The sequence below is a fragment of the Arthrobacter sp. TE12231 genome (genome assembly GCF_054062895.1).
Genome location: NZ_JBSSFS010000001.1, coordinates 1 through 226,641 on the forward strand (window position 1 = coordinate 1; position 226,641 = coordinate 226,641).

The following is a 226,641-nucleotide window of genomic DNA, read 5'->3' on the forward strand; positions in this document are numbered from 1 at the left end:
TGCTGTGGGGGTGGGTTTGCGGTGGGGGCGTGGTGGGTGTATTGTTTTCTAAGTCGCCGCGAGGGAGACCAGCGGAAATGCTGGGAACCGGAGGCGGCCAATCCCCTAAATTTCAAGGCCTGATCTGGTCGGCGTTTTGTGCGCTCCGGGTTGGGTGGGGCGGGTTGGATGGTTTGCGGGTCGCGGAAACGTTGATTTGCAAAGCGGTCCGGACTCGGGTAAGTTTGAAAAGTTGCTCCGGAGCGATCCGCGACTGTTTGTTGGTTGTGGTGGTGCCGGGTGTGTCTGTTGTTTGAGAACTCAATAGTGTGCCAAGTTTGTTGATACCAATTTATTGTATTGAATTGGTTGAATGTGCCGGGCCCGCCACCCCGTGGTGTGGTCTGGTGTTTTTAGCTGGTTTCAAATTTTGTGCAGCGTGTGCATCCCGTTTTCCCGGGGGCGCATGTTGTGTCTGTTTTTCTTCAACGGAGAGTTTGATCCTGGCTCAGGATGAACGCTGGCGGCGTGCTTAACACATGCAAGTCGAACGATGATCCGGTGCTTGCACCGGGGATTAGTGGCGAACGGGTGAGTAACACGTGAGTAACCTGCCCTTAACTCTGGGATAAGCCTGGGAAACTGGGTCTAATACCGGATATGACTCCTCATCGCATGGTGGGGGGTGGAAAGCTTTATTGTGGTTTTGGATGGACTCGCGGCCTATCAGCTTGTTGGTGAGGTAATGGCTCACCAAGGCGACGACGGGTAGCCGGCCTGAGAGGGTGACCGGCCACACTGGGACTGAGACACGGCCCAGACTCCTACGGGAGGCAGCAGTGGGGAATATTGCACAATGGGCGCAAGCCTGATGCAGCGACGCCGCGTGAGGGATGACGGCCTTCGGGTTGTAAACCTCTTTCAGTAGGGAAGAAGCGAAAGTGACGGTACCTGCAGAAGAAGCGCCGGCTAACTACGTGCCAGCAGCCGCGGTAATACGTAGGGCGCAAGCGTTATCCGGAATTATTGGGCGTAAAGAGCTCGTAGGCGGTTTGTCGCGTCTGCCGTGAAAGTCCGGGGCTCAACTCCGGATCTGCGGTGGGTACGGGCAGACTAGAGTGATGTAGGGGAGACTGGAATTCCTGGTGTAGCGGTGAAATGCGCAGATATCAGGAGGAACACCGATGGCGAAGGCAGGTCTCTGGGCATTAACTGACGCTGAGGAGCGAAAGCATGGGGAGCGAACAGGATTAGATACCCTGGTAGTCCATGCCGTAAACGTTGGGCACTAGGTGTGGGGGACATTCCACGTTTTCCGCGCCGTAGCTAACGCATTAAGTGCCCCGCCTGGGGAGTACGGCCGCAAGGCTAAAACTCAAAGGAATTGACGGGGGCCCGCACAAGCGGCGGAGCATGCGGATTAATTCGATGCAACGCGAAGAACCTTACCAAGGCTTGACATGGGCCGGACCGGGCTGGAAACAGTCCTTCCCCTTTGGGGCCGGTTCACAGGTGGTGCATGGTTGTCGTCAGCTCGTGTCGTGAGATGTTGGGTTAAGTCCCGCAACGAGCGCAACCCTCGTTCCATGTTGCCAGCGCGTAATGGCGGGGACTCATGGGAGACTGCCGGGGTCAACTCGGAGGAAGGTGGGGACGACGTCAAATCATCATGCCCCTTATGTCTTGGGCTTCACGCATGCTACAATGGCCGGTACAAAGGGTTGCGATACTGTGAGGTGGAGCTAATCCCAAAAAGCCGGTCTCAGTTCGGATTGGGGTCTGCAACTCGACCCCATGAAGTCGGAGTCGCTAGTAATCGCAGATCAGCAACGCTGCGGTGAATACGTTCCCGGGCCTTGTACACACCGCCCGTCAAGTCACGAAAGTTGGTAACACCCGAAGCCGGTGGCCTAACCCCTTGTGGGAGGGAGCTGTCGAAGGTGGGACTGGCGATTGGGACTAAGTCGTAACAAGGTAGCCGTACCGGAAGGTGCGGCTGGATCACCTCCTTTCTAAGGAGCGCCTACAACCACCGTGCCTCATGCATTTGAGTGTGGCGGGGTTGTCAGGAGTACGCCCGTTGCGCAGACGCAAGTTCTGCGGCGGGTGCTCACGGGTGGAATATCAACAAATAGGTGCCTGGCGGCACGTGCCGGCAGCAAGTACGAACGGGGTCCCTTCGGGGGTTCCTGTTCTGGAACGCTCGCCGGTGTGGACTGCGGGGTAGTGTTTGGCACACTGTTGGGTCCTGAGACAACAGGACCGGGTGGTTGCGGCTTTGGCCGTGATTGTTCCGGGACTTGTGTTTCTGGTTTCCTGGCTGCATCGATCATGCATGTTCGGCCCGTGTGGGTTGTGTGTGTGGGGTGTGTGGTACGGGGTTGTTGTTTGAGAACTACATAGTGGACGCGAGCATCTTTTATAAGAAGCAATTTCCAAGAATATGAACCTGGATCTGTCGCTGTTGTCCTTCGGGGCGGTGGTGGTGGTTTTCATGGTTCTCTCGAAAATTTCTGATTGATCTTTTGTGGTCAAGTTTTTAAGAGCACACGGTGGATGCCTTGGCATTAGGAGCCGAAGAAGGACGTAGGAATCTGCGATAAGCCTGGGGGAGTCGATAACCGGACTGTGATCCCAGGGTGTCCGAATGGGGAAACCCCGCCAGGGGCGCGAGCTGCCTGGTGACCCGCATCTGAACACATAGGGTGCGTGGAGGGAACGCGGGGAAGTGAAACATCTCAGTACCCGCAGGAAGAGAAAACAATAGTGATTCCGTTAGTAGTGGCGAGCGAACGCGGATCAGGCTAAACCGTTCCATGTGTGATAGCCGGCGGGCGTTGCATGGTCGGGGTTGTGGGACTTTCCATACCAGTTCTGCCGGGCTGGTGAGGTGTGATGTGCAGGCATAGGTGAACGGTCTTGAAAGGCCGGCCGTAGAGGGTGTGAGCCCCGTAACCGAAATGTTGTGTACCGCCTGGTGAAGTATCCCAAGTAGCACGGGGCCCGAGAAATCCCGTGCGAATCTGTCAGGACCACCTGATAAGCCTAAATACTCCCTAATGACCGATAGCGGACCAGTACCGTGAGGGAAAGGTGAAAAGTACCCCGGGAGGGGAGTGAAACAGTACCTGAAACCGTGTGCTTACAATCCGTCGGAGCCAGTCTGATTCTGGTGACGGCGTGCCTTTTGAAGAATGAGCCTGCGAGTTAGTGTTACGTCGCGAGGTTAACCCGTGTGGGGAAGCCGTAGCGAAAGCGAGTCTGAACAGGGCGTTGCAGTGGCGTGATCTAGACCCGAAGCGAAGTGATCTACCCATGGCCAGGTTGAAGCGACGGTAAGACGTCGTGGAGGACCGAACCCACTTCAGTTGAAAATGGAGGGGATGAGCTGTGGGTAGGGGTGAAAGGCCAATCAAACTTCGTGATAGCTGGTTCTCCCCGAAATGCATTTAGGTGCAGCGTTGCGTGTTTCTTACCGGAGGTAGAGCTACTGGATGGCTAATGGGCCCTACAAGGTTACTGACGTCAGCCAAACTCCGAATGCCGGTAAGTGAGAGCGCAGCAGTGAGACTGTGGGGGATAAGCTTCATAGTCGAGAGGGAAACAGCCCAGACCACCAACTAAGGCCCCTAAGCGTGTGCTAAGTGGGAAAGGATGTGGAGTTGCGAAGACAACCAGGAGGTTGGCTTAGAAGCAGCCATCCTTAAAAGAGTGCGTAATAGCTCACTGGTCAAGTGATTCCGCGCCGACAATGTAGCGGGGCTCAAGTACACCGCCGAAGTTGTGGCATTCAGATATTAGCTAAGCCCTTGTGGTTCAGGCGTCTGGATGGGTAGGGGAGCGTCGTGTGGGCGGTGAAGTCGCGGTGTAAACCAGCGGTGGAGCCTACACGAGTGAGAATGCAGGCATGAGTAGCGAAAGACGGGTGAGAAACCCGTCCGCCGAATGATCAAGGGTTCCAGGGTCAAGCTAATCTGCCCTGGGTAAGTCGGGACCTAAGGCGAGGCCGACAGGCGTAGTCGATGGACAACGGGTTGATATTCCCGTACCGGCGAAAAACCGCCCATGTTGAACAGGGGATACTAACCGCCCGAGACCTGCCCGATCACCCTTTGGGTGTGAGGGTTTTGGTGGAGCGCGGGACCTGATCCTGGGAGGCAAGCGTATTAACAGGTGTGACGCAGGAAGGTAGCCGAGCCGGGCGATGGTTGTCCCGGTCTAAGGATGTAGGGCGAACGGTAGGCAAATCCGCCGTTCATGATGCCTGAGATCTGACGGGACCCCCGTAGGGGGGGATTCGGTGATCCTATGCTGCCGAGAAAAGCATCGACGCGAGGTTTTAGCCGCCCGTACCCCAAACCGACACAGGTGATCAGGTAGAGAATACTAAGGCGATCGAGAGAATTATGGTTAAGGAACTCGGCAAAATGCCCCCGTAACTTCGGGAGAAGGGGGGCCCCAACCTTGAACACCACACGCTGGTGGGAGGGGATCGGGGCCGCAGAGACCAGGGGGAAGCGACTGTTTACTAAAAACACAGGTCCGTGCGAAGTCGCAAGACGATGTATACGGACTGACTCCTGCCCGGTGCTGGAAGGTTAAGAGGACCGGTTAGCCGCAAGGCGAAGCTGAGAATTTAAGCCCCAGTAAACGGCGGTGGTAACTATAACCATCCTAAGGTAGCGAAATTCCTTGTCGGGTAAGTTCCGACCTGCACGAATGGAGTAACGACTTCCCCGCTGTCTCAACCATAAACTCGGCGAAATTGCAGTACGAGTAAAGATGCTCGTTACGCGCAGCAGGACGGAAAGACCCCGAGACCTTTACTATAGTTTGGTATTGGTGTTCGGAGTGGCTTGTGTAGGATAGGTGGGAGACGTTGAAGCCCGGACGCCAGTTCGGGTGGAGTCATCGTTGAAATACCACTCTGGTCACTTTGGACATCTAACTTCGGCCCGTAATCCGGGTCAGGGACAGTGCCTGATGGGTAGTTTAACTGGGGCGGTTGCCTCCTAAAAAGTAACGGAGGCGCCCAAAGGTTCCCTCAGCCTGGTTGGCAATCAGGTGTCGAGTGTAAGTGCACAAGGGAGCTTGACTGTGAGAGAGACATCTCGAGCAGGGACGAAAGTCGGGACTAGTGATCCGGCGGTACATTGTGGAATGGCCGTCGCTCAACGGATAAAAGGTACCTCGGGGATAACAGGCTGATCTTGCCCAAGAGTCCATATCGACGGCATGGTTTGGCACCTCGATGTCGGCTCGTCGCATCCTGGGGCTGGAGTAGGTCCCAAGGGTTGGGCTGTTCGCCCATTAAAGCGGTACGCGAGCTGGGTTTAGAACGTCGTGAGACAGTTCGGTCCCTATCCGCTGCGCGCGCAGGAAATTTGAGAAGGGCTGTCCTTAGTACGAGAGGACCGGGACGGACGAACCTCTGGTGTGTCAGTTGTACTGCCAAGTGCACCGCTGATTAGCTACGTTCGGATGGGATAACCGCTGAAAGCATCTAAGCGGGAAGCTCGCTTCGAGATGAGATTTCCATACACCTTGTGTGTGAGAGGCCCCCAGCCAGACCACTGGGTTGATAGGCCGGATGTGGAAGCGAGGACTAACGACTCGTGAAGCTGACCGGTACTAATAGGCCGATAACTTACACCACACACTCTTCCCGCGAACCCGTTTCAAAAGGGGTTCGCACCAGGGGAGGGTACAAAGAAACAAGACTGCTTGCGTCCACTATGTGGTTCCCAACCAACAAACCCGCACCCGCGGCACGTTGCAACAGGAACAAAACCACAACAACATACACAACACCACAACTGCACCAGCAACACCGGTGCAGCAGGTTGTAACCACAGTTTTCCCCGCCACACCCCCAGGGTGAAGGCGGCGGAGCAAGGGTTACGGCGGTCATAGCGTGGGGGAAACGCCCGGTCCCATTCCGAACCCGGAAGCTAAGACCCACAGCGCCGATGGTACTGCACCCGGGAGGGTGTGGGAGAGTAGGTCACCGCCGGAACATCATTCAGGTCGAGGACCCCCAACCACAGGTTGGGGGTCCTCCCGCATTTAACCAACAAAACCCATCACCTGAGACATCACACACCCCGCGACCCACCCCCACCACCGGCACACCCCCGGGACGTGAGCGAGGAGCGCGCCGGCACTGCAGGACGTGCGGGAGCACCGCAGCGATCCCTGTCAGACGTGCGAGAGCGTCGGAATGGGAACAAGGCCCGCAGACTGCCCGGATACCGGCCTGGCCGTGCCACCAGGGGTTGGCAAGTCCGGCAGCACGGACGGCGACGGACTGCGGTGAAAACGGCACTGATGGAGGGGCGTCCGCTCTCGGCGCAATTTGACCGCGATCGGCGTCGAATCCAGTGATTTTCCCCAAAAAACGCCGAAAACACGCGGAATTTGCCACCTCGGCGGCGCCAAGCTGGTAAGTTTTCGAACAGTGGTTTGTACGCATGCCGTGTGCAGGCTCCAGAAATCATGACCGTCCAGGAGGACATAAATGGCTAAGAACCGTAGTGAACTTGTTGCAGAGGTAGCGGGCAAGGCCGGCACCAGCCAGGCAGCAGTCAACTCCGTGCTCGACGCACTGTTCGAGGTCTTCGAGACCTCTGTCGCCGCGGGCGAGAAGATCACCATCCCGGGCTGGCTCGCAGTCGAGCGTACCGACCGTGCAGCTCGCACCGGCCGCAACCCGCAGACCGGCGAGACCATCCAGATTGCCGCTGGCCACAGCGTCAAGCTGACCGCCGGCTCCAAGCTGAAGGCTGCAGTCGCCAAGAAGAAGTAGTCTTCTTCTTGCGCTTGAAAGGAGCGGCAACCCTCGGGTTGCCGCTCCTTTTGCGTCCGCACCCGGTTCGCCAGATTTGTTTAGCCGGTTCAGCCGTTCGAGGGGTCGGGACCGATTCGCTGAGCCGGGCGGCGTAGCGGACAATGGAAGGGTGCCTTCCGCAGTAAATCCCACTCCCACAACCGCAGCGCCCGTCCCCGGGGACGCGCGCGGCCCCGGCCAAGGCCCCGACGGGATTTCCCGGCCGTGGCTGATTGCCGGCCTCGCCGCGTTGTTCGTGGGCCTGGCCGCGGCACTCATCTTCTCCGGCGCTGCAGCCGCACGCGAAGTCTCTGATCCCGGGGCACTGGTGCGCTGGGGTCTGCCGGTGAGCAAAGCAATCCACAACGTCGCCGTGGCCACCGTGATCGGTGGCCTGATCTTCGCCGTCGGCATTCTCCCGCGGGACAGGACCGGCTCCCGGTCCAAGCAACGGGACGCCCCGGAACATCCGGCCTTCACCCGGGCACTGGCCGTGGCCGCGGCCGCAGGCGCCGTCTGGACGCTCTCCGCGATCGCCGTGCTGGTCCTGGGCTATGCCGACATTGCAGGGCAGGGCATTTCCGGGGATCCGGAATTCACGCGGTCCCTCGTGTACTTCATGACGGATATCGAAACGGGACGCGCCTGGCTGACCGTGGTGATCATCGCCGCCGTCGTTACTACCGTCCTGTTCGGGGTGCGCTCCCGCGGCGGGCTGGCACTGACGCTGATCCTGTCCTTGATCGGGTTGGTCCCGGCCGCCCTGATCGGACACTCGTCGAGCTCCAGCGACCATGAGGGTGCCATCAACTCGCTCGGCCTGCACCTGGTAGGCGTATCTGCCTGGGTGGGGGGCATCATCATGCTGGCGCTCCTCTCCGGCGTGCTGGGCGGCGCAGGTGCCGGCGGCCGCAACAAGGGCGCGTCGGCGGGGACACCAGACATCACCGAGCCGACACTCCGCCGGTTCTCATCACTCGCAGGTTTCGCTTTCGCCCTGGTCTTTGCCTCAGGCGTGATCAATGCCAGCATCCGCCTCACCACGTGGAGCGACCTCTTCGGCTCGGCCTACGGACAACTGATCCTCGCCAAGACGGCAGCGGTCCTGGTGCTGGGCGGTATCGGGCTCATGCACCGCCGCTGGGTCATCCCGCAGCTGGGCAACCGCGCAATGGGCCGGTCCGCCCGCCGGGTGCTGTGGCAGCTCGTGATCGTGGAACTGATCATCATGGGGGCGACGTCGGGGATTGCCGTGGCGCTGGGGCGGTCTGCCCCGCCACAGCCCACCACCTTTGCCCCCGATGCGTCGCCGGCCTTCCTTCTCTCCGGCTACGAACTGCCGCCGGAGCTGACACCGGAACGGTGGCTGACGGAATGGCGGCCGGACTGGCTCTGGATCGCCGTCGTGGTCTTTGCCCTCGTCGCCTACGTCCTCGGTGTCTGGAAGATCCTGCGACGGGGCGACTCGTGGCCCTGGTTCCGGACGGTCAACTGGGCGGTCGGACTCGTAGTCCTCACGTACGTGACCTCGGGTCCGCCCTCGGTCTACGGCCGCGTACTCTTCTCCGCCCACATGGTGGACCACATGGCCCTGACCATGGTGGCCCCTATCTTCCTGGTTCTCGGCGCTCCCATGACACTGGCGCTCCGGGCGCTGACGCCGCGGCGCGACAGCTCCCGCGGACCGCGTGAGTGCGCTGCTGATCATCATTCACTCCAAGTTCTCGCAGCTGGTGACCCACCCGCTGTTCGCGGCGGCCAACTTCGCCGGCTCGATCGTGCTCTTCTATTACTCGGACGCGTTCGGTTACGCGATGCGGGACCACGTGGGCCACGAACTCATGAACCTGCACTTCGCCCTCACCGGCTACATCTTTGTGCTCACCATGATCGGCACCGACCCGCTGCCGCGCCGCGCCCCATACCCCATGCGCCTACTGCTCCTGTTGGCCACCATGGGCTTCCACGCGTTCTTCGGAGTCGCTATCATGGGCGGCACCGGGCTGCTGGCCGCAGACTATTTCGGCAACCTCGGCCGCCCGTGGGGGCCCTCCGCGCTGCTGGACCAGCAAATGGGCGGTGCGGTGGCCTGGGGCATCGGCGAAGTGCCCACGCTTCTCGTTGCGATCGGCGTCGCCATCATGTGGTCCCGTTCCGACGCCCGCGAGTCCAAACGCACCGACCGTGCGGCGGACAGGAATAACGACGCCGATCTCACCGCTTACAACGACATGTTTGCCAAGCTGGCAGAACGCGATGCCAAGCTCGCCGAACGCAATTCAAAGCTGGAAGGACGCTGATGACCGACACCGTACGCACCCACCTCCGGGTCCGGGCCTCTGAACTCGTGGGCCGTAACTGGCTCAACACCGGCGGCAAGTCCCTGGACCTCGAATCCCTGCGCGGCAAGATCGTCCTGCTGGACTTCTGGACGTTCTGCTGCATTAACTGCCTGCACGTCCTGGACGAACTCCGCCCGCTCGAGCAGCAGTACTCCGACGTCCTCGTGACCGTGGGCGTGCATTCGCCCAAGTTCGAGCACGAGGCTGACCCCGTGGCGCTGGCGGCCGCCGTCGAACGCTACGAGATCCGTCACCCGGTCCTTGACGACCCGGAGCTGGAGACCTGGAAGGCTTACACGGCCCGCGCCTGGCCGACTCTGGTGGTCATCGACCCCGAGGGCTACATCGTGGCGCACCTCTCCGGCGAGGGCCACGCCGACGGCCTCGCCGTGCTGATCCCCGAGCTGATCGCCGAGCACGAGGCCAAAGGCACGCTGCACCGCGGCTCCGGCCCCTACGTGGCGCCGGAGCCGACGTCGGGAACGCTTCGCTTCCCCGGTAAGGCCCTGTACCTCCCGGCCGGCCGCGGCGTCGGAAGCGCCACGGAAGCCGGCTCCTGGCTCGTCACCGATACCGGGCACCACCGCCTCGTGGAGCTCTCCACCGATTTCCAGACCGTCCTGGCAACCTACGGTTCCGGCGAAAAAGGCCACACTGACGGTACGGCCGCCGCGGCCCGGTTCAATGAACCGCAGGGCCTCGTGCTGCTGCCCGCGGAGGTCGCCGCGGAGACCGGCTACGACGTCTTGATTGCCGACTCCGTGAACCACCGGCTCCGAGGGCTGTCCCTGGCGGACGGAAGAGTCCGCACGCTTGCCGGCAACGGCGTGCAGCGGCTCCTGGAGACGGGTCCTGCCCGCGTGGACGAGGAAGGCGCCGCCTACGGTGCCCGGCTGGAGCCGGATCCGCTTGCGGTGTCCCTGAGCTCCCCGTGGGATGTGGTCTGGTCCGCCAAACTCCAAGCCGTGGTGGTGGCGATGGCCGGCGTGCACCAGATCTTCAGCTTCGAGCCGACGTCCGGTGCCGTGAAGATCATCGCCGGCAACGGCCTCGAGGGGCTCCTCGACGGCCCGGCAGCCGAAGCCTGGTTCGCCCAGTCCTCCGGCCTCGCCGAGGACGCCGACGGCAACATCTGGGTGGCCGACTCCGAGACTTCTGCCCTGCGCAAACTGGTGATTGACGACGCCGGCAGCATCATCGTCGAGTCCGCCGTTGGCAAGGGTCTGTTCGATTTCGGCTTCCGCGACGGCCCCGCCCCAGAGGCACGGCTGCAGCACCCCCTGGGCGTGACGGTGCTTCCGGACGGCTCCGTAGCGATCGCCGACACCTACAACGGCGCCGTCCGCCGCTTCGACCCCGCGACGGGGACCGTCTCCACGCTGGCCCGCGGGCTGTCCGAGCCCTCGGACGTCATTGTGGACCACACCCAGGTGGCCGGGACCGAGCCGTTGCTGGTGGTGGTCGAGGCCAACAAGCACCAGCTGGTCTACGTGCCCATCCCGAAGGAAGCGCAGCAGGTGGATGAGGGTGCGGCACAGACCCACCGGCCCAAGAGCCCTGTGGCGCCCGGGCTGCTTGAACTCGCAGTCCGCTTCACGGCGCCCACCGGGCAAAAGCTGGATGACCGCTGGGGCGATCCCACCCAGCTGAAGATCTCGTCCACGCCGCCCGAACTGCTGGTCTCCGGCGGCGGGACCTCCGTGGGCCTGCAGCGCACCCTGGAGCTGTCCTCTGACGTTCCCGAGGGCGTCCTGCACATCACCGCCCGCGCGGCGGCGTGCGATGGCCCCGAAGACGCCGACGGCGAGATCCCGGACCACGCGGCCTGCCACCTGTACCAGCAGGACTGGGGCATCCCGGTGCTCCTGCAGGCCGACGGCGACACCGAGCTGGTCCTGGACCTGCGCGGAATGGACTGAGCCGGCGAGTCTGTGCCCTGAGTCGATTGCGCCGCTGAGCCGACCCTGAAAAGGCTGCTGTCCGTGACCTGCCGTCACGGACAGCAGCCTTTTGGCTTAATCCCGGCCGGGCGGCCCCGGATTCCGGGAGTTCTGAATCCTGGACCGGGCAAGAACCTCTTTGGTGTGACACGAGACTATCCACACCCGTTCCGGGAGTCCCTGATCATGGTCGAGTCTGCCGTCGGGAGGGGCGACACGACGTTGGATTTCTTAGGCGGCGGCTTCCCGGGACGCGCAATGGCCGGGCCCGGGGTGTCCTCACACGGGCATGACGGGAGGGGCCGCCCGGCGGGCCCGCACCTGTGGTTCTAGTAGTTGAGCTGCGGCGTGATCTTCACGGTGTCGCCGTCGATATCCAGACGGGTCGTGAAGCTGAAATCATGGACGGTGTTGATGTCGGTCACGGCGCCGGTGAACAGATCCACCTGGCGGGCTTTGATCCGGGCCTTGCCGTCCAGGGGCGCCACCACCCAGCGGCCGCCAAACGGCTCGATGCTGACGGTGGGGTAGTCCGTGATGCTCCAGTCAATGGTCCCGTCAAGCACCCGGTTGTTGGTGGCGTGGTAGAACGGGCAGTCGGGTTGCAGCTTCTGCTGTTTGTCGGCCTCGTCGGCGCAGGAATCCAGGAACTCCTTGACCTTGCCGCTCACGGCGGCCTTCAGGGCGTCTGTTGCCTCGGTCAGCAGATTCAGCGGAGCCGGGTGCGAGTCCCCCGCGGTCACGGTGGCCCGGGTGGGCGAGGCGGAGAAGTACTGGCCGTTCAGGGCGGCCTCGTACTCGCCAGGGTAGAAGACGGCGAAGGAGTTGCGGCCGTTGGGCATGTTCACCGGTACACCATTCAGGGTGGCCTCGCTGGAGTTGACTACGGTCACGTCCAGGACGGGCAGCGCCGCGGGCACGAAGGACCATTTGTGGAAGAACAACCACTCGGTGCCGGACCGCTCCAGCAGGAACTCGGTCCGCGACTGGCTGCCGTCGATGGTGTAGTTGACGGGCACCATGACCTGGTCCGCGCCGCGCTCTTCAGCGTCGCCGACCTTGACGTCGGAGAGACGTGCGGCTGCGGTCTGCAGGGCGGATCCGTCGAGCATTGCAGGATTGCTTTGCGGCACGGAGGCGTGCAACAGGCCTAGCGCCTTTTCGCCTTCGCCCTTTTGCAGGGCACTGAGATACTCTCGGACGGGCTGCTGGGGACCGGCAATGGAGTTGTTCACCAGATTGATCGACACGATGGCTCCGGCCACGGCAAGCATCAGTCCCAGCAGCCACACTGCTGCGATTTTGACCAACGCCTGACTCATTTGCACGATTCTTACGTTACCTGCACGCCGCAGGAAACCCGGTGTCACGGTCCGCGTCTGTGACGCGGAGCATTGCCGCCCGCGGCCCGGACACCGTGGCCCCGGTTCGCCGGCGCCGGGATCCTAGCGGCGGCGGCGTTTCGAGGACGTGCCGAAGACTCCGCGGAGCAGCTCCCGGCCAAGCTGGGTCCCCAGCGAGCGGGCCATGCTCTTGAGGCCTCCGCCCAAAGCCCCCGCAAGGTCATCGCCGATGCCGCCGCCGATGCCACCGCCACCTGTCGGCTGTGCCTGCCGGGGCGCCTGCTGCTCGGGCGCGTCCCTGTATTCGGGCTGCTTCGGTCGCTCCGCTGGCCGGCTGCTGGGCCGGCCAAGGATTTCTTCTTCGATCCGGCGGGCCTCGGCGTCGATGGCCGTCGGATCCAGGGCGGCGCCGGGAGCTGCGCCGCCGTCGCCAGCGCCGCTCTGCCCCCTGCCGCGTGAGCCGCCCGGATGCGCGGCGCCGCCCGCCGGCCCGGTGGGGGCAGCGCCTGTGTAGTCACCGCCTTCGGCGGTGATTTTCTCGTAGGCGGAGATGTTGTCGACGGCGGTGCCGTACTTGGGCAGGAGGGCGGAGCCGGCCACGGTGCTGGAGATCAGGGCGTCGGTGCTGGGGCCCATCACGGATTCCGGGGCGCGCAGCCGGGTGAGTGCCACGGGGGTCGGGGCGCCCTTCTCATTCAAGACCGTGATGACGGCCTCGCCGATGCCGGCCGTGGTGAGGGTCTCTGCGAGGTCGTAGTCGCTGGTCGGGAAGGTGGAGACGGTGGCCTTGAGGGCCTTGGCGTCCTCCGGGGTATAGGCGCGCAGGGCGTGTTGCACCCGGTTTGCCAGCTGGCCCAGGACATCCGCCGGGACATCCTTGGGAGTCTGCGTCACGAAGAAGATGCCGACGCCCTTGGACCGGATGAGCCGGACGGTGGTGGTAATTGCGTCAAGGAAAGCCTTCGAGGCGCCGTTGAACAGCAGGTGGGCCTCATCTAGGAAGAACACGAGCTTGGGCTTGTCGAGATCCCCGGCTTCCGGCAGGTCTTCAAAGAGGTCTGCGAGCAGCCACATCAGGAACGTTGAGAACAGCATGGGCTTGGTCTGCAGCGTGGGAAGCTCCAGGCAGCTTACGACGCCGCGGCCGTCCGGGGCAGTACGCAGCAGTTCGGCGGTGTCGAACTCGGGTTCGCCAAAGAACTTCTCCATGCCCTGCGCCTCGAGGGTGATTAGTTCACGCAGGATCACGCCCGCGGTGGCCTTGGAGAGACCGCCCAGTTCCTCGAGCTCGTCCTTGCCCTCGGCGGAGGTCAGGAACTGGATTACGGCGCGCAGGTCCTTGAGATCGACCAGCTCGAGGTTGTTCTTGTCCGCGAAGTGGAACACGAGCTGGAGGCTGGATTCCTGGGTCTCGTTCAGGTCCATCACACGGGAGAGCAGGATGGGGCCGAAGGAAGTGACTGTGGCGCGGACCGGTATGCCCTGGCCGTCGCCGCCGAGGGCCAGGAATTCCACCGGGAAAGTCTTGCCGGACCACGGCTGTCCGATGCTCTCGGTGCGGGCCAGGAGCTTGTCGCTGCCCGTGGCGGCGGTGGCCAAGCCGGAGAGGTCGCCCTTGATGTCGGCCAGAAACACCGGCACGCCCGCAGTGGAGAGCTGTTCGGCCATCATGTGCAGCGTGACGGTCTTGCCTGTGCCGGTTGCTCCGGCCACCAGGCCGTGCCGGTTCATCATGGCAAGCGGCAGCCGGACGGGAGCGTCCTTGTGGAGTTCGCCGTCGACGATTGCCGCTCCGAGCTCGATGGTCGGGCCCTCCAGGGTGTAGCCCTGGACGATCGTGGCGACTTTATCAGCAGTGGATTTGATGGCCATGCGGTTAGCTTAGCCGGGTCCGGGGTTCCCGGACCCGGCTAGGGCTGGCCTATTCGGCGAGGGCCTTAAGGACTTCCTTGGCCACGTCCTCGCTGGACTGCGGGTTCTGTCCGGTGATGAGGTTTCCGTCCCGCACGACGTGGGACGTCCACGCCGCACCGTTCTCGACGATCGCGCCTTTCTCCTTCAGCGCGTCCTCCACGAACCACGGTGTGTTGGGGCCGGTGCCGCCGCCCAACTCCTCCTCGTTGGTGAAGACGGTGAGGCGGCGGCCCGCGAAAGTGAACGAGCCGTCGTCGTCCGTGGCGCTCAGCAGCCCGGCAGGGCCGTGGCAGAAGGGCGCGATGATTTTGGCTGCCGCGTTGGCGCCGGTGAGAATCCTGCCGAGGTCGGCGTCCTGGTAGAGGTCGGCCATGGGGCCGTGGCCCCCCGGCATGACGACGGCGTCGTAGCCGGCGACGTCGACGTCGGCCAGCACCAGCGGCGCGGACAGCTCGGCGTCGATCGAATCCAGGTACGTCCGGAAGCTGTCCGCGCGGTCCTGGCCGCCGGCGGACTCGGCCGCGAGGCTGACCTCGTCCACGGTGGGCTTCCGGCCGCCCGGGGTGGCGATGTGCACGGTGTGCCCGGCGTCGAGGAGGGTCTGGTGCGAGACGACGAGTTCCTCGGCCCAGTAGCCGGTGGGGTGTTCGCTGCCGTCGCGCATGGTGAGGGAATTTGCGGCCGAGACGACCATCAGGATGTTAGCCATGGTGTTGTTCCTGTTCTGCCGGCAGGGCCGGCGGGTAGCGGAGGGGTTTAGCGGGCCGCGTGGAGTTCGGCGTAGGTGGCATCGTCAAGCACGACGCCGGCGGCGGCGAGGTTCTCTTCGAGATGCTGAAGGGAGCCGGTGCCCGGGATGGGCATCATGACGGGGGAGCGGCGCAGCAGCCACGCCAGAGCCACCTGGGAGGTGGTGGCGCCGAGCCGTTTGGCGGCCTCGTCCAGCGGTCCGCCCGGCCGGGCGAGCTCCCCGGCGGAAATCGGCGCCCACGGAATGAAGCCGATGCCGTTCGCCTCCGCGTAGTCGAGGACGTCCTCGGAGCTGCGGTCGGTGAGGTTGTAGCGGTTCTGCACCGTGGAAACGGTGAAGTACTTCCCGGCTTCCTCCAGCTCCTCCACGCTGACCTGGGACAGGCCGAGGGCTTTGACCTTGCCTTCCTTCTGTAGATCGCGCAGCACCGTGAACTGCTCTTCGCGGTCCACCTTGGGGTCGATCCGGTGCAGCTGGAGGAGGTCCAGGGAGTCGACCTTGAGCTTGCGCAGGCTCAGTTCCGCCTGCTGGCGCAGGTATTCGGGCCGGCCGACCGGTACCCAGGCGTTGGGTCCGGTGCGGGTGAATCCGACCTTGGTGGCGATCGTGAGGCCGTCCCGGTAGGGGTGCAGCGCCTCGGCGAGGATTTCCTCGCTGATGTTGGGGCCGTAGGAATCGGCGGTGTCAATGAAGTCGACGCCGAGCTCCACGGCGCGGCGCACGACGGCGATCGCGGCAGCACGGTCTGCCGGCTCGCCCCAGACGCCGTCACCAACAATGCGCATGGCGCCGAAGCCCAACCGGTGGACAGTTCCCAGGTCCTTTAAGTCGATCGTGGCGGATAGTTCCGGATGCTGTGGATTGTCATGGCTCATAGGGTAGGGAACATCCTCAGTCTGCTGACTATTCCATCGGGCAATTCTTTCGGGCCCGCCGGCCGGGCGCTGCGGGGCCGGCAGGAGGGGGGCATTGGCGGGCATTGCGACCCGTGCCGAATTACGCCACCGATTTGAAATTTTGCCTTAGACTGTGGCATGCCCAAATCGCACCCTCGCATCGTACTGGCCTTTGTAGTGACGCTCGGCCTTGTCCTCCTGGGTGGAGGACCGGCCTCGGCCGCCACCGCCAGCTCCCCGGGACCGGGCATCGACGTCTCCTGGCCGCAATGCGGCACCACTTTGCCAAAACAGCCCGCCTTCGCGATCGTTGGCGTCAACCACGGCCTGGCGAACAACACGAACCCGTGCCTGGCGAGCCAACTGGCTTGGGCGAAGACGGCAAAAGCCCCCGCGACGACAGCGCAGCCGAGGGTGGCGCTGTACGTTAATACCGCCAACCCGGGCCGGCAGGGGTCCTGGTGGCCGACGTCGAACACCTACAACGGTGTAAAGGTCACCAACCCCTACGGCAGCTGCGCCGCGGGGACGTTCAAAGCCTGCTCCTACATGTACGGGTGGGCGAAAGCCTCGGACGACGCCAAACGCCGCGGTGTCAGCAACCCGCAGTCCTACCTCTGGTGGCTGGATGTGGAAGCGGAAAACACCTGGCAGACCGACAAAGCGGCCAACGTGGCTGTCCTGGAGGGCATGACTGCGTATTTCAAGAGGATCGGCGCCCGCGTGGGCCTCTACTCGACCGGCTACCAGTGGGGACAGATCGCCGGAACCGTGAAGTCGACCAGCCCGCTGGCAGGATTGCCCAGCTGGCTTGCAGGCGCGGGATCAGCCGCCAAGGCGAAGGCGAACTGCACCCTTCCCGGGTTGACACCAGGCAGCCGCGTCTCGATGACGCAGTACATCTCCGGAGGCCTTGACTACAACTATTCGTGCGGCTGATCCGACCGCTGAAATATCCGGGGGGCCGCCGTCGTTGACCCCAGTGTGCCCGCGCCGGAAACCTGGCGCCGCCCGGACCGTGGCTCCCAACCCTGGTCCGAACACTGCTCCGCTACGAAAGGCCGGCTTTTTCCGTGACTGTTCCGCTTTCCATCCTTGACCTCGCAACCATCGGCCCGGGCCAGACGGCGGCCGAGAGCTTCGCCGGAAGCGTGGCCATGGCACAGCTCGCCGAGGACCGGGGCTACCGGCGGATCTGGTACGCCGAGCACCACAACATGTCCTCGATCGCGTCCTCCGCCACGAGCGTGCTGATCGCGCACGTTGCGGCCCACACCTCCAGCATCCGGCTCGGCGCCGGCGGCGTGATGCTGCCCAACCACTCGCCGCTGACTATCGCGGAACAGTTCGGCACGCTCGAAACCCTGCACCCGGGCAGGATCGACCTCGGGCTGGGCCGGGCGCCGGGCAGCGACCAGAACACCCTGCGGGCCCTGCGTCGTGACCCGATGTCGGCAGACAGCTTCCCGCAGGACGTCCTGGAACTCCAGGGCTACTTGACCGGTCCCACCCGCATCCCGGGCGTCGAGGCCACCCCGGGCAAGGGCACCAACGTGCCGCTGTACATCCTGGGCTCCTCCTTGTTCGGGGCCAGGCTGGCCGCGCAGCTGGGCCTGCCGTACGCCTTCGCCTCGCACTTCGCGCCTGCCGCGCTGCAGGACGCGGTGGCGACCTACCGCCGCGAATTCCGGCCCTCCGCGCAGCTGGACACCCCGCACGTGATCGCCGGCGTGAACGTCATTGCCGCGGACTCGGCCTCCGAAGCCCAGGCGATGTTCCAGGCCACCAAGCGGGCCAGGGTTTCCCTGTTCTTCGGCAACGGGCGTGTGTTCAGCGACGACGAGGCGGACATGATCCTGGACTCGCCGCAGGGCCAGCACATGGCGCAGATGATGAAGTACTCCGCTGTTGGCACCCCAGATGCCGTCCTCACCTACCTCGAGGAATTCACGGACCACGCCGACGCCGATGAACTGATCGTGGCGCATCAGAGTACCGGCACCGAAGCCCGGCTGCGTTCCGTGGAACTTCTGGCCGACGCTGCCCGGCTCGTGCGGGCCTAACGGCCGGTCTTTCCTATGGCCTCGCGGAGCCGGGCGGCGGCCGTTTCCGGCGGGATGTCCGCGATGAACGCGCCCATCGCCGCCTCCGAACCCGCCAGGTACTTGAGCTTGGTTTCCTCCCGGCGCGGGGAGGTCAGCTGCAGCATGAGCCGGATGTCGTCCCGGTGGGCGTGGACGGGGGCCTGGTGCCACGCCGAAATATACGGGGTGGGGGTGTCGTACAGGGCGTCGACGCCGCGCAGCAGCCGGCCGTAGAGCCGGGAGAACTCATCGCGTTCCTCGTCCGTGGTGGCGGCGAGGTCCGGGACGTGCCGGTGCGGGAGCATGTGCACCTCCAGCGGCCAGCGCGCGGCAAACGGCACGAACGCCGTCCAGTGGTCGCCCTGGAGCAGCACCCGCTCGGATTTCTGTTCGAAGCTGAGGATGTCCTCGAACAGCGGGCCGCCGTAGTCCTCGATCGTGCGGATCAGCTGGGCCGTGCGGGGCGTGATGTACGGGTAGGCGTAGATCTGCCCGTGCGGGTGGTGCAGCGTCACCCCGATCGCCTCCCCGCGGTTCTCGAACGGAAAAACCTGTTCGACGCCGGGCAGCGCCGACAGCGCCGCCGTCCGGTCCGCCCACGCCTCCACCACCGTGCGCATCCGGGACAAGGGCAGCCCCGCGAGGGAACCGGTGTGTTCGGGGGAGAAGCACACCACTTCGCACCGGCCCACGGACTGCCGGCTGCGCCCCAGCCCCACCCGGGCGAGGTCCGCCAGGCCCTCCGGTGCGGCGGCGCCCGCCAGCTCGGGTCCGAAGGACGGGGATTTGTTTTCGAACACGGCAACGTCGTAAAGGCTCGGAATTTCCGAGGGATTCTCCGGCGACGCCGGGGCCAGCGGGTCCAGGTGCGAGGGCGGCAGCACCACACGGTTCTGCCGGGCGGCCGCGATCGAAATCCACTCGCCGGTCAGGACGTCCTGGCGCATGGTGGCCGTGGGCGGCCGGACCGCCGGCTCGCGGAGATCGTCCCCCCGCTCCGGCGGCAGGACGGTGTCGGCGTCATCGAAATAGATGATGTCCCGGCCGTCGGAGAGCTTGTAGGCGCGTTTCGTAATCCGGCCCATGCTAGGAGCCCCTCACGGGGTGGCCGCCCGTAGCGGCGGGGCCGCCGGATGGTTCGCAGGCCGGTTCAGCAGCGGTGACGCGGCGGACGGACAGGAGCAGCCCGTGCTCGGGGTTCAGGACGGGCATCGGCAGGCCGGACTCCGCCAGGAAACGGCCGGTCGCCTCGACGCCGCCCCCGAGCCACCCCGGCGGCACCGCCTGCAGGAACGCCCGGCCATCGTCGGCCGCCGGGTAGACCGCGTCCACCCGGTACCCGGCGTCCGGCAGCAGCCCCGGCAGGCAGACCCTCCCGGGGACTTCGGCGAACGACGTCGCCACGGACACCAGCGCGTAGAGGGCCTCGCCGCCGTCATGGGACACGACGCCGTGGAGCCGGAGGGACGGGTCCGGTTCGTCGGCCCGCACCATGCGCCCGCTGTGCAGCAGGGGACGGTACTTCTTGAACAGTGCGATCGCCGTGGCAAGCTCGGTGCGCTCGGAATCGGCGAGGTGCCGGACATCCCATTCGAGGCCGAAGTGGCCAAACATGGCCGTGATGGCCCGGAAGGAGAGGTCGTGCGTCCGGGCGGTGGTGTGGCTTGTGGTAGGCCCGATGTGCGATCCGACGAGCTCCGGCGGCACCACCATGCCGGTCCACCGCTGGATCGTCTGCCGTTCCAGGGCATCGTTGCAGTCCGAGCCCCAAATCCGGTCGGTGCGTTCGAGAATGCCGAGATCCACACGGGCGCCGCCGGAGGAGCAGCTTTCGATCTCCACACCGGGGTGGGCTTTGCGGAGCTCGTCGAGGAGGCGGTATACGGCCTGTGTCTGGGCATGCACCGAGGGGCGGCCGGCATGGCCCATTTCGGTCAGGTCCCGGTTCTGGTCCCATTTGAGGTAGCTGATCCGGTATTCGCTCAACAGGGCATCGAGCCGGTCGAAGATGTACTGCCAGGCCTCCGGATTGACGAGGTCCAGCACCTGCTGGTGCCGCCAGCGCTCCGGAAGCCGGCCAGCCGGGCCGCCGGGAACGGGCTGGCCGCCCCCTGCCGCCGGGCTGCCCCCGGCGGCCCGCGGAGCCGGTCCGGCGATCCAGTCCGGGTGGGCCCGGGCCAGATCCGAGTCCTCGTTGACCATTTCGGGTTCGACCCAGAGCCCGAATTCCATGCCGTGGCCGGTGACCGCGTCGATCAGCGGGCTCAGGCCCTCGGGCCAGAGGTCCTCGTCGACGTACCAGTCGCCGAGGCCCGCCGTGTCGTTGCGCCGGCCGCGGAACCAGCCGTCGTCGAGAACGTAGCGTTCCACGCCCAGCCGGGCGGCGGATTCGGCGAGGTCGAGCAGCACCGGCATCCGGTGGTCGAAATACACCGCTTCCCAGACATTGAGCACCACGGGCCGGGCTTTGCCGGACCGCACGCCGGGGTGGTGCGGGCGCCCGCGGAACCAGGCGTAGAAGGCCTCGCTGATGCCGTCCAGCCCGGCGGCGGAGTACGCCGCGAACAACCACGGGGTCTCGTAGCTGGCGTTTGCCGCCAAGGTGATCTCGCCCCCGCCGAGCAGCTCCGAAGCGCCGATAACGGTCCGGCCGTCCGCTGAGGCATCAACGAAGCTCTCGTGGTTGCCGCTCCAGCCCAGATGCACGGCCCAGACCTGCCCGTGGCGGTTGCCGAAGCCGGCGCTCCCGGCGGCCAGGAGGAGCGAGGCATCATGTCCCGTCCGGCCGTGCCGGCCCGAGCGGACCCACGTTCCCTGGCGCAGCGGCAGGCGCTGGGGGTGGGACTCCCGGCACCAGCGGCCGGTCAGGTCCAGGATCTCGGTGGCGGCGCGGCCCAGCGGCAGCACGGCAGCGAGTTCGTCGAGGCTGTAGGGATCCGCGCCGTCGTTGTGGAGCCGGTGCCGGAGCTGCAGCAGGCCGCCGTCGTTGATCGTCACCTCCGTGCGGACGGTGACGCCCGCATCCGGGTCTGCCTGGGTGATGACGGCGGAGCACCCGTCCCCTTCCGCCCGTTCGACGGCGACAACCCGCAGGCAGGCCGAGAACGCCTGGCCGTTCCGGTGGCCCCGGAGGCCGGGACGCCCCCGCCAGCCGGAGGACGCCTGCGGGATCAGCCCCAGCGTGACCGGGATGTCGAGGGCGGAGTGCGGCACGGCGTCGCCGAGCAGTGACAGATCCGGCAGGGCCGGGCCGAGGTCGGCGCCAAAGTGGAGCATGGCGGGCTCGCCCGTGCTGAAGTCGATGAGCAATGACGTTCCGGAACGGCGCAGGTAGAGCGGCTCCACATGCGGGACGCCCAGGGGGGAACGGGTCTCGGGGACAAGAGTCAGGTCCGGATTGTTCACGGTAGCTCCAGGCGTAGTGGTTTGGGGGTGGGCGGGGCCGTGCCGGTCAGCCGGAGGCGGCGCTCTGGGCAATCGTTGTCGGCGCCAGGTGGAGCCGGCCGACGCGCTCGCCGAGTATCCGTCGGGCCTCACTGCCCAGGAGGTCGTCGCTGATGAGTTCGTCAGCGTCTTCGAGGGCGGCGATGGTGCTGATGCCCAGGGTGCCCCATTTCGTGTGGTCGGCCAGCACCACCACCCGGCGGGCCGCGGCGACGAAGGCGCGGTCCGTTTCGGCTTCCAGCACGTTCGGAGTGGTGAACCCGGCGTCGGCATCCACGCCGTGGACGCCGAGGAACAGCACGTCCAGGTGCAGCTGTTTCAGCGAGGAGGTGGCCAGCGGCCCGACGAGGGCATCGGAGGGGGTGCGCTCGCCGCCGGTGAGGATCACGGTCGACGGGGAGGAACTTTGGTGGAAGACGTCTGCGATCCGCACCGAGTTGGTGACCACCGTGATCCGGGGCCCGGCGGACAGCAACTGCGCCAGCGCCCAGGTGGTGGTGCCGGCGCTGAGCCCCACCGCCATGCCCTCGCGCACCTGGGCGGCTGCCTCCTGCGCAATCGCCATCTTTTCGTCTTTGAGCTGGGTTACCTTCAGCTCGAAGCCCGGCTCGTGGGTGCTGGCCCCGCCCGGCAGCTTCGCCCCGCCGTGGATCTTCTCCACCGCGCCCGCCGCGTCGAGGGCCTCGATGTCCCGCCGCACGGTCATCAGGGAGACGCCGAGCATCTTGGCGAGGTCCGCGACACGGACGATCCGTTCACGCTGGACCTCCGCGAGGATGGCGGAATGGCGGGCTGCGGCTAACATGTGGAGTCCTTACGGGCGTGAGTGGTTTGACTGGATTGATTGGCTGGCGGACGTGCCGACCAGTTGGGCGGCACGTGAACGGACGACGGCGACACTTCCGGCGGCGAGGCCGAGCCCGCCGTCGAGCTCGGTGCCGGTGAGCACGTCAACGCCCTCCAGCGGGAGCCGGACGTCGTGCGCCCCGTGGTTGATGCAGAACGTCCAGTCGGTCCCGTCCTTGCTGCGCCGGGCAACTTCGACGTCGGCCGGCAGGTCTGGAACGAGCGGCTGCACCCCGGCATCGGCGCAGACGACGGTGAGCAGTTCGCCCAGGCCCTCCGGCGCGAGCGTGGTGGCGACATAGTAGGCGCGGCCGCTTCCGGCGCGGTTGCGGGTCACGGCCGGCGAACCTGCGGCCGGTCCCTCATCCACGGCAGCGAGGACCTCGGCTGTGGTGGCCCGTCCCAGTTCGTTCCAGCAGCTGCCTGCGCCGAAGCCGCTGAGCCGGACGCTTTCCCCGGCGCGCAGCGGGAAGAACTCCTCCATGTGCACGCCGAGCAGGCCGCTGAACGCGCCCGGGTAGCTGCCAAGCCTGATGTGGTCATTTTCGTCCACGATACCGGAGAAATACGTCACCACGAGGTGGCCGCCGGCGCGCACGTACGCGTCGAGGTTCGCCGCCCCGGCATCGCTGATGAGGTACTGCATCGGCGCGACGACGAGCCGGTAGCCGGAGAGGTCGTCGGTGCTTTGGCGGAAGTCGGTGGGGATGCCGGCCCGGTAGAAGGCATCATGCCAGCGCCGGGTTTCGGCGATGTTGGAGGCGTCCACGCTCGGATGCGAGTCCAGCTCCGAGGCCCAACGGGCGTCGGTGTCGTGGAGGATGGCGACGTCCACGCGGCCGGATGCTCCCGTGACCACCGAGCCGCTGACTTCGGCCAGGCTGCGCAGCGTCTGGCCCAGCTGGACCACTTCGCGCCAGATATTGGTGTCTGTGCCGGCGTGCGGCAGCAGCCCGGAATGGAACTTCTCGGCTCCGGCACGCGAGGCCCTCCACTGGAAGAAGAGCGCGCCGTCGGCGCCCCGGGCAACGTGCTGCAGGGAGTTGCGCAGCATCTCGCCGGGGGCTTTGGCGATGTTGCGGGGCTGCCAGTTGACGGCCGACGTCGAATGCTCCATGAGCAGCCACGGCTTGCCCTTGGCCCAGCCGCGGGTGAGATCCGCAGTGGCCGCCAGCTCCTGGAAGTTCCGCAGATCTTCGGCGATGAGATAGTGGTCGTTGGAGACCACATCCATCTCCTCGGACCAGCGCCAGTAGTCCACCGGCTGGTGCAGGCCCATGTTGAAGCCCATGAAGTTGGTGGTCACGGGATGGCCCGAGTGCGAGCGGATGATCGCTGCCTCGGCTTTGTAGCATTCGAACAGTTCGTCGGAGGAGTAGCGGGCGAAGTCCAGCTGCTGGGTCGGGTTGACCCAGGTCCCGGAAGTCCGCGGCGGCAGGATCTCGTCCCAGGCCGAATAGCGCTGGGACCAGAACGCGGTGCCCCACGCGGCGTTCAGCGCGTCGAGGGTGCCGTAGCGGTGTTCGAGCCAGCGCCGGAAACCGGCGGCGGCGCCGTCGGAGAAGTCCGGCTGGTTGTGGCAACCGTATTCGTTATGGACATGCCACATGACCACGGCGGGATGGTCCTTGTAGCGGAAGGCGATCTGCTCGGTCAGCGCCGCGGCGGCCCGGCGGTATTCGGGGCTTGAGGCGGCGAAGGCCTGCCGGGAACCGTAACTGTGCCGCACGCCGTCGGCCGTTACCGGCAGCGACTGGGGGTACTTGTGGCTGAACCAGGGCGGCGGGGACGCCGTGGCGTTCGCCAGGTCCACGCGGATCCCGTTGGCGTGCAGCAGGTCCAGGACCCGGTCCAGCCAGCCGAACTCGTAGACGCCCTCGGACGGTTCCAAGAGGGACCAGCTGAAAATGCCGACGCTGACCAGGTTGACGCCGGCCTCTCGCATCAGCCGGACGTCCTCGTCCCAGGTCTCCTCGGGCCACTGCTCCGGGTTGTAGTCGCCGCCGAAGGCCAGCATCGGGGAACCCTCGGAGCCGAGGCGGGCGGTGATGTAGTCCATGGCTGAGTTATTGGGGGTGGTGTCGTTGACGGTGTTGTCCACTTTTATCCTTTGCTGGAGCCGAGGGTCAGGCCCGCCACGAAATGGCGCTGCAGGAGCAGATAGATGACCAGGGCCGGAACCGCCGTGATCATGGCGCCGGCGGCGATCAGGTTGTAGTTGGAAAGGAACTGGCCTTGAAGGTTGTTGATCGCGGTGGTGACCGGAAGGCGGTCGCCGCTTTGGATGAACAGCAGGGGCCAGAAGAAGTCGTTGTAAATGAAGATCACTTCGAGGGTGCCCATGGCGGCCAGGGCCGGCCGGCACAGCGGCAGGATGATGTCCCAGTACTGGCGCCAGACGCCGGCACCGTCGACAAGGGCCGCCTCGGTGAGTTCGGGGGAGAGGGCCTTCATGTAGTTCGAGAGCACGAAGGTCACGAAGCCGATCTGGAAGGCGGTGTCCACGGCGATCACGCTGATGTAGGTGTTGAGCAGGTTTCCGGAGTCGCTGATGGCGTACGGCAGCTCGAAGTGCTTGAACATTTCAAAGAGCGGGGCCGCGAGCACCTGCGGGGGCAGCAGGTTTCCGGCGGTGAACATGATCAGCAGGGTGATGTTGAACTTCCAGCTCACGCGGCTGACGGCGAACGCCATCATGGAGGCGAAGAACAGGATCAGGAACACGGACGGGACGGTAATGAGCACCGAGTTCCAGAATAGCTGGCTAAAGCCGCCCTGGGTCCAGGCCTGGGTGAAGTTATCGAAGTTGAAGGCGCCGCCGGTGCTGAAGTAGCCGTATTTGTCCGTGTCCGCCTTGGGGCGCAGAGCCGTGAAGATGGCCCAGCCCAGGGGCACCAGCCAGATCGCGGCCATGACGATGAGGAAGACGTGCGTGCCGTAGTGCCGTTTGCCCTGTTTGTTGTTGGCCGGGCGGCCGGGCCGGGGGCCGGTGCTGCCAGCGCCGGAGCTGCGGGGCCCGGCGTCGGCCGGGGTGCCTGCCGCAGCGGCATCGGTTGGATGGGCGATGCTCATGCCTCTTTGTCCTTTCCGAACGCGCGGGACAGGTAGAAGGTGATGGGGATCAGGGAGATGACGAGCAGGATGACTGCCAGCGCGGAGCCGATGCCGATCACCTGTCCCTCGCCCACCAGGTTCTGGATGACGAGGGCACTGATGAGTTCCAGGCCGTTGGTGCCGCGGTTGATCACGTAGACGATGTCGAAGGCCCGGAGGGATTCGATGACGGTGATGACGATGATGATGACGTTGACCGGGCGCATGGCCGGGAAGATCACCTGGAAGAAGGTCTGGACCGAGTTGGCGCCGTCAATCTGGGCCGCTTCGCGCAGGGTGGGGTCCACTCCCTTGAGCCCGGCCAAGTACAGGATCATGACGTAGCCGGCGTGCCGCCACGTGGCGGCGAAGAGGGCCGCCCAGATGTTGACGCTGGAATCCCCGAACCAGTCGACGGCCTGGGGCGTGCCTGCCGTGCCGAGGACGAAGTTCAAGAGGCCGCTGTCACGGTTGTAGAACAGCTGCCAGATAATCCCGATCAGGGCCAGGGACAGCATCACCGGGGCGAAGAAGATGCTCTGGTAGATCCTGGTGCCGCGGATGTTCTGGTCCAGCAGCACGGCCAGCAGCAGCCCCAGCGGTGTGGCGACGAAGGCCAGGAACGCCAGCCACAGCACGTTGTGCTGCATGGCGGGCCAAAACGGCGGGTAGTCCTGGGCGATGAACTGGTAGTTTTCGGCCCCGGCGGGTTTGATGTCGGTCAGCTCCAGCCCGTTCCAGCGGGTGAAAGACAGCCCGACCGACATGAGGGTGGGGATCCAGACCAGGACGAGCTGGATGAGCGTGGGGATGCCCACCATCAGGCCGAGCACCAGTTTGTCGCGGCGGGACAGCCGCCGAACCCGCCGCGCGGGGGCAACTGCTTTGCGCCCCCGCGCCGACGGATTGGTAGAGACACTCATGGAGATTCCTTGCTTTGATAACTGCTGGGGAAAAGGCGCGCAGGAAATGCGTGTCGGGACACGCCGCTACTGGGCGGCGTACAGGGACTTGGCCTGGGCTTCCAGGTTCTTGACGTCGACCGTGCCGTCCTTGATGAAGGTCTGCAGGGCCGGGATCATCACGTTGTTGGCCATGGCGGGCAGGGCATCACGGTCGAAGAACTGGCTGATGTTCTTGGCGCCGCTGATGGCATCGGCCAGTTTCTTGTTGAGCGGCGTGAACTTCGAGGTGTCCGCGCCCTTGGCGGTGGCAATGTTGGACGAGTCCACCGAGGCGTACACATCCTGGCCTTCCGGGGTGCCTACGTAGGCCAGGAAGTCCTTGGCGGCCTGGTTCTGGCCGCCCTTCTTGGAGAGGAGGAGTCCGTCGATGGGCGCCTCGATGGAATCCCGGCCCTCCACCGCGATCTCGGGGAACGGGAAGAAGTCGATGTCGTCGGCGATTGCCTTGTCCGTGTACTGCTGGGTGAGGAAGGACCCGAGGAGGTACATGCCCGACTTCTTGTCCGCGAGGGACTTCGCGGAGTCCTGCCACGTCATGCCGAGGGAGTTCGGGTTCTGGAACGGCAGCAGGGCCTTCCATGTGTCGAAGACGTCGCTGACTTTCTTCTGGTCCCAGCTTTCCTTGTGAGCGGTCAGGTCCATGTGGAACTGGTAGCCGTTCAGGCGCATGTTCAGGTAGTCGAATGTGCCCATGGCGGGCCAGCCGTCCTTGTCCGCAAACTCGATTGGGATCAGGCCGTCGGCCTTCATCTTGGTGGCCAGAGTCTTCAGTTCGTCGAACGTCGTGGGGACGGTGTAGCCCTTTTCCGTCCACAGGCTCTTGCGGTAGAAGAAGCCCCAGGGGTAGTTGTAGTTCGGGATCAGGTACATCTTGCCGTCGGCGCCGGTCGACGCCTTCTTCAGGGCATCCGAGAAGTTTCCACCGACCTTCTCCCAGACGTCATCGATCGGGGCGAGCAGTCCCTTGCCGGCGTAGTACTGCATGCGGTAGCCGGCGAACCAGGTGAAAGCATCGTCCGGGCTGCCCTGGAGGTAGGTGTTGATCTTGTTCTGGAAGTCGTTGTGCGCCACAACATTGGTGGTGATCTTGATGCCGGATTTCTTCTCGAAAGCGTCCGTCACGGCCTTGTAGGCTGCCTTGGGGACCTCATCCGAGGAACCCGAACCGAACGTGGCGGTGTTGGCGCCGCTACTGGCAGGAGCGCTGCCGCCCGTGCAGGCCGTGAGCAGGGGAATGCCTGCCATGGCCACTGCTCCGGCACCGAAGGTCTTCAGCAGCGTCCGCCGGTCCCACCCGCCTTGGCTGGAAGCCCGGAGCAGTGCGTCCTCATGCATGGTCATAATTTCTCCTTTGAAATAACGCGGGTGACGTGAAGCAGCTCACATAATTAGATATCATAATCGCACAATAAGGAACGTCAAGTGGCAAAAAAGAACATTTCGGTTCAGTCGGCCGCGGCCAGGGCCGTAACCGCCGCGGCTGGCGGTCCGCTCCGTTGACTTAGTGCTGGCGCGCTCTTAGCGTTAAGCCCCTCAGGGTGCCGATGCGGTCCGCCGACGGCGGTGGCACTCTGATCCGCGGATACATGGCGAAAACCTAGGTGCACCCATGAAGATCAAGCCCACGGCCGCCGCCACCCTGGTCATCCTGCTGTTCCTGGCTGGACTGCTCGGCGATGCATCCGCGCCGGCGTCGGCCGCTGGGGTCACGTACTACGTGAGCGCGGACGGCAGCGACACGAGCAACGGAACATCACCCGCATCCGCCTGGCAGACCCTCGACAAGGTCAACGTCGCCGCGCTGCAGCCTGGAGATTCCGTCAGCTTCCGGCGCGGAGACGTCTTCTCCGGAGGCCTTGTGGTCAGCCGGAGCGGCACAGGGCGGCTCCGGATCACCCTGAACGCCTTCGGCGACGGGGAGCCGCCCGTCATCACGGGGGGACTGACGGGCACCTGCGTCCGGCTGGACGGCAGTTTCATTGCCGTGGACGGCCTGCGGGCGGACTCGTGCGGATACGCGGGATTCAGCGTCTATGGCGACCACAGTTCCGTGCGGAACTCCGCCGCGGCAAACAACGCCGCCGGAATCAAGGTGAGCGACGGCTCCGACTTCGGCAGCTACACCAACAACACACTTACCGATAACAACATCATGAACGTCAATACGCCGGGGACAGGCTGTGGCACCGCGACGGCGCTGAACTGCAGCGACGACTCTGGCGCCTTCGGCTTCCTCATCAACGGCAGCGATAACGAGTTCTCCGGCAACACCGTCTCCGGGTCCACCGCGTTGTCCTACGACTTTGGCCATGATGGCAGCGCATTTGAGATATTCAACGGCAACCGGAACAGAATCCACCACAATGTGGCGGTGGACAATAACGTCTTCTCCGAAATTGGGCGGGGAGGGGACGGAACCGCGGACAACAACACGTACAGCTACAACCTCATCAGGTCCACCTGCGTCCCCGATTGCGGCCAGGCCATGGGGCTGATTGCGCGCGGCACGACGTCGTCCTTCGGCCCGACCAACGGCACCACGTTCGAACACAACACCGTGTGGCTGGACGGTCCGGATTCCCAGGCCGTGGTCTGCCACGCCTCGTGCCCCACCTCCACCGTCATCCGGGCCAATATCCTCGTGGCGGTCCGCAACTCGCTGTGGATGGATAATTCGGGATGGACCGAGGAGCAGAACGTCCTCAACGGCCCCACCAACATCGTCCCAAGCGCGACATCCACCACCGATCCTGCCGGCTTTGTGAATCCCCCCGCCGATCTCCACCTCACCGGAGCGAGCCCGGCGATCGACCGCGCGGGCGAGAGTCCGTTTCCCATGGACCTGGACGGGCGGCCGACCACCCAAAGTGCCGGCTGCCAGGGCGGCGGAGCGGCCGACGCCGGAGCGTACGAGTACAAGCCGGCCAACTGCTGAGCGCCTGCGCAACCGGGGCGGGTTCTCCGACGGCGGCGTCAGGGTGACCCTGCCAAAGGTCCGCTCGCGGGCCCTGTCCATCGGCCAGCCGTGCCAAAGGACATGTCCATTGGCACGTTTTGCGCCGAGGGGGACATACCCGGCCGCTCATTCCGCCGTGGGGCATGTCCATTCGTGGGCAGGTTTGTTGAAGGACATGCTCATTGTTGGACGCGATCAGCGGGCGTAATGGCATTCTGTCCACTGATCGTGACAGCGGCGGGGCATGTCCGTCCGCTGGCCGCGCAGCGCGCGTGCGATCTGCAGTGTGCGCCGCTGGCTGCGGCGGGTGTTGCACGCCCTGTGCCCGTGGCCCGGGCGTGTTCCGGCTCTTGCAGACGTTACACACTTGCAACAGCCGGGACACCGCGGCGAAATCGGCCCGGGATGATACTTGGAATATGCCCCCCCGGGGGCAATCTCATGCAGGCATTGGGGACTACTAGAAGGACCGCGCCGATGCCCACTCCGCTGAACCAGTCGCTCGCTGACTCCGCCCTACTGACCAAATCACTCCCGCTGGGCCTGCTCCGGGCCTTTGTGCAGACTGACGCCGCCGACGACGGGCTGACCCCGCAATTACTGGCCGAGCTCAAGATCCTGGCCCGCACTCCCGGGTTGCTCGTGGCATGCAACTACGGCGGAACGCTCTGTACCGCGGAGGGCATCTCGACCGAGACCCTGCCGCTGGGCAGCGCAGCTATTGCGCTGCGGGCGCTGGCCGCCCTCCCGAATACCCATGCCGCCGTCGTCTCGGGGCGCTCCCTGCGCGATCTGGCCGCCGTCTCACGCCTGCCCGCAGAGGTGCATCTGGTGGGCTCGCACGGTGCCGAGTTCGACATGGGCTATGCCCACAGCCTCTCGCTGGCCACCGAGTCCGTGCTCCAGCAGACCCACCAGGCGCTCGCCGAAACGGTCGGGGCCTACCGGGGCATCACCATTGAACGCAAGCCGGTCGCCGTCTCCGTCCACACCCGGTCCGCGGCGCCGGACATCGTTGCCCTGGCTACCCGGCAGGCGTCGGACATTGCCCAGGCGCACGGGCTGCACTTCATCGTGGACGGCTCGGTGCTGGACCTTTCCGTCGTCGAACCGTCCAAGGCCACCGCCTTGGAGCACCTGCGCTCCGTGCTCGGTGTCAGTGCCGCACTCTACGCCGGCGACGCCTCCAGCGACGAGCTGGCCATGGCGACGCTGCGCGGGCCGGACATGGCGCTGCGCGTGGGGGAGGGGCCAACCGTGGCGGCCCACCGGCTCCGGGACCCGGAGTCGTTCGCCCGCGTCCTGGCGATACTGTTCGAGCTGCGGCGGGCGTGGCTTTTCGGCGAGGACGCCGTTGGCCTGGAACGGCATTCGATGATCGGCAACGGATCCTCCACCGCGCTGATCACGCCGGACGCGAAAATCTGCTGGATGAGCCACCCGCTGCCGGACTCAGGGTCGCTGTTCGCCCACCTCCTCGGCGGGGATGCGGCCGGACACTTCTCCGTGGAACCGGTGAAGTCCTCGCAGGTCCTGGGCCAGCGCTACGTGGACAGCACCATGATCGTCGAAACCCGCTGGGCCGACGTCACCGTGACGGACTACCTGGAACCGGCGCCGGCGGGCATCACCAGCCTGGTCCGGGTGCTTTCGGGCACCGGCACGGCCCGGATCGTGTTCGCCCCGCGGCCGGACTACGCGAATGCGCCGTTCAGCATGGAGGCGCGCGGGACGGAGCTGCACGTGGTGGGAACTGCGGATCCGATCATCCTGCGGGCGCCCGGCGTGAGCTTTTCCATCACGTCGGATGGCCGGCACGCCACCGCCACGGGCGACGTCGACCTGCGGGACGGCCCTGTGGTCCTCAACCTGCGCTGCGGCGATACCGAACCGCAGCCTGCGGTGGTCGAAGACGAGACGGAGCGGCGCTCCGCCGTCGCGCATCATTCCCGGCGCTGGGTCCATGAGCTGCAGATGCCGGGCGTGAAGCCGTCGCTGGTCCGCCGGTCCGCGCTGGTGCTGCGCGCCCTGGTTCACGAGCCCACCGGCGCGGTGCTGGCCGCGCCCACCACCTCGCTGCCGGAGGGAATCGGCGGAACCCGGAACTGGGACTACCGGTACTGCTGGCTGCGGGACGGGTCCATGACCGTCAACGCCCTCGTGGACCTCGGCTCCACGGCCGAGGCCGAGGGCTTCCTGGCCTGGCTGGGCCGGATCCTGGACCACGCCCCGGGCCCGGAATGGCTCCATCCGCTGTACTCGGTGACGGGGGCGCCGCTGTCCACCGAGGCCATCATCGAGAGCCTGCCAGGCTACGCGGGATCACGCCCGGTCCGGATCGGCAATGCGGCCGACCACCAGGTGCAGCTGGACGTGTTTGGCCCGATTGCCGAGCTGATCGACGCCCTCAGCGCCCGGCAGGGTGTGCTCTCCGACGACCACTGGGAGCTGATGGTTCAGATGGCCGCGGCCGTGCTGGCCCGCTGGCATGAAGCGGACCACGGCATCTGGGAGGCCAGGCGGGCGCCCCGGCACCATGTGTACACGAAGGTGATGTGCTGGGTGGCACTGGACCGGGCACTGCGCACGGCCGCCCGGCACGGCCGGGAACCGCTGCCGGCCTGGGAGTCCACGGCGGCGACCATCCGCGAGGAGGTCCTCCGCGAAGGCTGGGACGAGTCGGCGTCCTCCTACACCGTGGCGTACGACAGTCCCGACTTGGACGCAGCCGTGCTGCACATCGGGCTCTCCGGCCTGCTGGACGTCAACGACCCCCGCTTCCTGGCCACGGTCACGGCGGTGGAGCGGGAACTGCGGGTGGGTCCCACCGTGTTCCGCTACAGGTACGACGACGGCCTGCCGGGCCTGGAGGGCGGCTTCCACATCTGCACGACGTGGCTGATCGAGGCCTATATCGCCGTGGGCCGGATCGAGGAGGCCTGGGACCTCTTCGACCAGCTGGTCAACCTCTTCGGGCCCACGGGGCTGCTGCCGGAGGAGTACGATCCCGGCACGGAAACCCACCTGGGCAACCATCCCCAGGCGTACTCGCACCTGGGCTTCATCCGCTGCGCCCGGCTCCTGGATGAACACCAGAAGAACTGATCAGCAGCCCAGGTCCTGACCGGAGTTACTCGCAGCCGACGCCGTCACCGTCGCGGTCCAGCTTGCTGCTGTACCCCGGCTGGCCGACGTGGATGGGTGCCGCACCGGCGGCGCGGACCGCGGTGCAGTTCGCGTAGTACACGCCGGCCGCCGGTGCTGGCGCGGGCGCGGGTGCTGGTGCGGGGGCCATCTGGACCTGCGCCGGGACCGGCTGAGGCGCCGGCTGCTGTGCCGGCTGCTGTGCTGGGGCCGGGGCGGCCTGCGCGGGAGCGGTGGCCGGCTGGTTGGTGGGCGCTAGGGCATTCGGGCAGTCGGACAGGACCCGCGCCATGGCATCGTGCTCGGCCTGAGTCACCCAGAGGCCGTAGCTGGACTTCACCGAAATTTGGCGGGCGACGTAATCGCAGCGGTAGGACTTGTTCGGCGGGAGCCAAGTGGCGGCGTCGCCGTCGCTCTTGCTTTGGTTGGCGGGGCCGTCCACCGCCAGCAGGTTCAGGGGATCATTGGCGAAGGAGAGCCGCTGCCCGGGGCTGAGTTGCTGCGCGCCCTTCTGCCAGGCGTCGCTGAGGGCCACGACGTGGTCGATCTGGACCGCGGTGCTGGTGGCGTTGCCGCGCAGGAAGTTGATGGCGGCGGCCGTGTAGGGGTCGTTCAGGACGCCTGAGAGGACCACGCAGTCCCGCGTTCCGGGCTTGAGCGCGACGGATTTGAGGTCGCGGCGGAGCACATCATTGCGGGTATCGCAGCCGTTGTGGTCGACGTCGGACCACGCCGGGCCGAACTGGTCACGGGAATAGCCCGTTTTCGGCGCACGGCCCTTGACGGGGAGCGTCGCCAGCACCGCGAGGGCCTTGCTGGCGAATGCGGGCTGCTGGTGCGGGGCGTCGACGCCGGGGGCATCGACTCCGGGGGGCGTGTCGGGATCCAGCGGTGTGCTGTCCGCGCCGGCCGTCGCGGTGGCGGAGGCCGCCGCGGTGCCGGGGCCGACGACGCCGGTCCCGGCCGCCGGGGTTAGTGTCCCGGGGCCGGCGCACGCCGACGTCGCCACGAGCAGCAGGCCCGCCACGCCGCGGGCAATCCAGTCGACAGCGCCGATCTTCCGCCCGCCTGTGGCCTGTGCCCGGCGGTCAGTTGCGGGACCGCTGCTGGCCGGGACGCTGAGTGTTCGGGTGCTGCCTGGTGTGACGCTGCCTGATTGGACGCTGTGCAATTCTTCCCCACTTCATGCTGTTGCCCCGGGTATCCGCGGGGCTGTTCAAGACCGGTCCCAGCCTACCGGCGCACAGGGCAACGCGGGGTCACATCGCGCCCATGCTGGGGCCCGGGATGGGCGCGAAGGATCCCCGCGTTGCTTCGTGCAGGGCCGGACAGAACGTCGATTCGCCCCCGCGGGAGTCAGCGCACCCGTGCCCGGGATGCCGAGAAGATGGCCGGCGCGCCGCCGTCGCCGGTGGCGAGGTCGGCCAGGATCCGGCCGACGGCCGTAGTGAACTTGAACCCGTGGCCGGAGAAGCCCGCGCCAATGACCACCGGGCCGATCCTGTCCAGGACAAAGTTCTCATCCACAGTGGTCGTGTAGGTGCAGCTGACGTCGGTGAGGGCGTCGGCGTCGACCCCGGGCAGCCACTCCCGGGCGTACCGTTGCAGGGCCGCCCGCTGTTCGGGCTCCGCCGTGAAGGACCGGTTGTCCGGGTCCACCACGGGGCCCGCCCCGTGCCAGCCGGCCTTGATGCCCTCGCCCGGCGTGTGCATGCCGTAAACCGGCGAACGCCAGTACCGGTAGGCATCCCCGTGGCCAGGCATGTGGTTGAACCCCGGCCACTGGGCGCCGGGGTCCGTGATGACGAAATGCGCGGGCTGCTCCTGGGTGACGGTCAGCCGGGGCACGGGGGCCACACCGGCGAGCAGCTTGGTGGTCCAGCCGCCGGCGGTGACCACGGCCTGCCGCGCGGAAAGCACCCCCGTTACGCCGCCGGACTCGAACGTGAGCCGGACGCCGTCGTCGAGCACTTTCAGCTCCAGGACCTTCACGTGATGGCGGATCTCGGCGCCGTGGCCGGCGGCGAGGCGCTGCATCGCCGGCAATGCGGCGTCCGGGTTCAGCTGGCCGCCGTCCGCCATGTGCAGGACACGCTGGTCGAACCGGATGCCCCGCCAGCGCTCTGCGGCTTCCTCGACGGCGAGGAACTCCGCGCGGAGCCCGGCGGCGAGCAGGGCGCTCCGGATCTCGGGCAGCCGCGGATCGGTGCCGTGGTTCACGACGCCGGTCCGGGCCAGCAGACGCTCGCCGCTGTCCGCTTCGAGCTCGTTCCACAGCCGCACGGACTCGGCCAGCATGGCGACGTAGTCCGGATCCGCGTAGCCGGGGTTGAAGTTCCGGGTGGTGCCGTGGGAGGCGCCGTTGCGGTGGCCGGGCCCGAACTGCTCCAGCAAGGTCACGTCCCGGCCGCGCCGGGCCAGCGCCCAGGCGGTGGCGGAGCCCATCGCGCCGCCGCCGATGACGACCGTGTCCAGGGTTGTATTCAAGGGTCCTCCTCGGGGATTGGTGCCGGGCCGCCAAAGCGGGTCAGGCCAGCAGCAGGGCCACGCCGATCATGGCCGGCACAGCTACTACGGTAGTGATCAGCACCGTGTCTTTGGCTACTGTGACGCCGGTGCGGTACCGGCTGGCCGCGACAAACACGTTTTGTGCCGTGGGCAGGGCTGCCGTGACGACGGCGGCGAACAATGCCTGCTCCTGCATGCCGAGGGCAAAGCGGGCAAACAGGTAGGCCACCAGGGGGTGGACAACGAGCTTGAAGAAGCTCGCCAGCAGGGTGTCCAGCCGGCGCCCGGTGGCCGGATGCAGGGGCCGGGATCCGTTCAGGCTCATGCCGAACGCGATCAGCATGGCAGGGATGGCGGCCCCGCCGATCAGGTGGATGGGCTCCATGACCAGTGCCGGCACCTGCCAGCCGGTCCCGGCCACCACGAGGCCCAGCGCGGACCCCACGATCATCGGGTTCCGCAGGATCATGAGCAGGAATGTCAGCGGCGTGGTTCGGTGCGAGCTGGTGGTGGCATCCAGCGCCATGAGGAACATGGGAGTGAAAAAGGCCAGCTGGAAGATGAGCAGGGGCGCCACGTAGCTCGCGTCTCCGAGCACGAAGACGGCGATGGGAATGCCGAGGTTGGCGGAGTTGGCAAGGGACGCGCTCATGGAGGAGATGAGGGCTTCCGGGGCCGGGCGTTTGAGCGCGAAGCGCACAATGCCAAAGAACAGCACCGCCGTCGTCAGGGCTCCAACGGCAGTCACGAGCAGCGGCGCGGCAAAGACGTCATGCAGTTTCGCCTTGCTGAGCGTCTCGAAGAGCAGAGCTGGGCTCGCGACAAAGAAGGTCAGGGCGCTGAGGACGGAGCGGGCGTTCTCGCCCAGGATGTTGCGCCGGCCCACGAACATGCCGACCAGGATGATGGACCAGACGACGAAGAAGCCTGCCAGAACCCCTAGCACGCGGCCCTCCGCGGCGGGGCGGAAGGGCGGCGGGCGAAGGTCACCGTTCCAGAGTAATCAGCTTTATTCTGCGGACCGCCCTATTACGCCCGGAGGGGGCGATTCTTAGTTCAGCGCTGCGTTGTTCAGCGAGTGCGGCGGGCGCAGGAGGCCCGGCGTCATGCCCTCCGCGGGGTCGTTGCCGATCTGGACAATCTTGTTGTCCTGATCCACGTGGACCACCTTGGGGTTGTACGCCTTTGCCTCGTCCGTGGTCATCTGCGCGTAAGTGATGAGGATGACGATGTCGTTCTCGTGCATCAGGTGGGCGGCGGCGCCGTTGATGCCGATCACTCCAGACCCGCGTTCGCCGGCAATCGTGTAGGTCTCGAGCCGGGCGCCGTTGGTGACGTCGACGATCGCCACGAGCTCGCCGGGGAGGATGTCGGCGGCCTCCAGCAGATCCAGGTCCACGGTGACGGAACCGACATAGTGAAGGTCCGCGTGCGTGACCGTCGCGCGGTGGATCTTGGATTTGAACATTGTGCGATTCATAACGTCACCAGTCTAACGCGGGGCCGACGCCGGCGCTGTGGCCCACTGCACACCCCTCCGGTCAGCCGGGCCGGTCCGCGGGGGCCGGGTCCAGCGTGCCGGCGGCCGCCGCCGGAACGATGGATGCCGCCGTCGCCGCCAGGATTTCCCGGGCGGCGAGCAGGGCCGGCCGTTTGGCGCTGGAGCGCCGCACCGAGGTGAACACCGTGCGGTGCGGATTCCCGGGCAGGTCCAGGAGCTGCGCGCTGGTGCCGCGGCCGGTCCACACGAGGTCCGGCATCAGGGCCACCGCATTTCCGGATTCGATCAGCCGGATCTGGGCCTGCAGGTCGGCGGTTTCGAAGCGGACATCGGGCTCAAATCCGGCGCTCCGGCACGCCTGCTCGGCCCAGTGCCGGGAGGCCGCCCCGCGGGGTTCCATCACCCAGGGCAGCCCCGCGGTATCCGCCAGCGTCCTGATGGCGGTGCGCCCCGGCGAGGAGGGCGGAACGGCCAGCCGGATGGCGTCCCTGGTCAGGGCCACGCGGTCCAGTTCGGCGTAGTGCGGGGCGGCGTGGCCCGGATACTGTTCGGCGATCACGAGGTCGAAGTCGCGAGCCCACGTCTCGTGGAGGGCCGTCTCCGGTTCCCGCTGGGTCATCTCTACCCTGACCTCCGGGTAGCTGGAGGTCATCCGGGTCAGGGTGCCCGGCATGAGGGCCAGTGCGGCGGACTGGAACACGGCGATCCGCACGGTGCCGGTGACTGTGGTCAGGGACGCTGCCAGGTCCGCCTCGGCCTGCTCCAGGGTCTCCAGAAGCTGGGACGTATGGGCTACGAGGACTTCGGCCTGGGGGGTTAGCTGCACCCGGCGGCCGGTTTTCCGGAGGAGTTCCACCCCGGCCTCCTTCTCAAGGAGTGCCAGTTGCTGGGAAACTGACGATGGGCTGTACTGGAGCGCTTCGGCCACTTCGGCCAGTGTGCCCCGGATCTTCAGTTCGCGCAGCAGTCGCAAACGCCGGACGTCGAGCATCGGTAATCCTTTGGTAATTCTAATGGTTATTACTTAAGAGAATTCACTTTATCTAATGCAATCGGGCTTGCATACTGTTGTCGCTCGGTTACCCCCATCACAGGGTGGATTGATGGGCATCACACCTAAATTAGGAGGCCCTGGTGGCTACACAAGATTTGGCGCGGTCGATCATGCGGCGCAAGCCCATCGACGACATTGAAGAAGAAAACAAGCACAGCGGATTGCACAGGAGCCTGGGGCTCTGGCAGCTGACGGCCATCGGCGTCGGCGGCATTATCGGCGTCGGCATCTTCTCGCTGGCGGGCCTTGTGGCGCATGGCAGTGCGAGCGAGCCCGGCGTCGGCCCGGCGGTGCTCGTCTCGTTCCTGATCGCGGGACTGGCATCCGCTGCCGCGGCACTGTCCTACGCCGAATTCGCCGGCATGATCCCGCGGGCCGGCTCGGCATATACCTACGGCTACGTTGCCCTCGGCGAGGTAATCGGCTGGTTCATCGGGTGGGACCTGCTGCTGGAGTACATCGCGATCGTGGCCGTGGTGGCCATCGGCATCTCGGGCTACTTCGATGCCTTCCTGTCCGGCATCGGCATCCATATGCCCGCCTGGATGACAGCGACGCCGGATGAGGGAACGGGCGGCATTATCAACCTTCCCGCCATCCTCGTCTGCCTGCTGGTGACCTGGATCCTCTCCCGCGGCACGAAGACCTTTGGGCGCTTCGAGCTGATAGCCGTAGCCATCAAGGTGGTACTGATCCTGTTCATCATCGGCCTGGGCATCTTCTACATCAACACCAAAAACTACGACCCCTTCATGCCCAGCGGTTTCGGGCCCGTGGTGGCTGGCTCCGCGACCGTGTTCTTCGCCGTGTTCGGCTACGACGCCATGAGCACCGCGGCGGAGGAGGCGACGGACGGCAAGAAGCACATGCCGAAGGCGATCATCTACTCGCTGATCATCGCCATGCTGCTCTACGTCGCCGCCACCCTGGTGCTCACCGGAATGCAGCACTACACGGAGATCGACCCCAAGGCCGGCTTCGCCTCCGCCTTCAACAGCGTCGGACTGCCGGTGATCGCAACGATCATCTCCGTGTTCGCGGTCCTGTCCATCCTGACCGTAATGCTGACCTTCCTACTCGGCGTCACCCGCGTCTGGTTCTCGATGAGCCGCGACGGCCTCCTGCCGGGCTGGTTCGCCAAGACGGACCGGCACGGCACGCCGCAGCGGGTGACCTGGATCGCCGGCGCCGCCTCCGCCATCCTGGCCGGCATCCTCCCGATCAAGGCCGTGGCGGACTTGACCAACATCGGTATTCTGGCCGCGTTCGTCGTCGTCTGCACATCGGTGATCGTGTTCCGCTACAGGAAGCCTGAGGCCCCGCGGACCTTCCGCCTGCCGCTGATGCCCGTCGTTCCCGCGTTCGGCGTGTTCGCCTCGCTGTTCCTGATGTTCCAGCTGCACTGGGAGACCTGGCTGCGGTTCGGCGTCTGGCTCGTGGTCGGCCTGATCATCTACTTCACGTACGGCCGCAAGAACTCGCTAATGAACCCGGACAGCCCGCGGCACGAAGAAATCGTGGAGATGCACCGCCCTCTGGCATAAGTACCCCACCTCCCCGTTGCGCTATCACTTATGGCTCCCATCCACAGGTCTTGGGGACCACAAGTGATAGCGCAACGTGGTTGAAGGTTCAGTTTTTCTAACTGGTATTGCTCAGAAAACATCGCTTTATCTTATGAAAATACGGTCGCATACTGATTCATAAGAGGTCCACATCTTGAGAAAGAACGAGTTTCAGCCATGACCAACATCTCCACTGAGTCCGGCGCGACCACCGGCAGCGCCGCGGGCAATGAAGCCGCGCACGCCGCGGTTTCGGAAGGCTCGACGGTCCTTGAAGCCGCAGCCCTGGCCGAGGACACCATCGCGCTGGTGCGCCACTGGCTCACCGAAGCCGCCACGGTTCCCGTCGACGCCTCGGCCGAGCAGCTCGCCGGAGTCCTGAAAGACCCGAACGGCCTGGACTTCACGGTCGGATTCGTCGACGGCGTCGTCCGTCCGGAAGACCTGCAGGTTGCCGCCCGCAACCTCGCCGCCCTGGCCCCCAAGGTCCCGGCGTTCCTGCCCTGGTACATGCGCAGCGCCGTCCGCCTCGGCGGCACCATGGCCCCGGTCCTGCCTCAGGTGGTCATCCCGGTGGCCCGCCGCGTGCTCCGTGAAATGGTCGGCCACCTCATCGTCGACGCCACTGACGCCAAGCTCGGTCCGGCCATCGCCAAGATCCGCAGGGACGGCATCAAGCTCAACGTCAACCTCCTCGGCGAAGCGGTCCTAGGCGAACACGAGGCCTCCCGCCGGCTCGAGGGCACCCATGCCCTGCTGTCCCGCCCGGACGTCGACTACGTCTCCATCAAGGTCTCCTCCACGGTGGCCCCGCACTCCGCGTGGGCGTTCGATGAGGCCGTGGAGCACGTCGTGGAGAAGCTGACCCCGCTCTTCACCCGCGCGGCGTCGTTTGCCGCCGGCGGACAGAAGGCCAAGTTCATCAACCTGGACATGGAGGAATACAAAGACCTGGACATGACCATCGCGGTCTTCACCCGGATCCTGGACAAGCCCGAGTTCAAGAACCTCGAGGCCGGCATCGTGCTCCAGGCGTACCTGCCCGACGCCGTTGCCGCCATGATCCGCCTGCAGGACTGGGCCTCAGCCCGCCGCGCCGAGGGTGGCGCCGCGATCAAGGTCCGCGTCGTCAAGGGTGCCAACCTGCCGATGGAGCAGGTGGAAGCCTCCCTGCACGACTGGCCGCTCGCCACCTGGAACACCAAGCAGGATTCGGACACCAACTACAAGCGCGTCATCAACTACTCGCTGCACCCCGACCGGATCCAAAACATCCGGATCGGCGTCGCCGGCCACAACCTCTTCGATATCGCCTTCGCCTGGCTGCTGGCCAAGCAGCGCGGCGTGGAATCCGGTATCGAATTCGAGATGCTGCTTGGCATGGCCCAGGGCCAGGCTGAAGCCGTCAAGAAGGACGTCGGCTCCCTCCTGCTCTACACCCCGGTGGTCCACCCGGCCGAGTTCGACGTCGCGATCGCTTACCTGATCCGCCGCCTCGAAGAGGGCGCCAGCCAGGACAACTTCATGTCCGCCGTCTTCGAGCTCAGCGAGAACGAAACGCTGTTCGAGCGTGAGAAGCAGCGCTTCCTCGCCTCCCTCGCCAAGCTCGACGACGAGGTTCCGCCGCCGAACCGCCGGCAGAACCGCGCTCTCCCGGCCGCGCCGCTGCCGCACGATGCGTTCGAGAACACCCCTGACACTGATCCCTCGCTGCCCGCCAACCGCGACTGGGGCCGCGCCATCCTGGGCCGCGTGGCAAACTCCACGCTGGGCAACGCCGCCGTCGAGGCCGCCACGATCAACGACGAGGCCACCCTGAACGCGGTCATCGCCACCGCCGTCGAAAAGGGCAAGGCCTGGGGCGCACTCTCCGGCGCCGAGCGCGCCGAAATCCTGCACCGGGCCGGCGACGTCCTCGAGGCCCGCCGCGCCGACCTCCTCGAGGTCATGGCATCCGAGACCGGCAAGACGATCGATCAGGGCGACCCCGAGGTCAGCGAGGCCGTCGACTTCGCGCACTACTACGCCGAATCGGCCCGCAAGCTCGACGACGTCGACGGCGCCACCTTCGTCCCGTCCAACCTCACCGTCGTGACCCCGCCGTGGAATTTCCCGGTCGCCATCCCGGCCGGCTCCACTCTGGCCGCCCTCGCCGCCGGCTCCGCCGTCGTGATCAAGCCCGCCAAGCAGGCCCGCCGCAGCGGTGCCGTGATGATCGAGGCTCTCTGGGAGGCCGGTGTCCCGCGGGACGTCCTGACCATGGTGCAGCTGGGCGAGCGGGAACTCGGCCAGCAGCTGATCTCGCACCCGGCCGTGGACCGCGTCATCCTGACCGGCGGCTACGAGACCGCCGAGCTGTTCCGGTCCTTCCGCAAGGACCTGCCGCTCCTGGCCGAGACCAGCGGCAAGAACGCCATCATCGTCACCCCGAGCGCGGACCTGGACCTTGCAGCCAAGGACGTGGCCTACTCCGCGTTCGGCCACGCCGGCCAGAAGTGCTCCGCCGCCTCGCTCGTGATCCTGGTCGGTTCCGTTGCCACGTCGAAGCGGTTCCACAACCAGCTGGTCGACGCCGTCACCTCGCTGAAGGTCGGCTACCCGGAGGACCCGGCGACCCAGATGGGTCCGATCATCGAGCCCGCCAGCGGCAAGCTCCTCAACGCGCTGACCACCCTCGGCGAGGGTGAAACCTGGGCCGTGGAACCGCGGAAGCTGGATGCCACCGGCAAACTCTGGAGCCCCGGCGTGCGCTCGGGCGTTCGGCGCGCATCTTACTTCCACCTCACCGAATTCTTCGGTCCCGTCCTGGGCGTCATGACGGCGGAGACCCTGGAGGAGGCCATCGCGATCCAGAACCAGATCGACTACGGCCTCACCGCGGGCCTGCACTCGCTCAACAGCGAGGAGCTCGGCCTCTGGCTGGACACCATCCAGGCCGGAAACCTCTACGTCAACCGCGGCATCACCGGAGCGATCGTCCAGCGCCAGCCGTTCGGCGGCTGGAAGAAATCCGCCGTCGGCGCCGGCACCAAGGCCGGCGGCCCGAACTACCTCGTCGGCCTCGGCGAATGGGCCAGCAAGCCCAGCACCGCCGCCGTCACCCCGGCCGCTGCACCCGCCCACACGGGAGTACGCCGGATCGAAGACGCGGCCAAAGGCTTCCTGACAGCCGACGAGATCGCGCCGCTGCAGCGCGCCCTGGCTTCCGATGCCCGGGCCTGGGCCGAGGAATTCGGCACCTCCAAGGACGTGTCGGGCCTGAGCGCCGAACGCAACGTCTTCCGCTACCGCGCCCTGCCCGTCACGGTCCGCCTCGCCGAAGGCGAACCGCTCGCCGGCCTCGTCCGGACCGTGGCCGCCGGTGTCCTCGCCGGGTCCGCCCTCACAGTCTCGACCGCCGTCGAACTGCCCGCCCAGCTGAGCGCCGTCCTGTCCGGCCTCGGCATCGCCGTCACCGTGGAGAACGACGCCGACTGGCTGGCTTCCGCCGGCACGCTCGCCGCGGCAGGCAAGCTGTCCGGCGCCCGGATCCGGCTGATCGGCGGAAACGCCAAGGCACTGGCCGAGGCCACCGGCGGCCGCCCGGACCTGGCGGTCTACTTCCACCCGGTCACCGAAGCCGGACGCGTGGAACTGCTGCCGTTCCTGCACGAGCAGGCCATCAGCATCACAGCGCACCGATTCGGCACCCCGAACCACATCTCGGATGCCCTGATTTAGCCCGAGCGTGCCAGAACTCTAGGCCGGGCGTGCTAAAACGCCGTCGCCGCCGTGCAGCACCGTTGGGTGCGGCGCGGCGGCGATGGCGTTAAGCGCGGAGCCGCCTAGCCGAAGTACCAGCCTGGCGGCACCCACGAGGCCGGGACCGCGTGGGCCGAGAAGTCATCGCAGCCGGAGCAGAAGTAGGTGACCTCGCCGAGCTTGCTGACGGAGCCGTCCCGGCGGTGCGCGGCCGGGATGAAGGTCTCCAGGTAGATGAATTCGTCCGTGCCGCAGCGTTCGCAGAACGGGCTGGCAACAAAATCGGACTCCGCCAAGGTGGCCGGGCGAATTCCCCCGCGGCCCAGGCTGGAGTACTGGGTGGTAGCGGGGTGCTGAATCGTGGCGCCGTGACGCATCGGGGACGTTGCCGGTCGGGCGGACGTAGTCGCGTGGGCGGCGGCCGGTGCGGACAGACGGGGGTGGTTTATGGCTGGCATCATTGTCGGCCTATCCCGAACGCTCTGGCGCCAGCCACAGGGCATCAGCGACGGACAGCGTTCGTTTTTTCGAATCGTTGTCGTGGGCCTCTGCTTGACCTCGGACGATTAATCTTGAGTAGTGTCAGGATAGATGAAGTACCTGCACCGTTCAATGGTCAAGTAAGTACTCCTCGCTACCTTCGTGGTCTGTCAGGTAAGTACCCCGCCCACGTGTGCCGCAGACTAGATGCCATGGACGGGCCGGCGGGCCGCCCGCGCCCTAGGCCGGGCGCTTCAAAGTTCGGCCCACGATCGCCTGGGTGAGCGCATCGATCACTTCGGTATTGGCCAGGGGATTGCGGATGAGGGTGAAATCGACGTCGCCCACGGGCGGCAGATCGAAGCGGCGGGTAATGATCTTCAGATCCTCCGGGACCAGCGAGAAGGGCATCACGGCCACCCCGATGCCGGCCCGGACGGCGGCCAGCACGCCGCTGATCTGCCGAGTGGTGCAGGTGATCCGCCAGGTCCGGCCGGTGGCCTCAAGGGCGTCGATCGCGAGCTTCCGGCTCAGGCTGGGGGAGGGGTACGCGATCAGCGGCACCGGATCGGCCGGATCCAGCACGGTCTGCTCCAGCCCCACCCAGGCAAAAACGTCCTGCTGGACCACGGTCCCGTCCTTGGCCCCCGCCACCCACTTCACAAAGACCAGGTCCAGCTGCCCCGCGTTGAGGCGCTTGTAGAGCTGGTCGCTCTGGCCCACCGTGAGTTCGAGGTTGATCTGCGGATAGATCTGGCGGAACTCCCGGAGAATGCGGGGCAGCCCGGTGATGGCGAGGTCGTCGGCCGTGCCGAAGCGCAGGCGCCCGCGCATGGCCGATCCGGAGAAATACCGGGCGGCGGCGTCGTGCGCGGCGAGGATGCTCCGGGCAAACCCGGCCATGGCATCGCCGTTGTCCGTCAGCCGCACGTCGCGGGTGTCCCGGGCGATCAGCACGCGCTTGGCGGACGCCTCCAGCTTGCGGACGTGCTGGCTGACGGTGGGCTGCGCAAGGCCGAGGCGTTCCGCGGCCTTGGTGAAACTCAGGGTTTCGGCCACGGCCAGGAAGGAGCGGAGCTGGGCGGGTTCGAACATGTTGGTCTCCCGGATCGGGCGGCTCGGGGCGTGCATTGCGAACGATGTATTGCGTTTTGTAATGCTAGTTATGCGCTGAATAGGCTTCCATAATCTCTTGGGGCCAGCCTAGCGTTAAGTCCATCCCGCTCACCCGCTCTTTTGAGGACTTTGCCGTGGCACCCCCTCCGCCGCTCGAGGCTAACGCAGCCGCCCTGCCAGACACCATCACCCAACCGATCGCCGTCGTCAACGAGCGCCTGCCGTGGCGCCACACGTTCATCTCCCTGAAGGTCCGCAATTTCCGCATCTTCGCGATCGGCCATTTCATTGCCGTGATCGCGCTCTGGATGCAGCGGATCGCCCAGGACTGGCTGGTGCTCCAGCTCTCCGGGTCCGTCACCGCCGTCGGGATCACTGTGGCCCTGCAGTTCCTGCCGTCCCTGTTCCTCGGCCCCTGGGCCGGCATGATGGCGGACCGCTTCGCAAAGCGGAAGATCCTCATGCTGTGCCAGTCCGTCGCCGCCCTGTTGGCGGCAACGCTCGCCGTGCTGGCCCTCAGCCAGCAGATCGAGGTCGCGCACGTTTATGGGATCGCGCTGGTCCTGGGCCTCGTGACCGTGCTGGACCAGCCGGCCCGTCAGGTGTTCGTCAACGAACTCGTGGGTCCCCGCTACCTGCGCAACGCAATCAGCGTGAACTCCACGATCTTCCAGCTCGGCGGACTGATCGGTCCTGCCGTCGCCGGGATCCTGCTGACCGCCGTCGGTGCGGGCTGGGCCTTTGCCGCCAACGCCGTGGCCTGCTGCTTCACCGTGTCCATGCTGCTGAGCCTGCGGAAGGACCAGCTGCATGTCAGCAGCCCGGTCGCCAAGCGGCGGGGCATGCTGAGGGAAGGGCTGAACTATGCGCTGAGCAAGCCCACCATCTACTGGCCTTGGCTGATGGCCGGGTTCATCGCGGTGTTCGCGATGAGCCTGCCGGTGCTGCTGGCCGCGTTTGCCGACCACGTGTACGACGCCGGTGCCGGCGGCTATGGCCTGCTCAACACCCTCGTGGCACTCGGGGCGCTGGCCGGGGCCATCACCTCGGCCCGGCGGCGCGAACTGCGGCTGCGCTCAGTAGTCCTGGGCGCCGGAATGTACGGCCTCATGTTGTGCCTGGCATCCCTGGCGCCGTCGATGCCCTGGTTCGGTGCGGCGATGGTGCTGGCCGGGTTCTGGTGCCTCATGTTCCTTACCGCCGCGAACCAGCTAGTCCAGGTCAGCGCCAACCTGGCAATCCGCGGGCGCGTCATGAGCCTGTACATCATGGTGCTGATCGGCGGGCAGGCGATCGGCGGCCCGATGATCGGCTGGCTCGCCGAACACGCGAACCCGCACACGGCTGTCCTCATCTCCGGAGGGGTGCCGGTGCTCGCCGCGGCAAGCGTCGCCGTCGTCCTGGCACGGCGGGGGCAGCTCATGCTCAAGGTGGATCTGAAGGACCGGCGCCGGCTGCTGCGGATCGTCCCGAGCCAGGGCCGGCGGCAGACATCCGCCGCGTCCTAGCTTTCCGCGCCGATACCGGACAGCCGCGGCGTGGATCCACGCCGCGGCTGTCTTTTTTCGCAGCGGAAAGCACGAAACCGTGCCGAAACCCGGGTCGAGCCGCCGGCGGTACTAACCGGCCAGCGGCACGTGCGGGTAGTCCGGTTCCCGGTGCTGGAACTGCAGCACATCCGGGTTCTGGACGACGCCGCCGCGGATTTCGATCGCACGGCGGATGGTCTCGTTCGCGTTCCAGGCTTCGGGGCCGGCAATCACGGTCTCCAGGAACGGCAGGAGCGCCTCGCTGATCTCCCAGCTGGAGGAATCCCAGAGGTAGGACGGGCTGTGGTCCACGGCGTAGTAGTCGATGTGGTCCCCGACCTTGAACATCGGCTTGGCGAACGTGGTGGTTTTCGCCCAGCTGAAGCCCATGCCCTCGTCGCAGGACACATCCACGATCAGGCTCCCGGGCCGGAAAGCGGCCAGGTCCTCCGTGCGCAGGTAGGTCAGGGGCGCGTTGGGGTCCTGCAGGGTGCAGTTGACCACGATGTCGCTCTCGGCGAGGAATGGTGCCAACGGCACGCGCCCGCGCTCGGTGATGACCTCGCTGAGGTACGGCGCTTCGCTGTCGTGGTCGAACTGCGCGATCCGGACCGAGTGGATGGGCGAGCCCACTGCGGCAACACCGCGGTTGGTCAGCACCTGCACGTCGTGGACGCCGTGGGCGTTCAAGGCAGTTACCGCGCCGCGGGCCGTTGCGCCGAAGCCGATCACGACGGCGCTCAGCCGGCGGCCGTAGTCCCCGGTGGACCCGGTCAGCGCCAGGGAATGCAGCACGGAGCAGTAGCCGGCGAGCTCGTTGTTCTTGTGGAAGACGTGCAGGCCGAAGCCGCCGTCGCTGGCCCAGTGGTTCATGGCCTCGAAGGCGATGAGCGTGAGTTTCTTATCGATCGCCAGCTGGGTGATGGCCCGGTCCTGGACGCAGTGCGGCCAGCCCCAGAGGACCTGACCGTCGCGGAGTTCGGCAAGGTCTTCGGGCTGCGGCTTGGGCAAGAGGACGACGTCGGCGTCCGCCAGCAGCTGCTGCCGCGGCGCGATGCGCCCCACGAGGGGCGCGAGGTGCTCGTCCGACACGCCGAAGCGCTCGCCGTAGCCTTCCTCGAGGATCAGCTGCTCCCGGATCTCCGGCGCGATGCGGTCCAGGTGCAGGGGATGGATGGGGAGGCGTCGCTCGTCCGGCTTTCGGGTGCTGGCGAGGATGCCGAGGGTGAGGCGGTTCGGGGACCCGGTCACTTCTTTTTGGGGCTCGCCGTCTTGGCAGCGGTCACTTTGTCGAGGGAGCTGGCCGGCGCTGATGCGGCCCTCTTGTCAGCGCGCTTTTCCTTGATGGATTTGCCGGATTTCTTGGATGCTGCTTGACGGGGGGACTTGTCAGCCATGATTGCTCCTGTAGCGGAACCGAAGAGGTTCCTGACTTCTGACGATACAGGTAGGAACCTAATGGCAGGCCGGAGCGGGGCGGCGTAGCGCCGGAGGCGGAGGGGAGGATTGGAGCGGCTGACGGGAATCGAACCCGCGTATCAAGCTTGGGAAGCTAGCGCTCTACCATTGAGCTACAGCCGCAGTGGGACTGTCCAAAGTGCTGGACTTTTGCCCCGGTGAAACAACGAGATTTACATTACCCCAGTCTGGCGGCGAGGTTGAACACGCCACGTCCGCGCGTTGGCGGATAGGCGGCCGGATCGCCGTCCGCCACGTCTCATAACTCTTCGGACACTCTTGGGCGAAAGCCCGTCACAGGACCCGGTGCGGTGGCCGGTGCTGTCTATCCTGAAATGGTTAGCTGCAGTTCCGGGGAAGCGGGCTACGCCCAATAACCGTCCGCCGAGCAAGGATTTCCGTGGCATTTGCAGAGTACGACGTCGTTATCCGCCGCGACGCCATGAGCGTCTATAACTACCTCATGGACCCTGGCCACCTGCCGCTGTGGCGGGACGGGGTCCGGAGCGTAGAGCTGCTTTCCGGTGCGGCCGGCGCCAAAGGCGCCGTGTACCGCCAGACGGTTGCCGGACCGGGCGGACGCCCTGTGGCCGCGGATTTCGAAATCGTCGAGGCGCGGCCGGGCGCGGAAATCCAGTACCAGGTCATCGCCGGGCCGGCCCGGCCGCACGGCGGCTACTACCTGAGCACGGAGGGACCCGGCACACGCGTCCGCTTCGCCCTGAACTGCGAGCCCAAGGGATTCCTGGCCCGGCTGACCAACCCGTTGCGCCGTCGGATGAAGGCTGAGGTCGGCCAGCTCGACCGGCTCAAGTCCATCCTGGAACATATGCCCGCCGCGGAATAGACGGGCCGGGGAAGTAACACTCGGCGTCCGTGCCGGTCCGTGAAGCCGGGTCGGGCGCTGTGCGGTATTTTTGAACCTGTGCTGATCTCTGACCGCGACATTCGAACCGAAATCGACTCCCAGCGGATTGTCCTTGAACCGTTCGACCCGGCGATGGTCCAGCCGTCCTCGGTGGACGTCAGGATCGACAAGTTCTTCCGGCTGTTCGACAACCACAAGTACGCCCACATTGATCCGGCCGAGGAGCAGCCCGAGCTGACCCGCCTGGTGGAGGTGGAATCCGGCGAGCCGTTCATCCTGCACCCGGGCGAGTTCGTCCTGGGCTCCACCTACGAGACCGTGACGCTGCCGGATGACATTGCGGCCCGGCTCGAGGGAAAGTCCTCGCTCGGCCGGCTCGGTCTCCTCACGCACTCGACGGCGGGATTCATCGACCCCGGGTTCTCCGGCCACGTCACGCTGGAGCTGTCCAACATGGCCACGCTGCCCATTAAGCTGTGGCCCGGCATGAAGATTGGCCAGCTGTGCTTCTTCCGGCTTTCCTCGGCCGCCGAGCACCCCTACGGTTCGGGGGAGTACGGCAACCGCTACCAGGGCCAGCGCGGCCCGACTGCCAGCCGCAGCCACCTGAATTTCCACCGCACCGACATTTAGGGCCGTTTCCGGCGCAGTCTCAGGCTTACGCTTGCCCCGATGTCCGGACAGCCGGGCGCCGGACCGGGCGGCGCAGCAGCCGGACGACTGGTTCCACGAAACGGGCGGCCAGCGGCCCCGCGATCGCCATGATCAGAACATAGGCCGTGGCGAGGGCCGCCAGATCCGCGGGCACCACACCCGAGGCAACGGCGAGGCCGGCGATGACAATGGAAAATTCGCCGCGTGCGATCAGGGCGGCCCCCGCGCGGAAGCGGCCGGGAATTCCAATGCCGGCCCGTTTGGCCGCCCAGAATCCGGTGATCATCTTGGTGGCTGCCGTCACCAGGGCCAGCAACAGCGCCCAGCCCAGGACGGGCGGGATGGACCGTGGGTCCGTGTTGAGGCCAAAGACAACAAAGAAGATCGCCGCGAAAAGGTCCCGGAGCGGCTCCAGGATGCGGGTGGCGCTGTGGGCCGTGGCGCCGGAAATCGCGATGCCGAGCATGAACGCGCCTACCGCCGCGGAGACCTGCATGGCGGCCGCGAGCCCCGCCACCAGCAGCGCAGCACCGAGCAGATTGAGCAGGAAGACCTCGGAGTTCTCACTGTGCACGGCTTTGGACACGTGGTGGCCGTGCCGGAGGGCCACCACCAGGACCAGGGTGACGACGGCGAGGGAGATGCCCACGGTCTGCAGGCCCATCAGGAAACTGACTCCGGCCAGTGTGGCGGTCAGGATCGGGAGGTACACGGCCATGGCGAGGTCCTCGAACACCAGGATGGCGAGGACCACCGGGGTTTCCCTGTTGCCGATCCGGCCAAGATCGGTGATGACTTTCGCCGCGATCCCGGACGATGAAATGTACGTCACCCCGCCCATCACCATGGCTCCCACGACGCCCCATCCCAGCATCAGGGCGAGCCCTGCGCCGGGCAGGAAATTGAGCAGAAGGTCCAGGACGCCGGCCTGCCAGGACCGCCGCAGCCCGGTGACGAGCTCGGCCGCCGTATATTCCAGACCCAGCATAAGCAGCAGGAGGATGACGCCGATCTCGCCGGAAAGATGGGCGAACTCGTGCATCCCTTCGAGCTTGACGAGGCCTCCGGCGCCGAAGAACAGACCGCCCACCAGGTAGAGCGGAATAGGGGACATGCCGATCCGCCCGGCCAGTCTGGCCAGCAGGCCGAGACAGAAGACGACAGCCCCCAGCTCGATCAGGGTCAGCGCGAGCGGATCCATCCCGCTTATCCGTTGCGAAGAATGCTGGCCGCCGTGTCCAGGCCTTCTTGCGTTCCGACTGCGACGAGGAGGTCGCCGGGGTGGAGGACGACGTCGGGCCCCGGCGAGGGGAGGACCTCGCCCTCGCGCATGATGGCCACGATTGAGACGCCGCTGCGGGTCCGGATGCAGGCCTTTCCCATCGGCTGGTTGTGGAAGGGGGATTCGGCACTGATTGAGAACTGGCGCGTCACGATGCCCGGGACTTCCCGGTGTGCTTCCGAGAGCTGCATGGCGAGGCGCTGGCCACCCAGGAGGTTGCCCAGGGCGGCGGCCTCGTCCGCCGTCAGCGGAATGGAGGCCTGGCAAGTATCAGGGTCGTCCCAGGTCGAGACGATGAGTTCCGTTTGGCCTTCACGGTATTCGACCACGCCGATCCGGCGTCCCGAGGCAGTCATGAAGTCCTTGCGCCGGCCGAGGCCGGGGAGGTCCGTCTCATCCACGTTCATATCTTCAGCCTAGTGCGCGAACCGGAAATTCGGACGCCTCAGGCCGCGGGGACGACCGCGATTTCGGTTCTGTCCGGGGCCTTGACCGGCAGGAGGACGAGCAGGCCCGCAAGCAGCACCACCATGATGCCCAGGATGCCCCAACGCTGGGCCTCGCCGGTGGCCGTGAGGGGGGTGGCGACGGTGATGCACAGGGTAAAAAGGGCCGGGGCAAGGAAACTCACGGCCCGGCCTGTGGTGGCGTAGAGCCCAAAGAGCTCGCCGGATTCCCCGTGCGGGGCGAGCCGGGCGAGGTACGCGCGGGAGGACGACTGGGCCGGTCCCACGAAGAGGCACAGGAAGAGGCCGAAGATCCAGAAGGTGGTGGTGCCGGCCCAGGCCAGGCCGAGGAATTCGTAGCTTCCGTTGCCGAGCACCAGGATGGCGGTGCCCGCGAGCAGCAGTCCGGCCAGGGACGCAATGATCACGGCCTTCGGCCCGATCCTGTCATCCAGGAAGCCACCGAAAACGGCCCCGGCGGCCGCCACGACATTTCCGAAGATCGCGAAGAAGATGACGTCCTTGAGCTCGAAGCCAAAGGTTCCGGCCGCGATCACGCCGCCGAAGGTAAACACGGCGGCCAGACCGTCCCGGAAGATGGCGCTGGCGAGGAGAAAATAGATGGTGTGCGGGCTGGTCCGGTAGATCGCCTTGATGCGCCTGACCAGCAGGCCGTAGGAGGCGAAGAAGCCCAGCCGTGTGTCCCGCCCGGCGCGCGGCAACTCCGGCACGGCGAAGAGCACGGGCAGGGCGAAAATGAAGAACCACAGGGCCGAAAACACTGCCACAAGCCGGATGTTGAGGCTGTCCGTGGTGGAGGCGCCAAACCAGTCGAAGCTGGGCTGGACAAACAGCTGGAGCACAATCAGCAGCGCCACAATGCCGCCGAGGTACCCCATGCCCCAGCCGAAGCCGCTGACCTTGCCGATGTTCCGCGGGGTGGAAATCTGCGCGAGCATGGCGTTGTAGTTGACCCCCGCGAATTCGAAGAAGACGTTGCCCAGCGCGATCAGCGTGACGCCGAGAAGCAGGAATTCCGGCCGCGGGAAGACGAAGAAACACAGCCCGGTCAGGACCGCGACGGCGGCCGTGTTGACCCCCAGCCACAGCTTGCGCCGGCCCCCGGTGTCCGAGCGCTGCCCGGTGACGGGGGCCAACAGGGCGATGGCCACGCCGGCAACGGCCAGCGCGGCGCCCAGGACCGCCGAGGCTTGGTCCTCGCCGCCGAAGGCCCTGGAGGTCAGGTAGACGGTGAAAACGAAGGTTGTCATGACGGCATTGAAGGCTGCCGAGCCCCAGTCCCACGACGCCCACGCGAGGATCCGACCCTTGTGCGAGACGGGACTTCCCGCTTCCAGTTCCGACGACGGTCGCATGGCCTCGGGGGCGGCGGCAGTGTTCATAGCCAGAATCGTAGCCGCCCAGGACGCCCGCGGCCTGTCCCCCGCGGGAGTCCCTGGCGGCTTTTGCTACGAATTATTCAGTGGCCGGCGTCCCTGCCAAAAGAATTTGTACACGCTTGGTAAACTGTCCGCACCGAACCTAACAAATGAACCGCCTGCTCTAACTTGCTGACAATCGAATTTCTGACGTTGCGGAGACACCAGTGATCACAGTCCTTGCCGTGCACTTTGCGGTGGCTGTCGTGGCCCCGCTGCTGTTCCGAAAGTTCGGCAGGAATTCGTTCTATACCCTGGCCGCGGTTCCCGCGGCCTCCTTCATCTGGCTGCTCCTGCAGCACGATGCCGTTTATTCAGGGGCAGTCAATTCAGACAGCGCGATCGCCGAGGCGATCCCCTGGGTTCCCGCCCTCCAGCTGGAACTCGCGTTCCGGATGGACGCGCTGGCCTGGGTCATGTCCCTGCTGGTTCTTGGGGTCGGCGCGCTGGTGCTGGTCTACTGCGCCCGTTACTTCAAGAACAAGGACGACTACCTCGGCGGGTTCGGGGCCCAACTTCTGGCCTTCGCCGGTGCCATGTTCGGCCTCGTCACCGCTGATGACCTCCTGCTGATGTTCATCTTCTGGGAACTGACCACGGTGCTGTCCTACCTGCTGATCGGCTACGCCCGGACCAGGCTGTCCGCACGGCGCTCGGCGCTGCAGGCCCTCATGGTGACCACTGCCGGCGGACTGGCCATGCTAGTGGGGCTCATCATCCTGGGTTCGACGGCCGGAACCTACCGGATCCAGGCCATTCTGGACATGGCCCCCGCGCTCGTCACCGGCCCCGCGGCAGGCGCCGTGAGCGCCGCCGTCGTCCTGATCCTGATCGGTGCGATCACCAAATCCGCCCTGGTTCCGTTCCACTTCTGGCTCCCCGGAGCGATGGCCGCCCCCACGCCCGTGAGCGCCTACCTGCACGCCGCGGCCATGGTGAAGGCGGGGATCTACCTGGTGGCCCGGCTCGCCCCCGGGTTCGCCGGGATCCCGCCGTGGCTGCCGATCGTGCTGGGCCTGGGCCTGGCGACCATGCTGGTCGGCGGCTACCGGGCCCTCCGGCAAACCGACATCAAACTCATCCTCGCCTACGGCACCGTGAGCCAGCTGGGCTTCCTGACCATGGTGGTGGGCCTCGGCACTCCCGACGCGGCGCTCGCCGGACTCGCCCTGCTCTTGGCGCACGGATTGTTCAAGGCCACGCTGTTCCTGGTGGTGGGCATCATCGACCACCAAGCGGGGACACGGGACATCCGCAAGCTCTCCGGCGTCTACGGCTCGGCCCGGGCACTGGCGGTGGTAGCGACGATCGGTGCGGCCTCGATGGCGGGCGTCCCCCCGCTGGCCGGCTACGTCGCCAAGGAATCGGTGTTCGAGGCCTTCATCCAATACAGCTCGGAGTCCGGGACCGGGCCCTGGCTGCTGGGAGGCGTGGTCCTCGGCTCCGTCCTGACCTTCGCCTACAGCGCCCGCTTCATGTGGGGCGCCTTCGCCGTCAAGCCCGGCGTGGAGCCCACGGCATTCAAACCGATCAAACCCGCCTTCCTTGCCGCACCGGCAATCCTGAGCCTCCTCACGATCCTGTACGGCCTGTGGCCCGCCGCCGTCGACGGCTGGATCCAGCCCTATGCGGAACTCTTTGTGGACGGCTCCGGCTCCTCGCCCGGCCACCTGGCGCTGTGGCACGGCGTCACCCCGGCCCTGGGGCTGACCGCGGTGACGTTCGCCCTGGGCCTGGCCATGTTCTACGGCCGCAACGCCGTGGCCCGGCTGCAGGCCTTCGTGCCGGGCTGGATCGACGCCGACCGCGCGTACCAGCAGACGATCGGCGCGCTGGACGACACCGCCGTCTGGGTCACCGGCCGGACCCAGCGAGGCTCGCTGTTCTTCTACCTCTCCGTCATCCTGACCGTGGCGTTCGTCCTGCCGCTGACGGCGCTGCTCGTGGCCAACAAGCCGCTCCCGCCCGGACTCTATGTCATCGATCCGGGCTCGCCGCTGCAGCTGGTGGCCGGTGCGGGAGTCGTGATCGGCGCGCTCGCCGCGGTCCGCGCCAACAAGCGGTTCCTGGCCGTCCTGATGGTGTCCGTCACCGGCTACGGCATTGCCCTGATGTTCGCGCTGCAGGGCGCCCCTGACCTCGCGCTGACCCAGATGCTGGTCGAAACGATCATTCTGGTGGCGTTCGTGCTGGCCATGCGGAGCCTCCCCGCGGGGCTGCGGGACCGCACCGGCGGGAAATACCGGGTCATCCGCGTGGTGATCGGCCTGGCGTTCGGCGCCACCATGATCTTCGTGGCCATCTATGCCCTCGGCGCCCGCGTGGCCGAGCCGGTCTCCCTGCAGTTCCCGCAGCTGGCCTACGAGGGCGGCGGCGGCCTCAACGTCGTCAACGTGACCCTCGTGGATATCCGCGCCTGGGACACCTTTGGCGAGATCTCCGTCCTGGCCCTGGCCGCCACCGGCGTGGCCAGCCTCATCTTCGTCCGAGGCCGCGGCGACCGCATCCGGACGGCCGCCACAGTCGCGGAAGGGACCGTCGGCCGGTTGACCGGGGCCCGGGGCAGCACCCGGGACGATGCCGCCCTGGCCATGAACCGTCGGTTCGCTGCAGCCACCCGGGACGCCTGGCTGGTGGCCGGCCGGACTCTGGCCCCCGAACGCCGCTCGATCATCTTCGAGGTGGTCACCCGCCTGATCTTCCACTCCATGATCGTGTTCTCCATCTATCTGCTGCTCGCCGGCCACAACCTGCCCGGCGGCGGCTTCGCCGGCGGCCTCACAGCCGGACTCGCCCTGACCATCCGCTACCTCGCCGGCGGCCGCTTCGAACTGCGCGAAGCCACGCCGGTCGGCGCCGGTACCCTGCTGGGAATCGGCCTGGCCACCGCCGCGGCCGCCGGAATGACGCCGCTGCTGCTGGGCGGACAGGTGTTCCAGAGCGCCATCGTCGAACTGTGGCTGCCCGTGTTCGGCGACATCAAGTTCGTCACCTCGACCATCTTCGACATCGGCGTGTACGTCGTCGTGGTCGGCCTGGCCCTGGACGTGCTGCGCAGCCTGGGGGCCGAAATCGACGAGCACTTCGAGGAACAGCCCGAGCCATCCGACGAAGGGCCGTCCGACGAAGGGCCGTCCGACGGCGATGAGGTCGGTCTCCCGGCTGAAACAGCCGACGCGGAAACGACAGCCAGGGGGAAAGCATGAGCGTCAATCTGACCCTGCTGACTGTCATGGGGGCCCTGTACGCCTGCGGCATCTATCTCATCCTTGAACGCAGCCTCACCCGGGTCCTGCTGGGCCTCATGCTGCTGGCCAACGCCACCAACCTCCTGATCCTCGCCACCGGCGGGTACGCCGGTCTGGCGCCGATCTTCGACAAGAACACCCCCGCCGGGGACTACAGCGACCCCCTCCCGCAGGCCCTGATCCTGACCTCGATCGTGATCTCCTTCGCCGTCACGGCGTTCATGCTGGGCATCATCTACCGGACCTGGGTCCTGGCCCGCCAGGATGAAATCCAGGACGACGCCGAGGACCGCCGCGTCGCGGAAACCCCGAGCTTTGACGCCGAGGACGATTCCGTGATTCCGGTCGAGACCTCGGAGTTTCCGCTGGCGATGATCGGCTCCGACGGCGCCGGGCTGGTGGACACCCCTGTCGGTGGAGGTCCGGGTCCCGGATCCGGTTCCAGCCAGGGAAGCGGTGCGGCCGCGGTCATGTCCGGCGACCGCCCGGTGCGGGCCGAACAGGCCGCCTCCGAAGAACAGCCCGGCTCCCTGAACGTTGACCCCAGACCGGAAGGAGGCGGACAGTGAACATCGCCAGCTTTGCCCCGCTCGCCGTCGTACTCCCCATCCTGGGCGCCGCCCTGACGTTCCTGCTGATCCGGCACTCCCGGGCCCAGCGGGCTGTCAGCATCGCCATCCTGACCGTGACCCTGCTGCTGGAATGCTGGCTGCTGGCCTCCGTTTGGGAGGGCGGGACGGCCGCGGTGAATATCGGCGGGTGGATGCCGCCCTGGGGGATCGTGCTGGTGGTGGACCAGTTCTCCTCGCTCATGCTCGTGGTGTCCTCGGCCGTGAGCCTTGCAGTGCTGATCTACGCAACCGGACAGGGCATGGCCGACGGCGACCGCGACGCGCCGGTCTCGATCTTCCACCCGACCTACCTGATCCTCGTCGCCGGGGTATCCAACGCCTTCCTCTCCGGAGACCTCTTCAACCTCTACGTCGGCTTTGAGATCCTGCTGACCGCCAGCTACGTGCTCATCACCCTCGGCGGCACGGGACCGCGCATCCGGGCCGGCGTGACCTACGTGGTGGTCTCCGTGGTGTCTTCGGTGCTGTTCCTGATCGCGATCGCCATGATCTACGGGGCCACCGGCACCATCAACATGGCGGACCTCGCCATCAAGCTCGGCGACCTGGACCAGGGCACCCGGACGCTGCTGCACGTCATGCTCCTGGTGGCCTTCGGCATCAAAGCCGCCGTCTTCCCCCTCTCTTTCTGGCTCCCCGACTCCTATCCCACCGCGCCGGCCCCCGTCACCGCGGTGTTTGCCGGGCTGCTGACCAAGGTGGGTGTCTACGCCATGGTCCGCACGGAGACGCTGCTCTTCCCGGGGGATGCACTCAACGCCCCGCTCATGGTCGCGGCGCTGCTGACCATGGTGGTGGGAATCCTCGGCGCCCTGGCCCAAAGCGACATCAAGCGACTCCTGTCGTTCACCCTCGTCAGCCACATCGGCTACATGGTGTTCGGCCTGGCCATGTCCACGGTGGCCGGGTTGGGCGCCGCGGTGTTCTACGTGGCCCACCACATCACCATCCAGACCAGCCTGTTCCTGGTGACCGGCCTGATTGAACGCCGGGGCGGCAGCTCGTCCATGGACCGCGTCGCCGGGCTGGCCAAGCTCTCCCCGGTCCTGGGCGTGCTGTTCTTCATTCCGGCCATGAACCTGGCCGGCATCCCGCCGTTCTCGGGCTTCCTGGGCAAACTGGGGCTCCTGCAAGCGGGCATCGAACTCGGGACGCCGCTGGCCTACGCACTGGTGATCGGGGGAGTGCTGACCAGTCTGTTGACCCTGCTGGCGATCGCCAGGGTCTGGAACCGGGCGTTCTGGCGCAAGCCCGAGGACGCGGAACACCCCGATCCGGTGCTCCTGGCGGCACCGGAGGATTCCGCGACCGGAGACCGGGCCGGCCGGACCAACGTGACCCTCCTGCCGCGCACCATGGTGGGCTCCACCCTGGGCCTGGTGCTCTTTGGCGTGGCCCTGACCGTCTTTGCCGGGCCGTTGTTCAAGGTCGCGGACCAGTCCGCCCACGAGATGCTGGACAGGTCCGCCTACATCCACGCCGTGCTTGGCGAGGACGCCCCGGTCCCGCCGGTGCCGTCGGCGGTCCGGCCCGGCCAGCAGCAGGGCGGCGGGAAATGAACCGGAAAAGGATCTCCCTGCGCCAGGAACTGCCGCTGCTGGTGTGGCTCGTGTTTGTCTGGGGTGCCCTGTGGCAGAACTTCAGCCCCGGCAACCTCCTCTTCGGCGCCCTCATCGCCGTGGTCGTGGCGCGGGTTTTCTACCTGCCCCCGGTGGAACTCGGCGGCCGCTTCAACGTGCTCCGCGCCGTCCCCTTCGCCGTCGTCTTCCTCGGAAAAGTCGTCGCGGCCAGTTTCCAGGTCCTCTACCTCGCCGTGGTCCGCGGCCCGGACGTGGTCAGCGCAATCGTCGCCGTGCCGCTGCGGAGCCATTCGGACCTCCTCGTGACGGCCACCGGGCACGTGATCTCGCTGATTCCCGGATCACTCGTGGTGGAGGTGGACAGGTCCACGTCCACCCTCTACATTCACGGCATCAACGTCCGCAACGCCCAAGACGCGGCCAAGCTGCGCAAGGAAGTCCGCGACACCGAGGCCGGGCTGATCAGGATCATGGGGACCAAAGAGGAACTGTCCGCACTTGCCCAGGAGGCCGCCGCATGATGCAGATCGTCCTGACGGTGACAGCCGTCGTACTTTCCCTGGCCGCCGCGGGGGCGATCATCCGGATCGCGCGGGGCCCGTCGCTGCTGGACCGGGTGCTGGCCGCCGACGTGCTCCTGGCCATCTTCGGTGCGGCCCTGTGCATCGACATGGCCGCTAACCGGCACCTGAACAACCTGATGCTGCTGGTGGCTATTTCCCTCATCGGGTTCGTCGGCTCGGTCACCGTGGCCAGGTTCGTGGCCGACCGGAGGGAGAACGTCCGTGAATCCTGAAACAGTGATCGACGCCGTCTCTGCCGTGTTTATGGTGGTCGGCGCCCTGATGTCCCTCGGCGCGGCCGTCGGACTGCTGCGGTTCCCGGACCTCATGAGCAGGATGCACGCCGCCACCAAACCGCAGGTCCTGGGGCTCTTCCTGCTCCTGGCCGCCCTTGGCCTGCAGATGCGCACCTGGTGGGTGTGGCCCGTCCTGGTGGTGGCGTGGCTCTTCCAACTGCTGACCGTCCCAGTTTCAGCCCACATGGTGGGGCGGGCCGGCTACCGCACCAAGCACCTTCACCCGGAACTGCTGAGCGCCGACGAACTTGAGGCCGTCGTTCAGAAGGCCGCCCGGCAGGCGGCTGCCCGCCATGGAACGGACGACGACGCCGACCGTTGAGGGTGGACCGATACGAAAATAGTGGCGGCCGCGCGGCTGCTTGCGTGCCAGAATCCTCACATGACCAAGGAACGCAGTGAACTGAAGAGCATCGGATACGAGATCTTCATCGGTATCCTTTCGATCCTGTCGATCGTGAATCTCTTGCTCTTGTATGCCGTGCAGGAGAAGTCGCTCGACACCGTACTCACCGTGATGAACTCCGTTTTCAGCGCGATCTTCGTCGCCGACTTCCTTTACCGGATCTTCACCGCGCCATCGGCGGGCGCCTATTTCTTCAAGCACTTCGGCTGGGCCGACCTCTTGGCGAGCGTGCCTGTGGCGCAATTCAAGATCCTGCGCATCTTCCGGCTGATCCGGGTGTACCGCCTGCTCCGCGATGTCGGCATCCGCACGATCGGCCGCGCGCTGAGCAAAGATCGGGCCGGCAGTTCCCTGTACATACTGCTGCTCATGGGCATATTGGTGCTGGAATTCGGAAGCCTCTCGGTGCTCCGCGTCGAGCAGGGCGCCCCGGGGGCCAATATCAGGACCGCTTCGGACGCCCTCTGGTACACGATCGTCACGATCTCGACAGTCGGATACGGAGACCAATATCCGGTCACGGATGCGGGCCGTATTATCGGGGCAGGCATCATTGTCATCGGTGTCGGCATCTTCGGTACGTTCACCGGTTACCTTGCCAACTTCTTCCTGTCGCCCAAGAAGAAGGAACCCGCGCCGCTAGTCGATGCGGCCGACACGGGTACGGTCGAAGGACTCCGCCTGCGCCTCGAAGAGTCCGAAGCCAAGCTCACCGAGATCAGGAAGCTGCTCGTCGAGCCAAGCTAGTCAACGTCCTTGAAATGCCCTCGTTAGACGACGTCCTGGGTCTTGGCGAAGCGGGTGATCGCGCGCTGGGTGCCGCGGTTGGCGAGCACCTGGATGACGGTGCTGACCGCGGCCGAGATCAGCGCGAACGCCAATGCGTGGTGCAGCGTGGTGGGGACGTCGTCGTTGTCCGTGGGCGGCTTGCTGCCCGTGGACTTCTCCCAGACGGTGTCAACGAGCTTGGCGCCGGCGTAACCGGCCAGGAGGCTGACGCCGGTGCCGAGCAGCTTGATGAAGAGGTTCATTCTTCGTAACTCCTTAAGGGAGGAAACAGGGCTGCCCCTAGCCTAGCGTTCCTTGCCCGGGCATCCAGACAGGGCCAACGCCCCTGTATTGCCTCGCCCGCCGGACGTACTTTTGAGCATGGAACAGCCCCGGACCCGCCCGCTCGGCCATGCCCGGGGCGCCGCGGCGGACAGTCAGAGCTGGCGGCAACTCTACTTCTGGGCCGGAATCTCCGCCGTCGCGTTCGTGGCGTTGTTGATCGTGGCAGTGGTTCTGGACGCCATTGCCCCGCCACCGATCCACGGCGGTGCCGAAACCCTCGAGTTCATCGCCGGGCACACGGCGGTCTACGTCGCCGAACAACTCCTGTGGACCGTGCCCAACATTCTTCCGGTTCTGGTATTCGTGACCCTCTTCGTGGCACTCGCCCCGCTGAACAAGAGCCTGGCCCTCATGGCCACGGTGATCGGCGCCCTGCCGTGGGCGCTGTTCCTGGCCGTTCCGGTCACGAGCCGCGGATCGATGATCCTGGTCAATCTCAGTGACAGCTACGCGAACGCGATCGGCACCGCCGGGGCCGATGCCCGGCTCCGCTATGCCGCCGCGGCGGAGGCGCTGATCGCCGAGAACAACACGCCTGCCGCCGTCGGCGTCCTGTCCGCGCTCGGCATCCTGCTGATGTCGCTGACCATGCTCAAGGGCGTGCTGCCCCGTGCGGTGGCCTGGCTCGGCGTGGCCGCGGGCGCGGTTGGCGTGGTGGCGGAGGTACTCCGGTTCGCCGTTCCGGAGGTCTACCTGGTGTACGGCATCCTGATGTGGGCCTGGTTCACGGCGGTGGGGATTGCGCTGATCCGGCTGTCCCGGAGGACGCCGCGCGCGGACGGCGCCGCCGCCTAAGCTCCCGGCGTGAGGACCGTCCGTAAAGCCTCGACCACGAGGTCGTGGTCTGCCTTCTGCGGCAGCCCGGAGACAGTCACGACGGCTACGGCACCGGTGCCGCGCACGTAGATGGGGAACGCTCCGCCGTGGGCGGCGAACTCCATCTGATCGAACCAGGCGTTGTCCTCGATCCTTCCGCCGGCAGCGCGGGCCCGGAGGCCCACCAGCAGGGACGGGACCTCGTAGCGCTGGGCCGTGCGCTTCTTGGCGTTGATCCAGCGTTCGTTGTCCGGAGTGGCGCCGTCCAGCGCCGCGTGGAAGAGCACCTGCTCGCCCTTGGTGATGTCGACGGCGATGGGCAGCGAGCGTTGCCTGCCCAGTTCGACCAGGAGCAGCCCGAGGTCCAGGGCATCGTCCTTGCTGAACGATGCGAACTGGAGCGCATCCATTTCGGCCAGCACGCGGCCAATGAGCGCCGCCAGGGAACCGTGCGGTTGCGGCTCGCTCGAGTCCGGGTCGTACTCGGCGGAGGGATCTGGCGTGGCCGGTGTGTGCGTCAAAATGGTCCAGCTTTCCGGTGGGCGACAAGGCCGCCCGCTCGCGGGTCCGGGGGCCGACACGTCGACTCTACCAAGCGGCTCTTCCCGGCCGCGGGGTGCGCCTGGGGCAGGCCGCGGATTGTGACAGCACTCCACTGATAACCCGGGCCGTTCGGGTGTAAACTGAGCCAGCCCACAAGGGCGAAATAATTACGACAGGGGAGCGCCGCCGTCGGGCATCGCCGGAAGAGTCCGGGGAAACCAGTGGTGGGCGCTGAGAGTGCGGACAGCCGCAGACCCTCGAACCTGATCCGGTTAGTACCGGCGCAAGGGAGTCGAGTTCTCAGGGTGCGCGGAGGGCGGCGGAAGCCGAGGCCGGCCGGAGCACCCTCCCCTCCTGTTCCTCAGGAGGACGACATGACAGATATTTCAGCACAGCATGGTTCCAGCAGCCGTTCATCGGCCCGGCGCACCTACAACTGGCGTGTGGTGGACATTGTGGTTGCCGCCTTGATCGCCGTCGCCGGGGGCGTCATCTTCTGGGCCTGGGATCAGGGCGCGAACCTGATTTCCACCCCGGTCAACACGATCTACCCGCCGCTCAGCGGACTCTACGCCGGCGGATGGATGATCCCGGCAGTGCTCGGCATGCTCATCATCCGCAAGCCCGGGGCAGCCCTCTTCTGCGAGACGGTGGCGGCCACGGGCGAGCTGATCATGGGCTCGCAGTACGGCACCACGGTCCTGATCTCCGGAGTCCTGCAGGGCCTCGGCGCGGAACTGGTGTTCGCGGCCTTCCTCTACAAGAAGTTCAACCTCCCGGTGTCCCTCCTGGCCGGAGCCGGCGCGGGCCTCTTCTGCGGCCTGAACGACTCCTTCCTGCCGTGGGGCTGGAACATTGCCTACGAAGCCGGCGACAAGCTCGCCTACATCGTCTTCACCACCATCTCCGGCGCCGTGATTGCCGGCGGACTGTCCTGGCTCGCCACCCGCGGCCTGGCCAAGACCGGCGTGCTGGGCTCCTTTGCCTCCCGCAAGGCCGCCACGGAGCCTGTCTTCTCCTGAACCACGTTCCTGCACCCACTCCGGAACGGCCCTCTTGGAATTGCACAGGCGACTCATGACATCTTCACCAGGCGTACGCCCGGCCGCCGTCACAGCCCGCGGCTGGGGCTGGCGGCACGCCGGAAGGCTCCGGCCTGCGGTCAGCGGACTTGACCTGGACATCCGGCCGGGGGAGCGCGTGCTCCTGCTGGGCCCGTCCGGCGCCGGCAAATCAACCCTGCTCCACGCCCTGGCGGGTGTGCTCGGGGACGGCGCGGTGGGGGAGGCTGGCGACGCCAAAGAATCCGACGAGACCGGCAGCCTGCTGATCGATGGCGCTGCGCCCCGTGCACAGCGCGGCCGCGCCGGGCTCGTGCAGCAGGACCCGGAAACCCAGGTGGTGCTCTCGCGCCTCGGCGACGACGTCGCCTTCGGCGCCGAAAACCTCTCTGTCCCGGCCGGGGAGATCTGGCCGCGGGTCCGCGAGGCGCTCGACGACGTCGGGCTGGGCAGGCTGCCGCTGGACCACCCGACGTCGGCGCTGTCGGGCGGCCAAAAGCAGCGCCTGGCGCTCGCCGGGATCCTCGCGATGCGGCCGGGGTTGCTGCTGCTCGACGAGCCCACCGCCAACCTGGATCCCGCCGGCGTCCTGGAAGTCCGCGACGCCGTTGGCCGCTGCCTGGACAAGACCGGCGCCACCCTGGTGGTGGTGGAGCACCGGGTGGCGGTCTGGAAGGACCTCGTGGACCGGATCGTGGTGCTGCAGCCCGGGTCCGCCACGGACTCCGCGGTCCTGATTGACGGGCCGCCGGACCAGGTCCTGGCCGAGGCGCGGGACATGCTCATCGGTGCGGGCGTCTGGGTGCCCGGCTACGTGCCCGCAACACGTTCCCGGACCGCCCCGGCCTCCGGGCAGCTCCTGCTCTCGTCGGACGCCCTCGCGGTCTCCCGCGAGCGGCCGCGGCGGGCCGGACTGCGCCAGGGTTTCCGCACGATTGCGCCGCGCCCCGTGCAATCCGGGGTCATGGCCCGGGTCCGTGCCGGAGAGGCCTTGACCATCACCGGGCAGAACGGTTCGGGCAAGTCGACCCTGGCACTGACGCTCGCCGGCCTCCTGCGCCCCGTGGCGGGGACGGTCTCCGCCACGACGGAACTCAGTGGTTGCGCCATCGGTCGCGTAGGTGATGGCGCCGGGACCGACCCGTACCGGTGGAAAGCCCAGCAGCTGATCGCCAGGATCGGGACCGTGTTCCAGGAACCCGAGCACCAGTTTGTCACCGGCAGGGTCCACGACGAACTTATGTTCGGGCCCCGCCACCTCGGCTACGGCGAGGACCGTGTGGACGAGCTCCTGGAGCGGCTGCGGCTGACGGAGCTCGTGGACGCCAACCCCTACACGCTCTCGGGCGGCGAGAAACGGCGCCTCTCGGTGGCCACCGTGCTGGCTGCGCACCCGCAGGTACTGGTCCTGGACGAGCCCACGTTCGGCCAGGACGCCAACACCTGGGCCGAGCTTGCCTCGTTCCTCTCTGAACTTCTCGACGCCGGCACCGCCGTGGTCTCCGTGACGCACGACGCCGAATTCAGCGCTGTCCTTGGCGGCACCGAACTGCGCCTCCACGGCCGGGACACCGCCGGGTCGGGGGCCGTCAACGCCGCCGGCCCGGACCGGGAGCTGCCGGAGGCGGCCGCATCATGAGGGACGAACTGAGCGTCCGCGGCAACCATGCGCTGCTGACCCGCGCCAACCCGCTCGCGAAGTTCACGGCGGTCACCATGGTCACCCTGGTGCTGGCTCTGTCCATCGACTGGGTCTCTGCCTCGGTGGCGCTGGCCTTCGAACTGATGCTTCTGCCGCTGGCCGGGCTGACCGTTGCCCTGCTGTGGCAGCGCGGCTGGCCGCTGATCCTCGCGGCGGCGCTCGGCGGCTGGAGCACCGCCATCCTGGCGCCCGACGCCGGAGCCGTCCTGTTCGACGCCGGGATCTGGTCCATCAGCGCCGGCTCCCTGCAGCTCGGGATCGGTTTCATGCTCCGCGGGCTCGCGATCGCCCTGCCTGCGGTGCTGCTGATGAGCTGCACCGACCCCACGGACCTGGCCGACGCCCTGGCCCAGAACGCGAAACTGCCGCACCGGTTTGTCCTGGGCACCTTGGCCGCCATGCGGCTCGTGGGAATCATGGCCGAGCAATGGCAAACCATCGGGATGGCCCGGCGCGCCCGCGGCGTGGGCTCAAGCGGCAACCCCTACCAGCGCTTCCGCGCCACCATGGGCCAAAGCTTCGGCTTGCTGGTGCAGGCGATCCGGAGCGCGTCCCGGCTCGCGGTGACCATGGAGGCCCGCGGGTTCGGCGGCGCGGCGCGGACCTGGGCCAGGCCGTCCACGTTCAGCGGACTCGACGCCTGGGTGCTTTTGGGCGGGCTGGGCATTGCGGCAGCCGCCGTCGCGGCAGCCCTCGGCGCGGGCACCTGGAACCTTGTCTTCCTCACCCGCCAGTAGCCGCGGCAGCGTCCGGCGCGCCTGCGCGCTGCCGCTTGTCACAGCGCCGCCGCGCCGGTTATCGCATGATGCGGGTATGCATGTGAGATTGGCGCCATTCCGGCGGCAAATACCGGGTGCGGTAGATCATGCGTGATATTTTCGGGACATGACTCAACAGACTGCTGAACATGTCGGCCTCCTGCTCCGCGAGGCCCGCGGGGACAAGGGCTGGACCCAGGGACAACTCGCGGCCGAGCTCGGCACCAGCCAGAGCGCCATCGCCCGGATGGAGCAGGGCAAGCAGAACCTGAGCCTGAAGATGATCCAGCGGCTGGAGACGATCGTCGGGCACAGCATCGTCAAAGTGGGCCGGCCCCAGATGACCCACCTCCGGGTCGAGGGCGGTCGCACGCTTTCCGGCGCGGTGGACGTCAACAGCAGCAAGAACGCCGGCGTCGCCCTTTTGTGCGCCAGCCTCATCAACCGCGGCACCACCACCCTGCGCCGGCTGGCCCGGATCGAGGAAGTCAACCGGATCGTCGAGGTGCTGACCAGCATCGGCGTCGAATGCACCTGGCTCAACGCGAACGACCTCCAGATCCGCCGCCCCGCTGTCCTGGACCTCGCATCCATGGATGTGGAGGCGGCCCGCCGGACCCGCAGCGTCATCATGCTCCTGGGCCCGCTGCTGGACGAGGCCGACACATACCGTCTGCCCTACGCCGGCGGCTGTGACCTCGGCACCCGCACCGTGCAGCCGCACATGCAGGCGCTAAGCCAGTTCGGGCTCAGCGTGGACGCGAAGTCCGGGTTCTACGCGGTCCAGGCACCGCCGTCGGACAGCCACGACCGCTCCTTCGTGCTCAGCGAACGCGGTGACACCGTCACCGAGAACGCCATCATGGCCGCCGCGCACCGCCGCGGCACCACCATCATCCGCAACGCCAGCCCCAACTACATGGTGCAGGACCTCTGCTTCTACCTGCAGATGCTCGGGGTGGAGATCGACGGCGTCGGCACCACCACGTTGAAGATCACGGGCCGCCCGTCGATCGACGTCGACATCGAATACTTCCCCTCCGAGGACCCGATCGAGGCGATGAGCCTCATCACCGCCGGCATCGTGACGAACTCGGAAGTCACCATCCGCCGCGTCCCGATCGAGTTCATGGAAATCGAGCTGGCGACCCTGGAACAGATGGGCCAGCGGCTCGAAGTGTCCGGGGAGTACTTTGCCCGCAACGGCCGCACCCGCCTGGTGGACGTCACCACCAAGCCTTCGGAACTGCGGGCGCCGGAAGACAAGATCCACCCCATGCCCTTCCCGGGCCTGAACATCGACAACCTGCCCTTCTTCGCCGTGATCGCGGCCAACGCCCACGGCCAGACGATGATCCACGACTGGGTATACGAGAACCGGGCCATCTACCTGACCGAGCTGAACAAGCTGGGCGCCCAGGTGCAGCTGCTCGACCCGCACCGGATCTACGTCAACGGGCCCACCAAGTGGCGTGCCGCCGAGGTGGGCTGCCCGCCGGCCCTGCGCCCCGCGGCCTGCCTGCTGCTGGCCATGCTCGCGGCTCGCGGCGTCTCGGAACTGCGGAACATCTACGTCATTGAGCGCGGCTACGAGGATCTGGCCGAACGGCTCAACACCATTGGCGCGAAGATCGAGTATTTCCAAGACTGATCCCAAGCAACGCGAGGTCTGATCGCGCCCGTCCGCAGGGGGATGGGCGCGAAGTGACCCGGCGTTGGCGTAGGGCGTGTCGGCGGTTCCTGACGCACAATAGATTTATGCGCACCTTCGGCGTGGAGGAAGAACTGCTGATAGTCGACCCGGAATCGGGCCGGCTGCTTGCCCTCGCCGACCTCATGCTGGCCAGCCTGCTCCCGCCGAAGCAGGACGCCGCCCAGGTTCTCCCGGGGCAGCAACCGGTCCACGAGGGCGGCGCCGACTTCAGCTACGAGCTCAAGCTCGAACAGATTGAGACCCAGACCCGGCCGTGCCTGGACTATAGGGAACTTCTTCGGCAGCTCAGGCAGGGCCGGGCCTTGGCAGACCAGGCCGCCCGCGTGCACGGCGGCCGAGTCGCGGCCTTGGCCACCTCGCCCCAAGGCGCCGCCACGCACCTCACCCAGAATCAGCGGTACATGACCATGCAGGAACGCTTCGGGCTCACGGTCCGGAACCAGCTGACCTGCGGCCTCCACGTCCACACCTTTGTGGAATCGCCGGAGGAGGGCGTGGCCGTGATGGACCGGATCCGCGACAAGCTTGCCGTCCTGATCGCCCTCAGCGCGAATTCCCCGTACTGGAACGGCGCAGAGACAGGGTTCGAAAGCTACCGCACCCAGGCCTGGAACCGCTGGCCGGGCTCGGGCCCCACGATGATCTTCGGCAGCCTGCCCGTCTACCGGCGGCTGGTGACCCGGCTGGTGGAAAGCAATGTCCTGATGGATGAAGGGATGATCTATTTCGATGCCCGGCTGGCTCGGCTGCATCCCACCGTGGAGGTCAGGGTCGCCGATGTCTGCCTGCGGGCCGAGGATGCGGCGCTGATCGCCGTGCTGGTGCGCGCCCTCGTGGAATCGGCGTCGCGGGAATGGAACGACGGCGTCGAGCCCGCCCCGGTACCCACGTTACTGCTGCGGATGGCCGCATGGCAGGCCAGCAACTGCGGACTGCGCGGGCAGCTCCTGGACTTTGGAACTTTCACCCCTGCCCCGGCCGCCGACGTCGTCCGGGCACTCGTGGACTTCGTTGCCCCGGTCCTTGAGGAACAGGGCGAGCTGGACCTGGTGCGCGCGGGCGTCGAGCGGATCCTGGCGGAGGGCACGGGCTCGCAGCTGCAGCGGGAGCCGTTCCGCGCCGGCGGGCTGGCCGCCGTCGTCGAACGGGCCGTCGAAGTGACGACGCAAGGGGACGCCGGCGGAGAGCCAGCCGGGCACGAGCCATCCCTGGGCCGGGTGCGCCGGGGCTAGACCTGCTTGAGCGCCTGGCCGAGGTCGCGGATCAGGTCCTCGACGTCCTCCAGGCCGACTGAAAGCCGCACCACGCCGTCGCTGAGCCCGATTGCCGCGCGGCCTTCCGGGCCCATGGCGCGGTGCGTCGTGGTGGCCGGGTGCGTGATGAGGGACTTCGAATCACCGAGGTTGTTGGAGATATCGATGATCCGCAGCGCATCCAGGAGCGCGAAGGCGGCCTCCTTGGCGGTGCGGCCCGGGGACGGCGAGAGTTCCAGCGTGAGCACGGTGCCGCCGGCCTTCATCTGCTTCGCCGCGAGATCGTACTGCGGGTGGGAGGGCAGCAGCGGGTACTTGACCCAGCTGACCGCGGGCTGCTGCTCAAGCCAGCCGGCCAGCCGCAGGGCGGAGGCGGAGGAATGGTTGACGCGCAGGGCCATGGTCTCCAGGCCCTTGGTCAGGACCCAGGCGTTGAACGCGGAGAGCGAGGGGCCGGTGTGCCGCATGAGCTGCTTGACGGGCCCGTCGATGAATTCCTTGGTCCCCAGGATTGCCCCGCCGAGCACGCGTCCCTGTCCATCGATGTGCTTGGTGCCGGAGTAGACGATCACGTCGGCCCCGAGGTCTCCGCAGCGCTGCAGCAGCGGGGTGGCGAAGACGTTGTCGACCACCACCGTGGCGCCGGCCGCGTGTGCCAGTTCGCTCACGGCGGCGATGTCCACGATCTCCTGCATCGGGTTCGACGGCGATTCGAAGAAGACCGCCGTCGTCGGCTCGGACAGCGCAGACTTCCACTGCTCGAGGTCCGGACCGTCCACGAAGACTGTCTCGACGCCCCAGCGCGGCAGGATCTCGTTGAGGATCACAAAGCACGAGCCAAACAGCGAGCGGGCGGCGACCACCCGGTCGCCGGCCCCCAGCAGCGCGCCGAGGGCGGTGAAGACGGCGGACATGCCGGACGCCGTCGCAAAGCATGCCTCGGTGCCCTCGAGCAACCGCAGCCGCTCCTGGAAGGTTGCGACGGACGGGTTGCCGTAGCGGGAGTAGACGAAGCGCTCGTCCTCCCCGGTGAAGGCGCGCTCGGCGGCGGCCGCGGACTCGTAGACGAATCCTGAGTTGAGGAAGATCGGCTCGGCGGTTTCCTGGAAGCCTGTACGGTCAAGGCCTCCGCGGACGGCCTGGGTGTCGGCCGCCCATTCGGCGGCGTCTGGATTGAAAGTCACTTAAATCTTTCCGAGGTTGGTGGGCAGGCCGCGGTTCTTCCAGCCGTTGACGGTGCGTTCGCCAAAGCGGTCGGTCTCGCCTTCGAAGCCCTCAAGGACGTTGTAGGAGGTGTAGCCGGCCTGCGTCGCGGCCGTCGCTGCGGCGATCGACCGGGCGCCGGAGCGGCACAGGAATACGAGCTCGACGGCGGTGTCCTCGGGCGCCTGGCGCTGGAGCTGTTCCACGAAGTGCGGGTTGGGCACCCCGCCGGCGAGGGTCCACTGGATGAAGAGAGGATCGTTGTCCGTGGCCTTCGTATCCGGGATGCCGATGTGGGCCCATTCGGCCTCGGTCCGGACGTCCACCAGGATGGCGCCGGCCTCCAGCTTGGCCCACGCCTCGTGCGGGCTGAGGTCTCCGGCGTAGCTCATGCGTGGCCCTCGAAGGCGTCTTCGGCACCAAACTCGTCACTGTCGAGTTCATCCACGGCGTTGGCCACGGCGGCGTCTGCGCTCGCAATTGCGGCCGGCAGGACCAGGGCCTGCGCCACGATCACCGTGCTGCCGTTGAAGGTGGCGGCGGGGCTTCCGTGCAGGACATAGCCCTCGGCCAGGGCGGCCGACACGCGCTCACAGAAGGCGCGGTCGTCGGCGCCGGTGAACAGGCGGTAGGCCAGTTTGTCCTCGCCGGCGGGAGCTGCGGCGGGGGCTGTGCCGGGGGCGGCTGCTGTACCGGGTACAGCGGGTATGGATGTGTCGGGCACGACGGATCTCCTCTTTCACGCTTGCAGCTCGAATGGTCGATATGCCGAGTATTCACCTGAGGCACCCCGCCGCGAAAGGGAGGGTTGCCGACCGGCCAGTCAGGGCTTGGCACCGGTTCTCATTACTCCCCAAAAACGTAACACTTACGACGCCGGCCCGCACCGCCGCCGTCGTCATGTTCCGTAACCGGACCGCGTTTCCGCGGGGTGACACACGCGGCGGACTGAGAAATCAGAGTTGCGGGGTGAGAACCGGGTGCGGCGCCAAGGCGAGTAGTAGCGGGCTCCAGTTTCGGGTACTGCCCACTCGTGTCCGCCGGGAGTTTGCGCAGTCTACTGAGGGGATCGGACTGACACGTCGGCCCGTCCCACGTTTTCTGTGGATCAAGTTATCTCTGCGTGCAGTTGTCTGTCCCTCAATTTTTGTCTGAATCGGTGGCCCGAACCGCCGGAGCCGCAGCCGCGGCCCTGCGGGTGACGGCGGAATGGAGCAACCGTGGGCCCGCGCATACTGGTTACTGGCATTGCAGGCGCCGCCGGCCGGGCCGTCGCGGCCCAGCTAGCAGCCCGCGGCATCCCGTGCCTCGGCTCCGACGCCCGCGACGTCACCCGGCAGGGCGAGGACGCCACCACCGCAGCGGCAGTCAGGCTCCTGCCGGCGACGGACCCGGACATGGTCCTGGACCTGCGCCGGCTGGTGGACCGGGAAGCCATCAACGTCATCATTCCGACCCTCACCGTGGAACTCCCGGTCCTGGCTGCGGCCCGCGCCGGATTCGGCCGGGACGTGCGGATCATCGTCGGCGACCCTGCCGCGGTGGCCCTCGCCAACGACCACCTGTTCACCGCATGGGCGTTGCAGGCAGCCGGCATTCCCGTCCCGCGTTTCGGGGTTCCGGGCGACCTCGCCGCCGCGCCGGCGTCCCTGGCCGACCTCAACGGTCCCGTCGTCGTCAAGCCGCGAACTTTCAAAGGCACCCACGCCGTCCACCTGCTGGCCGGGACCGGCTCCGTCAGCTGGAAGAACCTGCCGGCCGGGCAGCTGGTCCAGGAGTTCATCCCGGGCGCCGACTACGTGGCCCTGGTGTTCGGCACGCCGCCCCGCAACGCGATGGCGCCGGTGGCCGTGGTCCTTGAGAAGACAAGAACTCCGTACGGTCGGGCCGGCAGCGACGAAGTCAGCCGCAGGGTGCCGGCGGCCGAGGCCAACGATGTGCGGAAGCTGGGCCTGGCCGCCGTCCGCACGCTCGGGCTGACCGGCCCGGTCCAGGTCCAGATCCGCCGCCGCGCGGACGGAACCCCCGTGGTGCTGGGCGTCTGCCCGACACTCGGGGCGAACAGCACGTGGGCGCCCGAACTGCTCGACGCCGTCCTGGCAACGTTCATGCTCCCGGCATTCAACCCGGCGTCCTTCCGGCGATGCCCGGCGATTCCCGCCGATGCCCTGGGGTGAGGCGCCGGTGCCGGTCGGCCCGGCACAGGAACTCGTCCTGGTGTTCATCGGATTGCCCGTCCTGGCGGCGGCGGTGATGGCGGCTGTTGTTCTGGCGCTGGCCGTCTCTTTTGAGGTGCGGTCCGCGCGGTGTCGGCGCCGCCACGCGCCTACTCTCTGGCAGCAGTGGCCCACCGTGTCCATCATTGTGGCGGCGCACAATGGGGGCGGGCTTCTGGCGGACTGCATCCGGTCAGTCCAGGGGAGCCGGTATGAGCGGTACGAGCTGATCCTGGTGGATGCCGGCTCCACGGACGACACCCCGGAGCTCATGGCGGGGTTCGCCGCCGAGGACGGACGGATTGTGTTTGCGGGAAGGTCACCCGCCGCGGCGGCGGGATACGGGGCGGCACTGAACCTGGGCGTGGGCCGGGCCGCGGGGGAGGTGCTCATGTTCCTTCCCGCGGACGCCGTCCTCACCCGGCGGACCGTGGACCGGATGCTGCAAGCCTTCGACGTCGGGAGTGGCGGTCCCGACGGAGTCGGCGCCGTGTGGGGCGGCGAACGGACCCTCACTGCCGGTCCTGCCGCGCGGATCGTAGACCTGATAGGCCGCGGCTGCGGCGGGATGGCCCGGCGGGCGCAAGCGGCCTCCGGTTTCCTGCCCGTCTTCGCGGCAGGTATGGGCGCGGTGCGGCGTGACGTCCTGACGGAGATCGGCGGCTTCAGGGAGGACACTGGTGCCGCGCAGCTTGAGTTGGGCTGGCGGGTGCGAAGCGCAGGCTACCGGGTGGGATTCGCCCCGCGGGCCGTCATCACGGGCCAACACCCGGTGCGCGTCGGTGAGCTGTGGAGGCGGCGGGTGGCGCGCGAACGGTCGCTGCTTCAGTGCCTGGGGATCCACAAGTCAGCCGTTGGTGACCTCCGTCGGCGTCCGATGGGCGACTGCCTGGCGGCCATCACGGTTGCCGCCATCATCCTGCCAGCGGTCCGGACCGCCGGCGTGCTCGCGCTGGCCTGCCTCGCGCCGGCGAACCTCCTGTCCGGAGCCCGTCCCGGAGCCGAACCGCTTCCGGACATCTGGGCACAACCGGAGGCCTGGGGGCTCGGCGGCGCAGTCGTCCTGGCGGTGTTCTGCGCCGGGGCTCTCGCACTTGCCGTCGACGGCACGATCAGCAACCTGCGTCACTTGTGGGCACTCCCGGCGCTGCCGCTCTACGCGGTGTTCTCGGGGTTCGCCGTGCTGGCTGCCATCGGTGCGGAGTTCCGTGCCGCCGGCTATTCGATCGTGGCGAAGAGGGCGTTGAGCTCGGCCGTGAGCTGCCGGCGCAGTTCCGGGGTGCCGATTTCCTGGCCGTCGATGTGGTTTACCGGCGCCAGGAGCCGGATGCTGGAGATCAACCAGACGGCGTCGGCGTCCAGCAGGTCCTTGGGCTCCAACGGGCCGTAGCCCAGCTCCCAGCCGGCAGCCTTGGCGGCCGTGAACAGGGCGCCCTGCGAGGTGCCCGGGAGGATGCCGCTGTCCAGCTGCGGGGTGATGAGCCGCCGGATCGTGCGAACGCCGCCGGCGCCGTCGTCCGTCGTTTCCAGGTGCGCCAACAGAACAGTCGACGTCGGTCCCTCCAGGACCCGGCCGTCCGCGGATGTGAAGATGACATCGTCCGCGCCGTGCTCGTGGGCGTAGCGCAGCGCTGCCATGTTCACGGCGTAGGAGAGGGTCTTGGCGCCGAGCAGCAGCCAGGGCGCGCGCTCGCCGACTTCGCTGTCGTAGCCGCGGTCCAGCAGGATGACGTCGATTCCGGTCTCGCGCTGCCGGCGGCCCGCCGCCCCGGGGGCGGACGCCTGGACCCAGCAGGTGGGGGCGGCGGCGCCTTCCGGCCCGCGGGTGACCAGCAGCTTCACCACCACTTCATCATCGTCCGTGCCGCCGGCTGCGGTCACGGCAGGATCCTGGCGCCGGTACTCGCCGATGGCGGTCTCCACCGCGCGCCTCCAGGCGTCCTCGGCGGGGATATCCAACTCCAGCAGGCGGGCAGAGCCGGCCAGCCGGGTCAGGTGCGCCTGGATCTTGCGGGGCCGGCCGCCCACGGCCAGCAGTGATTCGAAAACGCCATCGCCGCGGGTGGCGCCCAGGTCCGTGGCCATCAGTTGCGGCTTCGATGCGTCAGCAACGCGGCCGCCCTCGAACGCCGGATCGAGGAAGACCAGCACGGTCGCGGGCGCGGGCATAGTGGCAGGAGAGGTCATGGCTACAGCTTAGTCTCGGTAGTCCCGGGATAGGATTTGCTCGTTGCCCGTTCCGGAACTGTTCCGCGGGCCTGAAGCTTGAGGGGTTCGCCTGTGCTGTGGCCATTTCCGCTGGCGGAGACTTTACCGTCCTGGGCGGTCCTGATCCTGACCCTGGTCGACTTCGCCATCCGGGTGCTGGCCCTGGGCATCATCCCCGGGAACCGGCGGCCCACCACCGCGATGGCGTGGCTCCTGGGCATCTTCATCGTGCCCACCCTGGGCCTGGCCTTGTTCCTGCTGTTCGGCAACTTCCGGCTTTCCCGCCGCCGCCGTGCCCAGCAGGAGGCCGTCAACACCCGGGTCCGGGCGGGGACATCGGCGCTGCAGGCCGTCGAAAGCCGCTACAGCGGACCCGAATGGGTGGCGTCCGCCTCTGAACTGAACAAGACGCTGGGATCGCTGCCGATGGTGGACGGCAACAGCGTGGAGCTGCTGCCCGGCTACCCCGATTCCATCAAGGCGATGACGGAGGCGGTCCGCGGCGCCAAATCCTTCGTCAATGCCGAGTTCTACATCATGAGTTCGGACCACGTCACGGACGATCTGTTGACCGCGATGGAGGAGGCGGCGGAGCGCGGTGTCGAGGTCCGCGTCCTGTTCGACCACCTGGGCACACTCCGTATCAAGGGTTACCGCAAGCTGAAGGACCGGCTCAAGGCCAGCAAGATCCGCTGGCGGCCCATGCTGCCGCTCAGCCCGGTGCACGGCCAGTGGCGCCGGCCGGATCTTCGCAACCACCGCAAGATCATGGTGATCGACGGCGAGATCGCCTTCACCGGATCCCAGAACCTGATCGAGCCGTCCTACAACAATCCCAAGCACCGCAAGGTGGGCCGCGAATGGGTGGAGCTCATGGCCTGCCTGCGCGGGCCGATTGTCACCACCCTAAATGTGGTTTTCGCGACGGACTGGCTCAGCGAAACCGACGAATCCCTTGAAGCGCAGTTGGCGCACCAGCCGGAGTCCCACCCCGGAAACATCACGGCACAGGTGGTTCCCAGCGGCCCCGGGTTCATCACCGAGAACAACCTGCGACTCTTCAATACCCTCATCTACTCAGCTCAGCACAAGATCTCCCTCTGCAGCCCCTACTTCGTCCCGGACGACTCGCTGCTCTATGCGGTGACGACGGCGGCGCAGCGCGGCGTCGAGGTGGAACTCTTCGTCTCGGAAAAGGGTGACCAGTTCTTGGTCCACCACGCGCAGCAGTCCTACTATGAGGCGCTGCTCGAGGCAGGGGTACGGATATTCCTCTACAAGGCGCCGTATGTACTGCACGCCAAGCACTTCACGATCGACAACGAGGTTGCCGTGCTGGGTTCCAGCAACATGGACATGCGCTCCTTCTCGCTGAACCTCGAGGTCTCCGTGATGCTCCTTGGCGAGGACATCGTCCAGCGGATCCGTGCGGTCGAGGACACCTACCGCAGCATTTCGCACGAACTCGTGCTGGACGACTGGATCAAACGGCCCATGAAGGTCAAGTACGTGGACAACGTGGCGAGGCTGACGGCAACGCTGCAATAGCGCCGGCGTTGCTGGAACTGCTGTGTGGTGCCGTCCAGCGTCCAGGGACGTCAGATCTGGCGGAACTCAGCTTCGGGGAAACTCGGTCCTCGCCGAACTCAGCCTCGGGGAAACTCGGTGCCGAGCGCCGAGAGGACCCCGAATGCTTTGGTCCGGATTTCCTCGTATTCCTCCTGCGGGGACGAATCTGCGGTGACGGCACCGCCGACGCCGAGACTCAGTTCCGCCGTTCCGTCGCCGAGGGCCCGGACCACCAGGGTCCGGATCGCCACGGCGAGGTCGGCGGCCCCGTTTAGGGAGAAATAGCCGATCGCCCCGGAGTACACGCCGCGCGGGGCGGCCTCCAGCCGGTCCAGGATGGCCATGGTGCTGACTTTCGGGGCGCCGGTCATCGAACCGGCAGGGAAGCAGGCGGCGACAGCCTCGGCCCGCGGCATTCCGGGCCGGAGCTGAGCGTCGATGGTGCTCACCATCTGGTGCACCGTGGCGTAGCTTTCGATCGCGCACAGCCGGCTGACGGCCACCGAACCCGGGACGGCGAAATGGCTCAAGTCATTGCGCAGCAGGTCCACGATCATGATGTTTTCCGCGCGGTCCTTCGCCGAGGTCTCCAGTTCCTGCCGCAGGGCCGCGTCCGCACCCGGGTCCGCATCCCGGCCGCGCGTCCCCTTGATCGGCTCGGCCCGCATCCTGCCGTCCGCGGCAATCTGCAGGAAACGCTCCGGAGATGTGCTCGCCACGGCGAGGCCGTCGAACCGCAGATAGCTGGCGAAGGGAGCCGGGTTACGGCGCCGCAGCTCCAGATAGGTCTGCCACGGATCCAGGCCGTCCGGGCCTACGCGGTGCGGGACCGCGGATGTGGCCGCGGTGAGCGCGGTGGTCAGGCAGACCTCGTAGGTATTGCCTTCCGCGATCTCCCGCTGGGCCTCGGCGACCTTGGCCTTGTAGCCGGCTTCCGCGTCTCGGGCCGTGAACTGCGGCGAGGCGAGCGGAGTCGCGGTCGAACGAAGTGCCGCGGATCCACTGGAGCCGGACACTCCGGAACCGGGCGCCGCTGCGGCGGCCACAGCCCCGCGGGCGGTCCTCAGCCAGTCGTCGGCGTCGGGCGTGTCCAGGGCCAGCAGCCAGGCCGTGCCCTCGGCATGGTCCAGGACTACGGCGCGGCCGGCGAAGATCAGGCAGGCGTCCGGGGTGGGGGACGCGACGTCGGTGCCGCCGGTTTCGCGCTTGAGTTCGTAGCCCAGGTACCCGAGCCAGCCCAAGGTGAACCCGCACGGATAGTCTTCGGGGGCCCGGAGCGCCCGGCGACCCCAGACGCCGTCGAGCCAGCGGAAGAACGGGCCGTCGGTGGTCGCCGTGGCCTGGCCCGCGCTGACGCGGGTCAGTCCGGAACTGTGCCGGACCGCCTGGCCGAAGCGGCCGCCGTCGTCGGCCAGGATGCTGAAGCGGCTCCGTTCCGCAGCTTCCGGGGCGAGGCCCGCCGGATCCAGCGAGGAGTCGAGCCACACGGCGTTGGCTGAGCCGCCGAAGAGCGCATCGAACAGTTGCGCGGCGTCAGGCTCGGCGTCGATTCGTTCAGCCCGCAACTGCAGGGCGCGTCGGATGGCGAGTTCGGGCAGCAGCGCGGGCGCGACGGCCGGAAGGTATTGAAGGGCCTGCAGGACGTCGTCGGGGGCGGCGCCGTCCGCACGGTTCAGCACGTGTACATCGGCGCGGGCCGGGACGTCGTCAGCCGCCAGCCACTGATCTTCCTGGGCTGCCCACTGGTCCCAGAACGGTTCATAGGTCTCGCCGTCCCGGGCCAGCGCCCGGGCCCGGCGGTCGGAGTCGGAAGAATCGGCCCAGATCACCGCGTCCAGCAGCGGGCGCGCCGCTGCGGCGCCGGCGCCGACGCCCTCGACCAGGACAATTTCGGCCGGGCGCGTGGTGCGGACTTCGCCGTCGTAGTGCCGCTCCCAGTCCCAGCTGACCCACTCCGCGGCCTCCCCGCGACGCAAGGGCGACAGCACTGTAGTGACGTAACGTTCAATGCCGGCCGCCAGCCCGTTCCAGCCGGGGTAGATGTCCTCCAGGTGGAAGAGCGAGACTTTGTGGTGTTCCCGGAGGCGCGCCGCCAGCTCGATGGCCAGGGTGGTCTTGCCGGAGCCGGACCGCCCGTCGATTGCGAGGATAACGGGTGCGGGGCTCATGAAATAGAGCGTACCCGCTGCTGTGCATTGGGTTGATCACTGCCGTCATGGTGCCCGTCCCGGCGCTGAAGCTCGGTGCGGACGTGCTCCACGATCCCCGGAACGGAGGCTCGGATGAGGTTCCAGGTGGTGTCGAAGTCGGTGTGGCCGCCGTACCACGGGTCCTCGATGCCCTGCTCCAGCGGGTCCTTGTCCGCCACCGCGGGGTCGAAGCTGCGCAGCATGCGGATTTTGGCCAGCGACTCGCGGTCCGGTGCCGCCTGCCGGAGCCAGCCGTAGTGGTCGACGTCGAGGGCCAGGATCAGCTCGCGGCTGACGAACCATTCAGGGCGCCATTCGCGCGCCACGTGGCGGTCCGAGGCTATGTTCTGGGAGGTGAGTTTGCGCGCGGCCCGGGGATCGATGGGCCGGCCGGCCTCATACGCGGTGGTTCCTGCGGAATCCACCACCGCCCGGGTGAGGCGCTCGGCACGGAATGCCTCCGCCAGCATGAGTTCGGCCATCGGGGACCGGCAGATGTTTCCGGTGCATACCGCGATGATCCGGTACTGGCTCGGCATTGAGGTCATAGCTAAGCATGATCGATCCCGGCCCTCTTGGCTAGCGGAGGCCCTCGTCGTGTTACAGAAATTGTCAATTACCTATCGGCTTCTGTCATGCTCCCGTCCTTCGGAGGCTGTCCTCAGGATCGTACGTGCCCGCTGCTCCGCCAGCAGCGAAAAACAACGGGGGACGGGGGACTGGCCGGTCACCTGAGCCGCCTCCGGTCACGGAATCCTCAGCAAAGGACACAAGAACCCATGAGGGTGCGGTCGAAGAGACCTAAATGCGGGTGCCTTCGGAGTTTTGGCGTGCTGTCACGAAGGGACCGAGCAGCGTGCTGAGGTGGGAGTGGACTTGTTCCAGCGTTTGCCCGGATTCGAGCATGCGGGTGCCGGCGTGGACGACGGAGTTGATCATCTCTGCCAGCGACTCGGGGTCCGGAACCCCGAGTTCTGTGAGCGTCTCGATGAGCGGTTCCTGAAGCTGGCGATGCATGCGGGTGGCTTGCTCGTCGAGTTCGGCCCCCGGGGCCAGCGCGGCCAGCGCCGAACCCACGGCGTGCGCTCCTTCGGCGACAAGGTCCACGTTGGCTGTGGCGTAGGCCAGTATGCGGTCGGCTTTGGTGGGGGCATCGGCCATGGCGCCGGTGACGCGCTCGGTCCAGCGCGGAAAGATGTCGCGGACCAGCGCCTGGAGGAGGTCCTGGCGGGAGCCGAAGTACTGGTAGACACTGGGACGTGAGAGTCCGGCCCGCAAGGCCACGTCGGCCATGGTGGGCGCTTCGGAGGTTTCTTGTAGGAGTTCGTGGGCAGCGTCCAGTAGTGCGCGTTCTTGTGCGGCGCGGTGTTCCGCGACGGTGGCGGCACTGATTCTGGGCATGGCGGGATCCTTTGACGCTGGCTGACGTACGCATCAAGAGTACGGCGCGAGACGGCGGCGTGCTGAGCGGGTCGCCGTCTCGCGCCCGGGGTCGGGTGTGTTAGCGGACCGGGGCCGGGGCCCCTAAGCGGCCGTCCACCATTTCGACGATGCGGTCGCAGTAGCCGAGGACGTCGTGGTCGTGGGTGACCATGACGGTTGCGACGCCGTGCTCGTGGCTTTGACGTGCGAGGAGTTCCACGACTTCGCGGCTGCGCGCCCGGTCCAGGGACGCAGTCGGTTCGTCCACGAGAAGGAGTTTCGCCCCGGAGACGAGTGCCCGTGCGATGCCGACGCGCTGGCGTTCGCCGCCGGAGAGCTGGCCGGGACGGTTGGTCGCACGGTGGGCCATGCCGACGGATTCCAGTAGGGGAACCGGGTCGAAGGTCTTCGGGCCGCCCGCGAGCCGGTTGACCAGGCGGAGCTGGTCCGCCGCGGTCAGTGCGGGGATGAGGTTGCCGGACTGGAAGACGAAGCCAATATTGGACAGCCGGAACGCAGCGCGTTTGCCCTGGCTCAGTTGGGAAAGGTCCTGGCCGTTGACCGTGACCGTTCCGGAATCCGGGGATGCCAGGGCGCCGGCGACGGCGAGGAGTGAAGACTTGCCGGAACCGGACGGCCCGACGATGGCGAGGAACTCGCCTGGGGCAACATCGAGGCTGACGTCATCGAGGGCTGTCACCCGGGTGTCGCCGTCGCCGAGTTCCATCACCGCGTGGCGGATGGACAGGCCGGCGGCCTGCGGTGCGTCGGCACGGCTTGCCCCGGCTGCGGGAAAGGTGGAGCTGGTCATCGCTGTCCTCCGAGGGCGTTGAGCGGGTCGATCCGGGAAATGCGCACCACGGCCACGGTGGCACCGATCAGGCCCAGCCCGATGGTGAGAGCCGTGGCTATGGCGATCGGTGCGGCCTCGAGAGCGAACGGCATAGCGTCCGGCATGGCGGCGCCGAGTCCCAGGCCGGCGGCCACGCCCAGCGCGGTGAATCCCACCAATAGGATGGCGGCCTGGGCCAGTCCATCCCGCAGCAGGTACCCCGTTGAGGCTCCGATGGCCCGCAGGACCGAAATTTCGTGCTTGCGCTGGATCGTCCACACGGTGAAGAACGCGCCGACCACCAGAGCGCAGATCGCGTAGAGGAAGACCTGGATCATGCTCAGGGTCATGGTCTCGGCCTCATAGCCGGGAGATGCATTGAAGGCGGCGGACAGGGATTTGCTGGTCGTTCCGGCGGCAGTGTCGCCGGCGGCAAGGTCCAGCTTGGCGCCGGGCTTGGCCTGGACGGCAACAACGCTGGCGGTATCAAAGGACACTGCGGACAAGCGCTCGGCGCTCGGGGCTCCGGCGGCGGCCTGGCCGGAGGTGATCAGCTGCCAGGTTTTCAGGGGCAGGTAGGCCACCTCGACGTGTCCGAACGTGGCCTGCCCATCGGTGAAGCCAACAACTCTAAGTTTCGTGCCGATCCGGTCCAGCGTCACGACCGTGCCGAGGTCGATGCCTTCAGCCTTCGCGGTCGAGGACACGACAATGCCGTCAGGATCTCCGAGGCCGGTGCCTGCGGAGCGGGACGGTTCCAGGAAGGATCCAGGCTCGATGCCGAAGAGCGTGAGGTCAATCTGCTTGCCGGAATCGGTCGTGGCATTGGCCATACCGACGCCCATCTTCTCAGCGGCGGCCACGCCCTCGACGCCGCGCCAGGCGCTGAGCTGCTGGTCATCGATCACGGAGCGGGAGAAGGCGTTGTCGGTCTTGGTGCCCTGGTCGAAGGCGATAGTGGTCACGGGCATCGACTTGAGGCCTGACACGCCATCGTTGACGAGGCCCGAGGAAAGGCCGGAGAGCATCACCATCAGTACGGCGATGAGTGCAATGACACCGCCCATCAGGCTGAAGCGGCCACGCGCGAAGATCAATTCGCGGAGTGCAAGGAACATTGGCAGTCCTAGGTTGGGGGCGGAAAGTATGAAGTTGCTGACAAGCTGTCGGCATCTTTCCGACAGCTTGTCAGGAAAATGCATTTGTTTCAAATCTGGGACCCGGTCGCGTGGCGCGACAACGCGGTTACGGTGCGGACCCACATCCAACGAGGTAAATGGTTTAGCGGCTAACTCGACAATGCGAAGGTCAAGCTTCTGAAAGGTAGGGCAGCAGCAGTGCGGAGGGCTCCACCTGTCCGCCAGTGGGCACAACCCGGACAACGCGGCTTAGGCGGCTGTCGCTACCCGGTCAGCGCTGCAGGCACAGCAGGGGATTGTCCCCGCCCCGGGTATGGCGTACGTGGTCCCATGCCAGAAGGCATCCGGGACGCCGGAGCGGCACACCAATATCCGTTGACAACATCATTGAGATTCCGTCGGGTTTAGCTCCCCGGCTGGTGCCACGCCGAGTCCGAGGTGCCGGAGGAGCGCGTCGAGGATCGGCAGTTGGCCCTTCACCAGCCGGTCCCTGGCTTGTTCTTCCGTGGCCCATTCGGCGTGGTCGATCTCGGGGAAGCTGCGGAGGGCGCCGGATCCCTTGGGCCACTCCAGGGTGAAGGTGTTGCTCACGATGCGGTCGGGCTGAAAGTCCGATTCGGCCGCGTAGACCGTGATGACCTTGCCGGAAGGCTGCCGGAAGTCGCCGAGCCGGTGGTAGTCGGCCGGGGGTGCAGGGGTGCCTATTTCCTCCGCGAACTCCCGGTGCGCGGCCTCCAGCGGGTCCTCGCCGGCGGGGTATTCGCCCTTGGGGACGGACCAGGCGTGGGCGTCCTTGCCGGCCCAGAACGGTCCGCCCATGTGGGCGATCCAGACCTCCAGCGGAGAAGCGCTGCCGTCTTTCGGGGCGCCGGTGTGCGGGGAAGCGCTGCCGGGTCCGGGCGCGCTGCCCAGCCGGTAGAGCAGAATGCCGGCGCTCCGAACGGTCATGGCTCCTCCTGTCCCAACGCTATCTCAACCGGCATAGTCAAAGCGCGTGGCGGGCTGTGGCCTCCCCCCGAAGGCTGGGTCAATCAGGCGGGCCGGCCCCGGTGGAGGAAGAACTACGCGGCCGGGGCCCGGTCCTCAGAGGTAATGGTGGTGGTCCTGAACTGGCGCGGCATTCCGGGACCGCCAGCGCCCGGCCTCAGCTGATCCTGCGACGGTAGATGGCGATCGCGAAGGCGTAGGCGACAACGAGAATGCCGACGAGCCAGGCGAGGGCGATCCAGATGTCGCTGCCACTGGGTTCCTGGGCGAGCAAGGCTCGGATGGTGTTCACGATGGAGGTCACCGGCTGGTTCTCGGCGAACCAGGCGACCGGGCCGGGCATCGAGTCGGTGGGTACGAACGCCGAGCTGATGAACGGCAGAAAGATCAGTGGGTAGCTGAACGCGCTCGCGCCGTCGACGCTCTTCGCGGACAGCCCTGCGATGACGGCGATCCAGGTCAGTGCGAGGGTGAACAGGATCAGGATGCCAGCGACGGCGAGCCAGTTGGCCACGGAGGCGCCGGTCCGAAACCCCATGATCAGCGCGACGCCGATGACGATCGCGACCGCGACAAGGTTGGCTGCCAGGGATGTGAGCACGTGCGCCCAGAGCACGCTTGACCTCGCGATCGGCATGGACTGAAAGCGTTCGAAGATACCGCCCTGCATATCGAGGAACAACCGGTAGGCGGTGTACGCGACGCCGGACGCGATCGTGATGAGCAGGATGCCGGGGAGCATGTAGTTGACGTACGACTCGCCGGATCCGGTGTTAATCGCGCCGCCGAATACGTACATGAACAGCAGCATCAGCGCGATCGGGGTGACGGCGGTGGTCATGATCGTGTCCGGGCTGCGGAGGATGTGGCGCAGCGAGCGGCCGGTCAGGACGCCGGTGTCGCCAAGGACGCGGGTGGTCATCGGGGTGTCTTTCGTGCCGGGACCGGGTCGTTGGTGCGGTCGTCGTCGGTGCGGTCGCCGCCGGTGGCGCCGACGAGGGCGAGGAAGACGTCCTCGAGGGAGGGCTGCTTCTCGACGTACTCGACCGTGGCGGGCGGGAGGAGTTGCTTGAGTTCGCTGAGGGTCCCGTTCTGGATGATCCTGCCTTCATGCAGGATCGCGATGCGGTCGGCGAGCTTTTCCGCCTCGTCGAGGTACTGCGTGGTGAGCAGTACCGTCGTGCCCTGACCGGCAAGTTGCTTGACGGTCTGCCACACCTCGATGCGTGCCTGGGGGTCGAGCCCGGTCGTCGGTTCGTCGAGGAAGACGACCGGCGGGTTCCCGATCAGGCTCATCGCAATGTCGAGTCGGCGTCGCATGCCGCCGGAGTATGTCGACGCCTTGCGGTGTCCTGCTTCGGTAAGTGCGAAGCGGTCGAGCAGTGTGTCAGCGATCGCACCCGGGTTTGTCAGATGACGCAACTTGGCGATCAGCACGAGGTTTTCCCGACCGGTGAGCACTTCATCGACCGCGGCGAACTGGCCGGTCAGGCTGATCGACTCGCGCACGTCGCCGGGCTTCGCGGCGACGTCGAAGCCGTGAACCGTCGCGGTGCCGGCGTCGGCGTTCAGCAGCGTTGACAGGATCCGCACCAGCGTGGTCTTGCCCGCACCGTTCGAACCGAGCAACGCGAAGATGCTCCCCGCACTCACGGTGAAGTCGACGCCCCGCAGAACGTGCAGGTCCTTGAATGATTTCTCGATGCCCTGCACCCGGATCGCGGGTTCGAGGGCCTGCCCGGTGGTCATATCCGGTTCTCCGTTCCCGGTGCGTTCACACGCCGTCGGCGGCGGCCTGATCGATGGCGTCGGTCAGGCGCTTGCGCTCCTTGTTGATCCACTGGCCGTCGGAGTAGTTCTGGATGAAGGTGTCTGCGAACTCCACCGGGTCATCCCCGACGATGTCGCGGATGGGGGTGCCGTCGACGGCGGCCCGCTCGATCAGGTCTGCGAGGTCCTCGAGCATCTGCATGAGCACATCGCCCTTGACGATGGACCCGGCGTACATGAAGTAGCGCTCGAGTCCGTCGATTGCGGTTCGATAGCTGGCGGGGAGTTGTTCTTTTCGATCCTTGTACCGGCGCCAGCGCTTCTTGTCCTCGAATGATCCCGTGATCTTTTCGATCCATCCTGCGGCCATGGTTACTCCCCTTCGTTTTGTGGGTGTTCTATGTCGTGGTGGAGCTGTTCGATCCGCATTTGGAGGAAGCTCCAAGTCCTCCAGAACTCTTCGAGGTACTCGCCGCCCAGTGCGTTGAGGGAATAGACCTTGCGGGGCGGCCCTTTCTCGGACGGGACCTTCGCCACGTCCACGAGGCCGCGCTGCTCGATCCTGACCAGCAGCGCATAGACGGTGCCCTCGACGATGTCGGAGAAGCCCTGCTCGCGCAGCCGCGCCGTGATCTCGTAGCCGTATGCCGGCTGCGCGGCCAGGATCGCGAGGACGATGCCCTCGAGCGTGCCCTTGAGCATTTCGGTCATCTGCTTGCCCATGGAACCCTCCCTACAGCTACTCGGTGTTACTGACTACCACTAGATAGTAACACTGAATAGCGACCTGACAAGGGGTGGCAAGGGGTGGATTCAGCGCATCCGATTGCGGTTTCCGGCGCCCGGGCGAATGGGCGTGCGCCGTGCGGGGCGGATCAGGCCGCCGGCCCCCATAAAGCCTTGCGTAGCAGCCCCTTGAGGGCCGCGATCTCGGTGTCGCTGAGGCCGGCCAGGGCTGCGGATTCCGCCTCCCGTGCCGCAGCCTCGGCTTGCCGGAAGACCGCCGCGCCGTCCACGGTCGCGGAGACGATCTTGGCGCGCCGGTCCTGTTTTCCCGGCGCGCGGATCACCAGGCCGCGCTTCTCCAGCTCATCAATCAACGCGACGATCTGGCTGGGATCCAGGCTGAGGAATTCGGCCATCTCCCGCTGGGTGGGCTCCAGCTCACTGGTGGCCAGGGCCAGCACCGAATAGGAGCGCTCCTTGAGTCCGAATCCGGCCAGCGCGCGGTTGTTCAGGACCGAACCCGCGGCATGCAGTTTGGCCAGGAGGAAGCCCGCATCCCGGCTGATGGTTGCCGCCATGAGCTTCTCTGCCGGGACGGTGCCCGGCGCGTCGTCAACTTCTGTCGGCATGCCAACTCCAATGGTCCAAAAAATAAATCATTGACTTTTTCAACTATCCATATTTACATGGATGTAGACCAGCATCCCACGCCGCAGGGTCGGATGCACGCGGCAGCTAGCAAAGGAGCGGCAATGAGCCTGTCAGGAAAAGTAGCAATCGTCACCGGAAGCGGACGGGGCCTCGGCCTGGCCTACGCCCGGGAGTTGGCCCGCCAGGGCGCCGCCGTCGTTATCAATGATGTCGACGCTGCGGTGGCTGCCGAAGCGGTCCGGGTTATTGAGTCCGACGGCGGCCGGGCGGCCGCCGTCGTTGCCCCGGTGGGCAGCTCCGAGGTGGCCAAACAGCTCGTGCAGGCAGCCGTTACGGAGTTCGGCCGGCTGGACATCCTGGTCACCAACGCCGGCATCCTGCGGGACAAGAGCCTGCTGAAGATGACGGACGAGGACTTCGACGCCGTGATCAACGTTCACCTCAAGGGCACCTTCACCTGCGCCCGGGAAGCCTTCGGCTACTTCAAGGAGAACGGCATTGCCGGCCGCATCATCACCATCGGTTCACCGACCGGCCAGCGCGGCAACTTCGGCCAGACCAACTACGCCGCCGCCAAGGCCGGCATCGTGGGCATGGTCCGCACGTGGGCCCTGGAAATGAAGAAAGCCGGCGTCACGGCCAACGCCGTCATCCCCGTGGCCGCCACCGCCATGACCAAAACCGTCCCGTACTTCCAGAAGGCCGTCGAGGCCGACGAGCGCGGCGAGGCCATGCCGGCGTTCTTCCGCCACGACCTCGGGTTCGGCACGGCCGACGACGTCGCCGGCCTCGTGGCGTTCCTCGCCTCCGACGCGGCCGCGGGAATCACCGGCCAGGCGATCGGCGCCGGCGGCGACCGGCTGCAGCTCTGGACCCACCCCGAGGCCGCCGCCACCGAATACCGCGAGGGCGGCTGGGGCTACCAGGATCTCGTGGAAAACTTCGGGAAGCTCTTCGGCGACAAGCTGCAGAGCGTCGGCGAAGAGTTCCTGCCGCTGCCGGAGGAACTGCAGCCAGCAACGGCTCAGCCCGAGCCCGCTGAGCCGGCGAAGGTCGGCTAGCCATGGCCGCCACACGCTATGAACTGGGCATCGACGCCGCCTCGCTGGATGCGATCGACATGCACGTCCATCTCGAGGTGGACGGCCACGGCCACGAATCCCTGCCGCCGGCACTCACGGAAGCCTCCGCCAAGTACTTCAAGGCCGAGGATCGGACCCCGTCGCTGGACCGGATCGCCGAGGTCTACCGCGAACTGAACATGGCCGCCGTCGTCTTCACCGTCGACGCCCGGACCCAGCTCAAGCACGAGCCCAACAGCATCCCGGAGCTTATTGCCGGGGCGGCACGGAATAACGACGTCCTGATCCCGTTCGGCAGCGTGGACCCGCGCACCGGCGCCGAGGCCATCCAGGGCGCCAAGCACCAGGCAATCGACCTCGGCGCGCGCGGGTTCAAGTTCCACCCGAGCCTGCAGGGCTTCGACCCCTCCAACGAGCAGTTCTACCCGCTCTGGGAAATCCTGCAGGAACTGCGCCTGCCGGCCATTTTCCATACGGGCCAGAACGGCATGGGCGCCGGGCTCCCCGGCGGGTACGGCATCAAGCTGGCCTACTCAAACCCGCTCCTGCTCGACGCCGTGGCCGCGGACTTCCCGGAACTGCAGATCATCATGGCCCACCCCTCGGTGCCGTGGCAGGACGAGGCCAACTCGATCGCCACGCACAAGTCCAACGTGTTCATCGACCTCTCCGGCTGGTCCCCGAAGTACTTCCCGGAGTCCCTCGTCCGGATGGCCAACTCGGTCCTGCAAGACAAGGTCCTGTTCGGCACTGACTTCCCGCTGATCACTCCGCAGAAATGGCTGGGCGCCTTCGCCGACCTTCCGCTCAAGGACGAGGTGCGGACCAAGATCCTCAAGGACAACGCCGTCCGCCTGCTCGGGCTGGGAGGCTGAGATGTCAGTGACGACCGAAAACCAGACCAGGCTCTACGGCGTCTGCGACTACTACGATGCCGAGTCCCTCCTCACCGCGGACGAGCGCCGCGTGCTCGGCAGGCTGCGGGCCTTCCTCGATGAGAAGGCGAAGCCGCTGCTGGCCGACTACTGGGAACGCGGCGAGTTTCCGGACCAGCTGGCGCGGCCGCTGATCGAACTGGACCTCATGGAACCCGCCGAGCTCACGACCGACAGACCCGCCCGGGGGATCTACCAGGGTTTCCGGATCTTCGAACTCGCCCGGACGGACGCCTCGCTGGCCACCTTTTACACCGCCCAGGCCGGGTTGTTCCGGACCGCCATCAGGGTCGGCGCCTCCGCGGAACAGCAGGCCGAGTGGATGCCCAAGGTCATCGACTTCTCGCTCAAGGGCGTCTTCTCGCTGACGGAGCCGGAATCCGGCTCGGACATCGCCGGCGGTCTAGCGACCACCGCCCGCCGGGAGACCGGCCCGGACGGCGACACCTGGGTCCTCGACGGCGCCAAGCGCTGGATCGGCGGCGCCGCCACGGCCGACGTTCTGGCGGTGTTCGCCCGCGACACGGCCGACGGGCAGGTCAAGGCCTTCCTCGTGGACCGTGACGCGGCCGGCGTGACCCTGGAGAAGATCCACCGCAAGACGGCGCTGCGGATGATGCAGAATGCCCACATCACGCTCGACGCCGTCCGGGTTCACGAGGCCAGGCGGCTGCACAACGTGAACTCCTTCAAGGACGTGGCCGCGATGCTGCGGGCCATGCGCTCGGACGTCGCGTGGATCGCCACGGGCATCCAGGCCGGAGCCTTCGAAGCCGCGCTGCGCTATGTCACCCAGCGGCAGCAGTTCGGCCGCCCGGTGGGCTCCTTCCAGCTGGTCCAGGAAAAGCTTGCCCGCATGCTCGGCAACCTCACGTCCTCGCTCTCCCTGGTGGTCCGGCTGACCGAACAGCAGGACAAGGGCATCTACCGCGACCAGGACTCCGCCCTGGCCAAGATGCACACGTCCCTGCTAATGCGCGAGACCGTGGCGCTCGCCCGCGAAGTGGTGGGCGGCAACGGCATCACGCTGGACACCGACGTCGCCAGGTTCCATGCCGACGCCGAGGCCGTCTACTCCTACGAAGGCACCCACGAAATCAACGCCCTGATCGTCGGCCGCGCCCTCACCGGCGAAAGCGCCTTTACACGCTGACCGCGCCGCCGTCATCCATCAACCCATCCCCATCAGCACAGGAGCCAAAGATGCCCAACCTCGTCGTCGACTTCGACAAACTGCTCACCCTCGCCGGCACCGACCTCGGTGTCACCGACTACCGCGAAATCACCCAGGAACAGATCAACAAGTTCGCCGATGCCACCGGTGATGACCAGTGGATCCACGTGGACCCGGAACGCGCCAAGGACGGCCCCTTCGGCGCCCCGATCGCCCACGGCTTCCTCACCCTCTCGCTTATCATCCCGTTCTGGGGCGAGCTGTTCGACGTCGAGGGCGTCACCACCAAGGTCAACTACGGCCTCGACAAAGTCCGCTTCACCTCTCCGGTGAAGGTGGGCTCGCGCATCCGCATGCGGGCCACCATCGCCGAGGTCACCGAAGTCAAGGGGGGCGCCCAGATCAAGGTCGCCAACACGATCGAGATCGAAGGCCAGGAACGCCCCGCCGTCGTCGCGGAGTTCCTCGCCCGCTTCTACAAGTAAGCCGCTACGGGCGCCACACCACTCTCCGTCCCATTCCTCTGCACCCCATTCCTCTGCACTTAAAGGAACAACGATGTCCCAAATTTCGCAGTTGCAGGCCCTGGACGCGGGTACGCGTCGCCGTGAAGCACGGACCGTTATCGCCTCCAGCTATCTCGGCAGCACCATTGAGTATTACGACTTCCTGCTCTACGCCACGGCCGCCGCCGTGGTCTTCCCGAAGGTGTTCTTCACCGGCATGGACGAGTGGGTGGGGGTGGTGGCCGCCTACGGCACCTTCGCCGCAGGCTACGTGGCGCGGCCCCTCGGCGGCATCATCTTCGGCCACTTCGGCGACCGGCTGGGCCGCAAAAACATGCTGATCATTTCGATGCTGGTCATGGGCATCGCCTCCACCCTGATTGGGCTGGTGCCCGGCGCCGCGGTGGCCGGAGCCTGGGGCGCCGTGATGCTCGTGTTCCTCCGCGTCTGCCAGGGCATTGCCGTGGGCGGGGAGTGGGGCGGCGCCGCGCTCATGGCGCTTGAGCACTCGGAGTCGGGCAAGCGCGGCTTCGCGGCCTCGTTCGTCAACGCCGGCGCCCCCACCGGCGCGGTCCTGGGAACCCTTGTCATGGGTGCCTTCGCGGCCCTGCCCAATGACCAGTTCCTGGCCTGGGGATGGCGCGTGCCGTTCCTGCTGTCCTTCGTCCTGCTGGGCGTCGGCATGTTTGTCCGGCTCAAGGTCACCGAAAGCCCCATCTTCAAGGCGGCACTGGAGCAGGAGCAGGCCGAACGGGCAAAGACCGAGACGGCGCCGGGCACAGTCCCGGGCGGTGCGCCGGTGCGCCGCGAGATTCCGCTCCTGCAGGTCCTGCGCCGGCCCAAGACGCTGATCTTCACCATGCTGGCCGGCGCCGCGGGGTTCGCACTCCAAGTGGTGCTGGCGACGTTCTCCGTGACCTATGCCGTGTCCAAGGGCGCGGACCGGCAGGGCGTGCTCTATGCCTTTGCCGCAGCTTCCTTCGTGTCCATCGCGTTCGTGATCATGGGCGGCCGGCTCTCCGACAAGCTGGGCCGGCGGCCCGTGATGATCGGCGGCCTGGTGCTCTTCATCCTCTACCTCACGCCGATGTTCCAGCTCCTGTCCTCGAACAACATCGGGCTGATCTTCGTGGCCTTCGCAATCGGCCTCATGATCCACTCCACCCTGTTTGGCCCGCTCGCGGCCTTCGTGTCCGAGCAGTTCGGCACCACCTCGCGCTACACCGGCGCCTCGCTGGGCTACCAGCTCGCCACCCTCCTCGGGGCCGGATTCACGCCGGGCATCGTGGCACAGATATTCAAGGATTCCGGCCAGAACACCGCCGCCGTGGTCTGGTACCTGGCCATCATGTCCGTCGTGTCGATCGTCTTCATCCTGCTGACCCGCGAGCCGAAGAACAACGATCTGCAGACTGTCCGGTCCTAACCCGGTCCCCGCGTACTACCGTCTAACTAGAAAGGATTTGCCGTGGAGAATTTTGGCATCGGCTCGTGGCTGCAACGGCGCCGCCCGAAGTCGGGCACCAAGACCGCCGTCATCACCGGGGACAGGGAGCTCAGCTACGTCGAACTCGCGGACCGGTCCGCCCGGCTCGCCAACGCCCTCCGGGACCGCGGCGTGGCCAAGGGCGACCGCGTGGCCTACCTCGGCGAAAACGATCCCTCCTTCCTGGAGACTCTGTTCGCCGCCGGCCTGGCCGGGGCGGTCTTCGTCCCGCTGAACACCCGGCTCGCGCCGCCCGAAATCCAGTTCCAGCTCCGGGACAGCGGCGCCGTCCTGCTGGTCCACTCGGCGGCGTTCGCGGAACTCGCGGAACGCGGCTCGGCGGGAACCGCGGTGGGCGGGCGGATCGTCGTCGACGATTCAGCGGTGCCCGGCACGACAGTTCCCGGGAAGACAGGGCCCGACGGCGGAACCGTCGTGGAAGCCTTTGAGGCCGTGATCGCGTCCGGCGCGGCGCTGCCGCCGGACGAGCCCGTGGGTCTCGAGGACGCCGCCATGATCCTCTACACCTCCGGAACCACCGGAAACCCCAAGGGTGCGCTCCTGACGCACGGCAACATCACGTGGAACTGCGTTAATGTGCTGGTCGACTTCGACTTTGCCTCCACGGATGTGGCCCTCATGATCTCCCCGATGTTCCACGTCGCCTCCCTCGATATGGGCGTCCTGCCCACGCTCCTCAAGGGCGGCACGGTGGTCCTGGAAGCCAAATTCGATCCCCGCCGGACGCTGGAGCTGATCGAGCGGCACCGCGCGACGACCATCAGCGGGGTGCCCACCACGTATCAGATGCTGTGCGAGCACCCGGACTGGGACACCACGGACCTCAGCTCGCTGAACAAACTGACGTGTGGCGGGTCCGCTGTGCCCCTGCGGGTCCTGGAAGCCTACGAACGGCGGGGGCTGCGCTTCTCCAACGGCTACGGCATGACCGAGACGGCCCCCGGCGCCACCACCCTGCCGGCCGCACGGTCCCGGGACAAGGCGGGATCCTCCGGCCTCCCGCATTTCTTCACGGACGTCCGGGTGTCCGATCCCCTGGACCCGGAGGCTGGCCACGCCGCACCGGGGACCGTGGGGGAGATTCAGATCAAGGGGCCCAACGTTATCCACGAGTACTGGAACCGGCCCGAGGCCTCGGCCGATTCCTACACCCCGGACGGCTGGTTCAAGTCCGGCGACATGGGCCACAAGGACCCGGACGGTTTTGTGTTCATCTCCGACCGGCTCAAGGACATGATCATCTCCGGCGGGGAGAACATCTACCCGGCCGAGGTGGAGCAGGCGATCGCCGAGCTGGACGCCGTCGGAAGCGTCGCGGTGATCGGCGTGCCGGACGAGAAGTGGGGCGAGGTGCCGCGGGCCGTGGTGCTGCTGCGGGAGGGCGCACGGCTCACGGAAGAGCAGCTGCGCTCGCATCTGGAGGGCAGGCTCGCGCGGTACAAAATCCCCAAGTCGGTGGTGTTCGTGGCGGAAATGCCGAGGACGGCGAGCGGCAAAATCCGGAAGGCCGATCTGCGGAAACTCACGCCCGGCCACGTCTGACAGAGAGCAGGACTCCCGGCGGACAGCACGAAGCCGGAGGCTGCGGTGACGCAGCCTCCGGCTTTCCTTGTGCCCGGCGAGGCCGGCGGCCACTAATCCCCGCGGCCCGTTAGTCGACAGTGAAGATGCTGATGACCACCTGGCCGGGCTGCCGGACGCCCGTCCCGAGCGTAAGGCGCGTGTTCAGCCAGTCCAGGGCGGGGGAGGCGGTGGTGAGCCGCGGCCAGCAGCGGAAGTAGATCAGGGACGGGTCGACGGCGACGCCGGAGTTCAGCAGTTCGATGTCCCGGGCCGAGCCGTGCCGGAGGGCCGTGTTGTGCACGAAGATCCGGTGGCCGTCGTCGGTTTCCAGCACGTACCGGGCGTCGAGTTCCGTCAGGGTGGGGCCGCGGAGGAACTGGTAGTCGGCGCCGCCGGGCAGGACGCGCCCGTTGAGGGAAGGCCCTCGGACGGTTCCGCCGGTGATAGGAACCATTCGGCGGTGGCCCTCCGGCGTGGGCCCGACCTCCACCGGCTCCCCGACGCTCACGGACACCTCCGTCAGGAAGGAAAGTCCGGGAGGGAAGGGCAGTCCCGGCGGTGCCGGAGGAGGGGCCGTCACAGGATGCCGGCCGTCAGCCGGCTCGGGTGGCCCTCGCCGAACAGGACGGACTGCCGGGCAACGATTGTCTCGGCGGAGTCGTAGGCGAGCTTGCCCGTGTTGAGGTTCCGGTCCCAGCGCGGATGGCAGCTGGACGTGATCTGCACGCGGAGCCGCTCGCCGGGCGCAAAGGTGTACGCCGTCTGCCAGAGACTGACAGTGTATTCATACGGCTTACCGGGTGCGATCGGGGAGGGCTCGTGGCCGGGCTCCCAGAGCCCGTTGCCTGCGTAGCTGTCCCGCCAGGACGCACGGATGATCCCATCGGCCAGGCCCAGGGACGTGCCGTCCGGGGTGACCCGGCAGAGGCGCACCACGAAATCGGTGTCGACGGCGGAGGACGCGGCGAAGAAGGTGGCGCTGACCTCGCCGAAGATGGTCACGGGTGCGTCGAACGGCGCCGTCGTGAAGGTCAGGACGTCGTCGCGCGCCTCGACGGCCTGCTGGTGCGCCGGCCCTGCCGGGACGGAGCCGTGGATCATGGTGGCCCCGCCCGCCGTCGGGACGGGGTCGAGGGGATCGTAGGCGTAGCTTTCCTGCCCGGCGGCGCCCGGCACATCCCCGAGGGACCCGCCGGCGCCCAGGAACCACGAGCGCTGCCGGGACGGGGCCGGAAGTTCCTCGAAGCCGTACCACCGGTTTTCCCCCATGACGTACAGCAGGACCGGCGGCACCTGGCGCAGCCCGTCGGGATCGCCCTTGAGGACGGCATCGAACCAGGCCGTCTGGAGTCCGGACAGATCGCCGAGGCCGTTCATCACGCCGGCGGCCGCGTTGAGCCCGAAGCTGACTTCCGGGTAGACCCCGGAGAAGTTGGTGTGGGTCCACGGGCCGATGATGAGCCGCGGCGCGGCCGCGGGATTGGCGCGGCTGTGCTCGAGCTGCATCCGGTAGTGCGCGAGCGTGCTCGGGGCAAAGATGTCGAACCAGCCGCCGATGTGCAGGGTGGGCATGTCCACCGGCGCGGCCGACGCGGCGTCCCATACGCGCGTGAAGCCGCTCCCCGGGTTTTCTCCGGCCGAGGGCAGGACGTGGCGCCTCATGAAGGTGCCGAGCCTTGGGGACAAGTCCCGGAGCGGCAGTGTGCCGAAGGCCGTGGCGTCGGAAAACGAGCGGTCGAGGTCCAGCCACGATTCCATTTCCTTGGCCCGGAGCTCGGGGTCATCGGGGAACTCCCGGAGCAGCTCATTGGCGGCGATGGAGGCATGGCCCCACGTGAGGCGGCTGCCGAGCTCGAACGCGCCGCCGCGGTAGAGGGAGCCGTTGTTTGCGTTGGCTCCTGCGGAGATGCCGGGGGCCAACGCGGCCAGCCCGGCGGGCCGGCGCGAGGCCGCGCGCCACTGGGTTTCGGCGAAGTATGACCGCCCCCACATGCCCACCACGCCGTTGGAGTACGGCAGCCGCGCTGCCCACTCGACTGTGCTGGCGCCGTCGGACGCCTCATTGACGGAGGGGTCGAACGTTCCGCCGGAACCGAAGCGCCCGCGGCAGTCCTGCAGGATCACCACGTAGCCCGCGGCGGCGACCGTCGCCGGGTTCAGGTAGGCGGAATTGACGGCAAGGTCCCTGCCGTACGGCGTCCTGGTCAGCAGGACCGGGCAGGGTTCTCCGTCCGCGGGTCGGTACACGGTGGAGCGCAGGATGGTGCCGTCGGGCAGCGGTGTCTCGACGTCATGGTCAATAAGCACGGGGCGGGGTGTCACGGAAGGGTCCTAACGTGGAACGGAGATGCGGATAGACATGCCGGGAGGGGCCGGGGCGCGGTGCACGCGTCCCGGCCCCTTCGGGTGAGTGGCGGGTGAGTGGCGGGTTTTAGGCAGGGGTGCCGGCCGATGCCTTGGCGCCGAGGGCCTCGGTGGGCACCTGGTAGGTTTCCTTGACCCAGATCGCGGTGACGGCCGCGGAGACCAGGCAGCAGGCTGCCGTGAAGGCCGCCACCGGGACCCAGCCGACGGGGCCGGGCTGGACAATGGCGGCCGCAATTGCCGGGGCGAAGCCGGTGACGACGAGTCCCAGCTGCGAGGCCGTGGCGGCGCCCGTGTAGCGGATCCGGGTGGGGAACATTTCGGCCGTCATGGCCGGCCCCAGCGGGTTGACCATTCCGTAGCCCACGGTCATGAAGAGGATGCCGCTGGCGAAGATCAGCGGGATGACCCCGGTACTGATGGACCAGAAGTAGGCGAAGGCGGCCACGGCACAGATGATGTTGCCGGTGATGAAGACCGGCTTGCGGCCGATCCGGTCGGCCAGAATACCGGCGTAGGGCTGGGCGATGATGCCCAGGGCGGCCGTGGCAATGGTGACCCCGAGCATGGCGGCGGAGGGGACGCCGAATTTTCCGGTCGCATACGCCAGTCCGAAGGCCGCGAAGACCGAGGACACCACGCTCCAGAGCCCAAAGAAGATGACTTTGACGATGGTGCGCCAGTGATCGCGCAGGACCACCTTGAGCGGCAGTTCCTGGCTGGCGCCTTCCTCCTTCGCGGCTTCGAAGACCTCGGATTCGGGCAGCCGCAGGCGGATGTAGAGGCCGACGGCGACCACCAGGATGCTGGCGAGGAACGGCAGCCGCCATCCCCAGCTGAGCAGGTCTTCCTGCGGGAGGAGAGACACTGCGAGGAAGGCCAGGGAGGCGAGCATGATCCCGGCCACGGCGCCGGTGTTGACCCAGCTGCTGTAGAAGGCCCGCTTGTTGCTGGGCGCATGCTCCATGGTCATAGTGACAGCGCCGACGGACTCTCCGGCCGCGGAGGCGCCCTGAAGTGCGCGCAGAATCACCAGGAGGACTGGGGCGGCGGCGCCGATGGCGGCCGCCGGCGGCAGGCAGCCGATGAGGAAGGTGGCCACGCCCATGACGACGAGCGTCAGGACCAGCATCTGGCGCCGACCGAGGCGGTCGCCAAAGTGGCCGATCACGCTGGCCGCGAGGGGCCGGACGACGTAGCCGATGCCGATGGTGGCCATGGACAGGATGGTGCCGAGGGCGGGATCGATGCCGGGGAAGAAGATCTTGTTGAAGATCAGGGCCGACGCCGAACCGTAGATGAAGAAGTCGTAGTACTCCAGGGTGCTGCCGATGAAGCTGGCGGCGGCGGCACGGCGGGCATGGGTGGTTCCCTCGCGGGAATCGGGGGCCTGTTCCGCGGGCGGCGTCAACGGCGACGGCGGAACGATGGGACCAGCGGTCATTGCGGATCTCCTAGATGGGCAGGCAAATAGCACCTGAAACGGTGAGGCTGGGAAAGATCTGTGGCTCGCATGCTGAGCAGGGCGGCGGGGTCGGCTGTGGCCTCCGTCACCCTGAAAGCAATGTTATGCACTTGGTTCTACGTCCGTCAATCTAAGTGCAAAATAAGAATGACAGTGGATGCGGCTGGCATGATGGAGGCGTGATGAGCGAGCGGCCGGCCTCCGTGCCCGGCATGGACCCGGACCTGGCCATCGACTTTCCGCGGCCGTTGAAGGGGCCGTCCACCCAGCACCAGTTGGTCACCCTGCTGGTCGATTACTGGTTCACCAGCGAGGAATGGCTGCCGTCCCGGCTTATCGCCGCACTGGCCGCCGGCCTCGGGATCACGGGCTCGGCGACGGCGACGGCGCTAAGCCGCCTGGCGTCCCGCGGGGTGCTGGAACAGTCGAGTGCCGGGCGGACCTCGCGCTACCGCATCACCCAGGGCGCACGGAACCGGCTGCGCCAAGGTTTCGCGCAGGTCTCCGCCTTCGGCGAGGAGTCCCGCCACTGGGACGGCAACTGGACCGTCATCGCGTTTTCCATTCCGGAGACGTCGCGGGATGTCCGCGAAATGTTCCGCTCACGCTTGCGTTGGCGCGGATTCGCACCGCTGTTCGGGGCGCTGTGGGTCTCGCCGCGCGACCACTCCGAGGAGCTCGAAAACACCTGCATGGGCTATGGCGTGGACGACTACGTCATCTTCCGCACGGCGGAATCCAGCCTCCGCGGCAAACGGCTCGTCGAGGCCTGGTCGCCACAGGAGTTCAAGGAACAGTACCGTCCGTTTACCGAGAAATTCACGCCTTGGGCGGAGCGCCTCGACGCCGGTACGGTCAGCCCGGCGGAGGCCTTCAGGGTCAGGACCGAGCTGATGGACGCGTGGCGGGCCTTCCCGTGGAGTGACCCTGACCTTCCCGCCGAACTTCTGCCGGAAGCCTGGCCCCGGACTGAGGCCCGGGACCTGTTGGTGCTCCTCTACGACGGGCTCGCGGACGCTGCCACCGCCTACATTGAGGAAGTCGTGGCCCGGGAAGCGCCCGAACTGGCGGCCACCGCGCGGGCGCTGTCGGTGGCTTCGGGGCTCTAAGCCCGTCCGCGGTGACGGTGTCTAGTGGATCGAGGCCAGCAGGACGCCGACGCCGACGAAGAGCACCCCGAACGTCCGGTTCAGGACTTTCTGTCCGCGGGCGTCATGGGTGAAGCGCTGGAAGGACCTGGCCGCCGCCGCGAAGAAGAACCACATGACCAAGATGTCGATCACGATCACGGTGGCGGACAGGACCGCGTACTGCGGCAGCAGCGGCTGCTCCGGCCGGATGAACTGGGGCATGAAGGCCAGGAAGAACACCACGGCCTTGGGGTTGAGCAGGTTGACCCAGAGGCCGCGGCGGAACATGGAGAAGGCCGGCTCATTGCGCAGGGCTGCGGCCTTCTCCTGATCCAGATCCGGTTTGTGCAGGAACTGACGGATGCCCAGATAGACCAGGTAGGCGGCGCCGGCGTAGCGGATCACGTTGAAGGCGAGCGGCGAGCTCGCCACAAGCACTCCGACGCCGAGGGCCACGATCAGGATATGCACCACGAGGGCGGCCTGCTGGCCCAGGATGCCCCAGATGGAACGGCGGAACCCTGAGTTCAGGGAGTTGCTCATGGTGTTGATGGCGCCTGCGCCGGGAGTAAAGCTGATCAGGACGCCGGCGCCGGCCAGGGCCAGCCAAAGGGAGGGTTGCACCAGCCAAGTTTACGGTCCCGGCCGTGACCGGCCGGAACGGACGACGCAGCCGGCCCCGCTAGTTGGCCGGCCCCATTGGCCGGACTGCTTGTCCGCCCCGATGTCCAGCGGGAAGTCAGTCCCCGCGGACACCGTAGCTGAGGATCATGTTTCCTTTGCTGGTCTCCTGAGACTGCTGCAGCACCAGCCGGGTGAGGGGGTCGCCGTCGTTGAAGAGCCGCCGCCCGCTGCCCGCGACCACGGGATGGACGATCAGCATCAAGGTGTCGAGCAACCCGGCGAACAGCAGCTGGCGGACCAGCGAAATGCTGCTAAAGACCCCTATTTCACCGCCGTCGCTGTTCTTCAGGCCCGCCACAAAGTCCTCCAGCTGACCGTCGATGAGCCGCGAGTTTTGCCACTCAAGCTCGCCGGTCAGGGTCCGGGAGGCCACAAATTTGGGCAACTTGTTGATGAAGCCGCCAAAGTCGGCGTCGCTTTCGGCGTTCGGCCAGTAGCTCGCCCACTGCTGGTAACCGACGCGGCCCAGGAGCCCGGTGTCGATCCGGCCCATCATCTCGCTCATCCCGGCGCCCAACTCCGCGTCGAAACTGTCGAATTGCCACAGGAACGGGTCTTCAACCACCCCGTCCACGGAACAGAAAAGGCCGGCCGTCACTTTGCGCATGGGTTCTCCTTACCGATGTGTGTTTCAGTGCACCCTATCCGCAGATCAGGGAGCAGGGAATGGCTGTCAGCAACCTCGTTCGCGACTGCTCCGGACAACGGCGGTGCCGCCGCCCGGAGCAGCGCTTGCCTGCGGTGAGGTGCTGGCTGGCGGGACCGTCCCGTCAGAACCGCCAGCGCGTCGCCCGCCAGGGGTTAGCCGTTGGAAGTGGAGCCGCCCGTGGCGGCATCGTCCGCATCCCCGTCATTTGGGCCTCCATGGCCGCCGGCGCCGGGGCCACCCTGGCCTTGGTCCTGGGTCTCGGTCACGGTGAAGTTCGCATCCAGCAGGACGGTGGCGCGGCTGCCGTCCGCCTTCGTGATGTGGGCTTCGTAGGTGGCGCCGTCGGCGTCGGTCTCCATCCGTTCGATCGTCGCATTTGGCTGGGCAGCCTTCACCGCCGCCTCGACCTTCGTGGCGGTGTCACCGGTGAGGACCTCCTCCGTCTTGCCGTTGGCCTGGTGCGGGCCGCCTTGGCCTCCCGTGCCGCCGGGCATGCCGTAGCCGCCGTTGCCGTCAGGGGCCGCGGTGCTCGACGAGGAGGACGTGCCGGTGCCGTCGTCGGCCACTGCGGGGATGGCCGCCGCGCCGATGGCGCCGCCGCCGATCACCGCGGCAAGCAAGATGCCGGCCGTCGTCTTGTTGATCTGTGCCATGGTGAAACTCCTTTGCTGGGGCCCGGGCATCCGGGCCGGCCGGGGATCCGGCCTGTCCCCAGCCTCTGCGTGGCAGGTATGGCCGCACTTTGGCGGCGCTGTGCCCGTGCTGTGAGTGCAGGTCGCGGACGCGCTACCGAATGGGCATGGTGTCAGAGCACTTGACTGAAGCCCGTGTCTCGCGCGGGCCCGCGGGGTAGCCGCCGCGGCGGCTGGCCATGATGATCGCGAGGGCTGCCGCCGTCGGGATCGCAGCTGCGAACGGCACGAACCGGGCACCGGCGGTGCTGAGGGCCAGAGCGCCGTACCCGGCGCCGACGGCGATGCCCAGTTGAATGGTGACCACCGTCAGGCCGTTGGCCGCATCCTTGTGTTCTCCACCGGCCCGGAGGATCGCTGCCTGGTTGTAGATGCCGATGGCCCCAAACGCGGCTCCCCATACGGTCAGCAGTACGAGTTTGCCCACCCACGTGCCGCCCAGTACGGGCAACAGGGCGAAGGCGCCCGCGAGCAAGGCCACCGCGGACAGCAAGGAGCGCCGTGGATGGGAATCCGCCGTCAGTCCCGCGATCCAGATTCCCACGAGGCCTGCGCCCCCCACCACGGAGAGGGAAATGCCCGTGAAGCTATCCGGTAGCCCGGAGGTCTGGAGGAACGGGGCGATGTACGTAAAGAGCGTGAAGTGCCCAAGGAGCAGGAGCGGCCAGGCCGTGGCCACGGCGATCACGCCTGGCAACTTCAGTGCTCCGCGGAGGGACGGTGCTGCATTGCTGCCCCCGTCCGGAGCAGCGGGGAGCATCCAGACGGCCAGCAAGGCCAAGACACCTCCGACTCCTGCCAGGATAAGGAAGGAGGCACGCCACGTCAGCACCGAGCCCATGAGCGTGCCGATCGGAGCACCGACAGCCAGGGCGATGCTGGTGCCGCTGAAAACTATCGCCATTGCTTTCCCGACCGCGTGCGCTGGAACGATCCGCGCCACGTACGGAGCCATGCCGGACCACAGCATCCCGTGGGCCACTCCGCCGAGAAGTCTTGCGCCGATGGCCAGGCCCAAGCCGGGGCTGGAGGCCAGCAGCACGTTGCTGACCGCGAATGCAACCACTGTCGCGATCAACAACGTTTTGCGGCGGATCCGTCCGCCCAGAAGCCTCGACAGGGGAATTGCTGTGATGACGATGACAGCCGCGTAGGCGGCTGTCAGGGATCCTACGGCCGATTCCTCTACCCCCAGGTCGCGGCTGATCTGCGGCAGCAGCCCGGACGGCAGGAGTTCAGTCGTGACGGCGGTGAAACCCGCTGCGGCCAGAATCAGAAGACCTCCCCACGGCAACCTCGGTGCCGGGGACGATCCCTCAGACACGGCGGGTATCGAACCTGGCTGCGTCGGCGGGGACTGCGGTGATGCGGCAGGCGCGGGTGTTTCGGCGACGAAAGAGTCTGGCGTCAAGGGGTTTCCTCATAGGTCGTGTCCGGCAGGGTGCGGCCGACGGGGGTTAGGCGTCGTCGCGGGCAAGGTTCTTGGAGAGCTCACGGTGGGCATCGGCCTGGGCGAGCAGCTCCTTGGCCCGGGCCTCGAAGACCCCGACGGCGTCGGCACCGGCGGCAAACCGGAGCGGCGGCTCGTCCAGTTCGGCGAGATGGGTCAGGGCGTCGGCGAGCTTGGCCGGGTCGCCGCCCTGCTGTCCGTCCATGCCCTTCCACGCGGTGACCGTCTGCTCGGTCCTTTCGGCGTAGTCCTCGATGGCAGATACGGCATAGCTGGTGGATTCCGGACTGAGCAGCTCCGTGCGGAAGAACCCCGGCTCCACGAGCATGGTGCGGATGCCGAACGGGGCGACTTCGGGAGCCAGCGACTCCGCCCAGCCCTCGAGACCGAACTTCGCCGCCGCGTAGGCAGTCAGGAACTCTCCGCCTGTGATTCCGGCGGTCGAGGAAATGGTGATGAGCAGCCCCGAATGCCGGGCCCGCATGACGGGCAGGACAGCGCGGGTGACGTTCATAGGCCCGAACATGGTGGTTTCGACCTGTGCCCGGAAGTCCTCCGGGGTGATTTCCTCGAAGAACCCGGCGTAGAAATTGCCGGCGTTGTTGACCAAAACGTCGATCTGGCCAAACCGGTCCACGGCAGCCTGCACGGCCGCTTCGGCAGCTGCAGGGTCGGTGACATCGAGCTTTACCGTCAGCAGGTCCTGGTTCTCGCCGACGGCGTGCGTGACCTTTTCTGGGTTGCGGCCGGTCGCGACCACCGCGTGGCCGGCGGCCAGGGCCGCCTTGGCGATGTCGGTTCCCATGCCGCGGCCGGCGCCGGTGACGAACCAGACTTTCTTGGCGGGCACGTTTTCCTTCTCTCCGGTCATGTAGTCCTGTTCAGTCATGTGATGGTTCTGTCTTTCTTGGGTTGGCTGTTTCTGGCTGCGCGTGGGATCGCATCCCAGGGACGGTGGATCCGCCGGCAGGATCGCCGGCAGCAGCTGTATCGGGAGGCGTTGCCGCCCAGCTGGCGAGGAACGCCAGCGCGTGTTCGGACGCGGAGCCTGGCTCCGCCGTAAAGGTGAAGAGGGTCTGTCCTTCATCGCCGGGTAGGTGCAAAGTCTCGTACTGCAGGGACAAATCTCCGGCGACCGGGTGATGGAAGCGTTTGGTCCCTGTGGTGTGGATTCGCACGTCGTGTCCGGCCCAGAGCGCGGCGAACAGATTACTGCGTGTGGTTAGTTCCCCCACCAGCTCGTTCAGAGCCCGGTCGTGCGGGTTCCGCCCTGTTTCCAGGCGGAGCATCGCGACCGTAGCGGCCGCGATCGCTCGCCAATCGGGGTAGAAATCACCTGCGTTCGGATCGAGGAAAAGGTACCGCGCCTGGTTCGGCAGCGGGCCCGGAGTGCCCGGCCCCGACCGCGCGGCGGAGTTGAACACCTCCGCATACAACGCACGGCCCAGCACGTTGGCGGCCAGCACGTCCGAACGGCCGTTCTGCACGAGCGCAACTACGCCGGTCATGGCATCCAGGAGACGCACCACCCCGGGACGGACCCGTTGTTGCGGTGGCCGGCGTGGCGCCCGACGAGCCGGGGTGTTGGCCGTCCGAGCCAGGTCCATCAGGTGCGTCCGCTCGGCCTCGTCCAGCTGAAGGGCAGCGGCCACGGCCTCGAGCACCGCGCTGGAGACGCCGCGCAGGCTGCCGCGCTCCAGCCGCGTGTAGTAGTCCGTGCTCACCCCGGCCAGCTGCGCCACTTCCTCACGCCGCAGACCCGGCACCCGGCGCAGCTCCCCGTAGCTGGGGATCGCGGCCTGCTCCGGGCTTATCTTCGCGCGGCGCGAAATCAGGAACTCACGGATTTCGTCTCTGTCCACACCCAACACGCTACGCAGCCCGGGCGGCCGGTGGCAGTGTCTATCAGACACCCCCAAACTGCTGCCGCGTCAGATTCGGAGTGGGAGCGGCTCGGGCGCGGCGGCCACCCCGGACGGGAAAACCCAGGCCTTCCACCACTAGCCGGGAGTCCGGACCAAGGGACCCGCGACTCAGGCCCGGGCGATGACCTCGCCGTTGGGAATCAGGAACCAGCCGTCCTCAGTGGAGCCCCACCGGTGCCACCCGGCGGAAATCCGGGCCAGGTCAGCCTCGCTGGCAAAGCCGTACTCGAGCGCCTGGTCGGCAAAGGACGAATGCAGCACCCGTTCACCCCACACCCGTGCCTGCCACCGCCGCTGCTGCCCGGTGGCGTAGAGCCAGTTGCTGCTCGACGGCGCCACGTCGGTGAACCCGGCGGCCTGCGCCCAGGACACGAGCCGGCGGCCGGCATCGGGTTCGGCGCCGTTACGGCGCGCGATCCGCTGATACAAGTCCATCCAGTCGTCGAGTTCGGGGATGGCCGGGTACCAGCTCATGCCGTGGAAATCGGCGTCGCGCACCGCCACAATGCCGCCGGCTTTGGCCACCCGGCGCATCTCGCGGAGGGCCGCGACGGGGTCCGTGAGGTGCTGCAGGACCTGATGGGCGTGGACGACGTCGAACGACTCGTCCGGGAAATCGAGGTCGTAGACGTTGCCGGTGGCGAAGTCGACGTTGTCCACGCCGCGCTCGGCGGCGAGGGCCGCTGCCTGGGCGATGATGTCGGGGGAACGGTCCAGGCCCGCGACCCTGCCCGGTGCCACCATCTCCGCGAAGTCGCAGGTGATGCTGCCCGGCCCGCAGCCGACGTCCAGGACGGAGACCCCGGGTGTGAGATGCGGGATCACGAACGCGGCCGAGTTCTCCGCCGTGCGGGAGGCGTGGGCGCGGACCACCGACTCGTGGTGGCCGTGCGTGTACACATCGTCAGGCTGCTGCGCACTCATAATGGAACGCTACCCTCCCGGGATCGGAAATGGGTGGACCCACCCAACTAGCTCGCAGCAGGGGCCGTTATGAGCCCTCAAAACGGCCCCTACTGCGAGCTAGTTGGGGGAGGAGTGGAAATCAGCAACAGCAATAAGGGACTGGGCCTGTTCCGGGCCACTGGGATCTACGTCGGGGCGATCCTCGGTTCGGGTGCCCTGGTGCTCCCGGCCATGGCGGCCGACGTGGCCGGCCCGGCATCACGGGTCCCCGTAGGCCTTGGTAGCCCTTGACACGGTGAGATGTCTAACCGAGGCGAGGCGTAGGAGCCGCAAATCGTGCCGGCTCCTACGCCCTAAATCGCACCTACCGGCGGGAGAACTGACCTTCATATAGGCCGGCCGGATCGATCTTGGACCGTCAAACGACTGCTGCTGTGGCGGCGGAGGTCTTCGCGGTGGTGGTGTAGCCGGTCTTGGTTCCGGTGACGGTGATGGTGAGGGTCTTGCCGGTATCGGCCGCGGCGACCTTGTAGGTCGCGGCGGTCGCGCCGAGGATGGCGACGCCGTTGGCTTTCCACTGGTACGTCAGGGTCACCGGTGCCGGTCCCCAGGTTCCGGGGACTGCGGTCAGGGTGGAGCCGACCTTGGCGGTGCCCGTGATGGTCGGCACCGGCGCCGTCAGGGAGCCTTTCGCGACTATTGCTGTGGCGGTGGAGGTTTTCGCGGCGGTGGTGTAGCCGGTCTTGGTTCCGGTGACGGTGACGGTGAGGGTCTTGCCGGCGTCGGCCGCGGCGGGCTTGTAGGTCGCGGCGGTCGCGCCGACGATGGCGACGCCGTTGGCTTTCCACTGATACGACAGGGTCACCGGTGACGGTCCCCAGGTTCCCGTGACCGCGGTCAGGGTCGATCCAACTTTCGCGGTGCCTGAGATGGTCGGTACCGGAGCGGTCAGGGTACCTGGGGTGACCGCTGTCGTGGCGGCGGAGGTCCTTGTCGTGCTGGGGTACCCCGCCTTGCTGCCGGTTACTTTCAGGGTGATGGTCTTGCCAAGGTCGGCGGCAACCAGCGTGTAGGTTTTGCCCGTTGCCCCGGTAATGGCGGTTCCGGAGCGGAACCACTGGTATCCGAGAACGTCCGGCGTGGGCGACCAGGTTCCCGTCACAGCTGTCAGGGTCCGGCCCACCTGGGGGGTCCCGGAGATGCCTGGCACAGGAGTTGCGGACCAAATCCAGCCCATGTTGAGGGTGTAGGTCTTGCCCCAGCTTGCATCGCCGCTGTAGCCGTAGATTTTGATGTAGGCGCGGCCAAGAGGGAGGTTGATTTGTTGGCTGGCGAGCCAGCTGCCGTCAGCGGCGGAGCCGTCGAGGTCGAAGCTGTAGAGGTTGGTGCCGTTGGCGTTGTAGATGCTGACGGTGTAGGTGGATCCGGTTCCGAGCCCGGCGGGGAACTTGAAGTTTAGGCCGACCCGGCCTGCCTTGGGCAGGTCGACGGCGTAGTAATCGGTGTCGGAGAAGTCGGCGCTGAGTGTTGAACCGGAAATGGTGGTTCCCAGGGGCACCACTGTTGCGGCGGCGGTGCTGTTGTTGGGTTCGAGTTCGATGGTCCCCGCGGTCAGCGTGGTGTTGAGGGTGTAGGTCTTGCCCCAGCTTGCATCGCCGCTGTAGCCGTAGATTTTGATGTAGGCGCGGCCTGCGGGTAGGAACGTTCCCTGGCTGGCGAGCCAGCTGCCGTCAGCGGCGGAGCCGTCGAGGTCGAAGCTGTAGAGGTTGGTGCCGTTGGCGTTGTAGATGCTGACGGTGTAGGTGGATCCGGTTCCGAGCCCGGCGGGGAACTTGAAGTTTAGGCCGACCCGGCCTGCCTTGGGCAGGTCGACGGCGTAGTAATCGGTGTCGGAGAAGTCGGCGCTGAGTGTTGAACCGGAAATGGTGGTTCCCAGGGGCACCACTGTTGCGGCGGCGGTGCTGTTGTTGGGTTCGAGTTCGACGGTCCCCGCGGTCAGCGTGGTGTTGAGGGTGTAGGTCTTGCCCCAGCTTGCATCGCCGCTGTAGCCGTAGATTTTGATGTAGGCGCGGCCTGCGGGTAGGAACGTTCCCTGGCTGGCGAGCCAGCTGCCGTCAGCGGCGGAGCCGTCGAGGTCGAAGCTGTAGAGGTTGGTGCCGTTGGCGTTGTAGATGCTGACGGTGTAGGTGGATCCGGTTCCGAGCCCGGCGGGGAACTTGAAGTTTAGGCCGACCCGGCCTGCCTTGGGCAGGTCGACGGCGTAGTAATCGGTGTCGGAGAAGTCGGCGCTGAGTGTTGAACCGGAAATGGTGGTTCCCAGGGGCACCACTGTTGCGGCGGCGGTGCTGTTGTTGGGTTCGAGTTCGATGGTCCCCGCGGTCAGCGTGGTGTTGAGGGTGTAGGTCTTGCCCCAGCTTGCATCGCCGCTGTAGCCGTAGATTTTGATGTAGGCGCGGCCTGCGGGTAGGAACGTTCCCTGGCTGGCGAGCCAGCTGCCGTCAGCGGCGGAGCCGTCGAGGTCGAAGCTGTAGAGGTTGGTGCCGTTGGCGTTGTAGATGCTGACGGTGTAGGTGGATCCGGTTCCGAGCCCGGCGGGGAACTTGAAGTTTAGGCCGACCCGGCCTGCCTTGGGCAGGTCGACGGCGTAGTAATCGGTGTCGGAGAAGTCGGCGCTGAGTGTTGAACCGGAAATGGTGGTTCCCAGGGGCACGACCGTGGCCGTCGCCATGGTGCCGTTGGGCTCAGCCTCTGCCGTTGCAGCTAGGGAGGGCGCAGCCGTGATAAGTGAAAGGAGCACCGCAAATAGTGCTGTGAGTACTGTGCGCGCCGGACTGAAAATGCGACGTACGGCGCCGCCCCTATTTGATATCAATTTATCCCCCTGAATTGTGTGTTTGCTCTAGTGAAGTCGACAAAGTACGTGAAGAGTGTTTGCTCAAGATAATGAATGCCCCCGAAGTGTCATTCAGAATTGTGCTAGCTGACCGGCTTCGTCGAGTCGAAACGGAATTTCTCAAAGCCCTTGAGGCGCGGCTTGTTGGCCAGGTGTGTGCGGGGACCTCGCTTCGCTGGGGGCGGGCATCGCTATTTTTGGGGAGAAAAGACGTCGTGGCATGCCGTTGGCTGCGTTGCTGTGCCACGACGCAACGGTAGGTTTTTAACCTGTACCTTTTCTTGGATTTCCGTCGAGTCCCGAGTGCTTTCTCGCACGATGGAGGGCCTAAGCAATGAACGGGAGGGTGGTAATTCCGCCCTCCGCGAATTGGATCGCATCGACTTCATTCATCGACATCACTTCCAATTCAGCATCCTCCCAGTCTTCCCGCCCAGGGCGACCGCAGCTCAGGTGGATGCTGCCGAAGCCCACTTCAAGAAGGCTCTGCTCACTCGAAATCGCTCTCGCGTCGGATGAGCTTCTGGCACTGGAGTGTCAGACGGCGCAGGCTGCGGATCAGCAGCGGCTGTAAGTCAGCCCGGGCTGCTGTCCGGCGCGGGGCCACGCGCCGCTTCTTCGCCGGCCCGGACGGTGGCCTCGATCATGGAGTTCATGAACCGGGTGACAATCTCCAGTTCCTCCGGCGTGAAGTTTTCGATCGCCGCGCCCATGTGGCGGGCCAGCGGAAGGAACATGGCGCCGCCGTCCCGGTAGGCCTTGGGCGTCATGCGCAGCTGCACCTGCCGGCGGTCCGCGCCCTCGCGTTCGCGGACCACATGGCCGGAACTGTGGAGCCGGTCGATCAGCGCGGTGGTGGCGGGAGAGCTGAGGTTCAGCTCTTTCCGGAGCACGCCCGGGGTAACGATCTGGTCCCGTGCCGTGTGCTGCATGATGACGGCCAGGGCGTTCAGGTCCGTGCGGTGCATGTCGTTGCGGCCGCCGGCGGAGTCCACGTAGCGGTTGGCTTCGAGGTTGAATTCCTGCAGGAGCCGGACGAGCGGAGGCGGGCCGGCCGCGTCGGGGGGCGCTGTGTCTTCGGATGGGCCCCGGGATTCGGCTGACACTGCGGACCTCCTTTGTCCTTAGATGTGGCGTCCCTGAATGCGGCCGCGGCGGTCTGACCGCGGCCGGTCGGCGTCGTCGACGGCGCCCTCGGGAGTTTACTGCAGTGTTTGCTGCAGCGTTTACCGCAGTATCTACCGCGAGCGGGCCGGCGCCGGCTGTGCTTCCATTCTCCTCCGGCACACGCGCTTCGGGGTTATCTCCATGATAGAGATAGTCTACTATGGAGTTGATTCCTCGTCCGCTCCGAATCGCACCCTAGAAGGACACATGAAAACGACTTCGCCCCCGACGACGCGCGTACCGTTCTGGCTGCGTTGGCTGATTCCCGCAGTGCTGGTAGTGGCCTGGCTGGCGATCGCCGGCATAGGCGGCCCGACGTTTGGCCGTCTGAGTGAGGTTTCATCCAACGACCAGGCTTCCTTCCTGCCCGCCGGGGCCGAGGCCACCGAGGCCCAGGACTGGCAGGCCAAGTTCCGGGACTCCAAGGAAATCCCCGCCGTGATCGTGGTCGAGAGCGATACCGCCTTCACCCCGGCCGAGCTCGGCGAAGCCGCCGCACTCAAGGGCAGGCTGGAGGCGATGCAGGTCGGCAGCACGGTGATCGGCCCTATCCCCTCCGCGGATGCGAAGGCGGTTCAGTTCGTGGTGCCCATCGCTTCCTCGGCAGAAGTGAAGGCGGTGGTCAAGGAACTGCGCAATGAGGTTCAAGCATCCGCGCCGGCGGGAATGCAGACGTTCGTCACCGGGCCGGCTGGCCTTGCGGCGGACCTGGCGAGTGCCTTTGCCGGAATTGACGGCATCTTGCTCCTCGTGGCCCTCGGCGCCGTGTTCCTGATCCTGCTGATCGTCTACCGCTCCCTGCTGCTGCCGATCATGGTGCTGCTCACCTCGGTCTTCGCGTTGTGCGCCGCGATCCTGCTCGTGTTCAGCATGGCGAAAGCTGGCTGGATCCAGCTGAACGGCCAAAGCCAGGGCATCCTGTCCATCCTGGTGATCGGTGCGGCCACTGATTACGCCTTGCTGTACGTGGCACGGTTCCGCGAAGCCCTGACGCACACCACCAACCGCACGGCTGCCGCAATCACGGCGTGGAAGGCAGCCTGGGAGCCGATCCTGGCCTCCGGCGCCACGGTGATCATTGCGCTGCTTTGCCTGCTGTTCTCCGACCTCAACTCCAACAAGGCGCTCGGGCCGGTAGCCGCCGCGGGCATCCTCTGCGCGCTCTTCGCGGCCTTGACCCTGCTGCCCGCCCTGATGGCGCTTTTTGGCCGCGCCGCGTTCTGGCCGTTCCGGCCGAAGCTGCTTCCGGAAACCGAACGGGAGCCGGAACTGGTCACGGGACTGGAGGGCCAGAAGGGACTCTGGCGGGCCACAGGTTCGCTCGTTTCGCGTCGGCCGCGCACGGTCTGGGTGGCCTCGGTCCTTCTGCTTCTCGTGGCGGGGACCGGCCTTCTGCAGCTCAAAGCCAACGGCGTCGCCCAGACCGATGTCATCCTCACCGCCTCCAACGCCGTCGACGGGCAGGAAGCCCTGGGCCGGCACTTCGACGCCGGATCCGGCAGCCCGGCGGTAATCGTGGCCGACGAGGCAAAGGCGCAGGAAGTTCTGGCGAAGGCCAAAGCCAGCGACGGCGTCGGCGACGCCTACCTGCTGGCCGAGGGCGGCGCCCCGGTCATCACCGGCGCCCCGGTCATCACCGGAGCCCCGGGCGCACCGGCCGCCCCGGCAGTCAGGGATGGCAGGGTTCTGATCAACGCGACGCTGAACTACGCTGCGGACTCAAATAACGCCGAAAACGTCGTGGTGTCGCTCCGCCAGGAACTGAAGACGATTGACAGCGGCGTGCTGGTCGGCGGCGTGACGGCCACCGCACTGGATACCAATACCACCGCACAGCGCGACCTCGTCACCATCATCCCGGTGGTCCTGGGCGTCATCCTGGTCATCCTCATGCTGCTGCTGCGTTCGGTGCTGGCGCCGGTCCTGCTGGTCGCCTCCGTGGTCCTGTCCTACGGCGCGGCGATGGGCGTTTCGGCCTTCGTCTTCAACAACATCTTCGGATTCCCGGGAGCGGACGCAACAGTGCCCCTCTTCGGCTTCGTCTTCCTCGTGGCGCTGGGCGTCGACTACAACATCTTCCTCATGAGCCGGGTCCGGGAGGAGTCGATCAAGCACGGCACCCGGGCCGGTATCCTGCGCGGCCTCGCCGTGACGGGCGGGGTCATCACCTCGGCGGGCGTGATCCTCGCGGCCACCTTCGCGGCTCTGGGGGTCATCCCGATCATGTTCCTGGTGCAGCTGGCCTTCATCGTCGCGTTCGGCGTCTTGCTGGACACGGTGCTGGTCCGCTCGCTGCTGGTGCCCGCGCTGGCCTACGACATCGGCCCGCGGATCTGGTGGCCGGGCAAGCTCGGCCGGCCGGAGAACGACGCCGCGGCCCGAGCCGACGTCCCGTTCCCCCGGACTGCGGATAACGAAGAAGCCGGAGTCCGCTAGCCCCAAAAACCGCAGCCGCCGTCACTGTCCCTGGTCCCCCCACCAGGCGACGGTGGCGGCGGCTGCTTCGTGCAGCGGCGTGGGCGCCAGCCCCAGAGCGGCCTGGCTCGCGGCGGAATCCATCACGAACGGGCGCTCGAACTGGTACAGCGTCTCCACCAGTTCCCGCATATCGGGCGAAAACACTCCCATCGCCTTTAGCGCCCAGCCGGGCAACGCCGTGACGCGCGGGGACCGGGCGCCGGCCGCGTTGGCGAATGCCCCGGCGATCTCGCGCTGGGTCAGCGCCGGTCCGGTGGGCGCATGCCACACCCGGTTCCACACCTGCGGCTTGTCGGCCGCCGCAATCATGGCGGCCGCGAGGTCAGGAACGTAGGTAAAGGAATGCGGCTGATCCGTCCGTCCGATCACCATCAGGGATTTGCCTGCCAGTACGGGCTTCACCATGCGCTCGCCGGAGTGCGCGGTGCGGACCCGAGGCCCGAAGAAATCGCCTGCCACCACGCTCACGGTGTCCGTTGCGGACTCGGCCCGAGCCTTCAGGAGCGCCGTCCGGACACCCCGTTTGCCGCCCTGGGCCTCGCGGGGGCCCTCCTCCGTCATGGGCCGTTCCGGCGCGCTGTAGGAGTACAGGCTTTCCGGGAAGACGACGACGGCGCCCGCCTCGGCTGCCGCGGTGAGCACGCTTTGCTCTGCCTGCGGCAGTTCCCGGGCCCAGGCTTCGGCGCTATACCGCGAGCCGTGGATGCAATGGAAGACGGCCGCGGCGCCACGGAAGGCCTCGCCGAGCCGGGCCGGGTCCGAAACATCAATGGACATTCTCTCGACCAGCGGGTGGGCGGGCCCGCTTCCGGACCTCGTCAGGACGCGCACGCGGTGACCCGCGGCTGCCAGTTGTTCCGTCACCGTCCAGCCCACGGGGCCGGCGCCGGTGACGACGAAGAGACGGGATGGGGTACGCCCCGAGGCGCCGGATTGGGTCATTCTGATCTCCTTAGAATTATGAGAGCAGTGCTCTCTAAGTTCAGAATGCGCCGCCAGGCGAACGTAAGTCAAGAGCAGTGCTCACATTTGTTGACAGTGCTCTTGTCCGTGACATGCTGGATGCATGCCCGAGGACAGTGCCTATGCCGCCGTTAAAGCCGCCAAGGAGAACGCCGGGGCCGCCGCCGCGGCTTCCAGGCCCCGGACCCCGCGGGAACGGGCCCGCGCCCGGACTGTGGCCGACATCCTCCGCCTGGGCCGGGAGCACCTGGCGCTGCATGGGGCCGCGGCCCTGTCCCTCCGCGCCGTCGCCCGGGATCTGGGCGTCGTCTCCTCGGCGGTCTACCGCTACGTGGAGAACCGGGAAGAGCTGCTGACCCTCCTGCTGATTGACGCCTACAACGAACTCGGCGATGAAGTGGATGCCGCCGTCGGGGCCGTGCTGGAAGGTGACTTCGGCGGCCGCTTTGCGGCGCTGGGCCGCGCGGTCCGGGGCTGGGCACTGCGCGAACCGTCCCGCTACGCCCTTCTCTTCGGCAGCCCGGTGCCCGGGTACCGCGCGCCCGCCGAGCGGACCACCGGCCCCGGGACGCGGGTGATTTTCGCCCTCATGGCAATTCTCGACGGCGCCTTCCGGGCCGGTCAGCTCTCGGTTGAGGGCCGGCGGAGCCCTGCCATCGCCGCCGGACTTGGCGGTGATCTGGCGAAAATCCGCGCCGAGTTCGGCCTGACCGTCCCGGATGACCTCTTGGCCCGCGGTGCCCTCGCCTGGACCTCGCTCTTCGGCGCCGTCAGCTTCGAAGCCTTCGGCCAGTACGGCGAGGAAACGTTCACCGCCCGGGAGGAGCTGTTCGACCATCACCTCGCGGTGCTCGCCGGCGTCGCCGGGTTGCCGGCGGCCACCGCCCGGTGAAGCGGATTCCCCTGTTGCCCCGCGGTGACGCTCGGTAGACTGCCCCTGCGCCCGCACGGGCGCACCCGATGCTTTCAGGAAGGATCCATCCATGTCTGAAGAGAACATGTCCGAAGAGAACATTTCTGAAAAGAACACGCCTGAAGAGGATATGCCGGAAAAGAACGTGTCGGGCGAGACCATGTCCGGCGAAGCAGAGGCCGAGGGGCGGTATGTCGAGGGCGACTACGGCGCCGCGGGCACGGCCGGCGAAGTCCCGCCCACGGCCGTCGAGGGGGAGTATTCGGCGGGGGACTACGGCGACGCCGGCGTGGCCGGTGCGGCCGCTGTCGGCCAGGTGGAAGGCGACTACGCCGCGGGGGACTACGGCGACGCCGGAGTCTCGGCGCCCGAGGCCTCCGGTGAGGAGTCGGTCGCCGAGGAAGCTGAGTACCCGGAGGGCGACTACGGAACCGCCGGAACGGCCGGCGCCGAGCGTGCAGGCCGGCAGGCAGCGGGCGAATCGCCCGAGGACGTCGACCGATAAGTAGTGCAGGCAGTGGTCCGCCCCCGCGGGGTCGTCCGCCGCGGGGGTCCGCGCGCTGAAGGTTCGCGCAGGGCGAAACACGGCCCCGGAGCGCGCCGGAAGGCCTGAAATCCGGGGAATTCAGGCGGCAAAGAGAGGCCGCCGACCGTGACTGGAGCAAAGTTGAGTCGATTGCGCTCAACTTTGGATTGACTTAAATCCGGGTCTGGGTAAAGTTGAGTGTAGATCGCTCAATAACGGTCGGGCCCTTTGTTGTTAGAACCCTTTGCGGTTAGAAGCACTGTGGTCCGCGGATTCCTCAAAGATTCCAAGGAAAGTAAGGAAGCAACCCATGTCACGTGCAGTAGGTATTGACCTCGGAACCACTAACTCCGTCGTCTCCGTTCTCGAAGGTGGCGAGCCCACCGTCATTGCCAACGCCGAGGGTGGCCGCACCACGCCGTCGGTCGTTGCGTTCTCCAAGTCCGGCGAGGTCCTTGTCGGCGAGATCGCGAAGCGCCAGGCCGTCAACAACATTGACCGCACCATCGCGTCCGTCAAGCGCCACATGGGCACCGACTGGACCGTCGCCATTGATGACAAGAAGTACACGGCGCAGGAAATCTCCGCCCGTATCCTCATGAAGCTGAAGAACGACGCCGAGTCCTACCTCGGGGAAAAGGTCACCGACGCTGTCGTCACCGTCCCGGCCTACTTCAACGACGCCCAGCGCCAGGCCACCAAGGAAGCCGGTGAAATCGCCGGCCTCAACGTCCTGCGCATCGTCAACGAGCCCACCGCGGCCGCCTTGGCCTACGGCCTGGACAAGGGCAAGGAAGACGAACTCATCCTGGTCTTCGACCTCGGCGGCGGAACCTTCGACGTCTCCCTCCTGGAGGTCGGCAAGGACGAAGACAACTTCTCCACCATCCAGGTCCGCGCCACCGCCGGTGACAACCACCTCGGCGGCGACGACTGGGACCAGCGCGTCGTGGACTACCTGCTGAACCAGCTCAAGGTCAAGGGCATCGACCTCACCAAGGACAAGATTGCCCTGCAGCGCCTCCGTGAGGCAGCCGAGCAGGCCAAGAAGGAACTCTCCTCGTCCTCCAGCACCAACGTCTCCCTCCAGTACCTGTCCGTCACCCCCGACGGCCCGGTCCACCTGGACGAGCAGCTGACCCGCGCCAAGTTCCAGGACCTCACCAAGGATCTGCTGGACCGCACCAAGAAGCCGTTCCAGGATGTCATCAAGGAAGCCGGTATCAAGCTTTCCGAGATCGACCACATCGTGCTCGTCGGCGGTTCCACCCGCATGCCGGCCGTGTACGACCTCGTCAAGGAACTGGCCGGCGGCAAGGAACCCAACAAGGGCGTCAACCCGGATGAGGTTGTCGCCGTCGGCGCCGCCCTGCAGGCCGGTGTCCTCAAGGGTGAGCGCAAGGACGTGCTCCTGATCGACGTCACCCCGTTGTCCCTGGGCATCGAAACCAAGGGCGGCATCATGACGCACCTGATCGAGCGCAACACGGCCATCCCCACCAAGCGGAGCGAAACCTTCACCACCGCGGATGACAACCAGCCGTCCGTGGCCATCCAGGTCTTCCAGGGCGAGCGTGAGTTCACCCGCGACAACAAGCCGCTGGGCACGTTCGAACTGACCGGCATCGCTCCGGCCCCCCGCGGCGTCCCGCAGGTCGAGGTCACCTTCGACATCGACGCCAACGGCATCGTGCACGTCTCGGCGAAGGACAAGGGCACCGGCAAGGAACAGTCCATGACCATCACCGGCGGCACCGCGCTGTCCAAGGAAGACATCGACCGCATGGTCCGTGACGCCGAGGAGCACGCAGCCGAGGACAAGGCTCGCCGCGAGGCAACTGACACGCGCAACACGGCCGAACAGCTCGCCTACTCCGTAGACAAGCTGATCGCGGACAACGCCGACAAGCTGCCGGAAGAGGTCAAGACCGAGGTCAAGGCCGACGTCGACGCCCTCAAGGCAGCCCTCGAAGGCACCGACGACGCCGCCGTGAAGACCGCGTTTGAGAAGCTGCAGGCTTCCCAGAGCAAGCTCGGCGAGGCCATCTACGCCCACGCAGGATCCCCTGACGGCGCCGCCGGCGCCCACGGTGCCCCCGCAGGCGAGCAGGCTGCGGGCTCCGACGAGGACATCGTCGACGCCGAAATCGTTGACGAAGACGAGAAGAAGTAATCATGCCGCACCACGGTAACGAAGAAGAGCACGGTTCTTCCGAGAACCGGCGTGACGCTGAACAGCGGGAGAACGAGCCGCAGAAGCCGGTGATCCACGACAACCGCAAGGTTGATCCGAAGACCGGCCAGGCCCGCCACCCTGACCAGGAACACCATGCGGACTCCGGGGACGCACTGTCCCAGGCGGAGGACATCCTCAACAGCGTTGAGGTGCCCGCCGCCGACTCGGTGGCCCAGGGTGCAGCCGGCGCCGCCGAGGCGGAGGAGCTCAGGGATGACCTTCGCCGCCTGCAGGCCGAGTACGTCAACTACCGCAAGCGGGTCGAACGCGACCGTGCCGTCGCGGGCGAGATGGCCGTCATCGGCGTCCTGAACGCCCTGCTGCCGGTACTGGACGACGTCGATGCCGCCCGCCAGCACGGTGACCTCGCGGACGGACCTTTCGCCGCGATTGCCACCAAGCTGGAGACTGCGCTGAAGACGTACGGACTGGTCCGCATCGATGAGACCGGCGTGGAGTTCGACCCCACGATCCACGAGGCCCTCATCCAGCAGCCCGGCACGGATATCGACTTCGATACCGTCAGCCAGGTCCTGCGCTCGGGCTACAAGTCCGGCGACCGCGTCCTCCGCGCGGCACAGGTCATCGTCGCGGTACCTGCCTAGGTTGCGTTCGGCGCTACGCCGGATAGGGGGCGGTGCCCTCCACACCGCCGCCCCCTATCCGGCCTCCGCGCCAGCGTGTTGCTCGCCTAAAGTGAGTGGACAAACAGCGCGAAGCAGATGATGGGCCCCGGGAGTGGCATCGGGCCTGCCGGAGCGTGGTGGCTGGGTTCGTCAGGACCAAGCCACCACGCGAAGGGGCGGGGGCCCATCATCTGCGAAGCGCACTCTGCATGACTTTTGAAAGGAAACGCCATTGGCTAGCCAGGATTGGGTGGACAAGGACTTTTACAAGATCCTTGGTGTCGCCAAGGACGCTTCCGACGCCGATATCAAGAAGGCTTACCGGAAGCTTGCCCGGCAGCACCACCCGGATACCAACGCGGGCAATGCGGCGTCGGAGAAGAAGTTCAAGGACATCTCCGAGGCCTATTCCGTGTTGTCCGACGCCGATGAGCGCCAGCAGTATGACGCCATCCGGGCGATGGGCGGCGGCGCGCGCTTTGCCCCCGGCGGAGGCGGCGGGGCTGCCGGCGGCGCAGGCTTCGAAGACCTCTTCGGCGGACTCTTCACCGGCGGCGGGGGACGCCATTCCGGCAGCTACAGCACCGCCGGCGGCATTCCGCCCGAGTTCGCCGATCTCTTTGGCGGCGGTGGGTTCGGTGGCGGCGGCCAGTCGTTCCAGCGCGCTCCGCAGAAGGGCGCGGACCGCACCGCGTCCACTTCGATCTCATTTGCCGGGTCCATCCGCGGTACCACGATCGGCTTGCGTGAACCCGACGGCGAGGTCATCGACGTCCGCATTCCGGCCGGCATCAAAGACGGGCAGAAGGTCCGCGTTCGCGGCAAAGGCCAGCACGGTCCCGCCGGCTACGGCGACCTCATGGTCACCGTCTCCGTGAAGCCCCATGATTTCTACGTCCGCGACGGCGAAAACCTCCGCATCCACGTCCCCGTCTCCTTCCCGGAGGCGGCCCTGGGCGCCGATGTCGAGGTTCCGACGATCGACGGCGACAAGGTCAAAGTCAGGGTCCCCGCAGGGACGCCGTCCGGCCGCACGCTGCGCGTCAAAGGCCGCGGCGTCAAGCACGCCAGCGGCACCGGCGATCTGCTGGTGACAATCGACGTCGCTGTCCCGCGGCGGCTGAGCAAGGAAGCGGAGGAAGCCGTGAAGGCCTTCGCCGCGGCCACTGCCGACGAGGACGTCCGCGCGGGCCTGGCAGCCAAGGCCCGGCTCTAGGAACGGAGTCCAGCCATGGCCATCGACTTCGATCAGCCGATCTTCGTCATCTCCGTTGCCGCCGAGCTGGCGGACATGCACCCGCAGACGCTGCGCCAGTACGACCGGTTGGGGATCGTCTCGCCCAGCCGCGCCCCGGGCAAATCGAGGCGCTATTCGCAGCGCGATGTGAACATGCTCCGCGAGGTCCAGCGGCTTTCCCAGGAGGGCGTCTCGCTCGAAGGCATCAAACGGATCCTGCAGCTGGAGAACCAGGTGGCAGCCCTGCAACGGCGTGTTGCCGAGCTGAGCGAAGAACTTGAACGCCGCCCCCGTGCCCTGGACTCCCGCATCTTCGCCGCGGGAGCCGCGGGCGACGTCGTCAGCCTGGCCCGCGGCAAGCGCCCCCAAGCGAGGTCGCAGGCGTTGGTGGTGTGGCGGCCGCGGGGGATCGAAGACTGAATCCTGGCTTAACGCAGGAGTGCCCGGGACCCTGAGGGTCCCGGGCACTCCTGCGATGTGTCAGAAGGACGAACTCGAGCCTGCCACCGGGGTGACGGCAAGGGCGTTGCCTGCTACGTCCCGCATGCCACCTGTGGGCGTGTACGTCGGCACAGCGGCCTTAACCGTTCCATTGTTCGCGCTTCCCGTGGCCAAGGCCCCCAGTGTGATGGTGAGCATCCGGGCGGCGGGGCTCCAGCTGACCGTCGAGGCGGACCCTCCGGCTCCCTTGTAAGTGAGTGTTCCCGACGGGGAGTAGTTTCCAGCGAGGGCGACGCTGCCAATTCTCGACGTCGGGCAGGCCGAGCTGTCCACGCTGACGCTGAGGACGTTGCCCGCGCTGATGGTGACAGTGACCTGGTTGTCCCCGCTGAGGGTCCCTGCGGCACCGGGGGCCCAGCTGCTGCAGATTGTCGAGGAGTCCAGGGCTTCGAAGAAGGTGATGGTGGCCTTGTCGCCGGGTTCGATCTTGCCGCCCTTGCCGCCGCCGTCGGCCAGCACCACCCCGGACACCGTCGGGGCAGTGACGTCCTTGACGGAGGTTACTGTGCCCGGCGGTGTGGGATTGCCCTGGTTGCCCGCGGTGTCGGTCGCGACGGCGCTGTACGTGAGCGTCCCGTCAGCCAGAGACGAGAGGTTCACAGCGGTGTTCCAGGCTCCGGACGCGTCCGCGGTCACAGCAGCGGTGACGGTATGCACGGGGGTGCCGGCGTCCTTGACCGTCAGGGCAATGGATGCCCCGGGTTCGGTGGTGCCGCTGACGGGTACGGTGGCGACGGTGGCGGAGTTGACATAGGCCGGGGCCGAGACGGTAGGGGCGGCTGGCGGGGTGGTGTCAACGGCGGCGCCTGCGCTCCGGACGCTCTCGGGTCCTTGCCACTGCCCGAGTACGGGGGTGACCGTGTAGTACCAAGTGCCGGTCGGGACGCCTTGGTCGGTGCAGCCCAGCCCCGCGGTAACCGTGCCCGTGCAGGTTCCCCCCGCGGCGATTCTGGTGCCGCCGGATGCCGAAGCATAGCGGGCCAGCGTGTAGCCGCTGACAGGGCGGCCGGCAAGGGTGGCGGCGGCCTTCCATGCCAGCGTGACATTTCCCGCAGACACGCTGGCCGAAGGCGTGGCGCCGGCGGCCACGGCATCAGCGGCGGCCGCCGCGGACCCCCCGTTCGCGACCGACGCCCAGAAGGCGTTGGCCCCCGGACCGGCCCACGAGAGCAGGGCAACGCCGGCAACGATGACGGCAACGCGGCTCCGGATGCTCGGGTGTGCCTGGCGGGTGTTGCGACGGCTCATCGTCGGGCCTCCACGGTGACGGGAATTTTGAAGGTCGCGCCCTGGCAGGCGGACTGTGACTGGGCGGACATGCCGGCCGCGCCCGGCAGGGTGACCAGCAGGGATGAGTTAGCCGGGATGGTCACGGCAGGTGCGAGCGGTGCGGCCGGGGCCGTGAAGGACACCCCGGTGGTGGTGCATCCGGAATGGGCGGCATCGGCCGTGATTGCCCCGCTGGAGGCCACCGAGTACAACTGAACCGCGAACGCGTTGGGGTTGCTGGCGCGGAGGATGACGTCAGCGCTGCCGCCCGGAACCAGACTGGTCCGGTTCGAGTCGCCGGCAACAAACGCGTCGACGGCGACGGTCTGCATCGGGGCTGCGGCTGCGGCACCGGAACCCGTGCCGGTAGTGGCCCAGTAGGCGTAGGCGGTGCCGCCACCGGCCAGCAGACAGAGCGCGGCGGTGGCGGCGGAGGCAGTTCCGGCGACTCTGGTGCCGCGCAGCATGGATCGTTTGGATTGCATGTCAGTTTCCCTGCCCTGATCCCGAGTAGGCCAACTGGAGGACTGCGCCCTTGCAGCCGTCCTGGAGACGAGGAGTGTCGAGCATTGCGATCCGCGGCCATTGGGCGGATGGAACGCCAAGTTGTGAGAGCGAGCTGCTGCCGGCCGGAACCGCCAGGGGATAGCGCCCGCTGAACTGCACCACGGCATAGTCCTGCGCCGTGCAGGGCAGGCTAGCCGCGATCGCCTTCGCGGTGCGGACTACACCCGCGATCGAGACCGTCAGGTTGCCGACGTCGATGCTCTTATCCGGGTTGTTGAATCCGAGGTCCAGCGGCCGGCTCGTGCCGGGGGCGAGCAGTCCCGCCACATCGCCGGAGAGCCCGAACACCCGAAGGGGAGCCTTGACCCGCAACTGGGTTTGTACGGAAGCCGACTGGATCGCGCCGCTCTGGCCCGTCACGGTCAAAGCGTAGTCTCCGGCGGCAGTAGAGGATGCCGTGGATACATTCATGCTGAGCTGGGCCGTACCCCCGGCCGTCAGCTTGACGGACGACGGCGAGAAGCTGGCCGCTGCCCCCGCCGGGAGGCCGGCGACAGCCAGCACTACCGTGCCCGCAAACCCGCCCGTGGAGCTGACGGTTGCGGAATAGCTTGTGGCCTGTCCCTGGTCCACGTTCCGGCTGGACGGCGTGACCTGCGCCAGGATCCCGGGCTTTTGCGGGGCCGACTGCTGCCCGGCCGCGTAGAGCGTGCCCGCCGGCAGGAAGATGGCCAGCAGGCCAATGATGAGGACGCGGCCGGCGAGGCCCGCGTGATCCCCTGCGAGCCGGAAGAACCGCAGTAGATGCTGCATTCCCTATCCTCCTTCGACCCGGCGGCATGGCGCGGATCGTGGGTGTCGGCGGTGGCTGATGCGTTGTTGTGCGGAGGCCCGAAGGCCGCCCCGGCGGGCCGCGTGTCCGGCCCGCCGGGGACGCCAGCTATACGCTGCCGACTGTGACCGTGACGATGGCCGACTTGCAGGCATCCTGGTTGGCGGCGCTATTGAGGAACTCCAGTGTTCCCGTCCCCACCTGGGTGCCTGTGCTGTTCGCCGCGACCGGGGAGTTCGACGTATCGGCGCTGACCGTGAACCATGCCGGCAGACAGGTATCCACGCTCGTGGTCACCTTTGCGGTGAGGGCGCCGACGACGGTGCCGGTGTTGGTGCTGTTGTCGGCCGTGTACGTCACGGGCACCGAGTTGCCCGGTGCCAGGCCGGCCGCGAAGCTTGCATGCAGGGTAACGGTGCCGCCGCCGGTGGAGTTGGCAGCGGTGCCGGTGCCGGCGCCGGTGGTGGTCCAGTAGGCGTAGGCAGTGCCGCCGCCGACGGCCACGAGGGCGACTGAGGCTGCAACGGCGATGACCTTGCTCTTCTTGGTGAGCTTGCGCATTTGTGAGACTCCTTGTGTGGGTGGCACCCGGACAGGAGTCAACAGGCCTGAGCCGCATTCCCCCCAATCCTGCGGTTGCCGCGCTGAATCGATGGCCCAATCGTTGCGGGGAAGAGCGGACGGGACAACGCGTAGTTGTACTCGTCTTTTCGCCCCGGGATTACCTACTCCCGAGTAAGGTACTCGCGTTTCGGCGCGGAGAGCTTCTGGTTTCCGCACGGAAACTACGTGCGCGGCGGGACGAAACGGTGCGACATTACGCGCGTGCGGACGGCCTCGAGCCGCCGTGTCCGGCCTGGATTAGTGGAGCAAGTAGTCTGCTTTTATCCGCAGCTCCGGGCGGATTCAGCAGACGCGGTGCCGGCATGCCGTGGCGCCCGGGCAAGTAGCCGCGGCAACGAACTGAGTACTGCGGAGCGGAAACGGGTAACGTGCCTTCCGATAGTCGGGTACCTGAAGCGCGTGACTTCAGGCTAGGGCCGCGCGTTGAATTGGGGTGTCAGAAAGTCTGGTGTGACACGCTCGCAGCTCCTTCGGGAAGCCCGGGCGGAGCCAGCACAGCAGCGTAGAGGCCGGGGGGCATCGCATGCATGAGTCAGCTGAGTTTGGACCGTCCACGTTCGCGGGCACGCGATGAGCCCGGGGCTCCAGGCGGCCGTCCTGTTTGCCGGCTCGCTGCCAGGGCACATTCTCATGTCCCTGGGGCAGGCGCTCGTGGTGGTATGCCTGTGCTTCGACTTCGTCCGCGCAGTCTCCGTCCCGCGGTCCCACCGCCGCTATGTGGCCAACACCGTCTTCCGCACCCTGGCCCTGCCGTCCATCCTTGTCATGGCGTTCAGCGTGCTCCTCGATGCCGCGTCCGGCTCCTGGACAAACGTCGCCGCAGGCGTCTTCATCCTGGTCGCCGTGATCTTCCGGTGGCACCACGACACCGACGAAGACAATTGGTGGAAGGGCAAAGGAAAGGCCCTGGGCCGCTGGCTCAAGGACCGGGCGGCCTCCGGATCCCTGGTTGCTCCGGCCGCGGCGTGAAAAAGCCCTTGCTGTCCGGGCGTCCCAGGGTGTCCAATCCTTAACGGAAGGCCCTGCGGGGCACGAGTGGACGCCACGCCAGGAGGATTTCATGCCATCGAAAGCCGCCAAGACTCCGTCGAGGGGTCCGGCACGGGGCACGTCTGACCTCCGGCGGGCCGACGCCAACGGCTCCGCGCCGCCGGAGCAGCCGGACAAGATCCGCAATGTGGCACTTGTAGGCCATTCAGGTGCTGGAAAGACGATGCTCACTGAAGCTCTGCTTGCCGCCACCGGGGCCATCACGCGCAAGGGCTCGATCGCCGACGGCACCACGGTGAGCGACTCGGATCCCGCCGCCATCGCCCAGCAACGCTCCGTGGCACTGGCCGTGGTGCCCGTGACGGTCGGCGGCATCAAGGTGAACCTGCTGGACACTCCCGGTTATACGGATTTCATCGGAGAACTGCGCGCCGGGCTGAGGGCGGCGGACGCGGTGCTGTTTGTCGTATCGGCCACCGACGACGTCGACGCCGCGACCACCGCGCTCTGGAACGAGTGCCAACGGCTCGGAATGCCCCGGGCCGTGGTCATTAGCCGTCTGGACCATCCGCGCGCGGATTTCGACGCCGCCCTTGCCCGCTGCCGGCTGGCGTTTGGCGACTCCATCGTGCCGCTTTACTTACCGGTCAGCGCCGACGGTGCCGTCACCGGCCTGCTGGGGCTGCTGACCGGCACGGTTTCCCAGTACGGTTCGGACGAAGCGGCACCCGCAGCCCGCGCCGCGACCGACGTCGAGCTCGCCGGGTCGGAGCCCGCGCGGGGCGCGCTAATCGAAGGGATCATCGCCGAGAGCGAGGACGAGACGCTCATGGACCGGTACCTCGGGGGTGAAGAAATCGCCTCCGAAGCCCTGATCGCCGATCTGGAGACCGCCGTCGCCCGCGGGTCCTTTCACCCCTTGCTGCCGGTGTCCGCGGAATCAGGACTTGGCCTGGCGGAACTGCTGGACGTCCTGGTGCGCGCTTTTCCCACGCCGGCTGAGCGCGGGGTCCCGACAGCCACGGACCTCGACGGCGTGGCCGCCGGCCCGCTGGCCTGTGACCCTGAAGGGCCGCTGCTCGGCGAAGTGGTGCGCACGACGATCGACCCATTCCTCGGCCGGGTCTGCTTGGTGCGCGTCTTCTCCGGCGTCGTGCGGGAGGACACCGCCATCCACGTGGGCGGCCGCGGCATGGCGGACCGCGGCCACGAGGACCACGACAGCGACGAGCGCATCACGCACCTGTACTCGCCGCTCGGATCCGGTCTGCGGCCGGTAGCGTTCTGCGTGGCCGGGGATATCTGCGCGCTGACCAAACTGGGCACCGCGGAGACCGGCGACACGATTTCGGCCAAGGAGTCGCCTTTGCTGGTCGCCGCCTGGGACATGCCGGATCCGCTCATGCCGGTGGCCATCGAAGCGGCCACACACGGCGATGAGGACGTCCTGGCCAGGAACCTGGGCAAGGTCATCGCCGGGGACCCGACGCTGCGGGTGGAACGGAACTCTGAAACCCACCAGCTGATCCTGTGGTGCATGGGCGAGGCCCATGCCGACGTCGTCCTGGGCAGGCTGCGGGACCAGGGAGTGAACCTGCAGACCGTACCGGTGGTCACCCCGCTGCGCGAAACGTTCGCCGCGCCGGCGGCCGGCCACGGGCGGTATGTCAAACAATCCGGCGGCCACGGCCAGTACGCCGTCTGCGACATCGAGGTGGAGCCCCTCGAGCGCGGCGCCGGATTCGAATTTGTCGACAAGACGGTGGGCGGGGTGATTCCCGGGCCCTTCATCGCCTCGGTGGAAAAAGGCGTGCGGGCGCAGATGCAGAAAGGCGTCTCCGCCGGATTCCCCGTGGTGGATATCCGGGTGACGCTGGTTGGCGGCAAGACCCACAGCGTGGACTCCTCCGACGCGGCCTTCCAGGCGGCCGGTGCCCTGGCCCTTCGCGAAGCCGCAGCGGCCACCCGGATTCAGTTCCTGGAACCGGTCTCGGCTGTGACCATCAGCGTTTCGGAGGACCACGTGGGCGCCGTGATGAGCGACTTGTCCTCCCGCCGGGCGCGGCTGACGGGAACGACGTCCGCCGCGGACGACAGCACCGAGATCAGCGCCGAGGTTCCGGACCAGGAGCTGCTGAAGTACGCGGTGGAGCTGCGGGCCTTGACCGCCGGCAGCGGCCGGTTCCGGCGCAGCTACCTGCGGCACGAACCCGTGCCGCAGGTAGCTGCGCCGGCCCCCAATAAGAGCGGCGTCAGCCGTTGATGACCTGGGGCACGCCGAGGGCTTTGAGGCCTTCGACGCCGAATTCGAGGCCGTAGCCGGACTGCTTGGCTCCGCCGAAGGGTATGCGGGGGTCCACGGCGCCGTGTTTGTTGATCCAGACCGTGCCGGCTTCGAGCCGGGCCGCGACGGCGCGGGCTGCCGCGGCGTCGGCGGACCACACGGAGGCGCCGAGTCCGACGTCGAGGGCGTTGGCGTTGGCGACGGCTTCGTCGACGGTGCTGTAGCGGATGATCGGCAGGGCAGGCCCGAACTGCTCCTCGGCGACGAGCGGGTTGTCGTTGTCGATGTCCGCGATCAGGGTGGTGGGGTAGAAGTGGCCGGTCCGGTCCGGGTCGGGGTTGCCGCCGAGCAGGACCCGGGCACCGGAGGCCTTGGCGGCATCCACGAGCCGGGCGACGATGTCGTATTGCTGGCGGTTCTGCAGCGGGCCGAGCACGTTGGCCTCGTCCAGGCCGATGCCCATGGGCATCGCGGCGGCGACGTTGGTGAGTTCGGTACAGACGGCGTCGTAGATGTCAGCGTGGACGTAGAGGCGTTTGAGGGCCGCGCAGGTCTGGCCGGTGTTGATGAACGCGCCCCAGAACAGGCCTTCGGCGATGGCTTTGGGGTCCGCGTCGGGCAGCACGATGCCGGCGTCGTTGCCGCCGAGTTCCAGGGTGAGGCGTTTGACGGTGTCCGCGGAGGACTTGATGATGGCCTTGCCGGTGGCGGTGGAGCCGGTGAACATGATCTTGCCGATGCCGGGGTGCCCGGCCAGGGCCTCGCCGACCTCCCGGCCGCCGGAGACCACGGACAACAGGCCCTCGGGGAGTTCCTCGTTGATAACGGCGGCGAGGGCCAGGACGGAGAGCGGGGTGTATTCGGAGGGTTTGACCACCACGGCGTTGCCCATCCGCAGGGCGGGGGCGAGCTGCCAGACGGTGATCATCATGGGCCAGTTCCAGGGGCCGATCGCGCCGACGACGCCGATGGGCCGGTAGTGGAGTTCGGCGCGGGTTTCGCCGTCGTCCACCACGGTTTCCGGCTCCAAGGCTGTGGTGGCGGCGACGCGCAGCCAGGCGGCGCAGGCGCCGACTTCGAAGCGGGCGTTGGGGCCGTTAAGGGGCTTGCCCTGTTCACGGGAGAGCAGGCGGGCGAGTTCCTCGGCGGAGCGTTCGACGGCGTCGGCTGCCCTGAGGAGCGCGGCGGAGCGGGCGTCGTGGCCCAGGGCGGCCCAGGCCGGCTGGGCAGCCGTTGCGGCCGCGATGGCCTGCTCCAGGTCCTCAACGGTGTGGACCGGGGCCTGTCCGACCGGCTGGCCGGTGGCGGGGTCCACGATGGTCCGGGTTTCCCCGGACGTCGGGGAGATCGAGGCGAGAAGGGCGTCGTAGGTTTCCATGGGTGTACTCCACATCGAGTAGTTGAGGCGCTGGTAGTTAAGGCAGAGGTAGTTGAGGGCTGGGTCATTGAAGCGCTGTGTTGTTGAGACGCTGCACGCGGCGCAAGATGGTTCCAGAGCGCCCGTACTGTCATGTCCGAGTTTCCTCCGGTGCCGGACCTGCAGTCTTGTCTTTGCGCGAACTGCAGTTGACCCGCTGCGAATGATCGCGAGGGCCCGGGATTCCATTGCGCTGGGGAACAACAACCGATCGCTGAGCGACAAGAGCGTGACGCGCGCCACCTGCCATGCTGGATTTCACGGTGCAACGCACCCCCCATATTCCCAGACCGAAATTTCCCAGACTCATGACCGTTAAGAAGGATCCGATGAGTATTTCAAAATCCGAGTCCCCGACCGCAGAAGCCAGTCCTCGCACGGAGCACTCCACCGCGCTGCGCGCCGGAAGCGTCGGCGTCATGGGCATTCTCTTCTTTGTGTTGTCCGCCCAGGCGCCGTTGACCGGAATCGTCGGGGCGTCACCGCTGGCCGCGGCCCTCGGCAACGGTCCCGGCGCGCCCGGCGCGTATCTGGTGGTGGGCATCGTGATCGTGATCTTCGCCGTCGGGTTCGTCGCGATGAGCCGCAAGATCCAGGCCAACGGCGCCTTCTACGCCTATGTCACCGCCGCCTTTGGGCGGAAGATCGGGGCCGGAGCGGCGTGGCTCGCGCTCCTCGCGTACAGCACGGTCCAGGCTGCGATGTACGGGCTATACGGCGCCGCGTTTTCGGGCGTCCTCGGAACCGCCGGGATCGTGGTTCCCTGGTGGCTGCTGGCCATGATCACCATGGCGGGCGTGCAGGTGCTGGGATCCCTCAACATCGAACTCGGGGCCCGGGTCCTGGCGGTGCTCGTAGGCCTCGAGGTCGCGATCCTGCTCATGTTTGGCTTCACCGTGCTGCTGCGGGGCGGCGGACCGGAAGGGCTCAGCCTGGCTGCCTCCTTCTCTCCCGCGGCGATCGGCGCAGGCGCCCCGGGCGTAGCCATCATGTTCGCTGTCGCCTCGATGTTCGGCTTTGAATCCACGGCCATCTACTCGGCCGAGGCCAAGGACGCCCACCGCACGGTGGCCCGTGCCACCTATCTTTCGGTGGGGGTCATCGCGGTCTTCTTCTCCTTCATTTCGTGGATGCTGGTCAGCTACTACGGCCCCTCGCACGTCATCGACGCCGCGGGCGCGGCCCTGGAATCCGGCGACTCCACGTCCTTCGTGCTGACACCCATGGTGGAGCTGTTCGGGCCGTGGGCCGGAACCGTCACCGGCATGCTGCTCGTGACTTCCCTGCTGGCCGGCATCATCGCCTTCCACAACGGCATCAACCGCTACCTCCATTCGCTGGCCCTGCGCGGGTCGATGCCCCGCGGAGTGGCCCGGACCAACCGGCACAAGGCCCCCGCCGTCGCCGCCCGGATCCAGACCGTGGTCGCTTTCCTGCTCGTGGCGCCGTTCGCCGTGCTGTCCCTGGACCCTGTCCTGACCCTCTTCTCCTGGTTCAGCGGGTTGGCCGTGGCGGCGCTCCTGGTCCTGTACATGCTCTGCTCCCTGGCCGTCGTCGCGTACTTCCGGCGCGAAAGGGTGCCCGGCCAGCTCTGGCAGACCGTGGTGGCACCGGTGCTCGCCACCGTGCTGCTTGGCTGGGTCCTGTCCCTCGTGATCAGCAACTTCACCGCACTGATCGGCGGCAGTGCCGAAACGGCCGTGGGCCTGCTGCTGACTGTGCCCATTGTGTTCGCCGCCGGCGTGCTGGTGGAAGTTGCCGTGGAGCGCAGGGCCGCGCGAGCCGAGGTCTCCGCCTAGCTGTCGGCGCTGGACACCAGCCTTGGACACAGAAGGGGCGGTGCCGGACACATCCGGCACCGCCCCTTCCGCGTCCGAATCCGGGTGGAAGGCCAGGCTCAGGCGCCGCGCCGCCAGTCGCTGGGGGATTCGCCGAAGGCATCACGGAAGGTACGGCTGAAGTGGGCGGCATCCAGGAAGCCCCAGCGCGCGGCCACGGCCCCTACCGGCATGCCGGCCAGGAGCGGATCCCGCAGTTCGCGGCGCGCCCCTTCCAGCCGCTGGGTCCGGATCCAGCTCGCCACGGTGGTCCCGGATTCATGGAAGACGTTATGCAGATGCCGGGTGGAGATGAAGTGGGCCGCCGCGATGGACGCCGGCGAGAGCATGGGATCGGCCAGGTTGGCGTCGATGTACTCGCGGACGGAGGCCGCGAGTAGGGCCTGCGGCCGCATCCGGTCCGGGGACATGTCCAGTTCCGAGTGCAGCATCGTGGAGACGAGATCGAGGGCGTTCGTCGCAAGGCGCGAGCCGCTGGGGCCGCTCAGCGCATCCAGGTTCTTCGCGAGGTGGGAGATGAACGGCCCGACGATCCCGGCGAGGCCGCTGTCCGCCGCCATCCGCACGGCCGAAAGCTGCGCGATGCAGTCCGGCGGCAGGGACAGTGCATCCCAAGGGAACATCACCACCATGAGCCGGGCGTCCCCCTCGAAGGCAAGCGTGTACGGGCGGCTGGTGTCGTAGATGGAGAGGTCGCCAGGGCACAGGAGGGCCTCGCGGTTGTCCTGGATGAGGAGTCCGGTGCCCTGCAGTTGGAGATTGAGCTTGAAGTAGCGCTGGTTGGACTGGGCAATCAGTGCCGGCGTGCGGTGGACCTCATGGCTCGTGGAGGAGACTTCGACGATCGCCACGCGGTCCAGCCTGCGGGACCGCATGCGGCCGCGGAAGTTGCCCGCATCGCGGCTCGAGGCGCCCAAGGGAACGAAGGACTCCGCGATGAGGTGCCGCCAGTGCTCGAAGGAGGCTGCCGTGCTGGTCTGGACGTCCTGCCCGGCGGGACTGGACGATGGTCGGGCTGCAACTGCGGTCATCGAAGATCCTGACGCCGTCGTATTTTGGGGACTGTGTCATGGGACACACTCCTTTTAGGGTAGCCCCGCAGCCCGCCGATGTCATTTTTTTCGACAGCTGGCGAAAAAAGACTGTTGCAGGCGCCTAGCAGCCGAGCAGGGTCAGGAATCCCTCCAGCTGCTCGTTCAGCCCGAGTTCCACCTGGCCTTCCGGGGCGAGCGCCGCCGCGATCTGCGCGCCGAGGAGGAGGTTGAGCAGCTGGCCGGCCAGGGCGGCGTCGTTGACGGCGGTGGTGACGGCCCCGGCGTGCCGGGCCTCGGCCAGGTACCGCCGCATGGCCGCAAGCCACTGCTCCATCGAATCCCGGTGGATCCGGGCCTTGTCGGGGTCGTTGATGGCCTTCTGCCAGAACGGGATGACAATCCGGGCCTCATTGATCCGCTCCTCATCCAGCGGCAGCACCTCGACGCAAAATGCCCGCAGGGCCGCGAGCCCGACCTGCCCGGCGGTGACTTCCGCGATGCGCTCGTTGGTGCGGTTGAAGACGTGCCCGAACGCGAAGGTCAGCAGGTCATCCTTGGTGGGAAAGTACGGCTTGAGGGCGCCGTTCGCAAAGCCGGCCTCGAGGGCAATTTCCCGCATGGTGGCACTTTCGATCCCGAGCCGGGCGATAATCCGCCATGTGGCGTCGACGAGTTCGAGCCGCCGCTGGTCGTGGTCGACAATCTTTGGCACCGGACAGCTCCCCAATTATTTTGCGTCGGACTCTTGTGGCACAGCTTACATTTCCGTATTCTCTACAAGTATAGAAAATAAAGTTCTGACCCGCCAGGGTCCCCGATCGAAGGCCGTCATGATGACCGCACAAACTGACACCCGCACTCCGTATGGCCCGTACAGTCTGGCCGCGGACGTCGAAATCACCGCAGTCCAAGGCATCCTGCGAGCGGCGGGCCTGCTGGGCGAGAGCAAGCGCATCGCGTACCTGGGCCTGGTGGACCCCGCCAGGAACGCGCCGGAGGCAAGCGAGGACCGCCGGTTCCGGGCCTTCATCCACGACGTCTCGGGAGGGCGCCCGGCCGACGTGACCGTCTCGGTGTCCAGCGGTGCGGTGGTCTCCGTCGTCGAGCTGGACACAGCGGTGACCGGCGAGCTTCCTGTCCTGGAAGAGGAGTTCGAGGTCGTCGAGCAGCTCCTGGCCACGGACGAGCGGTGGCTCAAGGCGCTGGCCAGCCGCGGCCTGGACGTCAGCAAGGTCCGCGTCGCCCCGCTGTCTGCCGGTGTGTTCGAATACCCGGAGGAAAAAGGACGCCGAATCCTGCGTGGCCTGGCCTTCGTTCAGGATTTCCCGGAAGACAGCGCCTGGGCGCACCCCGTGGACGGTCTCGTGGCGTACGTCGACGTCGTCAGCAAGGAAGTCACACAGGTGCTGGACACCGGCGTCGTCCCGATTCCCGCCGAACACGGCAACTACACGGATCCTGAGCTGACCGGGCCGCTGCGGACCACGCAGAAGCCCATCAACATCACCCAGCCAGAGGGGCCCAGCTTCACCGTCACCGGCGGGAATCACATCGAGTGGGAAAAGTGGAGCGTCGACGTCGGCTTCGATGTCCGCGAAGGCGTGGTGCTCCACAACCTTGCGTTCCGGGACGGCGACCGGCTGCGTCCCGTCATCAACCGGGCGTCGATCGCCGAAATGGTGGTCCCGTACGGGGACCCGTCGCCGATCCGGTCCTGGCAGAACTACTTCGATACCGGCGAATACCTCGTGGGCCAGTACGCGAACTCCCTGGAGCTTGGCTGCGACTGCCTCGGCGAGATCACGTACCTCAGCCCCGTCATCAGTGACGCCTTCGGCAACCCCCGCGAGATCCGCAACGGCATCTGCATGCACGAGGAAGACTGGGGGATCCTGGCCAAGCACAGTGACCTCTGGACGGGCATCAACTACACCCGCCGCAACCGCCGCCTGGTGATCTCCTTCTTCACCACCATCGGCAACTACGACTACGGCTTCTACTGGTACCTCTACCTCGACGGCACCATTGAGTTCGAGGCCAAGGCCACCGGCGTCGTCTTCACCTCCGCCTACCCGGAGGGCGGATCGGCCAACATCTCCCAGCTCGCCCCGGGCCTGGGCGCCCCGTACCACCAGCACCTGTTCAGCGCCCGCCTGGATATGGCGGTCGACGGCCTCACCAACCGGGTTGAGGAAGAAGACGTGGTCCGGCAGGCGATGGGCGAAGGCAACGAACGCGGCAACGCCTTCTCCCGGAAGCGCACCGTGATCGCCCGTGAATCCGATGGCGCCCGCGAGGCCGACGCCCGCAGCGGCCGGACCTGGGTCATCTCCAACCCGGAATCACGCAACCGCCTCGGCGAACCCGTGGCCTACAAGCTCCATGCCGAAGGGCAGCCCACCCTGCTGGCGGACCCGGAGTCTTCCATCGCCCGGCGTGCCGCCTTTGCCACGAAAGACCTCTGGGTGACCCGGTTCGCCGAAGACGAGATGTACCCCACGGGCGACTTCGTGAACCAGCACGCCGGCGGAGCCGGTCTGCCGGCCTACATCGCCCAGGACCGGGACCTGGACGGCCAGGACATCGTCCTCTGGCACACCTTCGGCCTCACCCACTTCCCGCGGCCCGAGGACTGGCCGATCATGCCCGTGGACACGGCCGGCTTCAAGCTGCGCCCCGAGGGCTTCTTTGACCGCAGCCCCGTCCTGGATGTGCCCGCCAACGCCCAGCAGTCCTCCGGTTGCCATGGCGACGCCGGCGGCCACTGCCACAGCTAGTCCGACGCCGTGAGTGTCGCCCTCAGATGGGGCCGCCGGTCCGGCATCGTGCTCCATCCCCGGATCTGCGCCGCCGTGACGGCGGGGTCGTGCCTCGCGCACCTGTGGCTTGTCGCCGGGAACCAGCACGGGACCTGGCTAAACGTGCTCATGCTCGCCATGGTGGCGGTGTGCCTGCCGTGCGCCGTGCACATCTGGCGCCACGGACGGGTCAGCTCCCTGCGCCAGGTCATGGCCTCGGCACTGGTGATGACCGGGGTCCACGCGGTTCTGCTCCTCGGCGTCGGGTCCGGCGCCGAGGGCCACAGCCATCATGGTGCCGCGGCCGCTGCCTCCGGTGCGGCGCCGTCCGGTGCCGGTGCGCTGCTGGCGGTCATCGTGCTGGAAATGACGACGGCGCTGCTCGCCGCGACGCTCCTGGCCCGGCTCCGGACCCGGCCCCGCGGCTGAAGTCCGGGCCGGGGACCCGGCGCGTTGCGGGTCAACCGTGTCAGTCGTTGAAGAGCCCCGCCAGGTCCTCGGCGGTCAGGGCGCCGCCGCTGAGCGCGTCGCCTTCCATGACGTCGGCGAAGAGCTGGGATTTTTTCGCCTTGAGGGCCATGACCTTCTCCTCGATGGTGTCCTTGGCGACCAGCCGGTAGACCATGACGTTCCGCGCCTGGCCGATCCGGTGGGTCCGGTCCACGGCCTGGGCCTCCGACGCCGGGTTCCACCACGGGTCCAGCAGGAACACGTAGTCGGCCTCGGTCAGGTTCAGGCCGAAGCCGCCGGCCTTGAGGCTGATGAGAAACACCGGTGCGGCGCCGTTCTTGAACTCGTTCACGACGTCGGAGCGGTTGCGCGTGCTGCCGTCGAGGTAGCAGAACTCGATGTTTTCCTCGACCAGGCGCTCCCGGACCTTGCCCAGGAAGCCGGTGAACTGGCTGAAGATCAGGGCCCGGTGGCCCTCGGCCACGAGGTCCGCGAGCTGCTCGAACAGGACATCAAGCTTGCTGGCCCGTACCCCGGAGAGCGAGGGGTCGATCAGCGACGGGTCCAGGCTGAGCTGCCGGAGCAGGGTCAGCGACTGGAAGATGGTGAAGCGGTTCTTGTTGACGTCGTCAATCAGGCCCAGGATCTTTTGGCGTTCCCGCTGCAGGTGCGTCTGGTAGACCTTCTGGTGCCGCGGATTCAGCACGACTTCCAGGATCTGCTCCTGCTTGGGCGGCAGGTCCCGGATGACCTGTTCCTTGGTCCGCCGCATCATGAGCGGCCGGACCCTGCGCCGGAGCTTGTCCAGCTGTGCCTTATCGCCGTTCTTTTCCACCGGTTTCTGGTAATACTCGGCGAACCGTTTGGGGCTGGAAAAGAGCCCGGGCGCCACGATCGAGGTCAGCGCCCAGAACTCCATCAGGTTGTTCTCCAGCGGGGTGCCGGTGATGGCGAGTTTGAAGGCGGCCGGCAACTTGCGGGCGCACTGGTAGGCCTTGGACTGGTGGTTCTTGACGAACTGGGCCTCATCCAGGACCAGGCCCGCCCAGGTCCGGGACGCATAGGCCTCGTAGTCGATCCTGAATAGGGCATACGAGGTGATGATGATGTCTGCGCCGGCCATCGCCTCGGCCGGGTCCGCACCGTTCTTGGCGAAAGTTTCGCCAATGGCACGCGCCGTCAGTCCCGGCGCGAACCGCGCCGTCTCAGCCTCCCAGTTGCCCACCACGCTGGTGGGGGCGACGACGAGGAAGGGTGCGGTCCCGGCGTCGGACTGGGCTTCATCTCCTGTGGCCGCATCCTTCGCGGCGCAGATCAATGCCAGGGCCTGGACGGTCTTGCCCAGGCCCATGTCGTCAGCCAGCACGCCGCCCAGCCCGTGGCGGTACAGGAAGCTCAGCCAGTTGAAGCCTTCCAGCTGATACGGGCGGAGCTCGGCGTTCAGCGTCGCGGGTAGCGGCAGCCCCTTGATGTCGCCTTCCAGCAGGCCGCCAACGGATTCGCGCCAGGCAGCCGCCTGTTCGTCGACGATGCCGAGGTGCGCGAGCTCGTCCCACAGTCCGGCCTGGAAGCGGCTGATCTGCAGGGGCGCGTCTTTGTCGCCCGGGTTGTCCTGCAGCGAGCGGGCCTCATCGATCAATGCCCGCAGCTGGTGCAGCTCCGGCAGGTCCAGGGAGAAGTACGCCCCGCTGGGCAGCAGCATGCGGGTCTGCCCGGCCGCGAGGGCGGAAAACAGCGCCGCGAAGGACACCGGCTGGCCTTCCAGGGTGATGACAATGCCCAGATCGAACCAGTCGCGGCTGTCCGTAGCCTTCGTGGAGATCGCGACCACGGGCGCTTCCTCGGCTTCGCGGTAGTCCGCGATTTCGCCGGAGGTGTCCACCGCGACGCCGGGGAGGTCGCGGAGCCGGGGGAGCACGTCCTCGGTGAAGGCGAGCGTGTCCAGCCCGGACAGTTCCGCCGTGGCCGCCAGGCGCGGCGTGCCCCAGCCTCCGGTCGCGGATTCGCCCAGGGCCGGGACCACGTCCCAGGGTTGCCCGACGGCTTCCAGGATGCGGGCCTCGGCGGGGTCGTCCCGGTAGCCGTGGTCGCCCGGATGCCGCCACAACGGCTGCGCCGTGACGAGGTTCCCGGACTTGTAATGCCATTCCCAGTGCAGCCGGACCCGGTGGTCGGCACCGTAGTTGGCCAGCAGGGACAGGGTGGGGACGGCAAGCGCGGGCAGTTCCACGGACTCGTCCGAGGCCGTTACCCGGGCGGTCTGCTTGAGTTTGGGATAGAAACCGGTCAGGAAGCGGCTTTCGTCCCGGGCAGGGATGTGCAGGGTGGTCCCGCCCGTGACGAAGGTCAGCAGTTCCTCGCTGAGCCCGCTTTCCAGCGGGGCGAGCGTGATGATGGGGTCGGTCGGGGCGCCGCCGGGCAGGGCGCCGCCGTCGGACGTCAGGAAGATTCCATGCGCCGGGCGGCCGATGGTCCCCACCGACGCCGGATCCACCACTTCGCCTTCCACCGTGATGGTCGGCGCGAGTTCCAGCCCGCCGTCGTCCCCGCCAGTGCCGAACCGCGCCAGGTTGAGCCCGACGGCGGCCGGCTCCTGAACTAACCGTACCGGCTCCGTCCCGCGGCTGTGCACCAGGGCGAGGCCGATCTTCTGGGCCTGGGACAGCAGGCTCCACAGGTTCTTGCCGGCGTAGGTGTTGAGCCCCAGCCACAGCCCGGTGCCGGCATGCTGGCGGTTCGCCACGGCGGTGTGCGAGGCGAGGAACTCCTGCATCCACTCCACATGCGCCTCGTTGCATTCACGCCGGTAGTTCAGGTAGCTCAGCGTGCTCCAGGAGACGTCGCCGCGGATCCACTTGCCCTTGGCCCCCATGATCACGGGCCGTGCCTTGAGCTGGCGGACGCTGCGGAGCGGATCGCGGCGGCCGGTGTAGGAAAAATGCGGGGCGGGTTCCTCGACGTCGAACTGGAGCGCCAGGGGCGTGCCGTTGGCGGACGGGGTGATGCCCGGGCTGGCGATCAGCGGACTGAGCGCCTGCTCCCAGTCGGCCAGCTCCGGCGGCGCGCTCTGGCGGGACAGCCTCGTGGACTCCGCCGGGGCCAGCAGCTGAATCCGGATGGCCGGGTTGTCTTCGGCCGAGAACAGCAGGGCCGCCACGTGCTTGCAATCCTTGCGTACCGGGCAGCTGCAGACGCCCACCGTGCAGCTCCAGCCGCCGGTTTTCCGCACGAGCTTGGCCGTCGTGGAGTAGGGAACGTCGGCGCCGCCCCGCACCTTGCCCAGGAGCAGCCCGGTGGCGGCATCGAAAGACATTCCGGAAACGCGGCTCCCCATGGCGTAAGCAAGTCCGGCCGCAAGGGAGCGGTCGTTGATCGCGGGAGTCTGAATTGCCAGTGCCGCACTCTCGTCCGGATGGGATGGCATGTGCGCGCTACTTTCGGCAGGAGGTCATCTGATCCATCTTAGCGAGCCTTTAAGGTCCCCGGAACTTCGCCGGCCGCCGGGGAACATCCCCCAAACTTCGCCTGACGTTCAACTGGGGCACGGCTCCCGGCAGGGACGACGGACCTACCGTGGAGGGGTCCGGAGTATCAGCAGTTCCAGCAGTAAGGATTTCGCATGACCAACGGTGAGCCCACCAGCCAGTCCGCCCACAGCTACCCGACCGTGCTGACAACGGAAAGCCTCAGGGGTGGCAACGAGGACGTCGTCGACGCAAACGTCAACGTGGTCAACGCCATGTTCGAGGAGTTGCTGGATGCGGACGAGATCTCCCCGACCGCGCTGCGCAGCTACTACGTGGACTTCTACCTGACGCAGGCGCAGGCCGGCGGCTTCGCGCAGTACGTGTTCACCGTGCCGGAACGCGAGGAAATCGATCCCTATGTCCGGGAAGGGCTGGCGGGCATGGGCGCGGCCGCGCATCTGGACCTCTTCAACCGAACGGTGGCGGCTTTCGGTGCCCTGACCGACACCGACGTCGACACCTACCTCGACGGCGGCAGCAGCTGGGTCGCCGGAGGCGACACGGAGGCCGACGACCCGGAGGGTGACGTCTCCGACGCCGTGCGGCGCATCGAAGAACTGGACGGGGAATTCGAAACGGTCCTCGAAGCGGAGGACATCGTGGCACTGAATGCCGCGTGGCTGCGCGGCCAGCCGGACCTGCTGGTCCTTGACGACGATGACCTCGATGCCCACATCGCCGGCAGGGTGGCCCGCATCCCCGACCTCGCAGAGCGCCAGGCCGCCGCAGCGGCCGAAGCCCTCCTGGACGCGCCGGAGTTCGAACAGATTATCCGGGAGCTGTGCGACATTGCCGGGCACAGCCTGGAACGGATCACCATGGGCGATCCCAACTACGAGCACAACGGGGAGACCACCCTGGCCTGGCACTTCACCACCGAACAGGGCGAATTCCTCATGCTCGAAGACGACGACGAGGCCTTCATGCTGAACCCGCGGACCAACGAGATCCTCGCCGCCGTGGAGTTCGAAGAGACAGTGGAGTTCGAAGAGGCTGGCGCCTAAGCGGCTTTCCCTGCGGTCTCGGCGGCGGCGCCATTGCGCGTTGCTGCCGAGACCGCCCCTGCCGCACGGCGCATTGCCCGGGTGCCTTTTAGTAGCCGCCCGCCGCGCTCTTGATCATCTCCCCGGACGGTGCCACGAGGTACCAGGCCCCGCCGACGCCCTGGCCCGTGATGTCTCCCGCGGCCTGGTCCTTGGAGTAGTAGTAGATCGGCATCCCGTTAATGGTCACCTGCAGCTTTCCGTCAGCTGTGGGAATGGTTCCGACCTTGCCGGTCACGCCGTCAACGGTGGGGGTCGCCGACGTCGATGTGACCGGGGGCCACGTCGTCGCGCACCCGGCGGTGCAGGTGCTGGTCCCGGAGTCCTTCGTGTCCTTAGTGAAGGAGTAGACGCTCAGTCCCTTGCTGCCCACCACGATCGCACCGGCCGTGGACTGGGCCACCGTGAGGTCCGCAGCGGACGTGGACGCCGGCGCCGAACTGGCCGCAGCGCTGCTGGAGGAGGGGGCCGGCGCTGCCGACGTTGACGTCGTTGTGCTCGCGCCGCCACAGCCGGACAATAGCGCGGCAAGGGCGAACGCGGTCAAGCCTAGGCTGAGATGCTTCTTCATTGCTGCTCCTTGACTCGAGCCAGCCTGACTCGCCAGGCCGGCGCTACCCCCTAAGACGTATGTGGGGCGCCAAATGGTTCACGTAGGGGCAGCCCTGTTCACGTCAGCGCAGTCCCGGGGCACACTGAACTATTGGGCGCGCCCGTACGTCTTACAGGGGGCAGAGCACAACTCGCGGGAGGTGGGACATGCCGCTGGACGAGGACGTCGTGGCCGCAATCTACCGCGACCACGGTGCGGCCTTGAGGCGGTTCGTCCTTAGCGCTTCCCGGGACCCGCAGCTCGCCGACGACGTCGTCCAGGAGACAGTGCTGCGGGTCTGGCAACAGGCGCCGCAGATCACCGGCAGCCTGCGCAGCTACCTGTTCCGGACGGCCCGGAACATCATGATCGACAACTATCGCAAGGCCCAGCGGCGCCCGCAGGAAACCGGCGACCGCGAAGTTCCGGCCACCACCGACGGCGCAGGCGCCGCCGGACGCATCGACGATCTACTCAACAAGGTCCTGATGGAGGAGGCGCTCCTGCGGCTCAGCGCGGAGCACCGCGACGTCCTGGTGGCGCTTCATTACCGCCGCTGCACGGTCCAGGAGGCAGCCGCCCAATTGAAGATCCCCAGCGGCACAGTGAAGTCCCGGGCGTTCTACGCCGTGCGGGCCCTGCGGACAATTCTCGACGAAATGGGGGTGCAGCGGTGAACGGCGGCGGACTGCACGAGCTCCTCGGCGCGTATCTGCTCGGCGGGCTGGAACCGGCCGAGGCCGCCGCCTTCGAACAGCACCTGGCCGTCTGTGCGGACTGCCGGCAGGAACTGGACGAACTTGCCAGCCTCCCCGCGCTGCTCGACGCGGTCCCGGTGCCCGACGCCGTCAGACTCACCGCGGCGGCTACGGCCGCCCGGGACCGGGCTCTTGTTCGGCCGGAACCCATGCCGGTCCCGCGCAGGCTGCTCGACGAGCTCGCGCGCCGGCGCCGGACTGTGCGGCGCCGGTGGGTGTCGGCCGTGGGCGGCGCCGCCGCCGCATGCCTGGCGCTGGGGATCCTGGCCGGTCCGCTGCTGAACCAGCCGGCCAAACCTGACGCAAGCTACTCTGTGACGGCAAGCAGCGGGCTGGAGGTCACGGTGGGACTCGTCAGGAAAACCTGGGGCACCGAACTGGCCGTGGACGCCCGCAGCCTGCCCGTCGACGGGACCCTCTCGCTGTGGGTGAAGGACCGCGACGGCGGCGAAGACCGCGCCTGCGCATGGACGGCCACGCCCACCGGAAAGGTCCGGATCACCGGGGCGACGCCGGTGCAATTGGCCAAGATCACCAGCGTCGAGATGCGCAATGAGCAGCAGCAGACCGTGGCCGTCATCGCCGTGCCGCAGGGTTAGCGGACACCGTTCGGGCATGAACCCCGGCAGGTCACGCCCGGGCCCCTTAACTTCGCGGACCTACATCTTCGCGAGCTTGGCGCGCAGCGCCATGAAGATGCCGTAGCAGATCAGGCCGACCCCGACGGCGGCCAGCAGATACACACCGAACGGCTGTTCGCGCAGGGCCTTGAGGCTGCCGTCGAGCCCGGTTGACTCTTCCGGGTGGGCCTTCACGGTGGCGATGATGATGAGCAGGCCCACCAGCAGCAGAGCGAAGCCCTTGGCGGCGTAGCCCACGACGCCGACCACCGTCACCGCGGTGCGTGCCTGCTTCTGGGACGGCATGCGCAGGTACTTGATGAAGGACTTCCGAAAGCCGCGGATCGCGTAGACGATCCCCGTGACGGCCACCGCGGCGCCGATGACAATCAGGAGCGCGACGCCACCGGGCGCCTTCATCAGGTTGATGGTCAGATCGCTGGTTGACTGGCGGTGGTCGGCGTGTGCGCCGGTGGCGACCGAGGCCAGGGTGAGGGCAAACCCGGTGTACACCACGGCCTGCAGGCCGGCTTTGAGCTTCTTGCCGACCTTCTTCTTGGTGGGCAGGTGCTCGAAGTCGAAGATGGCGTCGCTGGCCTGCCAGATGGCCAGCGCCACGCAGGCGGCAAACGAGGTCCAGAGCAACAGCGGCCCGGCCGGCTGCCCGGCGAGTTCTTCCACAGCGCCGCTCACGTCGGCCTGGCCCTGGCCGCCCATGGCGAGCCGGATTGCGACCAGCCCGATGAGGAAGTGCAACAGTCCTGACACGGCGAACCCGGCCCGAGCCACTACTTCAAGCGGCTTGGAATTGGTGACTTCCTCGGCGACGTCCGCGGCGTCCTTCATTTCTTCTTTGATGATGGTTCCTTAGTACTAACTGGCAAGCCGCGTCCCGGAGCCCCGGCAGCCCCGATAACCGAACTTCTTCCGTAATCGTGCCACGCGCAGGCGTTCAGCAACAGATTCCCGCGGGCCGGTCTTAGCTAACGGCGGCGGTAGCTGAGATCGAAGATCAGGCGCCCGGCTTCGTGGGCCTTGTTCTCGAAGCTGGTGAGGATCCGCCCCTCAAACCGAGGCGCCCAGCCGCCGGTCCCGTCGACGCCTTCGTTGGGCCCGGTGTGTTCGGTGCTGACCGGCGCCCGGCCCTCCTTGACGGGCGCTCCGCCCACCCGGGATTCGACGCCGGATTCCCATACCTGGGTCAGGGGGCTGTCCGCGCCGGCGCGCTCACCCTCGTGCAGGTTCTCGAACTCTGCGGAGCCCGCCATGACTTCGCGGACGTGGACGGCGTAGTTGGACCAGTCGGTCGCGATCCGGAAGATGCCGCCGGGCCTGATGGCGCGGGCCGCGAGGTCGGCGAAGGCCGGCTGGATGAGGCGGCGCTTGTGGTGCCGGGACTTGTGCCACGGGTCAGGGAAGAACACCCACAGTTCCGTGACCGAGCCGGCCGGCAGCATGGTGGCGAGCACCTCGGGGGCGTTCGCTTCCACCACCCGGACGTTGCTCAGCTTGCGGCTGTTGATTTTGATCAGGGTGTTGGCCAGGCCGGGGGTGTAGACCTCCACGGCCAGGAAGTCCTTGTCCGGGTTTTCCTCGGCGGCGTGGCAGACGGCGTCGCCCAGCCCGGAACCGATCTCCACAATCAGCGGAGCCTTGCGGCCGAATTCGGCTTCGGCGTCGAAGACGTAGTCCGGGTGCACGGAGGTGTTGGCGACGTGGCGCGGGACCTCCACCGCCCAGCGGTCCGCGTGCTCCTCCCAGGCGGCCTGGCGGCGTCCCTGCAGGCGTGTGCCGCGGCGGACGAAGCTGACCGGACGGCCCCCGTATGTGCCGAACGAGGCCTGGCTGCCCGGGGTCACGGGGCGGGGCGACTGTGTCTCGTCCGGGGCGCCGGACAGCGGCATTTCCGGCGTGCCGGGGGTTTCTGGGGATTCGCTCATCCTTTCCAGAATAGTTGAGTTTGCGGGCCCGGCCCGCCCCGGGAATCCGCCAGGCGCCTGGCAACGAGGCCGCCGGGGCCCCGGACTGCAAGAATGGGGCGGGTGACCTCAGCCGGGAAAACTGACCAGCAGGATCTTTCGCCACGGGCCGTTCCCAGGGACGAGCCCGCCGGGCCGCCGCACGCGGCCAGCCGCCGCATGCTCGCGTACTTAGGCGTCTGCCTGGTCCTGATCGGGCTTAACCTCCGCACGGTGTTCTCGAGCTTCGCCGCGGTCCTACCCGAGGTCACGGCCGACGCCGGGCTTCCGGCCTGGGCGGTTATGGTGCTCACCACCGTGCCGGTGACGCTGCTCGGCGTGTTCGCCCCGCTCGCCCCCGGACTGGCACGCCGGTTCGGTGCCGAGCGTGTGCTGCTCGGTGCCATGGCCGTGCTCACGGCAGGGCTGCTGCTGCGGCCCGTGGAGCTGCCCGGAGTGGGGCACCTGCCGGCCATGCTGGCCGGAACCGCCGCGTGCGGTGCCGCGATTTCGCTCTGCAACGTGCTGCTGCCCGGCGTCGTCAAACGTGACTTCCCGCACCGTCTGGGCCTCATGGGCGGGCTCTACACCACTGCGATCTGTGCCTCGGCCGCCCTCGGTGCAGGCTTCACGTTCCCGGTCTTCCGGGCGACCGGGCAGTGGACAGCGGCGCTCTGGTTCTGGGCGGTGCCGGCCGGCGTCGTGCTTCTCTTGTTCCTTCGCCCGGCGCTCCGGGCCCGTCCGGGCGGGCAGCCCCGCACGGGCGCCGGGGTCAACGTGTGGCGCTCCGCCGTGGCCTGGCAGGTGACGTTGTTCATGGTCCTGCAGGCCATGATGTCCTTTAGCGTCTTTGCGTGGCTGGCCCCGATCCTGCGCGAACGCGGCGTGGACGGCGGCACGGCCGGACTGATCGTCTCGGCCTCGATTGTGCTGCAGATGCTGGGCTCGCTGTTCGCGCCGGCGCTGGCCACCCGGTTCCGGGACCAGCGCGCCATCAACACGGTGGTGGCCCTCATGACCGGGGGAGGGTTCGCGCTGAGCATCTTCGGTCCCACCGAATTCCTCTGGCTGTGGACCGGCCTGCTCGGCCTGGGCCAGGGCAGCCTGACCGCCGCCGCACTGACCCTGATCATGGTCCGCACCCGCGACGGGCACACGGCCTCCCACCTCTCCGGCATGATGCAGGGCGTCGGCTACGGGCTTGGCTCCAGCGGCACCCTCCTGGTCGGCCAGCTCCACCAGGCCACCGGATCCTTTGCCGCGGCGGGCGTGCTGTTCCTGCTGGTGGGCTCGCTGGCCGCCGTGTTCGGGTACCGGGCCGGGCGGGCCCGCTTCGTCGGCGGCTGACCCCTTCAACACGATGCGCTGGCAGTTATGGCTGTTCTGAGCCCGCCAGAAGAGCCATAACTGCCAGCGCATCGGGAGCCGACCCTGCTACAGAGGGCCGACCCCGTTTCAGAGGGTGAGGTCCTTGCCCTTCGTCTCCGGGATGGTGAAGACGAACACCGCGGAGATGGCGAGCAGAAGCACGGCGTACACATTGAACAGCTGCGGCATCTGCACCGTGGTGCCGAGCCACTGCTGGAGGTAGGGTGCGGTGCCGCCGAAGACCGCCACGCAGATCGAGTACGGGACTCCGACGCCCACGGTGCGGATGCTCGTGGGGAACAGCTCGGCGTAGACGGCCGGCACGATCGCAGCGCTGGCGGCGATGAAGATCAGCATGACGGACATGCTGACGGCCAGCTGCCAGGCGGAGTCCTTGAGCAGGGCGGTCATCGGGAAGTGCATGATGCCTGCGCCGATCGCACCGGCCCACAGAACCTTCTTGCGTCCGATGCGGTCCGCCAGTTTGCCCCAGAAGGGCAGCGCCGCGATGAACACGATATTACCGATCACGCCGGCCCACAGGGCCTCGCCGCGGTCGATCTTCAGCGCGGTGGTGGCGTAGCTGGGGGCGACAACACCCCAGATGTAGTAGATGACGGTCAGGCCGACCGTCAGGCCGATCACCTGAAGGGCCTGCTTGCGGTGGCGGACAATCTGCGGCCAGATCGGGGCGCGCTTCTCCGCCGAGGCTTCGCCCTCAAAGACGTCCGTTTCGTGCAGCCGGGACCGCATGATCAGCGCGTACAGGCCCATGGCCGCGCCGATCAGGAACGGGACGCGCCAGCCCCACGCGTTCATGACTTCGGTGCTTAGGGTCATGTTCAGCACGGCACCCAGCAGGGTTCCGAACAGGATTCCCACCGTGCCGGAGGTGTAGATCAGGGTGGCCCAGTAGCCGCGGTGTTCCTTCGGCGCCATCTCGGACAGGTAGGTCTGCGACGACGGCAGCTCCCCTCCGTGCGCCAGTCCCTGGATCAGGCGCGCCACCAGGAGCGTCAACGAGGCCCAGGCCCCCACCGCGGCGAAGGTCGGCGCGATGCCGATCATCAGGCTGCCCACCGACGCCAGCCCCACGGCCAGGGTCATGGAGGCCTTGCGGCCGATCCGGTCGCCGATCCAGCCGAACAGGAAGCCGCCGAACGGGCGGGCAACGAAGCCGACGGCGAAAATCGCCAGCGTGGACAGCACCGCGGACGCAGGGTCTGACTTGCTGAAAAGCTGGCTGGCGATGAACGGCGTGAACGTGGCGTAGATGGCCCAGTCGTACCATTCAACGGCGTTGCCGATGCCGGTGCCGATGATCGTCTTGCGGGTGGATGTCCGGGTTGCCGGCGTCGTGGACGCGGTTGTAATCATGGTCTTCTCCCTCGGGGGTGGGGCTAGGAAAGGGTGGAGGCAGCGGCGACAGGGGCAGTCGCGGCGGGGGCGTCTGCTGCCGCAAGCGCGGTCAGCCTCGATATGGCGAGCTCCGCGTAGAGTGCGGCGCCGTCAGCCAGCACGCCGTCGTCGAACGTGGCGTATGGGGAGTGATTGAACGCGGACGCGGTGGGGTCGGCGTCCCGGGGGACGGCGCTGAGGCCGATGAACGTCCCGGGGACCTCGGCGAGCACCCTGGAGAAGTCTTCGGAGCCGCTCAGTGGGGTGGCCCAGCGGGCGAGCCGGGAATCGCCAAACAAGCCCTCAATGACGTTCTCTGCGGTGTGCGTTTCGTCCTCGTCCGTGATGGTGAGGGGGTACTCCTGCTGGTAGTCGACGTCGACGTCCAGGCCGTGCGCCGCTGCGATGCCCTTCAGCAGGCGCGGCACGGCGTCCATCATCTTCTGTCGGGATTCCTCGGAGAAGGTCCTGATGGTGGCCTCGATGCGTGCGGTTTCCGGGATGATGTTGCGCTTGGTGCCGGCCTGGAGAACCCCGACGGAGAGGACGACTGGATCGAACATGTTGAACTGGCGGGTGACCATGACCTGGAGGGCGGTGACCATCTCGGCCGCCGCCGTCACGGGGTCCTTGGCCGAATGCGGGGCCGAGCCGTGGCCGCCGGCGCCGAGTACCGTGACCACCAGCCCGTCGGACGAGCTGAGCATGACGCCGGGTTTGGTGCAGAACGTGCCGTGCGGTTCGAGGGCGGAAAAGACGTGCATGCCGTAGGCGGCGTCCACGCGCCGGCCGGCGGCATCCAGCACGCCTTCGCGGATCATGTGGCTGGCGCCGTCGAAGCCTTCCTCGCCGGGTTGGAACATCAGGACGACGTCGCCGGCCAGCCGGTGCCGGCGTTCGGCCAGGAGGGTGGCGGCTCCTGCCAGCATGGACGTGTGGAGGTCATGGCCGCAGGCGTGCATGGCGCCGTCGATCCTGGACGTGTAGTCCACGCCCGTCTTCTCCTGTACCGGCAGACCGTCCATGTCCGCGCGGAGGAGGACGGCGGGGCGGGAGCAGGCGCCCGTTCCGGGAGCCTGCCCGCGCAGCACCGCGGTGACCGACGTCGTGGCCTGGCCCAGCGTGATCTCGTAGCCGAGCCCGTCGAGCGCCTTCAGCACTTTTTCCTGGGTCCGCGGGAGCTCCAGGCCGATCTCGGGCTCCCGGTGCAGCTCATGGCGGAACCGGGCCAGGTCCGCCTGCATTTCCCGGGCGTCTGCGGTGATCGGCACGTTTTCTCCTTGCTTGTCGTTTGTCGGAATCGCGTAATTGACGAATTGGTTTTGTCGCTGCGGCTTGGTTTGGGTCTGGTGAGGACTGCCTGCGTCTATTCTCAAGTGACATGGTTCACATGCTGCTAAAGGCCTGAAAAAATGCAAAAACCGGCTGGAGTCGCAGTTTTCGTGCACGAATGAGGGGAAGAATAATGGAACTCAGCGAGGACGACCTCGCCCTGATCAACGTCCTGCAGATCGCTCCGCGCCTGAGCTGGGCGGATGCCGCGGAGGTGCTGGGTGCCCACGCCACCACCCTCGCCGCCCGCTGGGAACGGCTGCGGGCCTCAGGCGTCTCCTGGGTCACCGCCCACCTGATCGGCGACCCGCACCAGATGTGCCTGGCGTTCGTCGCCGTGGATTGCGAAATGAACCGGCGCCAGGACGTCACCGCCCGGCTCGCCGAGATGCCGGAAATCGTCACGGTAGAGGAGGCAGCCAGCAACCGGGACCTCATGCTGACCGTCATTACGCCCTCCCTGGACGACTTTAGCCTGAAGGTCATCGCGCGATTGAAGGAGATCGACGGCCTCGTCAAATACCAGACCGCACTGTGCACCAGGCTGCACGCCAGCGGCGGCTCCTGGCGGCTCAACGTGCTGAGCCGGGCACAGCAGGCCGCCGTGCGCACATTGGCCGGCGCCGAGACCGCCGGAGCCGCCCAGGCCGCCGCCCTCGGACCGTTGCCGGAAAGCCACTTGGCGCTCCTGCCGTTCCTGGCCAGGGACGGACGCGCCACGGCGGCCGACATTGCCCGCGGTCTGGGCCGGCACCCTGCGACCGTCCAGCGGCAGCTCAACCGGGTGCTCGCCAGTGGCATCCTGTCATTCCGGTGCGAGGTGGCTCAGAAGTTCTCGGCCTTCCCCGTGACCTGCCAGTGGTTCGTCAACGTCCCCGCCGGCCGGCATGAGGCAGCCGCGGCCGAGCTGAAGACCATGCGGAACGTGAGGCTCAGCGCCTCCACCACAGGTCCGACGAACTTCGTGATCATCATGTGGTTGCAGTCCCTGGCCGACGTCATGACGATCGAGCTCGCGTTGCAGCAGAAGGTGCCCGGGATCGAGCTCGTGGAAAGCGTCGTCATGTTGAGCACCGTGAAACGTGTGGGGTGGATGCTGAATCCGGACTCGCGGGCGAGCGGCGCCGTCGTGGTCCCGGCCCAGGGACTCGATGCGGCCGGCTGACCCGGCCCGCTGACGTGGCCGGACGGCCGGGGCCGGGGCACGCAGCTGATGTGCGCGGCGTGCCGCTCTTGTAGGCTGTGGCACGTGCCCCGAACCGACCCACACGACGGTCAGAAACTCAGTCGGAAATCCAGTCAGAAACCTAGTCGGACCTCCAGTCAGAAATCCAGCCAGGAATCCGTCCCGGAATCAGCCGGCATCTTCCACCGCAGCTACCTGCTGGTGACGCTCGGCGCCTGCGCCCTGGTGTTCCTGGCGGCCTTCGAGTCTCTTGCGGTGACCACCATCATGCCGCTCGTCAGCCGGGAGCTGGACGGCGCAAGCCTCTATGCGTTGGCCTTTGCCGGGCCGCTGGCCACCGGGGTGATCGGTATGGTGGCCGCCGGCAGCTGGTCCGACCGCAAAGGACCCGTGGCGCCGCTCCTGGCCGCGGTGGGCATGTTCGTGCTGGGCCTGCTCATCGCCGGTACCGCCGGGACCATGCCGGTTCTCGTGTCCGGCCGGCTAGTCCAGGGACTGGGCGGGGGTGCGCTGACGGTGGCCCTCTATGTGGTCATCGCCCGGGTCTACCCGCCGGTGCTGCATCCGAAGATCTTCGCCGCCTTTTCCGCGGCCTGGGTCATCCCGTCCCTGGTGGGCCCGTTCGCTGCCGGCGTCGTGGCGCAAGTGGCTGGCTGGCAGTGGGTTTTCCTCGGCGTGGTGGGACTCGTGGTCCCGGCCCTGCTCCTGACGGCCCCGTCTTTGCGCGGCCTGCACGGAACCCCGGGCGCCGCAGCAGCCGCCCCGCCAGCCCCAGGGTCGGCAGGCGGTGAGGCGGCAGCCGTGGAGACTGCCGGGGGTGCCCGTCCGCCGGGCGGTCCGGCCAAGTTGGCGTTGGCAGCCCTGGCAGCGCTCGCGGTGCTGGGCCTGAACCTGTCCGCCGAGGTCCCGGGGGCCGGCGGCGTGCTGGCGGCGGCCGCCGTCGCCGTCGCACTACTGGCCGTCCGTCCCCTCATGCCGCGCGGGACCCTGACCGCCCGGCGCGGCCTGCCGAGCGTCATCCTCACGCGCGGGCTCGCGTCCGCCGCATTCTTCGGCGCCGAGGTCTATCTGCCGTACCTGCTCGTGGAACGCTATGCCTTTGCCCCCACTTTTGCGGGCCTCACGCTCACCGGCGGTGCCATCGCCTGGGCGGCGGCCTCGGCCATCCAGGGCAGGCTGGGAACCCGGCTGGAGCACCGGCGGGCGGTGCGGATCGGCTCGGCCCTGGTCCTCGGTGCCGTTGTCCTGGCGTTCGTGACGACGGTACTGGCCTGGCCGGCCGCTGTCGCGATCGCGGGCTGGATCCTCGCCGGGGGCGGCATGGGACTGATGTATCCGCGCCTGAGCGTCATGACCCTGGCCCTCTCCACCAGGGACACAGAGGGCTTCAACAGCTCGGCCATGTCCATCTCGGATTCGCTCGGCGGCGCCCTGGCCCTCGCCGGCACGGGAGTCGTGTTTGCCGCGTTCTCGACGGCGACGACGGCGGCGGCGTCGTTCGCCGGAGTCTTCGCGCTGACGGCGGTGATCGGCGTCGCCGCCGTGGCTGTCTCGCCGCGCGTCGCCGTCGTCCCGGCTGCCGTCAGGACACGGGAGTAAAGGCACCGCAGGCGATCGCACGATCAAGGGCAGGAGCCCCGGCCGGAAGAATCCGGTCGGGGCTCCTGCACATCCCGTCACGGCGTGTCCGTGCCGGGGTGTCTCTGTCGAGGCTTAGCGGAGGCTCAGGGGTCAGACGGTGGTGCGGACGACTTCCTCCGAGCGGACGGCCTGCCATTCCACAATCCGCGCCTGCTGCAGCGGTGTCTTCCGGTTGAAGTGCCAGGCGGCACCCAGCAGGAGGAACCAGATGGGGGCCACGAAGAGTGCCAGGCGGGTGTCATCGGCCTGGGCCAGCGCCACGAGCATGAAGACGAAGAACGCGAGGACCACGTACGGCATGAAGGCGGAGCCGGGCATCTTGAACTTCGACGCCGCGTGCAGGGCCGGCCGACGGCGGCGGAAGACGATGTAGCTGATCAGGATCATGGACCACACGAACATGGTCAGCACGGAGGCCACGGAGGTGACGATAGTGAACGCACCGATCACGGAGTCGCCGGCGTAGAGCAGGACGAGTCCGGCGAGCAGGAAGATGCAGGAGAACAGCAGCGCGTTCTGCGGGACCTTGCGGCTGCTCAGCTTTCCGAAGGCTTTCGGCGCGTTCCCGTCCTGGGCCAGGCCGTAGATCATGCGGGAGGTGGAGTAGATCCCGGAGTTGGCGCTGGAGGCCGCGGAGGTCAGGACCACAAGGTTGATGACCACGGCGGCGATCCCCAGCCCGGCGAGCGTGAACATGCCGATGAACGGGCTGCTGGCGGGATCGATGGTGCGCCAAGGGTTGACGGCCATGATGACCACCAGGGCGCCGACGTAGAAGAGCAGGACACGGACCGGGATGGAGTTGATGGCACGCGGCAGGTTCTTCTCCGGGTCCTTGGTCTCGGCGGCGGCAGTGCCCACCAGTTCGATGCCGGCGAAGGCGAAGATCGCGATCTGGAAACCGAGGATGAAGCCGAACATGCCGTTCGGGAACATGCCGCCGTCGTTCCACATGTTGGCGAGGTTGGCTACCGCGCCGTTGGGGGACGTGAAGTGGGTTGCAATCATGATCGCGCCGGTGGCGATCAGGGCCACGATGGCCACTACCTTGATGATGGCAAACCAGAACTCCGCTTCACCGAACGCCTTCACGGTGGGGAGGTTCAGGAGGACCAGCACCACGGGGGTGAGCAGCGCCGGGATCCACAAGGGGGTGCCGGGCGCGAGCTTGTCCACGTAGCCGGAGATGGCGACGATGTCCGCCACTCCGGTGACAACCCAGAAGAACCAGTAGGACCAGCCGGTGAAGAAGCCGGCCCAGGGGCCCAGGAGGTCGCCGGCGAAGTCACTGAAGGATTTGTAGTTCAGGTTGGAGAGCAGGATCTCGCCCATGGCCCGCATGACGAAAAACAGCATGAAGCCGATGATCATGTAGACGAAAATCACGGACGGGCCGGCGAGGGAGATGGTCTTGCCGGACCCCATGAACAGGCCGGTGCCAATGGCGCCGCCGATGGCGAGCAACTGGATGTGGCGGTTGCCCAGGGCTCGGGCGAGGTGCGGCTCGCGGCTCCCGGCGCCGGATGCGCCGTGGGCGGAGACGGCGGTTCCAGCAATTTCAGATGGTGCAATGTCGGATTCTGCAGTGGCCGGAGCGGCCGTGGTGATGCGTTCAGACATGAGGCTTCTTCCTTGTCACAGGCGGTCGCAGCGGGCGGGGGTTCCGCGATGCGGTCCGCACGGATCCGTCAGAGTGTGACGGAGGTAACAGTTTTGGCGGGTAGATCAAGATTAGGGCCGGTATTTGGCGGTCCCTGTTGCCGCGGCAGTCCGCGTAGGTGAACCAGCCGGTCGGTGATACGCCGTGCTGATGCCCGCCGCACGGAGGTCCGGCGAGGTGCCGGAACGGGCCCGGAACCCCCGTCTTTCCGGGGCTTTGGGGGAAGAGGCGACGCCGGTGCGGCCGTCCGTCGCAGCCGTCGGCGCCGCTCTTCCACCACTCACCCATCCGCAGGCGCCTTCGACAACTGTCGAACATCTTAGCCTCAGTTGTCGTCCGCTGTCTTTTGTCACATTTTTTGCGCTGCGAAGGCGGCTCCGCCGGCGCCTGCAGCCTAGTTGGTGCCGATTTGGTCGCCGCCGATGTGGACGATGGCGACCTCGACGGACACGGGCTGCGGGCTGAAATGCTGCCGCACTGCGGCGGCCACCGCCCGGGCCACGTCCGGCGCCGGGTACGCCCCGCTCACTCCGATGCGCGCCTTGACCGTCGTTATCGCTGTGCCGGTGCCGGCCTCGGTGACGTCCACCGGAGACGGTGTTGCTCCGCCCACGGCGGACCGGGCCGCCCCGGCAATCGTCTGCCACAGCGGGCGTGCCGGATACACCGTCGTCACGCCGTCGACCGCCAGGATGATCTCACGGAGTTGTGCCGGCAGCGACGCCGCGGAGAACGCTGCGGGAGCGAGCACTCCGGAAGAGCGCGCTGCAGCGGGTGGCGCCACGGGTGTTCCGTTCCCGGGAAGCAAGGGCTCGGTCATGGCTCCTCCTGTGGAGTCGGCGGGGCGCCGGGCCCGGGGGGCTGCTCCGGATGCTGGGGTTCGGGGTTCAGGGGCTCCGGCTTTCGGGGCTCCAGGACATCGGTGATGGTGACGTCGATCGCCGTGATGTTCAGTTCGGTCTGCCGGGCAAGGGCGGCGGCCAACTTCCAGCGCAGGGTGGCGGCGCGGTCCTCCAGCGGATGCCCGTACACGACGGCGAGGTCGACGCCCACGGTGATGGGCGCCCCGGGCCGGGTAACGTCCCCGTACAGGCGGCATTTTCCGGCGGCGGTGCCGGGAAGCGAATCCGCCACGGAGCGGATCAGCGCCGAAATTGAGCCCTCTGTCTCGGTGAGGACGTCCCCGGGTGAGTCGGAGCGCAGGGGAATGATCCGGCCCGGCCGCAGTTCCAGGCGCAGGTTGCCCAGGATCGTCTTCATCCAGTCATCGCTTCCGCTGCCGGCGGCGGCGGTGTCGGCGTCGAGCAATTCATGGCCCAGAGCCGAGAGGCTTCGCAGGGATGCCAGTCCGGACTGGCATTCGGGACAGTCCGCAAGGTGGCCCGGATCGCCGATCCGTCCGGTGTCCAGGTATTCGCTCAGGTCTGCAAGGCTGTGCCCGCAGCTGAGCATGTCGCCGGGAGCGCTCATCGCCAGTCCTCCATTTCGCGGGCCAGGGTGATGCGTGCCCGGGCAAGGCGGCCGCGGACACTGGCAGTGCTGATGTTCAGGGTTTGCGCGATTTCCTCATAGCTCTGGTCATTGAACTGCTTCAGCACCCAGCAGCGGCGCTGCTCCTCGGGCAGGGCGGCGAGGGCGGCCTTGAGGGCGTCCATTCGGGAACCGCTCAGGGCGGCGCTCTCCGGATGGTCCTGGTGAGCGGTCCCCGCGCCGGCCTCTACCCTATGGTCCAAATCCCCGAGGTTGGAATGGTTTCTCCGCTTCCGCAGGTGGTCGATGCTGCGGCTGCCGGTAATGCGCAGCAGCCAGCTCTTCACTGCGTCGCCGTCGCGCAGGGTATCGAGCTGTTTCCAGGCCTGCATGAGCGATTCCTGCACGACGTCGTCGGCGTCGGCGAGGGAGCCCGTCAGGCGGCGGGCGCAGGCCCGCATGAGGGGGCCGTGCCGGCGGGCCAGCGCCTCAAAGGCTGCCGTGTCGCCGTCGGCGGCCCGTCCGGCCAGGAATGCGTCCGGTACGAGGTCCAATTGATGTGGCGCCGAGGGTGAACCAGTCACGAGTCTGTCGCTTTCCTCTGCTTCCATAACGGGCCTTCCGTGCGGGGAGTCCGGCCCTACTCCTTGCTGAAGCCTTCCTTGAGCTTCCGCGCGGCGTCCTTGAGGTTTTCTCCGATGTCGGCGGCGGCGTCCTTAAAACGTTCGCTGGCCTCCTGCAGCTTGGCGCGGGCCTGCTCCTGCTGGCCTTCGCGCTTGAGGTCCTCGTTGCCCGTCAGCCTGCCGGCACCTTCTTTGGCCGCACCGATGTGGTGGATGACCGTGTTGTTGGCCTTGTCGTCGGTTCCCATGATGTTCCTTTTTCTGTCATTACTAGGTGACGCGGTAGAGCCGTAGGTCCGCCCGGGTTAGCGGGCGCGATCAGGTCCAGCCACCTTTGTCCTGGTGCCACTGGTGATTCGGACCAGAACCGGAAGCGGATGGCCCAGCAACGCGTCGATACCCTGGACCAGGTCCTCTGCGGTATCCGCGATCTCCCGGGGGGATGCTCCCTGCCGGGCCTGCAGCCGCAGCCGGAGCCCCGTTTTGCCCCTGGATTCCCAGGCTGAGACCGATGTCCCGAGTACCAGGCGGTTGCCCTCGAGTGCTTGCTTGACGGCCGCCGCGATGAGCCCCGTTTCGACCACGGTGGTGCCGCGGTCGCCGTCGGCCTCCCGGCCGACCCTGGGTGTCCGGCCGCCGCCCTGCGATGCCAGCCAGGCGATGCTCAGCCCGGCCGCCAGGATGAGCGCGGCGACTCCCGCCACGGCCCACCAGGAGCGGGCCGGGCCCGGAAGCGGTGCCGAGTCGAGGAGACTTCCGGCATGGTCCATGAGGGACGATCCCGTGGCCGCCCAGCTGGCCGCAACGCCACGCATCATCCCGGCGGCAGCCGTTGCCGCCCCGGCTGCGAGCAGCACGAGCCCGGCCAGTGCCAGTATGATCCGGTTCAGCGCCCTGTTGGTTTGACTCATTGCCCCAGGGCTCCTTCCTTTGAGACGTGGATTGTGGGGGTGATCCGGCGGTTCAGGGAGTACGCGGCGAGTTCGTCGTGGACCGCAGTGCCGATCGCGTCGCGGTCCACGGCAACGCCCGACGTCGGACGCACCTGGACCCGGACGGCCCGTTTGCTAACCGTGGTGGTGACCTGCCCTGGTGCGAGCCCCGCGCTGAGGCACGCCCGCCGGGACACTGCAGATGCGATGACCTCGTCATCGACCACCACGGCGCTCCGGTCGCTGTGGAAGGCATGCCGAGACCGGCGGCCGCCCGCCGTTGCGGCGGCGAGCAGCACCAGGCCAAGGACCGCCAGACCGGCTCCGGCGGCAACCAGCCCGGCAGGGATTGTCTTGTCCGGCACGCCGGCGAGCCAGTGCCCCAGTTGGCCGGGGCTGGCGAGGACCGGGTTATCCCGGAGCAGCGCCAGCACTGATTCGAGCGCAAGCCAGAGGAAGACGACAGCGAGAACACTCGCCGTCAGTACTGACGCTGTGGCCCGGGAGGAGTGGATTTCCCGGCGGACCAGGCGCCGGAGGGATCGTTCCTGGTTCATGTGACCCTCCTCTGGTGGTTCCTGCCGCCCGGCGCGTCCACCCTGGCCGTGTCGGAGGACTGTTTGGCCCCGCTGAGTCGGATGTCCACCCTGCCCAGCGTCCTGCCGGTGAGGTCCAGTCCGCGGGCGATGATGGTTGTCCGGGCCGCCCGGGACCGGTCGAACAGTGTGCCGCCGTCCTTCCCCTGGCGGCTCATCCCCTGGGGGCCCAGCAGCGGCGCGAGCGCCAGCTGCACGGAGACCGTTGCGGCGAGCCGGCCCGAATCGTCGTCCAGCGCCGCCGCGACGTTGGATCTCGGAACGCCGAAGGCGCTGGCGGCGATGGTTTCGACGGTGTGCTTCAGGGCTGCCGGGGTGATGCGTGTCTGCCCCGCCCGCGTCATGAGGAGGAGCGCTTGCCGCGCAAGGCGTCCATTACGCCGCCGAGGTCCAGCCGGCCTTCGGCGGCGCGGCCCAGCACGGCCCCTGCCCCCATGAAGAGCGCGGTGAGCAGGAAGCCCCAGAACCCGAAGGCCAGCGCCGCTGCGGCCAGGACGGCTCCGATGGCCACGCCGGCCGCCGTGGGGCTCAAGCCACCCTCGGCTCAGTCCGGGCGTCCTCGGCATCCTCGTCATCGGAGGGCACGTGGATGTCGGTGATGGTGATGTTGACCTCCGTCACCTCCATGCCGACGAGGTCCTCGATGGCCGTGTAGACGGCGTCGCGGGCGTTGTCCGCGACTTGCTGGAGCGGGTGCGGATATTCGACCACAAGGGTGATGTCCACCGCGACCTGGGTCTGGCCGACTTCCACGCTGACGCCCTGGGTGAGGTCCTTCTGGCCGACCTTTTCGCGCAGGGTTCCGAGCGCGCGGGCCGCTCCGCCGCCCAGGGCGTGCACTCCGTCGATTTCCTGGATCGCGATGCCGGCGATCTTTGCCACGACGCCGTCGGCCACAGTGGTGGCGCCGCGGCCGTCGTGGCCGGCTGGCTGCGCAGAGCTCTCCAGCGCAGAGCTTTTCAGTGCAGGGGTCTTCTGGGCAGGGTTGTTCAGCCCGGGCGCCTTCGAGGTGGCTGCCGGGCCGGTCTGGCCGTGGACGTCTGCCGGGGTGTGCGTCTGGGTCGTCAATGCAATCACTCCTGATCGGTTGGGGAAGGCGCTCCGTGGCGCCGTCATAAGTAAGACGGGTCCGGAGCGGACTTCCTCACGGTCGAATCAGGGTGAGCTGCATCACATGAGGTTTGGGGGGCAAGCCGCGCTATTGGGCGGCCAGCCGGGTGGCGCGCAGTACGGCGTCGGTGAGGGACGCCGCCTCGCCTTCGGGGCCGGTGACGCTGCGATGCCGGCTGTCGAGGACTTCCAGGCGCCATTGGGGCTCCTCGATCCGGAGCTCATGTGCAAGCTCCTCGGCGGTGAAGAACTTCTCCGGCGTGTGGTGCCCGCCCCACGGCGGCAGGCCGTCGGGGTGGTGGCCGACGATCAGCAGGGTGCCGCCGGTACGTACCGCGGCCGCGGCGAGCTGCAGCGCCTGCTGCCACGGCATCTGGGTGGAGTGCAGGAACTGGGCCGTGACGAGGTCGAACAACCGGTCCGGGACCCACGTGGCCAGATCCTGCTGCACCCACTCGATCTTGGCCGACTGGCCCCGTTCCTGAGCGTGGGCGGCCGCGCGTTCAAGGGCGACCGCCGAGACGTCCAGGGCGGTCACGGACCAGCCGCGGGCCGCTAGCCAAATGGCGTCCGCGCCCTCGCCGCAGCCCAAATCCAGGGCCTCGCCGGGACTCAGATGCGCAACCTCCGCGATCAGCTGTGGATTCGGTTGCCCGCTCCACATCCGCGGGCGGCTGCTGTACTTTTCGTCCCACATCCGGGCGGTGCTGACCGGCTCCGCAGGATCGGCGTGATGCTCGTGGCTGTGTTCCGTCATGGTTTCCCCTCATCGTGGTGGGCGGCCGCGTTAGGAAGGCCGTTTTCCGATTGGCTGTTTGCCGGCGCTCCGGTCTCCGGCGCAACGGTTTCCTGCGGACTGTGCCCGACGGCGGCAGGCACGACGGCGGTGACGAACCCGGCCGGCGCGGACCGCCGTCGGGTCTCCCGGCCGAAATTCCTGTGTTCCTCGAGGACCAACCCGTAGGACCCGACAAAGTCCGCGGCACTCTTCCTGGCCGGGGGAGGGTTGTCGATGCCGAAGGTCAGGGGCTCGCCGACAAAATTCGTCGCAGCCCGCGCGTACCGCATGTAAGGCGACCGCGAGGCGACGATTTCCTGAGAGAAGTAGTCAAAAGCCACGACGCTACCGGGGGCGGTCCCGGCGATCCTGCGCAGTGTCGCTTCGACGGAGGCCCGGTCCAAGTACATGGTCACCGCCTCCCAGAGGAAGAACGCGGGCCTGCCGGGGTCAAACCCCGCGGCCACCAGCTTCTCCATCCAGTCCTCGGTCTCGAAATCGGCGGACACATAGGTGGCCAGGTTTGTGGGTAGGCCCGCCTTCTCGAGCATTGCGATTTTGTGGGCCTGGGTTCGGGGCATATCGATTTCAAAGTAGCGCACGCGGTTCTCCGGTGACAGTCTGAACACCCGGGTGTCGAATCCCGCCCCGAGGACCACGAGCTGGTCCACGCCGGCAAGATGCCGCTGGATGGCGGCGTCGTAGTAACTGGTCCGCGCTGTCGACTGGTGGTGCATGGGCGCGCGCCCCCGGTAGGGATAGCGGTAGATCCTGGGAACGTAGCCCGTCAGCAGGTGGCCCACCAGGGTGGGTGCCGTCTCCAGCCGGAACCCTTCCTGGGACACATTCGGCATCACCGCCATGAGCCGGTCCGCAGGGCCATCCGGCCTCGTCTGCAGCCGGTGCTGCATACAGCGGGTGTAGAGGGAGGCGAACACGGTGGCCGAGACGCCGGTGCGCCGGCTGTACGCGAGCATTCGGGGGACGGTCGCGACGTAGGCCGCCACCCCCAAGGGAAGCAGGGCCAGTTGGATGACCCTAAAGGTTCCAGCGGCAACTATTCCCGGCATCGTTGCCCGTCTCCTCTCGCCACCCCATCCGCCCACCATGCTCCTCCGGGACCGAAGCGCGGTCAACAACGACGCGGGTCAAGGGCGGACGGACCTGCGGACACATGGAAATCACGCTCCGGAAACCATTCCGAAACCTCCATCGTGAATGCTGGGCACAGGACGTTGGACCGCTGGGGAAGGCACTGATCATGGACGTTGAAGAAGCACGGCACATCCGCAGCTCAAGTGAGCTGAACGTGGGGGACGAGATCGAGGCCTGGCACAACGGCAAACTCTTCCACCGGGGCACCGTAACGCAGACGGTCACGGCCGTGGACCTGTTCTGGATCCTGGACTCCCGGACGGGGACGCGTCGCCTGATCGACGCCGAGGCACTCGTTATCCTGCGGGCAGCGGACCCGGGCACAGCCAAGGCGGCGTCCCGGGCAGCCGCCCGCACGCCCGCCCAGCCGTCCCACATGCCGCTGTTCCAAGCGCCCAGCCTGGCCGGCTAGGAGCTGCACCAAGGTCACGGAAACGGGATCCGGCCCGGCCGGATGCTAGACTGGTGAAACTTGATGTGCAGTGATGCCCACTCATATTCGGTTGACCGGCTTCGGTCCATCAACCGGATCTCCTGCCGGATTCCTTCGGGGCCCGCCCGCAGGGAGTGGGTTTTTTCATGTGAGAGGCACATCCTGCGTCGATGAACGCGTTCCATTTGGTCCTGGCCGCCGCTAGCTGAAGTTTGGCAGCAGCCCGGTTGACCACCTGACTTTTCTTCGGCGAACCCCTGAGCCAACCGGCGCCGGGGGCCGATATCCGCATGGATACCGCCTGAAAGACCCTGAACTTATGACTACTTTTGCTGCCCTCGGCACGCCCAAGGCCCTCGCTGACACCCTCACCGCACAGGGGATCGTTGAACCGTTCCCCATCCAGGTCAAGACCCTCCCGGACACCCTGGCCGGACGCGACGTCCTGGGCCGCGGCCGCACCGGCTCCGGCAAGACCATCGCCTTCGCCATCCCGCTCGTGGCACGACTCGCAGAGCGCGAAGCCAAGCACTTCCGCAAGCCAGGCCGCCCGATGGGCCTGGTCCTCGCACCGACCCGCGAGCTGGCCACCCAGATCAACGCGACCATCGAGCCGATGGCCAAGGCCATGGGCCTGAACACCACCGTGATCTACGGCGGCATCTCCCAAGCCCGCCAGGAAAAGGCCCTCCGCGCCGGCGTCGACATCGTCATCGCCTGCCCGGGCCGACTGGAGGATTTGATCCGCCAGCGCATCTTGACCCTCGAGGGCGTCGAGATCACCGTCCTTGACGAGGCCGACCACATGGCCGACCTCGGCTTCCTGCCGGTCGTCAAGAAGCTCATGGACATGACCCCCAGCCAGGGCCAGCGCCTGCTGTTCTCCGCCACCCTGGACAACGGCGTGGACAAGATCGTCCAGCGTTACCTCTCCAACCCGCTGACCCACGCGGTGGATGAATCACAGGCCGCGGTGACCACCATGGAACACCACGTGCTCGTGGTCAACGACCAGACCGTCAAGAAGCAGCTGATTGTCGAGCTCGCCTCGGGTGCCGGCCGCCGGGTGCTCTTCCTGCGCACCAAGCACCACGCCCGGAAGCTGGCCAAGACCCTGACCGACGCCGGCATCCCCGCCGTCGACCTTCACGGCAACCTCTCGCAGAACGCCCGTGACCGCAACCTGGCCGAGTTCGCCTCCGGCGAGGTCCGCGTCCTGGTCGCCACCGACGTCGCCGCCCGCGGTGTCCACGTCGACGACGTCGAGCTCGTCATCCACGTGGATCCGCCCACGGAGCACAAGGCGTACCTGCACCGTTCAGGCCGTACGGCCCGCGCGGGCTCCGACGGCACCGTGGTCACGCTGACCCTGCCGGAGCAGCAGTCCGACGTCAAGAAGCTCATGAAGGCTGCCGGCGTCGAGGTTAACTTCGAGCGCGTTACCGCCAACTCGCCGCTGGTGGCCGAGCTCGTGGGTGAGATGGCCGACAAGATCGATCCGCGCACCCGTGCCGCACTGCTGGCCGCCAAGGCCGCCCAGCACGGCGGCGGCACCTCGACCGGCGCCAACGCCGAGCGCAAGCGCGCCCGTCGCACCACCCAGGCTGCACCCACTGCGGGTGGCCGGGGCGGCCGTGGCGGACGCGGACGCGTCGGAGCCGAGGCTCCCCGCACCGATCTGCCGCGTGCCGAGCGCCGCGCCGTCGCCTATGAAGGCCAGGCCGCTGCCCGGAACGCCGCAGAGCGCGTCGCGGAGAAGAACCAGGACCGCGCCGACGCCGAGCGCGCCGAGCGCCGGAATGCGCGCGGCCGTGGCCGCGTGACCGCTTACGGGCACCACAACGATGTCCCGGCCGCCGGCGGACGTGCCGCTGCAGGCCGCGGTTCGGACGGACGCGCCGCAGAAGGACGCAGCGACGCCCGGGGCGCTTCGGCTCCCCGCAGCGGTGCTCCCCGGACCGGCGGCGCTCCCCGCACGGGTGGCGCTCCCCGCACGGGGGCTTCGGCTGGCGGCCAGCGCAGCGGACGTCCGGCAACGGGCCAGCGTGCCGCTGCCGGTGCCAAGTCCGGCGCAAACTCGGCGGTCTGGTCCTCCAACACCGGCGGAACCTCCGGCGGATCCTACGCAGGCGGCGGCAACGGCCGCTCCAGCGAAGGCCGTCCGGCACGCAGCGGCGGCCCCCGCCGCGCGTCGGCCCCGGCGTCGAACGAACGCCGCAGCCGCTAGGGTTCGGGTTTTCGCTACATAAAGTAGCTGGCGATACGCAAAATGCCGGTCGCTACGGGTATTCCCGCAGCGACCGGCATTATGCGCAGCGCAACTCACGAAGCCTAGCGCCAGCTACCAGCCGCGGGCGCGCCACTCTTCCAGGTGCGGGCGTTCCGCACCCAGTGTGGTCGGCTTCCCGTGGCCCGGGTGCACCACGGTGTCATCCGGATACACGTCGAACAGCCGCTCACTCACATCGGTGATCAGCTGGGTAAACCGCTCCGGATCCTTCTGGGTGTTGCCCACGCCGCCGGGAAACAGCGAGTCTCCAGAGAAAATATGAGCTGGGCCGTCCGGGTCCTGGTAGACCAGGGCCACCGAGCCTGGCGTATGACCCCGCAGATGGACCGCGGTCACGTCGAAGTTGCCGACGTCGCCGTGGTCCAGCAGCACATCGACCTTCACCGGCAGTTCGGGGGCGTCCTCCGTCCCGGCCGCCGTCTTCGCCCCGGTTGCTTCCGCCAGTCCCGGCAGGGCACGGACGTGGTCCCAGTGCTGGTGGGTGGTGGCAATCAGCTCCAGCTTCGGCGTCGCGGATGTATCCGCGGCGGCGTCCGCGAGCAACCCCTGGATGGCGGCCAGATCATCGGCCGCATCGATCAGGAGTTGCGCGCCGGACGCCTTGGCCGTGAGCAGATACACGTTGTTGTCCATCTCGCTGACCGAAATCCGGCGGATGGTGATGTCACGTAGCGAGTGAATGAGTGAGTCCATGGGCTTCAGTCTAGGACGCGCTATTCCCGGCCCTGGGACACCCAGTTGGGGTCTGCGGAACGGGAACCGACGACGGCGTCCGCGGCGGCGTCCAGCGTCTCCAGTTGCGCTGGCGTCAGGTCCAGCGACAAGGCGCCGAGGTTCTCGTCGATCCGGTCCGCCTTGCGCGTGCCGGGGATGGGGACCACCGGAAGCCCGAGCTTTCGGCCCTGGGCCAGGAGCCAGGCCAGCGCCACCTGGGCCGGCGTTGCCGGTTTCCCGGACACGGAGAGCTCAGCGGCGACGGCCCGTACTGCGTCCACCACGTCCTGGTTTGCCGCGGCAGCGTCCTGGGCGAAGCGGGGGATGTTGCGGCGGAAGTCGTTGCTGCCCAGCGTCGAGGCGTCCAGGGTGCCGGTGAGGAATCCCCGGCCCAGCGGCGAGTAGGGCACGAAGCCCACCCCGAGCCCGGCCGCGGCAGGAACAACGTTGCGTTCCACATCGCGGCTCCAGATGGACCACTCGCTCTGGACAGCGGCGATCGGGTGGACGCTGCTGGCTTCACGCAGCTCCTCGGCCGTCACTTCGGACAGGCCCAGATGCCGCACCTTGCCGGCCTGCACAAGCTCCGCCATGGCCTCCACGGTTTCCACAATCGGAACGCGGAGGTCACGGCGGTGCATGTAGTACAGGTCGATGGTGTCGGTACCGAGCCGCTGCAGGCTGCGATCCACCGCCTGTTTCACGTAGGCCGCATCGCCGCGAATATCCGTGTAGCCGGCCGACGGGGTCCCGACCAGGCCGAATTTGGTGGCCAGCTGGACGTCGTCCCGCCGCTCCTTGAGCAGCCGCCCGATCAGCTCCTCGTTGCTGCCGCCCCCGTAGATGTCCGCCGTGTCCAGGAACGTGACGCCGGCGTCGAGGGCGTGGTGCAGGGTCTTCAGGGCCTCGGCCGGGTCAACGTCCCCGTAGACAGGGGTCAGGGCCATGCCGCCGAACCCCAGGGGGCTGACCGTGAGGCCGTCGCCGAGCTGGACTTGTGTTGCCGTCATCTGGGTCTCCATTCGCACTGTGAGTGGTTCCGTCCTTGCCAAGAACCCCTGAGTGCGCGCGGCTATTCCGGGCCGTGCCGGAGGATCTTCCCCACCTTTGACGCTTGCGGGGCCAGTCCGACGGCGCGTCCCGGGGGCGCGCCGTCGTCCTGCCTCAAACGTGGGGAGATTCCGCTGGGGACGGTGACAGCTCAGCCTCCGGAGCTGCCGCGTCCCCGGCCGGCAGCAGTTTCAGTCCCGCTGCGCAGCCGACAATCCCGGCGATGAATACCAGCTTGAGCGGACTGGCCGGTTCGACGCCGGTGGCCATCGCCCAGCCGACCGTCAGCGCCGCGCCGATCCCCACCCAGACCGCGTAGGCGGTGCCGAGCGGGATGCGCTTCACGGCCGTGCCGAGCCCCACCATGCTGAGCGTGGCCGTCAGCGCGAACACGAGGGTGGGCAACGGCCGGCTGAGTCCGTCGGACAGTCCCAGGGCCGTGGCCCAGACCGCCTCCAGCACGGCGGAAGCGAGCAGGATCAGCCATGCGGCTGGTGATCCCGGTGTCCTTTTCGTGCCCATCCTCACGCCACCAGCTTCAGGCCGACGACGCTCGCGGCAATCCCGCCGAGCAGCAGGAGGCGGGCCGCCGTCGGGCGTTCAACCTTGGTGATGATGGCGTACGCGGAGGTCAGAACGACGCCTACCCCCACCCAGACGGCGTAGCCGGTGCCGGTCGGGATGGACTGCAGGGCGACGGCGAGGCCGCCGGTGCTGGCGAGGACGGAGACGAGGAAGATGAGGGCCGGGACCAGTCGGCGGCGGCCCTTGGCCTGCGAGGTGCGGTGCAGGGCGGCGGCCCAGACGGCCTCCAGGGCCCCGGAAAGGATGAGTATTAGCCACGACATGACAGCTCCTGTGGCCAGTCTTGTCGCGTGCCGGGTACTGAACCGTCGTCCGGAGGCCCGGAAAAAGGGGGCCTTGGAATCCAAGTTTAGCAACTTCGGCGTCACGGCCCGGCGTCGGAGCCCGCGGATGAGCCCGGCGTCACAGTCCGTTGTCACAGTCCGGTGGCGTCGCTCCAGACCGTGAACGTGCGCCCCACAGGGTAGTGCCTGCACGGCTCGTCCGGCGCGGTGAGGTCTCCGGCGTCGATGTCGGACGCCGCTGAGGCCACGGCCCGGCCGTCGGCGTTGACCAGGGTGGCCCGGTCTCCGATGCGACGCAGGGCCGGCATGGCCCCGCGTTCAAGGCGCTGAACCGTGACGTCAATGCCCACGATTCCTGCGACCGGCCCGTCCGGATGGGTGAACACTGGGTGCGTGAAGGTCAGGACGTACTCGTCGCTGCACAGGAAATCCACGTAGGGCCCGGTGACATGAGCCTGGCCTGTTTCCACCGGGATCCGGAACCATTCAGCCTTGACGTAGCGGCTGATGGAGTTGGGGCTGAAGTTCGCCAGGGCGTCCACGGGTTCCAGGTCCGGGCCCTGCCACCACGCGATGTAGCTGCGCTCCGGGCCGAGCAGCCCGGCGTTGGCAATGAACCCCGCGCCCGCCGCGTAGCCGTCGGGCAGTTGCACCAGGTCCTCGACCACCGGCCGGATGAGTTTGTCCACGGCGGTGCCCGTAACCTTGCCGGACATGGCGGCCAGGGCTGCCCCGGCATCGGCGGCCCACGCCGCAAGCCGGTGCTCGATGCCGGCGATGGTGGAATCGAGCTCGGCGACGGCCCGCTCGGCGGACGCCTGGGCCGGCCCGGCCCCGGCTGGCGCGGCGGAGGGACCTGCTGCGGAGGGACCTGCGGTGGAGGTGGTGTCGGACATGGTTGCTGCCTTAGCTCGAGGGTGCCGGTGCGGTTAGGGAAAGCGCTCAGTGGGGTGCAGTCAATAGCGTTTGGCCTGCTCGGTCAGCAGCCAGTCGGTGGTGGCGGCAATGAGGGCCTTGACCCCGGTTTCGGCAGCCGCCGGCTGGTGGGCTTCGATGGCTGCCGCGACGTCCTCGAGGATCAAAGTGGTCCGCCCGCGGTAGCCGGAGTCCGCGCAGGGCAGCAGCGTGAGGGTGCCGAGATCGGCCTGCAGCCGGATCAGCTCGCGGGCCAGCCGCGCGGAGCGGGCAATCGCCGCGACTTCCAACAGGAACTCGGACAGCGCCAGGCGCCAGCTCAGGGAGTCGTCGTCTGCCGCCGGGATGAACGAGCGCAGCGTGGCGACGTCGGCGGCGTCGGAACGCCGGGCCGCGACACCTGCGCAGGCCGCCGCGATCGCCTGGTAGTGCAGTGCCAGGTCTCTGATCTGCAGCCGGCTCACCTCGTGCAGTTGGGCCAGGGCCCGTTCCCGGGAGGGCAGCACGTTGTCGGCGATGAAGCTCCCGCCGCTGCGGCCGCGCGCGGTCCGGATGATTCCCGAGGCCCGCAGCTGGGACAGCGCTTCCCGTGCCGTCACGGCGGACACCCCCAGGGCCGCGGCAAGTTCGGTTTCGTTCGGGAGCCGTTGGCCGCTGGTCAGCAGCCCTGTCTCCACCGCCTGTTCGATCCGGGCGCACACTTCGTCCACGAGCCCGCGGGATTTGATCGGCGTGAACACGGCCGCCAAGCTCCGGGAGGCGCCCTTCGGCGACAACAACATCAGGGCCTCCCTTCCCTCCGGCGGTCCGCGGCCGCCCCCGGCCGGGGCATCCGTGCAGGAACCGAACGCAGCGTCCAAGTGCAGCGTCCGAGACCGTCTTCCGGGAGCGGTGCCGCCGTGCGCCGTCCGGGCTGATGTCATCCTAATCCGGGCTTTGCCGGAGGGTCTATACATAAAACCTATGAAGTAATAGCATTTTGGCCAGCAGCCCAGTGTGGACTGGATCACATGCCGCTGCGTGGCTTTCCCGTGGACGATCCGGCAACGAAGTAAGGCGCACCATATGACCGAAACACTGGCCGCTGGCACCTCCACCGCAACCGACGAGGTTCCGGCGATCCGGCTGCGCAAGCTCACCAAGGTTTTCGGGGATACCGTCGCGGTCAATGCCGTGGACCTGGACATCCGCCACGGGGAGTTCTTCTCCATGCTCGGCCCGTCCGGCTCCGGCAAGACCACGGTGCTGCGGCTGATCGCCGGCTTCGAACTGCCGACCTCCGGCACCATTGAACTCGAGGGCAAGGATGTCACGGCGAAGGCGCCCTTCCAGCGGGACGTCAACACCGTCTTTCAGGACTATGCCCTGTTCCCGCATATGTCCCTCGTGGACAACGTCGCCTACGGGCTGCGGGTGCGCGGCATGCCCGGGAACCAGCGCCGGGAGCGGGCCCGGGAGGCCCTGGATCGCGTCCAGCTGGGGAAGTTCGTCGGCCGCAAACCCGCCCAGCTCTCCGGCGGCCAGCGACAGCGCGTTGCCCTGGCCCGGGCGCTTGTTGTCGAGCCGAAGGTCCTCCTGCTGGACGAGCCGCTCGGTGCCCTGGACCTGAAGCTGCGGCAGCAGATGCAGGTCGAACTCAAGGAATTGCAGCGCTCGCTGGGCATCACCTTCATCTTCGTCACCCACGACCAGGAGGAGGCCCTGACGATGAGCGACAGGATCGGGGTGTTCAACAACGGCAGCATCGAACAGATCGGTACGGCACACGAAATCTATGAGCGCCCCGGCGACATTTTCGTGGCTAATTTCGTCGGCACCTCCAATATTTTCGACGCCGGCCAGGCCCAGTCCGTCTACGGCCGGGCCGAGCCGCTGTGCATCCGGCCCGAGCGGCTGCGCGTCGCCTGGGCCGGGGAACCGGAGCGCCGGGCCGGCGTCACGTCCCGGTCCGGATCGGTGACGTCGTTCGTGTACGTCGGGCACGCCACTCAGGTGCGCGTGCAGCTCGACGGCGGCCCCGCCGTCGTCGCGCTCGTCCCGGAAAAGCTTCCCGGCAGCGACGCCGAGCTGGTGAACCGGCCCGTCACCGTCAGCTGGGACGACGACGCCGTCGTCTGGCTGCCGGCGCACGGCTCCTGACACCGGGCCGCGCCGGGCAGACACCCGGCCGTCCGCGCGGCGTTTCCACCCCGCGGATTTTCAGTCCCAGCGATTTACCCCTACATCGATTCACCCCCATCGAAAGGTAAGGATCATGGCACCAAGAACTAAGGCCTCCCTCGTGGTCGGGGTGGTAGCGGCGGCAGCGCTCGCGCTGTCCGGCTGCGGAACCAGCGGCGGATCGGGTTCCTCCCCGTCGGCACAGCCGACCAAGACCGAGATCGGCACCGGTGAAGGCCAGCTGTCCATCCTCGGATGGCCCGGGTACGTCGAGGACGGCAGCAACGACCCGGCGGTGGACTGGGTGCATCCGTTCGAACAAGAGACCCAGTGCAAGGTCAGCTTCAAGCCCTTCGGAACCTCGGACGAGGCCGTGACGCTCATGCGTACCGGGCAGTACGACGTCATCTCGGCCTCCGGCGACGCCTCGCTGCGCCTGGTCGCCGGCCAGGATGTGCAGCCGGTCAACATGAGCCTGCTGAAAAACTACCCGGACATCTATCCGTTCCTGAAGGACAAAGCCTGGAACACCGTCAACGGTGTGAACTACGGAATGCCCCACGGCTGGGGCGCCAACCTGCTGATGTACTCCACGGACAAGGTCACTCCGGCGCCCACCTCCTGGAGCGCGGTGTTTGACGATGCCGCCAAGAACACCGGCAAGGTCACGGCCTACGATTCGCCCATATACATCGCCGATGCCGCCGTCTACCTCATGGCGCATAAGCCGGAGCTGGGCATCAAGAACCCCTACGCCCTCGACAAGGACCAGCTGGCCGCCGCCGTCGATCTGCTCAAGCAGCAGCGCACGCACATCGGCGAGTACTGGAGCGATGTGGTCAAGGAGGTCCAGGCCTTCACATCAGGGAGCACCGTGGTCGGCACCACCTGGCAGGTGGGGGAGAACATCGCGGTCGCAGGCGGCGCCAAGGTTGCGACCCTCCTTCCGTCTGAGGGTGCCACCGGTTGGTCGGACACCTGGATGATCGGGTCCAAGACCAAGAATCCCAACTGCGCCTACAAGTGGCTGGACTACATCGCCAGTCCCAAAGTGAACGCCCAGGTGGCGGAGTACTTTGGTGAATCTCCTGCCAACGCGAAGGCCTGCGAACAGACCAAGGATCCCAAGCATTGCGAGACCTACCACTCCGGTGATGCAGCCTATGCCGAAAAGATCTGGTACTGGACCACTCCGGTCGCCGAATGCCTCGATGGCCGCAAGGACGTCAAGTGCACCGACTATTCGGAATGGACCAAGTCCTGGACGGAAATCAAGGGCTGACTCCGGCAACGGACCGCACCGCATCCGGAAAAGAACAGCCGGCCCCGACGGCCGGCAGAAACTAAGGCGAGATGGCACAACAGATGCAACAGCGTCCGCCCGGCGCACCCCGTGACGCCGGGGCTGTACCGCGGGCGAAGGCCCACGCGTTCTCGGCGCTGCTTCACCGCTCACCCCGGCTGAGGCTGGCCGCGCTGCTCACAGCCCCGGCAGGGTGGCTGGTGCTGGTCTACATCGCCGCCCTGGCGGCGCTGCTGATCACCGCGTTCTGGACGGTGGACACCTTTACCGGAGAGGTGTCTACCGTCTGGACCACCGAGAACATCGTCACGGTCCTGACCGATCCGGTGTATCAGCGGATCACCCTGCGGACCTTGTGGATCGCCGTGGCGGTCACCGTGATCGACATGATCCTTGCGTTGCCCATCGCGTTCTTCATCGCCAAGGTGGCCAGCGCCCGCTGGGAGAAACTGCTCGTGGTGGCCGTGCTGATGCCCTTGTGGGCCAGCTACCTCGTCAAGGCCTACGCCTGGCGGAATGTCCTGGCCGAGGGCGGGCTGCTGGAGTGGCTGGGGGCTCCGATCGGCCTGTCGTCTCCGGGCTACGGCGAGACCGCCGTCATCGTGACTTTGTCCTACATCTGGCTGCCGTACATGATCCTGCCGATCTACGCGGGCTTTGACCGGGTGTCCGACTCCCTGCTGGAAGCCTCCGGAGACCTGGGCGCGAAGCCGCTGACCACCATGCGCCTTGTGATGCTTCCGCTGCTGGTGCCCTCCATCATCGCGGGCACGATCTTCACGTTTTCCCTGTCGCTGGGGGATTACATCACCGCGCAGATCGTCGGAGGAACCACCCAGATGCTCGGCACCGTGGTGTACGCGAACGTCGGCGCCGCGAACAACCTCCCGTTTGCCGCCGCGGTGTCGCTGGTTCCGATCGCCATCATCATGTTCTACCTCTTCATCGTCCGCCGCACCGGCGCCCTGAACAACCTGTAGCGCGAGGAGCATCATGAGACTTTCCCGTAGCGCCAAGGTGGTCCTGGGCATCGTTTCCGGGCTGGTGCTGTTGTTCATCTACACCCCGCTGATGCTGGTGGTGGTGAACTCGTTCAACGCGGACCGGACGTTCGGCTGGCCGCCGAAGGGCTTCACCCTGGAGTGGTGGGGCAAGGCTTTTGACTCGCCCGGCGTCAGGGATGCCGTCGTGTCCTCCGTGTGGGTGGCGGTGGTGGCAACCATCATCTCGCTGGTGCTGGGGACCCTGCTGGCGATGTCATTGCAGCGTTACAAATTCTTCGGCCGCGACATCATCAGCCTCCTGGTGATCCTGCCGATTGCGCTGCCCGGTGTGGTCACGGGCATTGCCTTGAACAACATGTTCACCACCATCCTGGGCGTGCCGCTGAGCCTGTGGACGGTGGTGATCGCCCACGCGACGTTCTGCATGGTGACCGTGTTCAACAACGTCATTGCGCGGCTCCGGCGAACGAGCGCCGGCCTGGAGGAAGCCTCCGCCGACCTTGGCGCCGGCGTCTTCACCACGTTCGGCCTGGTGACATTCCCCCAATTGCGTTCGGCCCTGCTGGCCGGCGGTCTGCTGGCCTTCGCGCTGAGCTTCGACGAGATCATCGTCACCACGTTCACGATCGGGGCCGGCGAGACCACGTTGCCGATCTGGATCCTGCAGAACCTCTTCCGCCCGAATCAGGCGCCCGTCGTCAACGTCGTGGCCGTCGTGCTGATCGTGGTCTCGATCGTTCCCATCTGGCTCGCGCAGCGGCTCTCGGGGGACTCGGTAGGCGTCAGCGGGGCCCGCGTGAAAGCGGACTAAGGCTTGTCCCTTCCTCGTTAGACCGTCGCGTCGATGGAGACGACCGCCAGGAAGCCGCGGCCCAGGATTTCCGGCGTCGCGGTATCGGAGCCGACGACGGCGTCATAACGGTTCAGCTCGACGGGCACCGTCTCCGTCCCGGGAGCGCCCGCATCGGGCACGAGGCCGCCCGCGGTCCCGGGGCTGACGGTCGCCTGGCCCTGCAGGAGGATCCCGAACTGGCCGGCGAACACCGGATGGGCGCGCTTCTTGGACAGCTCGATGATGGAGGTGTAGCCCTTGAAAGCGCCGTTGCGGGTGATGACGTTCAAATCCCGGATGTCGCCGGTGGGCAGTGCCCCGGCAGAATCCGCGTCGCCAGAGAACCGGAACGGGCGGTACTTCTCGAGCGGGTGCTCGGCACCATCCACGCTCAGGAGCAACAATTCGCCGTCAATGACGGTCAGCACGCGGTCCATCCCGGCGAAGGCCGAGAATGCCCCGGCTTTGGAGACCTCGGCAATGCTGACCCGCCAGTCCCATCCGCTGTCATCCGCTGTGTTTTGCAGGGCGGTTCGCGCGGACGCGGTCCGGGGCTGGCGTGCCAGTTCGCGGGTCACCCCGCCGCCGTTGCGCCAGGGGTGGGCTTTGAGCTCGGCATAACGGATGATCTCCATGGCTCCAGCCTATCGGCCGCCCCGGCCCACTCCGGCTGCGTGCGCTGACGCAAAGTCGGCGCTCGCCGTCCGGTCTTGCTACCGTCAGAGGCAGGAAGCGTGCAAAAGGAGCCCTAATGTTTGTCAAAGTGTGCGGTCTGAGCACCCCGGAGTCGGTCCGCACCGCTACCGAGGCCGGCGCGGACGCGGTCGGCTTCGTCCTGACCCGCAGCCCCCGGGAGGTCACCCCGGATCAGGTCAGGGGCCTGCTCACCCACGTCCCGCCCGGGCTGCCGGCGGTGGGGGTGTTCCGGCACGAACCGGCGGCCGACGCTGTCGCCGCGGCCCGTGAGGCGGGCCTGGCCTGGGTCCAGCTCCACGGCGACCGCTCACCGGCGGACGTCCGGACGGTGCACGACGCCGGGATGAAGCTGATCCGGGCCGTCACCATGGGTGCCGCCCCGGAAGCCTTCGACAACTGGGGCGAGGAGCTGCTCCTGATCGACGCCACCGTCCCCGGCTCCGGCGAGGCCTGGGACTACGGCTCCGTCCGGGCGAAGGCTCTTGGCGGGCGGACATGGCTCCTCGCTGGCGGCCTCGATCCCGCCAACGTGGCCCGGGCGGCGGCGGAGGCCGGTGCCTGGGGCGTCGACGTCTCCTCCGGCGTCGAGTCCGCCCGCGGCGTCAAGGATCTGGCCAAGATCAAGGACTTCGTGCGGGCCGCCAAGTCCGCGGAATAAGGCCGGCCCGCCCCGCACACGCAGCATCGGGCACACAACACAGGCATGCACAACACGGGGCACGCACCACAGCGCACATGCGGGAGAGTGGCAGCCGGGGAGGGTTCCCTGTCTGCCACTCTCCTGGCGGGCTGGCATCAAGCGATGCTCCCGCCGCCTCACCTGTCCGCGTAGGGTCAGTTCCTATGAGCGTTTGATGATGACGTCGTCGATGTACTCGTCGCCCTTCTGCCGGTAGTGCTCGGCGCCCAGCTGAACCTTGCTCAAGCTGCTGCCCAGCATCTTGACGCTCGTGCTGCTGTACCTCTGCACGCCGTCGAACCACACCTGGATGGTTGACGTGCTGCCATTGGCGGTCACCCGCATGCTGACGTGGTGCCAGGCGCTCAAAGTGATGCTCGAGGAAATCAGCTTCGTGTAGACAAAGGTGCCGTCCGGTGCGGTCACGCGCAGCCACAGCTGCCCGTTGCTGTTGTACCGGTAGATGTCCGCAACCCGCGTGGAGCCGGAGAAGAACCGGAAGTACGGAACGTCGTTGCCGGACACGCCGGCAACGGTGATCTTAAACCAGCCGTCTGCGTAGGAGGTCTTCGTCCCGGAGGGAAATGCCGGGGCGGACAAATTTGCCAGCGAACCGGAGTCCGTGGTCACGTGAAGCTTGGCTGAATGAGTGCCGGAATGTGACAGCGAACTGGAAATAGTTGCCGTGCCTGTTCCAGAGACTTGGGGCACGAGCCCGCACCAGCCGCCCGCCTCAAAACTTGTGGCGAGTACAAGGGTGCCGGGGTACGAGTTTGTCGGGGCGGGACTGCAGGTTGCGGCGGTAGCCGCCTGGGCGGAACCGAAAACAAGGGAACCGGCTACGAGCAATCCGAGCGTCCCCACCGTGCTGAGTGCTTTGAGTTTTCTCATTGACGATACTTTCCGTGCTTGGTTCGACTTGTTTGGGTGGGCTTGTGCCTCTGCACCGAGCGGTCCGGCTTCGTTCACGCGAGCTGTGCCAACTGGACCAGCTCCACTACGGCCGAGATGCCGACTACGGCCAGCAAGGCTGCAGTGATGATCTTTACGGCCCTCGGCAGCGCCTGGTCCGGCTTCAATACGCGCAGTACATCGCAGCTCACGAGTGCCGCCACTGTGGCCAGTCCGATCACGACGATGATCATTTTGCACGCACCAGGACGCGCTTTGGCCTCTTGAGCTCGATGCCCAGGAAGGCGAGGGTCAGGATCGACAGGATGCAGACTCCTGCCGGAGGTGACCAGAGCCGTGCATAGATCATCGCCGTCGCCACGAGGGTGGACATCGTGAGGCTGAAGGCAATTGCGATGGCGATGCTGAGGGGAAGCGCGCCAGTAGCCTGGGCTGAGCGCGGGGGGTCGAAGCGGAGCAGCAGCACCAGCGCTGTCCCGGGACCGGCCAGCATCAACAGGCCAATCACCGCCAGGCGCAGCCCCTCGGGGCCGACGAACGAGAGCGGTATGGCGGCCACGGCGACGGCTGCCGTCGCGTAGCTCACGTAGCTGCGTTCACTTGGCATTGCTAACTCCTTCGATGTGAAAAATCACGCCGCCGGCGTTCTCGTAAACCTTCGTCCAGCCCGGAGTGGTGGCGCAGGTGGCGACAAAACGTTGAAGATCGCCCGCGGGAGTGGAGCCGCGAAGATCGGCGGCCTCCTGCTGGCTTTCGGTCACGATGAGGTACGCGCCCGCTTTGCGGGCGATTTGGCTTGCCGCGTCGCAGGTAAGCGGCGCCGCGTTGGGGACGGGCTCGGCAGCAACGAGCGCCCGGTAGTCATAATCCGCGTAGTGCTGGAATCTCCACGGGGTGTTGCGAACTGCCTCGATGAGGATGGAGCCGGTGGGCGCCATCGAATAGAGGCGGTTCACTACAGCGATTTCATCGTTATTGAAGCTCTCCATGCTGTCATTTCCGTAGCGGGAAACGACTGTGGATGTTGCCAGCACTGCGCCCATGAGCAGCAGACCGATGGCTCGCCGCATGCCCAGCCCGGCGGACTTGTCCGACATCAGCGGCAGCACCACCAGGCACACGGCAAACGGCAGGCTGAACAGATACAGGCGCAGGAGCAATTCGCCGCCATACGGCTGGAGAGGAATCAACACCAGCGGCGCAAGGGCCCCGGCCGCTGCCGTCAGCCACGGCGCCTTCCGCCGGTAGCCCACAAAGGCCCCGACAGCGGCAAGAATCCAGACCAGCGCAACCTCGGCCATGCGCGTATACACGACGAACACGTGGGCATCACTGCCTGAGACCCTGGTACTCAGCGCACCGAAGCTGTTCGCACCGATGTCACCGAGCGAGCCGAACAGTTGGCCGAAGTGCCCCTGCAGGAAGGCTGACGCCGCAAAGAGCAGCCAGCCGACCGGTAGGACCACGGCAAGAACCGGCAGGAAGCGCAACCGGAGACGGCCGGTCAGGAGCATTGCGGCCAGGATGGGGATCACGGCAAAGGGGGTGAGCTGATGTGAAGCCGTCATGGCGAGCAGGATCAGCCCGCAGACCACAACGAGCACTGCCGTGTCCGTCCGGGGCGGTTCCATGATGCCCTGCCGGGGGACCGCGCCGTCCAGCTTGCTGACATTGCGGGAAAGCCATCGCGAGAGCCGGGTGCGTTCCGTGGGCCACGCCCACCCGCCAAAGACGCTCAGCAGGCAGGCAATCAGGGTGAGCAGGAGGAAGAACGAATAGGCCTGTGGCGACAGATAGTCTTGTCCAATCCAGCTGGCCAGGTAGAAGATCCAGACGGCCGCCCACGCCTGGCGCGGATTTGCCGTCAACCGCCGGGCCAGGGCCAGCAACGGTGCCAGCATGAGGATGTTGATCCCCACCGGCGCCCACGTTGCGATACCCATAAGGTCCTTGGCTCCCGACGCTCCGGAGAGCATTCCCAGAAGGTTGAAGAATCCGGGCCAGTTGAAGTACGCGTCCAGGCTGGGATCCAGCTGACCCGTTTGGGCAATGTTGTCGGCAATGCCTAGATGGCGGAAGCTCGCCTCAAGCCGGGGCAAGCCGTGGATGACGGGATCGGCACCATTCAGGACTACCGCCGTGACCAGAAGTTGCCAGGTCAAGAGCGCCGGAACGAGGCGGCGGAGGCTCAGCGAGGCGACGAATCCGACCAGGCTGAGTGCGAGTGCGACAAAATAGGCTGGCGGGAGGACGTCGATGAGTCCGGCCCCGCCGATCCTCAGGGGGTCGACCTGCGTCATGCTCCAGACGCCGAGGACGAGGGCGACCGCGGCCACCGCAGCCAGAGCGCCGACATGCCACGTCGGAGTCAGGCCGAGGTTACGGTGGGTGGGCGGTTTGGCACCGCCGTCCCGGAGTCGCGCATCATGCCGGTGGGGGGTGCGCACAGGGGGGCTTGCTGCCATTTCGTGTGTCATGATTTCTCGATTCAGGTCGGCTGGTGGCGCGCCGCTGAAGGAATCTCGCCTGCGGTGGCGGCGGGCTTCACTCGGGTCAGGGTGACCAGACGCCGAGCAGCGATCACTGACGCTGTCGCCTGGGCGACGGCCCAGAGCACGGAGACGCCGGTGAGGCCGTAGTTGACGGCCACGGCCGCGGCGGGAGCCACGACCAGGACGGCGGCCAGAGTGGCGACCACTGTGGCTTCGAAGAGTCGCCCTTGGGCCCGGCAGAGCCCGTAGTAGACCTGCGTAACGCAGCTCAGGAGAAGTGCCGGAACGAGTACGGGAAGAAGGACCCACGCGGACGCATACTGCGGTCCGAGGAAGCTCAGGAGCAGGGGCCCGGCAACAACCAGGATCAAGCCGGCTACGAGAGTCAAGACCAGGCTGGCCCGGAGCGCTGAGGCGACGAGGCCCGGCCGCGCCCGCGTTCCCGCGAGGGCCGTCTGCAGGGTGAAGCCGGCTGACTGCGGGACGAAGAACACGGCGGAGGCCATCATCCACACTATGTACCAGGCCGCAGTGGAGGAGGGGCCAAGGGTGGATGCGACGATGAGCGGAAGCACGTAGCCGGGCGCCCGGTCGGCGAGCATGAGGGCGTGGTTGGGAAGCCCCGGTTTCAGGAGTTTCAGGGCCGGTCCGGCCCGGAGACCATGCCTCCAGTCCGGGGATACCTTGGCACGGGCAAGCTGGCGAAACCCCACGAGGACGCTGGCCAGCGCACCGGCCGCAACGGCGCCGACAACGACGGACAGGTCCCGGATTCCGACGGCGAACCCGGCCGCCAGGAAGGCCAGCTGCACAAGGCTCTGCACCAGGCTTCGGACCAGGGTTCGGTCGGCGCGTTGCTGGGCCACGCCCACATGATCCAGCTGGTACGCGCTGGCGGCCAGGAGCGCCGTGGCCAGGAACAGGACCGTGACCACGGGATCGTTCCAGGCCTCGCCCACGCCCGAGCCGAGCCACCGCGTGACCACGACCAGCAGGCCCGCGCCAAACAGGGAAGACGTAGCGACGGTGAGCAGGCTTGTGGCGACGAGGCGCCGGCCGCCGTCAGCTTCCGTCGGCAGCAGGGTCAGCGTGGCGGGGCCGACGCCGAGCATCCCCAGCTGAACGGTGAGGAGGGCGGCGGACACCACCGCGGATCCCAGACCTATTTGCTCCGGGGGAAGGACGAGGGCCGCCAGCGCCCAGAACAAAAAACCCGTGACCATCGGCGCAATCCGCGCGGCGGCAAGCCAGGCCGCGTTCCCTCCAACCGAGATGGGCTTATGGGCCGGGCGCAGGATCTCCCCAAACATGGCTCGGTAGTTGTAGAGGAGGAACCCCATCCAGTACGGCAGGAAGCGGGGAGCCTTGAAGAGGGACAGGCCCACGCCGCGCACTGTGGCCAGCAGGGGCAGCATCGCCATCCAGCCGGCACGGCCCGGATGCTTTCGGACGGTTCGGGCCATCCCGGCCCCGTCCTGGAGCCACTGGTCGCGGGCGTAGTCAAACGTGTCATCGAACCGGTGCCTGACCACGACGGAATCGGAAACGCCAAGCCGGTACCCTGCCTGCTCCAGGCGGATCCTGAGCTCCACATCTTCCCCGGAACGGAATTCGTCGTCGAACCCGACCGAAAGCAGCACGTCCCGGCGCATCAGTGTGGCGCTCACGCCGAACCAGCTGCGCACCCGGCTGTGGTTGTGGTGCCAGGCCAGCGCCGCCCCCCAATACCCGGGGCCGTCGGCTTCGCTGGCCAGACCGAACTGCAGGCCGTCGTAGCCGCCGGACTCGAATTCGTCGAGCAGCCGGCGCAGGCTGTCCGGCGGCAGGACGACGTCGGCGTCGATCAGGGCGACTACCTCACCAGTGGCGGTTCGGGCTCCGAGCATGCGCGCGGCCGGCAGGCCGCGACCTTCGTCGGAGATGACGGTTGCCCCGCACTCGCGGGCGATTGCGGCGGTGTCATCCGTCGAACAGCCGTCGACGACGATCATCTCGTGCGGATGTTGGCTGCGGATTGACTCGAGGCACTCGCGCAGCCAGGCTGCGGCATTGCGCGCCGGAACCACGACCGACACCTTCAGATCGCTCACCTGGACTCGCCTCACTCATCCAGTTTTGAGCGGACCAGGTTCGCGATGTAGTCAGAGGCCTGGTCCGCGGACCAGGCGGCGGGCAGCCGGAGCAGCCAGCAGGGAACGTCCTCCAGGGCCCGTCGCACCACGGCCGCTTTTTGGCCGAAATGATCCTCCAACGGGACGAGGCTGGTGGCACCGAGGGCCTCGACGAGCCGCCGCGACACCATGGGCAGTTCCGAATGGAAGTTGCCGACGATCCGGGACGTCATCCACTCGGCGCTTCGTGCTTCCAGCCGTGCGTCCGCGCCGTCAAAGCGTTCAAGGAAGATGGCGAGCTGGGTCGGCGCCGCGGAGGAGATCCGTTGCGCTCCGAAGACATGCTCCGGCTGCACCATGCGGTGTTCGGGGGACCATCGCCGCGTGAAGGCGGCCGTTTTCGGATAGCGGACAATGACCGGGTGGACTGCCGTGGCCAGGTGGGCCACTGGTTTTGTCATCCATCCGGGGGCCAGGGGCTTGCGGGTCCCCCGGAACATGTCCGGGTAGATGGCACGGTGGTGGGGTTTGATGAACATCGGTTTGGCGTAGCCCATGAGCATTCCGCCGGCGCCCATGAAGGCCCAGTCGTCGGCCATGAACCGCACATCGGGCATGGCGACCAGCTTCGCCACCGTGCTGGTCTTTCCGACGCCGCCCCAGGCCGGCAGGAGAACTCCGGAACCGCGGAAGTCCACCACCGCGGCATGGATCATCGCCGTCTCCTCCTGAACGCACAGGCGGTCCAGCAAGGGGATAACAGAGGTCAGGAGTTCACCGGCGCCTTCGACCCGGTAACCGTCTTTCGTCTCGATGATCTGGACGTGGTCTGCCGGGATGTAGAGGGAGTCTCCGGTGAAACGGTAGGCATCCTCCGCGTGCGACTGGCTGGAAATCGGCGATATCTGTCCGCCGACGGTTATCCGCCGTGGCGCACTGGAATCCCCCAGGAACGGGGCGAACATATCCCGCAGTTGCGGTTCACCCGGAGTCCCGGCCTCCACATCTATGCCTACGATCCCGTGGACGTCGAAGGAGGCTCCTGCAGACGCACTAATCGGCTGTTTCACGTCGCGTTCAGACTGGCTCATGATCCAAGCTTTCTGGGGTCGGGGTCCTGCGGTCAGGTGGTTCAGGGTGCAGATGATGCACCGGGCGGTGTAAGGGGACGGATGCGTCATCTGCTCGTGTCACTGGACTTCCCTCCAGGCATCTTCCGCCGACACCGGGGCCGGTTTCAGCGGGACGGGTGCGGCAGGCAGGCGGCGCCCGCGTACATAGCCGCTCGCGGTGGCCGCGAGGACGGCGATGATGACGGCCGCTCTGCCGAGTCCGGCCGGGTCTTCGCCGCGCAGCCAGCCGCGGATTCCGGCAAACACCGCCCGGGGCAGGACCTGCCGCACGTAGCGCCGTTCGGGGCCTAGTGCCCGCTTGTGGCCGACCACCCTGCTGACCTGCGCTTTGGAGATCCCTTCGGACCAGGAGCGTGCCAGCATGTAGCGCAGGGTGCCGCGCGGGGCAGGGACGTGGTGGTGCACCAGGGCCGCGGGTTCATAGACCACCCGGGAGCCGGGAGCGCCGATTACGGCGCGGATGCATAGCTCGGTTTCTTCGCAGCCCAGCGGGGTGGCGTCCTGGCGTCCCAAAGCTGTGTTGAATCCTCCGACTCGGCCCAGGACATCGGCTCGGAAGGACATGTTCGCGCCAATGACGTTGCGGACCTCGGCGGCGACTTTAGGCATTCCCCGGTACGTGCACCCGACAATCCAGTCGAGCTCGTTGGCGAAGTGGCCCGGCCGCCCTGCTTCCCAGAGCGGTTCCACCCGGCCGCCCACGGCCAGGACGTCGGGGTCGTCGTAGAGGGCGACGAGCCGCTCGATCCAATCCGGCGCGGCCTCGGCGTCGTCGTCGAGGAAAGCCACGATCTCTGCCTTGGCAACGGAGGTTCCGGTGTTTCGTGCGCCCGAGAGGCCCTTGGGGCCGCTATTTTCGACAATTACCGCGTCCGGGACGGTGAAGATCAGCCGCTTGTACAGGTCCACGTTGTAATCGACGACGACGATCGTCTGCTTGGGCGGGACGGTCTGGGTGCGCACCGAGTCCAGGGCGCCCATCAGCATGTCCCACCGGTCCTCGGAATAGGAGCAAATCACCACAGATACTGCCGGCAAGGCTGAATGCTCGGACATCTTATTCACCTGCCCTTATGCCCAGAACGCTGCTGGGATCGGTGGGGACGTGTGGGAACACCACACTGGGGTACTTGTACTTGACCCTCCGCAGGGCCTCGGGGCGGGCTCCGGCGGTGGGAGCCTCCCAGCTCACGCGCTCGCGGGCAAGGGTGCGCAGAACCCGCCAGCCGTCCCGGAAGGTGTGCAGGTTCGACTGTCCCGAGATGCGCGATAACTCGTGGCTGGGGACCTCGGCAATGCGCAGGCCGGCCCGTGACGCCCTCACAATCAGTTCCGTCTCGATCTCGAAGCCGTCCGACTCCAGCTCCAGAATGTCAACGCATTCGCGGCGGAGGGCGATGTAACCGTAGCAAAGGTCCGAGTAGTCGCTGTGGAGAACGGCATTGGCCAGCCCGGTGAGCAACTTGTTTCCCCCGCTGCGCAGCCACGTGAGATCGTCTGAGCCGCCGCCCGTCACATAGCGTGAGCCTTTCACGAAGTCGTATTCGTGCTGGAGTGGAGTCACCAGCCAGCCGATCTCCTGGGGGTCCATGCTGCCGTCGCCGTCAAGCATGACGATGATGTCGCCGGAAGCCGCGGCAAAGCCGGCCCGCACCGCGTTGCCTTTGCCCGGGCGGGGTTCGGCCACCACCACGACGTCCAGACGTAAGGCCCGCGCGACGTCGACTGTGGCGTCCAGGGAACGGCCGTCAACGATTACCACCTCATCCACGTAGGAGGGCATTCGCCGGAGCACCCACGGCAGGTTCATTGCCTCATTCAGAGTGGGAATGACCACACTGACGGAGGGATTTGCCGGAGGGGGCGTCGTTTGGGGGCGCGCGTTCGGCTTGAGATTCGGGATGGACACTGGCCTCACCACTCAATGACGTGTTTCTGCTCGCCTCAACTGCAGCGCTTCCCGGCCGCTCAATCCGGAAACTAGACCCAACGCTGACGCTTACAGTTGCCGACAACTTAGTAAATTACCCCAGGGTTAAAGTCTGGTCACGGCACCTTGCATTAACCTTGGATTAACTTGATGATTCAACTAAAATGGTCGGGAAACGGTTGATGGACCGAGGCCTCCATGCGAGACTGGCCGGATGCGGACATACGTGCGTAGGGGGCGCGTGCCGATGAATCGCCGTCTCCCCCTCGCTTCCCGGGTCGTGCTGTTTCCCGCCATGGTTCTTGCCTCCGCCCTGGCGCTGGCCGGGTGCGGCTCCGATGCCGCTCCCCGCGGTGAGCGGCCGCTGTTCACGTCTGTTTCACCCTCGCCGGCCGCTCCGTCAGCCGCCCAACCCACCGGGTCCCCGTCCACCGGCTCCCAGCCGGGGGTCCCGACCGGGTCTGCCGAAGGCGGGGCCGCGACTGAGCCGGCTCCGGCGGCGGCCAGCCAGTCCGCTCCCGGGGCGGGAACCGGCCAGCCACCGCTCCCGGCCCGGACCACGGATGTGTCGATGACGGCCAATCTGCCAGGCTGGAAGCAAGTGTTTGTCGAGGACTTCTCCGCTGGCGACGTCCCGCTGGGCGGCTTCCCCGGCCCCCTCTACAGCGCACGATGGAGCGCCGGCTACAAGGACGGGACCCCGGACACTGCCGGGCAGAAAAACCCTGGAAAAACCGGCTACTACCCGTCGAAAGTCCTCAGCGTCCGCAACGGCTCGCTGGACTGGTACCTGCACACGGAAAACGGGATCACGATGGGGGCGGCGCCGATGCCCAAGATCCCAAACGCCAGCTCCAATCCGCCGCGGGCCAACAGTCTCCTCTACGGCCGGTATTCGGTCCGCTACCGGGCTGACGCGCTGCCGGGCTTTAAGACGGCCTGGCTTCTGTGGCCGGATAGCGGCGTCTGGCCTCGGGACGGCGAGGTGGACTTCCCGGAAGGGGACCTCGCCAAAATCATTTACGGCGCCGTACATTACGACCGCAACGGCGCGGACGCCTTCGATAAGCTGGATTCGGACCAATCCGTCACATCCTGGCATGTGGCCACCATGGAATGGAGCCCCGGTCGGATCGAGTTCTTCCTGGACGGACGGTCCTTGGGCGTCAGCACCAACGCGCCGACGACACCCATGCACCTGATCCTGCAGACCGAGTCCTGTCTGACCGGCTGCCCTGCCCCGGAGGCCCAGGGCCACGTGTCCCTCGACTGGATCAGCGTCTGGGTGCCGGCCTGATTTTCACGGCTCTACCGGATCGTGCAGGGGCCGTGCAGCGGCCGTAACCCGAAGCGCGCCCGGCGCCGGGCTTTCATCTGCGGCGGAGGGTGAAGGAATCCGTGAAGGTGTATCCCTCGGCCGGAACGAAGCGGGCCGCCAGTTGGTCCGCCGTCGCCGTGACATCGAGTGTCCCGAAGGCCGGATCCCGGTTCTTTCCGGACGTGCTGGCGAAGTAGCCCATTTCCGGGTCATCGGATTTCACGTTGTAGAGTCCGACGCCGCCCACTCCCACCGTGGCGAACACGGTTCCGGAGCCCTGGTTCATGGAGTTGCCGGTATCGGCCAGGCAACCGGAGGTGAAGGTGGCGGGAACGAGTTCCGCGCAGTCCCCGCCCCTGGCCAGCTGGTGGGTCCGCTGATAGATGTGGTCGTGGCCGGACAGGACGAGGTCCACTTTCTTATCGATCAGCATGTTCGTGAAGTCCTTTCCCGCCTGGCAGTCATAGTTGCCGACGCTCAGGCAGGGGGTGTGCATGCCCACCACCGTCCACGGGATGTTCTGCGATTTGGCTCCGTCGATCGCGTCGGCGGTCCAGCGCCAGCGTTCGCTGTCCCTTGAGTAGTCCAGCGGCTCCCCGCCCCGGAAATCGATGCCGGGGGAGACCATAATGAAGCGGACCACGGGATTCTGCTCGGGAACATCGACGCGCCATTGCGTCCCGTATTCGCCCTGGAGGCCGGGCAGCCTGTTGGGCAGGCACTGGACAAATTTCTCGATGTCGCCCTCGTGGCCGTCGCTCTCGTGGTTCCCTGTCACCAGTTGGTAGGGAAAGTCCCCGCCGAGGCGTGCGGTGACCATGTCGCAGAACTGCTGTTCGATGCCGGCTTTGTACGTGAAGTCGCCGAGGGCGAGGTTCAGTTGGGGGCGGAGGCCGGCAACGACGTCGAGCACTTTCTTGGCGCCTGAACTGACGCCGATATCGCCTTGGACGGTGAAGTGCACGGCTTCGCCGGACGACGGCGCGGGACCCGACGTCGGCGTGCCCGGTGCCGGTGCCGAACCCGACGACGGCGTGCCGGTGCTTGGGCGCGGTGCGGGTTCCGGCGGCACGGGCTGGCAGGCGGAAAGCAGCAGGCTCAGGATCAGCAGGCAAGCGCTCAGACCGGCCTTGCCACGTTTCCCCAGGGACCTGGCCACGATTCCTCACATCACTCGGTTAATCAGGACTGTGTTAGTCAGCGCTGCGTTGGTCAGCACTGTGCGAATAGTTCCGCGAAATTGGGTGATTGCCCGGCGTTTATAGGCCAGAGTAACCCGGCCGTGGAGTGAAGGCCAGAGACCGCGTTGGCGCCAGGCCGGGGAATCAGGTGCCGTCCCGGTCGTCCGATCAGGCGCTGTCACGGGCGCTGTCACAGGCGCCGGAAGTCCGGAATCCGCACGCCCGGCGTCAAGTGCCTGCGGGACCCCCTGTTGCCTCACGTCAATAGGTCCGGGAGGGTTGATTCGTTGCCTCACGTGAAAAGGTCCGGTTCAGGGGCGGGTTGAACGAGGTGTTGACTTTGTAGTTGCGGGGTGCGGCTTTGGCTTGGGCGAGGGTTTCGAGTTCACCTGTCAGTCCCAGGATCTGCCGGGACAACACCGCGGGTTTTAGGCGTTTGAACTGGGCGTTCATGGTGATGACGGGGCGTTTGCGGGTGTCCGGGTGGCGGGCGGCGCGCTGGTGCGGGGTGAGCGCGGCATCATGTTTCTTGATGACTTTCGCGCCGTGGCGTTCCTTGGACACCAGCTTCTGCTGCGGGAGCAGATAGTTCGTGAACAGCCCGTCAAGCTCCCAGATCTCGTTGAGCTTCTCCAGTTCCGCGGCGGTGTCATAGCGGTAGTAGCCGACCAGCTCCCGGACCCTGGCCCAGTTCTTTTGTTCCACGTGGGCGCCATCGTTCTTGTTCCCCGGACGGGACCGGGTAAAGGTGATCCGGTGCTCCTGGCAGTAGGCGAAGAGGTAGTCGTTGATGAATTCGGTGCCGTTGTCCGAGTCGATCCCCACGATCGGGAACGGGAACCGTGCCAGCGCGTACTTCAGGGCCGCGAACACCCATTTCTGCGCCTTGTTCGGCACGGACCGGTTCACGGTCCATCCCGTGGCGATATCCGTGACCGTCAGCGTGAAGCAGAACTGCCCGGAGGCCACCCCGCCCTCGTGCCCCACCAGGTCGATCTCCACGAACCCGGGCACCGCATCGTCCCAGTCCGCCCAGGTCCGGACCGGGATCTGGGACTTCAGCAGCGATCCGGGCTTGGTGTGGGAACGGCCCCGCAGCACCAGCTTCTTCCGTTCCGGGGCCAGCCGGCGGTCAATCGTTGCCGCGCTCATCCGCATCAGCAGCTCCGCCTCCTCATCCGAGAGCATCAGTTCCCCGTCCCGGCGCAGCAACGGCACCAGCACCGGCAGCATCGGGGCCAGACGTTTGCCGGCCGGAGCGCGCAGCACCGCCCAGCACACCACCAGAGCCTCGACGACCCGCGGACCATACACCGGCGGCCTCGGCTCCCGGGCCCGCACCGGCCGCAGCTGAAGCGCCTGCCGCAGGGCCCGGCGCGCATAGTCCCGGTTCCAGCCCGTGAGCTCCACCAGCTCATCGAGGATCCGGACCTTCTCCGGCCGGCCGGCCCGGGCATACGCCCTGGCCTTGATCACCGTGACAGCCTTCCGCTGGCTCATCGTCAGTCCCATCCCTCAAGGATGTCCACGGCCCCGTCGTTCCCGGACCTTTTCAGATGAGGCAACGTACCCGGCTCCACGGACCTTTTCCATGAGTCAACGCGGACCCTAGCCCGGGAGGGGGTTCCTCGTTAGCATGCAGGGTGGGGGAATACCCCGATCGCTCTGGCGGGACAGGCCCGCCCCGCTCGAAGGAGACCGTTGTGACGCTGCCCGAAGGTTTGACCCCCGGAGTGTGGACACTGGACATGTCCCACAGCGAAGTCGGTTTTAGCGTCCGCCATGCGGGCATCAGCAAGGTCCGCGGCCGCTTTAACGAGGCCTCCGCGGAGGCCCGGGTGCGCGATTCCTTGGCCGACGCGAGCCTGCACGCCACGGTCAAGACCGCGAGCTTCGATTCGGGGGACGCCAACCGCGACAACCACGTCCGCGGCGCCGACTTCTTCGACGTCGAGAAGTACCCCGAAATGACCTTCCGGGCCACCGGGATCCGGGGCGACGGGGAGGACTATGTGCTGACCGGAGACCTGACGATCCGCGATGTCACCAAACCCGTGGATCTGGAAGTCGAGTTCACCGGGGTCGCGGTGGACCCGTTCGGCGCCACCCGGGCCGGCTTCAGCGCAGAGGCGGACATCAGCCGCAAGGAATTTGGCCTGACCTGGAACGCCGCCCTGGAAGCCGGTGGACTGCTGGTCAGCGACAAGGTCAAGATCAGTGTTGAAGCCGCCATGGTCAAGCAGGCCGACGCCTCATAACCGGTCAGCCGGAAGCGGTACCTGGGGGTCGGCTCCGAAGCCAGGGATTATTCCGGGCCACCCCTCAGGCCGAATGTCACTCCCACGGGCGAGAATAGATCCATGAAGACACTTCTGAACATCATCTGGCTGCTCTTTGGCGGCCTGTGGCTGGCCCTCGGATACTTCTTTGCCGGAATCGTTTGCTGTCTGCTGGTTGTCACCATTCCGTGGGGCATCGCCTCGTTCCGCATCGCGTCCTATGCGTTGTGGCCGTTCGGCCGCATGGTGGTGGACAAGCCCGGCGGACACGGCGCGTTTGCCCTGCTGGGCAATGTCATCTGGCTGCTGGTGGCGGGCATCTGGATCGCGATCGGGCACGTTGTCACGGCCTTTGCCATGGCCATCACGATTATTGGCATCCCTCTGGCGATCGCCAACCTCAAACTCATCCCGGTCTCGCTGATGCCCCTGGGCAAGCAGATCGTCCCGAGCAACACGCCCTATGTGACGGCCTACAGCCACGACCGCCGCTACTAGGGCGGCGGCGCAGCCGGCGGAACCTGGGGGACACTTCCGCCACCGGATCCACGGAAATCGAGGGAGAGGATCATGAGCGAACTGGCGTCCGGGGACACAGACCTCATGCTGGTGATTGTCCGCGAGTTCAGGGCTCCGATCCGGGTAGTCTGGTCCGCGCTGACGGACCCGGACCAGGCTCCGGAGTGGTGGGGCCCGCGCGGCTTCCACGTCCCGCGCGAGAGCATCGACGCAGACTTCGAAGTCGGCGGCCTGTACCGCGCCTGCATGATCCAGGACAGTACCGGGCAGGAATTCTGGTGGAGCGGGGTGCATACGGATATCGAGCCGCCGCAGCTGTTTGTGTTCACCCATGCCTGGGACAAGCCGGACGGCACCCGAGGCTTCGAAACCGAGGTAACCATCCAGCTGGACGAGATCGACGGCGGCACCCAAATGACGTTCACCCAGGGCCCGTTCGACTCCGCGGCCAGCCGCGACCGCCACGGCGAAGGGTGGCGGGAGTCGTTCGACCGGCTGGCGAATCACCTCAGCGTGGCCGCCTAAGCCTCACCACTGAGCGCAGCCACGCGACCCTACGGGCGGCGGTTGCCGCTGCGCCGCGGGTACGCCGTTCACCCGAGTTCGCCCTGCAGGTTTCGGCGGGCAGCCTCCAGCCACAGCCCGCGCCCGCGGTCAGTGTGAAACAGCGGATCAAGCTGGAGGAGTTGGCGGACGACGGCGGCGCGGCCGGCCGCGAAGTCGGCGTCGCCGATGTGGGCGAAGTCTTCCCTGACGGCGGCCAGATAGCGGGCGTAGGCCTCCGGTTCCCCGCCGAGGACGGAGAGATCGGCGTCGCTAAGCAGGGCGCCGGCGTCGTCGCCCGGCTCCGGACGGTGGTCCGCAGTCAGCAGCACCAGTCGCGCCACCTCATCCACTTCGTCTGCCGGGAGGCCGGCGTGCCCGAGCCGGTCTTCGGCCAGCCGCGCCGATTCTTCCTCATCCTGGCCCGCGACGCCGCGGTACACGGCATCGTGGAACCACGCGGCCAGCACCACGGCCCGTGGCGGACCGGCCGGGTCGCAGAGCAGGTCCAGAGCCTCCAGCACGGCCAGCAGGTGGGTGCGGCCGTGGTATTTCCGGTGCTCCTCGCCCCAGCGGTCCAACAGGTCCAGGAACAGGGCGTCGTGGCCCGGCAGTACCTCGTTCCAGCGGTTCAGGAGCGGCACCCGGAGGGACTTTCCGCGCCGGCGGGCAGGAATCCGCAACCCGCTGGCAACCAGTTTCCGGACCAGGACCCGGCCCTCCACGGGGACAGCGCCGGCCGCCACCAGGGCCTCGTACCGGGCCTCGGCGACGTCATAGTGGTCGCCGTCGAACGCCCGCCCGGGAATGCCAGCGGCCGCGGCGAAGGCGTGCAGCTCCTCAAGCGAGGTGTCCGACACGAGGTGGGAAAAGCGGGTTCCGTGGGCAGGCCAAAGCGGCGGATCGACGTAGACGGCCATGGAGGCAGTCTAGCGCCGACCGCGGACACCGGCCCGGGCGTCGGACGTGCGCCAGCCGGAACTACGCCGGCCCGGCCTACGGTGGCCGGAACTACGCCAGCCCGGCCCACGGTGGCCGGAACTACGCCGCCCGGCCTACGCCGGCCGGGAGGGCTCCGGCGTGCCATGCCCGGCGTCACAAATCCTGCTTATGCGGATATTTCTCAGTGAATAAACCGCAAATGAGGAATAGTGTGGAGTTATGCCCAAGATTCGCGTCTCCGAAGCAGCCCGCTTTCTCGGCGTTAGTGACGACACCGTCCGGCGCTGGATCGAACAGGGAAGCCTGACCCCGCTCAAGGATGATTCCGGCCGGCTAGCTGTGGACGGGCTCGAGCTCGCCCGGCTCGCCCGGGAACAGGCCCAGCTTCCGGAGGACCCTGCCCGGGCGGGCAGCTCCGCCCGGAACCGTTTCGTGGGACTCGTGACCGCCATTACGGCCGATACCGTGATGGCGCAGGTGGAGCTGCAGTGCGGGCCTTTCCGCGTCGTGTCACTGATGAGCAGCGAAGCCGTGCGAGACCTCGGGCTGGAACTCGGCTCCGTCGCCACCGCCGTCGTTAAGGCCACCACAGTGATCATTGAAACGCCCAAGGGAAAGAGCCTCGCATGAGCCTCCGCACGAGGATCGCTGCCGTCGCCATGGCTGCAGCCATGGCCGCTGCCGCCGCCGGTTGCGCCCCATCAACCGGCCAAAATCCCGCGGCCAGTGACTCCGGGAAGACTCTCACCGTGTTCGCTGCAGCATCGCTGAAGGCCCCCTTCACCAAACTCGCCACCACCTTCGAGGAAAGTCACCCGGGCACGAAAGTGGCGTTGAGTTTCGCCGGGTCATCCGACCTCGTCACCCAGATCAGCCAGGGAGCCCCCGCGGACGTTTTTGCCTCGGCGGACACCAAGAACATGGCCAAGCTCGCTGACACCGGCCTGTTGGACGGTGCGGCCGCGACTTTCGCCACCAACGTCCTGGCGATCGCCGTCCCGCCGGCCAACCCGGCCTCGATCGCGTCTTTCGCCGACCTTGCCCGTCCCGGGGTCCGGGTGGTGGTCTGCGCCGGCCAGGTCCCCTGCGGTACCGCCACCGCCGCCGTCGAGAAAGCCACCGGCGTGACGCTGAAACCGGTCAGCGAGGAATCCTCCGTCACCGACGTCCTGGGCAAAGTCACTTCGGGCGAGGCCGACGCCGGCATCGTCTACGTCACGGACGTCAAGGCTGCCGGTGACAAGGTCAAGGGGATTCCCTTCGCCGAAGCGGACAAGGCCATCAACACCTACCCCATCGCCACGGTCGGTTCCAGCAAGAATAAGGAACTGGCCGCGGCCTTCACCGCACTCGTTACCGGTGCCGAAGGTAAAAAGGTCCTGAGCGATGCCGGGTTCGGCACGCCGTGAGACGCGCATGAGGCACGGCTATCAGGGTGTCCCGCGCTGGATCTACGTCCTCGCCGCGGCGGGGGCCCTGTTCGTCCTGCTGCCCCTGGCCGCCATCGTCGCGAAGGTCAACTGGGCGGAGTTCCTGCCGCTGGTCACGTCGGAGTCGTCCCTGACCGCGCTGGGATTGAGCCTGCGCACCTCCGCGGCCAGCACGGTGCTGTGCATCGTGCTGGGCGTGCCGCTGGCCCTAGTCCTGGCCCGCGGACAGTTCCGCGGTCAGCGGCTCCTCCGCTCCTTCGTGCTGCTGCCGCTCGTCCTGCCGCCCGTCGTCGGCGGCATCGCGCTGCTCTACACTTTTGGCCGGCAGGGTCTGCTCGGCCGCTCGCTGGAACTGGCCGGTATCCAGGTCGCCTTTTCGACGACGGCGGTGGTCCTGGCCCAGACCTTCGTCGCACTGCCGTTCCTGGTGGTGAGCCTTGAAGGGGCCCTGCGCTCGGCCGGGAGCCGGTACGAGGCCGTCGCCGCGACTCTGGGCGCCCGCCCCACCACGGTGCTGCGCCGCGTAACCCTTCCCCTGGTGCTGCCCGGGCTGGCGTCCGGCGCCGTACTTTCGTTCGCGCGCAGCCTTGGCGAATTCGGCGCCACGCTCACGTTTGCCGGCAGCCTGCAGGGCGTCACCCGGACCCTGCCGCTGGAGATCTACCTGCAGCGCGAGACCGACGCCGATGCCGCCGTCGCGCTGTCCCTGCTTCTTGTCGCGGTGGCGGTCGCCGTCGTCGGGCTGTCCTACCGGCGCCCCGGGGCGGCCGGCGGGCGCGGACCCAGCGGGGCTGAGCGCGCAACGCGGGACGGGGCGCCGGAGCCGGCACCGGAGAGAGTGGCGCCGTGAGTGTCCGGATTGACGCCGCCATTGCCGCCCGCGGCTTTGACGTGTCCATGAGCCTGGCGCCGGGGGAAACCGTAGCCGTGCTGGGCCCCAACGGGGCCGGCAAGTCCACGCTGCTGTCGGTCATTGCGGGCCTGCTCCGGCCGGATACGGGCAGGGGCGAGGTGGACGGCAAGGTCCTGTTCGACCTCGGCCCCGCGACGAACACCTGGACGGCGCCCCACCGGCGCGGCACCGCCCTCCTGGCGCAGGAGCCGCTGCTGTTTCCGCACCTGAGCGCGCTGGACAACGTGGCCTTCGGCCCCCGCAGCGCCGGCGTGCCCAGGGCAGCGGCCCGGGAAACCGCGCGGCGCTGGCTGGCCGAAGTCGACGCCCTCGACCTCGCGTCCCGGCGGCCCGGGGAACTCTCCGGAGGCCAGGCACAGCGGGTGGCCGTGGCACGCGCGCTGGCCGCCGACCCCGAGGTGCTGCTCCTGGATGAACCCATGGCGGCCCTGGACATCCACGCCGCGCCGCTGCTGCGCCGGCTGCTCAGGCGCGTCCTCGCCGGGCGCCGGGCCGTCGTTGTCACCCACGACGTCCTGGATGCCTACATGCTCGCCGACCGGGTGATCGTCCTGGAAGAGGGCAGGATCACCGAGGAAGGCCCGGTCCGCGAGGTGCTCCGGCGCCCGCGCAGCCGATTCGCCGCCGGTCTCGCCGGGCTGAACCTGGTGGCCGGTACCGTTACCGCCGCCGGTATCCGTTCGCCCGAGGGGCTGGAATTTGCCGGCCAGCATGATGCACCGCTCGTCCCCGGGCAGGCAGGCGTGGCCGCATTCCCGCCGTCGGCCGTGTCCGTTTTCCTCTCCGAAGCGCACGGCAGCCCGCGGAACTCGTTCCGGGTGAGGCTTACTGACCTTGAGCCGCACGGGGACCAGATACGGGTCCGCGCCGGCGAGTTGGCGGCCGACATTACGCCGGCCGCCTCCGCGGACCTCGGCCTGGCACCGGGGCTGGAGGCCTACTTCGTGGTCAAGGCCGCGGCGGTGTCCATCTACCCGGCGTAGGTTTTTGTCTTGGCAGGGGGTGGTTGGCGCGGCTGGTGCTGGTTAGTCCCGGGCTGGTTAGTCCCGGGCGGCGCGGACCGGATGCTGGCTGACGATGGAGACACGGTTGAACGCGTTCATCGTGATCGCCAGCCAGCTGACGGCAGAGAACTCCTCGGCTGTCAGGTGCCTGCGGGCCTGGGCGCCCTCGCGGTCGCGGGCGTGGGCGTCGGAGATGGTGGTGATGGCCTCGGCCAGGGTCAGGGCTGCCCGTTCCTTGTCGGAAAAGAGGGCGGTGTCGCGCCAGGCGGTGAGTACGGCCAGGCGCTGGGCCGACTCGCCGTTCTTGACGGCATCGCCGACATGCAGATCCAGGCAGTAGGCGCAGCCGTTGATCTGCGAAATACGGACATTGAGCAGCTCGATCAGCTTCCCGTCCAGGCCGGCCTCTGCGGCAGCTTCTTTGGCTTTCAGACCCAGACCGTTGAGCGCACGCCAGGCGGCAGGATGTTCCTTGTCTAGGAAGACACTCCGGTGCCCGGGATTCTGCGGTGCCGACGTCTCGTTCATGCATTCCACAATACCGACGAGCTCCCGCGTGCCCCGGAGCGTCGTGTGACAATTTTGTCAAACATATGACAAGCTTTGGAGGTGGGAGTGATTGGCCCGACGGCTGGTTCCTTGGGGGACCCGGCCGCCGTGCCACTCCTTCCCGGCGCGCCGCTCCTTGCCGGCGTGCCGCTCCTTGCCGGCGGGGCTGGCTGAGCCGAGGTCTGCCAAGCCCTGCTGCGGTCCGCCAGGCTCCGCTGCGGGACATGCCCCGCGTCCGGCCCTGGTTGCGGACATATCCGGTGGTCGCGCCGACTACGGAGGACATGTCCAGCGGTCGCCTACCCAGCAGCGGACATGTCCAGTTTTCAGATCCACGACTGGGCATGAGGGGAGGATGTCCACTCGTGCAGGTCAGCCGCGGCCATGTCCCGCAGCCACGAGCTTCAGCGGAGGACATGCCCCTCTGTCACACGGTGTAAGGGGCGACATGTCCAGCCTTCAACGCGGTGCGGAGGGCGTGGGCATTAACGCCCAACTTCAGGGGCACAAAGCAATTCATCGCTGCGCGTCGAGGGGCGCCAGACATGCTCATTGGCCGGCCCTTGGGGCGCCGGGCATGCTCATTGGCCGGCCCTGGGGTGGCGGACGGGTTCATTCTTGGTGCCGACCCTGCTCATTTTGGGTGCAGGCTCGGGTGGGCATGCTCATTCTGGATGCGGGCTCGGGTGGGCATGCTCATTTCTCGCGCCCGGGTGAATTGGGCATGTCCAGGCTTTGATTCGAACGGTGGGCATGGGCATCGGCCTGCTGTGGCCTGTGGGGACATGCTCATTCCCAGCGCCGAATCCAGGGCCATGCTCGTTTTTCGCGCCCGTATGGACGGGACATGTTCATTCCTGGATCCGAACAGTGGACATAGTGGGATTATGTCCATTCCTGGCGGACAGCGGAGCGCATGTTCCGCGGCAGCAGCGGTCCGTGTCGCAGCGGAGCGCATGTTCCGTGGCAGCAGCGGACAGGGTCGCAGGTGTGCGGCCCGGGCCCCGCGCCCCGCGCCCCGCGCCCCGCGCCCCGCGCCCCGCGCCCCCTGGCCCCCTGCCCCTGCGGCCCGGGCCCCGCGCCCCCTGGCCCCCTGGCCCCCTGCCCCTGCGGCCCGGGCCCCGCACCCCGCACCCCCGCACCCACGGGCCCCGCGGTCCAGCGCGGCCCGTGCAGGCGGGGGACTCCGGCCCTAGACAGCTGTTTCGCCGTCGGCAAACATGGACCCAAAGGGACCCAATGCAAAGTTGAGTGGAGTAGACTCAACTTTAATATCAGCATGTTCCCGGAAGGAGCTCTCTTTGGACGCCAAATTCACCACCAAGAGCCAGGAGGCTCTTGCGGCTGCCGCCATGAACGCCTCGACGGCGGGAAACCCGCAGCTTGAGCCTGCCCATCTGCTCAAGGCGCTCATGGATCAGCGGGAGGGCGTTGCCGTCGCACTGCTCCGCGCCACGGGGACGGACCCGGATTCTGTCAGCGTCCAGGCCAGCTCCGCCATCAAGTCACTTCCGTCCACCTCCGGCAGCTCTGTGCAGCAGCCGCAGCTGTCCCGCACCGCCCTGCAGGCCATCAAGAATGCCCAGAACGAGGCCGAGCGCCTCGGCGACACCTTCGTCTCCACCGAGCACCTGCTGCTGGGGCTGGCATCCGGAAGTGACGCCGTCGGCAAGCTCATGCGCGACGCCGGTGCCTCCCACGAGGCTCTGCTCGCCGCCCTGCCCGGCGTCCGCGGCGACCGCAAGGTCGACAACGCCGACCCCGAGAACACCTTCCAGGCGCTGGAGAAATACGGCACCGACCTCACCGCGATCGCCCGCTCCGGAAAGCTGGATCCGGTGATCGGCCGCGACGCCGAGATCCGCCGCATCATCCAGGTCCTGAGCCGCCGCACCAAGAACAACCCCGTCATCATCGGCGAACCCGGCGTGGGTAAGACCGCCGTCGTCGAAGGACTTGCCCAGCGGATCGTCGCCGGAGACGTCCCCGAAAGCCTGCGCGGCAAAACCCTGATCGCCCTGGACCTTGCATCCATGGTGGCCGGCGCCAAATACCGCGGCGAATTCGAGGAGCGGCTCAAGGCCGTCCTGGAGGAAATCAAGAGCTCCGAGGGCCAGATCGTCACGTTCATCGACGAGATCCATACGGTGGTCGGGGCCGGTGCCTCCGGGGACAGCTCCATGGACGCCGGCAACATGCTCAAGCCCATGCTGGCCCGCGGCGAGCTCCGGCTGATCGGCGCCACCACTCTGGATGAATACCGCGAGAACATCGAAAAGGATCCCGCCCTGGAACGCCGCTTCCAGCAGGTCTTCGTCGGGGAGCCAAGCGTGGAGGACACCATCGGCATCCTGCGCGGCCTCAAGGAGCGCTACGAGGCCCACCACAAGGTCGCCATCGCCGACTCCGCACTGGTCGCCGCCGCCACGCTTTCCAACCGCTACATCTCCGGGCGGCAGCTGCCGGACAAGGCGATCGACCTCGTGGACGAGGCAGCGTCCCGGCTGCGCATGGAGATCGATTCCGCCCCGGAGGAGATCGACCAGCTGCGCCGCTCCGTGGACCGCCTGACCATGGAGGAACTGGCCCTGGCCAATGAAACCGATCCCGCATCGATGGAGAGACTCGCCGCGATCCGGGCGGACAAAGCGGACAAAAATGAAGAGCTGGCCGCCCTTAACGCCCGCTGGGAAGCCGAGAAAGCCGGCCTAAACCGCGTCGGCGACCTCAAAGCCAGAATCGACGAACTGCGCTCCGCCGCCGAGAAGTTCCAACGCGAAGGCGACCTCGAGGCGGCCTCGCGGATCCTTTACGGCGAACTGCCCGCCCTCGAACGGGAACTCAATGAAGCCGCTGAGGCGGAGTCGGCCCGGGTGGCCGGCGGCGGGGCCAAGCAGGATCTCATGGTGGCCGACGAGGTCACCGCCGACGACATCGCCGAGGTCATTTCGGCCTGGACCGGCATTCCCGCCGGGCGCATGCTGCAGGGCGAGAGCCAGAAGCTGCTGGACATGGAGCACGTCCTGGGCGAGCGGCTGATCGGCCAGAAGAAGGCCGTCGCCGCGGTCTCCGACGCCGTACGCCGCGCCCGCGCCGGAATCAGCGATCCCAACCGGCCCACCGGCTCGTTCCTGTTCCTCGGTCCCACCGGCGTCGGCAAGACCGAGCTCGCCAAGTCCCTCGCCGACTTTCTCTTCGACGACGAGCGCGCGATGGTGCGGATCGACATGTCCGAATACTCGGAAAAGCACTCCGTGGCGCGCCTCGTCGGGGCCCCTCCCGGGTACGTCGGCTACGAGGAAGGCGGCCAGCTGACCGAGGCCGTCCGGCGCCGGCCCTACTCGGTGCTGCTGCTCGATGAAGTGGAAAAGGCCCACCCGGAGGTCTTCGACATTCTCCTGCAGGTGCTCGACGACGGCCGTCTCACCGACGGCCAGGGTCGCACTGTGGACTTCCGCAACGTGATCCTGGTGCTCACCTCGAACCTGGGCAGCCAGTTCCTGGTGGACCCCACCCTCGACGCCGAGGCCAAGAAGAACGCCGTCATGGCCACCGTGCACGCCTCCTTCAAGCCGGAGTTCCTGAACCGGCTGGATGAAGTCGTGCTGTTCGATCCGCTGAGCGTGGAGGAGCTGTCCCGCATTGTGGAGCTGCAGGTCAAGGAGCTGGGCGAACGACTCAAGGGCCGCAGGCTGAACCTTGAAGTCACCGAGGGCGCCCGCGCGTGGCTGGCGGTAACCGGCTTCGATCCCGCCTATGGCGCCCGGCCGCTGCGCCGGCTGGTGCAGCGCGAGATCGGCGACCGGCTGGCCAAAGCCATCCTGGCCGGCGAGATCTCCGACGGCGACACGGTTGTGGTGGACACCGCGCCCGACCTCATGGAACTCACCATGGGCGGGCCGGCGGTCACAGACCGGCCCGACGGCGGCGCGTCCACCGGCAGCGGCCTCTCGGTCCGGCGCAAGGAGTAGGCGCCGCCAGAAACAGAAAGTTAAACGCCACTGGCAGCCGGGTCATCCCGGCTGCCAGTGCGCTAAGCCCGGTTCGCTAAGGCCACGCCACGCCAGGCCAGGGCCGGGCAGGGTGGGGCAGGGCTCTAGGGAAGCAGGGACTCCATGATGACGTTCCCGCCGTCCGTCACGGCATAGCAGTCCACCCGGCGGTCGCCCTTGTTCCAACTGCTCGAACTCGGGTAGGCCAGCTTGTAGCTCAGCGCGTAGTCGCCGGCCTTGTCTGTCAGGGGTGCGTCCTTGCAGGCATCGCGCGCCTTCTGCTTGAGCGCATCCCGACCGGGGTAGGAGTCATCTGCCGCGTACCTCTCCACGGCGACCAACTGGGCCGAATGGCCGGTGGAGCAGTCCACGATCGTGGACTGCTCGGCATTCGGGTCGAAGTCCTTGAAGCAGTCACGCAACTGGAAGTCCAGGGGGCTGACGCCTTCCAGCGGCAAGGCTCCCCGGCTGGCCGACGCCGACGCCGACGCCGACGAGGGTGCGGGGGTCGGGCTGCTGCCATCCGCGGAGGGCTGGGCGCTGCCGGCAAAGGAGGCCACCGCCCACCACACCAGAAACCCGAGGACGACGAGCACACCCGCGGCCATGCCGAGCCGCTTGGCCCCTTGCCGGCGGATCCGGCAGGCAAGGGGGCGTGCGGTGTCTGAGATTGCTGTGGTGATGCCGGTGAGGCGGACGCCTGAGAGCTTCGTGGACAGGCGGTTGGCCGCGGGCGGTTTCGTGGCCGAGTCGTCGGCCTGGGGCATCCCGGCGATCGTATCCGCCGGAGATGTCGCGGTCCGTTCCGGGTCGGCCGTCACAACGGGTAGGGCGGACGTCGGCAGCCTCGAAGGCGGCGGCGGGACGGCCCCGACGTCGTGCCTTGGATTCTCTTCAGTCACTGAGAAATTCACCACTTCCGTGCATCTTTGCCGGGGCTGGAGGCCCGGCATTGTCACCCTTTTCCGGGCGCACATCACGAAACTCTATCGAAGAAGCGAGTCGGGGCGCATACGCCGGGGGCTGGGACGGCGGCTTCCGGAGGCGCAACACTGTCCACAGGCGGCGGCCCGGCAAGCAGTTGACGCCGAAAGCATGTAATCTAGGTGTACGACAAATTGACCAAACATTCCGGGGCCTCACCGATCGCCAAAGGTGACCACCTCCGGTCCAAGTACAAAAGGGGGTCACGCCATGGGGCGCGGCCGTCAAAAGGCAAAAGCTACCAAGCAGGCTCGGGACATCAAGTACTACTCCCCGAACACTGACTATTCGGCCCTTCAGCGCGAGCTCACGGGCCCGGGAAGTCGTGCCACGAACCACTTCACGGATGACCCGGTCGAGCCGGATTATTCGGCGTATGTGGATAAGTACGCGGACGATTTGGAAGACGACGACGACGAGGTAGATACCCGTCGGATTGGTTAGTCGACGCTTCCTCCCGGGAGCTTTGTCCGGGGGGAACCTTCCGGCACTGCGGTGCCAGCCATAGATTTTCAGGCCGCCGGCCACACCTGTGCTTCAGGCGTGGCCGGCGGCTTTTCTTAATCCCCCGGACGGACCACGTCGCGACGCCGCGCAGTTGTCACCGCCGGGGCCCCGGGCTACGTTGATCGTGCCGGATTTTCCCGGACACGACGCCGACGCCCGGAAGGACAGCCATGACCATGCGCACAGGATTCGCCGAGGGCGAACTCTGCTGGACGGACCTCCAGACCAGCGACGTGGAGGCGGCGAAGGCCTTCTACGCTGAAGTTTTCGGCTGGCGTTACGTAAACCTGCCCACCCCGGACGGGCGCAGTTATGCGAAGGCCTTCCTCGGCGATGACCTCGTGAGCGTCATCGCCCCGCAGACCCCCGGGCAGGAATCCGCGGGCCAACCGGGCTGCTGGAACGTGTATTTCGCCACCGACGACGCCCAGGACCTGGCTGCCGAACTGGCCCATTCCTCCGGACATCTTGAGTTCGGCCCCGAGGCCGTCGGCGACACCGGCGTCATGGTCTTCTTTGCCCCGCCCGGCGGCGGAACCACGGGTGCCTGGCAGGCGGGCAGCCACTTCGGAGCTGCCCGGAGCCAGGAGACCGGAGCCCTGGCGTGGGCCGAGCTGCTGACGCCCGAGCCGCAGGCCGCCGTCGGGCTCTTCCAGCAGCTCTTCGGGCATGAGGTGACCGAATACCCCCAGGACGACGGCGGCACGTACACCACGCTCATGGTGGACGGCACCGAGGTGGCCGGGATCGCGCGGGTGCCCGGCGATGCGCAGGACACCCTGCAGCCCGGGTGGCAGGTCTACTTCGGCGTGTCCGACGTCGCGGAAGCAGTGAAGGCGGCGGTGGCCGCGGGCGGCGTCGTGCTGGTGGCACCGGATGAGGGAGAACCGGAGGACGCCGAGGAATCCGGCACCATCGCCACGCTCAGGGACCCGCAGGGCGGCGTCTTCAGCGTGCTGGAGGTTTAGGGCCGCGGCTTAAGCGCATCGAGTGCCCCATAACTGCCGTTTTCAGGTCTCAAAACGGCAGTTATGGAGCACTCGACGTCGGGTCGGGGCCTTTAGGCGTAGGCGTTGACCAGGCGGACCGCGCCGCCGTCGACGCCCTTGGCGCCCTGGACGTAGTCGGGGCCGGACTTGATGATCGAATCCGAGTTCTCCTCCACCGTGCCCATGATCCAGGACGGCAGGCCGCGGTCGTTGAGCCGGTTCACGGCGGCGTCGGCGGCCTCCGGCGAAACGATGGCTACCATGCCCACGCCCAGGTTCAGGGTGCGCTCGAGGTCGGCCAGCGGGACGTTGCCGAGCTCGGAGACCAGCTTGAAGATAGCCGGCAGTTCCCACGTGGCGCGGTCAACGGTGGCCAGCAGGCCCTGCGGGAGGACGCGGGCGAGGTTGGCCGCGAGGCCGCCGCCAGTGACGTGGCTGAAGCCGTGCACGGCCTTGCCGCCCGCGGAGCCGTTCACCGGGAAGGTGCGGGCGAGGTCCAGGCAGTCGGCGGCGTAGACGCGGGTGGGCTCAAGGAGCTCCTCGCCCAGGGTGCGGCCGAGTTCGGAGACCTGGCGGTCCAAGGCCCAGCCTGCGTGGTTGATGACGCGGCGGACCAGGGAGTAGCCGTTGGAGTGCAGGCCCGAGGAGGCCATACCGATCACGACGTCGCCGGCGCGGACACGGTCCGGACCCAGCAGGGCTTCGGCCTCGACCACGCCGGTGGCTGCACCGGCGACGTCGTACTCATTTTCGCCGAGCAGGCCGGGGTGTTCGGCGGTCTCGCCGCCCACCAGGGCCGTACCGGCGACCGAGCAGGCGGCCGCGATGCCGCGAACGATGTCCGCGATACGTTCCGGCACGACCTTGCCGCAGGCGATGTAGTCGGTCATGTACAGCGGCTCGGCGCCGACCACGACGATGTCGTCCACCACCATGCCGACGAGGTCAAACCCGATGGTGTCGTGGATGTCCATGGCCTGCGCAATGGCCACCTTGGTGCCGACCCCGTCGGTGGACGTGGCCAGGAGGGGCCGCTTGTAGGTCAGCAGCCGGGAGACGTCGTAAAGACCTGCGAACCCGCCGACGCCGCCGATCACCGAGGCGTTGTGGGTTGCCTTCACGGCATCCTTCATGAGTTCGACGGCGCGGTCTCCCGCTTCGACGTCGACGCCGGCGGAGGCGTAGGTGATGCCGGCGTTCTGGGCGGCGTTCATGTCAGCGGCCGGGGAGGCGGAAGTCATACTGGCTCTTTCTTGTCGGCTTTGGTGACGCGGTCGGCATCGGTGAGCAGTTCTTCGAATTCGGAGTCCGGCCCCGGATCGCAGCCCGTGGCGCCGGCCTTCTCGGCCGGGTCGTCCGAGATCGAGGTGCCGGGTTCGGCGTCGGGGGAGTCGGACGCGGCCTCTGCCGGTGCGGCCGGCGCGGAAGCGTCCGCTCCGGGAGCAGCTCCGCCGGCGGCGGGAAGACCGCCGAGGTCCGTGCGCTCGAGCAGGTTCTTGCCGAGCTTGTCTGCGCCGGGCAGCTCGATCGGGTACTTGCCGGTGAAGCAGGCGGTGCAGAGGCGTTCGCGCGGCTGCCGGGTGGCGGCGATCATGCCGTCCTCGGAGATGTAGGCCAGCGAGTCGGCGCCGATCGCCTGGGAGATCTCGTCGATGGTGGCGCCGTTGGCGATCAGTTCCGCGCGGGAGGCGAAGTCGATGCCGTAGAAGCACGGCCACTGCACCGGCGGGGAGGAGATCTTGACGTGCACGGAGGCGGCGCCGGCTTCGCGGAGCATCCGGACGATGGCACGCTGGGTGTTGCCGCGGACGATCGAGTCGTCCACTACCACCACGCGCTTGCCGCGGATCACCGATTCCAGGGCGTTGAGCTTGAGCCGGATGCCGAGCTGCCGCAGGGTCTGTGACGGCTGGATGAAGGTGCGGCCCACGTAGGCGTTCTTGACGAAGCCGTGCGCGAAGGGGATGCCGGATTCCTCGGCGTAGCCCACAGCGGCGGGCGTGCCGGATTCCGGGACCGGAATGACAATGTCCGCTTCCTGGGTGTTCTCGCGGGCCAGCTGGCGGCCCATCTCCACCCGGGATTCGTAGACCGAGCGGCCGGCAATGGCGGCGTCCGGGCGGGCAAGGTAGACGTACTCGAAGACGCAGCCGGCCGGGGTCGCGTCGGCGAAGCGCTGGGAGCGGACGCCGTCCTCGTCGATCGCGATGAATTCGCCGGGCTCGATTTCGCGGATGAAGCTCGCGCCGACCGTGGCCAGGGCTGACTGCTCGGAGGCGACCACCCAGCCGCGCTCCAGCCGGCCGAGGCACAGCGGGCGGATGCCGTATGTGTCGCGGGCCGCGTAGAGGGTTCCCTCATCCATGAAGACGAAGCAGAAGCCGCCCTTGATCTTGGGCAGGAGCTCCAGGGCGGTCTGTTCTAGGGACTTTCCCGCTTCACCCTCCAGGAGCGCCGTGACCAGGGCGGTGTCCGAGGTGTTGCCCTGTTTCATCTCGCCGCTCAGGTTTCCGCCGTTGCGGTCCGTGATCATGGCTTTGAGCTCGGCCGTGTTCGTCAGATTGCCGTTGTGGGCCAGCGCCACGGTGCCCGTGGAGGTCGCGCCCAAGGTGGGCTGGGCGTTGGCCCAGTGGCTCGCACCCGTAGTGGAATAGCGGCAGTGGCCGACGGCCAGGTGCCCGGTCAGGGTGTTTAGCGTAGCCTCGTCGAAGACCTGGGATACGAGGCCCATGTCTTTGTAGACGTTGATCCGCTTGCCGTCGCTGGTTGCAATACCAGCCGACTCCTGACCACGGTGCTGCAATGCATACAGCCCGTAATAGGTGAGTTTTGCTACTTCTTCACCGGGTGCCCAGACCCCAAAGACGCCGCATGCGTCCTGAGGGCCTTTTTCGCCTGGGAGAAGATCATGAGAAAGTTTTCCATCGCCGCGTGCCACTGGTCGATTATCTCACGATGTGCGCTAAGACTTTTCCGGCGCCCGGTTTATGACCTGCCGGCAGGCTCAGGCGCGGCTCAGGCGCGGTTCTCGCCGTCGGCGTCGGGTGCGGAGTCCGGAACGGACTCGACGACGGCGCGCTCGGCGCGGCGGACGCTGATCCGGTCCAGCACCAAGGCCGCCACGGCACCTAGAATGACGCCGCCGGCCGCGCAAAGGACCATGAAGAAACCAAATACGGAGCCGCTGTCGTAGCTGGCATCACCCGGGAGGGCGTAGGCGATGATGGCCGCCGCAACAACGCCTACGAGCCCGCCCAGGATCAGGAACGGCACGTACTTCGGCGCCCGCCGGACGGTGACCTCGCGTCGCTCCGGGACGCTGCCGGGGGCTGACTCCCCGTGGGGTTCGGTGCCTGCGGTGCCGGGGGTTTCGTGGGAAGACATGCCGTTAAGCCTACTGCCCTTCGACTCATTGCCGGAGACCCGTTCCGGGAGCAGACTAGGGCTAGGAACAGACGAGCCAAGGATCCGCCATGTTAGCCTCAGCCGACCGCGTTCGCGACCAGCAGCGCCTGCTCTGGGATGAGTTCTCGGCGGGCTGGAAGAAGTGGGACGTTGAACTGCTTGACTGGCATGCCCCGTTCGGGGACGCCCTGCTCGAGGAGCTCCGGCTGCGCCCCAACTCCTGGGTCCTGGATGTCGCGGCAGGCACGGGGGAACCTGCACTCAATGTGGCCGGTCAGGTGCCGGACGGGCGGGTGGTCCTCGCTGACATTTCCGCCGGTATGCTCCGCGTGGCCGAAGAAAAGGCATTGACCCGGGGCCTGCACAACCTGGACTTCAAGGTTTGCGACGCTGCTGCCATGCCCTTTGGTGACAACACGTTTGACGCCGTGTACTGCCGCTTCGGTTTGATGTTCTTTCCGGTCATGTCCGCGGCCATGCGCGAGATGGCGCGCACCGCCAAGCCGGGCGCCCGGGTCGGCGCCGTCGTCTGGGGACGCGCCGCCGAGAACCCGTGGGCCAGCCTGATCCTGGGCACGATTGCCCGGCACCGCGAGCTGCCCATTGCGCCCGCAGGGACTCCGGGGCTTTTCCGCTGTGCACCCACCGGGTTCATGACGCGGATGTTCACGGACGCCGGGCTGGTAGACGTGACCGAGCGCAAGGTCAGCACCGACCTCGTGTTCGAATCCCCGGAGAGCTATTGGGAATTCATGACCGACATCGCGACCACAGTGGCGATGGGGCTGGCCAAGGCGGACGAGAAGTCTCGGGCTTTGATCCGCTCGGACGTATTCGCGTTGCTGGGCCGCTATGAGCACGACGGCGCCATCCGGCTCCGGTCCACCGCCACGGTGATTGCCGGGACCAAGGTGTAGGCAGCCGGCCGGTTTTCGCGCCGTTTTCGGACCGGCGCGTCGCCATTGGTCGGATGCGGCCCGGATCCGCGCTGCATCCGACTGGTTCCGGAGCCGTGGTCCGAAACCGCAGCGAAAACCGCCCGGAGCGCGGCCCGGATCCGCGCTGCCCGTGTCCGATTCCGTAGCGCCTGCCCGGAAGCTTGGCAGGATCAGCGTCGGCAGGACGGGAGTGTCTGCCGCGGAACGCCTGCCGCGGCCAGAAATACCTCAAATTTTCCGGGATTGGACAGCTCCGACCACGTCCAGCGGATCACGCGTCGGCCGGTGGCGCGAATCCGGTCCTCCCGGCGCTTCTCATCGGTGAGGGCCTCAGCGGGTGTCCGGCCCTGCAGGAACTCCGCCTTGCGGTACTTCACGAGTCCGTCGAATTCACCGCAAAGCTGCTCCTCCGGCCAGTCAAAGTCTGTGAATGCGACCAGCCCGCGGGCGTCGCGGATTTCGACCTGAAGGAGGGGAATCCGGAAGCCGAGCCGGTGCATCAGGGCGCGGCTCACCGATTCTCCCGGGGAGCCGGACGCCGGATCAGCGAAATCCAGGGCGGTCCGGATTCGCCGGGCAGCGGCTTTTGTGTAGTTGCCGTCGATGCCGGTGTGGAGTTCCTCGCGGCTGAGCGGTGGCAGATTGTCAGGCTGCGGCCGGAGGACGTGGTCGAATACCGTGACTCCCTGTTCGAACGATTCGAAGGCGGCCAAGTCCAAGGCTGTCCGGACGCGGTCCGTGACGAGGAGCCCGTGACGCTCCTTGATCTGTGCCGAGTCCAAATCGACGAAGTGCCGCCGGACCCCGGCGCGCGAGCGGCCGCCGCCGTCGTCGGAAGTGCAGGCATGCACCAGATGGCCGTGGCCCAGCAGCGGCATGTCCCACAGGGCTGCGGAAGACTGGCGACAGAAGATGGTGCGGCTCTTCAACGTGGAAGCCGCCGCCCGGATGAGGACCGGATACCGGTCCCACGGCGTCAGCGATTCCCAGTCCTGCACCCGGACGTAGACGCCCTGCCGGATCCGCCGGAGCTGGCCGGACTTCGCCTGCCGGGCAAGGCCCCGCGCATCCTGGCCGAGCCGCGCAAGGTCGCTGCTAAGAATCAGTGGTGGTAGTTCCATGCCCCGATGGTGGCCCGTGAGGCGGGGCCGGACAACCACCACTGGGGCGGATGTGGAGAACTCCTCCGCGGCAGTTTCAGACCGGCGCGACGACGTCGGACTGGCGCGCCGTGGATCCGCGTTGCCTGTGTCCGGTTGCGTAGCCGTGGTCCGAAACCGCAGCAAGAACCGCCCGGAGCGCATCCCGAACCTCCCGGCGCGGACGCTTGGACGCCCGAACCGCGGGGCCCAGGGCGCGGACGGTTAGACGCCCAGTTCTTCCTTCAGCGCCGCGACGTGGCCCTGGGCCTTGACCTGGTACTGCGCGAGCTTCACCTTGCCCTCGGTGTCCAGCACCACCGTGGAGCGGACGAGGCCCTCGGTGACCTCGCCGTGGACCAGCTTCTCGCCCCAGGCGCCGTAGGCGAGTGCGACAGCGTGGTCCTCGTCGGCCAGGAGCGGGAAGGTCAGGGCAAAGTCGCCGGTGAAGTGGGCCAAGGCCTCGGGGGCGTCGGGGGAGATGCCCAGGACCTCGTAGCCCGAGCCCTGCAGGGACGCGAGGTTGTCGCGGAAGTCGCAGGCCTCGGTGGTGCAGCCGGGGGTCGCGGCCTGCGGGTAGAAGTACACGATGACGTTCTTGCCGCGGTAGTCGGCGAGGGACACGGGCTTGCCCTCGGCATCGGGAAGGGTGAATTCCGGGGCCGGGGTGCCGGGCTGGAGCTTGACGGTCGGATTGGCGTTCATGAGGATCCTTTAGGGGAGGGAGACAACGGGTCTGTGGTGCACAACACCGGTGGTGCAGGCTGTATTCCGCCGTCTGGCAACGCCCGTCGGCGTCCGCCAGTTGCGCCGGGTCCGGTGCGCGGTGACAGCTTTTTCATAGCTCCGGCATAGGTGTCGTGGCTAGTTTGAAGCAACTATGGAACAGCACACGCCAGGCCAGCGACGATTCGGACCCCGGCCCGCGACGGGCGGCAAACCGCGCCGGGCGGCCGTCCAGCTGCGGACCCTGATCGCGGCGGCCTGTGCAGCAGTGCTCGCCGTCGCGCTGGCTGCCGGCATCTTCTCAGCCGCGGAGGCACGAACGACGACGGCCGCCGCGGGAGCACTCGCTGCCAGTCCGGCGGCCGGCAGTGTTTCGCCGTCGGCCGGTCCCGGCGCGTCGGCCCCGGCATCCGCCGCGGCGGCAGGATCCGTCGACGCCGCACTGGACGCGAAAATCCAGGCCATTATCGACGCCAACAGCCAGTATCAGATCGGCGTGGCGCTGGTCGACGTGTCGTCCGGCGCGGACCCGGCAGATGTCCACGAATACGGGGTCCGGGAGCAGTTCGTGGCGGCCAGTACCGCCAAAGTCCTGGCCGCCGCGGCCTACTATCACCTGGTCGAAACCGGCGCCGCCAGCCTCGATGACCCTTTGGGCGACTACACCGCCGGGTTCCAGCTGCGCGAAATGATCCAGCAGAGCGACAACGACTCATGGTCGCTGATCATGGATGCCGTGGGCCACGAAGAGCTGACGGAGTACGCGGCGTCGCTGGGCGTGACCTACGATCCGGAAACCAACACGCTGACCCCGGCGGAAATGGCCAGCGTCCTGGCCGGGGTCTATTCCGGAACGCTCCTCAACGCCGAGGACACCGCGCAGCTGCTGTCCTACATGCAGGACACCAACTACGAGACGCTCATTCCCGCCGCCGTGCCGGATGGGATAACGGTGTTCCACAAGTACGGGCTCCTGGACGATGAACTGCACGACGCCGGCATCCTCACCAAGGACGGCACGGCCTACGCGCTGGTCATCTACACCAAGGGCCAGAGCCTGAGCGACGTCCCGGAGCGCACCGAGGTGATCCATCAGCTGACGCAGGCCGTGACGGGCGCCCTTTTCTAGGCCGCCCGTGAGGGAATGTGCGGCGTCTTCGGGAATCCGCGGCGGAATCAGACGACCGCACCGCGGATCCGCGGCGCCCCTGTCCGAAACCGTGGCAGAAAACCGAACGCAGCGCGGAGCGGGCGTCCGGCGCTTAGACGCCCAGCTCCTCGCGGAGAGCCCGCACGTGGCCCTGCGCGCTGACCTGGTACTGGGCCAGGACCACGTTGCCGTCGGGGCCCACCACCACGGTGGACCTGAGGGTTCCTTCGCGGACTTCGCCGTCCACCAGCTTCTCGCCCCAGGCTCCGTACGCCAGGGCTGTGGCGTGGTCTTCGTCCGCGAGCAGCGGGAAGGTCAGGGCATGCTCGGCGGCAAAGGCGGACAGGGCCTCCCGCGCGTCGGGGGAGATGCCCAGGACCTCGTAGCCCGCGCCTTGGAGGGCAGCGAGGTTGTCGCGGAAGTCGCACGCCTCCGCGGTGCAGCCGGGGGTGGCGGCGCGGGGGTAGAAGTAGACAATGACGTTCTTGCCGCGGTAATCGGCCAGGGAAATCCGGCGCCCCGCGGAGTCGGTCAGCGTGAACCCGGGGGCCGGAGCACCGGTCTGGAGCCTGGTGGTGGCGTGCAGCTGGGTGGGTACCGTAGATGGCATGGAGTTCCTTCGATTGCGGGTCGGGATGGTGGTGGCAGCGGGGGTCAGATGCTGTATTCCGCTGGTCCGCGGACGGTCGCCAGCGGACCGGGGACGAAGCGGTAGCCGCCGCTGCGGACGGTGACGACGGCGTGCCGGCAGCCCTTGAGCTTCCGGCGCACCCGGCCGACGTACACATCGATAGACCGGGTGGCCGCACCAGGGGTGTCGAACGCGTCGAGGCAATGCTGCAGTTCCTGCCGGCTTACCGTGCGGGAGCAGTTCTGCACGAGGCATCTCAGGAGGGTGAACTCCACGTCCGTCAGGGGCACGCGCTCGCCGTCGAGCCTGGCCTCCCCGGCCGCGAGGTCGACGGCGAGACGGGTGATGCTGCCCGGGGCAGGCGCGAGCGGCGCCCCGCCGTCGGCTGCGGCCCTGCCGTCGTCGTCAGCCCTGACAGGCAGTTCAGCCCCGGCGGGAAGTTCACCTCTGGCAGGCAGTTCAGCCCCGGCGGGAACCTCCGGTGCGGTTCCCGCCGGGGTGCCCTCCTCGCCGGGGGACCGGACGACGGCGGACGTTGCTGCCCCGGCGGCGGGCCTAAAGTGGACTTCCGCCTCCGGGGCACATCTGAGGGCGCGGCCAAGCACGAGTTCGGCCGCCCGTGCCAGGGCCGCCGGGTCGCAGTCGGCGTTGTCCGGAAGGGTGACCCAGACGGCCAGCCCCTTCGCGGTGAGGCCGGACTGTCCAGCTCGTCCGATCTGTCCAGGCCGTCCGACCCGGCCAACAGGTTCGGCCCGGCCGACAGGTCCGGTCCGGCCAACCGGGCCGCACTGTCCGTAAGCGGCGTGTGCCGGGCCGGCCGCGGCCGGCTGGCTCATACGCCGCCGCGGCGGATCAGCTTGCCGGTCGGAGTCCGGCCGTCAACCAGGGTGCCGCGGAGGTAGGTCTGCCGGACAACGCCGGAGAGCGCCTTGCCGTCATACGGGGTGATGGGGTTCTTGTGCTTGAGCTTGGAGACGTCCACGACGTACGCCTCGTCCGGGGCAAAGACGGCGAAGTCGGCGTCGTACCCCAGCGCGAGCTGGCCCTTGTTGGTGAGGCGTGCCAGTGCGGCCGGCTTCTCGGCCATCCACGAGACCACCTGTTCCAGGGGGATGCCGCGGTGCCGGGCCTCGGTCCAGATCAGGGAGAGGCCCAGCTGCAGCGAGGAAACGCCGCCCCAGGCCACCGCGAAGTCCCCGTTTTCCAGGTCTTTCAGGTCAAGCGTGGATGGGGAGTGGTCCGAAACGATGCAGTCAATGGTGCCGTCTTGCAGGCCTGCCCAGAGCAGTTCGCGGTTGGAGGCCTCGCGGATCGGTGGACAGCACTTGTAGGCGGTGGCCCCGTCGGGGATTTCCTCGGCCATCAGGGTCAGGTAATGCGGGCAGGTCTCAACCGTGAGGTGGACGCCGTCGCGCTTGGCGCTGGCGATCATGGGCAGGGCATCGGAAGACGAGAGGTGCAGGATGTGGGCGCGGGCGCCGGTCCAGCGGGCCCGTTCGATGACCTCGGCGATGGCCTTGTTCTCGGCGCCGCGCGGGCGGGAAGCCAGGAACGTCGAGTAATGGTCGCCACCCGGGTGGGGTGCCCGGTCGATCGCGTGCGAGTCCTCGGCATGGACGATCATGAGCGAGTCAAAGGTCTTGAGCTCGGCCATGTCCTCTTCCATCTCGTCAGCGTCCAGGTGCGGGAACTCGTCCACACCCGAGTGCAGCAGGAAGCATTTGAAGCCGAACACGCCCTCGTCGTGGAGGCCGCGCAGCTCGGCCTTGTTCCCCGGCACGGCGCCGCCCCAGAACCCGACGTCTACGAACGCCTGGTCCTCGGCCACCTCGCGCTTGAGCTTGAGCCCTTCCACCGTGGTGGTGGGCGGGATGGAATTCAGCGGCATGTCGATGATGGTGGTCACGCCGCCGGCCGCGGCCGCCCGGGTGGCGGAGGCGAAGCCTTCCCATTCGGTGCGGCCGGGCTCGTTGACGTGGACGTGGGTGTCCACGAGGCCCGGCAGCAGGGTTTCGTCGTCGGCGAGCTCAATCACTTCTGCGCCGGCTAGCCCGTTGCCCAGGGGCTCGATCGCGACGATCTTGCCGCCGCGCACGCCCACTTCACGCGCCGCAATGCCGGCGGTGGTGAGGATGCGCCGGCCCCGGATGACGAGGTCAAAGCGTTCTTCAGACATTGAGGGGCTCCTTCGTGCAGGCAATTTTCGCTGGTGCGGTGCTGGCCGGGACCAAGCCCGGCAGTTCCGCGCCGATGCGCTTTCCCAATTGTTCAAGCAGGGGACCTGCTTCGGCTATACAAGTTTCTACCTTGGCCTCCAGCGAAGTCAGCGGGTAGACCTGCCGGAATCCGGATTCCTTCTGCTGTTCCGGTGTCAGGGTGGTGCGGCCGCAGACCGCGACCACCGGGACCCCGGCTCGCCGGGCCGCCCGGGCAACGCCCGCGGGAGTCTTGCCCAGCAGAGTCTGTTCGTCCAGGCTGCCTTCGCCGGTGATCACCAGGTCCGCGCCGGACAGCCGTTCTGCCAGTCCGGTGAATTCGAGGACGACGTCGATGCCCGGCCGGCGGGTCGCGGCCAGTGCCGCGATCGCCGCGTAGCCCACGCCGCCGGCTGCGCCCGCGCCCGGAGCTTCGGCCGCCCGGAGCGCCCGGGGGCCGATCTCGGATGCCAGGACCTGCACGAAGTGGGCCAATGCCGCATCCAGGAGCACGACGTCGGCGGGGGTGGCGCCCTTTTGCGGGCCGAAGATGCGTGCGGCGCCGGACGGTCCGAGCAACGGGTTGTCGACGTCGCTGGCGAGCACGAAGCGTGCCTCGTCCAGGCGGGAGTCGAACCCGGAGAAGTCGATCCAGGCCAGCCGGGCGAGGGCTGCCCCACCGAGCGGCAGCTCACGGCCGTCGGCGTCGAGCAACCTGGCGCCGAGACCCTGCAGGACGCCGGCGCCGCCGTCGGTGTTGGCGCTCCCGCCGACCCCGAGGATGATCTGCCGGCACCCGGCGTCGAGCGCTGCGCGGATCAGTTCGCCGGTTCCCAGGCTGCTGGCGCCGGTGGCGCTCGCCGAATCCGGCGCGGCACCGGCGCCACTTCCGGGCAGCACGGCGAGCCCGGAGGCGGTGGCCATCTCGATGACGGCAACGCGACCGCGGACGGCGAAGTCCGCGCGGACCGGCTCACCGGTGGGGCCGCTGACGACGGCGCTCCGGCGGGCGAAGCCGGAGCCGACGGCGGCATCGAGGGTGCCCTCGCCGCCGTCGGCCACGGGAATCCTGAGTACCTCAAGGTTGCCGCCACAGGCCCGTTGGAGCCCCATTTCAACGTGCCGGGCAACGTCCGGGGCCGAGAGCGAGCCTTTGAACTTGTCCGGCGCTATGACCACCCGCATCTCAGGCCTGCATCGCCAGGATGGCGGTCGGGGCGTCTTCGGCGGTCTCGGCCAGTTCTTCGAACTCGTTGACCGCGTTGATCTCCACACCCATGGAGATGTTCGTGATCTTTTCCAGGATCACTTCCACCACCACGGGAACCTTGAACTCGCCAGCCAGCGCCTTGGCCTTGTCGAAAGCGGACGCCAGATCGTTGGGGTCCTCCACGCGGACGGCCTTGCAGCCCAGGCCTTCGGCCACCTTGATGTGGTCCACGCCGTAGCCGCTTGCCGTTGCCGAGAGATCAGTGGAATTGATGTTCTCGAACGCCAGGGACACGTTCTGTTCCATGTTGAAACCGCGCTGGGACTGGCGGATCAGGCCCAGGTAGGAGTTGTTGACCACCACGTGGATGTAAGGCAGGTTGAACTGCGCGCCGACGGCCAGTTCCTCGATCATGAACTGGAAATCGTAGTCACCGGACAGGGCAACAACGGTCTCGTCCGGCTTGCCGCGGACAACGCCGAGGGCGGCCGGGGCGGTCCAGCCCAGCGGACCGGCCTGGCCGGCGTTGATCCACTTGCGGGGGCCGAACACGTGCAGCATCTGGGCGCCGGCGATCTGTGACAGGCCGATGGTGGACACATAGGTGGTGTCCTTGCCGAAGGACTTGTTCATCTCCTCGTACACGCGCTGCGGCTTGATCGGGATGTTTTCGAAGTGTGTCTTGCGGTGCAGGCTGGCCTTGCGCTCGGCGCACTCGGCCGCCCAGGCGCTGTAGTCCGGCAGGGTGCCGGCGGCCTTGCGCTCGCGGGCGAGCTCGACCAGCCCTGCCAGGGCCGCGCCGGCGTCGGAGGCGATGCCCAGGTCCGGGGAGAACACGCGGCCGATCTGGGTGGGCTCGATATCGATGTGCACGAACGTGCGGCCGGCCGTGTAGGTGTCCAGGCCGCCGGTGTGGCGGTTGGCCCAGCGGTTGCCGATGCCGATCACGAAGTCGCTGCGCAGGTAGTTCTCGTTGCCGTACCGGTGGCTGGTCTGCAGGCCCACCATGCCGGCCATCAAGGCGTGGTCGTCCGGGATCGCGCCCCAGCCCATCAGGGTGGGGATGACCGGAACGCCCAGCAGTTCGGCCAGTTCCACCAGCTGCTCGGAGGCGCCGGCGTTGATGATGCCGCCGCCGGCCACGATCAGCGGGCGTTCGCCGGCCGTCAGCATGTCAAAGGCCTTTGCCAGTTGCTTGCGGCTGGCCTTCGGCTTTTCCACGGGCAGCGGCTCGTAGGTGTCGATGTCGAACTCGATCTCGGCCATCTGAACGTCGATGGGCAGGTCCAGCAGGACCGGGCCCGGGCGGCCGGAGCGCATCAGCTGGAAGGCCTTCTGGAAGGCGCCGGGAACCTGGCCGGGCTCCAGGATGGTCATGGCCATCTTGGTGACGGGTTTGGCGATGGACTCGATGTCCACGGCTTGGAAGTCTTCCTTGTGCAGCTTGGCAACCGGGGCCTGGCCGGTGATGCACAGCATCGGGATGGAGTCTGCCCAGGCTGCGTACAGCCCGGTGATCATGTCCGTGCCTGCGGGGCCGGACGTGCCGATGCAGATGCCGATGTTGCCGTCCGCCGCACGGGAGTAGCCGTCAGCCATGTGGCTGGCGCCCTCAACGTGGCGGGCCAGGGTGTGGCGGATGCCGCCGTGGGCCCGCATCGCGGAATAGAACGGGTTGATTGCCGCCCCTGGCAGGCCGAACGCCTCGGTGGCGCCCTCCTTTTCCAGGATGGCGACGGCTGCGTCAACAGTGCGCATCTTCGTCATGGTGTGCTCCTTGAAAGTCTGTTTTGGGTGTGGAGGGGGAGCCGCCGTCGTGAAGTACGACGGCGGTTGCCCTGTTTTGCTTGGTTCCGGCCTGTCGCCGGGCTGCCTACTTCCGGCCTGGGTTACTTTCGACCGCTGAGCTGGAGGACCTGCTTGAAGAGGCCCGAGTGGTCCAGTCCGCCGTCGCCCTGGTTGACGGTGGCGGCGACGAGCTGCGCGACGACGGCGCCGAGGGGGATGGCGACGTTGGCCTCGCGGGCAGCAGAGGTGACGATGCCGAGGTCCTTGTGGTGCAGGGCCAGGCGGAATCCGGGGTCGAAGTTGCGGTCCAGCATCTTCTGGCCCTTCTGGTCCAGGACCTTGGAGCCGGCGAGTCCGCCGCCGAGGACCTTGAGGGCGGCGTCGGTGTCCACGCCGTAGGCCTCGAGGAAGGCAATCGCCTCGGCCAGGACCTCGATGTTGACCGCGACGATCAGCTGGTTGGCTGCCTTGACGGTCTGGCCGGAACCGGACGGGCCGACGTGGACGATGGTCTTGCCGACGGCCGTCAGGACGTCCTGGGCGGCCTCGAAGTCAGCGGCGTCGCCGCCCACCATGATGGACAGCGCGGCATCAATGGCGCCCTGTTCGCCGCCGGACACCGGTGCATCGAGGGGACGGATGCCGGCTGCTTTGGCGTCGTCGGCCAAACGCTTGGCGACGTCGGGGCGGATGCTGGATGCGTCGATCCAGAGCGCGCCCTGCTTCGCGTTGGCGAACACGCCGTCGGCGCCGCTGACGACGCCTTCAACATCGGGGGAGTCCGGGACCATGGTGATGACGACGTCGGCGTTCTTGACGGCGTCCGCAATGCTCGTGGCGCCCTGGCCGCCTTCGGAGACGAGCTTGTCGATCTTGTCCTGGCTCCGGTTGAAGCCGGTGACCGCGTGGCCGGCCTTGACGAGGTTGATGGCCATGGGCAGGCCCATGATGCCGAGTCCGATCACTGCAACGTTGCTCATTGTTTTTCCTTTACTGAAGTCTTGTTAGCGCGGGCGGGACTAGCCTGCGGCGTGCTGGCGGATGGCCCAGGCGAAGGCGGTTTCCGCCGTTTCCTTGTATTCGAGGCCGATGTAGCCCTCGTAGCCGAGTTCGCGGCTGCGGGTGATCCATTCGCCCAGCGGCAGGGTCCCGGTTCCGGGGGCGCCGCGGCCGGGGCTGTCGGCGATCTGGATGTGGCCGAAGTCTTTGGCGTGGCCTTCGATGACGGCAGCGACGTCGTCACCGTTGACCGCCAGGTGGTAGAAGTCGGCCAGGAGCTTGATGTTCTCCGCGCCGGTTTCGTTCTTGACCCGGGCGATGACGTCGAGAGCATCCGCCGCGGTTAGCAGCGGGTAGCGGGCCGCGCCGCTGACCGGTTCCAGCAGGACGGTTCCGCCGATCCGGGCGACTACGGCGGCTGCGGCGGTCAGGTTCTGTACGGCCAGTTCGTCCTGTTCCTCGGGGGAGTGCTCCTCCTGGCGGTTGCCGTAGAGGGCGTTGAAGGCGGTGCAGCCGAGTCGCGCGCCGATCCCGGCGACGACGTCGATGTTGTCTTTGAACTCGGCGCTGCGGCCCTTCCAGGACACGAGGCCCCGGTCTCCGGCGGGCATGTCGCCGGCGTTGAAGTTCAGGCCGGTGAGCTGCACGCCGGCATCGGTGATGGCGTTCTCGAACCGGGTGACCTGGGCGTCGGTAGGGACGGAGGTCTCGAAGGGCCACCAGAATTCGACGGCGTCAAAACCGGCGGCCTTCGCCGCGGCCGGGCGTTCCAGGAGAGGGAGCTCCGTCAGGAGGATGGAGCAGTTCACGGTGTACGTCATTGTGGGTTCCTTCCGGTGTGGGCGGGAGCTGGATCCCGGGCTTCGTTGCCTTGCAGACCGTTTCCTGCGATTTCCGCTTTGTGGAATTTAGATTCTGCTTTATGAAAAGTGTAGGGAAGTTAGGGCAGGAGAGTCAAGGGGTGCGCGTCAAGCGGCGTACGTCCGGGAAGGGCGCGGGGGTGCTGCGGATCCGGCGAAGGGTGGTTCTACCGCTTCGTGGGATCTTTCCGGGCTGCCAGGCCCACGAGCGCGCCGATGCCCAGGCCGATCAGCAGGCCTGTGAACGGCTTGTCGACGGTGGTGACTCCGATGGCGAAGCCGAGGGCCGCGCCAAGGAGCATTCCGATCCACAGGGATTCGTACTTCACAGCCTCAGGCTAGCAAGCATCGCCCGGGCCGCAAGGGTTTCCGGCTTGGGAACCACATTTGGTGCGGAGGCGCGCACGGCCCCGGAACCACGAAAGAGTCCGGAACCACGAAGGAGCCCGCCCCGACAGGCGGGGCGGACTCCACAGGGTGATTCAGCACAGCGCGGATCAGCACTCGCTGGAGCAGCAATGTGCGGACCAGCAGTGCGTGCACCGGTACGGCGCGGACCTGCCTTAGGTCAGGCGGATCTGGCGGTTGACGTCCTTGTAGAGCAGGTAGCGGAACGGACCCGGGCCGCCGGCGTAGCAGGCCTGCGGGCAGAAGGCGCGGAGCCACATGAAGTCGCCGGCCTCGACTTCCACCCAGTCGTCGTTGAGGCGGTAGACGGCTTTGCCCTCCAGGACGAAGAGTCCGTGTTCCATCACGTGGGTTTCGGCGAAGGGGATGGACGCCCCGGGCTGGAACGTGACGATGTTGACGTGCATGTCGTGGGCGAGGTCGTCGGGGTCCACGAAGCGGGTAGTGGCCCAGGCCCCGTTGGTGTTCGGCATGGGCCGCGGCTCGACGTCTTGGTCACGGGTGACGAAGGATTTGGCTGTGAAGCCTTCCAGGGGCTCGTAGGCCTTGCGGATCCACTGGAAGCTGGCGGCCTCCCCGGCGGAGTCGTTGGACACTTTCCAGTCCGAGCCGGCGGCGAGGTAGGCATAGCCGCCGGCCTCGAGGTGGTGGATTTCGCCGTCGAGGGTCAGTGTCAGTTCGCCCTTGGTCAGGAAGATTACGCCTTCGACGCCGGCCTCTGCCTCGGGCTTGTCGCTGCCGCCGCCCGGGCCCACCTCGACAATCAGCTGCGAGAACGTCGTCGCAAAGCCGGCGATGGGCCGGGCGATGATCCAGGACCGGGTGTTGGTCCAGCCGGGAAGGTTGCTGGTGACGATGTCGCGCAGCACCCCCTTGGGGATGACGGTGTAGGCCTCCTTGACCACGGCGCGGTCGGTGAGGAGCTGGGTCTGCGGCGGCAGACCGCCTTCGGGTGAAAAGTAGTTGCTCATGGGTGTGTCCTTTTCGCTGAGGGGGTGGAGGAAGCGGCCAGCCGCGGGTGGGCCAGCACAGTGAGCTGGGGAAGTCCGACGCCGGCCAGCGCCAGGACTTCATCGGCGCCGACAGCGCCACATTGGACGCCGCGCAGCACAAAGGCCGCCAGGGCGCGTGCGGTGGCGGGCTCATCCATGACGCCGCCGCCGGTTTGTTCCACGTAATTGCGGAGCCGGGCAGCGGCAGCGGGGAGCCCTTGCCGGTAGAAGGCGTAGGTCGCGGCAAACCGGCTGGGCAGCTGGGGCCGGGTGGAGGTCCCAGCCCTGGTAGTAGCCGCGTTCCAGCGACCGGCGGACAAGCCGGCCGTGGAGCTGCCAGGCCTGTTCCACGTTGTCGCCCACCGGGATGATGTTGGTGGAGCCGTCGGAGAGCCGGATGCCGGTGCCGGCCACGGCAAGCTGCATGACTTCCTTGGCGAAGTCCGCCACGGGATGCTCCATGGACTGGTATTCGGCCGAGATCTGCAGCGACGCGGAGTAGTCGTACGTCCCGTAGTGCAGCCCGCTGATCCGGCCGGGCACCGCGTGCGGCAGGCGCGCCACCGGAGAGGTCCCGTCCGGGCCCAGGATGAGCTGCGGCGTTTCCACCTGCACCTCGAACCGGAGCCGGCCCGCGGGGAGCGAGTGGACGTCCTCGAGCCGGGACACGGCGAAGGCCATGGCCTCCACCTGCGCCACGGTGGTGACCTTGGGCAGGGTGAGGATGAGCCCATCCGGGAGTTCGCCGGCCGCGGCCAGCTGCGACACGAAGAGGTCCAGGGTCCGCAGTCCCCGGGCCCGGGTGGCGGCTTCGAAGCACTTGAAACGGATTCCGATGAACGGCGGCGCGGTGCCGGCGGCGACGGCGGTGGCCACGGCGGACCCCGCGGCGACAGCGGCGGTGTCCTCGGCGTCGTCGCCCCGGTCCCCGAACCCGTCCTCGAAGTCCAGCCGGAGGTCCTCGACGGGCTCGGTTGAGAGTTTGGCCCGGACCCGGGGCGCGACGGCGGCGGCCAGGTCGGCGTCCTGGCCCTGCAGTGCGCACAGGCTTTCGACGCCGCCGCGGGCGTCCACCGCGGCGAGGGCCTGGGCGCCCCAGTCGGCGGTGAACTCCGGGCTGAAGCGGTCGGCGGGAACGTAGACCGTGTGCACGGGCTGGCGGGAGCCGTCATCGCCCGGGTAGTTGCGCTCCAGCAGCCGGTCGGTATCGGCGAGCTGCGCGTCAATCCTGGCGAGGTCGGCCCCGGACAGGGACTGCGTCACCGGTCCCTGGCTGCTTCGGTGCAGTCCGGCGCCGGCGGAGGTGGCTGCCATGCTTCAGCCCACCAGCTCGTAGGCCGGGGTGGTGAGGAAATCGGTGTAGTCCTCGGACAGGCAGATGTCGCCGATCAGGCGGCTGGCCGGAAGGTAGTGCTTCGCAAAAGCGTCCTCGCCCACCTCGCCGCGGAGCTTCTCGGTCTCCTCGGCGAGGATGGCGGACACCAGTTCGCGGGTGACGGTCCGGCCGGTGTCGGCGAGCACCGAGTGGTTGCGGATCTGCTGCCAGACCTGGGACCGCGAGATTTCTGCCGTGGCGGCGTCCTCCATCAGGTTGTGGATGGCCACGGCGCCGTTTCCGGAGATCCAGACGGCGGTGTAGGCCACGGCCACGTAGAGGTTCAGGCGCATGCCTGCCTCGGTCACCTGGCCCTGGGCGGAACGGATGTCCAGAAGCTGCTCGGCGGTGACGCTGACCTCGGGCCGCTGCTTGTCCAGCTGGTTGGGCCGCGCACCCAGGACGGAGTCGAACACCTCGCGGCAGATCGGCACCAGGTCCGGGTGCGCCACCCAGGAGCCGTCGAAGCCGTCGTTGGCCTCGCGGGTCTTGTCCGCCCGGACCTTCTCGAAGGCCTGAGCGGTCACCTCGGGTTCGCGCCGGTTGGGGATTACCGCCGCCATGCCGCCCATGGCAAAGGCGCCGCGGCGGTGGCAGGTCTTGACCAGGAGTTCGGTGTAGGCCCGCATGAACGGCGCGGTCATGGCGACGCTGGCCCGGTCGGGAAGGACAAAGCTCTCGCCGGCGTCCCGGAAGTACTTGATGATGCTGAACAGGTAGTCCCAGCGTCCGGCGTTCAAGCCGGAGGCGTGGTCGCGGAGTTCGAAGAGGATCTCGTCCATCTCGAAGGCCGCCGGGATGGTCTCGATCAGGACGGTGGCGCGGACGGTGCCCTGCGGGATGCCGAGATAGTCCTGCGCGAAGACGAAGATCTCGTTCCACAGCCGTGCCTCGAGGTGGCTCTCCATCTTGGGCAGGTAGTAGTACGGTCCGTGGCCGTTCTCCAGGAGCCGCTTGGCGGTGTGGAAGAAGTGCAGGCCGAAGTCCACCAGGGCGCCGATCGTGTGTTCCCCGCCGATCAGCAGGTGCCGTTCGCCCATGTGCCAGCCGCGGGGCCGGGCCACCACGACGGCGAGCGGGGCGTCAGTGCGCAGCGCGTACTCCTTGCCTTCGGGCGAGGTGTACTTCAGTGTTCCCTCGGCGGCGTCGCGGAGGTTGAGGATCGATTCGACCACATTGGACCAGGTGGGCGTGCTGGCGTCCTCGAGGTCGGCGAGCCACACCTTGGCGCCGGAGTTCAGCGCGTTGATGGCCATCTTGGCCGGGGCGGCCGGCCCGGTCATCTCGACCCGGCGGTCCTTCAGGGCTGCCGGTGCCGGAGCAACGCTCCAGTCGGCGTCGCGGATTTCCCGGGTCTCCGGCAGGAAGTCCAGGCGGCCGGTCCGGGCAACGTGCTCGCGCTTGACGGCTCTGGCCTTGAGAAGTTCGGCACGGGTTCCGGCAAAGCGGAGGTGAAGTTCCTCGACGAAGGCGAGAGCCTCCGGGGTCAGGATTTCCCCGGCCCGGTCGACGGGCTGGGGATCGGTGACGGTGAGAGCCATTTCTGGTCCTTTCCTAGGCTGCGAATCAGGCGTGGGCCGGGACGGCGCGGGTGGCGGCGTGCGCGGAGTTCGCGCGCGCCGCCGCGGCGACGGCGGCGGCGACGTCGGCGGCAACGTGCGGGTCGAAGACGCTGGGGATGATGTAGCTGGCATTGAGCTCATCGTCCGCCACGCGGTTGGCGATTGCCTTCGCGGCGGCCACCAGCATTTCCGGGATGATGTCGGAGGCGCCGGCGTCGAGCAGCCCGCGGAAGAAGCCCGGGAAGGCCAGTACGTTGTTGATCTGGTTGGGGTAGTCGCTGCGGCCGGTGGCCACAACGGCCGCGTGCTTCGACGCGATCACCGGGTCGATTTCCGGCGTGGGGTTGGCCATGGCAAAGACGATCGCATCCTTGGCCATGGAGGCAACCTGCTCCTCGCCGATCACGTTGGGGGCGCTGACGCCGATGAAGACGTCCGCACCCTTGAGGGCCTCGTGCAGGGAGCCCGAGAAGCCGGCCTCGTTGGTGTTGGCCGCGATCCAGGAGCGGTGTTCGTCGTCGTATTTGGCGCCGTGGTGGATGGCGCCGGAGCGGCCGGCGGCGATGATGTGGTTGGCGCCCTGGGCCTTGAGCAGTTGGATGATGGCCGAGCCTGCGGCGCCGACGCCGGAGACCACGATCTTGACATCGGCGAGCTTCTTGCCCACCACGCGCAGGGCATTGACCAGGGCGGCCAGGGTGACGATCGCGGTGCCGTGCTGGTCGTCATGGAAGACCGGGATGTCCAGTTCCGCACGGAGCCGGTTTTCAATCTCGAAGCAGCGCGGCGCGGCGATGTCTTCCAGGTTCACGCCGCCGTAGACGGGGGCGAGGGCCTTGACGATCATGATGATTTCCTCGGTGTCCTGGGTGTCCAGGCAGACCGGCCAGGCATCGACGTTGGCGAACTGCTTGAAGAGGGCGGCCTTGCCTTCCATGACCGGGAGCGCCGCGGCCGGGCCGATGTTGCCCAGGCCCAGGACGGCGGAGCCGTCGGTGACGACGGCGATGGTGTTGCGCTTGATGGTCAGGTTCCTCGCGGCGGAGGGGTCCTCCGCGATCGCCAGGCAGACGCGGGCGACGCCGGGGGTGTAGGCGCGGGAGAGGTCGTCGCGGTTGCGCAGGGCCACCTTCGGGACCACCTCGAGCTTCCCGCCAAGGTGCATCAGGAAGGTGCGGTCCGAGACATGCTGGACCTTCACGCCGTCGAGCGCGTTGAGGGCGTCCTTGACGCGGGCTGCGTGGTCGTCGTCGGTGGTGTTGCAGGTGACGTCGACGACGAGCGTGTCGTGGTGGGATTCGGTGACGTCCAGGGCGGTGATGGCCGCGCCTGCTCCGCCGACTGCCGCCGCCAGTTCGCTGGTGGCGGTGAAGCTGGACGGCGCTTCCACGCGCAGGGTGATCGAATTTCCGGGGCTGGGGTTCGCCATTGAGTTCCTCCTGGTATGGCCCGTGACGGGCCGCTCACGCTTCGATGAATGTTTTCGTATTATGGATATTATTATCTGCTTAGTGGAAAAACAAGCCTTGTTGTGTCATTGGCCGGGTGGCGGGGTGCTGTATCTTTGGTTTTCAGCTGTATTTCACGATGTGGATAAGAAATGTCGACGCCGACGCGCAGGAGAGAATCTTTATGGCTGATAAGCCCTCGGGAGGCGTGCAGTCCGTTGAGCGCGTCTTCGAACTTCTGGAACTGATTACCGATGCGGGCGGCGAGGTCACCCTCAGCGAGCTGTCCAATTCCACCGATCTGCCCCTTCCCACCATTCACCGGCTCCTGCGCACCCTCGTTGCCCTGGGGTACATCCGGCAGCTGCCGAACCGCCGCTACGCGCTGGGGCCGCGCCTGATCCGCCTGGGTGAGGCGGCCAACAAGCAGCTCGGCTCGCTGGCCAGGCCCCAGCTCAAGTCTCTTGTGGACCGGCTGGGTGAAACGGCCAATATGGGTGTCCTGGACTCTGACATGGTCATCTACGTCGCCCAGGTGCCGTCGCTGCACTCGATGCGCATGTTCACCGAGGTGGGCAAGCGCGGCTACATGCACGCCACCGGCATGGGCAAGGCGATCCTGGCCCAGCTGGACGATGACACGGTCCGCGGCATCGTCGGACGCCAGGGGATGCCGACGCCCACCCCCAAGAGCATTGGCGACGTCGATACGCTCCTGGAAGACCTGAAGCTCATCCGCCAGCGCGGCTACTCCATTGACGAGGAAGAGCAGGAGGTTGGGGTGCGGTGCTTCGCGATGGCCATCCCCGATGCCCCGACGCCGGCCGCCATCTCCGTGTCCGGGCCCGTGTCCCGGGTGGACCAGGCGTTCGCGGACAAGGCCGTGCCGCTGCTGCGGGAGGCCGCCCGCGCGATCTCGGACGAGCTCAAGCAGGGCTGATCCGCCGGGGCAAAACGCCGCCGTCCGGATCCGGACGCACGACAAGCGGGGCCTACGGTGGTAGGCCCCGCAAGTCGCTGCCGTGTGCGGGATGGACGGACTCCTAGTGCTCGTCGGCTGCAATCCTGGACTGCTCTACGGGAACTTCCTTGCCGTCGCAGTCAAACAGTTTGCCGTTCTCGTAGCGGTCGCCCTCAGCGAGGCATTTAAGGTCTTCCTGACGGATGACCCTGTCGGTTCCGGCCACGAAGACCGACTGGTTCTCGGAGTTCCCGGCCTTCAGGTGGTTGAAGAGCAGGTTCAGCAGGATGGCCATGAGGGCTGCCGAGCTGATGCCGGAGTGGAAGATGGTGCTGAACCAGGTGGGGAACTTGTCGTAGAAGGTCGGTGCCGCGATCGGAATCATGCCGAAGCCCAGTGACGCCGCGACGACGATCAGGTTCATGTTGTTGCGGTATTCCACTTTGGCGAGGGTCCGGATGCCGCTTGCGGCGACGGTTCCGAAGAGGACGACGCCGGCACCGCCCAGGACGGGCGTCGGCACCGAGGCCACGACGCGGCCCAGGACGGGAAGCAGGCCGAGGACCACCAGGATGAGCCCGCCGGCGCTGACCACGAAGCGGCTCTTGACGCCCGTGATGGCAACCAGGCCCACGTTCTGGGCGAAGGCGCTCTGGGTGAATGAGTTGAACAGCGGCGAGATGGCGCTGGAGAGCATGTCCGCCCGGAGGCCGTCGCCAATCCGCCTGGAATCAACCTTGGTGCCGACGATGTCGCCCACGGCAATGATGTCGGCCGAGGTTTCGGTCAAGGTGACCAGGATGACGATCAGCATCGAAACGATCGAGGCGACCTCAAAGGTGGGAGGGCCGAAAGCAAACGGTGTGGGGAAGGCGACGATTGCGCCCTGGGCCACCTTGGAAAAATCTGCCATGCCGACTGCGAATGCGATCAAGGTGCCCAGAACCATCGCGAGCAGGATCGAAAGCCTCGAGATCGCGGCATTCCCCACCTTGCTGAGTAGCAGGACAATCGCCATGGTGACCGCGGCGAGGCCGATGTTTGCCACGCTTCCGTAGTCCGGCGCCTTGCTGTTGCCGCCCATGGCCCAGTTGGCGGCAACCGGCATCAGCGTCAGGCCGATGGTGGTAATGACCACACCGGTCACCACCGGAGGAAAGAAGCGGATAATCTTCGAGAACAGCGGCGTGATGAGCAGCCCGATCAGCGATGCCGCGATGACGGAGCCGAACACGGCCTGGATGCCGCCACCGCCGTGGACGATCGCCACCATCGTGGAAACGCCGGCAAATGAAACGCCCTGCACGAGCGGGAGCCGGGACCCGAAGAACGGGATGCCGATGGTCTGCAGGATGGTGGCGAGGCCGCCGACGAAGAGGCAGGCGGCGATCAGCAGGCCGATGTCCTGCGACGACATGCCGGCGGCCGCGCCGATGATCAGCGGCGGGGCGATGATTCCGCCGTACATGGTCAGGACGTGCTGCAATCCGTACGCGAATGTGCTTCCGAGCGGCAGGCGTTGGTCTTCGGGGCGACCGGACCGAGCGGCGCGTGCCGCTGTCGCGGCTAATTTCTTCTTGGTGTTCATGGCAGACTTTCTTGGTTCATGGCAGACGTCTTTGTCTGGCTAACGGTGTCTGGCTAACAGTTGTGGCAAAGCAATTCGGCCCGTTTCCCGGGGTTCTTGTCCGGCTGTTCCCCGTGCCGGAGCAGCGGAAGACCGGACAAGAACCCGGGGTCGCGCCGGGCAAGCGCGCGGTTCCGGGACCGGCCTAGCAGAATCCTGCGATACCGCTCCAGGCGATCTCCGCGGGGCCGGCGTCCTCGCGCTGGACCGTGGCCTCGATCAGGCCGTAGGGCCGGTCCGCGGCAAAGAAGACCTCGTTGGGGTTGTCGAGGCCAAACGGTGAGAGATCGACGAGGAAATGGTGCTTGTTGGGCATGGAGAACTTGATCTCGTCGATCTCTCCGTGGGCCTCGAGGACCTTGGCGCCCATGTCGAAAAGGGTCTGCTGCAGGGCGTGGGAGTAGTTTTCGCTAAACCCTTCCAATAGCAGGCTCTTGACGTCGTCGTAGCTCTTGTTGAAGTCGGTGGTGCTGAAGTCGGTGCCGGTCTTGAAGCGCCAGCGGGCGGAGACGTCCGTGGCAAGGATACGATCCGTGGTTTCCGGCAGCGTAGTGTATTTGTCCCGTGGGTAGCCCACAAAGCCGGACTGCGTGGACTTGAGGACCGTGAGGTCCTTGAGCCCGGAAATCAGGTGCACGTCGGCGCCGTCCCGGACCAATACCGCGGTGCGCACCTCCTGGCCGTTGCGGACGAAGGAGTGGTCGTGCTCGGCGCCGTGCGCCTGGATGCGGTCCCAACTGTACGACTCCGCTTCCCACCGGCCGCCGGAGACCCAGTCGAAGCTCGAGGTGAAGTGCTCGCCCAACCGCAGAAGGAACGCTTCCGGGGAGCCGACGCCCTCCCGGGCGAAAGCGTAGATCGTGTTCTTCTGGGTGTCGGTGGCGACGACATGACCGTTGTCGCCCGCAAGGTGTGCGGCGGCGAAATCGCCGCGGAGCTGTGAGGTGACGTTCAGGTCCTCGATCTCGTGGCGGTCCGTGTCCCGGGTGATTTTGACGACCCGGACTTCGGCCTTTCCGTACTGGTTGTGGCCGAGGATGATCTTGTTGCTCATGGCTATTCCCAACTTCCGTGATGTGGAACCTAGGTTCCATCATTGAAATTAAGCGCGTGTTTCGCACGCGTTTCCGATGGAGCCGACCCAACAAAAAGAGCCGACGTCCAGTGACGTCAGCTCATTACAACCCTGCCTGCTGCTCCCAGGTTACGTGACCTACGCCACGAGTTGGTTTAAACACTAGCCCGGCAGGGCCGTGGTGTACATCACTTTTTCAAAAATCGGATTGTGACTGGCGCTCCTCCCGGCGGTCCGGCCTCGGCCCTTGACCGCCGCTGCGGCGCTCCCTAAGATTTCCACATATCAATAAAAATTTTCCAAAATGTGGAAAATTGGATGCAGCCCCGGCGCGGCCCTTGAGGGACTGGGGGCCGCGCCGGGAACGAGGAGGAACCGATGGACCCGCAGGATAAGGGCGTTGCCGCTGATTTTCCGGCCGCCGGTCAAGAGCTGTATCTGCCTTTCGGCGGCACGGACCCGGACTTCTACATCCCGGCCGACCATGAGCGGACATCAGGCGGCATCTCCCGCTGGTTCCGGATGCTGCCTGTGTTCGGACGCCGGCAGCCCTGACGGCGTCCGAACACAGGCCGCGCCGTCGCGTAACGGCCGGCTGTCGGATGGGCGCGCCGGCCCTAGTCGCCGACCAGTTTCCGCGCAGCCGCCGAGTGCTCCGCGATGAGCCCGGCGATATCCAGCCCTGGAATCTGCCCGTCGACCACCCGCCACTGGCCAGCCGCCATGACGCGGTCGGCCCGGTCCGCCCCGCAGAGCAGGAGCGCGGCCAGCGGGTCGTGGCTGCCGGAGAACCGCAGCTCGTCAAGCCGGAAAAGGGCCAGGTCAGCCTGCATCCCGGGCGCCAGTTGGCCCAGGTCCGGCCGGCCGAGGGCCGCGGCCGACCCCCGGGTGGCCCACCCCAGGGCCCGTTCCACCGGCACCTGGGCGCCGTACCGCAGGCGCTGCAGATACAGTGCCTGCCGCGCCTCAAGGATCATGTTTGAGGCATCGTTCGACGCCGAACCATCCACGCCCAGTCCCACCGGGACGCCGGCATCCTCAAGCTCAATCACCCGAGCGGTGCCCGATGCCAGCCGCATGTTGGAGGTGGCGCAATGCGCGACGGCGGTCCCTGCGGCTCCCAGCGCCGCAATCTCGGCGTCGCTGAAGTGAATGCCGTGCCCCAGCCAGGTCCTGCCGCTGAGCCAGCCGACACTTTCCAGGTACTCCACGGTGCGTAGTCCGAATTTCTCCCGGCAGAACTCCTCCTCATCCAGCGTCTCGGCGAGATGGGTGTGGAGCCGGACATCCAGACGCTCGGCCATGGCGGCGCTGTCGGACATAATCTCCTGCGTCACGGAAAACGGTGAACACGGGGCGAGGGCGATCTGGATGACTGCGCCGTCGCCCCGTTCGTGGTACTCGCCGATGAGCCTCTCGCTGTCCGTCAGGATGATATCCGCCGCCTGCACGGTGGACTGCGGAGGCAGGCCGCCGTCGTCCTCCCCGAGGGTCATCGACCCCCGGGTGAGGGTCGCCCGCATTCCCAGTTTCCGGACCGCGCCGACCTCGATGTCGATGGCGTCTTCCAGGCCGGAGGGAAAGAGGTAGTGGTGGTCCGCGGCCGTGGTGCAGCCGGAAAGCAGGAGTTCTGCCAGGGCAACGGTGGCTGCCAACTCCAGGTCCCGCGGGGTGAGCCGCGCCCATACCGGGTATAGCTTCTGCAGCCACGGGAACAAGGGGGCGTTTGCCACCGGGCCCCAGGCTCGGGTGAGCGTCTGGTAGAAGTGGTGATGGGTGTTGATCAGGCCGGGCAGCAGGACGTGGTTGCCGGCGTCGAACGTTTCCTGGCATGGTGCCGACGGCTGCTGGCCGGCGGCCAGAACTTCGACGATGATTCCGCCGCTCACCACGATTCCGCCGGAGGCGTCGAGGGCGTTGGCGGTGAAAGCTCCAAGGGGATTGCGGATCCAAAGGCGGGAGTCGGAGGGGCGCGTAGGCATGGCAGGTTTCCTGTCTGAGCGTAGGGACGTGGGCCAGCTCAGTGTGGGCCTGTCTGCTGATCCAGGCGTCCGGCTCGAGGCGCCGGTTGGAGATCAGGCTAGGCTGGCGGAGGCGTGCCCGTCAACAGTGCGCATTGTGACCACTCGGAAATCAGAATTTCACATCACGAAACTAGGATTCCAAAAATCTATGGCGCAGCTCACGTTTCGCTGCTACTCTGGAGTTTGCCAAAGGCGGGCCCCGGTTTCCGGAGAAGCTATCTACCAGGCGCAAGTACACCTTCAAAAGCACGCGCTGAAGCCTGGTAACCGTCGCAACTGGTCATTGCGTCCCATTCGTCGGACCGGCTTCCACAGCACAAGGGAGCCGCATCATGAGCGCCACCGCCCAGGCATATCTGGCCAGGTCCATTGAGCTGGCCACGGCAAACGTCCTGAACAACGGCGGACCGTTCGGTGCCGTCGTTGTCACCGCGGACGGACAGGCGTTCGACGGCGTCAACCGCGTCACCGCCCTGAACGACCCCACCGCGCACGCCGAAGTCACCGCAATCCGCCGCGCGTGCAGCGAACTTGGCACCTTCGCCCTCACCGGAGCCATCCTTTACAGCAGCTGTGAGCCCTGCCCCATGTGTCTGGCGTCCGCGCTGTGGGCGCGGGTCGCGCGGGTGGTCTTCGCGGCGGACCGCCATGACGCCGCGTCCGTGGGTTTCGACGACGCCGTGTTCTATGAATTCTTCGAAAACGACCAGCGCGACGCCCTGATGCCTGTGGGCAAACTGGAACTTCACGACCCGCAGGCGCCGGCCGTCCTGGAACCCTTCACAACATGGAATGCCCTTGATTCCCGAATTGACTACTAAGGTCCTTCCACCGGTCCATGACGGGCACAAGAATATGGACATCATCGCCGCACCGGGAAAGAGGGAGCAGCAATGCTGGAACTGATGCCGTCATTGCAGGAATGGCAGCCCGCCGTTAGCGGGCAGCGGTGCGCCGTGGCCACAGTGGTAGGGGCGGCAGGTTCCGTTCCCCGGCCGCTCGGAACGTCCATGATCGTGTCCGAGGCCGGCGAGGTCCTGGGCAGCCTGTCGGGCGGCTGCGTCGAAGGTGCCGTGGTGGAGTTGGCGTTGGAGGCCATGCGCGACGGCGGCACCCGCCGTGAAGTTTTCGGCTACAGCGCCGAAGACGCGTTCGCAGCCGGGCTCACCTGCGGCGGCGAACTGGAAATCCACATTGAACCGCTGGGCACCGAACCAGGCACCTTGCAGCGTGAAAGCCTGGCCGCCCTTGGAGCCCGCGGACCCGCAACGCCTGTGGCACTGATCCGCAGGGTCGACGCGCACGGCGGCGGCGCCGTCGTTGTCCCGGAGCCCGCAGCCTACCAGGCCGAAACCTGCCCCGAACTGGCCCTGCTGCTGGGCCCGTCCGGCGGGGGCGGCCCGGCGGGCCGCGCGCTCGTGCAGGCCGCAGCCGCCCAGGTGGAGCCGCTGCTGCGCCGGGGACAGACCGGGCTGGTCCGGCTCGCCCCACCGGACGGTTGCCTGTCCGGCCCCGCAGCCGAGCGGGCATCCGGACCGGCTGGCGTCCGGGAGGCTCGGGCCACGAACAACGAGCCTGTAACCCTCCTGGTGCAGAGCCGGCGCCCGCCGGCACGGCTGCTGATCTTCGGCGCCAACGACTTCGGCGCGGCGCTGCTGCCGGCCGCCAAGCTACTCGGATATGACGTGACGCTCTGTGATGCCCGCCCGGCTTTCGCGGCCCAGGACAGGTTCGCCGGCGCCGACCAGGTGGTCACCGCGTGGCCCCACCGCTACCTCGCGCAGGAAGCCGCGGCGCGAAGGACCGACGCCCGGACCGTGGTCTGCATCCTCACACACGACCCCAAATTCGACATTCCGCTGCTTGAAACCGCTCTGGGCCTCGAGTTGGCCTATATAGGTGCGATGGGATCGCGGCGAAGCCACCAGCAGCGGGCCGAGTCCCTCCTCGCCGCGGGCGTGCCCGCCGCGGAACTGTCCCGGCTGCATTCGCCGATCGGCCTCGACCTCGGAGCCGTCACCCCGGCCGAGGTGGCGGTCTCCATCACGGCGGAGGTCCTGGCGCGCCGCGGACAGGGCACGGACCCCGACGGTACAGCTTCGGCCGGAATATCCCGGGCAAATCGTCCCCCGGCCCAGTGCAAGTCCCTGAAGGACGGTGCGGGTCCGATCCACCACCGGGGCGGCAGCTCCGCCGCCCCGCAGGCCGCAACCCTGACCCCCTCACCCCGGCAGCCCCAGGAGACACCATGGATATGAACACCATCGAAGCGGTGGTCCGCACCGGGGATCCCGGCGAGTGGCGCAACGGGGATGCCTGGCTGGCCGGCGGCACCGTCTTGTTCTCCTACGGCAGCTTCGCCTTCGGCAAGGAGCCGCTCCGGCGGCTGCTGGACCTCAGCGCCACCAACTGGCCCGCCCTCACGGTGACCGACTCGGGTATCGAGATCGCGGCCACATGCACGGTTGCACAACTGTACGCACTGCCGGATTCGGACGCGCTGGCCCTTGTTGCAGGGAGGAACCGGGGTGAAGTGGTCGCCGGCGCAGCCGCCTGGCCGGCCCTGGACCTGATCCGTCCCTGCTGCGACTCCTTTGTGGCTTCCTTCAAGGTCTGGAACATGTCCACAGTGGGCGGCAACCTGTGTACCTCGCTGCCGGCCGGCCCCATGATCTCGCTTTGTGCCGCGCTCGACGGCACGGCCACCATTTTCGGCCCCGGCCCCGGCCCCGGCGGCGCCAGCCGCACCGTGCCGGTGGCCGAGTTCGTTACGGGGGACGCGAAGAACTGCCTGGCCCCCGGCGAGCTCCTGCGCAGCATCCACCTCCCGGCGTCGGCCCTGTCCTCGCGGGTGGCCTTCCGCAGGCTCTCGCTGAGCAACCTGGGGCGGTCCGGCGCGCTGCTGATCGGACGGTCCGACGCCCACGGCGCACTGGTCCTGACCGTCACGGCGGCCACCAAACGGCCCGTGCAGCTGCGCATTACGGCGGCTCGGGGAGCAGGCCCATCCGCGTCGGCCCTGGTCGCCGCCCTCGATGCTGCCATCCCGGACTCGCTTTATCACGATGACATCCACGGGCTGCCGGCCTGGCGGAAGGACATGACGTACCGGCTCGCAGAGGAAATCCGGGCGGAGCTGGCCGCGCCCGAAGGAGTTGCCCCGGCCCGAGTCTCCGGCGACTTCTGGCCGCCACGGCGCACGCCCGGCCCCGCCACACCAACACCGGAACAGTCACAGCAGGAAGGGCGCTGATCATGGCCAACAACACCAGCCGCACCGACACTAGCCGCATCGTTGTCAATGGGACTGCGGCAGCGGACAGCCCGCGGCCGGGCCAGTGCCTGCGGACGTTCCTGCGGGAACAGGGCGCCCACGGCGTCAAGAAGGGCTGCGACGGCGGCGACTGCGGGGCCTGCACGGTCCACGTGGACGGGACCCCGGTGCACAGCTGCATCTACCCGGCCGTCCGGGCAGAGGGACGAGCCGTCACCACGATCGAAGGACTGGCTGCCACCTGTGACCCCGGCGGACCTGACACCCCAGGCGGCGGCGCCGCCGGGACCACAGCACTCCACCCGATGCAGCAGCAGTTCCTGGACCGACAGGGCTTCCAGTGCGGTTTCTGCACGGCGGGCATGGTGATGACGGCGGCCACCTTCGACGACGAGCAGAAGGCGGACCTGCCGCGGAACCTCAAGGGCAATCTGTGCCGCTGCACCGGCTATCGCGCCATCGAAGACGCTGTCTGCGGGCGGGAAGGGCACCCCGACGCCGCAGGTCCGGGATCCGGGGTCGCCGGACCAAGCCAGCCGGCACCGCGTCCCGGACAAATGGGCGATGACGTTCCGGCACCCGCCAGCTTCGCCGTCGTCACGGGACAGGCCCGCTACACCCTGGACGTCCCCGCCGACGAAATGCCCGGACTGCTGCACCTGAAGCTGCTGCGCTCACCGTACGCCCACGCCCGGGTGGTCGCCATCGATAAGTCCGCAGCGTTGCAGGTCCCCGGAGTCGTGGCCGTCTTCACCCATGAGGACGCCCCGGCCCAGCTGTTTTCCACGGCCCAGCACGAGCAGCACACCGACGACCCGGATGACACCCGGGTCCTCGACGACGTCGTACGGTTCATCGGGCAAAAGGTCGCCGCCGTCGTAGCTGAATCTGTTGCCGCGGCGGAAGCCGGAGTCCGCGCCCTGGCCGTCGAATACGAGGTCCTGCAGGCCGTCTTCACTCCCGAAGAAGCGATGCACCCGGGTGCGCCGGCGATCCACGGGGACAAGGACGCCCTCACAGCCCGCATCGGCAGACCGGAGCAGAACGTGGTGGCCGAACTGCACTCCGAGCTGGGCGACGTCGCCGCCTCCTTCGCCACCGCGGACTTCATCCACGAGCAGACCTACCGGACCCAGCGGGTTCAGCACACCGCACTGGAGACCCACGCCGCCATCGCCTCGATCGATGACGATGGACGGCTGCAGGTCCGAACGTCCAGCCAGGTGCCCTTCCTGGTCCGGCGCACCCTGGGCCGGGTCTTCGGTCTGCCGGAAGAACAGATCCGGGTGGTGGCCGGCCGCGTTGGCGGCGGCTTCGGCGGCAAGCAGGAAGTCCTCACCGAGGACATTGTGGCCCTCGCCGCGCTGACTCTGCGGCGCCCGGTGCAGCTTGAATTCACCCGCACCGAGCAGTTCACGGCCGCCACCACCCGGCACCCGTTCACTATCCACCTCAAGGCCGCCGCCAGCAACGAGGGCAAACTGACGGCGCTTCAACTGGACGTGCTGACCAACGCCGGCGCCTATGGCAACCATTCCGTGGGCGTGATGTTCCACGGCTGCGGCGAATCCCTGGCCGTGTACAACTGCGCCAACAAGAAAGTGGATGCCCACGCCGTGTATACCAACACGGTGCCGTCCGGCGCGTTCCGCGGCTACGGGCTGAGCCAGGTGATCTTCGCCATCGAATCCGGCATGGACGAGCTCGCGACCGGGATCGGCATGGACCCGATGGAGTTCCGCCGCCGCAATATGGTCCGCGAGGGCGACGACATGCTCTCCACCCACCCCGACCCCGAAGAGGACGTGCTCTACGGCAGTTACGGCCTGGACCAGTGCACCCGGCTGGTACAGGATGCCCTGGACCGCGGCCGGGAACGCTACCGGGTCGCCGGACTCGAGGACCTCGGCCCGGACTGGGTCACGGGGGAGGGCTCCGCCCTGTCCATGATCGACACCGTCCCGCCGCGCGGCCACTTTGCCCACTCACGGCTCCGGCTCCTGCCCGACGGGACCTACGCCGCCGCCGTCGGGACGGCTGAATTTGGCAACGGCACCACCACCGTCCACGCCCAGCTCGCCGCCACCGCCCTGTCCACCACTGCCGCCCGCGTCACTGTGCGGCAGTCCGACACCGACCTCGTCGAGCACGACTCCGGTGCGTTCGGCTCGGCCGGCACCGTGGTGGCCGGGAAGGCCACGCTCGCCGCCGCCGAGGACCTCGCCGTGCGCATCCGCGCCTTCGCCGCCAGACTCCGGCAGGTCCCCGCCGCCGGGTGCGTGCTGGAGGCGGACGCCGTCATCTGCGAGGGAACCCGGGTGCCGCTGACGGAAATATACGACGCCGCTAAGCAGTCCGGCGTCGAACTCGCCGCCGAGGGTCACTGGGGCGGGACGCCCCGCTCCGTGGCGTTCAACGTCCAGGGTTTCCGGGTGGCCGTGAACACCGGGACCGGTGAGCTGCGGATCCTGCAAAGCGTCCAGGCGGCCGACGCCGGCACGGTGGTCAATCCGCGCCAGTGCCGCGGCCAGATCGAAGGCGGCATCGCCCAGGCCCTCGGTGCCGCGCTGTACGAGGAAGTCAGGGTGGACGACGCCGGCCGCGTCACCACGGACATCCTGCGGCAGTACCACATCCCCTCCTTCGCGGACGTGCCGCGCAGCGAGGTGTACTTCGCCGACACCAGCGACAAACTGGGCCCGCTCGGCGCCAAGTCCATGAGCGAGAGCCCCTTCAACCCGGTGGCGCCGGCGCTCGCGAACGCCATCCGGAACGCCACCGGCGTGAGGTTCGCGGAGCTGCCCATCTCCCGCGACAAGATCTACCTGGGACTGAAGGAAGCCGGGCTGGTCCCCTCCCGCTAGACCCAACGTGGGGCCGTAGGAACGGTTTGTGACTGGCCGCGATCCGGTAACCCTTGACTGACACGTGATCCAGGTCATACCGTTATTTCACTACTCGATACCCATCTTCCGCATTGTGGAATGAATGCAATGACGCTCCTGCCGGTAGTTTCCGGCACATCTCCCAGCGCGGAATGCATGGAAGACATCTTCAAGAAGTGAGATCACGATGCAGACGACCCCGTTGACCGGCGTCGACCCGGCTCCCGAGACCGCAGTTGGCTTGAGCAAGGCTGCCCACCCTTCCATGGGTGTCGACGCGCTTTGCGAAGCAGCCAGCGCCGCCTCCGGCCGAACGATCAGCCCTTCCCTTTACAACATCGACCTTGCCCCGACGAAGCGGGAAGGTCGCCGCTGGACCAGCTACAGCATTTTCACGCTCTGGGCCAACGACGTCCACAGCCTCGGAAACTATGCCTTTGCCATCGGGCTCTTCGCCCTCGGACTGGGCGGCTGGCAGATCCTTCTCGCCCTGGGCGTCGGAGCCGTCCTCTTGTTTGGGCTTCTCAGCTTCTCCGGTTTTATGGGTGTCAAGACCGGCGTCCCGTTCCCGGTCATGAGCCGGATCAGCTTCGGCATCAGGGGAGCACAGATCGCCAGCCTCCTGCGCGGGGCGGTGGCCGTGGCGTGGTTCGGTATCCAGACGTACCTGGCATCTGTGGTGCTCCGCGTCATGCTCGTGGCCATGGTCCCCTCGCTGCGGGAGCTGGACGCCAACTCCATCCTCGGCCTCTCCACGCTGGGCTGGGCCTCGTTCGTGTTCCTCTGGATCGTCCAACTGGTCATCGTCAGCTTCGGCATGGAAATGATCCGCAAGTATGAAGCCTTCGCCGGGCCCATCATCCTGGTGACCATGGCGGCCATGGCCATCTGGATCTTCGTTCAAGCCGGCGGCTCCATCGCCTGGACCTCGAACCACGCCCTCGAAGGCGCCGAAATGTGGCGCACCATCTTTGCCGGCGGTGCGCTGTGGGTATCCATCTACGGAACGTTCGTCTTGAACTTCTGTGACTTCACCCGGTCCGCCGTCTCCAAGAAGGCGGTGGTGCGGGGCAACTTCTGGGGTATCCCCATCAACATGCTTCTCTTCGGCGCGATCGTGGTGGTCATGGCCGGCGGCCAGTTCAAGATCAACGGCACGATCATCAAGAGCCC

General features: G+C 67.2%; 196 protein-coding genes, 1 tRNA gene, 3 rRNA genes, 3 pseudogenes and 3 riboswitches (1 of these 206 only partly in view). Of the genes and pseudogenes, 84 read left to right on the plus strand and 119 right to left on the minus strand.

Annotation, left to right across the window (positions count from 1 at the left end; all coding sequences use genetic code 11):
- The first annotated feature begins 464 nt into the window (after positions 1 to 464).
- From ACVWYS_RS00005 to ACVWYS_RS00030, 6 genes and pseudogenes are all read left to right on the plus strand, one after another.
- Positions 465 to 1,991: ribosomal RNA gene (locus ACVWYS_RS00005) — 16S ribosomal RNA — on the plus strand.
- A 517-nt stretch (positions 1,992 to 2,508) separates the two neighbouring features.
- Positions 2,509 to 5,635: ribosomal RNA gene (locus ACVWYS_RS00010) — 23S ribosomal RNA — on the plus strand.
- A gap of 243 nt (positions 5,636 to 5,878) precedes the next feature.
- Positions 5,879 to 5,995, plus strand: a 5S ribosomal RNA gene (gene rrf, locus ACVWYS_RS00015).
- Together the 16S, 23S and 5S rRNA genes form the textbook arrangement of a ribosomal RNA operon.
- A 501-nt stretch (positions 5,996 to 6,496) precedes the next feature.
- On the plus strand, positions 6,497 to 6,784 hold the full coding sequence (locus ACVWYS_RS00020; protein ID WP_011776355.1) for an HU family DNA-binding protein: 288 nt from the start codon (positions 6,497 to 6,499) through the stop codon (positions 6,782 to 6,784).
- A 151-nt stretch (positions 6,785 to 6,935) separates the two neighbouring features.
- A pseudogene (locus ACVWYS_RS00025) lies at positions 6,936 to 9,105 on the plus strand (cytochrome c oxidase assembly protein).
- Positions 9,105 to 11,066, plus strand: a complete 1,962-nt coding sequence (locus ACVWYS_RS00030) for an NHL domain-containing thioredoxin family protein (protein WP_456508011.1) — start codon at positions 9,105 to 9,107, stop codon at positions 11,064 to 11,066. Before ACVWYS_RS00025 ends, ACVWYS_RS00030 begins: the two are co-directional and overlap by 1 nt.
- Positions 11,067 to 11,416: 350 nt before the next feature.
- On the opposite strand, the gene ACVWYS_RS00035 is transcribed toward ACVWYS_RS00030, so the two are convergent.
- From ACVWYS_RS00035 to ACVWYS_RS00050, 4 genes are all read right to left on the minus strand, one after another.
- Complete coding sequence (locus ACVWYS_RS00035) at positions 11,417 to 12,409, minus strand: hypothetical protein (protein ID WP_116767921.1); 993 nt, start codon at positions 12,407 to 12,409, stop codon at positions 11,417 to 11,419.
- Positions 12,410 to 12,532: 123 nt separating this feature from the next.
- Positions 12,533 to 14,302: a helicase HerA-like domain-containing protein gene (locus ACVWYS_RS00040; RefSeq protein ID WP_456508012.1), complete on the minus strand. Its 1,770-nt coding sequence runs from the start codon at positions 14,300 to 14,302 to the stop codon at positions 12,533 to 12,535.
- A 49-nt stretch (positions 14,303 to 14,351) separates the two neighbouring features.
- Entirely contained in the window at positions 14,352 to 15,053 is a 702-nt protein-coding gene (locus tag ACVWYS_RS00045; RefSeq protein ID WP_456508013.1) for a type 1 glutamine amidotransferase domain-containing protein, read from the minus strand.
- Positions 15,054 to 15,100: 47 nt separating this feature from the next.
- Positions 15,101 to 15,970, minus strand: coding sequence for an aldo/keto reductase (locus ACVWYS_RS00050; protein ID WP_456508014.1), 870 nt, complete (start codon positions 15,968 to 15,970; stop codon positions 15,101 to 15,103).
- Positions 15,971 to 16,129: 159 nt separating this feature from the next.
- Here ACVWYS_RS00050 and ACVWYS_RS00055 point away from each other — a divergent pair, with 159 nt between their 5' ends.
- Together ACVWYS_RS00055 and ACVWYS_RS00060 are read left to right on the plus strand one after the other, a co-directional pair.
- The gene (locus ACVWYS_RS00055; protein ID WP_456508015.1) at positions 16,130 to 16,930 is read left to right on the plus strand and encodes a hypothetical protein; all 801 of its coding nucleotides are present in this window, start codon (positions 16,130 to 16,132) and stop codon (positions 16,928 to 16,930) included.
- A gap of 134 nt (positions 16,931 to 17,064) precedes the next feature.
- Positions 17,065 to 18,054: an LLM class flavin-dependent oxidoreductase gene (locus tag ACVWYS_RS00060; protein ID WP_344360628.1), complete on the plus strand. Its 990-nt coding sequence runs from the start codon at positions 17,065 to 17,067 to the stop codon at positions 18,052 to 18,054.
- Here the strand turns inward: ACVWYS_RS00060 and galT are convergent.
- The 7 genes from galT to ACVWYS_RS00095 all read right to left on the minus strand — a co-directional run bounded on the left by galT (position 18,051) and on the right by ACVWYS_RS00095 (position 27,764).
- The gene (gene galT / locus ACVWYS_RS00065; RefSeq protein WP_456508016.1) at positions 18,051 to 19,160 is read right to left on the minus strand and encodes a galactose-1-phosphate uridylyltransferase; all 1,110 of its coding nucleotides are present in this window, start codon (positions 19,158 to 19,160) and stop codon (positions 18,051 to 18,053) included. The genes ACVWYS_RS00060 and galT overlap by 4 nt on opposite strands.
- A gap of 1 nt (position 19,161) precedes the next feature.
- Complete coding sequence (locus ACVWYS_RS00070) at positions 19,162 to 21,420, minus strand: alpha-galactosidase (RefSeq protein WP_456509107.1); 2,259 nt, start codon at positions 21,418 to 21,420, stop codon at positions 19,162 to 19,164.
- Positions 21,421 to 21,526: 106 nt separating this feature from the next.
- A complete protein-coding gene (locus ACVWYS_RS00075; protein WP_456508017.1) occupies positions 21,527 to 22,324 on the minus strand; it encodes a DeoR/GlpR family DNA-binding transcription regulator in 798 nt (265 codons plus the stop codon).
- A gap of 9 nt (positions 22,325 to 22,333) precedes the next feature.
- The gene (locus ACVWYS_RS00080) at positions 22,334 to 24,424 is read right to left on the minus strand and encodes a beta-galactosidase (RefSeq protein ID WP_456509108.1); all 2,091 of its coding nucleotides are present in this window, start codon (positions 24,422 to 24,424) and stop codon (positions 22,334 to 22,336) included.
- 44 nt (positions 24,425 to 24,468) lie between these two features.
- Positions 24,469 to 25,437 carry a carbohydrate ABC transporter permease gene (locus ACVWYS_RS00085; RefSeq protein ID WP_116767913.1) on the minus strand — a complete coding sequence of 323 codons (969 nt, stop codon included), beginning with the start codon at positions 25,435 to 25,437 and terminating at the stop codon, positions 24,469 to 24,471.
- Positions 25,434 to 26,381, minus strand: a complete 948-nt coding sequence (locus tag ACVWYS_RS00090; protein WP_116767912.1) for a carbohydrate ABC transporter permease — start codon at positions 26,379 to 26,381, stop codon at positions 25,434 to 25,436. The genes ACVWYS_RS00085 and ACVWYS_RS00090 overlap by 4 nt, the downstream gene beginning before the upstream one ends.
- A gap of 66 nt (positions 26,382 to 26,447) precedes the next feature.
- On the minus strand, positions 26,448 to 27,764 hold the full coding sequence (locus ACVWYS_RS00095) for an ABC transporter substrate-binding protein (RefSeq protein WP_456508018.1): 1,317 nt from the start codon (positions 27,762 to 27,764) through the stop codon (positions 26,448 to 26,450).
- A 268-nt stretch (positions 27,765 to 28,032) separates the two neighbouring features.
- On the opposite strand from ACVWYS_RS00095, the gene ACVWYS_RS00100 reads away from it, so the two are divergent.
- Both ACVWYS_RS00100 and ACVWYS_RS00105 read left to right on the plus strand, forming a co-directional pair.
- Positions 28,033 to 29,358 carry a hypothetical protein gene (locus ACVWYS_RS00100; RefSeq protein WP_456508019.1) on the plus strand — a complete coding sequence of 442 codons (1,326 nt, stop codon included), beginning with the start codon at positions 28,033 to 28,035 and terminating at the stop codon, positions 29,356 to 29,358.
- Between the two features lie 498 nt (positions 29,359 to 29,856).
- Positions 29,857 to 32,484: a trehalase-like domain-containing protein gene (locus ACVWYS_RS00105; protein ID WP_344360652.1), complete on the plus strand. Its 2,628-nt coding sequence runs from the start codon at positions 29,857 to 29,859 to the stop codon at positions 32,482 to 32,484.
- Between the two features lie 25 nt (positions 32,485 to 32,509).
- Here ACVWYS_RS00105 and ACVWYS_RS00110 read toward each other — a convergent pair whose 3' ends face one another.
- From ACVWYS_RS00110 to ACVWYS_RS00130, 5 genes are all read right to left on the minus strand, one after another.
- Positions 32,510 to 33,694, minus strand: a complete 1,185-nt coding sequence (locus ACVWYS_RS00110) for a GmrSD restriction endonuclease domain-containing protein (RefSeq protein ID WP_344360655.1) — start codon at positions 33,692 to 33,694, stop codon at positions 32,510 to 32,512.
- 185 nt (positions 33,695 to 33,879) lie between these two features.
- Positions 33,880 to 35,010: an FAD-dependent oxidoreductase gene (locus ACVWYS_RS00115; protein WP_456508020.1), complete on the minus strand. Its 1,131-nt coding sequence runs from the start codon at positions 35,008 to 35,010 to the stop codon at positions 33,880 to 33,882.
- Positions 35,011 to 35,050: 40 nt separating this feature from the next.
- Positions 35,051 to 35,977 (minus strand): AEC family transporter, encoded by a 927-nt coding sequence (locus ACVWYS_RS00120; protein ID WP_456508021.1) that lies wholly within the window; start codon positions 35,975 to 35,977, stop codon positions 35,051 to 35,053.
- Positions 35,978 to 36,082: 105 nt separating this feature from the next.
- Positions 36,083 to 36,511: an aspartate 1-decarboxylase gene (gene panD / locus ACVWYS_RS00125; RefSeq protein ID WP_202615903.1), complete on the minus strand. Its 429-nt coding sequence runs from the start codon at positions 36,509 to 36,511 to the stop codon at positions 36,083 to 36,085.
- Between the two features lie 61 nt (positions 36,512 to 36,572).
- Positions 36,573 to 37,523, minus strand: a complete 951-nt coding sequence (locus tag ACVWYS_RS00130) for a LysR family transcriptional regulator (RefSeq protein WP_456508022.1) — start codon at positions 37,521 to 37,523, stop codon at positions 36,573 to 36,575.
- A gap of 173 nt (positions 37,524 to 37,696) precedes the next feature.
- On the opposite strand from ACVWYS_RS00130, the gene ACVWYS_RS00135 reads away from it, so the two are divergent.
- Together ACVWYS_RS00135 and ACVWYS_RS00140 are read left to right on the plus strand one after the other, a co-directional pair.
- A complete protein-coding gene (locus ACVWYS_RS00135; protein WP_202615904.1) occupies positions 37,697 to 39,130 on the plus strand; it encodes an amino acid permease in 1,434 nt (477 codons plus the stop codon).
- Positions 39,131 to 39,328: 198 nt separating this feature from the next.
- On the plus strand, positions 39,329 to 42,871 hold the full coding sequence (locus tag ACVWYS_RS00140) for a bifunctional proline dehydrogenase/L-glutamate gamma-semialdehyde dehydrogenase (RefSeq protein WP_456508023.1): 3,543 nt from the start codon (positions 39,329 to 39,331) through the stop codon (positions 42,869 to 42,871).
- Between the two features lie 104 nt (positions 42,872 to 42,975).
- Here the strand turns inward: ACVWYS_RS00140 and ACVWYS_RS00145 are convergent, their stop codons facing one another.
- Positions 42,976 to 43,353 carry a hypothetical protein gene (locus tag ACVWYS_RS00145; protein WP_237563498.1) on the minus strand — a complete coding sequence of 126 codons (378 nt, stop codon included), beginning with the start codon at positions 43,351 to 43,353 and terminating at the stop codon, positions 42,976 to 42,978.
- Between the two features lie 259 nt (positions 43,354 to 43,612).
- Positions 43,613 to 44,467 carry a LysR substrate-binding domain-containing protein gene (locus tag ACVWYS_RS00150; RefSeq protein ID WP_116767901.1) on the minus strand — a complete coding sequence of 285 codons (855 nt, stop codon included), beginning with the start codon at positions 44,465 to 44,467 and terminating at the stop codon, positions 43,613 to 43,615.
- A 155-nt stretch (positions 44,468 to 44,622) separates the two neighbouring features.
- Between ACVWYS_RS00150 and ACVWYS_RS00155 the strand changes: the two genes are divergently transcribed.
- The gene (locus ACVWYS_RS00155) at positions 44,623 to 45,996 is read left to right on the plus strand and encodes an MFS transporter (protein ID WP_456508024.1); all 1,374 of its coding nucleotides are present in this window, start codon (positions 44,623 to 44,625) and stop codon (positions 45,994 to 45,996) included.
- 111 nt (positions 45,997 to 46,107) lie between these two features.
- Here ACVWYS_RS00155 and ACVWYS_RS00160 read toward each other — a convergent pair whose 3' ends face one another.
- The 3 genes from ACVWYS_RS00160 to ACVWYS_RS00170 form a co-directional block, all read right to left on the minus strand.
- Positions 46,108 to 47,268: a N(5)-(carboxyethyl)ornithine synthase gene (locus ACVWYS_RS00160; RefSeq protein WP_456508025.1), complete on the minus strand. Its 1,161-nt coding sequence runs from the start codon at positions 47,266 to 47,268 to the stop codon at positions 46,108 to 46,110.
- Entirely contained in the window at positions 47,265 to 47,414 is a 150-nt protein-coding gene (locus ACVWYS_RS00165) for a hypothetical protein (RefSeq protein ID WP_018774018.1), read from the minus strand. The genes ACVWYS_RS00160 and ACVWYS_RS00165 overlap by 4 nt, the downstream gene beginning before the upstream one ends.
- A gap of 110 nt (positions 47,415 to 47,524) precedes the next feature.
- Positions 47,525 to 47,598, minus strand: a tRNA-Gly gene (locus ACVWYS_RS00170).
- Positions 47,599 to 47,875: 277 nt separating this feature from the next.
- Between ACVWYS_RS00170 and ACVWYS_RS00175 the strand changes: the two genes are divergently transcribed.
- On the plus strand, positions 47,876 to 48,322 hold the full coding sequence (locus ACVWYS_RS00175) for an SRPBCC family protein (RefSeq protein WP_456508026.1): 447 nt from the start codon (positions 47,876 to 47,878) through the stop codon (positions 48,320 to 48,322).
- A gap of 78 nt (positions 48,323 to 48,400) precedes the next feature.
- A complete protein-coding gene (gene dcd / locus ACVWYS_RS00180) occupies positions 48,401 to 48,976 on the plus strand; it encodes a dCTP deaminase (RefSeq protein WP_091254534.1) in 576 nt (191 codons plus the stop codon).
- Positions 48,977 to 49,001: 25 nt separating this feature from the next.
- On the opposite strand, the gene ACVWYS_RS00185 is transcribed toward dcd, so the two are convergent.
- Genes ACVWYS_RS00185 through ACVWYS_RS00195 form a run of 3 tightly spaced genes read right to left on the minus strand, consistent with a single transcriptional unit; the run spans position 49,002 to position 52,128 of the window.
- Complete coding sequence (locus ACVWYS_RS00185; RefSeq protein WP_456508027.1) at positions 49,002 to 50,198, minus strand: cation:proton antiporter; 1,197 nt, start codon at positions 50,196 to 50,198, stop codon at positions 49,002 to 49,004.
- Between the two features lie 5 nt (positions 50,199 to 50,203).
- Entirely contained in the window at positions 50,204 to 50,686 is a 483-nt protein-coding gene (locus tag ACVWYS_RS00190; RefSeq protein WP_091254529.1) for a cation:proton antiporter regulatory subunit, read from the minus strand.
- Between the two features lie 38 nt (positions 50,687 to 50,724).
- Positions 50,725 to 52,128, minus strand: a complete 1,404-nt coding sequence (locus ACVWYS_RS00195) for an MFS transporter (RefSeq protein WP_456508028.1) — start codon at positions 52,126 to 52,128, stop codon at positions 50,725 to 50,727.
- Between the two features lie 203 nt (positions 52,129 to 52,331).
- On the opposite strand from ACVWYS_RS00195, the gene ACVWYS_RS00200 reads away from it, so the two are divergent.
- From ACVWYS_RS00200 to ACVWYS_RS00230, 7 genes are read left to right on the plus strand one after another with little or no spacing between them, the layout of a single operon-like run.
- Positions 52,332 to 55,370 carry a Na+/H+ antiporter subunit A gene (locus ACVWYS_RS00200; protein ID WP_456508029.1) on the plus strand — a complete coding sequence of 1,013 codons (3,039 nt, stop codon included), beginning with the start codon at positions 52,332 to 52,334 and terminating at the stop codon, positions 55,368 to 55,370.
- Positions 55,367 to 55,981 carry a Na(+)/H(+) antiporter subunit C gene (locus tag ACVWYS_RS00205; protein ID WP_116767894.1) on the plus strand — a complete coding sequence of 205 codons (615 nt, stop codon included), beginning with the start codon at positions 55,367 to 55,369 and terminating at the stop codon, positions 55,979 to 55,981. The genes ACVWYS_RS00200 and ACVWYS_RS00205 overlap by 4 nt, the downstream gene beginning before the upstream one ends.
- Complete coding sequence (locus ACVWYS_RS00210) at positions 55,978 to 57,603, plus strand: Na+/H+ antiporter subunit D (RefSeq protein ID WP_344360698.1); 1,626 nt, start codon at positions 55,978 to 55,980, stop codon at positions 57,601 to 57,603. Before ACVWYS_RS00205 ends, ACVWYS_RS00210 begins: the two co-directional genes overlap by 4 nt.
- Positions 57,600 to 58,145 carry a Na+/H+ antiporter subunit E gene (locus tag ACVWYS_RS00215; RefSeq protein WP_116767892.1) on the plus strand — a complete coding sequence of 182 codons (546 nt, stop codon included), beginning with the start codon at positions 57,600 to 57,602 and terminating at the stop codon, positions 58,143 to 58,145. Before ACVWYS_RS00210 ends, ACVWYS_RS00215 begins: the two co-directional genes overlap by 4 nt.
- On the plus strand, positions 58,142 to 58,420 hold the full coding sequence (locus ACVWYS_RS00220) for a monovalent cation/H+ antiporter complex subunit F (protein ID WP_116767891.1): 279 nt from the start codon (positions 58,142 to 58,144) through the stop codon (positions 58,418 to 58,420). Before ACVWYS_RS00215 ends, ACVWYS_RS00220 begins: the two co-directional genes overlap by 4 nt.
- Entirely contained in the window at positions 58,410 to 58,805 is a 396-nt protein-coding gene (gene mnhG, locus ACVWYS_RS00225) for a monovalent cation/H(+) antiporter subunit G (RefSeq protein WP_456508030.1), read from the plus strand. The genes ACVWYS_RS00220 and mnhG overlap by 11 nt, the downstream gene beginning before the upstream one ends.
- Positions 58,806 to 58,865: 60 nt before the next feature.
- Positions 58,866 to 59,636 carry an ion transporter gene (locus ACVWYS_RS00230; protein ID WP_456508031.1) on the plus strand — a complete coding sequence of 257 codons (771 nt, stop codon included), beginning with the start codon at positions 58,866 to 58,868 and terminating at the stop codon, positions 59,634 to 59,636.
- Between the two features lie 23 nt (positions 59,637 to 59,659).
- On the opposite strand, the gene ACVWYS_RS00235 is transcribed toward ACVWYS_RS00230, so the two are convergent.
- Positions 59,660 to 59,920 (minus strand): DUF4235 domain-containing protein, encoded by a 261-nt coding sequence (locus ACVWYS_RS00235; RefSeq protein ID WP_344360707.1) that lies wholly within the window; start codon positions 59,918 to 59,920, stop codon positions 59,660 to 59,662.
- A 118-nt stretch (positions 59,921 to 60,038) separates the two neighbouring features.
- On the opposite strand from ACVWYS_RS00235, the gene ACVWYS_RS00240 reads away from it, so the two are divergent.
- A complete protein-coding gene (locus ACVWYS_RS00240; protein WP_456508032.1) occupies positions 60,039 to 60,797 on the plus strand; it encodes a DUF4386 family protein in 759 nt (252 codons plus the stop codon).
- Here the strand turns inward: ACVWYS_RS00240 and ACVWYS_RS00245 are convergent.
- Positions 60,794 to 61,339 carry a heme-degrading domain-containing protein gene (locus ACVWYS_RS00245; RefSeq protein WP_456508033.1) on the minus strand — a complete coding sequence of 182 codons (546 nt, stop codon included), beginning with the start codon at positions 61,337 to 61,339 and terminating at the stop codon, positions 60,794 to 60,796. The two genes, ACVWYS_RS00240 and ACVWYS_RS00245, sit on opposite strands and share 4 nt — an antisense overlap.
- Before the next feature lie 186 nt (positions 61,340 to 61,525).
- Positions 61,526 to 61,669: riboswitch (TPP riboswitch) on the plus strand.
- A 66-nt stretch (positions 61,670 to 61,735) separates the two neighbouring features.
- Here ACVWYS_RS00245 and ACVWYS_RS00250 point away from each other — a divergent pair.
- The 5 genes from ACVWYS_RS00250 (at position 61,736) to ACVWYS_RS00270 (ending at position 67,828) form a co-directional block, all read left to right on the plus strand.
- Positions 61,736 to 62,383 carry an ECF transporter S component gene (locus ACVWYS_RS00250; protein ID WP_456508034.1) on the plus strand — a complete coding sequence of 216 codons (648 nt, stop codon included), beginning with the start codon at positions 61,736 to 61,738 and terminating at the stop codon, positions 62,381 to 62,383.
- A 55-nt stretch (positions 62,384 to 62,438) separates the two neighbouring features.
- Positions 62,439 to 64,061: an ABC transporter ATP-binding protein gene (locus tag ACVWYS_RS00255; protein ID WP_456508035.1), complete on the plus strand. Its 1,623-nt coding sequence runs from the start codon at positions 62,439 to 62,441 to the stop codon at positions 64,059 to 64,061.
- Positions 64,058 to 64,861: an energy-coupling factor transporter transmembrane component T family protein gene (locus ACVWYS_RS00260; RefSeq protein WP_116767883.1), complete on the plus strand. Its 804-nt coding sequence runs from the start codon at positions 64,058 to 64,060 to the stop codon at positions 64,859 to 64,861. Before ACVWYS_RS00255 ends, ACVWYS_RS00260 begins: the two co-directional genes overlap by 4 nt.
- Before the next feature lie 148 nt (positions 64,862 to 65,009).
- Positions 65,010 to 66,533 carry a UDP-N-acetylglucosamine 1-carboxyvinyltransferase gene (locus ACVWYS_RS00265; RefSeq protein ID WP_091254494.1) on the plus strand — a complete coding sequence of 508 codons (1,524 nt, stop codon included), beginning with the start codon at positions 65,010 to 65,012 and terminating at the stop codon, positions 66,531 to 66,533.
- 107 nt (positions 66,534 to 66,640) lie between these two features.
- Positions 66,641 to 67,828, plus strand: coding sequence for a glutamate--cysteine ligase 2 (locus ACVWYS_RS00270; RefSeq protein ID WP_344360720.1), 1,188 nt, complete (start codon positions 66,641 to 66,643; stop codon positions 67,826 to 67,828).
- Here the strand turns inward: ACVWYS_RS00270 and ACVWYS_RS00275 are convergent.
- Genes ACVWYS_RS00275 through ACVWYS_RS00285 form a run of 3 tightly spaced genes read right to left on the minus strand, consistent with a single transcriptional unit; the run spans position 67,825 to position 69,689 of the window.
- The gene (locus ACVWYS_RS00275; protein ID WP_344360723.1) at positions 67,825 to 69,033 is read right to left on the minus strand and encodes an O-succinylhomoserine sulfhydrylase; all 1,209 of its coding nucleotides are present in this window, start codon (positions 69,031 to 69,033) and stop codon (positions 67,825 to 67,827) included. The genes ACVWYS_RS00270 and ACVWYS_RS00275 overlap by 4 nt on opposite strands.
- Complete coding sequence (locus ACVWYS_RS00280; protein ID WP_456508036.1) at positions 69,034 to 69,444, minus strand: rhodanese-like domain-containing protein; 411 nt, start codon at positions 69,442 to 69,444, stop codon at positions 69,034 to 69,036.
- Entirely contained in the window at positions 69,441 to 69,689 is a 249-nt protein-coding gene (locus ACVWYS_RS00285) for a DUF1737 domain-containing protein (protein ID WP_237563499.1), read from the minus strand. The genes ACVWYS_RS00280 and ACVWYS_RS00285 overlap by 4 nt, the downstream gene beginning before the upstream one ends.
- 99 nt (positions 69,690 to 69,788) lie before the next feature.
- Positions 69,789 to 69,903, minus strand: a riboswitch (SAM riboswitch).
- 369 nt (positions 69,904 to 70,272) lie between these two features.
- On the opposite strand from ACVWYS_RS00285, the gene ACVWYS_RS00290 reads away from it, so the two are divergent.
- Positions 70,273 to 71,229: an ATP-grasp domain-containing protein gene (locus tag ACVWYS_RS00290; RefSeq protein WP_344360727.1), complete on the plus strand. Its 957-nt coding sequence runs from the start codon at positions 70,273 to 70,275 to the stop codon at positions 71,227 to 71,229.
- Between the two features lie 76 nt (positions 71,230 to 71,305).
- Positions 71,306 to 72,058, plus strand: a pseudogene (locus tag ACVWYS_RS00295) (glycosyltransferase); the annotation flags it as partial.
- 428 nt (positions 72,059 to 72,486) lie between these two features.
- Here the strand turns inward: ACVWYS_RS00295 and ACVWYS_RS00300 are convergent.
- A complete protein-coding gene (locus ACVWYS_RS00300; RefSeq protein WP_344360729.1) occupies positions 72,487 to 73,455 on the minus strand; it encodes an aminodeoxychorismate lyase in 969 nt (322 codons plus the stop codon).
- Positions 73,456 to 73,548: 93 nt separating this feature from the next.
- On the opposite strand from ACVWYS_RS00300, the gene cls reads away from it, so the two are divergent.
- Positions 73,549 to 75,024 (plus strand): cardiolipin synthase, encoded by a 1,476-nt coding sequence (gene cls, locus ACVWYS_RS00305; protein ID WP_425547089.1) that lies wholly within the window; start codon positions 73,549 to 73,551, stop codon positions 75,022 to 75,024.
- 98 nt (positions 75,025 to 75,122) lie between these two features.
- Here the strand turns inward: cls and pabB are convergent, their stop codons facing one another.
- From pabB to ACVWYS_RS00360, 11 genes are all read right to left on the minus strand, one after another.
- The gene (pabB, locus tag ACVWYS_RS00310) at positions 75,123 to 77,213 is read right to left on the minus strand and encodes an aminodeoxychorismate synthase component I (protein WP_456509170.1); all 2,091 of its coding nucleotides are present in this window, start codon (positions 77,211 to 77,213) and stop codon (positions 75,123 to 75,125) included.
- Complete coding sequence (locus ACVWYS_RS00315; protein ID WP_456509171.1) at positions 77,210 to 77,782, minus strand: low molecular weight protein-tyrosine-phosphatase; 573 nt, start codon at positions 77,780 to 77,782, stop codon at positions 77,210 to 77,212. Before ACVWYS_RS00315 ends, pabB begins: the two co-directional genes overlap by 4 nt.
- Before the next feature lie 253 nt (positions 77,783 to 78,035).
- The gene (locus tag ACVWYS_RS00320; RefSeq protein ID WP_344360738.1) at positions 78,036 to 78,635 is read right to left on the minus strand and encodes a TetR/AcrR family transcriptional regulator; all 600 of its coding nucleotides are present in this window, start codon (positions 78,633 to 78,635) and stop codon (positions 78,036 to 78,038) included.
- Positions 78,636 to 78,735: 100 nt separating this feature from the next.
- Positions 78,736 to 79,467, minus strand: a complete 732-nt coding sequence (locus tag ACVWYS_RS00325) for an ABC transporter ATP-binding protein (RefSeq protein ID WP_344360740.1) — start codon at positions 79,465 to 79,467, stop codon at positions 78,736 to 78,738.
- Positions 79,464 to 80,606 (minus strand): ABC transporter permease, encoded by a 1,143-nt coding sequence (locus tag ACVWYS_RS00330; protein ID WP_344360743.1) that lies wholly within the window; start codon positions 80,604 to 80,606, stop codon positions 79,464 to 79,466. The genes ACVWYS_RS00325 and ACVWYS_RS00330 overlap by 4 nt, the downstream gene beginning before the upstream one ends.
- A 405-nt stretch (positions 80,607 to 81,011) precedes the next feature.
- On the minus strand, positions 81,012 to 81,575 hold the full coding sequence (locus tag ACVWYS_RS00335; protein WP_456509172.1) for an NUDIX domain-containing protein: 564 nt from the start codon (positions 81,573 to 81,575) through the stop codon (positions 81,012 to 81,014).
- A gap of 196 nt (positions 81,576 to 81,771) precedes the next feature.
- Positions 81,772 to 82,536 carry an ABC transporter permease gene (locus ACVWYS_RS00340; protein ID WP_456509173.1) on the minus strand — a complete coding sequence of 255 codons (765 nt, stop codon included), beginning with the start codon at positions 82,534 to 82,536 and terminating at the stop codon, positions 81,772 to 81,774.
- A complete protein-coding gene (locus ACVWYS_RS00345) occupies positions 82,533 to 83,363 on the minus strand; it encodes an ABC transporter ATP-binding protein (RefSeq protein WP_344360750.1) in 831 nt (276 codons plus the stop codon). The genes ACVWYS_RS00340 and ACVWYS_RS00345 overlap by 4 nt, the downstream gene beginning before the upstream one ends.
- 25 nt (positions 83,364 to 83,388) lie before the next feature.
- Positions 83,389 to 83,754, minus strand: a complete 366-nt coding sequence (locus tag ACVWYS_RS00350; RefSeq protein WP_116767868.1) for a DUF1048 domain-containing protein — start codon at positions 83,752 to 83,754, stop codon at positions 83,389 to 83,391.
- Between the two features lie 2 nt (positions 83,755 to 83,756).
- Entirely contained in the window at positions 83,757 to 84,107 is a 351-nt protein-coding gene (locus ACVWYS_RS00355) for a PadR family transcriptional regulator (protein WP_456509174.1), read from the minus strand.
- A gap of 152 nt (positions 84,108 to 84,259) precedes the next feature.
- Positions 84,260 to 84,739, minus strand: a complete 480-nt coding sequence (locus tag ACVWYS_RS00360) for a MarR family winged helix-turn-helix transcriptional regulator (RefSeq protein ID WP_456509175.1) — start codon at positions 84,737 to 84,739, stop codon at positions 84,260 to 84,262.
- Between the two features lie 123 nt (positions 84,740 to 84,862).
- Between ACVWYS_RS00360 and ACVWYS_RS00365 the strand changes: the two genes are divergently transcribed.
- From ACVWYS_RS00365 to ACVWYS_RS00390, 6 genes are all read left to right on the plus strand, one after another.
- A complete protein-coding gene (locus ACVWYS_RS00365; RefSeq protein WP_456509176.1) occupies positions 84,863 to 85,822 on the plus strand; it encodes an SDR family NAD(P)-dependent oxidoreductase in 960 nt (319 codons plus the stop codon).
- A gap of 2 nt (positions 85,823 to 85,824) precedes the next feature.
- Positions 85,825 to 86,718, plus strand: coding sequence for an amidohydrolase family protein (locus tag ACVWYS_RS00370; protein ID WP_456509177.1), 894 nt, complete (start codon positions 85,825 to 85,827; stop codon positions 86,716 to 86,718).
- A gap of 1 nt (position 86,719) precedes the next feature.
- Positions 86,720 to 87,931 (plus strand): acyl-CoA dehydrogenase family protein, encoded by a 1,212-nt coding sequence (locus ACVWYS_RS00375; RefSeq protein WP_456509178.1) that lies wholly within the window; start codon positions 86,720 to 86,722, stop codon positions 87,929 to 87,931.
- 50 nt (positions 87,932 to 87,981) lie between these two features.
- Complete coding sequence (locus ACVWYS_RS00380) at positions 87,982 to 88,437, plus strand: MaoC family dehydratase (protein WP_091563445.1); 456 nt, start codon at positions 87,982 to 87,984, stop codon at positions 88,435 to 88,437.
- 73 nt (positions 88,438 to 88,510) lie between these two features.
- Entirely contained in the window at positions 88,511 to 89,884 is a 1,374-nt protein-coding gene (locus ACVWYS_RS00385; protein ID WP_456509179.1) for an MFS transporter, read from the plus strand.
- Positions 89,885 to 89,926: 42 nt separating this feature from the next.
- Positions 89,927 to 91,507: an acyl-CoA synthetase gene (locus tag ACVWYS_RS00390; RefSeq protein ID WP_456509180.1), complete on the plus strand. Its 1,581-nt coding sequence runs from the start codon at positions 89,927 to 89,929 to the stop codon at positions 91,505 to 91,507.
- A gap of 109 nt (positions 91,508 to 91,616) precedes the next feature.
- On the opposite strand, the gene ACVWYS_RS00395 is transcribed toward ACVWYS_RS00390, so the two are convergent.
- From ACVWYS_RS00395 to ACVWYS_RS00405, 3 genes are all read right to left on the minus strand, one after another.
- Positions 91,617 to 92,108: a DUF3237 domain-containing protein gene (locus tag ACVWYS_RS00395; RefSeq protein ID WP_272914155.1), complete on the minus strand. Its 492-nt coding sequence runs from the start codon at positions 92,106 to 92,108 to the stop codon at positions 91,617 to 91,619.
- Positions 92,105 to 93,850, minus strand: coding sequence for a CocE/NonD family hydrolase (locus tag ACVWYS_RS00400; protein ID WP_456509181.1), 1,746 nt, complete (start codon positions 93,848 to 93,850; stop codon positions 92,105 to 92,107). The genes ACVWYS_RS00395 and ACVWYS_RS00400 overlap by 4 nt, the downstream gene beginning before the upstream one ends.
- A 109-nt stretch (positions 93,851 to 93,959) precedes the next feature.
- On the minus strand, positions 93,960 to 95,336 hold the full coding sequence (locus tag ACVWYS_RS00405; protein WP_456509182.1) for an MFS transporter: 1,377 nt from the start codon (positions 95,334 to 95,336) through the stop codon (positions 93,960 to 93,962).
- 203 nt (positions 95,337 to 95,539) lie between these two features.
- Here ACVWYS_RS00405 and ACVWYS_RS00410 point away from each other — a divergent pair, with 203 nt between their 5' ends.
- Positions 95,540 to 96,466, plus strand: a complete 927-nt coding sequence (locus tag ACVWYS_RS00410) for a PaaX family transcriptional regulator (protein WP_456509183.1) — start codon at positions 95,540 to 95,542, stop codon at positions 96,464 to 96,466.
- A gap of 21 nt (positions 96,467 to 96,487) precedes the next feature.
- On the opposite strand, the gene ACVWYS_RS00415 is transcribed toward ACVWYS_RS00410, so the two are convergent.
- The 7 genes from ACVWYS_RS00415 to ACVWYS_RS00445 form a co-directional block, all read right to left on the minus strand.
- Entirely contained in the window at positions 96,488 to 97,111 is a 624-nt protein-coding gene (locus tag ACVWYS_RS00415; RefSeq protein WP_116767857.1) for a LysE family transporter, read from the minus strand.
- A 115-nt stretch (positions 97,112 to 97,226) separates the two neighbouring features.
- On the minus strand, positions 97,227 to 97,778 hold the full coding sequence (locus tag ACVWYS_RS00420) for a dihydrofolate reductase family protein (protein WP_456509184.1): 552 nt from the start codon (positions 97,776 to 97,778) through the stop codon (positions 97,227 to 97,229).
- A 194-nt stretch (positions 97,779 to 97,972) separates the two neighbouring features.
- Positions 97,973 to 98,473: a hypothetical protein gene (locus ACVWYS_RS00425; protein ID WP_456509185.1), complete on the minus strand. Its 501-nt coding sequence runs from the start codon at positions 98,471 to 98,473 to the stop codon at positions 97,973 to 97,975.
- Between the two features lie 133 nt (positions 98,474 to 98,606).
- Positions 98,607 to 99,845, minus strand: a complete 1,239-nt coding sequence (locus ACVWYS_RS00430; RefSeq protein WP_456510264.1) for an MFS transporter — start codon at positions 99,843 to 99,845, stop codon at positions 98,607 to 98,609.
- A 124-nt stretch (positions 99,846 to 99,969) separates the two neighbouring features.
- Positions 99,970 to 100,851, minus strand: a complete 882-nt coding sequence (locus ACVWYS_RS00435) for an SDR family oxidoreductase (RefSeq protein ID WP_456509186.1) — start codon at positions 100,849 to 100,851, stop codon at positions 99,970 to 99,972.
- Complete coding sequence (locus ACVWYS_RS00440; RefSeq protein WP_456509187.1) at positions 100,844 to 101,830, minus strand: helix-turn-helix domain-containing protein; 987 nt, start codon at positions 101,828 to 101,830, stop codon at positions 100,844 to 100,846. The genes ACVWYS_RS00435 and ACVWYS_RS00440 overlap by 8 nt, the downstream gene beginning before the upstream one ends.
- Before the next feature lie 165 nt (positions 101,831 to 101,995).
- A complete protein-coding gene (locus ACVWYS_RS00445) occupies positions 101,996 to 102,811 on the minus strand; it encodes a methyltransferase domain-containing protein (RefSeq protein WP_116767854.1) in 816 nt (271 codons plus the stop codon).
- Between the two features lie 69 nt (positions 102,812 to 102,880).
- Here ACVWYS_RS00445 and ACVWYS_RS00450 point away from each other — a divergent pair, with 69 nt between their 5' ends.
- Positions 102,881 to 103,084, plus strand: coding sequence for a hypothetical protein (locus ACVWYS_RS00450; RefSeq protein WP_456509188.1), 204 nt, complete (start codon positions 102,881 to 102,883; stop codon positions 103,082 to 103,084).
- 127 nt (positions 103,085 to 103,211) lie between these two features.
- Here the strand turns inward: ACVWYS_RS00450 and ACVWYS_RS00455 are convergent, their stop codons facing one another.
- Both ACVWYS_RS00455 and ACVWYS_RS00460 read right to left on the minus strand, forming a co-directional pair.
- Complete coding sequence (locus tag ACVWYS_RS00455; RefSeq protein ID WP_456509189.1) at positions 103,212 to 105,590, minus strand: hypothetical protein; 2,379 nt, start codon at positions 105,588 to 105,590, stop codon at positions 103,212 to 103,214.
- A gap of 671 nt (positions 105,591 to 106,261) precedes the next feature.
- The gene (locus ACVWYS_RS00460) at positions 106,262 to 106,792 is read right to left on the minus strand and encodes a MarR family winged helix-turn-helix transcriptional regulator (RefSeq protein ID WP_344366076.1); all 531 of its coding nucleotides are present in this window, start codon (positions 106,790 to 106,792) and stop codon (positions 106,262 to 106,264) included.
- A gap of 268 nt (positions 106,793 to 107,060) precedes the next feature.
- Here ACVWYS_RS00460 and ACVWYS_RS00465 point away from each other — a divergent pair, with 268 nt between their 5' ends.
- Positions 107,061 to 109,289, plus strand: coding sequence for an MMPL family transporter (locus ACVWYS_RS00465; RefSeq protein WP_456509190.1), 2,229 nt, complete (start codon positions 107,061 to 107,063; stop codon positions 109,287 to 109,289).
- 21 nt (positions 109,290 to 109,310) lie between these two features.
- Here the strand turns inward: ACVWYS_RS00465 and ACVWYS_RS00470 are convergent, their stop codons facing one another.
- Positions 109,311 to 110,273, minus strand: coding sequence for an NAD-dependent epimerase/dehydratase family protein (locus ACVWYS_RS00470; RefSeq protein WP_344366069.1), 963 nt, complete (start codon positions 110,271 to 110,273; stop codon positions 109,311 to 109,313).
- 124 nt (positions 110,274 to 110,397) lie between these two features.
- On the opposite strand from ACVWYS_RS00470, the gene ACVWYS_RS00475 reads away from it, so the two are divergent.
- From ACVWYS_RS00475 to ACVWYS_RS00500, 6 genes are all read left to right on the plus strand, one after another.
- On the plus strand, positions 110,398 to 111,186 hold the full coding sequence (locus tag ACVWYS_RS00475; protein WP_456509191.1) for a TetR/AcrR family transcriptional regulator: 789 nt from the start codon (positions 110,398 to 110,400) through the stop codon (positions 111,184 to 111,186).
- Positions 111,187 to 111,277: 91 nt separating this feature from the next.
- Positions 111,278 to 111,712 (plus strand): hypothetical protein, encoded by a 435-nt coding sequence (locus ACVWYS_RS00480; RefSeq protein WP_456509192.1) that lies wholly within the window; start codon positions 111,278 to 111,280, stop codon positions 111,710 to 111,712.
- 331 nt (positions 111,713 to 112,043) lie between these two features.
- Positions 112,044 to 113,906 carry a molecular chaperone DnaK gene (gene dnaK, locus ACVWYS_RS00485; RefSeq protein ID WP_091252708.1) on the plus strand — a complete coding sequence of 621 codons (1,863 nt, stop codon included), beginning with the start codon at positions 112,044 to 112,046 and terminating at the stop codon, positions 113,904 to 113,906.
- A gap of 2 nt (positions 113,907 to 113,908) precedes the next feature.
- The gene (locus tag ACVWYS_RS00490) at positions 113,909 to 114,574 is read left to right on the plus strand and encodes a nucleotide exchange factor GrpE (RefSeq protein WP_202615864.1); all 666 of its coding nucleotides are present in this window, start codon (positions 113,909 to 113,911) and stop codon (positions 114,572 to 114,574) included.
- 253 nt (positions 114,575 to 114,827) lie between these two features.
- The gene (locus ACVWYS_RS00495; protein WP_202615863.1) at positions 114,828 to 115,811 is read left to right on the plus strand and encodes a DnaJ C-terminal domain-containing protein; all 984 of its coding nucleotides are present in this window, start codon (positions 114,828 to 114,830) and stop codon (positions 115,809 to 115,811) included.
- A gap of 15 nt (positions 115,812 to 115,826) precedes the next feature.
- Positions 115,827 to 116,252: a heat shock protein transcriptional repressor HspR gene (locus tag ACVWYS_RS00500; RefSeq protein WP_456508063.1), complete on the plus strand. Its 426-nt coding sequence runs from the start codon at positions 115,827 to 115,829 to the stop codon at positions 116,250 to 116,252.
- A gap of 60 nt (positions 116,253 to 116,312) precedes the next feature.
- Here ACVWYS_RS00500 and ACVWYS_RS00505 read toward each other — a convergent pair whose 3' ends face one another.
- The 4 genes from ACVWYS_RS00505 to ACVWYS_RS00520 form a co-directional block, all read right to left on the minus strand.
- Positions 116,313 to 117,581 (minus strand): Ig-like domain-containing protein, encoded by a 1,269-nt coding sequence (locus ACVWYS_RS00505; protein ID WP_456509193.1) that lies wholly within the window; start codon positions 117,579 to 117,581, stop codon positions 116,313 to 116,315.
- Complete coding sequence (locus ACVWYS_RS00510; RefSeq protein WP_456509194.1) at positions 117,578 to 118,087, minus strand: hypothetical protein; 510 nt, start codon at positions 118,085 to 118,087, stop codon at positions 117,578 to 117,580. Before ACVWYS_RS00510 ends, ACVWYS_RS00505 begins: the two co-directional genes overlap by 4 nt.
- Position 118,088: 1 nt before the next feature.
- Positions 118,089 to 118,922: a COG1470 family protein gene (locus ACVWYS_RS00515; protein ID WP_456509195.1), complete on the minus strand. Its 834-nt coding sequence runs from the start codon at positions 118,920 to 118,922 to the stop codon at positions 118,089 to 118,091.
- Positions 118,923 to 119,049: 127 nt separating this feature from the next.
- Positions 119,050 to 119,502 (minus strand): hypothetical protein, encoded by a 453-nt coding sequence (locus ACVWYS_RS00520; RefSeq protein WP_456508065.1) that lies wholly within the window; start codon positions 119,500 to 119,502, stop codon positions 119,050 to 119,052.
- 633 nt (positions 119,503 to 120,135) lie between these two features.
- On the opposite strand from ACVWYS_RS00520, the gene ACVWYS_RS00525 reads away from it, so the two are divergent.
- The gene (locus ACVWYS_RS00525; RefSeq protein WP_116767261.1) at positions 120,136 to 120,534 is read left to right on the plus strand and encodes a hypothetical protein; all 399 of its coding nucleotides are present in this window, start codon (positions 120,136 to 120,138) and stop codon (positions 120,532 to 120,534) included.
- A gap of 91 nt (positions 120,535 to 120,625) precedes the next feature.
- On the plus strand, positions 120,626 to 122,818 hold the full coding sequence (locus tag ACVWYS_RS00530; RefSeq protein ID WP_456508066.1) for an elongation factor G-like protein EF-G2: 2,193 nt from the start codon (positions 120,626 to 120,628) through the stop codon (positions 122,816 to 122,818).
- Here ACVWYS_RS00530 and ACVWYS_RS00535 read toward each other — a convergent pair.
- A complete protein-coding gene (locus ACVWYS_RS00535) occupies positions 122,808 to 124,217 on the minus strand; it encodes an aldehyde dehydrogenase family protein (protein WP_456509196.1) in 1,410 nt (469 codons plus the stop codon). The genes ACVWYS_RS00530 and ACVWYS_RS00535 overlap by 11 nt on opposite strands.
- A gap of 368 nt (positions 124,218 to 124,585) precedes the next feature.
- Between ACVWYS_RS00535 and ACVWYS_RS00540 the strand changes: the two genes are divergently transcribed.
- Positions 124,586 to 126,055, plus strand: coding sequence for an APC family permease (locus ACVWYS_RS00540; protein ID WP_344366030.1), 1,470 nt, complete (start codon positions 124,586 to 124,588; stop codon positions 126,053 to 126,055).
- 98 nt (positions 126,056 to 126,153) lie between these two features.
- Here ACVWYS_RS00540 and ACVWYS_RS00545 read toward each other — a convergent pair whose 3' ends face one another.
- Positions 126,154 to 127,125, minus strand: a complete 972-nt coding sequence (locus tag ACVWYS_RS00545; protein ID WP_456509197.1) for an AraC-like ligand-binding domain-containing protein — start codon at positions 127,123 to 127,125, stop codon at positions 126,154 to 126,156.
- Between the two features lie 124 nt (positions 127,126 to 127,249).
- A complete protein-coding gene (locus ACVWYS_RS00550; protein WP_116767257.1) occupies positions 127,250 to 127,840 on the minus strand; it encodes a TetR/AcrR family transcriptional regulator in 591 nt (196 codons plus the stop codon).
- Positions 127,841 to 127,958: 118 nt separating this feature from the next.
- Here ACVWYS_RS00550 and ACVWYS_RS00555 point away from each other — a divergent pair, with 118 nt between their 5' ends.
- Positions 127,959 to 129,905, plus strand: a complete 1,947-nt coding sequence (locus ACVWYS_RS00555) for a primary-amine oxidase (RefSeq protein WP_456509198.1) — start codon at positions 127,959 to 127,961, stop codon at positions 129,903 to 129,905.
- Positions 129,906 to 129,914: 9 nt separating this feature from the next.
- Positions 129,915 to 130,355, plus strand: a complete 441-nt coding sequence (locus ACVWYS_RS00560) for a hypothetical protein (protein WP_116767256.1) — start codon at positions 129,915 to 129,917, stop codon at positions 130,353 to 130,355.
- A 40-nt stretch (positions 130,356 to 130,395) separates the two neighbouring features.
- On the opposite strand, the gene ACVWYS_RS00565 is transcribed toward ACVWYS_RS00560, so the two are convergent.
- The gene (locus tag ACVWYS_RS00565; RefSeq protein ID WP_456509199.1) at positions 130,396 to 133,800 is read right to left on the minus strand and encodes a DEAD/DEAH box helicase; all 3,405 of its coding nucleotides are present in this window, start codon (positions 133,798 to 133,800) and stop codon (positions 130,396 to 130,398) included.
- 195 nt (positions 133,801 to 133,995) lie between these two features.
- On the opposite strand from ACVWYS_RS00565, the gene ACVWYS_RS00570 reads away from it, so the two are divergent.
- Positions 133,996 to 134,907, plus strand: a complete 912-nt coding sequence (locus ACVWYS_RS00570; protein ID WP_456508072.1) for a DMP19 family protein — start codon at positions 133,996 to 133,998, stop codon at positions 134,905 to 134,907.
- Between the two features lie 88 nt (positions 134,908 to 134,995).
- On the opposite strand, the gene ACVWYS_RS00575 is transcribed toward ACVWYS_RS00570, so the two are convergent.
- A complete protein-coding gene (locus ACVWYS_RS00575) occupies positions 134,996 to 135,517 on the minus strand; it encodes a COG4315 family predicted lipoprotein (protein WP_344366011.1) in 522 nt (173 codons plus the stop codon).
- Between the two features lie 188 nt (positions 135,518 to 135,705).
- Between ACVWYS_RS00575 and ACVWYS_RS00580 the strand changes: the two genes are divergently transcribed.
- The gene (locus ACVWYS_RS00580) at positions 135,706 to 136,215 is read left to right on the plus strand and encodes a sigma-70 family RNA polymerase sigma factor (protein ID WP_456508073.1); all 510 of its coding nucleotides are present in this window, start codon (positions 135,706 to 135,708) and stop codon (positions 136,213 to 136,215) included.
- Positions 136,212 to 136,895 (plus strand): anti-sigma factor family protein, encoded by a 684-nt coding sequence (locus ACVWYS_RS00585; RefSeq protein WP_456508074.1) that lies wholly within the window; start codon positions 136,212 to 136,214, stop codon positions 136,893 to 136,895. Before ACVWYS_RS00580 ends, ACVWYS_RS00585 begins: the two co-directional genes overlap by 4 nt.
- A 60-nt stretch (positions 136,896 to 136,955) precedes the next feature.
- Here the strand turns inward: ACVWYS_RS00585 and ACVWYS_RS00590 are convergent, their stop codons facing one another.
- Both ACVWYS_RS00590 and trmB read right to left on the minus strand, forming a co-directional pair.
- Entirely contained in the window at positions 136,956 to 137,762 is an 807-nt protein-coding gene (locus ACVWYS_RS00590) for a DUF1206 domain-containing protein (protein ID WP_116767250.1), read from the minus strand.
- Between the two features lie 137 nt (positions 137,763 to 137,899).
- Complete coding sequence (gene trmB / locus ACVWYS_RS00595; protein WP_456508075.1) at positions 137,900 to 138,856, minus strand: tRNA (guanosine(46)-N7)-methyltransferase TrmB; 957 nt, start codon at positions 138,854 to 138,856, stop codon at positions 137,900 to 137,902.
- 93 nt (positions 138,857 to 138,949) lie between these two features.
- Between trmB and ACVWYS_RS00600 the strand changes: the two genes are divergently transcribed.
- Entirely contained in the window at positions 138,950 to 140,221 is a 1,272-nt protein-coding gene (locus ACVWYS_RS00600) for an MFS transporter (RefSeq protein WP_456508076.1), read from the plus strand.
- 108 nt (positions 140,222 to 140,329) lie between these two features.
- Here ACVWYS_RS00600 and ACVWYS_RS00605 read toward each other — a convergent pair whose 3' ends face one another.
- A complete protein-coding gene (locus ACVWYS_RS00605) occupies positions 140,330 to 141,619 on the minus strand; it encodes an MFS transporter (protein WP_116767248.1) in 1,290 nt (429 codons plus the stop codon).
- Positions 141,620 to 141,642: 23 nt separating this feature from the next.
- A complete protein-coding gene (locus ACVWYS_RS00610) occupies positions 141,643 to 142,911 on the minus strand; it encodes a M20 metallopeptidase family protein (protein WP_344365999.1) in 1,269 nt (422 codons plus the stop codon).
- A gap of 194 nt (positions 142,912 to 143,105) precedes the next feature.
- Here ACVWYS_RS00610 and ACVWYS_RS00615 point away from each other — a divergent pair, with 194 nt between their 5' ends.
- Together ACVWYS_RS00615 and ACVWYS_RS00620 are read left to right on the plus strand one after the other, a co-directional pair.
- Complete coding sequence (locus ACVWYS_RS00615) at positions 143,106 to 144,137, plus strand: Lrp/AsnC family transcriptional regulator (protein ID WP_456508077.1); 1,032 nt, start codon at positions 143,106 to 143,108, stop codon at positions 144,135 to 144,137.
- A gap of 198 nt (positions 144,138 to 144,335) precedes the next feature.
- Positions 144,336 to 145,757, plus strand: coding sequence for an MFS transporter (locus ACVWYS_RS00620; protein ID WP_344366081.1), 1,422 nt, complete (start codon positions 144,336 to 144,338; stop codon positions 145,755 to 145,757).
- 132 nt (positions 145,758 to 145,889) lie between these two features.
- Here the strand turns inward: ACVWYS_RS00620 and cycA are convergent, their stop codons facing one another.
- The 12 genes from cycA to ACVWYS_RS00680 all read right to left on the minus strand — a co-directional run bounded on the left by cycA (position 145,890) and on the right by ACVWYS_RS00680 (position 154,038).
- Positions 145,890 to 147,419, minus strand: a complete 1,530-nt coding sequence (cycA, locus tag ACVWYS_RS00625; protein WP_456509200.1) for a D-serine/D-alanine/glycine transporter — start codon at positions 147,417 to 147,419, stop codon at positions 145,890 to 145,892.
- A gap of 434 nt (positions 147,420 to 147,853) precedes the next feature.
- Positions 147,854 to 148,279 carry a hypothetical protein gene (locus ACVWYS_RS00630; RefSeq protein ID WP_456508079.1) on the minus strand — a complete coding sequence of 142 codons (426 nt, stop codon included), beginning with the start codon at positions 148,277 to 148,279 and terminating at the stop codon, positions 147,854 to 147,856.
- On the minus strand, positions 148,276 to 148,929 hold the full coding sequence (locus ACVWYS_RS00635) for an Asp23/Gls24 family envelope stress response protein (protein WP_456508080.1): 654 nt from the start codon (positions 148,927 to 148,929) through the stop codon (positions 148,276 to 148,278). Before ACVWYS_RS00635 ends, ACVWYS_RS00630 begins: the two co-directional genes overlap by 4 nt.
- A complete protein-coding gene (locus tag ACVWYS_RS00640) occupies positions 148,926 to 149,513 on the minus strand; it encodes an RNA polymerase sigma factor (protein ID WP_456508081.1) in 588 nt (195 codons plus the stop codon). The genes ACVWYS_RS00635 and ACVWYS_RS00640 overlap by 4 nt, the downstream gene beginning before the upstream one ends.
- 56 nt (positions 149,514 to 149,569) lie before the next feature.
- Positions 149,570 to 149,800 (minus strand): CsbD family protein, encoded by a 231-nt coding sequence (locus tag ACVWYS_RS00645; RefSeq protein WP_116767244.1) that lies wholly within the window; start codon positions 149,798 to 149,800, stop codon positions 149,570 to 149,572.
- Positions 149,801 to 149,857: 57 nt separating this feature from the next.
- On the minus strand, positions 149,858 to 150,463 hold the full coding sequence (locus ACVWYS_RS00650) for a hypothetical protein (RefSeq protein WP_456508082.1): 606 nt from the start codon (positions 150,461 to 150,463) through the stop codon (positions 149,858 to 149,860).
- The gene (locus ACVWYS_RS00655; protein ID WP_456508083.1) at positions 150,460 to 151,041 is read right to left on the minus strand and encodes a hypothetical protein; all 582 of its coding nucleotides are present in this window, start codon (positions 151,039 to 151,041) and stop codon (positions 150,460 to 150,462) included. The genes ACVWYS_RS00650 and ACVWYS_RS00655 overlap by 4 nt, the downstream gene beginning before the upstream one ends.
- Positions 151,038 to 151,424: a hypothetical protein gene (locus tag ACVWYS_RS00660; protein ID WP_456508084.1), complete on the minus strand. Its 387-nt coding sequence runs from the start codon at positions 151,422 to 151,424 to the stop codon at positions 151,038 to 151,040. Before ACVWYS_RS00660 ends, ACVWYS_RS00655 begins: the two co-directional genes overlap by 4 nt.
- A complete protein-coding gene (locus tag ACVWYS_RS00665; RefSeq protein ID WP_456508085.1) occupies positions 151,421 to 151,612 on the minus strand; it encodes a DUF2273 domain-containing protein in 192 nt (63 codons plus the stop codon). Before ACVWYS_RS00665 ends, ACVWYS_RS00660 begins: the two co-directional genes overlap by 4 nt.
- Complete coding sequence (locus tag ACVWYS_RS00670; RefSeq protein ID WP_456509109.1) at positions 151,609 to 152,043, minus strand: Asp23/Gls24 family envelope stress response protein; 435 nt, start codon at positions 152,041 to 152,043, stop codon at positions 151,609 to 151,611. Before ACVWYS_RS00670 ends, ACVWYS_RS00665 begins: the two co-directional genes overlap by 4 nt.
- Before the next feature lie 235 nt (positions 152,044 to 152,278).
- Positions 152,279 to 152,947, minus strand: a complete 669-nt coding sequence (locus ACVWYS_RS00675) for an SAM-dependent methyltransferase (protein WP_344365970.1) — start codon at positions 152,945 to 152,947, stop codon at positions 152,279 to 152,281.
- The gene (locus ACVWYS_RS00680; protein ID WP_456508086.1) at positions 152,944 to 154,038 is read right to left on the minus strand and encodes a class I SAM-dependent methyltransferase; all 1,095 of its coding nucleotides are present in this window, start codon (positions 154,036 to 154,038) and stop codon (positions 152,944 to 152,946) included. The genes ACVWYS_RS00675 and ACVWYS_RS00680 overlap by 4 nt, the downstream gene beginning before the upstream one ends.
- Before the next feature lie 191 nt (positions 154,039 to 154,229).
- Between ACVWYS_RS00680 and ACVWYS_RS00685 the strand changes: the two genes are divergently transcribed.
- Together ACVWYS_RS00685 and ACVWYS_RS00690 are read left to right on the plus strand one after the other, a co-directional pair.
- On the plus strand, positions 154,230 to 154,535 hold the full coding sequence (locus ACVWYS_RS00685) for a hypothetical protein (RefSeq protein WP_202615858.1): 306 nt from the start codon (positions 154,230 to 154,232) through the stop codon (positions 154,533 to 154,535).
- A 340-nt stretch (positions 154,536 to 154,875) separates the two neighbouring features.
- The gene (locus ACVWYS_RS00690) at positions 154,876 to 156,783 is read left to right on the plus strand and encodes a DEAD/DEAH box helicase (RefSeq protein WP_116767238.1); all 1,908 of its coding nucleotides are present in this window, start codon (positions 154,876 to 154,878) and stop codon (positions 156,781 to 156,783) included.
- A gap of 114 nt (positions 156,784 to 156,897) precedes the next feature.
- On the opposite strand, the gene ACVWYS_RS00695 is transcribed toward ACVWYS_RS00690, so the two are convergent.
- From ACVWYS_RS00695 to ACVWYS_RS00720, 6 genes are all read right to left on the minus strand, one after another.
- Positions 156,898 to 157,539, minus strand: coding sequence for an MBL fold metallo-hydrolase (locus ACVWYS_RS00695; RefSeq protein WP_456508087.1), 642 nt, complete (start codon positions 157,537 to 157,539; stop codon positions 156,898 to 156,900).
- Positions 157,540 to 157,559: 20 nt separating this feature from the next.
- The gene (locus ACVWYS_RS00700) at positions 157,560 to 158,582 is read right to left on the minus strand and encodes an aldo/keto reductase (protein ID WP_456508088.1); all 1,023 of its coding nucleotides are present in this window, start codon (positions 158,580 to 158,582) and stop codon (positions 157,560 to 157,562) included.
- Positions 158,583 to 158,724: 142 nt separating this feature from the next.
- Positions 158,725 to 159,132, minus strand: a complete 408-nt coding sequence (locus ACVWYS_RS00705) for a DMT family transporter (protein ID WP_456509110.1) — start codon at positions 159,130 to 159,132, stop codon at positions 158,725 to 158,727.
- A gap of 2 nt (positions 159,133 to 159,134) precedes the next feature.
- Positions 159,135 to 159,458, minus strand: a complete 324-nt coding sequence (locus ACVWYS_RS00710) for a DMT family transporter (RefSeq protein WP_456508089.1) — start codon at positions 159,456 to 159,458, stop codon at positions 159,135 to 159,137.
- A 9-nt stretch (positions 159,459 to 159,467) separates the two neighbouring features.
- Positions 159,468 to 159,536, minus strand: a riboswitch (guanidine-III (ykkC-III) riboswitch).
- A 74-nt stretch (positions 159,537 to 159,610) separates the two neighbouring features.
- Positions 159,611 to 160,375, minus strand: a complete 765-nt coding sequence (locus ACVWYS_RS00715) for a cache domain-containing protein (RefSeq protein ID WP_456508090.1) — start codon at positions 160,373 to 160,375, stop codon at positions 159,611 to 159,613.
- Positions 160,376 to 160,435: 60 nt separating this feature from the next.
- Complete coding sequence (locus ACVWYS_RS00720; RefSeq protein ID WP_116767232.1) at positions 160,436 to 161,176, minus strand: FadR/GntR family transcriptional regulator; 741 nt, start codon at positions 161,174 to 161,176, stop codon at positions 160,436 to 160,438.
- Between the two features lie 283 nt (positions 161,177 to 161,459).
- Here ACVWYS_RS00720 and ACVWYS_RS00725 point away from each other — a divergent pair, with 283 nt between their 5' ends.
- The 4 genes from ACVWYS_RS00725 (at position 161,460) to ACVWYS_RS00740 (ending at position 165,672) form a co-directional block, all read left to right on the plus strand.
- Positions 161,460 to 162,533 carry an ABC transporter ATP-binding protein gene (locus tag ACVWYS_RS00725; RefSeq protein WP_456508091.1) on the plus strand — a complete coding sequence of 358 codons (1,074 nt, stop codon included), beginning with the start codon at positions 161,460 to 161,462 and terminating at the stop codon, positions 162,531 to 162,533.
- Between the two features lie 115 nt (positions 162,534 to 162,648).
- On the plus strand, positions 162,649 to 163,836 hold the full coding sequence (locus tag ACVWYS_RS00730; RefSeq protein WP_456508092.1) for an ABC transporter substrate-binding protein: 1,188 nt from the start codon (positions 162,649 to 162,651) through the stop codon (positions 163,834 to 163,836).
- A gap of 71 nt (positions 163,837 to 163,907) precedes the next feature.
- Positions 163,908 to 164,837: an ABC transporter permease gene (locus ACVWYS_RS00735; RefSeq protein WP_456508093.1), complete on the plus strand. Its 930-nt coding sequence runs from the start codon at positions 163,908 to 163,910 to the stop codon at positions 164,835 to 164,837.
- Positions 164,838 to 164,850: 13 nt separating this feature from the next.
- A complete protein-coding gene (locus ACVWYS_RS00740) occupies positions 164,851 to 165,672 on the plus strand; it encodes an ABC transporter permease (RefSeq protein WP_344365930.1) in 822 nt (273 codons plus the stop codon).
- A gap of 17 nt (positions 165,673 to 165,689) precedes the next feature.
- Here ACVWYS_RS00740 and ACVWYS_RS00745 read toward each other — a convergent pair whose 3' ends face one another.
- Positions 165,690 to 166,328, minus strand: a complete 639-nt coding sequence (locus ACVWYS_RS00745; RefSeq protein ID WP_456508094.1) for a HutD/Ves family protein — start codon at positions 166,326 to 166,328, stop codon at positions 165,690 to 165,692.
- Positions 166,329 to 166,444: 116 nt separating this feature from the next.
- Here ACVWYS_RS00745 and ACVWYS_RS00750 point away from each other — a divergent pair, with 116 nt between their 5' ends.
- Positions 166,445 to 167,047: a phosphoribosylanthranilate isomerase gene (locus tag ACVWYS_RS00750; protein WP_456508095.1), complete on the plus strand. Its 603-nt coding sequence runs from the start codon at positions 166,445 to 166,447 to the stop codon at positions 167,045 to 167,047.
- A 183-nt stretch (positions 167,048 to 167,230) separates the two neighbouring features.
- Here ACVWYS_RS00750 and ACVWYS_RS00755 read toward each other — a convergent pair whose 3' ends face one another.
- The 8 genes from ACVWYS_RS00755 to ACVWYS_RS00790 all read right to left on the minus strand — a co-directional run bounded on the left by ACVWYS_RS00755 (position 167,231) and on the right by ACVWYS_RS00790 (position 175,634).
- A complete protein-coding gene (locus tag ACVWYS_RS00755) occupies positions 167,231 to 167,698 on the minus strand; it encodes a hypothetical protein (RefSeq protein WP_456508096.1) in 468 nt (155 codons plus the stop codon).
- A 335-nt stretch (positions 167,699 to 168,033) separates the two neighbouring features.
- Positions 168,034 to 168,213 (minus strand): hypothetical protein, encoded by a 180-nt coding sequence (locus tag ACVWYS_RS00760; RefSeq protein ID WP_091252766.1) that lies wholly within the window; start codon positions 168,211 to 168,213, stop codon positions 168,034 to 168,036.
- A complete protein-coding gene (locus ACVWYS_RS00765) occupies positions 168,210 to 168,587 on the minus strand; it encodes a hypothetical protein (RefSeq protein ID WP_344365918.1) in 378 nt (125 codons plus the stop codon). The genes ACVWYS_RS00760 and ACVWYS_RS00765 overlap by 4 nt, the downstream gene beginning before the upstream one ends.
- Entirely contained in the window at positions 168,577 to 170,445 is a 1,869-nt protein-coding gene (locus tag ACVWYS_RS00770) for a hypothetical protein (RefSeq protein WP_344365916.1), read from the minus strand. Before ACVWYS_RS00770 ends, ACVWYS_RS00765 begins: the two co-directional genes overlap by 11 nt.
- Before the next feature lie 23 nt (positions 170,446 to 170,468).
- The gene (locus tag ACVWYS_RS00775; protein WP_344365914.1) at positions 170,469 to 172,562 is read right to left on the minus strand and encodes a glycosyltransferase; all 2,094 of its coding nucleotides are present in this window, start codon (positions 172,560 to 172,562) and stop codon (positions 170,469 to 170,471) included.
- A gap of 11 nt (positions 172,563 to 172,573) precedes the next feature.
- Positions 172,574 to 173,674, minus strand: coding sequence for a hypothetical protein (locus tag ACVWYS_RS00780; protein ID WP_344365912.1), 1,101 nt, complete (start codon positions 173,672 to 173,674; stop codon positions 172,574 to 172,576).
- Between the two features lie 99 nt (positions 173,675 to 173,773).
- Positions 173,774 to 174,772, minus strand: coding sequence for a glycosyltransferase family 2 protein (locus ACVWYS_RS00785; RefSeq protein ID WP_344365909.1), 999 nt, complete (start codon positions 174,770 to 174,772; stop codon positions 173,774 to 173,776).
- A 1-nt stretch (position 174,773) separates the two neighbouring features.
- Positions 174,774 to 175,634 carry a glycosyltransferase family 2 protein gene (locus ACVWYS_RS00790; protein WP_456508097.1) on the minus strand — a complete coding sequence of 287 codons (861 nt, stop codon included), beginning with the start codon at positions 175,632 to 175,634 and terminating at the stop codon, positions 174,774 to 174,776.
- Between the two features lie 259 nt (positions 175,635 to 175,893).
- Between ACVWYS_RS00790 and ACVWYS_RS00795 the strand changes: the two genes are divergently transcribed.
- Positions 175,894 to 176,943, plus strand: coding sequence for a glycoside hydrolase family 16 protein (locus tag ACVWYS_RS00795; protein WP_456508098.1), 1,050 nt, complete (start codon positions 175,894 to 175,896; stop codon positions 176,941 to 176,943).
- A gap of 73 nt (positions 176,944 to 177,016) precedes the next feature.
- Here ACVWYS_RS00795 and ACVWYS_RS00800 read toward each other — a convergent pair whose 3' ends face one another.
- Together ACVWYS_RS00800 and ACVWYS_RS00805 are read right to left on the minus strand one after the other, a co-directional pair.
- Positions 177,017 to 178,123 (minus strand): metallophosphoesterase, encoded by a 1,107-nt coding sequence (locus ACVWYS_RS00800; RefSeq protein WP_456508099.1) that lies wholly within the window; start codon positions 178,121 to 178,123, stop codon positions 177,017 to 177,019.
- 283 nt (positions 178,124 to 178,406) lie between these two features.
- Positions 178,407 to 179,645, minus strand: coding sequence for an integrase catalytic domain-containing protein (locus ACVWYS_RS00805; RefSeq protein WP_456506949.1), 1,239 nt, complete (start codon positions 179,643 to 179,645; stop codon positions 178,407 to 178,409).
- A 203-nt stretch (positions 179,646 to 179,848) separates the two neighbouring features.
- Between ACVWYS_RS00805 and ACVWYS_RS00810 the strand changes: the two genes are divergently transcribed.
- The 3 genes from ACVWYS_RS00810 to ACVWYS_RS00820 all read left to right on the plus strand — a co-directional run bounded on the left by ACVWYS_RS00810 (position 179,849) and on the right by ACVWYS_RS00820 (position 181,468).
- A complete protein-coding gene (locus ACVWYS_RS00810) occupies positions 179,849 to 180,403 on the plus strand; it encodes a YceI family protein (RefSeq protein WP_456508100.1) in 555 nt (184 codons plus the stop codon).
- A gap of 102 nt (positions 180,404 to 180,505) precedes the next feature.
- Positions 180,506 to 180,922, plus strand: coding sequence for a YccF domain-containing protein (locus ACVWYS_RS00815; protein ID WP_091252775.1), 417 nt, complete (start codon positions 180,506 to 180,508; stop codon positions 180,920 to 180,922).
- Positions 180,923 to 180,994: 72 nt separating this feature from the next.
- A complete protein-coding gene (locus ACVWYS_RS00820; protein ID WP_091252778.1) occupies positions 180,995 to 181,468 on the plus strand; it encodes an SRPBCC family protein in 474 nt (157 codons plus the stop codon).
- A gap of 68 nt (positions 181,469 to 181,536) precedes the next feature.
- Here ACVWYS_RS00820 and ACVWYS_RS00825 read toward each other — a convergent pair whose 3' ends face one another.
- A complete protein-coding gene (locus tag ACVWYS_RS00825) occupies positions 181,537 to 182,406 on the minus strand; it encodes a DUF4031 domain-containing protein (protein ID WP_456508101.1) in 870 nt (289 codons plus the stop codon).
- A 241-nt stretch (positions 182,407 to 182,647) separates the two neighbouring features.
- Between ACVWYS_RS00825 and ACVWYS_RS00830 the strand changes: the two genes are divergently transcribed.
- Genes ACVWYS_RS00830 through ACVWYS_RS00845 form a run of 4 tightly spaced genes read left to right on the plus strand, consistent with a single transcriptional unit; the run spans position 182,648 to position 185,754 of the window.
- Positions 182,648 to 183,058, plus strand: coding sequence for a TOBE domain-containing protein (locus ACVWYS_RS00830; RefSeq protein WP_456508102.1), 411 nt, complete (start codon positions 182,648 to 182,650; stop codon positions 183,056 to 183,058).
- A complete protein-coding gene (modA, locus tag ACVWYS_RS00835; protein ID WP_456508103.1) occupies positions 183,055 to 183,837 on the plus strand; it encodes a molybdate ABC transporter substrate-binding protein in 783 nt (260 codons plus the stop codon). Before ACVWYS_RS00830 ends, modA begins: the two co-directional genes overlap by 4 nt.
- 7 nt (positions 183,838 to 183,844) lie before the next feature.
- Positions 183,845 to 184,708, plus strand: a complete 864-nt coding sequence (locus tag ACVWYS_RS00840; protein ID WP_456508104.1) for an ABC transporter permease — start codon at positions 183,845 to 183,847, stop codon at positions 184,706 to 184,708.
- Positions 184,705 to 185,754, plus strand: a complete 1,050-nt coding sequence (locus ACVWYS_RS00845) for a sulfate/molybdate ABC transporter ATP-binding protein (RefSeq protein ID WP_456508105.1) — start codon at positions 184,705 to 184,707, stop codon at positions 185,752 to 185,754. The genes ACVWYS_RS00840 and ACVWYS_RS00845 overlap by 4 nt, the downstream gene beginning before the upstream one ends.
- Before the next feature lie 57 nt (positions 185,755 to 185,811).
- On the opposite strand, the gene ACVWYS_RS00850 is transcribed toward ACVWYS_RS00845, so the two are convergent.
- Positions 185,812 to 186,303 carry a carboxymuconolactone decarboxylase family protein gene (locus tag ACVWYS_RS00850; RefSeq protein ID WP_344365862.1) on the minus strand — a complete coding sequence of 164 codons (492 nt, stop codon included), beginning with the start codon at positions 186,301 to 186,303 and terminating at the stop codon, positions 185,812 to 185,814.
- A 1,322-nt stretch (positions 186,304 to 187,625) separates the two neighbouring features.
- On the opposite strand from ACVWYS_RS00850, the gene clpB reads away from it, so the two are divergent.
- Positions 187,626 to 190,295: an ATP-dependent chaperone ClpB gene (clpB, locus tag ACVWYS_RS00855; protein ID WP_456508106.1), complete on the plus strand. Its 2,670-nt coding sequence runs from the start codon at positions 187,626 to 187,628 to the stop codon at positions 190,293 to 190,295.
- 125 nt (positions 190,296 to 190,420) lie between these two features.
- Here the strand turns inward: clpB and ACVWYS_RS00860 are convergent, their stop codons facing one another.
- On the minus strand, positions 190,421 to 191,218 hold the full coding sequence (locus ACVWYS_RS00860) for a septum formation family protein (RefSeq protein WP_456508107.1): 798 nt from the start codon (positions 191,216 to 191,218) through the stop codon (positions 190,421 to 190,423).
- Positions 191,219 to 191,510: 292 nt separating this feature from the next.
- On the opposite strand from ACVWYS_RS00860, the gene ACVWYS_RS00865 reads away from it, so the two are divergent.
- Both ACVWYS_RS00865 and ACVWYS_RS00870 read left to right on the plus strand, forming a co-directional pair.
- A complete protein-coding gene (locus ACVWYS_RS00865) occupies positions 191,511 to 191,744 on the plus strand; it encodes a DUF3073 domain-containing protein (protein ID WP_116767215.1) in 234 nt (77 codons plus the stop codon).
- A gap of 233 nt (positions 191,745 to 191,977) precedes the next feature.
- Entirely contained in the window at positions 191,978 to 192,775 is a 798-nt protein-coding gene (locus ACVWYS_RS00870; RefSeq protein ID WP_456508108.1) for a VOC family protein, read from the plus strand.
- A gap of 92 nt (positions 192,776 to 192,867) precedes the next feature.
- On the opposite strand, the gene purM is transcribed toward ACVWYS_RS00870, so the two are convergent.
- The 3 genes from purM to ACVWYS_RS00885 all read right to left on the minus strand — a co-directional run bounded on the left by purM (position 192,868) and on the right by ACVWYS_RS00885 (position 196,180).
- Complete coding sequence (gene purM / locus ACVWYS_RS00875; protein WP_456508109.1) at positions 192,868 to 194,037, minus strand: phosphoribosylformylglycinamidine cyclo-ligase; 1,170 nt, start codon at positions 194,035 to 194,037, stop codon at positions 192,868 to 192,870.
- Complete coding sequence (purF, locus tag ACVWYS_RS00880) at positions 194,034 to 195,734, minus strand: amidophosphoribosyltransferase (RefSeq protein WP_456508110.1); 1,701 nt, start codon at positions 195,732 to 195,734, stop codon at positions 194,034 to 194,036. The genes purM and purF overlap by 4 nt, the downstream gene beginning before the upstream one ends.
- A 77-nt stretch (positions 195,735 to 195,811) precedes the next feature.
- Complete coding sequence (locus ACVWYS_RS00885) at positions 195,812 to 196,180, minus strand: hypothetical protein (protein WP_116767206.1); 369 nt, start codon at positions 196,178 to 196,180, stop codon at positions 195,812 to 195,814.
- 89 nt (positions 196,181 to 196,269) lie between these two features.
- On the opposite strand from ACVWYS_RS00885, the gene ACVWYS_RS00890 reads away from it, so the two are divergent.
- Entirely contained in the window at positions 196,270 to 197,118 is an 849-nt protein-coding gene (locus tag ACVWYS_RS00890; protein ID WP_456509201.1) for a class I SAM-dependent methyltransferase, read from the plus strand.
- A gap of 191 nt (positions 197,119 to 197,309) precedes the next feature.
- Here ACVWYS_RS00890 and ACVWYS_RS00895 read toward each other — a convergent pair whose 3' ends face one another.
- Positions 197,310 to 198,260, minus strand: a complete 951-nt coding sequence (locus ACVWYS_RS00895; RefSeq protein WP_456508112.1) for a hypothetical protein — start codon at positions 198,258 to 198,260, stop codon at positions 197,310 to 197,312.
- A 243-nt stretch (positions 198,261 to 198,503) separates the two neighbouring features.
- On the minus strand, positions 198,504 to 198,983 hold the full coding sequence (bcp, locus tag ACVWYS_RS00900; RefSeq protein ID WP_344365822.1) for a thioredoxin-dependent thiol peroxidase: 480 nt from the start codon (positions 198,981 to 198,983) through the stop codon (positions 198,504 to 198,506).
- Between the two features lie 175 nt (positions 198,984 to 199,158).
- Here bcp and ACVWYS_RS00905 point away from each other — a divergent pair, with 175 nt between their 5' ends.
- Positions 199,159 to 200,133, plus strand: a complete 975-nt coding sequence (locus ACVWYS_RS00905) for a serine hydrolase (RefSeq protein WP_456508113.1) — start codon at positions 199,159 to 199,161, stop codon at positions 200,131 to 200,133.
- Between the two features lie 133 nt (positions 200,134 to 200,266).
- Here ACVWYS_RS00905 and ACVWYS_RS00910 read toward each other — a convergent pair whose 3' ends face one another.
- From ACVWYS_RS00910 to ACVWYS_RS00965, 12 genes and pseudogenes are all read right to left on the minus strand, one after another.
- A complete protein-coding gene (locus ACVWYS_RS00910) occupies positions 200,267 to 200,764 on the minus strand; it encodes a peroxiredoxin (protein WP_344365816.1) in 498 nt (165 codons plus the stop codon).
- A gap of 44 nt (positions 200,765 to 200,808) precedes the next feature.
- Positions 200,809 to 201,621 carry a winged helix-turn-helix domain-containing protein gene (locus tag ACVWYS_RS00915; RefSeq protein WP_456508114.1) on the minus strand — a complete coding sequence of 271 codons (813 nt, stop codon included), beginning with the start codon at positions 201,619 to 201,621 and terminating at the stop codon, positions 200,809 to 200,811.
- Entirely contained in the window at positions 201,618 to 202,961 is a 1,344-nt protein-coding gene (allB, locus tag ACVWYS_RS00920) for an allantoinase AllB (protein WP_344365811.1), read from the minus strand. Before allB ends, ACVWYS_RS00915 begins: the two co-directional genes overlap by 4 nt.
- On the minus strand, positions 202,954 to 204,165 hold the full coding sequence (locus tag ACVWYS_RS00925) for a glycerate kinase (protein ID WP_456508115.1): 1,212 nt from the start codon (positions 204,163 to 204,165) through the stop codon (positions 202,954 to 202,956). The genes allB and ACVWYS_RS00925 overlap by 8 nt, the downstream gene beginning before the upstream one ends.
- Position 204,166: 1 nt before the next feature.
- Complete coding sequence (gcl, locus tag ACVWYS_RS00930; protein ID WP_456508116.1) at positions 204,167 to 205,957, minus strand: glyoxylate carboligase; 1,791 nt, start codon at positions 205,955 to 205,957, stop codon at positions 204,167 to 204,169.
- Positions 205,958 to 206,079: 122 nt separating this feature from the next.
- A complete protein-coding gene (locus tag ACVWYS_RS00935; protein WP_456508117.1) occupies positions 206,080 to 206,958 on the minus strand; it encodes a 2-hydroxy-3-oxopropionate reductase in 879 nt (292 codons plus the stop codon).
- 39 nt (positions 206,959 to 206,997) lie between these two features.
- Complete coding sequence (locus ACVWYS_RS00940) at positions 206,998 to 207,798, minus strand: hydroxypyruvate isomerase family protein (protein ID WP_456508118.1); 801 nt, start codon at positions 207,796 to 207,798, stop codon at positions 206,998 to 207,000.
- 206 nt (positions 207,799 to 208,004) lie between these two features.
- A complete protein-coding gene (locus ACVWYS_RS00945; RefSeq protein WP_202615868.1) occupies positions 208,005 to 208,166 on the minus strand; it encodes a glycine zipper domain-containing protein in 162 nt (53 codons plus the stop codon).
- Between the two features lie 234 nt (positions 208,167 to 208,400).
- Entirely contained in the window at positions 208,401 to 209,216 is an 816-nt protein-coding gene (locus tag ACVWYS_RS00950) for a bifunctional allantoicase/(S)-ureidoglycine aminohydrolase (RefSeq protein ID WP_116767195.1), read from the minus strand.
- Positions 209,213 to 210,551: pseudogene (locus ACVWYS_RS00955) on the minus strand (DUF6986 family protein). The gene ACVWYS_RS00950 and the pseudogene ACVWYS_RS00955 overlap by 4 nt, the downstream one beginning before the upstream one ends.
- 3 nt (positions 210,552 to 210,554) lie before the next feature.
- Positions 210,555 to 212,153, minus strand: coding sequence for a malate synthase A (aceB, locus tag ACVWYS_RS00960; protein WP_344365791.1), 1,599 nt, complete (start codon positions 212,151 to 212,153; stop codon positions 210,555 to 210,557).
- A 25-nt stretch (positions 212,154 to 212,178) separates the two neighbouring features.
- On the minus strand, positions 212,179 to 213,603 hold the full coding sequence (locus ACVWYS_RS00965; RefSeq protein ID WP_344365789.1) for an NAD-dependent malic enzyme: 1,425 nt from the start codon (positions 213,601 to 213,603) through the stop codon (positions 212,179 to 212,181).
- Between the two features lie 203 nt (positions 213,604 to 213,806).
- On the opposite strand from ACVWYS_RS00965, the gene ACVWYS_RS00970 reads away from it, so the two are divergent.
- Entirely contained in the window at positions 213,807 to 214,562 is a 756-nt protein-coding gene (locus tag ACVWYS_RS00970; protein WP_116767191.1) for an IclR family transcriptional regulator, read from the plus strand.
- A 103-nt stretch (positions 214,563 to 214,665) separates the two neighbouring features.
- On the opposite strand, the gene ACVWYS_RS00975 is transcribed toward ACVWYS_RS00970, so the two are convergent.
- Positions 214,666 to 216,171 (minus strand): nucleobase:cation symporter-2 family protein, encoded by a 1,506-nt coding sequence (locus ACVWYS_RS00975; protein WP_456508120.1) that lies wholly within the window; start codon positions 216,169 to 216,171, stop codon positions 214,666 to 214,668.
- 184 nt (positions 216,172 to 216,355) lie between these two features.
- Positions 216,356 to 217,264, minus strand: a complete 909-nt coding sequence (gene pucL, locus ACVWYS_RS00980) for a factor-independent urate hydroxylase (protein WP_344365782.1) — start codon at positions 217,262 to 217,264, stop codon at positions 216,356 to 216,358.
- 399 nt (positions 217,265 to 217,663) lie between these two features.
- Between pucL and ACVWYS_RS00985 the strand changes: the two genes are divergently transcribed.
- The gene (locus ACVWYS_RS00985; protein WP_344365780.1) at positions 217,664 to 217,840 is read left to right on the plus strand and encodes a hypothetical protein; all 177 of its coding nucleotides are present in this window, start codon (positions 217,664 to 217,666) and stop codon (positions 217,838 to 217,840) included.
- Positions 217,841 to 217,902: 62 nt separating this feature from the next.
- Here the strand turns inward: ACVWYS_RS00985 and ACVWYS_RS00990 are convergent, their stop codons facing one another.
- Entirely contained in the window at positions 217,903 to 219,267 is a 1,365-nt protein-coding gene (locus tag ACVWYS_RS00990) for an 8-oxoguanine deaminase (protein ID WP_456508121.1), read from the minus strand.
- Between the two features lie 374 nt (positions 219,268 to 219,641).
- Between ACVWYS_RS00990 and ACVWYS_RS00995 the strand changes: the two genes are divergently transcribed.
- From ACVWYS_RS00995 to ACVWYS_RS01015, 5 genes are all read left to right on the plus strand, one after another.
- Complete coding sequence (locus ACVWYS_RS00995; RefSeq protein WP_456508122.1) at positions 219,642 to 220,130, plus strand: nucleoside deaminase; 489 nt, start codon at positions 219,642 to 219,644, stop codon at positions 220,128 to 220,130.
- Between the two features lie 72 nt (positions 220,131 to 220,202).
- Positions 220,203 to 221,567, plus strand: coding sequence for an XdhC family protein (locus ACVWYS_RS01000; RefSeq protein WP_456508123.1), 1,365 nt, complete (start codon positions 220,203 to 220,205; stop codon positions 221,565 to 221,567).
- Positions 221,558 to 222,562, plus strand: a complete 1,005-nt coding sequence (locus ACVWYS_RS01005) for an FAD binding domain-containing protein (RefSeq protein WP_456508124.1) — start codon at positions 221,558 to 221,560, stop codon at positions 222,560 to 222,562. The genes ACVWYS_RS01000 and ACVWYS_RS01005 overlap by 10 nt, the downstream gene beginning before the upstream one ends.
- 2 nt (positions 222,563 to 222,564) lie before the next feature.
- Positions 222,565 to 225,447, plus strand: coding sequence for a molybdopterin-dependent oxidoreductase (locus tag ACVWYS_RS01010; protein ID WP_456508125.1), 2,883 nt, complete (start codon positions 222,565 to 222,567; stop codon positions 225,445 to 225,447).
- Positions 225,448 to 225,655: 208 nt separating this feature from the next.
- Positions 225,656 to 226,641, plus strand: the 5' portion of a protein-coding gene (locus tag ACVWYS_RS01015; protein ID WP_344365764.1) for an NCS1 family nucleobase:cation symporter-1. 583 nt of this gene lie beyond the right edge of the window; 986 of the gene's 1,569 nt are visible here — the first part of the coding sequence; the start codon lies at positions 225,656 to 225,658; its stop codon lies off the right edge, out of view.

What these genes read in the sequence shown, in the direction of transcription:
- ACVWYS_RS00020 (WP_011776355.1), top strand. Translation starts at nt 6,497, where the DNA reads ATGGCTAAGAACCGTAGTGAACTTGTTGCAGAGGTAGCGGGCAAGGCC.
- ACVWYS_RS00030 (WP_456508011.1), top strand. Translation starts at nt 9,105, where the DNA reads ATGACCGACACCGTACGCACCCACCTCCGGGTCCGGGCCTCTGAACTC.
- ACVWYS_RS00035 (WP_116767921.1), bottom strand. Translation starts at nt 12,409, where the DNA reads ATGAGTCAGGCGTTGGTCAAAATCGCAGCAGTGTGGCTGCTGGGACTG.
- ACVWYS_RS00040 (WP_456508012.1), bottom strand. Translation starts at nt 14,302, where the DNA reads ATGGCCATCAAATCCACTGCTGATAAAGTCGCCACGATCGTCCAGGGC.
- ACVWYS_RS00045 (WP_456508013.1), bottom strand. Translation starts at nt 15,053, where the DNA reads ATGGCTAACATCCTGATGGTCGTCTCGGCCGCAAATTCCCTCACCATG.
- ACVWYS_RS00050 (WP_456508014.1), bottom strand. Translation starts at nt 15,970, where the DNA reads ATGAGCCATGACAATCCACAGCATCCGGAACTATCCGCCACGATCGAC.
- ACVWYS_RS00055 (WP_456508015.1), top strand. Translation starts at nt 16,130, where the DNA reads ATGCCCAAATCGCACCCTCGCATCGTACTGGCCTTTGTAGTGACGCTC.
- galT (WP_456508016.1), bottom strand. Translation starts at nt 19,160, where the DNA reads ATGGGCCGGATTACGAAACGCGCCTACAAGCTCTCCGACGGCCGGGAC.
- ACVWYS_RS00075 (WP_456508017.1), bottom strand. Translation starts at nt 22,324, where the DNA reads ATGTTAGCCGCAGCCCGCCATTCCGCCATCCTCGCGGAGGTCCAGCGT.
- ACVWYS_RS00080 (WP_456509108.1), bottom strand. Translation starts at nt 24,424, where the DNA reads ATGGACTACATCACCGCCCGCCTCGGCTCCGAGGGTTCCCCGATGCTG.
- ACVWYS_RS00085 (WP_116767913.1), bottom strand. Translation starts at nt 25,437, where the DNA reads ATGAGCATCGCCCATCCAACCGATGCCGCTGCGGCAGGCACCCCGGCC.
- ACVWYS_RS00090 (WP_116767912.1), bottom strand. Translation starts at nt 26,381, where the DNA reads ATGAGTGTCTCTACCAATCCGTCGGCGCGGGGGCGCAAAGCAGTTGCC.
- ACVWYS_RS00095 (WP_456508018.1), bottom strand. Translation starts at nt 27,764, where the DNA reads ATGACCATGCATGAGGACGCACTGCTCCGGGCTTCCAGCCAAGGCGGG.
- ACVWYS_RS00100 (WP_456508019.1), top strand. Translation starts at nt 28,033, where the DNA reads ATGAAGATCAAGCCCACGGCCGCCGCCACCCTGGTCATCCTGCTGTTC.
- ACVWYS_RS00105 (WP_344360652.1), top strand. Translation starts at nt 29,857, where the DNA reads ATGCCCACTCCGCTGAACCAGTCGCTCGCTGACTCCGCCCTACTGACC.
- panD (WP_202615903.1), bottom strand. Translation starts at nt 36,511, where the DNA reads ATGAATCGCACAATGTTCAAATCCAAGATCCACCGCGCGACGGTCACG.
- ACVWYS_RS00130 (WP_456508022.1), bottom strand. Translation starts at nt 37,523, where the DNA reads ATGCTCGACGTCCGGCGTTTGCGACTGCTGCGCGAACTGAAGATCCGG.
- ACVWYS_RS00135 (WP_202615904.1), top strand. Translation starts at nt 37,697, where the DNA reads ATGCGGCGCAAGCCCATCGACGACATTGAAGAAGAAAACAAGCACAGC.
- ACVWYS_RS00140 (WP_456508023.1), top strand. Translation starts at nt 39,329, where the DNA reads ATGACCAACATCTCCACTGAGTCCGGCGCGACCACCGGCAGCGCCGCG.
- ACVWYS_RS00145 (WP_237563498.1), bottom strand. Translation starts at nt 43,353, where the DNA reads ATGATGCCAGCCATAAACCACCCCCGTCTGTCCGCACCGGCCGCCGCC.
- ACVWYS_RS00150 (WP_116767901.1), bottom strand. Translation starts at nt 44,467, where the DNA reads ATGTTCGAACCCGCCCAGCTCCGCTCCTTCCTGGCCGTGGCCGAAACC.
- ACVWYS_RS00165 (WP_018774018.1), bottom strand. Translation starts at nt 47,414, where the DNA reads ATGGCTGACAAGTCCCCCCGTCAAGCAGCATCCAAGAAATCCGGCAAA.
- ACVWYS_RS00185 (WP_456508027.1), bottom strand. Translation starts at nt 50,198, where the DNA reads ATGGATCCGCTCGCGCTGACCCTGATCGAGCTGGGGGCTGTCGTCTTC.
- ACVWYS_RS00190 (WP_091254529.1), bottom strand. Translation starts at nt 50,686, where the DNA reads ATGAACGTGGATGAGACGGACCTCCCCGGCCTCGGCCGGCGCAAGGAC.
- ACVWYS_RS00195 (WP_456508028.1), bottom strand. Translation starts at nt 52,128, where the DNA reads ATGAACACTGCCGCCGCCCCCGAGGCCATGCGACCGTCGTCGGAACTG.
- ACVWYS_RS00205 (WP_116767894.1), top strand. Translation starts at nt 55,367, where the DNA reads ATGAGCGTCAATCTGACCCTGCTGACTGTCATGGGGGCCCTGTACGCC.
- ACVWYS_RS00215 (WP_116767892.1), top strand. Translation starts at nt 57,600, where the DNA reads ATGAACCGGAAAAGGATCTCCCTGCGCCAGGAACTGCCGCTGCTGGTG.
- ACVWYS_RS00220 (WP_116767891.1), top strand. Translation starts at nt 58,142, where the DNA reads ATGATGCAGATCGTCCTGACGGTGACAGCCGTCGTACTTTCCCTGGCC.
- ACVWYS_RS00230 (WP_456508031.1), top strand. Translation starts at nt 58,866, where the DNA reads ATGACCAAGGAACGCAGTGAACTGAAGAGCATCGGATACGAGATCTTC.
- ACVWYS_RS00235 (WP_344360707.1), bottom strand. Translation starts at nt 59,920, where the DNA reads ATGAACCTCTTCATCAAGCTGCTCGGCACCGGCGTCAGCCTCCTGGCC.
- ACVWYS_RS00240 (WP_456508032.1), top strand. Translation starts at nt 60,039, where the DNA reads ATGGAACAGCCCCGGACCCGCCCGCTCGGCCATGCCCGGGGCGCCGCG.
- ACVWYS_RS00250 (WP_456508034.1), top strand. Translation starts at nt 61,736, where the DNA reads ATGACAGATATTTCAGCACAGCATGGTTCCAGCAGCCGTTCATCGGCC.
- ACVWYS_RS00255 (WP_456508035.1), top strand. Translation starts at nt 62,439, where the DNA reads ATGACATCTTCACCAGGCGTACGCCCGGCCGCCGTCACAGCCCGCGGC.
- ACVWYS_RS00260 (WP_116767883.1), top strand. Translation starts at nt 64,058, where the DNA reads ATGAGGGACGAACTGAGCGTCCGCGGCAACCATGCGCTGCTGACCCGC.
- ACVWYS_RS00265 (WP_091254494.1), top strand. Translation starts at nt 65,010, where the DNA reads ATGACTCAACAGACTGCTGAACATGTCGGCCTCCTGCTCCGCGAGGCC.
- ACVWYS_RS00270 (WP_344360720.1), top strand. Translation starts at nt 66,641, where the DNA reads ATGCGCACCTTCGGCGTGGAGGAAGAACTGCTGATAGTCGACCCGGAA.
- ACVWYS_RS00280 (WP_456508036.1), bottom strand. Translation starts at nt 69,444, where the DNA reads ATGAGCTACGCCGGAGACCTCAGCCCGCACGAGGCGTGGGCCAAGCTG.
- ACVWYS_RS00300 (WP_344360729.1), bottom strand. Translation starts at nt 73,455, where the DNA reads ATGACCTCTCCTGCCACTATGCCCGCGCCCGCGACCGTGCTGGTCTTC.
- pabB (WP_456509170.1), bottom strand. Translation starts at nt 77,213, where the DNA reads ATGAGCCCCGCACCCGTTATCCTCGCAATCGACGGGCGGTCCGGCTCC.
- ACVWYS_RS00315 (WP_456509171.1), bottom strand. Translation starts at nt 77,782, where the DNA reads ATGACCTCAATGCCGAGCCAGTACCGGATCATCGCGGTATGCACCGGA.
- ACVWYS_RS00320 (WP_344360738.1), bottom strand. Translation starts at nt 78,635, where the DNA reads ATGCCCAGAATCAGTGCCGCCACCGTCGCGGAACACCGCGCCGCACAA.
- ACVWYS_RS00325 (WP_344360740.1), bottom strand. Translation starts at nt 79,467, where the DNA reads ATGACCAGCTCCACCTTTCCCGCAGCCGGGGCAAGCCGTGCCGACGCA.
- ACVWYS_RS00330 (WP_344360743.1), bottom strand. Translation starts at nt 80,606, where the DNA reads ATGTTCCTTGCACTCCGCGAATTGATCTTCGCGCGTGGCCGCTTCAGC.
- ACVWYS_RS00335 (WP_456509172.1), bottom strand. Translation starts at nt 81,575, where the DNA reads ATGACCGTTCGGAGCGCCGGCATTCTGCTCTACCGGCTGGGCAGCGCG.
- ACVWYS_RS00340 (WP_456509173.1), bottom strand. Translation starts at nt 82,536, where the DNA reads ATGACCACCCGCGTCCTTGGCGACACCGGCGTCCTGACCGGCCGCTCG.
- ACVWYS_RS00345 (WP_344360750.1), bottom strand. Translation starts at nt 83,363, where the DNA reads ATGACCACCGGGCAGGCCCTCGAACCCGCGATCCGGGTGCAGGGCATC.
- ACVWYS_RS00350 (WP_116767868.1), bottom strand. Translation starts at nt 83,754, where the DNA reads ATGGCCGCAGGATGGATCGAAAAGATCACGGGATCATTCGAGGACAAG.
- ACVWYS_RS00355 (WP_456509174.1), bottom strand. Translation starts at nt 84,107, where the DNA reads ATGGGCAAGCAGATGACCGAAATGCTCAAGGGCACGCTCGAGGGCATC.
- ACVWYS_RS00360 (WP_456509175.1), bottom strand. Translation starts at nt 84,739, where the DNA reads ATGCCGACAGAAGTTGACGACGCGCCGGGCACCGTCCCGGCAGAGAAG.
- ACVWYS_RS00365 (WP_456509176.1), top strand. Translation starts at nt 84,863, where the DNA reads ATGAGCCTGTCAGGAAAAGTAGCAATCGTCACCGGAAGCGGACGGGGC.
- ACVWYS_RS00370 (WP_456509177.1), top strand. Translation starts at nt 85,825, where the DNA reads ATGGCCGCCACACGCTATGAACTGGGCATCGACGCCGCCTCGCTGGAT.
- ACVWYS_RS00375 (WP_456509178.1), top strand. Translation starts at nt 86,720, where the DNA reads ATGTCAGTGACGACCGAAAACCAGACCAGGCTCTACGGCGTCTGCGAC.
- ACVWYS_RS00380 (WP_091563445.1), top strand. Translation starts at nt 87,982, where the DNA reads ATGCCCAACCTCGTCGTCGACTTCGACAAACTGCTCACCCTCGCCGGC.
- ACVWYS_RS00385 (WP_456509179.1), top strand. Translation starts at nt 88,511, where the DNA reads ATGTCCCAAATTTCGCAGTTGCAGGCCCTGGACGCGGGTACGCGTCGC.
- ACVWYS_RS00405 (WP_456509182.1), bottom strand. Translation starts at nt 95,336, where the DNA reads ATGACCGCTGGTCCCATCGTTCCGCCGTCGCCGTTGACGCCGCCCGCG.
- ACVWYS_RS00410 (WP_456509183.1), top strand. Translation starts at nt 95,540, where the DNA reads ATGAGCGAGCGGCCGGCCTCCGTGCCCGGCATGGACCCGGACCTGGCC.
- ACVWYS_RS00420 (WP_456509184.1), bottom strand. Translation starts at nt 97,778, where the DNA reads ATGCGCAAAGTGACGGCCGGCCTTTTCTGTTCCGTGGACGGGGTGGTT.
- ACVWYS_RS00425 (WP_456509185.1), bottom strand. Translation starts at nt 98,473, where the DNA reads ATGGCACAGATCAACAAGACGACGGCCGGCATCTTGCTTGCCGCGGTG.
- ACVWYS_RS00435 (WP_456509186.1), bottom strand. Translation starts at nt 100,851, where the DNA reads ATGACTGAACAGGACTACATGACCGGAGAGAAGGAAAACGTGCCCGCC.
- ACVWYS_RS00445 (WP_116767854.1), bottom strand. Translation starts at nt 102,811, where the DNA reads ATGAGTGCGCAGCAGCCTGACGATGTGTACACGCACGGCCACCACGAG.
- ACVWYS_RS00450 (WP_456509188.1), top strand. Translation starts at nt 102,881, where the DNA reads ATGAGCCCTCAAAACGGCCCCTACTGCGAGCTAGTTGGGGGAGGAGTG.
- ACVWYS_RS00465 (WP_456509190.1), top strand. Translation starts at nt 107,061, where the DNA reads ATGAAAACGACTTCGCCCCCGACGACGCGCGTACCGTTCTGGCTGCGT.
- ACVWYS_RS00470 (WP_344366069.1), bottom strand. Translation starts at nt 110,273, where the DNA reads ATGACCCAATCCGGCGCCTCGGGGCGTACCCCATCCCGTCTCTTCGTC.
- ACVWYS_RS00475 (WP_456509191.1), top strand. Translation starts at nt 110,398, where the DNA reads ATGCCCGAGGACAGTGCCTATGCCGCCGTTAAAGCCGCCAAGGAGAAC.
- ACVWYS_RS00480 (WP_456509192.1), top strand. Translation starts at nt 111,278, where the DNA reads ATGTCTGAAGAGAACATGTCCGAAGAGAACATTTCTGAAAAGAACACG.
- dnaK (WP_091252708.1), top strand. Translation starts at nt 112,044, where the DNA reads ATGTCACGTGCAGTAGGTATTGACCTCGGAACCACTAACTCCGTCGTC.
- ACVWYS_RS00490 (WP_202615864.1), top strand. Translation starts at nt 113,909, where the DNA reads ATGCCGCACCACGGTAACGAAGAAGAGCACGGTTCTTCCGAGAACCGG.
- ACVWYS_RS00500 (WP_456508063.1), top strand. Translation starts at nt 115,827, where the DNA reads ATGGCCATCGACTTCGATCAGCCGATCTTCGTCATCTCCGTTGCCGCC.
- ACVWYS_RS00505 (WP_456509193.1), bottom strand. Translation starts at nt 117,581, where the DNA reads ATGAGCCGTCGCAACACCCGCCAGGCACACCCGAGCATCCGGAGCCGC.
- ACVWYS_RS00510 (WP_456509194.1), bottom strand. Translation starts at nt 118,087, where the DNA reads ATGCAATCCAAACGATCCATGCTGCGCGGCACCAGAGTCGCCGGAACT.
- ACVWYS_RS00515 (WP_456509195.1), bottom strand. Translation starts at nt 118,922, where the DNA reads ATGCAGCATCTACTGCGGTTCTTCCGGCTCGCAGGGGATCACGCGGGC.
- ACVWYS_RS00520 (WP_456508065.1), bottom strand. Translation starts at nt 119,502, where the DNA reads ATGCGCAAGCTCACCAAGAAGAGCAAGGTCATCGCCGTTGCAGCCTCA.
- ACVWYS_RS00525 (WP_116767261.1), top strand. Translation starts at nt 120,136, where the DNA reads ATGAGCCCGGGGCTCCAGGCGGCCGTCCTGTTTGCCGGCTCGCTGCCA.
- ACVWYS_RS00530 (WP_456508066.1), top strand. Translation starts at nt 120,626, where the DNA reads ATGCCATCGAAAGCCGCCAAGACTCCGTCGAGGGGTCCGGCACGGGGC.
- ACVWYS_RS00535 (WP_456509196.1), bottom strand. Translation starts at nt 124,217, where the DNA reads ATGGAAACCTACGACGCCCTTCTCGCCTCGATCTCCCCGACGTCCGGG.
- ACVWYS_RS00540 (WP_344366030.1), top strand. Translation starts at nt 124,586, where the DNA reads ATGAGTATTTCAAAATCCGAGTCCCCGACCGCAGAAGCCAGTCCTCGC.
- ACVWYS_RS00545 (WP_456509197.1), bottom strand. Translation starts at nt 127,125, where the DNA reads ATGACCGCAGTTGCAGCCCGACCATCGTCCAGTCCCGCCGGGCAGGAC.
- ACVWYS_RS00555 (WP_456509198.1), top strand. Translation starts at nt 127,959, where the DNA reads ATGATGACCGCACAAACTGACACCCGCACTCCGTATGGCCCGTACAGT.
- ACVWYS_RS00565 (WP_456509199.1), bottom strand. Translation starts at nt 133,800, where the DNA reads ATGCCATCCCATCCGGACGAGAGTGCGGCACTGGCAATTCAGACTCCC.
- ACVWYS_RS00570 (WP_456508072.1), top strand. Translation starts at nt 133,996, where the DNA reads ATGACCAACGGTGAGCCCACCAGCCAGTCCGCCCACAGCTACCCGACC.
- ACVWYS_RS00575 (WP_344366011.1), bottom strand. Translation starts at nt 135,517, where the DNA reads ATGAAGAAGCATCTCAGCCTAGGCTTGACCGCGTTCGCCCTTGCCGCG.
- ACVWYS_RS00580 (WP_456508073.1), top strand. Translation starts at nt 135,706, where the DNA reads ATGCCGCTGGACGAGGACGTCGTGGCCGCAATCTACCGCGACCACGGT.
- ACVWYS_RS00590 (WP_116767250.1), bottom strand. Translation starts at nt 137,762, where the DNA reads ATGAAGGACGCCGCGGACGTCGCCGAGGAAGTCACCAATTCCAAGCCG.
- trmB (WP_456508075.1), bottom strand. Translation starts at nt 138,856, where the DNA reads ATGAGCGAATCCCCAGAAACCCCCGGCACGCCGGAAATGCCGCTGTCC.
- ACVWYS_RS00600 (WP_456508076.1), top strand. Translation starts at nt 138,950, where the DNA reads ATGGGGCGGGTGACCTCAGCCGGGAAAACTGACCAGCAGGATCTTTCG.
- ACVWYS_RS00605 (WP_116767248.1), bottom strand. Translation starts at nt 141,619, where the DNA reads ATGATTACAACCGCGTCCACGACGCCGGCAACCCGGACATCCACCCGC.
- ACVWYS_RS00615 (WP_456508077.1), top strand. Translation starts at nt 143,106, where the DNA reads ATGGAACTCAGCGAGGACGACCTCGCCCTGATCAACGTCCTGCAGATC.
- cycA (WP_456509200.1), bottom strand. Translation starts at nt 147,419, where the DNA reads ATGTCTGAACGCATCACCACGGCCGCTCCGGCCACTGCAGAATCCGAC.
- ACVWYS_RS00630 (WP_456508079.1), bottom strand. Translation starts at nt 148,279, where the DNA reads ATGACCGAGCCCTTGCTTCCCGGGAACGGAACACCCGTGGCGCCACCC.
- ACVWYS_RS00635 (WP_456508080.1), bottom strand. Translation starts at nt 148,929, where the DNA reads ATGAGCGCTCCCGGCGACATGCTCAGCTGCGGGCACAGCCTTGCAGAC.
- ACVWYS_RS00645 (WP_116767244.1), bottom strand. Translation starts at nt 149,800, where the DNA reads ATGGGAACCGACGACAAGGCCAACAACACGGTCATCCACCACATCGGT.
- ACVWYS_RS00650 (WP_456508082.1), bottom strand. Translation starts at nt 150,463, where the DNA reads ATGAGTCAAACCAACAGGGCGCTGAACCGGATCATACTGGCACTGGCC.
- ACVWYS_RS00655 (WP_456508083.1), bottom strand. Translation starts at nt 151,041, where the DNA reads ATGAACCAGGAACGATCCCTCCGGCGCCTGGTCCGCCGGGAAATCCAC.
- ACVWYS_RS00660 (WP_456508084.1), bottom strand. Translation starts at nt 151,424, where the DNA reads ATGACGCGGGCGGGGCAGACACGCATCACCCCGGCAGCCCTGAAGCAC.
- ACVWYS_RS00675 (WP_344365970.1), bottom strand. Translation starts at nt 152,947, where the DNA reads ATGACGGAACACAGCCACGAGCATCACGCCGATCCTGCGGAGCCGGTC.
- ACVWYS_RS00680 (WP_456508086.1), bottom strand. Translation starts at nt 154,038, where the DNA reads ATGCCGGGAATAGTTGCCGCTGGAACCTTTAGGGTCATCCAACTGGCC.
- ACVWYS_RS00685 (WP_202615858.1), top strand. Translation starts at nt 154,230, where the DNA reads ATGGACGTTGAAGAAGCACGGCACATCCGCAGCTCAAGTGAGCTGAAC.
- ACVWYS_RS00690 (WP_116767238.1), top strand. Translation starts at nt 154,876, where the DNA reads ATGACTACTTTTGCTGCCCTCGGCACGCCCAAGGCCCTCGCTGACACC.
- ACVWYS_RS00695 (WP_456508087.1), bottom strand. Translation starts at nt 157,539, where the DNA reads ATGGACTCACTCATTCACTCGCTACGTGACATCACCATCCGCCGGATT.
- ACVWYS_RS00700 (WP_456508088.1), bottom strand. Translation starts at nt 158,582, where the DNA reads ATGGAGACCCAGATGACGGCAACACAAGTCCAGCTCGGCGACGGCCTC.
- ACVWYS_RS00705 (WP_456509110.1), bottom strand. Translation starts at nt 159,132, where the DNA reads ATGGGCACGAAAAGGACACCGGGATCACCAGCCGCATGGCTGATCCTG.
- ACVWYS_RS00710 (WP_456508089.1), bottom strand. Translation starts at nt 159,458, where the DNA reads ATGTCGTGGCTAATACTCATCCTTTCCGGGGCCCTGGAGGCCGTCTGG.
- ACVWYS_RS00715 (WP_456508090.1), bottom strand. Translation starts at nt 160,375, where the DNA reads ATGTCCGACACCACCTCCACCGCAGGTCCCTCCGCAGCAGGTCCCTCC.
- ACVWYS_RS00720 (WP_116767232.1), bottom strand. Translation starts at nt 161,176, where the DNA reads ATGTTGTTGTCGCCGAAGGGCGCCTCCCGGAGCTTGGCGGCCGTGTTC.
- ACVWYS_RS00725 (WP_456508091.1), top strand. Translation starts at nt 161,460, where the DNA reads ATGACCGAAACACTGGCCGCTGGCACCTCCACCGCAACCGACGAGGTT.
- ACVWYS_RS00730 (WP_456508092.1), top strand. Translation starts at nt 162,649, where the DNA reads ATGGCACCAAGAACTAAGGCCTCCCTCGTGGTCGGGGTGGTAGCGGCG.
- ACVWYS_RS00735 (WP_456508093.1), top strand. Translation starts at nt 163,908, where the DNA reads ATGGCACAACAGATGCAACAGCGTCCGCCCGGCGCACCCCGTGACGCC.
- ACVWYS_RS00740 (WP_344365930.1), top strand. Translation starts at nt 164,851, where the DNA reads ATGAGACTTTCCCGTAGCGCCAAGGTGGTCCTGGGCATCGTTTCCGGG.
- ACVWYS_RS00745 (WP_456508094.1), bottom strand. Translation starts at nt 166,328, where the DNA reads ATGGAGATCATCCGTTATGCCGAGCTCAAAGCCCACCCCTGGCGCAAC.
- ACVWYS_RS00750 (WP_456508095.1), top strand. Translation starts at nt 166,445, where the DNA reads ATGTTTGTCAAAGTGTGCGGTCTGAGCACCCCGGAGTCGGTCCGCACC.
- ACVWYS_RS00760 (WP_091252766.1), bottom strand. Translation starts at nt 168,213, where the DNA reads ATGATCATCGTCGTGATCGGACTGGCCACAGTGGCGGCACTCGTGAGC.
- ACVWYS_RS00765 (WP_344365918.1), bottom strand. Translation starts at nt 168,587, where the DNA reads ATGCCAAGTGAACGCAGCTACGTGAGCTACGCGACGGCAGCCGTCGCC.
- ACVWYS_RS00770 (WP_344365916.1), bottom strand. Translation starts at nt 170,445, where the DNA reads ATGGCAGCAAGCCCCCCTGTGCGCACCCCCCACCGGCATGATGCGCGA.
- ACVWYS_RS00780 (WP_344365912.1), bottom strand. Translation starts at nt 173,674, where the DNA reads ATGAGCCAGTCTGAACGCGACGTGAAACAGCCGATTAGTGCGTCTGCA.
- ACVWYS_RS00785 (WP_344365909.1), bottom strand. Translation starts at nt 174,772, where the DNA reads ATGTCCGAGCATTCAGCCTTGCCGGCAGTATCTGTGGTGATTTGCTCC.
- ACVWYS_RS00795 (WP_456508098.1), top strand. Translation starts at nt 175,894, where the DNA reads ATGAATCGCCGTCTCCCCCTCGCTTCCCGGGTCGTGCTGTTTCCCGCC.
- ACVWYS_RS00805 (WP_456506949.1), bottom strand. Translation starts at nt 179,645, where the DNA reads ATGAGCCAGCGGAAGGCTGTCACGGTGATCAAGGCCAGGGCGTATGCC.
- ACVWYS_RS00815 (WP_091252775.1), top strand. Translation starts at nt 180,506, where the DNA reads ATGAAGACACTTCTGAACATCATCTGGCTGCTCTTTGGCGGCCTGTGG.
- ACVWYS_RS00820 (WP_091252778.1), top strand. Translation starts at nt 180,995, where the DNA reads ATGAGCGAACTGGCGTCCGGGGACACAGACCTCATGCTGGTGATTGTC.
- ACVWYS_RS00825 (WP_456508101.1), bottom strand. Translation starts at nt 182,406, where the DNA reads ATGGCCGTCTACGTCGATCCGCCGCTTTGGCCTGCCCACGGAACCCGC.
- ACVWYS_RS00830 (WP_456508102.1), top strand. Translation starts at nt 182,648, where the DNA reads ATGCCCAAGATTCGCGTCTCCGAAGCAGCCCGCTTTCTCGGCGTTAGT.
- modA (WP_456508103.1), top strand. Translation starts at nt 183,055, where the DNA reads ATGAGCCTCCGCACGAGGATCGCTGCCGTCGCCATGGCTGCAGCCATG.
- ACVWYS_RS00840 (WP_456508104.1), top strand. Translation starts at nt 183,845, where the DNA reads ATGAGGCACGGCTATCAGGGTGTCCCGCGCTGGATCTACGTCCTCGCC.
- ACVWYS_RS00850 (WP_344365862.1), bottom strand. Translation starts at nt 186,303, where the DNA reads ATGAACGAGACGTCGGCACCGCAGAATCCCGGGCACCGGAGTGTCTTC.
- ACVWYS_RS00865 (WP_116767215.1), top strand. Translation starts at nt 191,511, where the DNA reads ATGGGGCGCGGCCGTCAAAAGGCAAAAGCTACCAAGCAGGCTCGGGAC.
- ACVWYS_RS00870 (WP_456508108.1), top strand. Translation starts at nt 191,978, where the DNA reads ATGACCATGCGCACAGGATTCGCCGAGGGCGAACTCTGCTGGACGGAC.
- purM (WP_456508109.1), bottom strand. Translation starts at nt 194,037, where the DNA reads ATGACTTCCGCCTCCCCGGCCGCTGACATGAACGCCGCCCAGAACGCC.
- ACVWYS_RS00885 (WP_116767206.1), bottom strand. Translation starts at nt 196,180, where the DNA reads ATGTCTTCCCACGAAACCCCCGGCACCGCAGGCACCGAACCCCACGGG.
- ACVWYS_RS00890 (WP_456509201.1), top strand. Translation starts at nt 196,270, where the DNA reads ATGTTAGCCTCAGCCGACCGCGTTCGCGACCAGCAGCGCCTGCTCTGG.
- ACVWYS_RS00895 (WP_456508112.1), bottom strand. Translation starts at nt 198,260, where the DNA reads ATGGAACTACCACCACTGATTCTTAGCAGCGACCTTGCGCGGCTCGGC.
- bcp (WP_344365822.1), bottom strand. Translation starts at nt 198,983, where the DNA reads ATGAACGCCAATCCGACCGTCAAGCTCCAGCCCGGCACCCCGGCCCCG.
- ACVWYS_RS00905 (WP_456508113.1), top strand. Translation starts at nt 199,159, where the DNA reads ATGGAACAGCACACGCCAGGCCAGCGACGATTCGGACCCCGGCCCGCG.
- ACVWYS_RS00910 (WP_344365816.1), bottom strand. Translation starts at nt 200,764, where the DNA reads ATGCCATCTACGGTACCCACCCAGCTGCACGCCACCACCAGGCTCCAG.
- ACVWYS_RS00915 (WP_456508114.1), bottom strand. Translation starts at nt 201,621, where the DNA reads ATGAGCCAGCCGGCCGCGGCCGGCCCGGCACACGCCGCTTACGGACAG.
- allB (WP_344365811.1), bottom strand. Translation starts at nt 202,961, where the DNA reads ATGTCTGAAGAACGCTTTGACCTCGTCATCCGGGGCCGGCGCATCCTC.
- ACVWYS_RS00925 (WP_456508115.1), bottom strand. Translation starts at nt 204,165, where the DNA reads ATGCGGGTGGTCATAGCGCCGGACAAGTTCAAAGGCTCGCTCTCGGCC.
- gcl (WP_456508116.1), bottom strand. Translation starts at nt 205,957, where the DNA reads ATGACGAAGATGCGCACTGTTGACGCAGCCGTCGCCATCCTGGAAAAG.
- ACVWYS_RS00935 (WP_456508117.1), bottom strand. Translation starts at nt 206,958, where the DNA reads ATGAGCAACGTTGCAGTGATCGGACTCGGCATCATGGGCCTGCCCATG.
- ACVWYS_RS00940 (WP_456508118.1), bottom strand. Translation starts at nt 207,798, where the DNA reads ATGACGTACACCGTGAACTGCTCCATCCTCCTGACGGAGCTCCCTCTC.
- ACVWYS_RS00950 (WP_116767195.1), bottom strand. Translation starts at nt 209,216, where the DNA reads ATGAGCAACTACTTTTCACCCGAAGGCGGTCTGCCGCCGCAGACCCAG.
- aceB (WP_344365791.1), bottom strand. Translation starts at nt 212,153, where the DNA reads ATGGCTCTCACCGTCACCGATCCCCAGCCCGTCGACCGGGCCGGGGAA.
- ACVWYS_RS00965 (WP_344365789.1), bottom strand. Translation starts at nt 213,603, where the DNA reads ATGGCGAACCCCAGCCCCGGAAATTCGATCACCCTGCGCGTGGAAGCG.
- ACVWYS_RS00970 (WP_116767191.1), top strand. Translation starts at nt 213,807, where the DNA reads ATGGCTGATAAGCCCTCGGGAGGCGTGCAGTCCGTTGAGCGCGTCTTC.
- ACVWYS_RS00975 (WP_456508120.1), bottom strand. Translation starts at nt 216,171, where the DNA reads ATGAACACCAAGAAGAAATTAGCCGCGACAGCGGCACGCGCCGCTCGG.
- pucL (WP_344365782.1), bottom strand. Translation starts at nt 217,264, where the DNA reads ATGAGCAACAAGATCATCCTCGGCCACAACCAGTACGGAAAGGCCGAA.
- ACVWYS_RS00985 (WP_344365780.1), top strand. Translation starts at nt 217,664, where the DNA reads ATGGACCCGCAGGATAAGGGCGTTGCCGCTGATTTTCCGGCCGCCGGT.
- ACVWYS_RS00990 (WP_456508121.1), bottom strand. Translation starts at nt 219,267, where the DNA reads ATGCCTACGCGCCCCTCCGACTCCCGCCTTTGGATCCGCAATCCCCTT.
- ACVWYS_RS00995 (WP_456508122.1), top strand. Translation starts at nt 219,642, where the DNA reads ATGAGCGCCACCGCCCAGGCATATCTGGCCAGGTCCATTGAGCTGGCC.
- ACVWYS_RS01000 (WP_456508123.1), top strand. Translation starts at nt 220,203, where the DNA reads ATGCTGGAACTGATGCCGTCATTGCAGGAATGGCAGCCCGCCGTTAGC.
- ACVWYS_RS01005 (WP_456508124.1), top strand. Translation starts at nt 221,558, where the DNA reads ATGGATATGAACACCATCGAAGCGGTGGTCCGCACCGGGGATCCCGGC.
- ACVWYS_RS01010 (WP_456508125.1), top strand. Translation starts at nt 222,565, where the DNA reads ATGGCCAACAACACCAGCCGCACCGACACTAGCCGCATCGTTGTCAAT.